The organism is Streptomyces sp. ME19-01-6 (assembly GCF_033793745.1).
Taxonomy (GTDB): Bacteria; Actinomycetota; Actinomycetes; order Streptomycetales; family Streptomycetaceae; genus Streptomyces.
This window is the reverse complement of record NZ_JARAXF010000004.1, coordinates 1-227636: the sequence shown is the minus strand read 5'-3', so window position 1 is coordinate 227636 and position 227636 is coordinate 1. Positions and strand designations below refer to the sequence as shown.

Below are 227636 nucleotides of genomic sequence, written 5' to 3'. Positions count from 1 at the left end.
CCCTCGACATGCCGGGCAAGGTCGCCGATTTCCTCCGCGCCACCGAGCTGGAGCTCGACGAACGAGCCGCGCTCGACCAGGGCGTCACCGTACGGCGCGGCCAGGGCTACACCCTGCGCGTCAGGACCACCCAGGCCGTCCACCGCCAGCTTCTCGCCCGCTGCCAGCCCCTCGACGGCGGCCAGGGCACCCCGACTGTCCCAGCACAGCGCAAGGCCCGCCGCGAGTACGAGAACCGCGTCAACGCCCTCATCTCGGCCGGACCATGATCCGGGTCAGCGGCTACCGCTGATTTCCATTCGGATACTCCCCGAGGGCCGAAGTGCCGGGGCGTCCCGGCGCTTCGGCGCGATCCGTCCTCGACAGCGGGCTTCTGCCCGCTGCGCCGGGCCTGGCCGGCACCGGCCCGCTGCCCGGGAACCTCCGGTCCGGGAATCCGCACGTACCGAAGGAGAGCCCGCCGTGCCGCTCACCGACATGTCGCTCGACGAACTGACCCGCTACCGCCCGGAGACGACACGCTGGCTGCTCGTGCCGCGCGGGGCACCAGGCCCGTTGCCCGTTCTCATCAAGTACCTCGGCTACACCTGTGGCCGCTGCCTGCCCACCGACCACCTGCTGCCGCCCGCCGCCGGGTACGCCCACCTGGTCGTCGACAGCCCCGGTCAGGGCCACGACACGCCCGGCCGGGGCGAGGGCGGCGGCACCCCGTGGATCGAGGGCTTCATGACCCGCGGCATCCGTCGAGGTCGTCTCCGAGGGACCGTACGTGGAGGTCGCCAAGTATCTGCGGTGGCACAGCCAGGACATGGCGGACACCGCGTCGCGAGCTGGCGCCGAAGGGGTTCTGAGGGGGATACAGGCACCCGGTGTCGATCCGGGAAGCCCGGCAGCGGACGCGGGACTACGTCCGCGGACTGCTCAGCCCGGTAGGCCCTCCGAGACCGAGAACCCCGCCGGTGGCATCGGGTGACCTTCGACCACGGACAGGCCGGCTATTCGACCGCCCAGCACCTGCGTTGATCTGGGACACCAGGAGATCGCCGTGGTCGGCGGCCTTCCTCCGCACCGGGTGCGCCTGGAGGGCGCGCAGTGCGCTGGCGGAGGCGTCCCTCACGATCGCACCCTCGCGAGTGCGGTCTCCGGGGGTGGACCTGACGGGTTTTCTCACCGGAGCGCCGGAAACCCCGCTCGCGCCCGTGCCAGGCCTGAGCGCCCTCACCCCGCGCGAACGGGAAGTCACTTGGCTTCTGACCGACTCCAGATCAGTAGTGGGGCTCCACGCCCAGCCGGTCGTCACAGCGGGGGGTGAGGGGGGTGGACTCCCGGCTGACGAGGAACTCGGGACGTGTGGGGTTGGCTGGTGCGTTGTCGACGGCGTTGTAAGTGATCAGAAGCAACGCACGCCGGTCTGTCGAGGAGTTGTTCGACGAGGAATGGACGATGCTCGGGTGGAGGCGTGCACCGACCCCGCCGGACCCACCATGAGCTCGGTGCCGTTCCGACGGGCAAGGTCGGACGCCGTATCGGTGTTGACCGTGTAGGCCAGATCGGCGGATACGTGCCGACGCCAGTCACCCTCCCCTTCCACCATGTCGGGGAGACCGATGAGGCCCAGACGGTGGGAGCCCGGGACGACGACCAACGGGCCGTTGTCCTCATGTACGTCGTCCAGTGAGATGGCGATGTTGACGGCGTCCGGACGGGGCATGCCGTCCTCCTTGCTCCAGAACGCGTAGTCCTGGTGCCACGGCCAGGCTGCGCCTTCATGGGCCTGCTTGAGGTTGACCTTGAACTGGTAGACGTAGACCGACTTTCCCGTCAGTGCCTCGGCCAGAGCGACGAGGTGCGGATGTCTCACGAGCGCGGAGCACACGTCGTCGAAGAGATGACAGCCGTGGATGGCCCGGACGACATCGCTGTCCCTCTCATGGACGACCTCCGACCTGCGCTCCCGGCTGATCGACTCCACACGCTCGCGGATCAGCTCAACCGCCTTGTTGTCGAATCGGAAAGGTATCCGGCTCCACCCGGCTTGAGCGTAGGCAGACCGCAGCGCGGTCGACGAGTCTTTGATCGGTTGAGACATGATGCACCCTCCCTGCTGTGAAAGACCGTTTTGTGAGTTATTCGTGCAGAGCTTCTTGGGACACCACATGGTGCCGCTGGCACAATGCTTTCCATGGGAAACTCTCAGGCGTATCCGGTGTTCCGGACCACGGATCTGGCGGCTGCGGTGGAAACGGCTCGTCGTTTGCTGGCGATAGGTGATCCGACTGGTGTCAAGGTGAGTCTCGAGGTCACCGTATCCGAGGCGTCGGAACTGGAGATGCTGAGTGCTGCCATGCCAACGGCCACCGCGTTTGGGTGCGGGCAGAGTCCAGCCATTCAGGCGTCTACCAGTTCGGTTATCGCGAGTCCGTTCCCGATTTTTCTGGAGTGGACATCACAGCCTCTCGGGCGGCTCGAGGACTGCTTCGTCGCCGTTGCCGGAAAGTGTCCCGCAACCGTGGTGTGGAGCCGGGTGGGCTGGCCGGAGGTTCCTGCGCTGCATCTGCCCGCGGAGGAGGAGTATGCGCATGTTTCCGTCTCCATTAATTCGCGACAGCTTCACTGGGACGAGCCCGCGCCTGATCATACTGTGCACATTCACGACCGGAAAGGCGGGAGTCTGCGGGCTCAGTGGCTCGCCGATCAGGTCGGTCTTTATCTGATCGGTCCTCCCTATCTCGCGGTGTGACCTTGCATCGGCTTATCAGATCCCCAGGAGATTTCGGCGACGTTGTCCTTTTCCCAGGCTTCCCGGTCGCGCAGGTAAAGGGGGTGGTCTGCGACGATTGCCGTCGTCTGGGCCGATCCTGCAGTCATTCTCCACTGTACGGAGCCGGTGATACGGGCCGAGCAGTTGTCGATGAATGACTGGCAGGCGGCTCGAAGGGAACCGAACCACCGGCCCTCGACGGCCTCGCGCACCCAGAGCTGTTCCATGTGCATCTTCTCCCGGATGGTCTCGGCATCCAGGATGGCCGTTTCCAAATGCCGGTATGTACGCAGCAGCAGGCAGGCCGCGGGCATCTCGCGGATCTCCAGCACTTTTTCTCCGCCGGTCAAGTGCTCAAGACCGCTGTAACGGCCGATGCCGAAGGCGCCCACGCGCAGGTTCATGTCGCGGATCAGGCCGGTCAGCGGGAGGTGAGTTCCGTTGACGGCGACAGGAATCCCCTCATGGAACCTGATGTCCATGAGTCCCTCCGGTGCGGAATTCCCGGCGAGGGACCACCGGTACAGATGCTCGGGTGTGGCGTGGTCTTCCGGGTCTTCCAGGATTCCCGACTCGAATTCGCGGCACCATAGATTCGAGTCACCGCTGACGATCCGGTCCGCCATTTCATCCAGGCCGGCATGCTTGAGTTCCTCGATCTTCTGGGCCCGGTCGACCGGATCGAGTTCGTAGGGGCTCCCGTACCGCCCCGGGAAACCGAGCAGGTCGATTGCGCCGTTCAGCCGTCGGAGGGTGTTCTGGGACTGGTTGGCGGTGTGCAGTACTGCCGATGCCCCCATGCCCTGGGCCATCTCGACCGCTATGCGTGCCATCAGGGGACGGCTCAGTGAGGAGCTGATCGGGTGGGTGTTCAGATAGACGGCCTGTGCCGCTATGGCGGGGAGAACGAACTCACGCGCGAAAGTTTCCCGGGCGTCAACGATGTGCAGTTCAATGCCGAGCCGGTCGGCTATGCGCTGTTTCTCCTCGGGCGTCTCATCGCCTCCCACATCCACGCTGATCGCATGGATGTCACGATGTCCAAACCGGCGCAGCCGGTACAGCAGATAAGTGCTGTCCAGCCCTCCGCTGAACAGCGTGATGACGGGCAGGTTCTGGTCGAGGACCCCTGTGGCGAGGTCGCGGAAGGAGCGTACGACTTGGTTTCTGTTCAAGGGAATTATTCCAGGGGTGCGGTGATTGGATGGGGAATGGTCACGCCATCAATGAGCGCGTTCGCGGGCGTCACTCATAGCGGACCTTGACCACATCGGCCATGTCATGGAGCAGTGAGGCCAGCGCCTCATGGGTGTCGGTGGCTCCGAAGCAGATGTAGACGTGCGCCAGCCTTCCCAGACGCCAGTCGATGGAGTCTCCGGCTCCGCGTTTCAGGACGACCCGAGAAATACCGGGTAGGCGCTGCAGCTGATCGAGCCCCGACACCTCGGCGACGCGTCGTGCCTCCACAGGAGGGACGCGAGCGTGTATGAACGCGATCCGTTCGTAGGTGATGTCGCCGGCCGCCTTCATGGCTTCCGCGTCCCCGAGAGCGATGCCGGCCGCCAGACGGATGACGTCCACCCCTGTCGCGCGGGCGAGGAGGGTGTTGACGAGGCCTCCGAGGCGTCCGTTTACCTCGATGACCTGCGGCCCTGACGGAGTGAGCTTGACCTCGGTGTGACACACCCCGGTGCGGACGCCCAGGGCGGTCAGGGCGCGGGTGGCCACGTCCAGGACGGCATTCTCATCTGCTTCCTGCAAGGCCGCGGGCAGGAACGACCCGGCTTCCCGGAAGGGTGGCGCGAGCGGGAATTTGCCGGTGACGGTCAGATGGGTGATGGCACCGTCGAGGGCGGCCGATTCCACGGAGACGTAGTCGCCCCAGGGGGCGGTGTCCGCGGCTCCCGGGAGTTCCCGTTCGAGGACGAAGGCTTCGGTCGCGCCGGGCGCCGCTGGTCCCGGGAATTCCGAACGGCAGGCGGCGGCGAGGTCGTCGTGGGAGGAGATGCGGTAGGTGCTTCGGCTTCCGGTTCCGACGTCGGGTTTGAACACGGCCGGCAGACCGACTTCCGCTGCGGCGAGCCGGGCGGAGTCCTCCCCGATGACCAGCCGGGAAGGGACCGCGGATGCCCCGCAGCCGTTGAGCACCTCACGCTGCAGGTGCTTGTGGGTGAGCTTGCGCACCAGTGCGGGCGAGTGGAACGGAAGATTGAGTTCCGCGGCGAGGGCCCCGGTTTTCTCCAACTGGTAGTCGGTGAAGGTGACGATTCCATCGGGCCGTTCCGCGCGCAGCTTCGCGGCGGCGCGGCCGAGGTCCAGCCCGCTGATGTCGCACAGCCGGCCCAGCTCGGCCATGAGCTCTCTGGGCTGTTCATCGAACGGGGAGTCCGGGCAGACGAAGATCGGTTCGGCCAGCCCTTCCAGCGCGGCCGCGATCTCCACCACGTCCGCGGCGCCCATGTCGTAGACGACTGCGAGCCGCCGCATCACGACACCTGCCGGTCCGAGGCGTCGCGTTGGGCATCGCGTTGGGCGTCGATGAGCGCCGCCAGGTCCCTGAGCACCGGGTGGTTGAGGATCGCGTTGAAAGGAATGGTCACGCCGAGCTCCTTGACCACCCGCTGCCGGATGCGGAAGGCGAGCAGCGAGTTGCCGCCCGCGGCGTAGAAGTCGTGTGTGGCGCCGACCGGTTCGTCGCCCAGGAACTCCTGCCACAGCCGGGCGAGGTAGGTCTCCGTCTCCCCCGACGGCAGGTCGGACGGCGAGAGCTGCCGGGAGTCCTTCGCCAGCAGCGCCCTGAGCGCCGCCACGTCCCGTTTGCCGTTCTCGTTGTCGGGAATCCGGGGCAGGAGCAGGACGCGACTGGGCACCATGTATTCGGGCAGTTCCCGCTTGGCGTACGCCAGGAGCTCCTCGTCACTCAGTGCGCTGTCCGCCGCCACGAACGCCACCAGGCGCAGGTCCGGTTCTTCGCCGGTGGTCAGCACGATCGCCTCCTTGGCCAGCGGGTGCTGGGCGAGCGCGCGCTCCACCTCGCCCGGTTCCACCCGGTAGCCGCGGATCTTCACCTGGTCGTCGGCGCGTCCGACGTACTCGAAGACCCCGTCGGGGCGCTGCCAACCGAGGTCGCCGGTCGCGTACATGCGGCTGCCGTTCCCGGCGAAGGGATCGGGAAGGAAGCGCTGCTCGGTCAGCTCCGGTTGGTCGATGTAGCCGCGGGAGACTCCCACGCCGCCCACGTACAGCTCGCCGACCTCACCGGCGGGCACGGGCTTGCGGTCGGCGTCCAGCACGTACATGGAGAAGCCGTCCAGTACCGGGCCGATGGGCACCGAGGTGTCCTCGGGTCCCACCGACTCGATGTGGGCCACTGAGCAGCCCGTCGTGGTCTCCGACGGGCCGTAGAGGTTCCACAGTGACCCCTGGAAGCCGCTCGCCAGCACGTCCCGGCAGGCGGAGGCCAGCATGGTGCCGCCGCCGACCTGCAGGACGCGCAGGCCGGCGAAGGTCTCCGGGCTCTCGCGGGCCAGGTGGTTGAACGCCATGGTGGGAGCGATCATGACGCTGATGCGGCGGTCCTCCAGCTCCCGCTTCACATCGGAGGCCAGGAGTTCCGTCATGGCGGGCATGACGACGATCTCCGCTCCGTACGCGAAGCTGCACCAGGTCTCGAAGTGGAAGGCGTCGAAGGAGACGCTGGCGATCTGGCTGGTGCGATCGGTGGGCAGCAGCTCGGGCATGACGCGGTTGTGGGCGAAGGCGAGCAGGTTGCGGTGTTCCAGTACGAAGGCCTTGGGGACCCCGGTCGAGCCCGAGGTGAACAGCACACAGGCCCCGTTCTCCGGCGCGGGAAGCGGCAGGTCGCCGGGGACGGGGGAGCCGGGGACGGAGGAGGCGGGCCCGCTGTGCCATTCGATGACATCGGGCCCGAGGTGGGAGAACCGCTCGCGCCACCCTGGTTCGGTCACGATGGCCTTGGCCTTGCTCCGCTGGATCATCAGGTCCCGGCGCGTGTCGGGATACCGGACGTCCACCGCGACATAGGTCGCGCCGGCCTTGAGGATGCCGAGCAGGGCGACGAACACCTCACTGGAGCGCGTACGGTGCACCACCACGCGGTCCTCCCGGCCGACCCCGCGCGCGACCAGGTGCGCGGCGAGCACGCCGGAGCGCTCGCTCAACTCCCGGTAGGTCAGGGTCTGTACGCCGTCACTCACGGCATCGCGGTCCGGGTGACGCGCTGCTGTCGTCTCGAAGAGCTCGACGAGAGTGCCGGGTCGCTCACGATCGTCGGACATGCCCATGGAGGTACTCCTGACTTCGCGGAAATGACGCGGATATGACGGTGCGCACGTGTGGGGTACGGAGAGGTGACTCACGCGCTCGCAGGGGCCGGCTCGGGTGTGGTCAGCGAGCCACTGCGGCGCTGGAAGAAGAAGGCCTGCCCGGCCACCAGCAGCAGGTTGGCGCCGGCCAGGGAGAGCCACAGCGCCTTCAGGCCGCCCGCGGCGCCGACGGGCAGGGCCACCAGGGCGAGCAGCCCGTAACAGATCGCGAAGATCACCAGGCTGGGGACGGTGCGCTTGATGCCGATCAGCCCGAAGCCGAACACCGCCTGGACCGCGTCCGCCAGGACCGCGAGGAGGACGACGGGCAGCAGGTCGAGCACCTTGTCGTGCAGGCCGGTGTCCTTGGTGAACAGCGAGATCACCGGGGTACGCGCCACCACCAGAAGGAGCGCCAGACCGCATACGGCGGACAGGGCCACCAGAACACCCGCGTGAGCGCTGCGCCTGACCTCCCGTACGTCGCCGGTCTTCACATGGGCGGCCATGAGCGGCACGGTCGCCTGGCCCACCGCCACCGCCGCGGTGAACATGAGGTTCACCAGGGACAGGGAGATGCTGTGCACGGCCGCGCTGTCGGTGTTCACCCGGGCCGCGGAGAACGCGAGGACGCCCAGGACGGCGAACTTGATGAGCACGGTGGCCGCGAGCGGGATGCCGACCGCGGCCAGCCTGAGCACCTCGCGCGGATGCGGAAGCCCCAACCGCAGCGACCTCCCGGCCAGCACCGTGTCCCGGCGCAACTGGATGTGCGCCAGGGAGGCGTTGATCAGGCTGGAGGTGAGCATGGCGATGCCGGCGCCGGGCAGGCCGAGGCCCTCGAACGAACCGACGCCGCCGACCAGGACCAGCGAGAGCACGACGGCGGCGGCGGTGCCGGTCATCCCGGAACGCATCACCGCCTTGCTCTTGCCGAGCCCGACGAGGGTGGACGTCGCGGTGGCGGCGATCGACATCACGAGCACGCTGCAGGCGAGGATGTACGGGAAGACACCCAACTCGTCGAGGGTAGTCTGCGGCACGCCACCGACCCTGCCGATCAGCGGCACGGAGGCGACCGCCGCGGCACCGAGCAGTCCGACACCGATCCCGAGCCACATGCCGTTGCGCAGGACGGGCAGCAGGCCGTCGGCGTCATCCTTGTGGGTGGCCACGAACGGCATGACTCCGCGCATGGCTCCGGACACCGCGGCGGTGGCGGGGCTGAACACGGCCAGGGTGACGGCGAAGGCCGCGAGCGAGGCCGTGCCATGCCGCCCCAGGACGGCCGTGTCCACCAGGGAGGCCGCCGACGAGGCGATCATCGTCAGGTAGAGGGGGAGCGCGGCGCCGGCGATCTGCCGCGTCTTCTTCTCTCCCTCCGGACCGGAGGGCTTGTTCTCAGCCATGGCTCTCAGCGTCTTCCATTTCTTCTCGCGCCGCTGCTGGTGTACCGGACAGAGCGGAATTCACATCCGCCACGAGACTCTTGCAGAAGCTTTCCGGATGATCGAACAGATAAAAGTGGCCACCGGGCCAGGTGTGAAAACTGACGGGCGACAGGGTTCTCTCTCGCCAGCCGTCCAGCAATTCATGCGCGGCGAGCGGATCGGCGTCCCCGGAGAAGACGGAGACGGGTATGGAGAGTGGTGGTCCTTCGCTGTGTTCGTAGGTGTCCACGATGCGCAGATCGGCGCGGAGAACGCTCACCATGTAGTCGACCACGTCCGGGATCGCCAGCATTTCCTCCGGGGTGCCGCCCAGCTCCCGCAGGAACGCGACGAGGCGCCTTTGGGGCCACAGGTCGCGCCGTTCCAGCAGGCGCTCTTGGATGCGGTGCGGTGCGGGGCTTCCGGAGACACCCAGCCAGGCCGGTGGGGTGCCCCGCCGTTCGGCCTCTCTGGCCAGCTCGTACCCGACCAGCGCCCCCAGGCTGTGGCCGAAGACGGCATAGCGGTCGCCGGCGCTGTCGAAGACCGCGGGGGCGACGTGCGCGATCAGTTCGGCCGTGTCGCCGCAGGCCGACGCGCCGACGGAGGCACCCCGTCCGGGCAGTTCGACGGCCAGCGCCCGCCACGTAGGGGGCAGGTGCTCGGCCAGCGGCGCGTAGCTGGCGGCCGAGCCTCCGGAATGGTGAATCAGAAAGCAGGTCAGCTCTGTTTCCCGCGCTTCGTTCCCGTATCGCCTGGATCGGGATCCGATATCTCTGATGATTACTTGACTCGGCATTGTCTCCGTCCCGGCTGATCGATAGGGTGAGCGATCGCGGTCGAGGCCGCGTCAAGCTTTGGTGTCACGAAGCGAACGGGGTAGCCGTGGACAGGATTGCGTTTCTCTTCCCCGGGCAGGGCTCGCAGGTGCCCGGAATGGGAAAAGATTTCGCCCGGGAATACGCGGAAAGCGTACGGGCCTACTACGCATCGGCCGACGAGATTCTGGGGCTTCCGCTGAGCCGGCTGTGCTTCGAGGGCAGCGAGGAGGAGCTGTGGGACACCGCCGTGACCCAGCCCGGTGTGTTCCTCACCAGCCTCGCCGTCTCCGCGGTGCTCCGGGAACACGGCGTCCGGCCGGACGTGGTGGCCGGCCACAGCCTCGGTGAGTACACGGCCCTGGTGCACGCGGGGGTACTCGCCTGGGAGGACGCGCTGCGGCTGGTGCGGCGTCGCGGCCAGCTGATGGCGGGGGTCAACCGGCGCACACCGGGGCGGATGGCGGCGGTCCTGGGGCTGCCGTCCGAGCGGGTCCGTGAGCTGTGCGAGGAGTCGTCGCGCTCCACGGGTGAGACCGTGGCCGTGGCCAACTACAACTCGCCGACGCAGACGGTGGTGTCCGGCACGGTGGCCGGGGTGGCGGCCGTCACCGTCGCCGCGCGGGCGGGCGGAGCGACACATGTCGCGGAGCTGAAGGTGAGCGCGCCCTTCCACTCGCTCCTGATGAAGGACATCGAGGAGGAGTTCGCCGACCGTCTGGAGGCCGTCCCGTTCTCGGCCCCGTCCCTCCCGGTGATCGCCAATGCGACCGCCGGGTACGTGCACACGGGCGAGGAGGCCCGCGAGTCGCTGAGGCGCCAGCTCTCCTCGCCGGTGCACTGGAGCCAGACGCTGGAGCTGCTGGTGCGGGAGGACGTCGACGCGCTGGTCGAGGTCGGTCCCGGCCGGGTGCTCACGAACATCAGCCGCGGTTCGGCCTCGCAGGTGCCGGCCATGGCCGTGGGCACCGTCAAGCAGTTGGGTCAGGCGCTTGCCCGGCTCACCGCGGTGCGGGCGTAGGCCCTGTCTCCCCGATCTCCCCGATCTCCGCGGGCCCGCGACGCCTGGCACGCTCCCCCAGCTACCGCTGGGCGGTACCACCTCCCAGCTACCGCTGGGAGGTGCCCCCGCGCTGCGTTGTCGGCCCGCCCGAGTAGGCCCTTCCCCAAGCTCTCGGCTTCGCTGGAGCAGGGGATACCCCGTCCGAGGGCGACCCTCCGCCTTGCGATCGCACGCGCCAGACGCCGCGGGCCCCGCGGCGTCAGCCGCTGATGTCGCCGGCACAGAGACCGGGGAGACAGGACCTGGCACGCGGGGGGCGGGAGGGCGGCAGACGGCCGTCCGCCGCCCTCCGGTCCGGGAGATCACAGCTGATCGCACCTCTCCCGCAGCACCGCCAGGTTCCGCAGCGCGCCGAGTACCTCGTCCGCCGCGACGCCGAAGTCGATCAGACAGGCGAGCTCGTCGACCCCCAGGTCGGCGAGGCGTTCGACGATCGGCAGGCAGCTGTCGACGGAGCCGATGAGGCACCGGGTCCGCGCGTGCTCCTCGTAGGCGTGGTCCAGCAGCTCGCGCATCGCGGCGTCCGACGCCTGTCCCGCCCCTTGGCTCTGTGGCGACTTGAGGCCGAAGAGGCTCATGGACGAGCGCATGTACGCGGTCAGGGGGGCACGGGCCGTCTCCAGCGCCGTACGGCCGTCCTCGGCGACGAACGTGTGCAGCATGACCGTCACGCGGTCGCTTTCGATGCCGTATCCCGCGCCTTCGAGCGCCTCGCTGTAGTCAGCCAGATTGTCCTCCAGCCGGTCCCAGGACTGCCCGAGAAGGTGGGTCAGGATGCCGCACCCCAGCTCTCCCGCGAGGGAGAACGTCTCGGCGGAGCCCGCCGCGGTGACCCAGAGGGGCAGCTCGTCCCGCCGGGGGCGCGGGTAGGTGTGGATGAGCCGCTCCTGCCCGCCCGGCCCCGGACGGAGCACGGCCTCACCGGACCACAGCGCGCGCAACTCCTGGATGCCGTCACGGACCAGGCTCTTGTTCTTCTCGAAGTTGCCGGGTGCCAGGACGAAGTCCTGCGGGTTCCAGCCGGAGGCGATGGCCAGGCCCGCCCGGCCGGCCGAAAGCTGGTCGACGACGGCCCACTCCTCGGCGACGCGCAGCCGATCGTGCAGCGGAAGCACGACGCTTCCGGCGCGTACGTCGACGCGCGAGGTGATGGTGGCCACGGCCGCCGAGGTGACGGAGGGGTTGGGGAACGGCGCGCCGAAGTCGTGGAAGTGCCGCTCCGGCGTCCAGACGGCCGAGAAGCCCTCCGTGTCCGCGAACCGCGCCGCCTCCAGGAGGAGACGGTACTGCTCGGCGGTGTCCTGCCCGTTGGCGAAGAAGAACAGGCTGAACTTCACGCTCCCTCCCCGGGATCGATGGATGCGGCAAGGTCCGCGGCGGTGGTGTCGGCCTCGAACACGAGGGCGTACAGCACGGTGCGGTACAGCGCCATCACTTGTGCGTCCCGCCGCTCGGCCGCACCGCGGGCGTAGGCGAGCTGTGCGCGGAAGGCGCGCGGGCTGTCGGCGACGGTCAGCTGCAGCCGCTGCCCGGGGGCCAGTACGTCGGGCCCGACGGCACGCAGCTCCCGCGTGCCGAGCCGGAGCGGCTCGCCCTCCTCGCGCGCATAGGTGAAGACGGCCGGAAGGCTCTGGAAGGCCCCGAGCCGTTCGTCGGCGGCCGCGAGATCGGCGTAGTTCACGGTGCGTACGCCGTCCACCTCGTCGAAGACCTCGCGTACGGCCTCCAGGGCGTGGCGCAGCGGCTGCTCGGCGCGCAGGCGGAAGGGGAACGGTACGAGGTTGGCGAAGCTGCCGACCGTCGCGTCGAGCGAGGGGTGGACCCTGCCGTCCAGCGCCAGCCCCAGGCAGACCTCGTCCTGGTCCCGCGACCAGGCCAGGGCGGTGGCGAAGGCGGTGAGGTGCAGCAGGAAGGGGGTGACGCGGTGCTCGGCGCATCTGTGGCGCAGTGTCTGCTGGAGCTGCTGCCCAGGGGCCCAGGACCTGCGCCCGGCGATCTCGCCGTCGACCGCCGGCCCGAGGGTGTCGGCTTCCCGTGGGGCCCCGGGCAGGAGCCGGAGCCAACCGCGCGCGGCCCCCTCGGCGCGCTCACTGCCGGCCAGGGCCTGCCGCCAGGTGAGGTAGCGCAGGAATCCGTCGTCCGTTGCGCGGTGGGCCGTGGGCGCGGCATAGGCCTCGGCGAGGGAACGGCACAAGGTGTTCAGGCTCCGCCCGTCGAGGGCGGCCAGATGGACGGTCAGCGCCAGCAGGGTGTGGCCCTTTGGCACCTGCGCCGCCACGACCCGGAACAGAGGTTCCCTGACGGGATCGATGGGTGTGCGCTGAGCCTGGTCGTACATCCATGCCGCGGCCTCCTGCGGCGTCCTGCCCGCCGGTATCCCGGGCAGATCGAGCACCGCGCGGGTTGGTGGCCCCGCGTCCGCGTCGGCCGCGTACGGCACGCGGAGGGCCGCGTGCCGGGCGAGGACGACATCCACCGCCGCGCCCAGCCGTGCCGGGTCCAGGAGTTGCCCGGTGTCGAACACGAAGGTCTTCTGCCGGTCGCGGGAGGGGGAGCCGTCGAGGAGCGCGCGCTGCCCCGCGGGGACGACGAGCGGGGCGGCGACGGCGGGCAGCTCCTCCTCGGCGTTCGTCGCGGGGCGGCGGCCGGCGATCAGGGCGGCGACCTCCGCGGCCGTGCCGCACCGGTAGAGCTCCCGCACCGACAGCCGGACGCCGGACTCCTCCCGTATGCCGTGGATGACGCGGGTGGCGAGCAGGGAGTGGCCGCCGGCGTCGAAGAAGTCCTCGTCCGGGCCGAGCAGCGGGTTGTCCAGTACGCGGCGGAAGACGGCCAGGACACCGTGCGGAGCGCCGTCGGCCTCGGACGCGTCGTGGACCGTGCTCCGTGGCGCCGGACCGCCCGGCCGGGGCAGCCGGGACACCTCCACCTTCCCGTTGACATTGACCGGGAGGCTGTCGAGGACGGTGAAGGACGACGGCACCATCGCCGCCGGCAACTCGTCCCTGAGCCGGTCGCGGGTCCGCTCGGCCACGTCGGCCCCGGAAGCGGCCACCACATAGGCGTCGATGCGCTGATCGCCCGCCGTGCCGCCGACGACCAGGGCGACGTCGCGGATCCCGGGGTCCTCGCGGATCACCGTCTCCACCTCGCCCAGCTCCACACGGAAGCCGCGGATCTTGACCTGGTTGTCTCCACGGCCCAGGAACTCGATGTCGCCCGAGCGCAGCAGCCGCGCTCGGTCTCCGCTGCGGTAGGCGTGTGCGCCGTGCGCCGGGCCGCCGTCCGGGCCCGGACGCAGGAAGCGTTCCGCGGTCAGCTTCGGCTGACCCAGGTAGCCGGTGGCCACGCAGTCGCCGTGGATGAGCAGCTCGCCGACCGAGCCGCGGGGGGTGCCGCGGCCCTCCTTGTCCAGCACGGACAGTGTGACGTTCTGGATCGGGCGGCCGATCGGTGCGTGCCGTGGCCATGCACTGGGCGGTCCGCTGAACCGGTAGGAGGTCACCACGTGTGTCTCGGCCGGCCCGTAGTTGTTGATCAGCCGGCATTCCTTCAGGGACTCGAAGAAGGAGATCACCGACGCGCTCAGGCGCAGCTGTTCGCCGGTGGAGGCGATCTCCTTGAGCGAGGAGAAGGCGGCGGTGTCGTGCTCGAAGCGCGCGGCGAGCGCGTGCAGGAGGGACACCGGCAGGATGGCCTTCTCCACCCGGTGGTCCCGGATGAAGCCGGCCAGCAGGTCGTGGTCGTGTTTGGTCTCGTCGTCGGCGATGTGGAGGGAGCCGCCCGAGCACAGGGCGGCGAAGGCCTCGTGGAAGGAGGCGTCGAAACCGAAGGACGCGAGCTGCAGCCGGCGCAGCCCCGCGGTGTGGCCGGCGGTCTCCCAGTGGATGAGGTTCGCCAGCGCGCGGTGGGGGAAGTGGATGCCCTTCGGCCGGCCCGTGGTGCCGCTGGTGTAGGTCAGATAGGCGCCCACCGACAGGTCCACAGCGTCGCCCGGGACGCTGTCCGCGCCGCCTCGTACCACCGTGATGTCCGCGAGCTCCAGAGCCGTCGCGTCGACGGCGAAGTCGGCGTCCTCCTCGCGCTCGGAGACGACGACGGCGGCGCCGCAGTCCTCGGCCATGGCCGCGAGTCTGCGCCGCGGGTGACTCAGGTCGAAGGGCACCGGCGTGCCGCCCGCGCGCATCACGCCCACGACAGCGCAGACCAGGGGCACCCCCCGTGCCATGGCGATGCCCACGGTGTGGCCGGGACGTACGCCGAGCCCGGCGAGCAGGTCGGCCACCCCCGCCGAGACACGGGCCAGTTCGCCGTACGTGAGGGAGGTCCGGCCGTCGGTGACCGCGAGGCGGCCGGGTTCCCTGGCCGCCCAGTCGGCGAAGACCGCGTGGACCGGGCGCGGCGGGACGGGGACCCGGGGGCCGGTCAGGGCCGCGGAGGTCCGGGCGGCGGTGGCGGGCGACTGGGAGGGGACGTCCCTCAGCGGTCGGTCCGCAAAGTCCACGACGGTGGTCAGGAGAAAGGCGAAGGTGTCCTGCCAGCCCGCGACGGTCTCCCTCTCGAAGCGCTCGGTGTCGTAGAGGAAGCGGCCCGTGATGCTCCCGTCCCGGCCGAACCACCAGTCGAGGGAGAGCTCGTACGGGCTGGTGTGCCGCTCGAACGGCAGGGGGCGGCGCTCGAGCCCGGCCGGCGGCGCGGCGCTGCCCGCGTCCAGGTTGAGCATGTTGAACAGCACCTGGAAGATCGGGGCGCCGTCCAGGTCCTGACGGCCTTCTCCCAGCCGCCGGGTGAGCACCTCGACGGGCAGATCCTGGTGGTTCAGGGCCGTGGTCACCCGCTCGGCGACCTGCCCCAGCAGCGCGTGGAAGTCCACGGTCTCGTCGGTCCGCACCCGCAGCGGGAGGGTGTTCACGAAGTTCCCGATGAGGTCGCGGGTCTCGGGCCGGTGCCGTCCGGACACCGGCGTCCCGACGACGAGATCCGTCCGCCCGGTGACCCTGGCGAGCAGCAGGAAGAAGACGGCGAGTACGACGGCGAAGGGCGTCACGCCGCACTGCTCGGCCAGGGCGCGGACCCGGCCGGAGAGTTCCGCCGGAAGGGCGAAGTCGACGGTGCTGCCCCGGTAGCCGCGGCGGGCACCGGGCGGCCGGTCACCCGGCAGCTGGAGCGGCTCGGGCGGATCCGCCAGCTCGTCGAGCCAGAAGCGCACCTGCCGCTCCGCGTCCGCGGAGGTCAGCCATGCGGCGACGGCACGGTTGTGGGCGGCCAACAGGCCCTCGATGGCGGGCAGGGCGGCCTTGTCGCCACCGGTTCGCTCCGCGTAGCAGGCGTACAGGTCACGCAGCAGGATGCCGGTGGAGTGGGCGTCCGCGCAGATGTGATGCACCGAGAGGGCGAGGACGTGCCGGCCGGGCCCGGTGGTGAGGACGCGCGCGGCGAAGGCGGGGGCCCGCTCCAGCGGGAGCCCGCGGTCCAGCAGTTCGGCGATCGAGGACCGCAGGGCCTCCTCGCCGTCGACGGCGAGGACGGGGAGTTCGACGGGCACCTCGGGCAGGATCTCCTGCGTCGTGCCGTCCGCGGTCGTGCGGAACACCGCGCGCAGGCTCTCGTGCCGGGCGACGACGTCGGCGAGCGCGGCACGCAGCGCCTCGATGTCCAACGGGCCGCGCAGGTCGGCGAGGACCGGCACGTGGTACGCCTCGGCCGCGCCGTCGATCTCGCTGAGGAACAGGAACCGTTCCTGTAGGGGAGTCAGGGGGATCGGACCGCTGGGGGACACCGGGTCTTGACCGCCCGGCTCGCGTCGTATGCCGGTGTCCGCCGCCGCCCCCTGTGTTCCGTGCGCCAGCCGGGCCAGGTGGGCCGGCGTCGGCTCCCGCAGGAACGTGCCGAACGGTACGTTCACCCCAAGCCGCGCACGGGCCATGGCCACGACCCGGGTGGCGAGGAGGGAGTCGCCGCCGAGGGTGAACAGGTCGTCGTCGTCCGCGACGTCGTCGACCCCCAGACACTGCGCGAAGATGTGCCGAGCCGACTGCCGGGCGGTTCCCGCCTCGTCTGCCTCCATCGCCGGGGGTTCCGGGCCCAGGGAGCGTGCGGACCCCTCGGCGCCGGCCTGCGGCGGTCGTGGTTCCAGCCAGTGCCGCTGCCGGTCGAAGGGGTACGCGGGGAGGTCCACGACGCGGCCGCCGACAACATCGACGAGCCCCGAACGGTCCTCCAGGAGCCCCAGCGCCCAGGCGCGGCCGAGGCGAGCGAGCAGCGAGGCGTCGCCGCCCGGCGTGCCGGGCGGGCCGGCGACGTGGACCGCTCCCGCGAACACGCTAAGCGGCCCCGGGGAAGTAGGGGTGGGTTCCCGCGTCGTCTGGTGCGGTGCATCGCAAGGCGGAGGATCGTCCTCGTACTGGGCGTACTCGGGCGACTCCGACAACGCGGCGAGGTGCCGTGCCAGGCGGCGTGGGGGCTCGCCGCTACTTCCCCGGGGTCGCTTGGGCACCGCGGCGGCAGGGAGCCGCGCGGCCGCGCCGAGGTGGACGAGTGCCGAGATCCGGGGCGGCAGGGTGCGCCGGCCCGGCGTGGCCGCGGCGTTGCCGAAGGCCAGGGCCGGGTCCGGCCGGCGGCCCGCCGGGCACAGTTCCGCTCCGTCCTCGTCGTACCAGGGGATGGTCAGCGCACGGAGCGAGACCCGGCGCAGGACGTGCTCGTCCGAAGAGACGCCGTCGGCCGGCAAGTCGGCGAAGGCGGTGGCGAGTTCGTCCTCCGTCAGCGCGCCGGCCAGCACAGCGGCGGCGGGGCGGGACGCCCGGTCGGCGACGACGGCGCGCGGGACGGCTCCCCGGTGCTCCGCCCACACGGCGGCCTCGCCCAGTGACACGACGGTGGACGTCAGCAGCGCCGGGGCCCGGGTCGCCAGGCAGCTCAGCGCCTGCTGGGCCGTCATGCCGCGCGCCGCGGCCCACGGTTCGACGAGCCGCTCGGCGGTCTTCTGGAACGCCGGATGGCGACCGAGAAGTTCCTGGACCGCCTTCTGGCCGGGCTCGGCATGCCGCAGGACGAAGGCGAAACCGCCGCGCCCCGTGTCCACGCCGTCCCCGCCATCCCCGTCGAGGGTGAGGGGTTCCCGGCCGTCGGCCCAGAGCAGCGCGCGCCGGAAGGGCAGGACAGCATGGCCGCGCGCCAGGGTGTACGCCATGTCGCGCACGCCCTCGGGAGTCTGAGCCGTGAGCCGCTCCCTCAGGCCGGCCTCCCATGCGTCCAGGGCCGTACGCGACGCGGCCGAGAAGGGCAGCAGCTGTGCGTCACGGGCCGGGCCGGCGACGGTCGGCTCCGGCTCCGCCGGCGCCTCCTCCACCAGCAGGTGCACGTTCGTGCCGCCCACGCCGAACGAGCTGACCCCGGCGAGCAGCGGTCGCGGGCCCTCCCATGGCCGCAGCTTTCCGGTGACCCGGAACGGCGAGGTGTCGAAGTCGATGTGCGGACTGGTCTCCTCGCACCACAGCGTCGGCGGCAGGGTGCGGTGACGCAGCGCGAGGACCACCTTGATCAGGCCGGCGATCCCCGAGGCCGAGTCCAGATGACCGATGTTGGACTTCACGGACCCGATCCCGCAGAAGCCGGTCGCGCGGCTCGTCGCGCGGAAGGCTTCGGTGAGGGCGCTCACCTCGATGGGGTCGCCGAGGGCGGTGCCCGTGCCGTGCGCCTCCACGTAGGAGACCTGATCGGCGTCGATGCCCGCCAGTTCGAGCACCGAGGCGATCAGCTCGGCCTGTCCCCGGGCGCTGGGCGCGGTGTAACCGCTCTTCCGCGCCCCGTCGTTGTTGACCCCGCCGGCCCGGATCACCGCGAGCACCCGGTCGCCGTCGGCCAGCGCGTCCTCCAGACGCCGCAGCACCACGACCCCGACACCGCTGGCGAACACCGTGCCCCGGGCGTCCGCGGAGAAGGGCCGGCAGCGGCCGTCGGGGGAGCCGATGCCGCCCTCCACATAGGAGTAGCCGAGGTCGGTCGGCTTGATGCCGGCGCCCCCGGCCACGGCGGCGTCCGCCTCGTAGTCGAGCAGCGCCCGGCAGGCGTGGTGGACCGCCGCGAGGCTGGAGGAGCAGGCGCAGTCGACAGCGGCGCTCGGACCCGTCAGGCCCAGGCGGTAGGACACACCCGTCGCGGTGAACCCCCGGTCGTTGCCCATGAGGACGCGGTGCCAGCCCAGGGCCTCGACCACCTCGGGGTGGCTGGTCACATGGTGCAGCAGGTAGTCCGAGTGGTTCATCCCGAGGTACACGCCGACGCTTCCCTCGAAGGCTCCTGGTTCGAGAGCGGCGTCCCGCAGGGCGTGGACCGTGGTCTCCAGCAGAAAGCGCTGCTGCGGGTCGGTCGCGGCTGCCTCGGCCGGTGTCATGCCGAAGTAGTCCGCGTCGAAGAGCGAGGGGTCCGCGAACCGCATACGCGTGGCGACGTACGACGGGTCGTCGCGCACCCGGTCCAGCAGTCCCGCGCGCCTCAACTCCTCGTCGGGAACGGTCTCCCGGGGCTCCACGCCGTCGCGCAGCAGCTCCCAGAACGCACTCGGGGAGTCCGCGCCGGGGAAGCGGCAGGCCATACCGGTGATGGCGATCGCCGGGAGCTCGTCGTCGTGTTCGTCGGGAAGATCGGCAGCCAAGGCTCACACTCCGGGACTTCTGCGGCACGCACTCACCGGAGCGGCGAGTCGGCGTACCGGGATGCGGCGAGGGACGCGTGGGGCAGCGGCGCGCGGGACGAGGCGTGCGCCGGGCGGCGGGTCAGTCGGTGACGGGCCGGAACGCCTCCGCCCGGAGCTGCTTCTTGCGGGAGACCTGTTGGCCACGCCGCTGCCGGGCCGCGCGGCGGGCGTCCGCGGCCGGCGCCCGACCGCGCCGCGGGTCCTCGCCCGGGGACGTCCCGCTGATATGGGCCGCGTACGCCCGGACGCTGGGGTAGCGGAACAGGTCGACGATCCGCGCGTCCTCGTGCACCCGCTCGCGCACCTCCGTGAGCAGCTGGGCGACGAGGATCGAGGTGCCCCCCGACCGGAAGAAGTCGTCGGCCGGGCCGATGCCGTCGTCGCCGAGCACCGCTCGCCAGACCGCCAGCAGCCGGGTCTCCAGATCGTTCGCGGGCTCCTGGGCCGTCTGCTCCCGTGTGTCGACCGGGATGTGCGGCAGCGCGTTGCGGTCCGTCTTGCCGCTGCTGGTGGTGGGCAGGGCGGCACAGGCGGCGTAGGCCGCGGGCACCATCTGGTCCGGGAGCAGGTCGGCGAGCCCGGCCCGCAGATACGCCTCGTCGATCACCGCGCCGGGTGCCGGCACATAGTGGGCGACCAGCAGGGCGTGCTCCCGCTCACGCTGGACGGTCACAGCGGAATCAGCTACTCCGGCGAGGGAGTTGAGCGCCTGCTCCACCTCTTCCAGTTCGATCCGGTAGCCGCCCACCTTGACCTGGTTGTCGACCCTGCCGACCAGCTCGATCTCACCGCTCGGCAGCCACCGGGCGATGTCCCCCGTGCGGTAGACGCGGCCGTCGGCGCGCAGGGAGGGAAGGGTGGGGAAGCGTTCGGCGGTGAGTGCGGGACTGCCGACGTAGCCGCGGGCCACACCGCCCCCCGCCAGGACCAGCTCGCCGAACATGCCGATCGGCACGGGGCCCAGCGTCGCGTCCACCACATGGGCCGCGGTGTTCGCCAGCGGCCGGCCCACGAGGATGCCGTCGGGCTCCCGCGGGACCTCCCAGCAGGTCGACCACACGGTGGTCTCCGTCGGCCCGTACATGTTCAGCACGCGCGGAATGCCGAGGTCCTTCAGCTGCCGGGCCAGGGTGAGGTCCAGCGGCTCGCCGCCCACCATCAGCAGCCGGAGTCCGCCGAGGGCGCTTTCGGCGCCGGGCAGGCGCAGCACACCGCGCAGCAGCGTGGGGGTCGCCTGCATGGCCGTCGCCCCTTCACTGCGGATGAGCTCCGGGATGGTCGCGGGCGCCTGAAGCCCCCACGGGTCGCTCCCGGTGTGTCGCAGCGTCTCGGAGGTCTCCGCGAGCACCACGGGAACACCGCGGGCCACGGTCCACAACAGCTCGACCACCGCGATGTCGAAGGTGACCTGGGTGACGGCGAGCCACACGGCCGGATCCGGAGGCGAGGCCACCTCGTCGAGGGCGGTGAAGAGGTTCATCACATTGGCGTGCGACACCTCGACGCCCTTGGGCCGCCCGGTGGACCCGGAGGTGAAGATGACATAGGCGGCGTCGTCGGCGGCCCCGCGCGGGGAGCCGGCCGCCCCCGGGTGCCGGAGCAGGTCCGCGGCCTTCAACCGCACACCGGCGTACGACGGACACCGGCCCTCGTACACCTCCCCGGCCACCAGCGCGACGCAGTCGGCCGAGTCGAGCATGGAGGTGGTGCGCCCGTCGGGGGCGGCGCCGTCCAGGGGCACGTACACGAGCCCCGCCCGGAGGATTCCCAGCAGTACGGCGATGAGCTCCGGCGACCTGGGCACCAGCACGCCCACCCGGCTGCCGGGCGACAGCCCAGCGGAGCGCAGACCGGCGGCCACGGACTCGGCCCCGCGGGCCAGCTCACCCCGGGACACCACGGTCCCCCGGAAGGTGACGGCCGCCCGCTCGGGGTCCTCGCGCAGCCGGCCGAGGACCTCCTCCTCCACCCGCCGCGCCGGCACCGGCCGGCTGGTGGCGGCGTTCCACCGGTCGATGAGCCGGGAGCTGTCGGGGTCGATCAGCGGCAGGTCCGCGAGCCGTGCGTCCGGGGCCTCGCACATGCGCTCCACGAGATGGACGAAACAGTCGGCGAAGCGCCGCGCGTCGGCCTCGTCGAACAGCGTGTCGTTGTAGATCAGCAGCCCCTGCAGGCCGCCGTCCCGGCTGTCTTCGCGCAGCTTGAACATCAGGTCGTACTGGGCCGAGTAGAAGGGGGTCGGAGCGGCCTCGGCGTGGACACCGGGCAAGGTGAACCGCTCGCCCGGATAGGTCTGCAGGATGAAGATGGTCTGGAAGATCGGGGAGTGCGAGCTGCTGCGCTCGGGGGCTGTCGCCTGCACCACCTGGTCGAACGGCAGGTCCTGGTGGGCGAAGGCGTCGAACGCGCCGCTCCGGGCCTGTGCCAGATAGTCGCGGACGGTACTGCTCTCATCGACCCGCGTCCGCACGGTGATGGTGTTGAAGAACAGCCCCAGGGTCCTCTCCAGCGCCGGATAGGGCCGGTTGGCCAGAGGACTGCCGACGGCGATGTCGGACTGCCGCGTCATACGGGACAGCAGCAGCGAGTACGCCGCCATGAAGGTGCTGTAGAGGGTGGTGCCGGTCTCGCCGCACAGCCCCCGTGCCCTGTCGAGGAATGCGGGTGGGTACCGGAAGGTCACCGCGGAGCCGCGATAGCTCTGCACCGCCTGGCGCTGCCGGGAGGGGACCAGGTCCAGCAGCGGGGGAAGCTCGGCGAGCCGGTCGCGCCAGTACGCACGCTGCCGCTGCGCCAGGTCGCTGCCGAGCCATTCACGCTCCCAGACCGCGTAGTCCGCGTACTGCACGGTCAGTTCGGGTAACCGCGGGCTCCGTCCGGCGACGCGCGCCGCGTACAGCTCGGACAGTTCCTTCTTGATCAGCCCGGTGGACCAGCCGTCCGAGACGACGTGGTGCTGGGTGACGACGAAGGTCCACCGCCGCTCCGCCGTGCGCAGCAGGTCGAAGCGGATGAGCGGGGCCTTGGCCAGGTCGAAACGGGTGGAGACGACGTCGAGGAGCAGCCTGTCGTGCTCCTCGGGGGTGTCCGCCCGGTGTGTCCCGAACACTGCCGCGCAGTCGTCGTCGATGGTCTGGAGCAGGCCCTGCGGCGTCTCGGTCAGGGCCGTACGCAGGATCTCGTGGCGCCGCACGAGATCGCCGGCGGCGCCGCGCAGGGCCGCTTCGTCCAGATCGCCCCGGAGTTCGGTGGCGAAGTACATGTTGTAGACGGACAGATCGGTCGCCGTCTGCTCCACCAGCCACAGGCGCTGCTGGGCATAGGACGCGGGGATCGGTTCCCGGCGGTCGACGCGCTCGATGCGGACGCCGCGACGGTACTGCTCCTCCTCGTACTCCCGGAAGAACCGGAGTATCTCCGCGCGGTGGGTGCGGATCGAGTCCTTGACGGTGTCGGTGAGGGCGCCGTCGGGGCCCGACACCGACAGCTTCTCGCCGTTGGGCGCGATGCGGATCCCGCGCGCGGACAGGTCCTCCAGAAAGCGGGTGACGCTCACCGTGAACCTCCGAGAAACGGGGCAGCTGGTAGCATTTCCGGCGTGCTGAGCGAGAACCAAGCCAGCACAGCAACTCCTTTGCTTGCAGTACCGAACCGGGCTGGTTCCAACCCGGCTGGTGTTGATCGTGTAAGACCTGCCGGTCCGCAGGGCCGTGGGCGACGTGAGCCAGTAATCCGCCGGCCTTCAGCTGGGGGAGGGTTCAAAGTTCCACGGTCTCCATCGCTTCGTCGGGCGGGGCGGTCTGCGTCGCGTAGACACGCAGCGCGGCAAGCTCGCCCTGAACGAGCTCGGTCATGCCTTCCAGCGTCTCGGCGTCCAGCAGATCGCCGAGGGGGATCCTCACCTCGAACAGCTCGCGGATCCTGGTCATGACCTGGGAGGCGAGCAGCGAGTGCCCGCCGAGGTCGAAGAAGCTGTCCTCGGGTGCCACCTCGGGAACGCCGAGGACCGTCTGCCAGATGGCGCCCAGTTCGGCCAGGACGCTCCGCTCACCGTCCGCGCGGGAGGCGGCCGCGGTGGTGCGGACGGGATCGGCCGCCCGCACCCGCGGGGGCGCGCCCGCGGGTCCCGCGGTGGCGTCCGGCGCGGGCGCGGCCCAGTGGCGGGCCTCGTCGAACGGGTAGCCCGGCAGCGGAATCCGGCGGCCGGTGCCGTGCAGCAGGTGCCAGGACACGTCGGCGCCCCGTTCCCAGCAGTGGGCGACCAGACGCAGCCACTGCTCCCAGCCTGCCGCGCCGTCGAGCAGGCTGGGGCAGCCCGACGGGGGCGCGAAGTCTCCTTCCCCTGTCACCGCGGCCCGGGTCATCGCCGACAGGTGTCCCGTCGGCGGCACCCGGCCGGCGGGGAAGCCGGTGCCCGAGCTGACCGATCGCACCTCGACGGCCAGGGGGGTGGGCGGGCAGCCGGCGAGGTCCCGTTCGACCTCCTCCAGCAGCCGTTCGCAGACGCTCAGATCCCCGCCGGGCAGAGACGCCTCCAACGCCCGGCTGTGACGCTCGGCGCAGCGGAGCGCCACGTCCCAGGGCAGGGCCCCGGCATGGGCGAACGCCAGGTACTCGCCCGCGCCCACCCCGGCCACGGCGTCCGGGACGACTCCCAGAGCGGTCAGGGCGTCCAGCAGGCCCCGCGCGGTGTGCGCCGCGACCACCGCCCGGGAGGCTCCGGAACCCGTGTGCTCCAGGGCGCGGCGGAGCTCCGCGACGCGCTCGCCGAGCCGCTCGTCGAGGGCGTACGGATGCTCGTCCCCGAGGTCGATGGCCAGCACCAGCCCTTCCGCCGGTGCGGGGACGGGCGTCCCGCGCAGGGCGGTGCCGATCTCCCGGAGGGAGGGCGAGACCCATGCCCGGCGCAGCGTGCGGTGGTGGCGGCCCTCCTGGAGGGTGCGGGCCACGTCGCCCGGGGCGTGCTCCGCCGGCTCCAGCGTCTCGGCGAGCCGGTCGCGGAGCCGGTCGAACGACAGCGGCGTATGGGCGGAGAGCGGGAAGACGTGCGGCTCGTCCGGGGCGGCCTGCCCGGCCGGTGCGGGTGCGGGTCGCATGGGTGGCTGCTCCAGCACCAGGTGGGCGTTGGTGCCGCCGACGCCGAGTGCGGTGACGGCGGCGCGCCGGGGGTGGTCCGTATGCGGCCACGGATGGGTCTCGGCGCTGATGTACAGGCCGCTGCCCGCCAGGTCGATCAGGGGGTTGAGTTCGTCGTGCCCCACCGTCGCGGGCACCATGCCTTCACGGACGGCGAGTACGGCCTTGATGAGCCCGGCCATACCGGCGGCGGTGTCCAGGTGCCCCAGGGAGGACTTCACGGCGCCGACCGCACAGGGAGTGGTGGCACCCAGCTGTTCCCGGGCCTCGCGGAGCGCCGCGAGCTCCACGGGGTCCCCGAGGGAGGTGCCGGTGCCGTGCGCCTCGACGTACCCCACGGTCGCCGGGTCGACGCCCGCGTCGGTGAGCGCGGCGATGACGACGTCGCGCTGTCCGCGCACGCTGGGCGCGGCGAAGCTCTGCCGGTCCGCCCCGTCGTTGTTGAGGGCGGAGCCACGGATGACGGCGTGGACGGTGTCGCCGTCGCGCAGGGCGTCGTCCAGGCGCTTGAGTACGACGATTCCCACGCCGCTGCCGGGTACGGTGCCCCGTGCCGCGCTGTCGAACGGGCGCAGCCGGCCGTCCGGGGACATGACGGAGCCGTCCAGCGCGCGATAGCCGTGGTGCTGCGGCATCCGCACGGAGGCCGCGCCCGCCAGGGCGAGTTCGCACTCGCCCGCCAACAGGCTGTGTCTGGCCAGGTGGACGGCGGTGAGGGACGTGGAGCACAGGCTGCTGACGAAGACGCTCGGCCCTCGCAGGTCGAGGTGGTAGGAGACGCGCAGGGGCAGCGCGGCGGGGGCGTCGGACATGGACCGGTGGGTCCGGGCGCCGCTGTCCGGGCTCGGCAGCATCGCCGCGTAGCGGTTCTCGCCGGAGCCGCAGAAGACCCCGACCCTGCGGTCCTCGCCGCCCGCCCACCCCGCGTGCTCCAGGGCGTGCACCGCTTCCTGCAGGAAGAGGCGGTGCTGCGGATCCATGGCGGCCGCCTCGGCGGGCGGGATCCCGAAGTAGGCGGCGTCGAACATCTCCACGCCGTCGAGCGCGCCGGCCACGGGTATGTACTGCGGGTCGGCGAGCACGTCCTGGGGGACGCCCTTCGCCGCGAGTTCGTCGGCCGTCAGCGGCACCAGGGACGTCGTCCCCTTCACGAGCGCGTTCCAGTACTCGTCGGTGTCACGGGCGCCGGGGAAGCGGCAGGCCATCCCGACCACCGCTATGAGCCGGCTCTCCTGCGCAAGGGTCATGCCCATCCTCCGTCGTTCTCCGAGCGGCTCAGCGAGCGGGCGACAGCGGCAACGGTCGGGTACTTGAACAGATCCGTCACCGACAAGCCGGGCGAGACCTCCGCCCTGAGCCGGCGGTGCAGATGAATCAAGGTCAGGGAACTGCCCCCGAGCTGGAACAGGCTCACGTCCCGGGGCACCCGGCCGGGGTCCGTGCCCAGCACCTCCGCCCACAGCGCGGCGAGCCGCCGTTCGAGGCCGGTACGCGGTTCGCTGTGCGACGACGGGGCCGCTCCCGCCTCGGGCAGCGGCAGCGCCCGCACATCCACCTTTCCGGTGGCGGTGAGGGGCAGGTCCGTCAGCCGTACGAAGTGGGTGGGCACGTGCTCCGAGGGCAGCCGGTCGGTGAGGTATCCGCGGAGGTCGGCGAGGTCGTCATCCCGTTCGGAGACGACATAGGCGATCAGGGCGTCCGGGAGCTCGGGGCGGACCGTCACGACGACGTCCTGGATTCCGGGATGCCCGAGAAGCAGGTTGCGTATCCCGTCCAGCTCCACCCGCAGTCCGCGCAGCTTCGCCTGCCCGTCGTCGCGCCCGTGGTACTCGAGCAGGCCGTCCTCGGTGAAGCGGGCGAGGTCACCCGTCCGGTACAGCAGTGCGCCGGGATCCCCACCGAACCGGTGCGGCACGAACCGTTCGGCGGTCAGTTCGGCGCGGTTGGCGTAGCCGAGAGCCAGCGGGAGCCCGCCGAGGCAGAGCTCTCCCACGAAGGTCGGGGGCAGCAACTGCCCGCCGGACCCCAGCACATAGGCCTGGCCTCCGGGAATGGGGCGGCCGATGGGCACCGTCGCTTCCGGCTCGCCGCCAAAGGAGCACAGGTGGGACGTCGCGTCGCAGCCCGCTTCGGTGGGCCCGTACAAGTTAATGACCTGTGCATGACAGCTATTTCTCACGGATTCCACGACCCAGGAGTCGAGGGCCTCTCCTCCGGCGAAGAGCCGGCGCAGTGCGGGGAGACCGTCCCACCCGTCCTCCGCCAGCAGAGCCTTGAGCAGGGTGGGTACGAACTGGGCCACCGTCACCGCGTGGCGCCGCATCTCGCCGAGCATGGACGACGGGTCCCGGTGCGCGCCCGGAGGCGCCACCACCAGCGTGGCGCCCACGGTGAGCGGGGCGAGGTACTCCCACACCGATGCGTCGAAGATGGGCGGCGTCTTGAAGTAGAAGCGGTCCTCGGGGCGGAAGCCGAACTCGTCCCGCTTCCACCGGAAGTTGTTGGTCAGCGCACGGTGCGGGACGACGACCGCCTTGGGCAGCCCTGTGCTTCCGGACGTCGTGATGACGTAGGCGGGGTCCTCGGCGTCCACCGGCCGGTCCTCGAACCCGTCGCCCGCGACAGACGCCTCGGCGTCCTCGAGGCCGAGCGCCCGCAACCCGGTCGGCAGACCGCCGAGTTCGGCATGGCCCGGCACGATCACGGCTGCCGCCCCCGCGTCGGACAGGACGAACGCGCGGCGGCGCGGGGGCTGTTCCATGTCGACGGGGAGGAAGGCCAGGCCGCATCGCAGCACGGCCAGGGCCGCCTCGACGAACCGGGCCGACCTCGGCAGGCAGAGCGCGACGATGCTCCCTGAGGGGAGGCCGAGGGCCGCGATACGGGCGGCAAGGGCGCGGGAGGCCCGCTCCAGTTCCCCGTAGGTGACCTCGCCTCCCTCGTCGATCAGGGCGACCTTCTCGGGAGCGGCGGCGGCCCGGCGCAGGAACGACTCCGGGACGTGCGGCGCGTCCACCTCGCCGGGCGGCGCGTTCCAGGTGTCCAGCACCAGGGAGCGGTCGGCCTCGGTGATGAGCTCCACTCCCCGCGCGGCGCCGTCCCGGCCGTCGACGATCTGGCCGAGTACGGTTTCCAGCGCGCGGGCCAGCCGCTGTGCGGTGGCCGGGGCGTAGACGTCGGGGTCGAAGTCCAGCCGCCCGGTGATCTCGGCGCCGCTGATGTTGACGGCCAGCAGCAGCTCCGACTTGCCGTCACGCGGGATCAGCGGGACGCGTTCCACCTCCAGCCCGGGGAACCGGGGGCCTGTGCCCAGGTCGTTGACGGACAGCATGGGCGGGAGGGCCGCACCGCCACCGGCGATCATTCGCATGCGGGCCCACAGCTTCTCCAGGGACTCTCCCTGATGCTCCAGGCAGGTGAAGAGCGATTCCTGAACCTCCCGCACGTACTCCTGCAGGCTTGTTTCAGCCTGCGGAAGGCAGCGGAAGAGCATCATGTCCGTAAAAAGCCCCACCACCGCGTCGAATTCGGTGCGTCGCCAGTCGACGGCCGGATAGGAGACGAGGACGTCATCGGAGCGGAGGAAGTGCTGAAGCGTCAGGGAGTAGGCGGACAGCAGCACCGCAAAAGGGGTCACTCGCCGGCGTTCGACGAGTTCGAAGAAATCCGCCGGAAAAGACACCGGATGGGAGGAGTGGCGAATGGGCGAGTCATTGCCGTGCGCGTGCTTGCGTGGTGCGGACGTGAGCGCGTCCATGCCCTCAAGATATTTCTCCCAGAAGTCGGTGTGTTCCTGGCCTTCGGGGAGATTTGTCCACTCCTGTTGTTGGCGGACGTACGCGAAATAGGGCGACTCCGTAATAGGCGCGTTCGCCGGGAGGTGGCCGTCGAGGGCATCGGTATAGGCCCGGCCTAATTCCTCCATGATCAGGCCGACTGAAGGCGCGTCCACGGTGATGTGGTCGAACACCATCAGGAGAACGGCCTCCTGCGGGGACAGCCGGAACAAGTCGGCCCGTAAACGGCACGCGGTTTCACCAGAGAACGGCTTCGAAGCGGCCGCGGCGAGCCGTTCCGGCAGCTCAGATGGGGTCACCTGATGCACGCCCAGGATGTCGTCCGGTGTGGGACGTACGCTCTGGCGAAGCTCGCCGCTGGATAATTGCTGGATCGCCACACGCAGTACGGCGTGCCGGTCCAGCACCGCTCGGATGGCCTCGGCAAGCTCCTTCTCGGCAATGTGACCTGAAAGGCGGTAGGCCATAGGGACGTTGTAGGAGTCCCCGTCGGGCTGGAGTTGCTGTGACGCCCAGACGGTCTGCTGCTGCCGGGACAGTGGATATCCGGCGGAATTCACGCGGCCGCCCTGGAGGGGTGCTGGAATTCAAGATGTCCGGATTTCCTGGATATTGCGTGAATTTCTTCAGCGGCGATATGTCTCAAGATCGGTGATCCGCTGGATCTGGAAGCGCGTATCTGAGTCGAGACGTGACCCACTGTTGCCCCCCCGTAACCCGGTTCCCCGTGAGCAATTTCCTGTAGCAGAAGATCGCAGTGAGTTTGCGACACGCGGCATCGAGCCGACCAGAGCTGTCGCGTTTTTGTGATGCAGGTCACCTGTTTTGGGGTGTGGATTGGGGGGCGTACCCCTTGTTGCCCACTTTGGCGCACACGATGCCGACCGGGATTCTTGGCGATATTAAGTCTGGCGATGGCTGATTTTCATCGAGGCGCCGACGTGCTCGGGGGTGCTGGTTGACCGCCGGTTGGCGGATTCTGGGCTTGAGGCAACCCGTACCGGCGCCATGGCGTTCAACATGTGTGAAAGACACGGTTCGGACAGGGGCACCATGGCGAGGACACGACAGTGAGGGGCGCAACGCCCGGCTTCGAGGAGTTCGTCGCCGCGCGCGGGCCTCGGCTGCTGCGGGTCGCCTGGCTGCTGACCGGGGATGCTCACCTGGCCGAGGATCTGCTGCAGACGGTGCTGGCCAAGGTGTGGCCGAAGTGGCGGCGGATCGCGGCCGAGAATCCGGAGGCGTACGTCCGGAAGGCGCTGGTCAACACGCATGCCTCGTGGTGGCGGCGGCGCTGGCGCGGGGAGGTGCCGCACGACGAGGTACCGGATACACGGACCGTGCCGGATCCGTTCGAGGGGGTGGATCTGGAGCAGTCGCTGGCGGCGGCGGTGCGGGGGCTGCCGGTGCGGCAGCGGGCCGTGGTGGTGCTGCGCTATTTCGAGGACCTGAGCGTCGAGGACACCGCCGAGGTGCTGGGCTGCAGCACCGGCACGGTCAAGAGTCAGGCGTCCAAGGCGCTGCGCACCCTGCACGGGCTGCTGCCCGCCGCCGAGATGGCGGAGGGCGGTGAGCGCCGTGGGTGAGCCGGAGAAGAGGGCCGGGCGTCGCGACGCCGAGCCCTGTCGTCCTCCAGGTCGTCAGTCCGGCGCGGGCTCCGAGGCCGGGCGTGAGGCCGCCCGCGAGGCGGAGCTGCGGGCGCTGCTCGAGCGGGGCGTACCCCGGCTGCCTGCCCCCGCCCAGCGGATGCGGCGGGTCCAGCAGCTGGTGGCGCGGCGACGGCGACGGCGGGTGGCCGGGATGGCGGGGGCCGCCGGGGTGGCCGGGGGAGTGGCGGCCGCCGTGACGCTGGCCGTGCTGGGCCAGGCCCCGGCCGCCGGGCCCAGGGGCCCCGGCGCGACGTATCAGGTCCCTGCCGCCTCGCCCACCGCCACCCATCCCGTCGTCCGCTACCCGGGGCTGGACGGGCTGACCGTCCGGCTGCCGCGCGGCTGGAGCGGCCGTGGCGTGCGGGGCGGGGAGGGGGCGGGCACGGTTGGGCTGGCCGGGAACCGGCCGGCGGCCGTGGACACGGACCGGTGTACGGCGGGCATCCGGCACTACTGCCTGGCGCCGCACGAGCTGCGGCGCGGGGAAGGGTTGCTGATCCTGCGGCTGGGGAGCGAGAAGGCCCTGGGGGCGACCGACCAGCGGGCGCGGATGGTGGATACGCGGCCCGGGAAGTCCTGCCGCCTCGCGGGCGGCACGCGCGAGCTGCTGGGCCGGCGCGCGGTGGCCGGGTCGTCCGGGGCGTCCGGGCCGCACGAACTGATCACCGCGTCCGTCTGCCTCAACCGGCCCTCCGCCGGCACGCTGGAGCAGGTCCGGTCCATACTCGGCTCCGCCGTCTTCGGCGGCAACGCGGCCCAGGATGCGGGCCCGACCCAGGACCCGGGCCCGACCCGGGACCCGCGCCGTACCCCGACCCCGCGCCCGCCCTCGGACCGGCGCCCGACCCCGGACGCCCCGCCCAGCGAGGCCGCCTCCACCTCCCCCCGGTGAACGCCTGCCCCGCCTCCCTTGCCTCCTCCTCCTCCTTCTAGGGCGTCTCCCCGAACCGCGCGATGGGGTTCTCCAGCGTCCCGATCAGCTGGAGCGCCCCGGCCGGGTCCTGAAGGTCGAGCATCTGCTGGTTGTTCCGCAGCTGCAGCCGGTTCAGGCAGGACAGCGCGAATTCGGGCGCGAACATGTCGTACCGCTCGAACTTCTCCGCCAGCTCCGGCACCGACGCCTGGTAGTCCGAGACGCACTCCGCCACCGTCCGCCAGAAGGCCTCCTCCTCCAGGAGGCCGTCGGTGACGAGGATGCCGTTCAGGAAGCGCAGGAAGCAGTCGAAGACATCGGTGAAGATCGACAGCAGCTTCTTGTCCTCGGGGACCTCCACCCGGATCCGGGTGACGTCCGGCGGAAGGACCGCGTCCGGGTCCATGACGGCGATCTCCTCGGCGATGTCCTTGAAGATCGCCCGCCGCACCGCGCCGTCCTCGATCACGAGGATGACGTTCTCGCCGTGCGGCATGAAGACCAGGTCGTAGGCGTAGAAGCAGTGCAGCACCGGCCTCAGGTACGCGTCGAGGTAGCGGCGCAGCCAGCGCGCGGGGGGCAGGCCGGACTCCTCGACGAGCGCGCTGACGAAGGAGCCGCCGTCGGGGTCTGTGTGGAGGAGCGAGGCCATGGTGACCAGCCGCTGGCCCGGTTCGAGTGTGGGGACGGGGCTCTCGCGCCACAGTGCGGCGAGCATCTTGCGGTACGGGGAGAACTTGTCGGTGGCGCGCTCGTACTGCCGGTGGTGGTAGCCGATGGCGGCGCGCTCGCGGATGATCGAGAAGCGGGCGGCGCGGAGATGCCCGTCGCCCGCGATCAGACCCGCCAGCCAGTCGTTGATGGCGGGCGTGGCCTCCATATAGGCGGCGGAGAGGCCGCGCATGAAGCCCATGTTGAGGACGGACAGGGCCGTCTTCACATAGTGCTTGGCCGGGTCGCCGGTGTTGAAGAAGGTGCGGATCGACTGCTGCGCGAGGTACGCGTCGTCGCCGGTGCCCAGGCACACCAGGCGCCGCTGGGCGACCTCGGCGGCGAAGGTGACCGACAGTTTGTTCCACCACTGCCAGGGGTGGACGGGGATGAGGCGGTAGTCGGCGAGGTCGAGGCCGAGTCCGGCCAGGGTGTCGGCGAAGCGGGCCAGGGTGGCCTCGCCCAGCTCGCCGCCGATCAGCCCGTCGTAGTCGAGGTCCGAGGAGGAGGTGAAGGTGGCGTGGTCGCGGTGCGCGGCCAGCCAGATCAGCCGCACGGGGCTCGCGGTCTCGGGGGCGTACGAGAGGTATTCGTGCACCCCGAAGCCCAGGCGGCCGTTGTTGGCGACGAAGCAGGGGTGGCCCTCGGTCATGCCGGTCTCGACCGTCTGGAAGTCGGACTTGGCGAGCTCGGCGGCGCTGACCGGCCGGCCGCTGAGCTTGTACGCGGTTCCGGAGAGGGTGGAGCTGATCTCCTCCAGATAGACGGGCAGGGTCTGGTCGCCGAGCCCCAGCCGCCCGCGCAGCTCCAGGAAGAAGTCGAGCGCGTCGAGGGGGAGCTCGGAGCCGTCCCGGGTGGTGTGGCGGGTGACGGAGTCCGCGTCGACCATCCAGTGGTCCAGGGCCAGCAGGCGGGCCGCGAAGCGGTAGGTCACCGAGCCGTCGTCGCTGGTGACGACGTAGTGGCCGGGGACGTCGGGCAGGGGCTCGGGGGCGAGCAGGCGCTCGTGGGAGAACTCGGCGAGCGCCTTGCGCACTAGGAGGCGGCCCGCCCGCTCCCAGAGGGCGGGGGTGAGGTGGGCGACGGCGTCGCGGGGGCTCATCGGGGCACTCCTTGAGCGGTGGTGGTGGTCGCGCCCGCCGTCGCGGCGCGGAATCGGTCGCGGGTGCAGAAGCTGAGGTACGCGTCCTTCTCCGGCTTGGCGACCGTGCCCGCGATCTCGAAGCCGACGGCCGCGTTGAGCCGGTGCACCGCCGTGTTGCGGACGTCGGGCTCGACCACGACGCGCCGGGTCGCCGGGTCGGCGAAGAGGAACTCCATGACGGTGGTGATCACCGCCCGGGTGAACCCGTGCACCGGGGTGTCGGCCGGCGCGCACAGGAAGTGCATACCGACGTCGCCCTCCTGGGCGGGGTAGAGGCCCGCCAGCTCCACCCGGGCCGGGTCGTAGCGCTCGACCAGGAAGGCGGGGCGGCCTTCGTGCAGGCCGATGAAGGCGTCGTGGTGCGGATGTGCGGCGATCTTCCCGTACTCGAAGGCGACCTGCCCCACGTCGGCGTCCTGCATCAGCCAGAAGGACGCCTTGGGGTGGGTGACCCAGTGGTGCAGCAGTTCGGCGTCGGCGTCCGGGTCGAGGGGGCGCACGGAGAAGCGGCCGAGCGCTGCGTCGCTGTGGGTGAAGAGAGCCGTGCTCATCGAAGCACCCCCTCGGGGGCCGCGAACTCCTGGAAGGCGATGGTCTTCTCGATGGGGTAGTGCTCGCGGCCCAGCAACTCGCGGATGATGCATGAATTGCGGTAGGCGGCCATCCCGAGGTCGGGGGTGACGAAGCCGTGGGTGTGCAGCTCGGCGTTCTGGACGTAGATCTCCCGCCCGGCGGCGGCGGTGTTGATGCTGTAGTCGCGGGCGACCGCGAAGCGTCCGGCCTCGTCCCAGGCGATGCGGTCCCGGACCGGCGTCAGGAACTCCGGCACCTGGTAGCGGTAGCCGGTGGCCAGGATCAGGCCCTGGGTGGTGAGGGTGAAGTCCTGGCCCTGCTCCTCCTGGCGCAGCCCGAGCGTGTACGAGCCGCCGGCCGCGTCGTACGAGGCCTCTCGCAGCGCGGTGTTGGTCATCAGCCGCGTCGGGCACGGGCCCCGTCGGTTCTTGATGTAGAGCAGATCGAAGATGGCGTCGATGAGATCGGAGTTGATCCCCTTATAGAGGTTCTTCTGCGCGGTGTTCAGCCGTTCGCGGGTGTGCGCGGGCAGCCCGTAGAAGTAGTCCACGTACTCCGGGGAGGTCATCTCCAGAGTGAGCTTGGTGTATTCGAGGGGGAAGAAGCGGGGCGAGCGGGTGATCCAGTCGAGCCGGTAGCCGTGCGTGTCGATGTCCTGCAACAGGTCGAAGTAGATCTCGGCGGCGCTCTGGCCGCTGCCCACGACGGTGATGCTCTCCTTCGCCTGCAGGGCTTCCTTGTGCTCCAGATAGCGGGAGTTGTGGATCAGGTCGCCGCCGAGGCCACGGCAGGCCTCGGGGACGTACGGGGGCGTCCCGGTGCCCAGCACCAGCCGCCCGGCCCGCCAGGTGCGGCGCTCGCCGGTCGCCGTCTCGGTGGTGTGGACGACATACCGGCCGTCGGCCTCGTCGTACTCGACGGAGGTGACCTCCTGGCCGAAGCGGACGGAGCCGAGCCGGGCGGCCACCCAGCGGCAGTAGTCGTTGAACTCCTCCCGCAGCGGATAGAAGCTCTCGCGGATGTAGAAGGAGTACAGGCGGCCGTTCTCCTTCAGGTAGTTGAGGAAGGAGTACGGGGAGGTGGGGTCGGCGAGGGTGACCAGGTCGGACAGGAACGGCGTCTGGAGCGTGCTGCCTTCGAGGAACATCCCCGAGTGCCAGTCGAAGTCCGGCTTGCGCTCCAGGAACAGCCCGTTCAGCTCGTCGATCGGGTCGGTGAGCGCGGCGAGGCCGAGGTTGAAGGGGCCCAGGCCGATGGCGATGAAGTCGTGGGAGTCGTGGGAATCGCGAGAATCGTGGGAATCGTGGGAAAGCGACACGGTGGTCACGTGGGTCTCCGGCGGGGTGGAAGGCGGTCAGCTGGCCCGGGCCCGGGTGAACTCCGGTTCGGCGGCGTGCGGGGCGGAGAGGTACCGGTCGGCGTGGCCGGCGATGAGGTCGAGGACGTGGGCGATATCGCCGAGCGAGGTCTCCGGGTTGAGCAGCGTGAACTTCAGGTAGTGCGCCCCGTCCACCACCGTCCCGGCCACGACGGCCTCGCCGGAGGCGGCCAGCGCCTCGCGCGCGTGCAGATTCGCCCGGTCCAACAGTTCGGGGTCCGACAGCCCTGCGTCCAGCCGCTTGGCGTCGAGGCGCGCGGGCCTCGTGGGCGGTGGGCCGGTGTAGCGGAAGACCAGCGTGCTCAGCTGCGGCCGGGTGACCACCTCGTACCGCGGATCGGCGTCCAGCAGCCGCCAGGCCTCGGCCGCCCGGTCCACCACCTCGTCGAACAGCTCCCCGACGGTGTCCGCGCCCATGACGCGCAGCGTCAGCCACAGCTTGAGCGCGTCGAAGCGCCGGGTGGTCTGCAGGGACTTGTCCACCTGATTGGGGATGAGCCGCTCGGCGCTGTGGGCCGGGTTGAGGTAGTCGGCGTGGTACGTGGCGTGGCTGAGCGTCGTACGGTCGCGCACCAGGACCGCACTGGAGCTGACCGGCTGGAAGAAGGACTTGTGGTAGTCGACGGTGACCGAGTCGGCGCGCTCGATGCCGTCGAGGAGGTGCCGGCGGCGCGGGGAGACGAGCAGGCCGCAGCCGTACGCCGCGTCGACGTGCAGCCAGGTCCCGGCCTGGGCACACAGGTCGGCGATCTCGGGCAGCGGGTCGATGGAGCCGAAGTCGGTGGTCCCGGCGGTGGCCACGACCGCCATGACGACCAGGCCTTCGCGGTGGCAGCGGTTGAGCTCGCGGGCGAGCGCGGCGGTGCGCATCCGCCGGTCCTGGTCACAGGACACGGGGATGACCGCCTCGTAGCCGAGCCCGAGCACGGCGGCCGCCTTGGCGATGGAGAAGTGGCTCGCCTGGGAGGCGAGGATGCGCAGCCGGGGCAGGATCTGGGGTTTGGTGAGCGGCGCCCCGGCCGCCGCCGTCTCCTTCTCCACCAGCTTGCAGGCCTCGTCGCGGGCGAGCAGCATCGCGTGCAGATTGGACTGCGTCCCGCCGCTGGTGAAGACGCCGTCCGCGGCCTCGCCGAGCCCGATGCGCGCCGCTGTCCAGTCGATCAGGCGCCGTTCGATCAGGGTGCCGCCGGCGCTCTGGTCCCAGGTGTCCAGCGAGGAGTTGACGGCGGAGAGGATCGCCTCGCCGAGCAGCGCGGGGATGACCACGGGGCAGTTGAGGTGGGCGAGATACCGCGGGTGGTGGAAGTAGACGGCGTCCTTGAGATAGACGCGTTCGAGCTCGTCGAGGGCGGCGGCCGGGTCGCCCAGTGGCCGCTCCAGGTCGATCCCGGAGATCTCGGGGGCGAGTTCGGCGGGGGTGACGCCGGTGAACGGGCGGGTGGTGCGGGCGACGGTGGAGGCCACCAGGCCGACGCCATCGGACACGGACCGTCGATAGCGGGCCGCCGTACGGTCGTTGAAGAGGTGGGCCCGGCCATCCGCCGCCCCGGGTATCGGCCCTGACGACGGGTCCTCAGCGAGGTGCGCGAGGAGACTCACGGTCTGTCCCTTCTGGGTGTGGGCTGCTTGCGGGCATGGGTGTGCCCTGGACACGGCATGGGTGTGCCCTGGACGGGGGTGTGGGTGCGCGGGGTGTGCGGGGTGAGGATGTGCGGTGCGGGGGTGTGCCGGTGTGCGCGGGGTGCTGGGCCGCGTTGGTCAGTCGTCGTCCGACGCTGGGCCGGTGCCGGTCACGGCCTCCTCGACGAGCTGGTCGTCGGTGGCGCCCAGCCGCCAGTAGCCGGTGAAGGTGACCGCCTTGCGGTCGAAGCCGCGGTCGCGTACGAGGTGGCGGCGCAGCGCGCGGACCGTACCGGCCTCGCCCGCGAGCCAGGCGTACGGTGTGCCCTCGGGCAGCGCCGCGTCGCGTACGCCGTCCAGGAGGAGGGCCGAGCGGGGGTCGGCGGGGTCGGCGCCGTCGCGGATCAGCCAGACGATTTCGGCGTCCGCTTCGGTGGGCAGTTCCCGCAGGTCCTCGGCGTGCTGCACCTCGATCCAGACCTTGGCCCCGATACCGGCCGGCAGCCAGTCGAGGATTCCGGCGACGGCGGGCAGCGCGGTCTCGTCGGCGGCGATGAGCACCCAGTCGGTGCCGGGCGGCGGGCGGAAGTCGACGCCGCCGTTGTCGGGGACGACCGGGCCGAGGAGCATGGCGCGGTCCCCGGGCCGGGCGTGCGCGGCCCAGCGGGAGGCCGGGCCGCCCGCTGTGGCGGAGCCGGCCGCGTCGGCGCCGTGCAGGGCGAAGTCCACGTCGACCTCTTCGGGGTCGCGCCGCTGCTCGCGCACGGTGTACGAGCGCATGACGGCCCGTGTGGCGGGGTCCATGGCCCGCCACACGGGGAACCACTCCTGGCCCGCCTCGACCGGCACGACGGGGGCGTCCTGGTGGGGGTGCGGCAGGAACAGCTTGAAGCGCTGGTCGCGGCCGCCGGAGGCGAAGTCCTTCAGGGCCTCGCCGCCGAAGGTGACCCGCACCATGGACGGTCCGAGGGCCCGTGTGCGGACGACCCGCACATCGAAGAAGCGGAACGGGACGGCGGCGGGGGCCGGTTCGGCCGGGGCCGGGGCGGTGGAGGTGTGGGGGGTGGCTGCGGTGGTCATGAGAGCGGTCTCTTCCCTTCGCTTGCCCTGTGGGTCAGCTGACCTTCTTCGCGTCCTGGATGGCCTTGGTGAGGGCCTCGATGTGCGGGGCGGCGCCCGCGTACGAGAAGCGCGGCTCGCTGCTCCAGGGGACGATCTGGTCGGCCTTGACCGCGGGGAGCTTGGACCAGGTGGGCTTGGCGGTCAGGTCCTTGGGCTGCAAGGTGGCGGTGCGGTTGTCGAGGAACAGCACGTCGGCGCCGTACTTGTCGGCGTTCTCCCAGCTCAGGCTCTCGAAGTAGCCACCCTTGTCCGTCTTCTTCGGGACGACGAAGTCGACGCCGAGCTCGCGGAAGTAGATCAGGTCGGCGTTGACCGCCGGGTTGGAGACATAGAAGAGGTCGGCGCTGGCGGAGCAGGCCATGACCTTGATCTTCTTCGACTTGACGGTCTTGCGCAGCGTCTCGGAGGCGGCCTCGAAGCGTGCCTTGGCGTCGATGACCTTCTTGGCCTTGAGGTCGGCGCCGAGGGCGGCGGCGAGTTCGGCGTAGCGCTTGATGGGCTCGAGCATGGAGACCCGGCCGGTGGTGAGGGCGGCGCTGGGGGCCAGGGCGAGGATCTTGCCCTTGGCATCGTCCGGGACGTAGAAGAGGGCGCCCGGGTCGTACATGTTGGTGATCAGCAGCTGGGGGTTGAGCGAGGCGTACTTCTCGACCTTGAACTGCCCCCAGGTCTCCCCGAGGATGGTCACCTTGTCGACGTCGACGTCGCCGGCCTGCACATCCGGCTTGCCGTTCTTCAGCTTGGTCGGGCCGAAGACGCCGACGATCTGGTCGTCGATGCCGAAGTCGTGCAGCGCGGCCGCCGAGCCGATGTACGCGACGATGCGCTCGGGGGTGCCACCGAGACTGATCTTCTTCTTGCGGTCGTCGGTGAACGACCAGGATTCGCCGCCGCTTTTGCCCTCGTCGTTGGAGGACCCCGAGCCGTCCTTGCTCCCGCACGCGGTGACGAGGGCGCCGAGTCCAGCGAGGCCGCCGGCGGCCAACAGGCCGCGGCGGGAGAGGGGGAGGGCACTGGGGTGAGGCATGGGACGCCTTCTCTCGATGCGTACGGGGGCAGCCACGGACATCGCCCGAGGCCATAGTTAGGTTAGCCTAACCAACGTTGATGTCCAGTGGGCGGGGTCACCTGGGGCGGTACGTACGGGCAACGGCCCCTCCACTGAGTGGAGGGGCCGTTGGGGTGCCGAAGGCCGGCGGGGTTGCGAAACGTCAGCCGAACTGCCAGAAGACCGAGTTGTCCAGCGTCACGAGGGTGATCAGCAGGGCCACATCGGCGACTCCGAGGGCGAGGCCGAGCAGGGCGCGGCCACGGCGCTGGGTCTGCCGGGCGATCGCCAGCGCGCCCAGGATGATCGCGCACGGTCCGAAGACGGCGTTGAAGAGCAGCAGTCCGATCAGGCCGAGGACGAACGAGGCCACGGCCATCCCGTCGGCGTCCCGGCGGCGCGCGGCCGACGGGGTGCGGGTGGTGGATGCGGTCAGTGCCATGGGTCAGCTCTCCTTGTGCCCGGTGCGTTCGCGGATGAAGAAGATCAGCAGCCAGGTGGCGATGGCGGCGGAGGCGGCGAGGAAGACCGGGAGCGGGGTGTGGGCCGCCGCTCCCAGGAGGATCCCCACCAGGGCGAGAGCCGCGACGATGAAGAGCATGTGTGCCTCTCTCGAGAGCCTTGGTGGCGTTTGGCGAACAGGTTCCAGTGATTCGGTGAACACTTGGGATGACAGTTGTTCACTGACTTCAGGGTACCCCTGCACGCCACTGGAAAAAGTCGGCGAACGGTTGTTTACTGAATGACATGAGTCACACCCTCGGGGTCCGGCAGGCCCAGAAGCAGAGGACCCGGCGGGCGCTCCTGGACGCGGGGCTGCGGCTGCTGGAGGACCAGAGCCTCAGCAGCCTGGGCCTGCGCGAGGTGACGCGCGTGGTGGGCGTGGCTCCGGCCGCCTTCTACCGGCACTTCCGCGATATGAGCGACCTCGGCGTGGCGCTGGTGGAGGAGTCCCTGGGCAGCCTGCACGGGGTGGTCCGGGTGATCCTCGCCGAGCGGTACGGGGACGAGGAGCTGATCGACGCCACCGTCGAAGCCGTCGCCGAGCTGGTGCGCCGCTATCCGGCGCATATCCGCTTCATCGCGCGCGAGCGCCACGGCGGCGTACGGCCCGTACGGGAGGCGATAGCCGCCGAGCTGGGCCGTTTCGCCGACGAGGTCGCCGAGGCGTTCGCGCCCCAGCTCACGGCGGAGGGCTGGTCCCCCGAGGATGTCCGGATGCTTGCCGAGCTGTATGTGGACCACATGGTGATGACCGCGACGGCGTTCCTGGAGGCCCAGCCCGGCGATCAGCCCGGCGATCGGTCCGGGGGCCGGCCCGGCGAAGAGTCGGGCGGCCCCTCCGGCGACCCCGAGTCCGTACGGCGGGTGGCGGCCACCGCCCGCAGACAGCTTCTGCTGATCAGCCGCGGCCGCCGCCACTGGCGTACCGGGTGATCTCGACGCGGTAGTCGCCGCGGGCGTCGCGCTCGGTGACCCGGACCCGGATGCCGGTGCCCAGCGCGCCGCCGGTGAAGGTCTTGCCGGGCGTGAAGGCCGCGTCGCTCAGCCCGAGGTGTACATTGCGCTCCTCCGTGCAGCCGCCGCTGCCCGGGGTGCTGTCCACGACGGTGATCGGCCCCTGGCCGGAGTCGACGCGGGTGTCCACCCAGGAGACCAGGACGCCGGCCTTGCAGACCGCGTCGTCGTTGCCCTCGCTGGTGCGCGCCTCCACGGCGTACCCGGCGTACTTCGAGACCGGGACGAAGATCAGCTTGGTTCCGCCCCGCCGGCCGAGCGGGGCGAGGGCCCGCCGTGTGATGCCGGGGCGGGCGATGCAGGTGACCTGCCCCGCGCCGAGCCAGCCGAGCTTCCACTTGTGCCAGGCCAGCAGGTCGTTTCCGATGCCCCAGTCCTCGGACATCACGTCCCAGTGGCCCGCGCTGTCCCCGCCCCGGTGGGTGTAGAGGTCGGGGAGCCCGAAGACATGGCCGTTCTCGTGCGGGAGCACGCGATAGCCGGTCTGCGCGAGCGTGCCGGAGCCGTCGTCCTGGCGGCTGTAGACAAAGGAGACATTGGCGAGGGGGACGCCGTCGGCGATCGGGGCGTGCTGGTTGTCGGCGTAGGTGACGGACAGCACGGCGCGTGCGGCGGGTGGCCCGGCGTTGGGCGTGACCAGGACGTTGACCAGGTCGTAGCGGCTGAAGTCGATATGCGGGTCGGCGGCCTTGGCGATGTCCGCGACCAGCTTGCGGTAGCCCGGCTCGAAGGGGCTGCCGCGCTTGATGCCGTAGCTGCGGAAGGAGCGGGGCATGCGCAGCCAGTGGTTGATCGGGGCCGCGGGCCGGTACGTCAGCCGGCCGTACGAGCCGCGCTTGAACCATCGCGAGGTCTGGGGGAAGAACTCCGCGTAGCGCTTACGGGCGGAGCCCTGGCCCTTGATGTCGGGGAAGTCGATCATGAGGGTGAGGGCCTTGACCGTCCCTGTGCTGCGGACGTAGCCATGCCCGGTCGGCAGCCCCTCGGTCATCTGCAGCCCCTTGCCGGGGGCCAGGGCGCAGGGGGCGAGGGCGGCGCCGTACGCCGGATTGGCCGACAGGGCCGGGGCGCGCACGGGAGGGGCGGGAGCGGGGGGCGGGCTGGGGACCGCCGCCGGAGTGGCCGCCGCGGCCAGCGTGAGCACGGCGGCCGCGGCGAACGCGCTGCCTCGGCGGGGCCTGCGTATTCGGTGGCGCATGCGATGGCGTATGCGGTGGCGTATGCGGTGACGGGCTCGATGGCGGGTTCGGTGGCGGGTCGTCTCGCATGAGTGCTTCTGGGGCATCTCGCGTGAGTGCTTCATGGCGAGTCCCACCGTGTGGCGGCGCCCGTCCGGGCGCCTGTGGGGTGCGGCCGGGCGGGGGAAAAGGCTGCTCCGTCCGGGCGGATCGACCGCCGGACAGGTGTGAGGCAGGTCACGTCGGCTCGTGAAATTTCCGGGGACTGTCTCCCCGTTTAACTCGATGTACGAAACGGGGACCGAGTCCCCGGAAATGTTGAAAGCCGAATCGTCGTGCAGGAAGGAGTGCCGTCGTGGGTACCGTCACCACCCAGCAGCCCGCGCGGCCCAGGCTGCGCGCCGACGCCCTGCGCAACAGGGAGCGGATCGTCGCGGCGGCCCGCGAGGTGCTCGTCGAGTCCGGGGCCGAGGTCTCGCTCGATGAAATCGCTCGACGGGCAGGGGTCGGCAATGCCACCCTTTACCGGCACTTCGCGGACCGCCGCGAGCTGGTGCACCACGTCACCGTCTCGGTGACGGAGCGCATCGCCGACCAGGCCGAGGTCGCCCTGGCGGAGGAGCCCGACGCCTTCGCGGCGCTGCGTCGCTTCGTGCACGCGGCGGCCGAGGAGCGCGTCGGCGCGCTGTGCCCGCTGCTCTCCGACGGCATCGACAAGGAGCACTCTGACCACATCGCCGCGCAAACGCGCCTGGAGGACGCCATCGGCGCCCTGATGACCGCCGGGCGCGACTCCGGCCAGCTGCGCACCGACATCGACGTCGGTGATCTGATGGTCGCCCTGACTCAGCTCACCAGGCCGCTGCCCGGCGGCGCCTGTGTGAACTTCGACATCTTCGTGCACCGGCACCTGCAGCTGTTCCTGGACGGACTGGCTGCCCCGGGGCGCTCCGTACTGTCCGGCTCCGCGGCCACTTTGGAGGATCTGAAGCGTCGTCCGTGACGCACATCACGCGTCGTCCGGTGACCTGGACCGATTAATTCTCGTTCGTTCGCCAGTCAGTCTTCTCGTCGTCAGTAACGGCTCGTAGGCAGTAACGAGCCGTGGCGCCGCCGCTCGATGTCACGTTCCGGAGCGCCGCCACGTCGTTGTTGTGTCAGTCCGTTGCGCTATCAGTTCCTTACGTACGTCCCTTACGCACGCCCGAACGTCCCGTTTTTCGCTCTCCGCACCGCTAGGTAGGTCCACTCATGCCTGAAACGGCACCCTCCGTCGATCCCCGGCGCTGGAAAGCGCTGATATTCATCGCGCTCGCCCAGCTGATGGTCGTGCTCGACGCGACCATCGTGAACATCGCGCTGCCCTCCGCCCAGAAGGCCCTGGACATCTCCGACGGCAACAAGCAGTGGGTCATCACGGCCTACGCGCTGGCCTTCGGCGGTCTGCTGCTCTTCGGCGGACGCCTCGCCGACCTGTGGGGCCGCAAGCAGACCTTCATCGTCGGACTGGTCGGCTTCGCGGCCGCCTCGGCGCTGGGCGGCGCCGCGCTCAACTCCCCGATGCTGCTCGGTGCCCGCGCGCTGCAGGGCGTCTTCGGCGCGCTGCTCGCCCCGTCGGCGCTCTCGCTGCTGGCGGTGACCTTCACCGACGCCAAGGAGCGCGCCAAGGCGTTCGGCATCTTCGGCGCCATCGCGGGTGGCGGCGGTGCCGTCGGTCTGATCCTCGGCGGTGTGCTGACCGAGTACATGAACTGGCGCTGGACGTTCTTCGTCAACATCCCGTTCGCCATCATCGCCGCGGTCGGCGCGATCTCCGTGATCCGTGAGCCCGCCGAGAGCCGCAACCCCGCCAAGCTCGACATCCCCGGTGTTCTGCTGGCCACGCTGGGCCTGGTCTCGCTGGTCTACGCCTTCACCCGCGCCGAGAGCGACGGCTGGACCGCGGGCCTCACCATCGGGCTGTTCGTCGCGGCCGTCGTGCTGCTGGCCGCCTTCGCGGTCGTCGAGTCCCGGGTCAAGGAGCCGCTGCTGCCGCTGCGCGTCGTCACCAACCGCAACCGCGGTGGCGTCTACCTGGCGCTGGGCCTGGCGATCATCGGCATGTTCGGTCTGTTCCTGTTCCTCACCTACTACATGCAGATCGTGAAGGGCTACAGCCCGGTCAAGAGCGGTCTGTCCTTCCTGCCGATGATCGTCGGCATGATCACCGGCTCGACGCAGATCGGCACCCGGCTGATGACCCGGGTCCCGGCCCGCATGCTGATGGGCCCGGGCTTCGTGGTCGCCGCGGTCGGCATGCTGCTGCTGACCCAGATCGACCTGGACACCTCGTACCCGCTCCTGATCCTGCCCGCGTTCCTGCTGCTGGGCCTCGGTATGGGTACGGCGTTCATGCCGGCGATGAGCCTGTCCACGCACGGCGTCCAGCCGCGTGACGCGGGTGTCGCCTCCGCCATGGTCAACACCTCGCAGCAGGTCGGCGGCGCGATCGGCACCGCGCTCCTCAACACCATCGCCACCAGCGCGGGGAACGAGTACGGCAGGTCGCACGCGGCCACGGCCCCCTCGCGGCAGGTGCTGGAGCTTCAGTCGCTGGTGCACGGCTACACCACGGCCATCTGGTGGGCGGTCGGCATCCTGCTGGTCGCCGCGGCGGTCGCCGTCACCTTCGTCACCGCCGGGCGGCAGGACGGCGGCTCCGCGGCCACCGGCTCCGGCGAGGGCGCGGCCGAGGACGCGATCCCGGTCATGGCGCACTGATACGCGCGGCACGGCTGCGGCTGTGGCTGCGGCTGTCGCTGTACGACGCGGAAAGCCCCGCTCCGGGAGGAGCGGGGCTTTCCGCGGTTTCCGTGCCCGTTTCCGTGCCCGTTTCAGAGCCGGTTTCCGTGCCCGGGGTCAGCGCAGCCAGGGGAGGTCGGCGCCTTTCGGTTGCAGGCCGTCGGCGATGATGCGGCATATGTCGCCGAACTGGCGGACCTGCTCCGGTGTGAGCCGGTCGAACACGGCCGCGCGCACGGCCTCGACATGGCCGGGCGCCGCCTTCTGCAGCACCTCGAACCCCTCGTCCGTCAGCACGGCGTTCTGGCCGCGCTTGTCGGAGGTGCAGTCCTCGCGCCGTACCCAGCCGTTCTTCTCCAAGCGGGTGATGGCGTGTGAGAGGCGGGACCGGGTGATCTTCGCGGCCTCGGCCAGCTCCGTCATCCGCAGCCGGTGTCGAGGCGCCCAGGAGAGCTTCACCAGCAGGCCGTAGTACACGTGCGGCATGCCCGCGTCGCGCTGCAGCTGACGGTCGAGATGGTCTTCGAGCAGCATGTTCGCCTGGACGTAGGCCTGCCAGGTGTGCTGCTCGTCATCGCTGAGCCAGCGGGGGTCTTCGGCGTCTGCGGGGGTCTTCATGGCTTCCACAAGTCCATTGTATGAGTCATTTCTTGAAATTTAAACTACTGGTCACTACAGTAAGTCCCGAAAACTTTTCTTGAGAGTTCAAGTTATGGCTTCGGGAGCCGCCATGTCCGCCGCCACCACACCGTCCGCTTCCTCGTCCGCACCGGGCGGGCGCATGCCCGCCCTCTACCTCAGCCACGGCGCGCCGCCGCTCGCCGACGACCCGGTCTGGCCCGGCCAGCTCGCCGCCTGGTCGGCAGGGCTGCCCCGGCCCAACGCGATCCTGATGGTCTCCGCCCACTGGGAGGAGGCGCCGCTGGCCCTCGGGGCCACCCAGGCCGTGCCGCTGGTGTACGACTTCTGGGGCTTCCCCGAGCACTACTACCGGGTGCGGTACGACGCCCCCGGCGCGCCCGAGCTCGCCGAGCGGGTGCGCGGGACGCTGCGTACGGCGGGCACGCCCGTCCAGGACATACCGGACCGGGGCCTGGACCACGGCGCGTACGTCCCGCTCGTCGAGATGTACCCGGACGCCGACATCCCCGTACTGCAGGTGTCGATGCCCACCCTCGACCCGAGCGAGCTGATGGCCATCGGCCGCAAGCTCGCCCCGCTGCGGGACGAGGGCGTGCTGATCGTCGGCAGCGGCTTCTTCACCCACAACCTGGCCGCGCTGCGGAACGTGGGGCCGATGCCGCCCGGCTGGTCGACGGAGTTCGACGACTGGGGGCAGCGGGCGCTGGACGCCCAGGACGTCGACGCGCTGCTGGACTTCGAGCGCAAGTCCCCGGCGGGCCGCCTGGCCCACCCGCGCACCGAGCACTTCGCCCCGCTGTTCGTCACCCTGGGCGCCGCGGAGTCCGACCTCGGCAGCCAGCGCAGCGTCATCGACGGCTTCTGGATGGGGCTGGCCAAGCGGTCCGTGCAGTTCGGCTGACGGTCGCGCGCGGATGCGCGGGGTCAGGCGATCGGCTCGATGAGCGCGCATGCGCGCAGGGCCGCGGCCAGGGCGAGGTCGTCGCCCCCGCCGGTCGCCTCCGCCTCCGCCGCTTCCGATATCGCTGCTTTAGGCATCGCCACGACATCGAGCACGGTGTCGGTCAGCTTGATCGCGTGCTCGTCGCCGTGTGCGGCGGCGCGAGTGAAGACCTCCTCGGCCCGCTCGGCAGGCGTGGCCCCGGCCGGTACGGACGGCAGCTCGCCGGGCGGAACGGCCGTGGGCGGCGCGTACGCGGCCAGCACCGCGGCGTTCGCCGCCCATGCCGCGTCCAGGCTGGTCGCCCACAGCTCGCGCGGGAGCGCGGGCAGGGTGCGCAGCACGGCGTTGGGCGCGGTCACGGCGTGGACCAGCATGATCGGCGAGCCGTGGGCGTGGGTGGCGTAGCGGTGGGCCGCGGACCGTACGAGCTCGGCCAGCAGCTCGCGCGCCCGGTCCGGGCCGAGCGCCCCGGGGCCGGGATCGGGCCAGACCGGGAACCTGGTGATCTGCGCCAGCCGGTCGCGGATGCCGCCGCTCTGGTCCGCGACGCGCGGTACGGCGGCCATCGCCTCGGCGGCGGTGCGCGGGGCGGGTCCGGGCAGCCGGTCGAGCGGGGGCAGCGGGGCGTGGCGGGCGGCCCAGTAGCCGAGAGCGTGGGCCAGCTCACGGGCGCGGGGCCCGGTCGCGAGCTCGTCGGTGCGGAACCCGGCGGGGGAGTGGGCGTCCTGGAGGTCGGCGGCGGGGCGCGTCTCGCCGAGCAGGGTGCGTACCGCGTGGCCGACGCGGATGACCGGGTGCGTCGCCCCGCCGGCGATCCCGGGCAGCAGCCGCGGCCACCACCGGGCGAGGACCTCGCGCCAGGGGCGGTCGGCGAGCTCGCGGGTGAAGTACGCGGCCCAGTCGGCGATCCGGCGTGGGTCGCCGAGCGCCTCGGGCCAGTTCTCCGCGGTGACGGTGGCGTACGGGGTCGGCATGTCCTCGAGCTTGCCGGCGTAGTAGTCGAGCCAGCGGTGCACCGAGGGGCCCTGCCCGTGCCGGACCAGGGCCTCGACGGCCATCGGGGCGTGGTTGGTCAGCCAGCCGCCGCGCTCGGGGCCCGTGGCGTGCAGCCGTTCCAGTGCTTCGTCGAGGGTGCCGCTCGTGTCGTCCATGCACGCCACGCTAGGCAGGGGCGCCGGGCACCGTAACGGTCCGGCGATGTACCGGAGCGGGGCCCGCGGACCTACGCCGCGCGGTCGGGGCCTGTGGACCTAGGGATGGCCGGGGATGCCCTAGGGGCCGTCCCTTTCAGCCGGCTTTGTCGGAGCGGGGGTGGAAGACATGGAGCGGGTGCGGAAGACATAGAGGGACGCGGCGTACATCGCCAGCGCGCCGCCGAGGCCCATCATCGAGGAGCGGAACACGGCGTGCCCGCTCAGGCTGTACATGAAGCCGAAGGCACAGCCGAAGAGCGCTCCGTACGCGGCCGACCTCAGCTCCGGCATCAGGGCGGACTGGACCCTGCCGACGAGATAGCAGAGCGCCCCGACGACCACGGCCGCCACCACGCCGAGCAGGGCGGCCCAGGGCGCAGGGGTCCCCTGGTTGTGGTCGATGAACATCGCCCATCCGCCGTAGAGGATGCCCAGGACGACCGGGACCACCCAGGACGCGGAGGGATGCGGGCGGGCCTGGAGGTGGGGGTGCGGAATGCGGAGGTGCGGGTGATGGCGGTGGCGCGCCGGAGCTGCGGTGGGGGCGTTCATGGCAGGCTCTCCTTCCGTGGCGCCCTGACCTCTCACTCACCAGCGCACACCCGGGTGACGGACCCGGCAACTCGGCCGGGCGCCGTGCGGCGTCGGTGGGGCGGCCGCGCAACCGGAATCCGGCCGGGGACGTCTTGGGGGGTGAGAGCAACCGCGGGCGCCGACCGGATGACACCCGCCCTGACCTGCACTTCCAGGTGTTATGAGGACAAATCGACGCCGCGTGTTCGGACAGGGTACTGCATGATCGCGAAAAGGTGTGCGCTGCATGGGAATTCTGTCCGGATTCCAGTCGTTGTTTCCATCGGACGGGGCACCCGGCAGGAACACCGTCCATAGTCCGCGCCCGATCCATCTGTAAGGGAGCACGCATGGCAACCCGTGCCGTCGCCCGCAATCAGGCCACCGGCAGTGGCGCTGATGGGGCCAACAGTGTTCGCGCCACAGGCGGGGAGATCGCCGATCGCGACCTGGTCGGCATGTATCTCGACGAGATCGCTCGAACCCCGCTGCTCGACGCGGCCAAAGAGGTCGAGCTGTCTCAGGCCATCGAAGCCGGTGTCTATGCCCAGCAGATCCTGGACGGTGAGATCGACGAGGCCCCGGCGGCCGGTGCGAGCCGCGAGGAGCTGGAGGCGATAGCCGCCGAGGGCGCCCGCGCCAAGGACGTCTTCATCCGCTCCAACCTGCGCCTGGTCGTGGCCGTCGCGCGCCGGTACCCGCGTAGCGGGCTGCCGCTTCTCGACCTGATCCAGGAGGGAAACGCAGGCCTGGTCCGCGCGGTGGAGAAGTTCGACTACACCAAGGGCTTCAAGTTCTCGACGTATGCCACGTGGTGGATCCGGCAGGCCATCACGCGCTCGATCGCCGACCAGTCACGCACCATCCGGCTGCCCGTCCACCTGGTCGAGGAGCTCGGCCGGATCCGGCGGGTGCAGCGCGAGTTCAACCGTGAGCACGGCCGTGAGCCGGAGCACTCGGAGATTGCCCAGGAGCTCGGCTCCACGACCGAGCGGGTCTCGGACGTGCTCGACTGGGCCCGCGACCCCGTCAGCCTGAACATGTCGGTGGACGACGAGGGCGAGACCCAGTTCGGCGATCTGCTGGAGGACACCTCGGCCGTCTCGCCCGAGCAGTCGGTGATGACGCTGCTGCGCAGCGAGGAGCTGGAGGATCTGATCGGCCGGCTCGACGACCGCACCGCGTCCATCATCAAGGCGCGTTACGGCATCGACGACGGGCGGGAGCGCACGCTCACCGAGGTCGGCAAGCAGCATGGCCTCACGCGCGAGCGGATCCGCCAGATCGAGAAGCACGCGCTGCTTGAGCTGAAGAAGATGGCGCGCCAGACCGGCTTCGACGAAGCGGCCTGAGCCACCGCCCCTCATCACCCCGGTCTGCCCATAGCCGAGCCCCGGCGCCTCTCCCCCCCCAGGCGCCGGGGCTCAACCCTGAGTAGCTCAGGCGGCGAAGCCACCGTCCACGGCGATCGACGCCCCCGTGATGTACCGGCCGTCGTCCCCGGCGAGGTGGGAGACGGTCGCGGCGATCTCCGACGGCCGCCCGTAGCGGCCGAGCGCGGTGAAGCCGCTCTGCATGGCGGCGCTCTCCCCGTCGGCGGGGTTCATATCGGTGTCGATGGGGCCGGGGTGGATGAGGTTGGCGGTGATGCCGCGCGGGCCGAGCTCGCGGGCCAGCGCCTTGGTCAGGCCGGTGAGGGCGGTCTTGCTCATCGCGTACAGCGAGCCGCCGGGGAAGGCGACGCGCTCGGCCATGCAGCTGCCGATGTTGATGATGCGCCCGCCATCGGTCAGGTGGCGGGCGGCGGCCTGGGCGGCCAGGAAGGGTGCGCGGACGTTGACGGCGAGGACGCGGTCCACGTCCTCCGTCGTCAGGTCGCCGATCGGGCCGAGCACGCCGGTGCCCGCGTTGTTGACCAGGATGTCGAGCCGCCCGAACTCCGCGGCCGCACCGGCCACGGCCTCGCGTACGGCGCGCGGGTCCGCGCTGTCGGCCTGGACGGCACAGGCCCGGCGGCCCAGGGCCTTGATCCGGTCGACGACGGCCGCCGCCCGCTCCTCGCTGTTCTGATAGGTGAGGGCGACATCGGCGCCGTCCTCGGCGAGCCGGAGTGCCACCGCTTCGCCGATGCCCCGGCTGCCGCCGGTGACCAGTGCCGCCTTACCGTCGAGTGCCATCTGTGCCCCTCGTTCTGTTGTGGTCTGTGCTGTTGTGGTCTGTGCCGTCCTGGAGGACATGGCTCGATCCTCGTGGGGCGGGGGCGGAGATTCCGGCGGCATTCGGACGTCGCACTGCCATGCCCGATCGGGTCCGGCTTCGGTCCGGGCGTGTCCGTACGGGATTGTTTTCTGCCCGAGTCTGTTTACTTCCCGGCATTGGGGACGTAATCTGGCCGCGAAATCACAGGTTCGGGCATGGAAAGGACGTAAACCCACATGTACGCACCGGAGCGGCAGCAGGAGATCCTCCGGCTGGCCCGCGAGAGCGGGCGGGTGGATGTGCTGTCCCTCGCCGAGGAGTTCCAGGTCACCGCCGAGACGGTGCGGCGCGACCTGCGGGCGCTCGACCGGGCGGGCCTGGTCCGCCGCGTGCACGGGGGTGCCATCCCGGCCGGCCGTCTCGACTTCGAACCCGACCTCGCCGAGCGCGAGAGCACCGCCGCGGACGAGAAGGACCGCATCGCCCGCGCCGCCGTCGCCGAACTGCCCGCCGACGGCAGCGTGATCATCGACGCGGGCTCGACGGCGGCCCGGCTCGCCGCCGCGGTCCCGCTGGAGTCCGACCTGACCGTCGTCACCCACGCGCTGCCGATCGCCGCCCGGCTCGCCGACCACCCCGGCATCGCCCTCCACCTCGTCGGCGGCCGGGTCCGCCACCGCACGCGCGCCGCGGTGGACGCGTGGGCGCTGCGCGGCTACAGCGAGATCAAGGCTGATGTCGTCTTCCTCGCCACCAACGGCTTCTCGCTCGATGGCGGTCTGACCACCCCCGACCTCGCGGAGGCCGCCGTCAAGCGCGCCATCGTCGCCGCCGCCCGCCGGGTCGTCCTCCTCGCCGACTCGTCCAAGTTCGGCCAGGAGCACTTCGCCCGGTTCGGCGACCTCGGCCATGTCGATCTGCTCATCACCGACACCGGGCTCAGCCCGCAGGACGCCCTCGCCATCGAGCGGCAGGGCACGGAAGTAGCGCGCGTATGATCCTCACCGTCACCCCCAATCCCAGCCTGGACCGTACGTATGAGATTCCGGCGCTGGAGCGCGGCGCCGTGCTGCGCGCCGCGGCCGACCGGGTCGACCCCGGCGGCAAGGGAGTCAACGTCTCGCGGGCCGTGGCCGCCGCCGGGCACCGCACGGTCGCCGTACTGCCGTTGGGCGGGCCGGAGGGTGCGCTGCTGGCGCGGCTGCTCGGCGAGCTGGGGATCGAGGCCGCGGGCGTCCCCGTGCAGGGTTCGACCCGGGTCAACATCTCCGTGGCCGAGCCCGACGGCACCCTTACCAAGATCAACGCGGCCGGGCCGGAGCTGACCGCCGCCGAGGCGGAGGCGCTGCTGGAGGCCGTACGGACGCAGTCGGCCGACGCCGACTGGATCGCCTGCTGCGGCAGCCTGCCCCGCGGGCTCGCCCCCGAGTGGTACGCCGAACTCGTGGCGCGGGCCCACCGCGCGGGCGCCCGGATCGCCCTGGACACCTCCGGCCCCTCGCTCACGGCGGCCCTGCGCGAGCGCCCCGACGTCGTCAAGCCGAACGCCGAGGAGCTGGCAAAGGCCGTGGGCCGCCCGCTGGCCACCGTCGGCGACGCGGTCAAGGCGGCCGAGGAGCTGCGGGCGCTCGGCGCGCGCGCCGTCCTGGCCAGCCTCGGCGCGGACGGTCAGCTGCTCGTCGACGAGACCGGCACCTACTTCGGCGCGGCCCGGGTCGCCGCCGTCCGCAGTAATGTCGGTGCGGGCGACGCTTCCCTCGCCGGATTCCTCGCCGCGGGCGGCCTCGGGCCGGCCGCCCTGGCCTCGGCCGTGGCACACGGCGCGGCCGCCGTACAACTGCCGGGCAGCGTCATGCCCACCCCGGCCGACCTGGACCCGTCCGCGGTCACCACGCCCGCGGACGTCCCGCTGGACCGCGCCCTCACGGAGCCCGCGTGACCAGCCCGACCCCCCTCCCAACCCCCTGTCCCCCTCCGCCCGCCCACCTTCCCCGGGGCGGTATCGCATGCAAGGGAGCCGCGAGATGAGTGAGCTGATCACCGCGGATCTGGTCGACCTGGACCTGTCCGCCGACACCAAGGAAGCGGCCGCCCGGTCGCTCGCCGAACGCATGGTCGCGGCCGGCCGCGTCACGGACCTCGACGGCTTCCTCGCCGACGTGGCAGCCCGTGAGGCGCAGATGCCGACCGGCCTGGACGGCGGCATCGGCATACCGCACTGCCGCAGTGAGCATGTCACCGAGCCGACGCTGGCCTTCGGTCGCAGCGCCGCGCGCATCGACTTCGGCGCCCCGGACGGGCCGGCCGACCTGATCTTCCTGATAGCCGCCCCGGCGGGCGCTGACAGCGATCACCTGACCATCCTGTCCGGCCTGGCGCGCCAGCTGATGAACGCCGAGTTCACCGGCGCGCTGCGCTCGGCCGCCGACCCGCGACAGGCGGCCGCCCTGATCCGCGGCGACCAGCCGGAACCGCCGTCGGCGGCCGGCGCCGACGCCGGAGCCGAGGCGGACACCGAGGTCCCGGCGGCCGACGCCGGAGCCGAGGCGGCCGCCGCCGCGCCGGGCGGGGCCCCTTCCGGCGCCGGGGCCGAGCCCGTGGCGTCCGCGCCCTTCCGGATCGTGGCCGTCACCTCCTGCCCCACCGGCATCGCGCACACCTACATGGCAGCCGAGTCGCTGGAGAACGCGGCTCGGGAGGCCGGGGTCGAGCTGGTGGTCGAGACCCAGGGCTCGGCCGGGTTCGACAAGCTTTCCCCCGCGACCATCGCCGCCGCCGACGCGGTGATCTTCGCGCATGACGTGGAGGTGCGGGACAAGAGCCGGTTCGCCGGGAAGCCGACCGTCGACGTCGGGGTGAAGGCGGGCATCAACCGCCCTGCCGAGCTGATCGCCGAGGTGCGGGAGAAGGCCGCGCGCGGCGAGATCAGCGCACCGGCCGCCGCCTCCGCGGGCGCCGACCGCTCGGCGCCGATGGATGCGGCCGGCGAGCCCGGCGACCGTTTCGGCACCCGGCTGCGCAAGTGGCTGATGACGGGCGTCAGCTACATGGTCCCGTTCGTGGCCGCGGGCGGTCTGCTGATCGCGCTGGCCTTCGCGATCGGCGGCTACGAGATCGCGAGCGCCAAGTCCGTCGCCGACCACTTCGTGTGGACCGAGCAGGACAGCTGGGCGGCGCTGCTCTTCCAGGTCGGCGGGGCGGCGTTCACCTTCCTGGTGCCGGTCCTGGCCGGCTATATCGCCTACGGCATGGCCGACCGCCCCGGACTGGTGCCCGGCTTCGTCGGCGGTTACATCGCGACCACCATCAAGGCGGGCTTCCTGGGCGGCCTGGTCGCGGGTCTGATCGCGGGCGCGGTCGTGATGGGCATCCAGCGGTTCAAGGTCCCGGCGTCGCTGCGCGGCATCATGCCGGTCGTGGTGATACCGCTGATCTCCTCGGCGGTCGTCGGCTTCCTGATGTTCGTGGTGATCGGCAAGCCCATCGCCTCCGCTCAGAAGGGCATGACCGACTGGCTCAACGGCCTCTCCGGCACGAACGCCATCATGCTCGGCGTCCTCCTCGGTCTGATGATGTGCTTCGACCTGGGCGGCCCGGTCAACAAGGTCGCGTACGCCTTCGCGACCGGCGGCATCACGGTGGCGAACCCGAGCGATGGCAGCCTCAAGATCATGGCCGCGGTGATGGCGGCCGGCATGGTCCCGCCGCTGGCCATGGCGCTGGCCACCGTCGTCCGCGGACAGCTGTTCACCAAGACCGAGCGGGAGAACGGCAAGGCGGCCTGGGTGCTGGGAGCCTCCTTCATCAGCGAGGGCGCGATCCCCTTCGCGGCGGCGGACCCGCTGCGGGTGATCCCCTCCTCGATGGTGGGCGGCGCGGTCACCGGCGCGCTGTCGATGCTCTTCGACTGCACGCTGCGCGCCCCGCACGGCGGCATCTTCGTGGTCCCGCTGATCGGCCAGCCGTTCCTGTACCTGCTGGCCATCGCGGTGGGCACGGCGGTCTCGGCCGGTCTGGTCATCGTCCTCAAGGGGATGCGCAAGACCGCCAGGCCCGAGACGGCCGCCCCGGCCGCCGACGGCGAGGCCGCCACGGGCGCCGGCGCCGGCGGCGAGGCCAAGGTCCCCGTCACGGTCTGATCCGGCTGACCACCACAACCACCACCACCACCACCACAACAACCGCCGCCCTCCGCGGCGTCCTCCCCTCGGCGGTGAGACGGATCCACTCCGTCTCACCGCCGAGTCATGCGCGGGGCGGTACGTCATCCGTCACCTCCGTCGGCAGGCCGCGTGATGCGTAGTAGGCGCCGAGCGCGGCCTCGCTCCCGGACCCCATGGCGGTCGCGATCCGCTGGAAGCGGGCGGAGCGCAGATCGCCCGCGGTGAAGACCCTCGGGTGCTGATGGGAGGGCGGACAGTAGCCCGAGGCCTCGGCGGAGAGGTCCCCGCCGGGCGGCATCGGGCCGCTGCCGAGGTTGCGGAACCCGCGGTGGCCGGTCAGCGTTCGCCGGTCGCCCTCCACGGTCAACACCTCGGCCGTCAGCGGCGACTCGGCTGAAAGCGGCGTCTCGGGCACGCGGAGCTGCCCGGACGAGGGCGGCGCGAGGGTCAGATGACGCACCGGCACCAGCTCGACCCGCGGGTCCTGGGCGACCTCCTCGGCCTTGTACGCGTCGCCCGGCGGACAGGCGACGACAAAGCGGCTCTCCAGGCCCGGATGGGCCCGCAGATAGGTGCCGAGCGGCCGGTCCGCGCCGAGGACCAGCGCGGTGCGGCCGGTGAGCGCGGCAGGGTCCGCCTCCCACAGCGGGGGCAGCGCCAGCCCCTCGTGACCGTCGATCCACCCGGCGTCCTCCAGCCGCAGCGGTCCGACGCCGGTGGCGACCACGGCGTACGGAGCGGTCAGCAGCAGACCGGGACCGGATGCCCTCGCGGGCACGGTGGCGACCTCCACCCGGTCCGCGTGGGCACCGATCCGCACGGCGCGCCGGCCGAGCTCCACCCGGCACAGGTCACAACGGCCGACATCGGCCGTGATCGCCGCCGCCAGAGCGGGGCCGGTGGAGAAGCCCAGCACATTGCCGAGCACCGGGATACGCTCCAGCGCCCGGCACAGCGCCTCATCCGACTCGACGAGCACGGACCGCATACCGAGACCCGCCGCCATCACCACGGCTGCGCAGCCGGCCGGGCCACCGCCGACGACGATCAGGTCGGCCTCCCCGCCGACGGCATCCACGGCGCTGGTTTCCGCCATCGATCCCCTCACTTCCCTACGGGGCTCCGACCCCGTCGTCCGTCTCGCCCTCCGGCCCGGCCGCCCCGGCGCCGTACAGCTCGCGGTACGAGGGGAACACGCCCCCCGGCCCGTCCACCCCCTCAGCCGCCAGCACCCCCTTGACCACCGCCCGCGTCAGCACATCCGCCCCTGCGGCCAGCACCTCATTCAGCGCCCCGGCCTCCAGATGCACCCCGAAGGCAGGGTCCTGCCCGCCGTCGGCGCCCTCGGGCACGAGCGGGCGGTCGCCCGTCGCCAGCGCGAAGACCGTGTCGCCGTCGGACAGCAGATGCACGGGCCGCACCGCGCGCGACAGGCCGTCGTGCGCCGTGCCCGCGAGCTTGTGCGCCTGGGCGCGGCTGAGCACCGCGTCGGTGGCGACCACCGCCAAAGTGGTGTTCAGCGGGGGCCGCACGGACGCCGCCGAACGCCGCTCCGACTCGGCCCGCGCGGCTGCCAGCCGACGCTGCGCCCTGGCGTGCTCCGCCTCGCCGGGGCGCCGGACCCGGCCGCCCCGCGCCGGCTCATATGGCTCGCCGAACCACTCCCCGTACAGCGCGCCCGTCAGCGGATCGACCACCGAGCCCGCCGCGTTGACCGCCGCCAGGGCGGCCACGGTGATCCCGGAGGGCAGGACCACGCTCGCCGATCCGATGCCTCCCTTGATGCCTCCCGCCACCGCGCCTGTGCCGGCCCCCACACTGCCCTGCGCGACCGACGCGCCCACGTCCGTACCGGCCGCGGCCTCGATGGCCTCACGCCCCAGCGCGGCGCCCGGCCGGGCCCGCCAGTCGCCCCCGCGCCCGAGGTCGAAGAGGGCGGCGGCCGGCACGACCGGCACCACTTGGGCCGGGTCGGGGCCGACCCGGAAGCCGCGGCCCCGCTCCTCCAGCCAGGCGGCCACTCCGGAAGCGGCGTCCAGCCCGAACGCGCTGCCGCCGGTCAGCACGACGGCGTCGACGCGCTGGACGAGATTGCGCGGATCGAGGGCGTCGGTCTCGCGGGTGCCGGGGCCGCCGCCCCGGACATCGACCGCGGCGATCGCACCTCCCGCGGGGGCCAGTACGACGGTCGTGCCGGTGAGCCATCCGCCGTCGGTCCGCCGCGCGTGGCCCACGCGTAGCCCGGGTACATCCGTCAGGGCGTCGACCTGGCCGGGGCGGGCGGGTCGGGGTGTCGTCCGGTCGGTATCCATGGGCGCTATGCGTAGCACGGAAGCCCTGGCGAGGGGGCTGTCGGGGCAGGAGCCTTCGCATGGGCCCCTCATCAACAGGACGTTCATCAGACGTTGATGGGTCAACGGCAGGCTGTGCGACATGCCGTTCGCCCACGTCCGAAGGAAGACCAACGTGCCCCGTACGTCTCGGACGGAGGAGCTCCCGACCCTGGCCGCTGCCACGCGGCAGGCGCCCCGGGTGGCCCTCCGCTGGATCAGTGAGCCGGACTGCGAAGAAGAGCTGACGCACGCCGAACTGCTGGACCAGGCGGGTCGGGCGGCGGCGGCCCTCACCAGGCTCGGGGTGCGCGCGGGGGACCGGGTGGCGGTGCATCTGCCGCTGATCCCCGAGTCCGTCATCGCCACGCTCGCCTGCGGCCGCCTCGACGCCGTACGCTCCACCCTCCCCGTCGGGCTGCGCGCCCATGAGCTGCGCGACCGGCTGGCGGGGGTGGACGCGAAGGTGCTGATCACCGCCGACGGCAACTGGCGGCGTGGGGAGCCGCAGTCGCTCAAGCCGCTGATCGACCGGGCGCTGGCGGGCAGCACGCGGATCCCGAAGGTCCTGGTCGTCCACCGCCTGGCCCGCCCCGTGTCGTGGACGCCCGGCCGGGACCTGTGGTGGCACGAGCAGCTGGACGGCGCCACTTCCGACGCGCCGTCCAGCCGGTCGTACTCTTGACGCATGAGCACCGCCCCCGACCCCGGACCGCGCGACCCGGCAGCCGCGCTGATCTTCGACGATCCGCTGGCGCAGCGGTCCTCGGACGACACGGACCGCGGCTGGGGTGAGCGCCCGCCCGGCGGCGACACCGGCCATGGCACCGACAGCGCCGCGGACCTGGCCCGCTTCCTCGACGAGAAGCCGCCCCACCACCTCTGAGCCCTGGCGCCCCGAGGGCTCAGGTGCTCGATCGCCTGCTCTCGCTCGCACCACCGCGCAGCGCGACCAGCTCGTCCCTTATCTCGCGGAGCAGCGCGATCTCGGCGCTGTCCGCCTCGGCCTGCTTCTCCTCTTCCCGCCGATCCTTGGCGGCCTTCCGCGCCAGATAGCGCGACATGGGCAGCACCATCAGGAAGTACACCACCGCTGCCGTGATCAGGAAGGTGAGCACGGCGCTCAGCACGGTCCCCCAGAGGATGGGAATGCCCTTCGTGACCTCGCCCGCGGCGTTCGTCTCGCAGGGGGCCTCCAGGCAGGAGCGGTACTTCTCCAGGTCCTTGGTGCCGAAGGCGCCGATGACTGGATTGATCAAGCCCTTCACTATGGAGTTCACGACACCCGTGAAGGCGGCTCCGACCACGACCGCGACAGCCAGATCGATGACGTTCCCGCGCATCAGGAAGGCCTTGAAGCCCTCCACGACGCTCTTCTTTTCCTCGCTCAACCTTTTGCCTCTCTCTTGCCGCGCCGGTTCTGGAGCGGACGGCTCCGCAACCTACGGTCAAGATCGGCACAGCGCCACCGCCAACCTCGATGTGGCCGCCGCACCGGCCAGGGCCGCCGCGGTCTGCCGCGGCACCGCGAGCACCACCAGCGCCCCGTCACCCGCCGCTCCGAGGTCGCCGGTCTCGACGTCCGCCGCCGCCACACGCCCCGGTCGCGGCACATCGGTCACCCGCGCTCCGCGAGCGACCACGTGCGCGGGGGCCGGGCCACGGGCCTGACCGGCCCCCGGGGCGGCCAGCACATCCACGCGGTCTCCGGGGCGCAGCAGCCGCACGGCCGCCGCGTCGGCGATCCGGACCGGCGCGGACACCACGGCCGGACGCGGCTCGGGTCGACCCACGTCCGGCGGTGAGGCCGCAGCCGGACGTGGGTCGGAGCCGCCGGAGGGCGCGGCGGCCGCCAGCGCGGCCGCGGTCACCGCCAGACCCGCCGCCATCGAGCGTCGTCGCCGCCGTAACGCGCGCCGCAGCCGATGGCCGCCGCGGCCCACCCGCACCGGTCCGAACCGTGGCACCACGCACGTCGGGGGAGTGCGACGGGACCGCTCGGCCCAGGACGGAGCTGAGCGGAGCCGGGACGCGGGCGAAGGCGATGAAGACGAAGAAGGCGACGAAGAAGGAGAGAGAGGGGATGAAAGCGATAGAGGGGATGGGGAGCGGAGGAACGGGTCGGACACGGCAAACACCGCCTGTCGTGAGAGGCCGGGAGCTTCTGGCCCCTTCACGATGCCCGCCCTCGCCGGATCCCGCTCGGGCCTGTGCACAACCCCCAGGTTGTGGATAACTCCGTCACCCGTGCGGGGAGGCCCGCCGGGGCTACGGCAGCTCGATCCCCAGATCCCAGCCGTCGTGCCCATGCCCGCACAGGCAGTCCCGCGCCTCGGTGGCCGGCAGCGCGCCCACCGCGTCGAACAGCACGTCGCGCAGCCGCTCCAGGTTTTCCCCGAACACCCGCAGCACCTCGCCGTGCGAGACCCCCTCGCCCGTCTCCGCCCCCGCGTCCAAATCCGTGACCAGCGTCAACGACGTGTAGCAGAGCTCCAGTTCACGGGCCAGCACCGCTTCCGGATGCCCCGTCATGCCGACCACCGACCACCCCTGCGCCGCATGCCACCGCGACTCGGCCCGGGTGGAGAAGCGCGGCCCCTCGATCACGCACAGTGTGCCGCCGTCCACCGGCTCCCAGCCGCGCCCGCGCGCCGCCGCCACCGCCACCTGCCGCCCCGTCGGGCAGTACGGATCGGCGAAGGTGGTGTGCACCACGTTCGGCACCCGCCCGTCGGGCAGCGCCTCGCCGTCGAAATAGGTCTGGACGCGGCTCTTCGTGCGGTCCACCAGCTGGTCCGGCACCAGCAAGGTCCCCGGTCCGTGCTCCGGCCGCAGCCCGCCCACCGCGCACGGGCCGAAGACCTGCCGTACGCCGACCGAGCGCAGCGCCCACAGGTTGGCGCGGTAGTTGATCCGGTGCGGGGGCAGGTGGTGCTTGCGGCCGTGGCGCGGGAGGAAGGCGACCCTCCGCCCCGCGACCTCGCCGAAGAAGAGCGAGTCGCTGGGTGCGCCATAGGGGGTCTCGACAGTGATCTCCGTCACGTCGTGGAGGAAGGAGTAGAACCCCGACCCGCCGATGACGCCTATCTCCGCTGTCTCCGCATATCTGCTGCTGGTCTCCGCCATGCGATCACCCTAGTCAGCGCCGCCCGCGCAGACGACATCCCACCGTCTCCCCCAGAGGGAGGCGGCGGGATGTCGTCTGCGATTGAGGCGGCCGAGGCGGCCACAGGGGGCGGCCGGGCGTCAGGCGGCCGACGAGGTGCTGCTCGACGAGGTCGACGACGAAGAACTCGACGACGAGCCCGAGGAGGAGCTTGAGGAGGACGAGGAAGACGTGTCCGAAGAGGAGGACGAAGACGAGGAGCCCTCGCTCTTCGCGGTCGTCGACTTGGACGAGCCGCCGCTCGTGCTGCTGGACGAGGAGCCGCGGCTGTCGTTCCGGTAGAAGCCCGAACCCTTGAAGACGATGCCGACCGCCGAGAACACCTTCTTCAGGCGTCCCGTGCAGTTGGGGCACTCGGTGAGCGCGTCGTCGGTGAACTTCTGCACCGCCTCGAGGCCCTCGCCGCACTCGGTGCACTGGTACTGATAGGTCGGCACTTACTCCTCCTGGCACTCTCACTCGATGAGTGCTAACGACGCTCCATAGTGCAGTATTCCCGCCCGCCAGTCCACTGCGGCGGGTCATACGGTGACCCATGCCACGCGGCTCGGCCCCTCGGCCGCACGGCCTCGCTCCAGCCGCGCGGCCCGGCCCTCACTGGCCGCGCGTGCCCAGCCAGCCCGCCAGCTTGCCGCCCCGGCCCACCGCCCGCAGCCGCTCCTCCGCCGCGTCCCGCACCGGGTCCGTGGCCACGACCAGCAGCTCGTCGCCGCGCCGCAGCACGGTCGAGGGCTGCGGCACAAAGCTCTTCCCGTCCCGTACGACCAAGGTGACCGCGGCTCCAGTCGGCAGCCGCAGCTCGCCGATCTCCACGCCGTGCATCTTGGAGTCCTTGGGGATCGACACCGACAGCAGATGCCCGCGCAGCCGCTCCAGCGGCGCCGACTCGATGCCGAGGTCCGCCGCCGCCTCCTCCTCGCCCAGGTGCAGTCGGCGCGCGAGCCAGGGCAGTGTCGGACCCTGCAGCAGGGTGTAGACGATCACCAGCACGAAGACGATGTTGAAGACGCGGCGGCTCTCGGGCACGTTCGAGACCATCGGGATGGTGGCGAGCACGATCGGCACCGCGCCGCGCAGCCCCGCCCACGACAGCAGCGCCTTCTCCCGCCACGGCACCCGGAAGGGCGCCGTGCTCACCAGCACCGAGACCGGCCGGGCCACCATGGTCAGCGCCATCCCGACGCCGATGGCCGGCCAGACGTCGTCGCCCAGCTCGTGCGGGGTCACCAGCAGGCCGAGCAGGACGAACATCCCGATCTGCGCGATCCAGCCGAGCCCTTCGGCGAAGCCGCGCGTCGCCGGCCAGTGTGGCAGCTTCGCGTTCCCCAAGATCAACGAGGCCAGGTAGACGGCGAGGAAGCCGGAGCCGTGGGCCAGCGCCCCGCCCGCGTAAGCGATCACGGCGATCGCCATCACCGCGATCGGGTACAGGCCCGAGGCGGGCAGCGCCACATGCCGCAGGCCGTACGCCCCCAGCCAGCCGATCGCCAGCCCCACCACCGCGCCGATGGCCAGCTCCAGGGCGATCTCGCCGAGCAGCACATACCAGTGGTCGATCGCGCCCTGGGCGGAGAAGGCGACCACCAGGATCACCACCGGGGCGTCGTTGAAGCCGGACTCCGCCTCCAGGGCGCCCGTGAGCCTCCTGGGCAGCGGCACCTTGCGCAGCACCGAGAAGACCGCCGCCGCGTCCGTGGACGACACCACCGCACCGATGATGAGCGCCTGCCGCCAGTCGAGCCCGACCAGATAGTGCGCGGCCGTCGCCGTGACCCCGACGCTCACCGCCACCCCCACTGTGGACAGCACGGCGGCGAGAGGCAGGGCGGGTTTGATTTCCCGCCACTTCGTGCCGAGGCCACCCTCGGCCAGGATGACCACAAGGGCGGCATAGCCGAGGACCTGCGTGAGCTCGGCGTCCTCGAAGACGACGCCGATCCCGTCCTGCCCGATCGCGACGCCGAGTCCGAGGTAGATGAGCAGGGTCGGCAGCCCGCTGCGCGTCGAGACCCTGACGGCCGCCACCGCCACCAGCAGGACGAGTGAGCAGATCAGCAGGAGTTCGTTGAGGTGGTGGACAGTCAGGGGCCGAACCTTTCTCACGGGAGCGGCCGGAAGGCTCCCCGGCCGACCGGAACTTCATTGCCTTACCTAATATTTTACGGGTTCTTGACGCGACTGGCTTCCAACGGATTTTTCGCGGGTGGCGGCCGGTGGGCGGTCCCAGTCATGACTCCGCGTAGGGGTGGCGACAGCGCTGCGCCTATGGTTGCTCCAGCACTCCAGGATCACCCTGCCCCCTCGAAGGACAGCGATGCCCGCCAACAAAAACGGCCCTTCTGGCAAGAAGAAGGGCCGACGTGCCCGCCTGATCGTGATCGCAGTCGTGCTGCTGCTTATGGGGGGCGTCGGATACGGCACGTACTGGAGCATCAGTACGGTCCGTGCCTCCTTCCCGGAGACCACGGGATCGCTGCAGCTCAAGGGACTGTCCGGGCCTGTGCAGGTCCAGCGCGACGGCTATGGCATACCGCAGATCTACGCCGACACCCCCGAGGACCTCTTCCGCGCCCAGGGGTTCGTCCAAGCCCAGGACCGCTTCTGGGAGATGGACGTACGCCGCCATATGACGGCCGGCAGGCTCTCCGAGATGTTCGGCTCAGGCCAGGTGGAGACCGACGCGTTCCTGCGCACCCTGGGCTGGCACCGGACCGCGCAGCGGGAGTACGACACCAAGCTGTCGCCGACCACCAAGAAGTATCTGCGGGCCTATGCCGACGGGGTCAACGCCTATCTCGCGGACCACCAGGGCAAGGAACTGTCCGTCGAGTACGCGGCCTTGGAGTTCGAACACGACTACAAGCCCGAGAAGTGGACCCCGGTCGACTCGGTGGCCTGGCTCAAGGCCATGGCGTGGGACCTGCGCGGCAATATGCAGGACGAGATCGACCGCGCGCTGGCCTCCAGCCGGCTGAGCGCCAAGGAGATCGAAGAGCTGTACCCGGCCTATCCGTACAGCCGCAACAAGCCGATCGTGGACGGCGGCGCGGTGGACGAGACCACCGGCCGGTTCGACCCCAAGGCGACCCCGACGGACAGCTCCGCCGACTCCACCGCGAACGGGGTCGCGGACGCCACCCAGGGCTTCCAGACCCAGCTCTCCTCGCTCTCCAAGACCCTTGACGACGTCCCGGCGCTCCTCGGCCCGAACGGCACCGGCATCGGCTCCAACTCCTGGGTGATCGCGGGCCGGTACACGACCACCGGCAAGCCGCTGCTCGCCAACGACCCGCACCTGGCCCCGCAGCTGCCGTCCGTCTGGTACCAGATGGGCCTGCACTGCAACCAGGTCAGCAGCGCCTGCCCGTACGACGTGGCGGGCTTCACGTTCTCCGGCATGCCGGGGGTCGTCATAGGTCACAACCAGAACATCGCCTGGGGCATGACCAACCTGGGCGCGGACGTGACCGACCTCTACCTGGAGAAGGTCACCGACCAGGGCTACCTCTACGACGGCAAGCAGATCCCCTTCACGACCCGCGAAGAGACCATCGAGGTCGCCGACGGCAAGCCCCGGACGATCACCGTCCGCTCCACCAAGGCCGTCAAGGCGAACGGCGAGTCGCCCGGTGTGCCGGCCATGCCGATCGTCTCCGACCGCGACGACGAGCTCGGAGACGTCGGCAAGAGCGCCCCGGTCGGCAGCGATGTGGGCGACGTGGCCCCCGACCGCGGCGACGGCTACGCGGTCGCACTGCGCTGGACCGCGCTGGACCCCTCCAACACCATGGACGCGGTCTTCGGCCTCAACACGGCCAAGAACTTCACCGACTTCCGCAAGGCGGCCCGCGACTTCGCCGTCCCCTCCCAGAACCTGGTCTACGCCGACACCAAGAACCACATCGGCTACCAGGCGCCCGGCAAGATCCCCACACGCGCCAAGGGGGACGGTCGCTACCCGGCGCCCGGCTGGGACTCGCGCTACCAGTGGAACGGCTACATCCCGCAGGCCGAGCTGCCCTGGGACTACGACCCCAAGCGCGGGTACATCGTCACCGCCAACCAGGCCGTCATAGGCAAGGACTACAAGTACCAGCTGACCGACGACTGGGGATACGGGGCGCGCAGCCAGCGGATAACCGACCTGATCGAGTCGAAGATCAAGGACGGCGGGAAGATCTCGACCGATGACATGCAGTCCATGCAGATGGACAGCAGCAGCGAGATCGCCGAGATGCTGACCCCGTACCTGCTGAAGATCGACGTCAAAAACGACTTCGTCAGGGGCGCGCAGAAGCTCCTGGAGGGCTGGGACTACACCCAGGACTCGGACTCCCCGGCGGCCGCCTACTTCAACGCCGTCTATCGCAACGTCCTTATGCTCGCGTTCGGAAATAAACTCCCGAAGGAGCTGCGGGTGGAGGGCCAGTGTCTGCGGGTCCGTCCCGCCGATGACTCCGGCCCCGCCGAGGACCTGAACGGCAAGGCCCGGCTGGTGCGCGAATGCGGCCAGCGCGACGCGGCGTCGGCCCAGCCGGACGGCGGCGACCGCTGGTACGAGGTCCTCCGGAAGATCCTCAAGGACCCGAAGAACCACTGGTGGAAGACCACCGGCACCCGCCTCAAGCCCGCCGCGACCAACCGGGACGAGCTCCTGGCCCAGGCCATGAAGGACGCGCGCGCAGAGCTCACCGCCAAGCTGGGCAAGGACATCAACAGCTGGAGCTGGGGCCGGCTGCACCGGCTGACGCTGAAGAACCAGACCCTGGGCACCGAGGGCCCGGGTGTGGTGCAGTGGCTCCTCAACCGCGGCCCCTGGAACCTGTCCGGCGGCGAGGCCGCGGTCAACGCCACGGGGTGGAACGCGGCGGGCGGCTACGACGTCACCTGGGTGCCGTCCATGCGGATGGTCGTCAACCTCGACAATCTGGACAAGTCGCGGTGGATCAACCTCACCGGCGCCTCCGGGCACGCCTATAACGCGCACTACACCGACCAGACGGAGAAGTGGGCGAAGGGCGAGCTGCTGCCCTGGTCCTTCAGCAGGAGCGCGGTGAAGAAGTCGACGGACGACCAGTTGGCGCTCACGCCCTGACCCCTTCCCCGTCCGCGCGGCCACGCACGCTCCCCGTGAGACCCCCGCCCGTCCGGCGGGCAGGTTTCGCGGGGGGGCGTGCGGCCGTATAGGGGGCGTAGCGCGCTATGGGGCCGCCGCGCTATGGGGCCGCTATGGGGCCCGGAAGCGGTGCACCGCCGAGGGCGTCACCGCCGCGTGCACCGGCCGGTCGTGGGCCTCGCCCGGGACCTCGCCGAGCACCTCGCCGTCGTACAGCAGCACCACCAGCGCCGGGCGGGCCCCCGCCCGGTCCAGCCGGGCCAGTACCCGGTCGTACGAACCGCCGCCGCGGCCCAGGCGCACCCCGCGCCGGTCCACCGCGAGCCCGGGCAGCAGCACGACGTCCGCCCCGGTGACCGCCTCGGGGCCCAGCCGCGGTCCGTCCGGCTCCAGCAGCCCCCGGCCGGCGCGCACCAGCCGGTCGGGGCCCTCGTCCCGGCCCCAGTCGAGGTCGTTGTCCTCCCGCAGAACCGGGAGCAGCGCCCGTACGCCCCGCGCGCGCAGCGCCTCCCTCAGGTCCCGCGTGCCGGGCTCGCTGCCCACCGAGACATACGCGGCCACCGTCCCCGCCCCCGCGAGCTCCGGCAGCTCCAGGGCGCGACACGCCAGACGCGCCTGGGCGTCCGCGATGTCATCCGCCGTCAACCTGGCCCTCACCGCGATGAGACGTCGCCGCAACTCCGGCTTACTACCTTCGGCGTTGATCACTGAGTGCACAAACTCCCTGTCTCATGTCATATTCACCGAATCCTCATCATCCGCTCAAAGGCACCCGATAGGGTTCAGTACATGACTCAAGCGCGTACTCGGATCAGCAAGGCTGTCATCCCTGCCGCGGGACTCGGAACCCGCTTCCTGCCGGCCACAAAGGCCACGCCCAAGGAGATGCTGCCGGTCGTCGACAAGCCGGCGATCCAGTACGTCGTCGAGGAAGCCGTCACCGCCGGGCTGTCGGACGTGCTCATGGTCACGGGCCGTAACAAGCGGCCCCTGGAGGATCACTTCGATCGCAACTACGAGCTCGAAGAGGCCCTGAGCCGCAAGGGCGACGAGACCCGACTCGCCCGCGTCCAGGAGTCCAGCGATCTCGCGACCATGCACTACGTCCGCCAGGGCGACCCCAGGGGCCTCGGCCACGCCGTGCTGTGCGCCGCCCCGCACGTCGGTGACCAGCCCTTCGCCGTCCTCCTCGGCGACGACCTCATCGATGCCCGCGACCCGCTCCTGTCCCACATGGTCGAGGTGCAGGAGGAGCACGGCGGCAGCGTCATCGCCCTGATGGAGGTGGACCCCGCCCAGATCCACCTCTACGGCTGCGCCGCCGTCAAGCCGACCCTGGACGGGGACGTGGTGCGGGTGACCGGGCTCGTCGAGAAGCCGGACCAGGCCGACGCGCCCAGCAACTACGCCGTCATCGGCCGCTATGTCCTCGACCCCGCCGTCTTCGAGGTGCTGCGCGCCACCGAGCCCGGGCGCGGCGGCGAGATCCAGCTCACCGACGCCCTGCAGGCGCTCGCCGCCGATCCGGACCTCGGCGGGCCGGTCCATGGGGTCGTCTTCAAGGGGCGCCGCTACGACACAGGCGACCGTGGCGACTATCTGCGTGCCATTGTCAGACTCGCGTGCGAACGTGAAGACCTGGGCCCGGACTTCCGGGACTGGCTTCGCCGTTACGTCACCGAGGAGATGTAGCACTGTGAGCAGCACCGCAGCACGCGCCACCGACCAGGGCCCGGGCCAGGAGCCGGGTCGGGGCCCGCGGTCCGGCGCGTCCGGACCGGGCCGGGGCGAGGATCGGGGCGAGGATCGGGGCGGGGGCCGGGGCGAGGACCGTCTCTGGACGGTGGCCGAGCACCTGGACGACATCCTCGGTCATCTCCACCCCCTCGACCCCATCGAGCTGCAGCTGCTCGATGCCCAGGGCTGTGTCCTCGTCGAGGATGTCACCGTCCCCTCCGCCCTCCCGCCGTTCGACAACAGCTCCATGGACGGCTACGCCGTCCGTACGGCCGATATCGCGGCGGCGACGGAGGACTACCCCGCGGTGCTCACCGTCGTCGGAGACATCGCGGCGGGCAGCGAGACCGCGCCCGCCGTCAGCCCCGGCGAAGCCGCCCGCATCATGACCGGCGCCCCGCTGCCGCCCGGCGCCCAGGCCGTCGTGCCCGTCGAGTGGACCGACGGCGGCCTCGGCCAGGGCCCGGTCGCCGCCATGCCCGCCCACAGCGAGGCCCCCGAAGGCGCCGGCGGCAGGGTGCGGGTGTACCGCCCGGCCACGGCCGGGCAGCATGTGCGCCCCCGCGGCTCCGACGCCGGGGCGGGCGAGCTGGCGCTGCGCGCCGGCACGATTCTGGGGGCGCCGCAGATCGGTCTGCTGGCCGCGCTCGGGCGGGCCACCGTCAGGGTGCGGCCGCGGCCGCGTGTGGTGGTGCTGTCGACCGGCAGCGAGCTGGTCCAGCCCGGCCAGCAGGCGGGCCCGGGCCGGATTTATGACTCCAACAGCTTCCAGCTCACCGCCGCCGCGCAGGACGCCGGAGCGATCGCCTACCGGGTGGGCGCGGTCGCCGACGACGCCGGGACGCTGCGGGCGACCGTCGAGGACCAGCTGAGCCGGGCGGACATCGTGGTCACCAGCGGCGGCGTCAGCGTCGGCGCGTACGACGTCGTCAAGGAGGCCATGCGGGAGGTCGACTTCCGCAAGCTGGCCATGCAGCCGGGCAAGCCCCAGGGCTTCGGGCGGGTCGGCCCGGACCGCGTCCCGTTCATCGCCCTCCCCGGGAACCCGGTCAGCTCCTATGTCTCCTTCGAGCTGTTCGTACGGCCCGCCATCCGCACCCTGATGGGCACCGGCCCCGTCCACCGCCCCCTCGTGCGGGCGCGCTGCCCCGAGGGTGTCGCGTCCTCCCCGCGGGAGCGGCGCCAGTTCCTGCGCGGCTGGTACGAGCCGCCGGGGGTGGACGCCGAGACCGGCCTCGTCACCCCTGTGGGTGGCGCCGGATCCCACCTGGTCAAGGCGCTCGCGCACGCCAATGCGCTGATCGTCGTCCCCGAGGAGGCCACGGAGGTCGCCGCCGGCGCCGAAGTGGACGTCGTCCTGCTCACGTAAGCGCCTGGCCGCCGCGCCGCTCCGGGTCGATAGCTGTTGCTTCGGTTGTTGGCTGTGGTTGGCCGGGGTGTCGCTCGTCCGGGTGAATGGGGGCAGTTTCCGTGATCGTGCGCGTGTTGGGAACGCATGATCGATGGTGGCGACTGGGTTTGTGATGTCCCGGAGGAGGGGGAGGACGGTGGCGCGTCAGCGGGGGAGGAGCGTGTGTTGCGTGCGATCGCGCCGCCGTTCACTGTCGCCGCGCCCTCGGGTGCGCGGATTCGGGACCGGCTGCGGGTCGATGGCGCGGATGAGAAGGTCCTCACCCTGGTCGGGCAGCATCTGGGCCGTCATCGGCGGGCGGATCTGGCTGAGCGCGTGGCAATCGGCCTGGTGCCGGTGAAGGGCAACCGGCGGGCCGAGCGGAAGAAGAAGCTGACCGGCGTGTCGTCCTCGCGCTGGGCAGGGGCGATCACCCGTGCCAGCGAGGACCAGTACCAGCTCAGCATGCGCTGCCTGTACGACGAGCGAGCCGGGCTGCGCCGCGCCATCAAGAAGATCGCCCGTCGCCTCGCGGTGCCGTGCCGGCAGCGCGAGGGCAGGGTGCGCGGCTACCAGGACCGGGGCGAACGCTTCCAGAAACAGCGCCGCCTCCAGGCACTGCAAGCCCGTCTTGCCGTGATCGAGCAGCGCATCGCCGAGGGACGGCCGTCCATTGTGGTGGGCGGGCGTCGTCCGGCGAAGACGCGGCACCACCTGGACCAGGCCCATCTCACGGCCAAGGAGTGGCGTGAGCGGTGGGAGGCGGCCCGGCTGTTTCTCACCGCGGACGGCGAGTCCGGGGCCCCGCACGGGAACTACACCATCACGGTGGATCCGGCGGACGGCAGCGTGACGATCGTGCTGCCCGAACCGCTGAGGCATCTGGCGAACGCACCGCGTGGCCGCTACCGGCTGGCCTGCACCGTCACGTTCCACCACCGCAGACCGGAGTGGCTGGACCGCGTCACCGCGAACCAGGTTGTCCGCTACGACATCGTGCGCGACCCGGTACGCGGCCGCTGGTACCTCGACGCCTCATGGTCGGCGCCGCAGACCACGCTGCCATCACCGCAGGAGATCCGGGCGGCAGGCGGGCACATGCTCGGGGTCGACCTGAACGCCGACCATCTCGCAGCCTGCGTACTGGACCCGCATGGCAACCCGGTCGGCGAACCTGTCACGGTGCCGCTGGAATTGACCGGCCCTGCCTCGCGGCGGGACGGCAGACTGCGGGCCGCTGTCACCGGCCTGATCCAGATCGCCAAGACACGCGAATGCATGGGCATCGTGGTGGAGAACCTGGGCTTCACCGACGCCCGGCACACGGGCCGGGAGACAATGGGGCGAGGCTGGCGCGGCAAGGCCTTCCGCCGCACAGTGGCCGGTATCCCCACCGCCAGGTTCCGGGAACGGCTGCGCGGCATGGCCTGCCACCGGGGGCTGACCGTGATCGCGGTGGACCCGGCCTACACCTCCCGCTGGGGCGCCCAGCACTGGCAAGCACCCCTCGACAATCAAACGAAATGCACAGTCATCGGGCATCATGCGGCCGCGGTGGCGATCGGCAGACGCGGCCTGGGACAACGGATCCGGCGTCGGCCAGGTGTGACCGCTCCCGACCAGAGGATCGGACAGCGGAGAGCTACCGGCCAGACCGCATCCGTACCCAGGCCGCGTGGGATCACGAGCCCACCCAGGACCACAGGCACGCCCCAGAAGGGCGGCAAGACCTGCCGGAGCCAAAGTGACCAACTCGTGCTGTTCCCGGCACCCAAGACCGTTCGGGGTGCACCCGGCACCAGACACCTCCCAGCTGGACCGGAATGTGCTGATGTGGCCAACGCAGGCCAACAACACTAGGAACGGTACGGTGTCGTCCCACAGGAGCCACCTGGCCCGGACCGGGAGAACGATGAGCAGCGCCCAGGACCATCTCACCCATCTCGACCCATCGGGCGCGGCGCGCATGGTCGACGTCTCGGACAAGGACGTCACCGCGCGCACCGCCCGCGCCAGCGGCCGCGTGCTCGTCGCCCCGCGCGTCGTGGAGCTGCTGCGCGGCGATGGCGTCCCCAAGGGCGATGCCATCGCCACCGCGCGCATCGCGGGCATCATGGGCGCCAAGCGCACCCCGGACCTGATCCCGCTGTGCCATCCGCTCGCCCTCTCGGGCGTGACCGTGGACCTCGCGGTCGCCGACGACGCGGTGGAGATCACCGCCACGGTCCGCACCACCGACCGTACGGGCGTCGAGATGGAGGCACTGACGGCGGTCAGCGTGGCCGCGCTGACGGTGATCGACATGGTCAAGGCCGTGGACAAGTCCGCCGTCATCACGGATGTACGGGTGGAGGAGAAGACGGGCGGGAAGTCCGGCGACTGGAGCCGGGGATGAGCGGCCCGCCGACATACCGCGCCCTGGTCGTCACCGCCTCCAACCGTGCCGCCGCCGGGGTCTACGCCGACAAGGGCGGCCCGCTGCTCGTGGAGGGGCTGGCGGCGCTCGGCCTCGCCGTCGACGGGCCGCGCGTGGTCCCCGACGGTGACCCGGTGGAGGCGGCCCTGCGCGAGGCGGTGGCCGCTTCGTACGATGTGGTCGTGACCACGGGCGGCACGGGGATCTCACCCACCGACCACACCCCCGAGGCGACCCGCCGCGTGCTCGACTACGAGATTCCGGGCATCGCGGAGGCGGTCCGCGCCGAGGGGCTGGCCAAGGTGCCCACCGCCGCGCTCTCCCGCGGCCTGGCCGGGGTCGCCGGGACCACCCTGATCGTCAACCTGCCCGGCTCGACCGGCGGCGTTCGGGACGGGCTCGCGGTCCTGGGGCGGATTCTGGTCCACGCGGTCGAACAGCTGCGCGGCGGCGATCACCCCAGACCCGCCGACCCTCCTGATCCCGCCGGCCCCACCGGTTCTGCCGGCCCCACCGGTTCTGCCGGCCCCACCGGTTCTGCCGGTTCTCTTGGGAGCGCGAGCTGAACGCGCCCTGGCCGATCGTGCTGGCGGACGGCGACACGGTCCTCCGCCCCATAAAGCTGCGCGACCAGCGCGCCTGGCGCGAGGTCAACCAGCGCAACCGCGAGTGGCTGCGCCCCTGGGAGGCCACCATTCCGCCGTCCCCGCCCGGCGGCCCCGTCACCCACCGGCCCACCTACCGCCAGATGGTCCGCCATCTGCGCGCCGAGGCGCACGCCGGGCGGATGCTGCCGTTCGTCATCGAATACCGGGGACGGCTGGCCGGACAGCTGACGGTGGCCGGGATCACCTGGGGCTCGATGTGCTCGGGTCATATCGGCTACTGGATCGACGAGGCGGTCGCCGGCCGCGGGGTGATGCCGACCGCCGTCGCGCTCGCCACCGACCATTGCTTCCGTGCGGTTGGACTGCACCGCATCGAGGTGTGCATCCGGCCCGAGAACGGGCCGAGCCGGCGAGTGGTCGAGAAACTGGGATTCCGCGAAGAGGGGCTGCGGCCCCGCTATCTCCACATCGACGGCGCCTGGCGTGACCACCTGGTCTTCGCCCTCACGGCGGAGGAAGTGCCGGAGGGGCTGCTCGCCCGGTGGCACCGGATGCGACCCAGCGCATCGCAGAAATAAAATATGTGTTCGAAATCGTCCGGCATTTGAGCACATTCCCAACCTGGTCATCCCAACAATCACAAAAAAAGTTCTAGATATCAGCCAGATCGTGCGACACACCGCGCCAATTGGCAGATGGCCTCGCGCGGACCCCTCTACCGTGTGACCGTGAGCAGCAGTGGCCTCATCTACGCAGTCATCGTCGGGGCCTGGGCCGCCTATTTGGTGCCGATGTGGCTCCGTAGGCAGGACGAGCTCAATGAAGCCCGTCCCACGGAGCGCTTCAGTACCGCCATCCGGCTGCTGTCCGGGCGGGCGGGAATGGAGCGTCGGTACGTCAAGGAACGGGCGGAGCTCGAGGCCCTCGGGGGCCTGGAGGACCAGGAGGGCCGGGCCGACGACGCGGACCGCCCCGAGGCAGGGGTAGACCCCGCCGCCCCGGACCGGCGCGTGGCCGACCCGGACGCCGTGGCCGACCCGGACGCCGTGACCGACGCGGTCGACGTCCGGGCCTTCGCCGACCCCGTGACCATGCGTACGCCCGTGCCGCCCCTCGCCGCCCCATCCGCCGACGCCCCCGCCCCGGCCGCCTCCTCCGGCCCTTCTGGCCCCTCCGGGCCCTCCGTGACGCCTCCCGCGGCCGCGGCCCGCAGCCCACGCGCGAAGGTGCTCGCGCGCCGCCGGCGCACCACCATCGCCCTCTTCCTCACCTTCACCCTCGGCGCGGTCGTCGCCGCTGTCGGCGGCCTCACCTTCCTGTGGGCCCCGGGCCTCCCGGCCGTCCTGCTGAGCGCGTACATCGGCTATCTCCGCATCCAGGAGCGCCGCCGCTTCGCCTTCACCATGGACCAGCGCCGCGCCGAGCTGGCCGCCCAGCGCCTCCGCGAACGCCGTCCGCACACCCGCCCGCCCGCCGAGGCCCCCTCCGACGGCGACTGCCCCGCCGAGCCGCCCGCCCGCGCCGAGGCCGACCGCGCGGCCCCGGCCGCCTCCCCCCACGCGGCCGGCCGCCGCGCCCTGGTCGAGCAGACGGACCACGCGGAGTGGGTGGACCAGCAGCGCGCGCGCGAGCGCGGCCCGTCCACCGGCGAGAGCTGGGAGCCGGTGCCCGTCCCCCTGCCCACCTACGTCACCGCCCCCGTCGCCCCCCGCGCCACCGGCAGCGTCGACCTGGGCGCCCCCGACGCCTGGAGCTCCGCCCGCTCCAGCACCGCCGAACCCACCCCCACCCCCGAGCCCGCCCCCCACCAGCCCCCCGCCCCTCGCGGCCCCCGCGGCCCCCGCGAGCGGGGCCGCACCCCCCTCTTCGATCAGTACGCGGACGAGGACCGCCCACGCGCCGCCAACGAGTGACCCTGACCAGCGGGGACCGGCCCGGCAGCGGCGGGGAACGGATTTCCAAGCACCCCGGAGGGGATGCTAGAGTTTCACTCGCTGCAAGGGCCTGTGGCGCAGACTGGTAGCGCACCTCGTTCGCATCGAGGGGGTCAGGGGTTCAAATCCCCTCAGGTCCACACAGCGACTGTTCTTGAGTTGGCTCGAGAATGGTTCACGAGATCCCGTCCGATCTGATTGATCGGGTGGGATTTCGTCGTTTCTGGGGTCTGTTCGTGGTGGTGTCCGAACGTGGGCGGGCTCTGGAGGGGAACTCGGCGGACGTTGGCGTTGGGTTCGGGGGTGGTTTGGGTGCGGAGGACGCGCCGGGGCTGCTGTTGGGCATACGGTGGTCAGCGCTGTGGGGCCGCGGTGTCAGGTGTTTGTGTCGTCTGTGGTGGGGGCGGGTGGCGGGAGTCCCGTCGTCATGGTGATCGGCGGCGTGAGTGTTTCCGGCTCGTTGACGTTTTGGACTTCGTCAGTGGTGACGGCCTCGGTGGTCGTGTTCTGCCAGGTGAAGAGGTGTGAGCGGTTGCCGAGATCCCGTCCGATCGGATTGATCGGGCGGGATCTCGGTGTTCTCGGTGGTTTACCGATCAGCCTGGGCGGCGTTCGGTGGAGAGCCGACGGCGTTGGTCTCGATGTCCGCGAGGCGGGTGAGGAAGTCGGCGATCGTGTCGAGTTGTGCCCTGTCGTAGTCGGCGAGGAGGGTCTTGAGACGCTGCAAGCGAGGGGCGTCCTCACTGTCGAGCCGGTCGTTGTTCAACGTCACGGTCACCTTGCGGCGGTCTTCGGCGGACCGTTCCCGGGTGATGTAGCCGGCATGCTCCAAGCGGTCGATCACCCCGGTGATGGTGCCCGATGAGCTGAGTCCGGCAAGCCGGCCCAGCCGTCCGGGGCTGAGTGTGGTCGTGAACTGCTGGCGTTCGCCGCCTTCAGCGGATACCTGCTGGTCTTCGTGGTGTGGCTGCAAAGCGGACAGGGCTACTCGGCCCTGGACGCCGGGCTGGTCACCGTCGCGTTCTCCGCCGGCGGCCTGGCGATGGCCGCGTTCGTCGGCCGCCTCATCGTCCGCGCCGGCCTCCTGCTGACGCTGGCCGGATGTCTGCTGGCGGGCGTGGGCGCGCTCGGTGTGCTGGCTGCCGCCCGCACCGCGCCGGAAGCCGTCAACGGCTGGTCGCTCGTGCCCGGCCTGTTCGCGCCCCCGAGCTGACTCAAGAAGGGCCCGGCGATCAGGTTCCGGCAAATTCAGCGGGCGCGGCGTGCACGGCGGATCGCCGGGATCTGCCAGAACCCTGGCAGACCTCTGGAAAGCACGCTCTTTCAACCATCTATCCACGCAAGGAGATTCACGTTGAAGACCATCGTGATCACGGGAGGCACGTCCGGACTCGGACAGGTCCTCGCGCGCGCGTACCTGGAGCGCGGGGAGCGAGTCGTGGTCGTCAGCCGCGACGCGGGCAAGGGGGAGGAGTACCTCAGGCGGGCAGAGCAGGACGGACACGGCGGACGTGCCTTCTTCTACGCGGCGGACCTCAGCCTCGTCAGCGAGAACCAGCGGGTCGTCGCGGAGATCAAATCCGCGTTCCCGGTGGTGGACGCGCTCGTCCTGTGCGCCCGGTTCTTTCGCTCCTATCGCCGCGTGACCAGCGAGGGGATCGAACACCACCTCGCGCTCTTCTCCCTGAGCCGTTACCTGGCGGGGCCGGGGAACCACATGGCCCGCATTCACTGGGACGACCTGGAGCTCGAGCGCGGCTACGACGGCTGGGAGGCGATGTTCCAGGGCGGACGGCTCAACGACCTGCTCGGAGTCCACTTCGACACCGAACACCAGGAGCGTGGCATTCGCTATGTGCTCCTCTTCCCAGGCAACATCGCGGGCCGGTTCGTCGGAGAGTTCGACCCGGTGATGACGGTGCGCGCCGAGGCGATGCGACGGGCCGGCACCCCCATTGAGGGGGGCGTCCGACTCGTCTCCGCACTGATCGACTCCCCGCCTTCCGAGACGCTGAGCGCGTTTCAGGAGCGCCGGCCGATCAGCGTGCGGGGCGGCACCTTCGACCCAGACGACGCCAAGCGGCTTCACGGCATCACCCAGGGGCTCATCCAGCGTGCGGGGCAAGGCGCCCTGCAGAGCCTCCCGGCGCTGCCCACTGAGCGTGAGGCGCTGATCGTCCCGCGAAGCGAAGGAAGCTTTCATGCGCATTCGATCCGCCTGCATCATCCTCGCCACCACACTGGCTGCGGCCGTCGTGGGGGCCGGTACCGCTGACGCGGCGCCGCCATTGAGCGGCACAAAGGTCCGTAGCTGGCAATACGGGTAGGGTGCAGCTCTTCTTGGGTGAGATCGCCAGCCAGGCCAGGAGTCCCTGGTTGTGCTGGTCAGGGCGGAGGTAGAGCCGTTCGCGTTGCATCTGGGTGTGGAAGATCCAGTGGTGCTGTGGTTTCCGCGGGCGCGGACGGCTTCGGCACGTCCGGTGATGAGTCTGATGAGTCCCGCATGCCGCCGAGTGCCAGGACCGTCATCACCACGGCGGCCCCCGCCGCCACACTGAAGCCGCCGTGCGCACCGCCCGCGTCCACCACCCGCCCCGCGACCGCCGCGGCGCCTGCTATTCCTGCCGCGCTTGCGGAGTTACCCCAGGTGAACGCCTGGGTGAGGACGGCGCGCGGGACCGACGACTCTGTGAGGACGGAGGTGAGAATCAGGAGGACCGGCACGGCGAGTCCGGTCAGGGCGAGGGTAGCCCCGACCGCGAGGGGCGCGTCGAGGAAGGTCAGTGGGAGGCTCGCGAGGGCGAGGCAGGCAGCGGCCGCGGCCTGGCGGCGCCGGGGTGAGCCGCCGGGGCGCCATGCTCCGTAGGCCCAACCACCGACCAAATTGGTGCAGTTGGAGGCCAAATAGAGCAGCGCTGCCGCGTCCGGCATGCCGCGTCCGACGGCATACGCAGCGACGGACACCTGCATCGCGCCGAAGAACACCCCGAGCGCGAGGCCGAGCGCGACCTGCCGCAGGAACGCGGAGCGAAGCAGAGCGCGTCCGGCGTGACGGCGTTCGGCGCGGCCGGTGAGGGGCGGCATGGTGCGGCGCTGGGCGGCGAGGGCGAGCCCACCGCCGACGACGAGCGCGGCGGCGAGCAGCACCCCGGCGCCGGGGCGGCCCGCCGCACCGAGGACGCTCACCAGGGCCGGGCCGGCCAGGTAGGACACGCCGTTGGCGAGGGCCTCCAGGGCGAAGGCGGTGGGCAGCGCGGCAGCCCGTTCGGCGGACAGCAGAGCGGACCAGCGAGCGGCGGAAAGGGCACTGAGCTGGGGCAGCGTTGCCCCGACGAGCACTCCTGAGACGAGGTCCGGAACGGCGCCGGCGAGAAGCAGCGCCACGGCCCCGGCATGTGCGCCCAGCGCGGGGTAAAGCACCCGCGCCTGCCCGAACCGGTCGACAAGGCGCCCGATTTGGGGCCCGGCGACGGCGTCCGCGACAGCGAACCCGCCGGTGACGAGACCCGCGGCGGCATATGACCCGGTGCGTGCGTGCACCAGCCAGACGATGCCGATCCCCGTCATGGCGATACCCAGACGCCCGACAGCGGCGGGAAGGAAGAAGGCTGCGGCACCCGAAGTGCCCAGCAGGATACGGTAGTTCGTCGACGCCGAAGGCACGACGCATCCCTTTCGCCGCCCGGCGGGACGCGCCACACGGGGTCGTCGGCGTCCGGATGTGCCGACCCGTGGCTGCGCCTGAAGCCGTCCAGTGGTGGCGTGGAGCGGGGACGCGCACCCCACGCCGACTCCGTCACCGGGCAGATGTCATGCGGTAGTTGATGACCTCATCGAAGATAGAGGAACGGCGCGGCTCTTTTCCAGTGAGTTGTCTTGACCTGCGTGGTTGCTGACGACCTCCGCGCCCGGGCCGAGGAAGCCGTACTCACCGGCCTGGAGCCGGCAGCCCGCGGCGAGCGGGCCGGTGGCCGCACCCGGCTGGAGAAGAACCACCGGCGCGAGCCGGCCACGGTGGTCGGGACGGTGACTGACCCGGTGTGCACTGCGCGCCCCGGACCGGACCAACGTCTGTCCGGCCGATGCGGTACTCGGCCTGCCGTGCGGCCGGCACAGTCTGGGCCTGCGCAAACTCGCCGTGCTGGAAGCCTGCCGCGGCTCCTACGACACCGCCCTTCAGGCGATCGACCGCCGCTGCGGATCCCGTCCGGTGGGTAAAAAGGCAGGCTGAGGCGCTGGTCAGGGCGGCCGCGGTGGACATCGGCGTCTTCTATGCCTCCCGCTCCCCCGAACCTGCGGCCAGAAGGACGCTGCTGGTGCTCAGCTTCGACGGCAAGGGCATCGTGATGAGGCCGGGGCATCTCCGCGAGGCGACCCAGAAGGCCGCTGAGCGGGCGAAGCGGACCTTCCGCACCCGCCTTTCGGCCGGGGAAAAATCGGGCCGCAAGCGGATGGCCACCCTCGCGGTCGTCCACGACGCCGACCCGGCCGTTAGCCGTCCGCACGACATCATCGCCCCGCCCGGCGGCCGCACCGGCAACCGCACCGTGCGCAAAGGACCGAAGGCCCGCGCGAAGTGGCTCACCGCCTCCGTCGAGCACGACCCCGACCACGTCATCAAGACGGCATTCGACCAGGCCGAGGCCCGCGATCCCCAGCATCAGCGGTGCTGGGTGGTCCTGGTCGACGGCGCCACTCACCAGCTCGACCTCGTCCGCGCCGAAGCCGACCGCCGAGGCGTCGCCCTCCACATCGTGCTCGACATCGTCCACGTGATCGAGAAACTCTGGGCGGCCGCACGCTGCTTCCACACCGCCACCGATCCGGAGGCCTAAACCTGGGTCGGGGCGAAGGCCGCCCGCATCCTGGCCGGCGACGCACCCGGCGCCGTCGCCGGCATCCGCAGCGAAGCCGACCGCCACCGTCTCACCGACGATCAACGTGCCGCCGCGGATAAAGCCTGCCGCTACCTGGAGAACAACGCCGATCACGTCCACTACGACAAGGCCCTGAAGGCCGGCTGGCCGATCGCCAGCGGAATCGTCGGGGGCGCAGCCCGCCACCTGATCGCCGACCGCCTCGACATCACGGGCAGTAGGTGGAGCGTCGCCGGCGCCGAAGCCGTCCTCACCCTCCGTGTCGTCATCAGCAACGGAGACTTCCCCGAGTACTGGATCTTCCACACCGCACGGGAACACGAACGCCTCTATCCCCAGCCGACCGGCTGACCAGCCGGGCAGGCCTCACCGACCGTCCCGCCCGCAGTGCGCATCGAGGGGCCAGGGGTGCGAATCCCCTCGGCGGTCCGCTCCCTGGCGGATGGCACATCCCTGACGTGCTCGTCCTGTCCGCGGGCCGGGAGCAGGCCAGTATGGTCAACGGAGGCCAAGTTCCACGTGGTTCGGGGATCGGGGGAGCGCGCGTCATGATGCCGTTGGAAGACGATGACCCACGGGAGGTAGGCGGCTATCGCCTGCTGTTCCGCCTGGGGGTGGGCGGCATGGGCCGCGTGTATCTGGGACGGTCGGCCGACGGGCGTTATGTGGCGCTGAAGATGGTGCATCCCTGGCTGGCCTCGGTTCCCGGGTTCCGGGAGCGCTTCGCCCGGGAGATCCGCGCCTCTCAGTCGGTTTCCGGGAGGGGGCTGGTGAAGGTGGTGGCCGCCGACGCCGAAGCGCCGACGCCCTGGCTGGCCTCGGCATACGTACCCGGTCCTTCACTGGCCGAGATCGTCCATGAACATGGCCCCCTCCCTGAGGCGTCGGTGTGGCGGCTGCTCTCGGGGCTGGCCCATGCGCTGGACTCCGTACATGGACGCGGCCTGATACACCGCGACGTCAAGCCGGCGAACGTGCTGGTGTCACAGGACGGCCCCCTGCTGATCGACTTCGGGATCGCTCGTGCGGCCGACGAAACCGGGCTGACCGGCACCGGCCTGGCTGTGGGATCCGCCGGCTACATGTCGCCGGAGCAGGCGGAGGGGCGGGAGGTGACCTCAGCGGCGGACGTTTTCGCGCTCGGGGCGGTGCTGGCCTACGCCGCCACCGGCCGCGGTCCGTTCGGCACGGGCTCCGGACCGGAATTGCTGTACCGGGTGGTGCACCGGGAGCCGGACCTGGGCGGCATGCCCGAGGCGCTGGCCGCGGTCGCTCGTGACTGCCTGGGCAAACGGCCTGAGGACCGCCCCACGGCGGCGGAGCTCGGCGCTCTCGCCGCCGAGCGTGAGGCCGGCGAGCGGGACTGGCTGCCAGGTGCCGTCAACGCGGTGATCGCCCGTCGGGCGGAGCACCTGTTCAACCTGGACAGTGCCGACGTGCCGCAGGCGCCGCAGCCTGACCCGGCTACCGTCCGCGTCCTCCCCCCGACCAAGGTGGACCCGCACCCCGGCTCCGGCCCCATCCGGCAGGGCGACGCCGGCCCGGACTCACGCGCGGTTCGCCTCAGCACGTGGGTACGTGACGGTGCGTTGGGGAGTCCGGGGCTGAGCATGTGGGGTTTGGTTCCCATGCTTGTCCTGTTGCCGATGGCCCCCAAGCTGCGCACGATCGTCCGCGACTACCCCGAGACGCCGGACAACATCGACTTCGGAGGACTCTCCGAGTGGGCGCAGCACAACGACTGGTTCATGCCGGTGCCGGTGCTGCTCGTCCTCGCGTTGCTGGGGCTGCAGTACACGGGTGCCCGGCTGCAGCGGTACTCCGGGCGCGCCATACGGATCTGGGCGGCTGTCACCGCGGTCTACTGGCTGCTCTGGTCGGGCGCGGTCGCCTTGAGTACCGCCTGGTACCTGGGTATGGACGATGGCCTCAGCGGCGACGCGGCCACCCCGCATACCAACGGCGCTTTCATCGCGCTGCATATCTGCGTGGGGTTGGCTCTGTTCGGCAACGCCCTCGCGGCGCCCTTCGTCGGCATCGGTGCCGTGACGCGGCTGAACCGTGTACTGACCGACGAGGTGACCGCGACTCACCCCTGACGCAATCCCGCTCGGTCAGGTGGTCGGCGGGTAGCCGTCGTAGTCGTGCCAGCCTGATGGATCGGTCATCAGCTGTTGCCAGGTGGGCCAGGGCGCGCCGGTTTTCTGGCGGAGGAGTTCGCCGGGCATGCTGAACGGCGGCGCTTTGTGCGGTTTGGCGAGTGCCTGGTCGACGATCGTGTCGTAGAGCACGGCGGCGGCGTGCAGGCGGGGCAGCGCGGCGTGGATGTGGTCGGCGTAGCCGGGCGGCAGGGGGTGTGCCGGGTCTGGGCCGAGGTCGTAGCCGGCGCCTGCGGTGACCAGGGCGATCTCTGGGCGTTTGCGGGTGGCCAGGTCGTAGTGCAGGTGGAGGGCGATGGCGTCCCAGACGACCTCGACGCGGTCGGCGGCCATCCCTTGGCCAGTGAGGAAGCGGGCGGCCAGGTCGGCGCCGTCGAGGTCGAAGGTCTGGTCGCCGTCGCCTTCGCGGCTGAGTCCGGCGTCGTGCAGCAGGCAGCCGAGGAACAGCAGCTCGTCGTCGTAGTCGTGGCCGGGTTGTAGGCCCTGACGCTCGCCGAGGAAGCGCCCGTAGAGGTAGGTGCGCAGGCTGTGATTGAAGATCGCCGGGGCTTCGATGTCGTGGGCGTGGTGCAGGGCCTTCAGAGCCAGGTCGGTGCGCGGGAACGGCAGCCCGGCGTACGGGTCGGTCATCTCAAACTCCTTTGGGCTGGATTCGGCGGAGGGCGAGCAGGCCGCCGATGCCGGGGATGGCGGCGAGCAGGCGCACTGTGGGGGTGGCGTCGCGGGTCATCCAGGTGCACGCGATCGTGGCGAGGTAGGCCATGCCGTGGACCGGGCCGCCGAGGGCGGTGACGGCCTTGGTGTGGACGGTGGCCAGGTTGATCAGCAGGGCTGCCAGGGATATCGCCTCGATGGCGGCCGCGATCCGCAGGGTGCGCATGGCGGTCACGCTCCGGTCGTGGAGCCGGGGCGGACGATCATCAGGATGACCACGATCGCCCACAGCAGATTGAAGATTCCGGTGGTCATGGCCAGTCGGGCCGCTGCCGCTGCCCGGGTGTTCTCGGTGACGGCCGCGTCGTCGGGCGGGGCCAGCAGGCGTTGTTGGGTGGGGAGGATGGCCAGCGCCAGCAGGGCGGCGGCGATCGCGGTCAGCGCGATCGAGGTGATGAGCCAGGCGTCGCCCAGGACGCCGAGTTGGGCTCCGGTGGCGAGACCGAAGACCGGGACGGCCAGGCCGACGACGGCGTAGCCACGGCAGACGCGGTGCAGGAACGCGGCTATCGCGGAGCTTTTTCGGCCGCCCGGTTCCTGGTCTCCCCCAGCTATGGCTGGGAGGTGCTCCCTGCCAGGGCCGCGAGCGAAGCGGGGGAACAGTGAGGCGGCCACGGCGATCGGGCCGATCGCCAGGATCGCGGCAAGGACGTGCACTGACAGCAGCAGCTTGGTCACTGCGACTCCGGTTGAGTTGGCAGTCTATGTGTTGGCTGCCAATATATAGCTCACCTACATGCTCAGTGGGTAGGCTGTTCTCCATGAAGGGAGATGCGGTACGCGGGCATCTGGACGCGCTGCTGCTGGCCGTGCTGGAGCAGGGGCCGTTGCACGGCTACGCGATCATCACGGCTGTTCAGAAGCGCAGCGGCGGCGCCCTGGAGCTGCGGACGGGCACGATGTATCCGGCGCTCAACCGGCTGGAGCGGCTCGGGCTGCTGCGCAGCGACTGGCAGTCGGTCGGTGAACGCCGCCGCCGCTGCTACGAGCTGACCGACGCCGGGCGGCGCTCTCTCGCCGAGGAACGTACGGCCTGGCGTGAGCTCACCGCCGCGATCGGCGCCGTCCTGGACCCCGCCCCGGCACCGAGGCCGGCCACGTGACGGCCCTCGACCACCGCGCCGCGTCCGGCCCCGACCCGATCGACGAGCATGTCGCCGCCTTGGCGGCCGCCCTGCACGGCCCGGCGCGGGTCAAGGACCGGATGCTGACCGAGGCGCGCGACGCTCTCACCGATGCCGCGGCGGACATCGCTCACGGGACGAGGCGCGACGGCCGCGCCGATGACCACGCCGCACGCCAGGCCGTGGACGACTTCGGGAGCGTCGAGGACATCGCGCCCGCCTTCCAGCGGGAACTCACCATCGCCCAGGCCCGCCACACCGCGCGCCGCGTCGCGCTCCTCGTTCCAGTCTTGATCCTCGGCTGGTATGTGCTGGTGATCGTCGACCGCGACCGGGGCCTGCCTCACCCCGTTCAGGTCCTGGCCGCCCACGTGGGCGGCGTCGCGGCCGCCGCCGCGCTGCTGGCGGCGGCGTCGCTGGCCGCCACCGGCGCCCTGGCCCGCTGGCTGCCCACCCCGCGGCGGCTCCCGCTGATGGTCGCCTGGACCGGCACCACCGCCGGTACGGCCCTGGCGATCAGCGCCGTGACGCTCACCACCGCGTCGGCCCTGGCCGGGAACTGGCAGGTCAGCGCGGGCATCGGCGTCGTCACCATCGCCTCACACATGCGGATCGCGGCCTCCGCCCGCGCCTGCCGTCAGTGCGCCCGCCTTCCCGTCGCCCCGTACGCGATCTCTCCCCAGCACGGCTGAGAACGGGCATGGGCAGCTCCGCGGCGCGTGGCGTCGGCGGCCGCGTGGCCTCGGGAATCGCGGTGGCCGCGGCCCTCGTTGGCGCCGTGTGGTGGGGGGTCGTCGGGCTCGGCACCGAGAACTTCGGCAGCGACTGCCTCTTCTACTACGGCGAAACCGGACCGCGAGCCGAGCACTGCCGGAGGACGAACGAGCGGGCGGAGGCATGGCTTCCGTGGCTGGTGGCTCTCGCGTGGGGCGGTGCGGTGCTGAGTCTCGTCCTGCCGCGCCGGACCCCTCCGGGGAAGGTTCCGGTGCGGCGGGCGGCCGCCGGGGTCGCCGTCGGCTGCCTGGCCGCGGCGGTGGTGCTCGGGGCCCACGCCATGGCCGTCTCCGGGCCATGACCCGCGGGCGGTCAGCCCACGCGTTCGATGACGGCTCGGCGGATGAGGAACTTCCCGGGCTCGCGTACCCGCTCGAACGCGGCGTGCCTGTCGCAGCCGAGATACGGCCTCGCGCGGCGGAGAGTTCAACGAGGTCCAGACTTTTGCTGTCGGGCCTGGTCAGAGCCTTGGTGCGGGAGGCGTGGCGCACAGACCGCGGTCGGTCAGCCAGCGCGTCAGGTCCTCGGCGCGCAGCAGCGGGAGCTGCCCGGCCCACTCGTGCCAGTCCAGCCCGCTGCCCAGGTGCAGCCTCAGCACGGCAAGGGTGCGCTGCGCCGCGTCGCGGACCCGGAACTCCACATCGCCCCAGCACATGCAGACGAAACCGGCGCCCGCGTGGTCGACCTCCAGCAGGCGGGCCAGCTCGGCCAGTTCGACGGGGTCGCGGATGACCGTCTCTCCGTCAGCGTTGAGGTCACGCACCTCGACCGCGCGGGCGTGGTTCCAGGGGATTTCGGTCGGCGCGGGCATGCTGGGCTCCGATCTCAGGAGTGGACGGCCGGGCCGACATCCTCCATGACGAGGGCCGGGAGGACGGCCAGGGCCACCTGGCGGGGAGCGGCGTGGGGCATGGTGGTCTGCTCCGCGAGGGCGGGGCGCCAGGAGGTCAGGCGGTGCAGGGCGGTGTCGAGGCCCCTCTCGTCGTGGTCCAGGAGCGCGGCGATCAGGGCGACGGTGTCGGCGCGGGGCGAGCCCTCCGGGGCGGGGAGAACGTTCAGGCGGGGGACGAGGTGGGTGCCGGCGTCGTGCGGCGCCGCGGCGGCCAGCGCGGCGAGTACGAACCGGGCCGCGTCGGCCTCCTCGTCCCAGCGGTCCAGGAGGCGCGGCAGCGCGCGGCCGATGGCCCGCCGCGTCATCTGGACGCCGGCGGGCTCCTGCCAGGCGGCGCCGAGCGCGGCGATGCGGTCGGCCGCGGAGACGGCGAGCGAGGCGCCGGTGGCCGCCAGCTGGAGGAGGTCGCCGAGCACGATCAGCCGGACCGAGGGCGGAATGTCGCCGTCGTGCGCCAGCTCGGCCAGGAAGGGGACGGCCTCGACGGTGTCGTCGGTGCAGGTGCCCTGAGGGGCCACGGCATCCGCCAGGTCGCCCAGGAACGCGCCCGTGGTCTCGTACGGCTCCCCGAAGGCGAAGTCCTCATCGAGCAGCCACCCGACGGCGTCGGGGGCCGCGTTCGCGCCGCCGTACATCCGCTCCGCCACGGCCACGACCGCCCGGACGACATCCTCGGGCCGGTCGGGCCGGTCGGGTCCGCCGGATGCCGGGCCGGTCCACCGCGGCCCCAGGGCGGGCGGGGCAGGGTCGGCGGGCAGTGGGGCGGGCGGGGTGACCTCGGCCGTGGCGCGCTCGTGCACCACGCCGTCCCGGGTGAAGGCCCGGTGCAGGGTGGTCGCGTGCCCCTCGGCGCCGCCCTGGCGGAACCCGCCGTGGGACCGGGCCACCCCGGCGATCCGTATGCGCTCGTGCCGGAGGAACGGCTCCAGCGCCCGGCGGTCGTGGCCGGTGTGGACGGCCAGCGAGAACACCTGCCACCAGCCGGTCAGCTCGGGGTCGAGCGACGGCATGCCGTACCAGAAGCTCGACGGATCGGACCGGACGTGGTCATGGGCCCGTATCGCGATCAGCCGATGCCCGAGCGCGGCCAGCTCCGCCGCGGCCTGCCGCGCCGCGTCCTCGGTGGGCAGACACAGCGTGTGCTGGACGCCCCACGCGGGTGGGGAGGCGGCGGTCGAGTCGGTGGGTGCCATGTGGTCGATGGTGCACCCGACCACTGACAGCGCCGTCGGCTGCGCTCGTCGGCGTCGAAATCCTGTTGAGGCGCTGAGCGCGGGGCCACAGACTGCGGGCATGGCCGGTCAGCGATTTGTCTTCCTCGACCCCGACGGGGCGTCCGAGGATTGGTTCTATGTGGTGGTCGAGGCGGCCACCGGGGTGTCCTATCAGCAGCAGTACGGGGGAACCGCCTGTCGGCAGGGGCGGGTCGAGGGATATCTGGTGCCGGTGTTCGCGCCCGATGCGCTCGACGGGCTGTGTGAGATGTTCGAGGGGCATTTCCGAGGGGCCGGGACCTGGAATCACCTGTGGACGGCCGACGAGCTGGCCAAGCTCCGGGAGGTCGTCGAGGGCGTGACCTTCTGGGCCTGCGACGGTACGAACGAGGAGCCGCATCCGCTGCGGCTCGCCGAGGACCGGCTCGCCGAGGCCGACGAGGCGTGGATCCCCGTCACCACGCCGGATGGGCCGGGCGTGCTGCTGTGGTGCAACTCCGACTGAGCCGACTGACGCCGCCGTGATCGTCATGGATGCCGCCCTGGAGACGTACCAGGCCCGGGACTTCGCCCTGTGGCCCGTCGCCCCTCCGCGCCCCGACGGCGTGCTGCTGCTGTCCGGCGGGCTGTCACCGCTGGAGGTCGGTACGGCGATGGCGGTCTGGGCCGGCTACAACCACGACCTCGACCCCGGCGACCCCCGCGCGGCCGATGCCGGCGCGCTCCTTTGGCGGACGGTCGAGGCCGAGTGCACCATCGCCCCGGGCGGATTGTGCGTCCGGGACACGGTCAGCGGCGCCCTCGTCCGTTCCGGGTGCTGCTGCGGTCTGGAGACGTGGCGTGAGTGGTTGGATCTGGCGGACGGGGCGGAGCTGTGGCTGGGCCATGACCCGTCCCCGCGGGTGGAGCACCTGGGCTCGGTCGTACGGATCTGGCCGGATGGGCGCGACGCGGCGCATACGCCTGTGGGGCGCCCCGTTGAGCTGGCCGTCGCCGAGCTGCCCGGGCTGTTGGAGGACGTCCAGGGCAAGCTGCGCGGGTTTCTGGGGCTCGCCCGGCAGTGGGCCGAACGGCACGCGCCGCCCCTCGCCCGGGCCCTGGTCGACAGGCTGGATACGGACTGGTCGATCAGCGCGCCGCTGTGCGGATGACGGCCTCGGCGGTCTGCCAGAGGCGGGGGAGGAAGCGGGTGACCTCCTCGGCGCGATGGAGGAGGTCGGCGGTCGAGGTGATGCCGAGGTCGGCGACGGCGGCGCGGAAGGGCGGGGTCAGCGCCTGGTGGGTCGCGGGGGCGTCGGCGGCCAGGATGGTGTGGCAGCGGGCGAAGGTCGCGATGATCCAGAAGACCGCCTCGTGGTGGCGGCCGCGGTCGATGAGGTCCTGGCTGCCGTCGATCGCGATGGGCCGCGCGGCCGGGGCGATGTCGCTGGAAAAGATGAACGGGGTCTTCGCCACGGCTGCGGTGGCGTCGAACGTCTCGGCCAGGTCCCGCAGATGGTGCCGGACGCGCGCGGCGGGCAGGTGGGTGCAGCCGAGGAGGTCGAGGAGCTCGGGGTAGAGGTCGAGATGGCCGTGGTCGGCGAGGACTTCGCGGGCTGCCAGATAGCGCAGCCGTACGGTGGGGTTGCGCAGGGCGGCGACGAGCAGCACATGGGTGGTCACGCCGGTGGGGAACAGCCAGGACGTCACCTGTTGGTGGAACGGCGCCGACGTGTCGATCGCCGCGAGCCCGCGCTCGACCCGGTGGCGGGCGTCCTGGCACCTGCGGCGCACCCAGGGTGGGGCGGCGAAGTCGCGCGAGACGCGGGCATGCAGGGAGCGCAGCCGGCCGGTGGGGTCGTCGATGACCGTGTCGGTGCGGAAGCTGCCGGCCAGGTGGTACGAGGAGAGCACGGTCTCGGGCGGGGCGAGCTGGGCCCAGGGCACATAGCTGATCTCCAGCAGGGCGCCGTCATGGCGGAGTTTGCCCGGCTTGACGGGTGGGTCGTCCTCGGCGGTGACGACCACGACGTCGACGTCGGAGGTCGGCGGCAGCTCGTCGTCGTCGGGCCGGCCGACCGTCGAGCCGCTGAAGTACGCCCCGCGGAAACCGGGTTCGGGGCGGGCGTACCGGTCCACCCACCGGGCCGCGGCGGCACGTGCCGAGCCGAGCTTCACCTTGCGTCCTCCTCGCGTTGTCAGACCTCCGTGGCACAGTCGACCACATGGACACGGATCGCTTCTGGAGCGTCATCGAAGCCGCGCGGGTGGGCGGCCCGGACGGAAAGCCTTTCGACGAGGCGCTGGTCGACCTGCTCGCCGCGCTCTCGAAGGAAGACATCCTCGCATTCCAGACACGGTTCGACGAGATACACGCCGCCGTCTATCGGTGGGACGTCTGGGCCGCCGCCTATCTCATCGGCGGCGGCTGCTCCGACGACAGCTTCATGGACTTCCGCGCCGGGCTGATCGCGCTGGGCCGCGAGTGGTACGAGCGCGCGGCCGCCGACCCGGACAGCCTCGCGGAGCACCCGGCCGTGATCGAGGCCGCGACCGACGGCGTCGATGAGGCCCTGTTCTTTGAGGACGTCAACTACGTGGCGCACACGGCGTTCGAGCGGCTAGCGGCGGCCGGGGAGGACTTCAACGAGGAGTGGAGGCGTCACCGGTCCGCCCAGGGCGAGAGCGGGGACGGCGGCCCCGCGACGGATCCCGAGGCGGATATGGGCGAAGACTTCGACTTCGACGACGCCGAGGAGATGAGCCGCCGCCTGCCGCGCCTGGCGGCGGTGTATCTGGACGAGCTCGTGGCCTGAGCCCGGCGGCCTCGCCTCAGCTGATCCGCGGGCCGCGCGGCCGTGCCCGTCATGCCGGGGACATCACCTCGTACAGATTTCCCGTGGTGTCCTGGAAGAACAGGCCGCGGGGGCACAGGGGGTGGTCGATCCGGCCGTTGTCGGGCTGGGTGGGGTCGTTGCCGTAGGGGATGCCCGCCGTGCGGATCCGGGACAGGATCGCGTCGAACGTCGTGGGGTCCACGTCGAAGGCCAGGTGGTGCCCTTCGGGGTCGGTCATGGCCATGAAGTCCAGGGTGAGCGTGTCGTTCACCCGTACGGGGGCGAAGTGGCCGTTACGGCCCGCGGGAGGCAGCTCCTCCAGGCCCATGACGGAGGCGAAGAACCGGGCCGCCTCCCGGTGGTCGTCGGCGGGGACGATGGTGTGGTTCAGCGTGACGGTCATGTGCCGCTCCGGGGTTCGTTGATGGTGCCGTTCAGGAGGACGTCGACGAGCTCCGCCGGATCGACGTCGGCGCCCTCGGCGCCGAAGTGCAGCTGAGTGAAGAGCATGCCGAGGAAGATCGAGGCGACTCTTTCGGGGGGCAGGCGCAGGGCCGCCCGGTCGGGCTGGACGAGTTCGGTCAGGGCGTCACGGGTCGCCCGCATCGACACCTCCCGGCTGTCCGCCGGCCGGTCGGGCCCGTCGGGCCGGGTGTCGGAGGCGGCTCGGTCGCCGGTGGTGCGGTCGCCGGTGGTGCGGTCGCCGGTGGTGCGGTCGCCGGTGGTCCGGGCGGCTGGCGTGCGTTCGCGGCGGTGGCCCGAGGCCTGCAGGGCGCCGGCCACCGTGCCCATGCGCGCGAGATGGGCCCGCATCGCCTCGGCCGCCTCCGTCAGCCGGTCGGCGAGCGGCTGGTCGAGGGAGATGGAGGCCAGCTCGCGCAGTACATGAGTGGGGTTCATCGCCTCGGCCGTGCACGCGGCCAGCACCTCCTCCTTGTCCTTGAAGGCGCGGAAGATCGTCGCTTCGCCGATGCCGGCGGCGCGGGCGATCTGTGCCGTGGTCACCGCGGCGCCGTACTCGGCGACCAGCGGAAGCGCCGCCGCGACGATCATCGCCCGGCGCTGCTCGGTGCTCATGCCCGGCGCGCGCCGCCGGGTGGGTGGCTCTGTCATGCCGCCACCCTACGGAGTGAGTACTCACTCCGTCAATGCTCATTGATGCGATGTCATGGAATCGTGCCGACCCGGTTCGTGTTGTGTGCGGGCTGTGAACCGGGTGACGGATGTGGCCAAGGGCGCGGGCATAGTGGGGGCTTGTCCCGGAAGGGGCATGCGCGAAAAGCGCCGAACAAGGACATTGCACAGCAGCACACAGGGGGACAAAGCTCCATGCCATCGATACGCCGCTCCGCCGCGGCCGCCGCGGCCATGGCCGCGCTGCTCGCGGTCACCGCCACGGCTTGCGGGCCGAGTGACGACAACGCCGGGTCCGAGCCGAGCGCTTCGGCCACCGCCGGGGACAAGGTCAAGGACAGGCTGAAGATTCCGGACGGGGTGCCGACCAGCCTGGACGATCTGAAGAAGTGGAAGGACGGCGGCTGGAAGAACTGGGACAACTGGGCCCGCAAGGCTTCCGATTTCGCCAACCCCGTCATCAAGGACTTCTGGCAGCCGTCCAGGATGGCCAAGGCCAAGGACTCGCCGAACACCGTCGCCACGCAGAGCGCCGGTCAGGGCCAGGCGGCCACCGACCCCGAGCCGGCCGCGATCCAGGCCAAGCAGGTCTCCCGGCCGTACCACCAGAACATGGCGCCGGTCGGGAGGGTCTTCTTCGACAGCCCCGACGGGCCGATGGTGTGCTCGGGCACGGTCGTCGAGGACCCGGCGCACCCCGGCAAGTCCAACCTGGTGTGGACGGCGGGCCACTGCGTGCACTCCGGCAAGCAGGGCGGCTGGATGCGGAACATCGTGTTCGTCCCGTCGTACAACGACAACGGGCTGCCGGCCGAGCGGACCGGGACCGCCGCGAGCCAGGAGGTCAACCCGTACGGCGTGTGGTGGGCGGACTGGTCGCAGACCTCCTCGCAGTGGATCGAGCAGGGTGCGCACGTCGGCAACGTCGCCTCGTCGTACGACTTCGCGGTGCTCCACGTGAAGCCGGAGAACGGCGGCGGCAAGTCGCTGCAGGAGACGGTCGGGGCCGCCGTGCCGGTGTGGTTCGACGCGCCGTCGGCGAACCAGGTCAGCTCGATCGGCGCGTACGGCTACCCGGCCGCGCCGCCGTATGACGGAGCGCTGATGTTCAACTGCCTGGACCGGCCCAACCGGCTGTCGTTCTCGCCGACCGCGCCGACGATGTACCGGATCGGCTGCACGATGACCGGCGGCTCCTCCGGCGGCGGGTGGCTGGTGAACCGCGGGGGCAAGACGGCGCTGGTGTCCAACACCTCCATCAGCTCCAACGCACACACCTGGCTCGCCGGGCCGCATCTGGGCAGTGAGGCCAAGGGCGTGTTCGACGCGATCAGCCGGAAGTTCGCGGCCAACGGCTGATGACGTCCGACGAAGAGTCCTGCGACTGCGCGCCGCGGGTTGGCGACGCGACGCCGGGCTGGTTGTTCCGGTGATCCCCACGCGCCTCGTGCGGCCGGTGACCGCGGGGTGCGGTGACCGCGAGGCGTGCGGGGCCACGAGGTGCGCGGGGCCCTGGCTGCGGCAAGAGTGGAGGTATGGCCGAGAACGTCCTGTTCATGGACCTCGCCGCGCCGGAGACGGGCCCCCGGGCACTCGACGCGCTGCTCCGCGCGGACGACGAGGGCGTGCTGTCGCTGCGCGAGGGCGTGGTGATCGCGCGCGCCATGGACGGGACGCTCGATCTGCCGGACTGCGTGGACAGCGCCGGGGCCCGCTGCTTCACCGTCGACGGCCTGATGGGCGGGCTCGTGGGGCTTCTGGGCGGGCCGCTGGGAATCATGATCGGCTTCGGCGAGGGCGGATTCGTCGGCGCGGCACGGGACGCGCGCGAGGGTACGGGCGCGGAGCGGCGTACGGGGGTGAGCGCCGCCCTGGAGATGCTGGCGGCCGAGGTCCCGCCGGGCACCACCGTGCTGTTCGCCGATGTGCGCGAGCCGTCCCCCGAGGCGGCCGACCGGGCCCTGGCGCCGTACGGTCACCCGGTGGCCCGGTACCCGGCCGACCGGGTGCGCAAGGAGATCGAGTCGGCGATCGCGGACCCGTCCTAGGCCCCCCGGGCCCTGAGGGGTCCCGCCGCCGGCGGTGCCTACACCAGCGGCTTGGCGTAACAGCGGCTGGACTCCTCGAAGCGGTACAGCCCGAACTTGGGAACCGGCGCATAGCCGGAGGAGGTGTACAGCGCGATGGCCTCCGGCTGCTCGGTCCCCGTCTCCAGCGCCATCCGGACCCGCCCCGCCGCGCGGGCGCTGTCCTCCAGCGCGGCCAGGATCCGACGGGCCAGCCCCTGCCCCCGGGCCTCCCGGACCACGAACATCCGCTTGATCTCGGCGTCACCGTCCGAGTGGCCCTCCTCACCGCGCTCCTGGCTGCGCCAGCCGCCGCTGGCCACCGGGCGGCCCTGTGCGTCGTAGGCGAGGAGGTACAGCCCGCGGGGCGGCTCGAAGTGCGCCGGGTCCATGACGGTCAGATCGGCCTCGCCGTAGCGTTCGACGTATTCGGCCTGTACCTCGGCGTTGAGCTTGACGGCGTCGGGGTGATCGTAGGAGACGGGGCGAATGTCCATGCGGTGGATCGTACATTCATGCGAATCCGCGGGGCGCTCGATTTTTTCTGGCGTATCGTGCCGGAATGCTCACCGTGACCTCCGTGAATGTAAACGGGCTGCGCGCCGCGGCCAAGAAGGGCTTCCTGCCATGGCTCGCGGGCACCGCCGCCGACGTGGTCTGCCTTCAGGAGGTACGCGCCGAGCCCGGTGAGCTGACCGCGCCGGTCCGCGAGCCCGACGGCTGGCACACTGTGCACGCCCCGGCGGCCGCCAAGGGCCGGGCCGGGGTCGCCGTCTACACGCGGCGCGAGCCGGAGGGCGTACGGGTCGGATTCGGGTCCGCGGAGTTCGACGACAGCGGCCGCTATCTGGAGGTGGACCTGCCCGGGGTGACGGTCGCCAGCCTGTATCTGCCGTCGGGGGAGGTCGGCACGGAGCGGCAGGAGGAGAAGGAACGCTTCATGGGGGAGTTCCTGCCGTACCTGAAGGAGCTGCGGGAGCGCGCTGCGGCCGGCGGGCGCGAGGTGCTGGTGTGCGGTGACTGGAACATCGCGCACCGGGAGGCGGACCTCAAGAACTGGAAGTCCAACCGGAAGAAGGCCGGGTTCCTCCCCGAGGAGCGCGCATGGCTCAGCCGGGTGTACGACGAGGCGGCGTACGTGGACGTGGTGCGCACGCTGCACCCGGACGTCGAGGGGCCGTACTCGTGGTGGTCGTACCGCGGGAGGGCCTTCGACAACGACGCGGGGTGGCGCATCGACCTCCTCGTCGCCACGCCGGGGCTGGCCGAGCGGGCCGTGAAGGCGTACGTGGAGCGGGCGGCGAGCTACGACCAGCGGTGGAGCGACCACGCCCCGGTGACGGCGGTCTTCGGCGGCTGACTCGTCCGACCCGTCTGACACGGGCGGCCCCAGGCTGAGATGCTGCGCCGATGAGCATATCGACACACGATTGGGAACAGCGCGTCGCGGACCTGTGGGCCGCCTTCGACGACCACGGCCCCGCCGACTTCCTGGCGGCCATGACGGCGCTGACGGCCGAACTCCCCGCCGGTGACCCGGTCGCGTCCTTCGAGCTGGCCTCGGCGTACGACGCCACCGACCACGAGGAGGAGGCCGCCCCGCGCTACCGCGAGGCCCTGGCCGCCGGTCTCACCGGCCCGCGGCGCCGCCAGGCGGTGATCCAGCTGGCCAGCACGGTGCGCAACCTCGGCCGGCCGGATGAGGGCGTCGCGCTGCTCACCGCGGAACGGGAAGCGGAATCCGACGAACTCGACGACGCCGTCGCCGCGTTCCTCGCGCTGGCGCTCGTCGACGCCGGGAGGGAGAGGGAGGCGGTGGCCCTCGCCCTGTCGGCCCTGTCCCGCCACCTGCCGATGTACAACCGCTCGCTGGAGCGCTACGCCGGGGAACTCGCGGGCGGGGCCGGACACTGAGCGAGGCGCGGAGCGGCGCGCGCGTCCACCGCTGGCCGGCGGTGTCAGGCCGGGCCGGCGCCCCCGCGTTCGCCCTGGCCGACGCGGACGGCGAGAGCGTCTGGGGCGTCGGCGCCGAGGCACCCGCCCGACGATCCGTACCTTGCGGCGGGCCTGCTGCCGCGGCTCTGGCTCGACCGACTGAGCCCCCGTCCCCTCAGGTGCAGTCGTTGGTGGCGTCCCAGCAGGTCTCCTCAGGGAAGGGGTCGCCACCGTCGGACGTAGGCGATGTGTCCGTCGAGGGCGGCGGGTCGTCGGGGAGCGCCGGCGGGTCATACGGAGTCCACGTCGGCGTCGGTGAACTCCGCGTGGGCTTCCGTTCCTTGGGGGCCGTCGTCTTCGGGGACGGGGGCGGCGACGAGGTCTCCCGCGTCTCCGTGACCGTGGGGTCGTCCTTGACGGGTTTGGCGTCGGCGGCGCTGGAGGTGGCACCGCCCGCGGGACGGCTTGGCGTGGCCGAGGAGGGCGTGGCCGCCGGCGCTTCCGTCCGGCTGCTCTCGCGCGGCTTGTCGGGTTTGTCGCCGGGGTGCAGGATCGCCGTGGCCGCGGCGGTCAGGAGCACGATCGCGACAGTGGCCGCGATGACCACGCCCGGTCGCCGGAGGCGGCGCCCGGCCGCCTTCGGCCCCTTCGGCTTTCTCGGTTCTGGTGTGCGGGGGGAACTCTCCGGGTCCGGTTCCGGGTGCTCGGCCACGTGCTCGGGCTCCTCGGGCACCGGCTCACGGTCCTCGGCCGCAGCCTCCGGGTCCTCGGCGACCGGCACTGTCTCCACGGTGGGTGACGGCACGTTGATGTCCGTGGGCGACGGCACCACGGCGTCGGAGGTCTCCTGATCGACCTCGACCTCGACGGCCAGGCGCTTGCGGACCCCCACCCACGTCTCGACCGTGGCCTCGTCGCCACCGCAGGCCCGGACGAAGGCCGCCACCAACTCCTCCCGGGGCAGCTCCTGCCTGTTCAGCGCCCCGGCGAGGGTGGCGCGCGGCAGTACGTCTCCCGCCGCCCCGGCCCGGCGTTCCAACTCGCGATAGCTCAGGTTCGCCCACTGGCGTAGCTGGCGCATCACCGCCACGAACTCTGCGGAGTCCTTGACGTCGTGCGGCTGTGGAATCCTTCCGTCCACCTCGGCCCCCCGTGTGTTGTGTTGTCTCGAAGCTCAGTCCTCCCCGGGCAGCCTAAAGGGCTCGTCAAGAATCAGGGCCGCTCGCCGCGCATATGCCGTTCGACGACGTCTCGCACCCGAACCCGTAGCCAGTCGTCCTCGCCGCGCGGCTCCATCCCCTCCGCCGTGAAGACGGCGTCGGTGAATTCGTCCACGTCGGCCGGCGGCGCTTCGCGCAGTCGGCGTATGTCTTGCGGTGGAAGGCAGAAACCGAGGTCGACGCACAGCTCGTAGAGGAGCGCGTGGACCTCGTCCGACGACAGCGGTTTTGTCATGTCTGGTTACGGTACCGGCGGCGCGTAAGGCGGGCACCTGAGTTATGCGCGTTGCTGCGCCTCGAACCGGTCCTGCGCGGCCAGTACGTCGTCCGCGTGACGCTTCGCCCACGCGCCCATCGCCCGCATGGGGACGAGCAGGGCGGTTCCGGCGTCGGTCAGCGCGTAGTCGACGCGCGGCGGCGCCTCCGCGTACGTACGGCGCTCGACCAGGCCGTTGTACTCCAGGCGCCGCAGCGCGTCGTTGAGGACCTTGGGGCTGATCCCGCCGATCCTGGCGACCAGCGCCCGGGGCCGCATCGGGCCGCAGGCGCCGAGCGTGTAGACCACGACGCTGTCCCAGCGGTTCGCGAGCACCTCGAACGCGATGCGCGCACGGCAGTCCGCGGTGTACGCCGTGACTTCGGGCGAGGCGTCTCGCGGACGTTCCGGCTGCTCCATGTCCCCATCCTGCCCGATCCGATGCACACCGCGCGGTGTGCATCGGCCTCTCTAACGTCGCTGCCCTGTCCACTTCACCTCGGGAGACGGGAGCACTCATGCGCATCGGCATTCTGGGCACGGGCGGGATGGCCACCACACTGGGCGGCGCGTGGGTCCGCGCCGGACACGACGTCCTCGTCGGCGGGCGCGACCACGCGGCGGCCGAGGCCACGGCGGTGCGCGTCGGCGCCACCGGCCACGGCGCGCTCGCCGACGCGGCGGCGTACGGCGACGTCGTCCTGGCCGCGGTCCCGGCGGACGTGGCGCCCGAACTGGTCAAGGGTCTCGCCGACGCACTCGGCGGCCGTACGGTGATCGACTGCACGAACCCCCTCGTGCCGACCGACGACGGCCTGACGCTGTCCACCGGCGGCACGACTTCCATAGCCCGGCGGATGGCGGACGCCGCGCCGAACGCCCAGGTGGTCAAGGCGTTCAACCTCTGCCACGACAGCATCTGGACGCTGCCGCGCCCGGCGTTCGAAGGCGCCCCGCTGGCCGTCCCGTACTGCGGAGACGACCCGGGCGCCCTCGACCGGACCGCTGCGCTGATCACCTCCATGGGCTGCACGCCCATCCCCTGTGGCGGGCTCGCCCGCGCGGTGTACGTGGAGGCGACAGCGGCCTTCGCGATCGGGGCGTGGATGAACGGCGCGGAACCCCGGTTCGCGTTTCCGGTGCCCATGGCGGCGCCGGGCGCGCCTGTCTCCTAGGGATTCCGGGAGGCGTACGACGTGTCGGCACGGGACCCGCCGTGGCCGGGTGCGCGGCCTGCCGTACGACCGGTGATGGCTGAGCCACCACCGGTCGTACGCGCGTCCTACGGAGCGCTCGGGCCGACGTCGGTCGCGCCGAGCGGGGCTCGCGTGACAGCGGACGACGACCGCTCGTCCGCGCCGACGTCGACGACGCCGGCGCGAGGCTGGCCGTCCATGTCGTCGGTCACGAACGCGGAGCTGTCGGTGCCGGTGTCGATCGCCGGGCTTCCCGCACCGATCCGGTGGACCGGCCCGTCGGGGGCCAGCAGCGGATCGATCACCTTGATGGCGCCGGAGGGTACGGTCACGCCGACGGCCGCGGAGCCGGTCGGCCATGCGATATTGCCGGCGTAGCTCATGTTCACTGGTTTCTTGACCTCGTTGAACAGCTTGCCCTGGCTTCCCGTGACCACATTGTTGGCGATGGTCGAGTCGACCGGCGGGAGCTTGTAGTTGGCGCCGACCTCGATATTCGACACGTTGTTCACGAAGGTGTTGTTCACGACGGTCGCCCGGTAGACACGCCAGTGCGCACTCAGCGCCCCTGAGGTGTCCACATCGCCGCCGTCGATCTGCAGTGCGGCGTCGAAGCCGGTGCCGGTCAGGCCCCCGAAGTAGTTGTTGTAGATCGTGTGGTCCTGGCCGTAGATCCGGATTCCTCCGGTTCCCGCCTTCCCCTCGCCGAGGAAGAAGTTTCCGTAGAACGCGCCGCGGTTTCCGTGCCGCTGTGACAACACGCCCTGCGAGGTGCGGAACGTGTTGTAGCGGACGATGTTGTCGTTGCTCTTCACGGAAACGATTTCCGGATCACCGTCGCAGTTCTCGAAGAGATTCGACTCGACGACGGTGAATCCGTTCGACTGGGATATCCCGCTCCAGCCGACCCGGATTGCCTCCATCTCGTTCTCCGCACGCGGGCCGATATTGCGGAAGTGGTTGTGGTCGATGAGATCGTGCTGCGACTGCTGGGTCTCGGAGCCGTCGACGGTGATGAAGTTTCCGAGTTGGTGCTTTTCCTCGAACAGGTTGTGATCGATCCGGTTGTGGTGGCTGTTCGCACCCTGGATGATCACCCACTTCAGCGAGGACTCCTCGGTCAGCCGGAAGTGGTTGCGGGTCAGTCGGACATGGTTGGAGCCGGTGAGTTTCAGCGTGTCGCTGTTCCTCCATTTCAGACCTTCGAAGGTCACGTATGAGGAGTCCTTCACCTCCAGCTGCCCGTCGTCGATCACCGCCTGACCGCGGTGCTCCGCGACGACGGTGATCGGCTGGCCGGCGGTGCCGTTCCTGCCGGTCATCTTGCCGATCGTGTACTGGCCGTCCGCGAGCACGATGCGGTCCCCGGCCCGCGCGTCCCCGAACGCGCTCCGCAACTGGTCCGAATCCGCGACGCGGACGGTGCGGCCGGAGCCCTGGTCGCCATCGTCGCCGTCACCGCCGTCGGGCCCGTTGACGGTGGTCTCGGTGATGCTGGTCCAGTCGTTGGTCGTGTTGCCGTGGCCGACGATGCGCAGGTATCGCGCGGAGGTGTCGGCGAAGTCGTAGTTCTGCGGCTGGAGTGTGGTGCCGTTGCTGGTCTTTCGGGCCAGTGCCGTCGTCCATGACGATCCGTCGTTGGACAGCTGGACGTCGAAGGTGTCTTTCCTGGTGTCGCCCTTGTGCCAGGCGATGGACACCGAGCCGATGGTCTGGGCCGAGCCGAGGTCGTACCGGATCCATGCTCCGTCGCCCTCGGCGGACCAGCGGGTGCTCAGGTCGTTGTCGAGGGTGTTGGCGGGAACGTTCCCGTCATCCGCGCCGGCCGAGACTCCCGTGACGGTCACCGGAGAACCCGCCGCCGACGCGACCGGGGGGTACACCCCCAAGACCCCCACGGCGAGCACCCCCGCCAAGGGCGCACGATACGTTCGTCTCATCAGGACCTCACCTCGCCTCAATGTCGTACACCCGGACCCAGTCGACCTCGAACACGGCCGGGCGCAGGCCGCTGTCGCCGGTGAAGTTGTCGAGCTGGATGTTGAGATGTCCCGAGGGCATGGCCTGGATGTTCCCGCGGTCGGAGTTCGCACCGCCCGACAGCCGGAACCATTCGACACCGTCGACGTAGCCGACCAACGCGTTCGGCGTCCACTCGAACGCGAAGTTGTGCCACTGCGTCATGTCCATCGGACAGAGGTCGCGGCGTTCCTTCTTGTCCGACGGGCTCTTCGGATAGTGCAGGAACGCCGTGAGGCACTGCGCGTCGGGGTTCGAGTATTCGACCCAGTCGTACTCCCCGTTTTCCAGCCGGTTGCCCGCGGTGGGCCACATCAGGTGGAGCGCGTGGTAGAGCCCGCCGTCCGATCCGATGTTCCGTGAGCGTGACCGGATTTCCCACCGGCCGTACTGGGCGTCACGCTTCTGCCTGATCCACCCCGTGTCGCCGTTCGCCTCGCCGCGCAGGGTGAGCATGCCGTCCCCGACGGTGCTGTTCTTCGCGCACCGGCGGCCGTTTCCGGCGTGCCCCTCCCAGCATCCGGCCGTGCCGCCGACATCGCCCGACGGCACCGCCCACTTCGCGGGGTCGACCGGGCCGGTGTAGTCGAACTCGTCGGATATCGGCAGCGGTGTGCCCCAGCCGTACCGTTCGGCGGCCTGCGTCTGGTCGGATGATTCCTCGTCGCCGTGTGTGACGCTCAGCCCGTAGATCTTCACCTCGCCGAAGTTGTCGTCGCCGCACGGCGAGGAGTTGCCGCAGTTGGCCTGGGTGTACGCGCCTGCCTTGAAGTAGCCGCCGGAGAAACTCTTCGAGAGCGTTGTCTGCAGCACGCCGTTGTAGTAGGCCTTGATTTTCCCGTCGCTGACCACGAACTTGGCCTGGAATTCTGTGCCGAGGACGTAGTGGTCCGTCACGAGCTTGTGGTGGGTGGTGTCACCGTTGGTGATGTAGAGCTTGCTGCCTTCCAGGCGGAAGACCGAGACGTCGTCGTCGGCATCGTGGATCTGCCCGGCGACGACATGGGGCTTGTCCTCGGGCAGCGCCGTGATGGCTTGGTCGATCACCATCGTGTGCTTGCCCGACGTCGACGACCAACTGGCCTTCGTCCGGCCCGAGTCCGTCATCTCGCGCAGTTCCGAGCGGGGGTAGCTGGAGCCGCTGGTGGTGACCCCGTCGACCGCGGCACGGAACTGAACCGCGTCGCAGTCCGGGGTTGCGGTGAACCACGGATCGTTCGCGTACGTGGCAAGTTCTGGTTGCTCGACGTTGGTCGGCTTCTCTTCCTCGCCAACCGGAAGCCCGACATACCAATCCGTCAGGTTCAGCACCTCGGCCGGGTAGTCACAGCTGCCACCGCCATCTCCGCCGTCGGGCCCGTTGACGGTGGTCTCGGTGATGCTGGTCCAGTCGTTGGAGGTGTTGCCGTGGCCGACGATGCGCAGGTATCGCGCGGAGGTGTCGGCGAAGTCGTAGTTCTGCGGCTGGAGTGTGGTGCCGTTGCTGGTCTTTCGGGCCAGTGCCGTTGTCCATGACGATCCGTCGTTGGACAGCTGGACGTCGAAGGTGTCTTTCCTGGTGTCGCCCTTGTGCCAGGCGATGGATACCGAGCCGATGGTCTGGGCCGAGCCGAGGTCGTACCGGATCCATGCTCCGTCGCCCTCGGCGGACCAGCGGGTGCTCAGGTCGTTGTCGAGGGTGTTGGCGGGGACGTTCCCGTCATCCGCGCCGGCCGAGACTGCCGTGACGGTCACCGGAGAACCCGCCGCCGACGCGACCGAGTGGTACCCGCCCGAAACCCCGAGGGCGAGCACCCCCACTAAGAGTGCGCGATACGTTCGTCTCATGGAGCCTCACTTCGGTTGGAAGCACCGGATCGACCGAGGTGGTCGAGCTGGTGCTGAACGGCTGTGTCCGAACACCGCGAAGGGGTGCCCGGCGATGCTGCGTGTCGAGCCGGGGCCGTGTCGGAGAGCGTTCTTCCAGGTGTGGCACCATGGCGACCCGGCCGGGCTCCGGCCCGCGGGCCAGGCTGTCAGAAGCGTGGCGGGACCGGTCCCATGCACCGCCGTGAGGGCGCGTCCTGCGGCGGGTGCGCGATGTGCTCCGGCTCTTTAAGAGCTTTAAGCGGCTGGCGCGCGCCGAGGAGTTGGGTATCGTGGCGGAGCGGAGCCCAGGTGCGACTCATGGGCAGCTGTTGCTCGCCTGGAACGTGCGCCGGTAGGCGACCGGTGAGACGCCCAGCACGGAACGCATGTGCTGGCGAAGTGAGTTGGCGGTGCCGAATCCGGCGCGATGGGCCACCAGGTCGACTGGGAGGTCGCTGGTCTCCAGGAGCTGACGGGCCAGTTCGATCCGCTGGGCCGTGAGCCAGCGACCCGGAGTCTCGCCGACCTCGTCGCGGAAGCGCCGGGTGAACGTGCGCAGGCTCATCCGGGCGTGGTCCGCGAGTTCGCCGAGTGTCAACGGCTCCTGGAGCCTCTCCAGCGCCCAGGCGCGCGTCGCGGCCGTGGTCGCGGCCGTGGGCTCGGGAACCGGCCGTTCGATGAACTGCGCCTGCCCGCCATCCCGCCACGGCGGTACGACACAGCGGCGGGCCACCTGGTTGGCGACGGCGGCACCGTGGTCGCGGCGTATGAGGTGCAGACAGAGGTCGACGCTCGCGGCGACCCCGGCGGCGGTCAGGACGTCTCCGTCGTCCACGAAGAGCACGTCTTCGTCGACCTTGACGCGCGGGAAGGCGCGCTGGAAGTCCTGGGCCACCTGCCAGTGTGTGGTCGCGCGCCGGCCGTCCAGCAGACCGGCGGCGGCGAGGACGTACGAGCCCGTGCAGATGGACACCATGCGGGTCCCGGTGCGGACCCGCGCCAGCGCGGCCGCGGTCCGCGGGGGCAGCGGATCGCTCTGCCCGAAGGGGCCGAGCCGGCTGGTGGGCGGGACGACCACGGTGTCCGCGGTCGCCAGCGCCTCCGGTCCGTGCTCGACCGCCACCGAGCGCGCGCGAACGGTCGTCCCGGCCTAGCGGGACGCGGCGCCCCTCACCCCTCGTCCGGCAGCGGCGGCTGGTCGTCCCAGGTCCACCGGGCCGCGGGCTGCCAGTCGGTTTCCCGTCCGTAGCGCGGCACGGGCACGGGCACCTCCGTACCGGCTCTCGTGGCGCGGCAGGCCAAGGTGTTGGCGGCCTGGGGCGCCCCTGCCGCCCGCAGCGCCTTCAACAGGTATTCCACGCTGTACGACGGGGCGGGAGCGGCGTGGATCTCCGGACGGCGGTCGAGCAGCGTGCCGAGGGCCTGCGTCGCGCCAGTCGTGCGCAATGTCTCCAGCAGGGAGGCGACCGCGGCCGGGTCGGTGAGGGCGGCCTCGCGGGCGGCGCGGTGTGTCAGGGCATCGGCGGCGTCCGCCCGTAGCCTCCCCAGCAGGCGGATGATCACGTGTGGGTCGATGGTCGTGGTCATGACGCGCTGCGCCAGGGTGCCCGCGGCCTGATGCGCATGGGCCCTCATCAAATCGTCCAGCAGGCGGATGACGGCGTTCGTGTCGGTGAGATCCGTGTGGTCGACGACGCGGTGTGCGAGGGTGTTCGCGGCCTCCGGCCCCAACCACTTCAGCATGGTGGCGACCATGTTCCTCTGGGTGGGATCGGCCTCGGTGATGATGCGGTGTGCGAGGGTGCCCGCGGCCTGGTCCGCGCCGATCCTCACCAACTCCTCCAGCAGACGGACGACGTTGTCCAGGTCGCTGAGGTCCGCTTGCGCCTCCGGATGACGGTCCAGCAGTGCGTGAACCGACTCCCACACTTCGACGGTGCACAGCTCCCGCAGCAGCAGGGCGACGCCCCGGGGATCGGTGAGGTCCGCGTGGATCTCCGGGTGACGGTCGAGCAGTTTCTGGACTTCTTCGTCCGCCCTGATCGCCCATAGCTCTGCCAGGAGGCGGACGACGCCGCGCGACTTGGTGAGTTCGGCCTCATCGGCGGCACGACGTGCCACGGTGCCCGCAGCCTCCGTGGCGCCCGCCTTCCGCAATTCCTCAAGTAAACGGGCGGCGCCGAGCGGGTCGGTGAGATTGACGGAGAGGTGCGGGTCGCGGCCCAGCAGCGCGGACATCGCCTCGGCCGCACCGGCTTTCCGTAACTGCTCGAGCAGCAGGGCCAAGCCCTGCGGGTCGGTGAGGCTAACCCGGCCGGCCGCCTGGTGCGCCATCGCGTCGGTGGCCTCGTCCGCGCCCGCGTTCCGCAATGCCTCCAGCAGGAGGGCGGCGGTACGCGGTCTGGTCAGATCGGCCTCAGCAGCCACGCGACTTGCCGCCGTATCCACGGCCTGGCCCGCATCGACTGCCATTGCCTTCCCGAGGAGGGCGGCGGTGTTCCAGCCGGTGAGATCAACCTGATCGAGGATCCTGCGGGGGGCCGGAGGGGCCACGGCCGCGGCGGTGGCCCATGCGGCGACATCGACCCGGTCGACGATCCGGCGCGCCAGAGTGGCCGCGGCCTCCCTGGTGCCCAGTCTCGCCAGGGAGCGGAGCATGTCGGCGGCGGCGTGAGGGTTGGTGAGATCGGCATGGTCGGCCACCTGGCGTGCCACTGCTTCCGCGGCCTTGTCCTCGCCCGCTTCCCGCAAGCTCTCCAGCAGGAAGACGGCTCCGACCGGATCGGTGATCGGGGCTTCGGTGACGATGCGGTGGACCACGGTCCGTACGGCCTCCTCGGCACCCGTCTCTCGCAACTTCGTGAGCAGGAAGGTGACGTCGAGCGGGTCGGCGAGATCCAGGTGGTCTTGTGGACGGCGGCCGAGCAGTACGGCGACTCCCTCTTCGGCGCCTGCGTGCCGGAATCCCCCGAGCAGGGAGTCGATCGTCTTCGGGCTGCTGAGGTCGGTGTGGGCGGCGATCCACCGGGCGGCGCGGGGAACGGAGGGGTCGTCAAGCGTGGCGAGGCGGTGGAGCAGGGCGGCCGAGGCGCCGGGGGCGCCCGCCGCGACGGCTTTGCGCCCCAGCAGGACCGCCTGCCGGTAGAGGGTGCGCTCCCAGGCGGCGTCGGCGAGCCGGCGCAGGTCGGCGGGGTCGGTGGTGTGGTCCAGCAGGCCCTGCCACAGCGAAGGGGTGCCGAGCTGGTCGACTCTCAGCAGACGGGTGTGCTGGTCGAGGTAGTCGGCCGGTTCGTAGCGGGCTGGGGCGTCCCAGCGGGAGCGCAGGGCGGTCAGCGGGGTGAGGGCCCGGCGGATGTCGGTGCGGGTGCCGTCGCGGCGTGCTCCGGTGCTGAGGGCTGTCAGGGCGTGTTCGGCCCAGTCGGGGTCTCCGGGGCGGGTGCGGTCGGTGAGCGCACCGTCGGCGGCGTCGGCGAGCAGGGCGGCGGGGATCGGAGCGTGGTGGCCCAGACGGCGCGCGTCCAGGGAGGCGGTGATCAGGGCGTGTTCCACAGGGGTGTACGGGTCGCCGGGGCCGCGCTGATAGGCGGCCAGCAGCTCCGGACCCCCACTGAGGTGCTGCACGACGCGGCCGTCAGCCGCTCCGGCCTTCAGCGCGGCGGCCAGGCGGCGGTCGTCCTGCCGATCGGCCAACTCGCGCCACCGCGCCCGCTCGTCTTCCGTCAATGTGGAGGTGACGTGAATGCGGTGGGTGACCGTGGCGGTGAGCAGGGCGCGGGCGTGGCTGTGCGGGTCTCCCGGCGCTCCCGTGGCGGCCAGATTGTCCCAGTAGGGGTCGGGCCACAGGGTGCCGACCGCGACCACGCCGGGCCGGGTGTGCAGCAGCTGCAGCAGGTCGGCTGCGGCCTGTTCGCCGTCGTGGCCGTAGAGGTGCCGTTGCGTTTCGTTCAGCCACAGCACCACCCCGGCCGTGACGCGGCCGGTGTCCAACATGCGCAGCAACTCCACCGCGGTGCGGGGGCGCAGCAGAGGGCGATGGGGCGCGAGGTCGCACAGCGCCTCGTACAGGGCGCGGGTCTTGCCCGTGGACGAGTCGCCGGTGAGCATCACCAGGACCGAAGGCCCCCCGTCCAGGGCGGGGGCAAGGGCGGACCTGATCGCGATGTCATGAGCCCTGGGCAGGTAGGGGGTCAGCTCGGGCAGCGCCGGGGCGAGGCCTTTCTCGGTGTGGGGGAGGGCGGCCCGGTGGACCTCCAGCACCGCTGGACCGGCGGTCGTCACCGTCTGCGGCGGGTCGTCGCCCGGCTGCTGCGGGGGGCCGGGGGGACTACGGCGCGCCGCGGCATGTTCGGTACGGGCCCGTTCCAGCTGTTCGCGCCACCACCGCTCGTCAGGCGCCTCACCGGCCCACGACGCCCACAGGACGACCAGAGCGAGCACCTGGTCGTCACTGCCGTCCTGGGGCACCTTGAAACGGTCCGGATGTTCAGGCGCCCAGTCGCTGACGCGCTTCCCACGGAAATCCGACGCGCCAGGCATGGCCGAGGCGCGGACACGGGCCTGGACCACCGCCTGACTGCGGGACAGGCCATTGCGGGCGCGAGCCTGCTCGGCGCGCTCCCGCAATCCCCGCAGCCGCGCGTAAAGCTCGCGAACCTGTGGTCCCACCGGCCCTCCCCCTGCCGCCGTGCCACCGGATGCCCGCGGCGGGCGCGGCGGGCGACCGGCGGACAGGTGTGGTGACCAGCAGCGTAGAGGAGGCGGGCCGCCCAGTGCCCGCGATGGGGGACGAGGCGCGCGGTGCGGCGGGAGAGTCGGTTGTCGTCACGCCGGGCCCGGCGCGTGTGACAGCTCGATCCGTGCTGTGAGAAAGGGGAGTTGTGCCATGGCCGACCACCGCCGTCGTACCCGCCGAACCTCCGCCCGCCCGTCCGCCCCCGGTCCCGTCCCGCTGTGGCGGGAGGCCGCCCGACGCGCCGTGGTGGGGTTGGCCGCCACCGTCGGACCGGTCACCGTCGCCGTTGTGCAGTGGTGGCTCCGCGTAGGCTGACGCCAGAACACGTGAACGGGGAGCGGCGCAGTGCGGATAGAGCGACACCAGGTGGGCGAGACCGCGGTTTCGGCGGCTCGTGAGGACTTCGCCAATCGGATCGGTTCGATGGTCCACTCCATGTCGAGGGCCGGCCGGATCTCCACCTACGAGTGGGAGCTGATCGCGGAGGAATTCCTCGACTACCTGGGCGCTCTGTCCGTCGGGACCCCCGACCTCGACACCCCGGAGGCCAAGGCCGTCCTCGACAACGCCACCGAGGCCGCCGCCGGTGCCGTGGCGTATGCCGCGTACTACCCGACCAACCACTTCCAGGTCTTCCTGGACTATGTGAACTTCGGGATGAGCTACGACCGCGGGTCCGACGGGGACCCGGAGTCCGTCTCCGCGAACCACTGGCTCGACGCCTTCTGCCTGGCCGTCCTTGCCGACAAGGCCTCCTGGCACGGCGAGGCATTCCACTTCGCCCGCAAACCGTTCGAGAAGGACGGGGCCGGGCGGCCCGCCGTCGAGCTCATCAACGGCTTCATGGCGTATGTCATCGGGGACACGGGAGACGACGACGCGGACTACCCGCCGTCCAGGGAACAGAAGCTCGCCGCGATCGACGCCGCGCTCGCCCGGATACGGACCCTCGACGCCGCGCCCGGCGAAGGCGGCCTCCTCGACCAGCCGCAGTCCATCGGGCTCCGCGCCCTGCGTGCCCTGACCGCCGGCGATCAGGACTCCTTCCGCACCGCGCTGGCCAAGCTGCTGCTCCCGTACAGCGCCCTCCCCGGCCCCGGCGCCAGGCCCCGCACGCTGCTGCCGCTCCTTCCGCTGGCCCTGGCCGCGCTCGCCTACCGCCGCGAGGGCTGGCAGCCGCCCATCGACACCGGCTATCTCCCGCGGGCGCTGGTGACCGGGTTCGAGACGGCGGGGCCACGGGTCCAGGCGTACGGCCGCGTCCGGCGCCCGGACGCGGTCGCCGCGCTGGCCGCCGGGCCGGTGGTGGTCGAGCGGCCCGAAGCCCCGCAGGAGATGAACCCGGAGAGCGACGCCCTGTTCGAGCAGTACACCAGGGAAGCCCTCACCCCGGAGGGCGGAAAGCCGCTCTCCGCCTGGAATCTGGCGGATGCCGTGCGCTACCAGGAGCTCCTGTTCAAGGCCCGCGCCGCGCTCTCCGCCGACGTCACGGACCAGCAACTGGAAAACCTGCGCCTCGCCGCCGAGTTGGGCGCGGCGCTGTTCCGCATCACGCTCGCCGAGCCCGGCACGGACGTCGAGGTGACGATCGACGGCAGTACGCTCAGCTTCCCCGCCTACCACGGTGATCAGGCCGGGCCCGGCGCCTGGCACACCGCCATGAACTTCGCCCTGATCGGCGGCCGGCGCGAGGACATCGCCGCGCTCGTCCTCAGCGGCTCCGCCCGCCTCGAGGGGGACGGCTCCGCCTACGCCTCGTACCTCCGGGCGCTCCATGACTATTTCCGGGGCGTGGACCCCGAACCCGCCACGGACCGTGCCCTGGAAGACAGCGTGAAGGCCAGGAACTGGGGCTTCTTCCCGCCGCCCGCCGTTCTCCTCTCCCAGCTCGTCGAGGGCGACGAGGAGAGCTTCAACCTCGCCCTCATCGACGCCCTCGAAGCCCACCGCGACCACTACCAGGTCGCCGACCGCGTCGACGACACCGACGCCGCCATCGACCTCGACGTCCTGGCCCTGGCCTGCCATGCCCGCCGCCGGGGCTGGAACATCCGGGTCGTCTCCCCCTACCTGCCGCCGCGACTGCTCGTCAGGTGAAGTCGGCGGCGTGGTCGGACACCCAGGCACGGTAGGTGCGGGCCGGTACGCCCGTGACCGCCTCGACGGCCCCGGTGGTGGCCGGGGGAGGGGCGTCGAGCATATCGGCGTAGCCGTCGAGGAGCGGGTTTACGAAGGAGTCGGGGAAGGAGTCATCGGCCAGGAGCCGCTGACGTTCCTCTTCCCGGGACAGCTCCCGCCACCGGAGGGGGCGGCCCAGCACCTCGCCGATGGTGCCTACCTGCTCTTCCTGGGTGAGGACTTCGGGGCCGGTGAGGGTGTACGCGGCGTGACCGTGACCGTCCTCGGTGAGGGCCCGCACCGCCACGGCGGCGATGTCCGCCTCGTGGAGGAGGGCCATGGGCACGGCCCCGTACGCGCCGCGTACGACGTCCCCGGCGCGGATCTGGTCGGCCCACCACAGGGTGTTCGCGGCGAAGGTGCTCGGGCGCAGATGGGTCCACAGGAGTCCCGCCCCCTCGATGAGGTGTTCAACGCACGCGTGGGACCGGCCCACGGGATGCGCTTGCCGCTCGGGCGCCACGCCCTCCTGGACGGCGCCGGACGACAGGAACACGACTCGGCCGGCATGCCACTTGATGGCGTCCACGACGGCGGGGGCCGGATCAGCGCCGTGGAAGGGCCACATCAGGAACACGGCGTCCGCGCCCTTCAGCGCCGCTTCCAGCGCGGCCGGATCGGCCAGGTCGCCCTGGCGTACGTCGACTCCGCCGGGAAGGGCGGCCGAGGCGGGGTCGCGGGTCAGCGCCCGCACCTCGCCGGTGTGCCCGGCCATGAGCTGGGACACCACCTGCCGCCCCACATTCCCGGTCGCCCCCGTGACGAGGATCGTCCTCTCGGCAGCCATCTGCGCTCTCCTTGCCTGTACGTCCGTTCCGACGGCTTCACGATCGACGTGCCGGCGGAGCGGCGCCAGCCAGCAGGGCTCAGGTGCGGGAAACCGTCACAGGGGCGCACCTGGTGACGAATGCCGTCACGGCTCGACCGGCGGTGTCAGTGACACTGCCAGGTGAAGCGGGCCTGGTCGAAGCGGTGGGCGGCGAGGTCCTCGCGGGTGATCAGCCAGTAGAGGGCGCCCGCGTCGCCCCACAGCATGTCGGCGTCCTCGTCGGAGGCGATCTGGAGAAGGAGCCGCCAGCGTGCCTCCTCGGCGAGGATGTCGTCGTAGTGGGGGTTGTCGGGATCGAACTCGTCCAGGTCCCAGTCATCCGGGAAGTCGGCGACCTCGTACGCGACCTCGCCTTGGATGTTGGCGGGTTCGCCGCCCACCTGGTGGAGGACCCGGCGCAGATTCCACACGGCGTCCTGGAACTCGACGTACACCGGGTCGGTGGACACCGTCTCGTGGTCGAGGCCCAGCGGTTCGTGGAGTTCGGGGTTGGTGAGCTGCGGCAGGTCGACGGCCGGGTCGGTGCGCAGCGGCACCTGGCGGTAGGGCTTCAGCGGGGTCGGCGTCGGGCGCGGCTGGACGGGTGTGCCGGCGGGGACGTACAGGACGCGGGACCCCGGAAGCGACTCGGGGTTCGAGGGACTGACCCACGCCTCGTGGTCGTCGGCCTGTCCGTCGAAGTAGAAGAACAGCAGGGTGCCGGTGGTCGGCAGGGCCAACCCGGTGGCGGCGGCCGAGAGCGGACCGCAGTCGAGCGAGGCGATGAAGGACAGCGGGCCGTGTCCTTCCCAGGTCGGCCAGTCGAGGGACTCGGGGAGCAGGGGTTCGCCGCCGAGTGCGCCGACCCGATCGTCTCCGGGACGGGCGGCCGAGAGCATCTGGCCTCGCGGTTCCAGCAGGGAGCAGAACCGGTCCGCGAGCTCGGAGGGGAGCCGTTCATGCGCCAAGGCGCTGAGAAGGGGAAGGCTGAGCATGTGGTGATCCTGCCAGGCGCCACCGTCACCTCCGGTCGTGGTCCCCAGGCGATCGCGTCCACGCGGCGGCGTACGTCGCGGGCGGCCTCCAGGATGGCGGTGTCCCCCCGGTAGCACCCTGTCCTACGCTCAAACCGTGCCAGTAATTGCCGGCACGGTTCCGGGTGTTGCGGGAGGCGGCCGCATGGCTGGCGCTGAGGTGACGCGAGAGCACGTACGGGTGGCGGTGATCGGAGCCGGGTTCGGCGGGCTGGGGGCGGCCGTGCGGCTGCGCCGGGCGGGGATCAGCGACTTCGTGGTCCTGGAGCGGGCCGGGGCGGTCGGGGGCACCTGGCGGGACAACACCTATCCGGGCTGTGCCTGTGATGTGCCGTCCCATCTGTACTCCTTCTCCTTCGCGCCCAACCCCGAGTGGCCGCGCAACTTCTCCGGGCAGCCGCACATCCGCGCGTATCTGGAGCGGGTCACCGACACGTTCGGACTGCGGCCGCACCTGCGCCTTGACACCGAGGTGCGGGCCTTGCGCTGGGACTCGAGCGCGCTGCACTGGGAGATCGACACCGCGTCGGGTCCGCTGACCGCCGATGTCGTGGTCAGCGCCACCGGGCCGCTCTCCGACCCGAAGATCCCGGACATCCCGGGCCTGGCCGGCTTCCCCGGCCAGGTCTTCCACTCCTCGCGCTGGGACCACGGCTATGACCTGCGCGGCAAGCGCGTCGCGGTGATCGGGACCGGTGCCTCGGCCATTCAGATCGTGCCCGCCATCCACCGGGAGGTGGACCGGCTCACCCTCTTCCAGCGCACCCCGCCCTGGGTGCTGCCGCGCATGGACCGGCCCATCTCCGCCGCCGAGCACTGGCTGCACACCAGGATCCCGGCGACCCGCGCGCTGCGGCGGGCGGTGCTGTGGGGGGTGCGGGAGCTGCAGACCGGCTCCTTCACCAAGCGGCCCGATACGCTGCGGGTGGTGGAGCGGCTGGCTGTCCGCCATATGCGGCGGGCCATCGAGGACCCGACCCTGCGGGCCAGGCTGACGCCCGATTACCGCATCGGCTGCAAGCGCGTCCTGCTGTCCGGCGACTACTACCCGGCGCTCGCCCAGCCGCATGTCGAGGTCGTCGCGTCGGGGTTGAAGGAGGTGCGCGGCTCCACGCTCGTCGCCGCCGACGGTACGGAGGCGGAGGCGGACGCGATCATCTTCGGGACCGGCTTCCATGTGACCGACATGCCGATCGCGCGGCGGGTGACCGGGGCGTACGGGACGACGCTCGCGGAGGAGTGGCGGGACGGCATGGAGGCGCTGCGCGGCACGAGCGCGGCGGGCTTCCCGAACTTCCTGACGATCATCGGGCCGAACACGGGGCTGGGGACCAGCTCGATGATCCTCATCATCGAGGCGCAGCTGGCATACCTCGTGGACTTCATGCGGCAGTTGCGTGTGCTGGGCGGGAAGGTGGCCCTGGACGCCCGGCCGTCGGCGGTGCGGGCGTGGACGGACCGCGTGCAGGAGCGGCTGAGCCGTACGGTGTGGAACGTGGGCGGTTGTGACAGCTGGTACTTGCGGGACGGGCGCAATACGACGGTGTGGCCGGGGACGACGACGGAGTTCCGCAGGGTGACGCGGAGGGTGGACGTCACGGAGTACCGGGTGTTGCGGCCGGCCGTACGGGATGTGGGGGGTGCGAGTGCGGAGGTCGGCCCCGGCGCGGGGGGAGTGATCCGCCCCTAGGCCGAAATGCGCGGGATGTCCCTGCGTGTCACGCTGGTCGCAGCGTCGACATGCGGCTCCGCCGCGTGGCATCCTCCGCCACCCCATGAGGAGTGACACGATGGCCAGCAAGGACCAGTTCAACGAGAAGGCCCGGCAGGCGAGGCGCAAGGCGCAGGACCAGGACGACCGGAGCCAGGACGCCCAGCCCGGGCGGCAGGCGCAGCAGCAGCCGCAGCAGCGGCGTGAGCAGCCGCCGCGCGAGAGCCGTGGGCCCGCTCCTCGGGACCGGGAGGAAGGCGTCGAGGACCAGGCCCCCTCCGAGGAGACCGAGGAGATGTGACCCTGGCGGGCCTTGACGGACCTCGGTGGGGCGCATCCCTTCACGGGTGCGCCCCATTTGCTCAGCCGCTCCTCGGCGGCAGCTTGGGGCGCCGCAGGTCCGGTACGTCCGAGTAGTCGGGCGGCGTCGCCGCCGGGTGGCGTTCCAGCAGGTCGAGCGCCGTACGCACCGCGACGCCCAGCTGCGGGTGGCGACCCTCCGCCCAGTCCAGCGGCGAGCGCAGCGCCTCGATGTCCGGCTCCACGCCGTAGTTCTCGACCCCCCACCCGTACGCGTCGAACCACGCGGCGTTCATCGGCACCGTGATCGATGTGCCGTCCGCGAGCCGGTGGTGGCCGGTCATGCCGACCACGCCGCCCCAGGTGCGCAACCCCACCACCGGGCCGATGCCCTGGATCTTGAAGGCTGCCGTGATCATGTCGCCGTCGGAGGAGGTCGCCTCGTCCGCGACCGCGACGATCGGGCCGCGCGGCGCGTTGCTGGTGTACGAGACGGGCTCGGCGTGGCGGGTCAGGTCCCAGCCCATGATGGTGCGGGTGAGCTTTTCGACGACGAGCTCGCTGATGTTGCCGCCCGCGTTGCCCCGTACGTCCACGATCAGCGCGGGCAGCGACACCTCGCTGCGCACATCGCGGTTGAACTGGGCCCAGCCCGAGCCGCCCATGTCGGGGATGTGCAGATAGCCGCACCGCCCGTCGCTCAACTCGCGCACCACCGCGCGCCGCTTGGCCACCCAGTCCTGGTAGCGCAGCGGCCGGTCGTCGATGAGCGGCTGGACCGCGACGCGGCGCGCCGGGGCCGCCCTGTCGGTGGCCTCGTCAGCGGACCCGTCGGGGGACACTTCGGGGGCCTCGTCGGGGGACACTTCGGGGGACTTTTCGGCGGGCTGGAAGGTGAGTTCGACCGTGGTGCCGCCGGCGGCGGCGAGCAGCGGGAAGGGGCCGGTCACCGGGTCCACCGGGCGGCCGTCGACATGCGTGAGCGTGGCGCCCTCGCGGATGCCGGTGCCGGCGAGCGGCGAACGCGCCCGGGAGTCGGAGGACTCGCCGGGCAGGATGCGGGAGACGGTCCAGCGCCCGTCCTTCGTGCGCGTGAAGTTGGCGCCGAGCAGGCCGATGGGGCGCTGGTAGTGGGCCGGACCCTCGTTGCGGCGGGCCGGGATGACGTACGCGTGCGAGGTGCCGAGCTCGCCCTGCACCTCGCGCAGCAGGTCGGCGAACTCGTCGGGGGAGGCTACCCGTTCGACCAGCGGGCGGTACTGGTCGAGCGCCCCGTCCCAGTCGACGCCGCACATCTCCGGCTCCCAGTAATAGGCGCGGGTGATCCGGCCCGCCTCGTCGTATGCCTGCCGCCACTCGGCGGCCGGGTCGACGGTGTGCTGGATGCGCCGCATGTCGATGTGGACGGTGGCGTCGCTGTCGGCGGACTCCGTGGCGGGCACCGCCCGCAGATCGCCCTCGTCGTTGACCACCAGCCGGGTGCCGTCGCCGCTGACCGCGAACCAGTCCAGGTCGTCGGTGAGTTCGGTGCGCTTGGCCTTGACCAGGTCGAAGTGTTCGAGGGTGGGGCGGGAGGAGGTCTCGGCCGGGTTGGCGAAGGTCTCGCCGAGCGCGCCGGAGATCGGCCAGCGCAGCCACACCAGACCGCCGCCGCTGACCGGGCACAGAGCCGAGTACTTCGAGGCGGCCACCGGGAAGGCCGTGACCCGGCTCGACAGGCCCTCCACCTCGATCGTGACCGTGCCCTCGGCCTCGCCGTCACCGTCGCCGCTGCCCGTGTACGCGCTGTCCAGATCGAGGCCGCCCGCCGCCGGGCGGCCCTCGGGGGAGAGCGCGAAGGGGGACGGGGTCGCGGAGGACAGCGGTACGAGGTAGGGGCGGCAGCCGAGCGGGAAGGACAGGTCGCCGGTGTGCACGTCGTAGACGGGGTCGAAGCCGCGCCAGGACAGGAACGCCAGATACCGGCCGTCGCGCGTGAAGACCGGCTCCTCGTCCTCGAACCGGCCGCTGGTCACGTCCACGACCGTCCGGTCCGCGAGCCGCGCGATCTTTATCTGGCGCAGTGAGCGGCCGATGCCGGGGTGCGACCAGGCCAGCCAGGCGGAGTCGGGGGAGAACGCGAGTTCGCGCACCGGGCCGTTCGTCGACCGGATCAACTCGCTGACCTCGTCGACGTCCGGTATGCCGGGCGAGGTCGAGGGGTCCGGCGAGGTGTCCGGTGCCGCATCCGACGCCGTATCCGATGCCGCGTCCTGTGAAGGAGGCGTGTCCGGCGAAGGCTCAGCTTCTGGAGCGCTGCCCACCGTCGTGTCCACCAACAGCAGCCGCCCGTCGTGCGCCGCCACCGCCAGCCGCTTGCCGTCCGGCGACGCGACCATCTCGCGCACCCGCCCGAGCCGGCCCACCGCCAGCCGCCGCCGCTCCTCCGGGCCGCTCGCGCGCGGCAGATACGCGATCTCGATGGCGTCCTCGCCCTCGGCGTCCGTCACATACGCCACGCGCCCGCTGTCGCCCAGCATCTCCGGCAGCCGGACCCGTACGCCGGGGGTGTCGGCGAGGGTGCGGGCGGGGCCGTCGCGGTGGGTCAGCCAGTACAGGCTGCCCCGTACACACACCGCGCTCGCCCGGCCCGTGGTGTCCACGGACAGCGAGTTGACGTGGGAGGCGGCCGGGATCTGGTACGGGCGGCGCCCGGTGCGCGCCCCGCCGAGCCGCACGTCCAGCCGGCGCGGCTCGGCGCGCGGGCCCAGGTCCTCGACCAGCCACAGGTCGCCGGCGCACTGGTAGACGACGCGCGAGCCGTCGGTCGAGGCGTGGCGGGCGTAGAAGTCGGCGTGGTCGGTGTGGCGCCGCAGGTCGGAGCCGTCGGGCAGACAGGAGTAGAGGTTGCCGATGCCCTCGTGGTCGGAGAGGAACGCGATCCGGCCCGCGACGAACATCGCCGAGTCCAGGTGCCCGTTCAACTCCGGCACCAGGCGTGTGCCGTGCAGCCACAGCCGACCCGTCGCGCCGCCCCGGTAGCGCTTCCAGGAGGCGGGCTCGTGCGGGGGTGTGCCGGTCAGCAGCAGGGTGCGGCGCTCGCCGTCGACGTCGGCGACCGCGATGTCCGAGACCGGGCCCCAGGGCAGCCGTCCGCCGGGGCTGCCGTCGGTGGGCAGGCTGTAGGCCCAGGAGAAGTGCGAGAGCGGCTGGTCGTGGGAGGAGACGGCCAGGATGTGGGAGGTGCCGTCCTGGTCGGGGGGCGTCCAGCCGCAGACGCGGGCGTCCGTGCTGCCCCAGTACGTCAGGCGCCGCGCCGCGCCGCCGTCGGCCGGGACGAGATGGATCTCCGGGTCGAGGCTGCGCCAGGTCGTGAACGCGATGTGCGAGCCGTCGGGGGAGAAGCGGGGGTGCCCCACGCGGGTGCGGTCGACCGTCAGCCGCCAGGCCCGCCCGGGGGGCTCGCCGGGAGCGGCCAGGGGTGTCACCCACAGGTCGTCCTCGGCGGCGAAGCAGAGCAAGTCGTCGTGCAGGTGCGGAAACCGGAGATATGCGCCGTCGCCTCGGCCCGACGCGTTCGACAAAGCATCGCCCACCCCACCATCCTTCCGGGCCGGCCCCTTCAGGGCAACTCGGTCTTGTGACGCATGCCACGAACGAAACGGGTCCGTTTCGTGTGGCGCCGAACAGAACTGCGCTTACGCTGTAGGTGTACGAAACCGTTTCGTTCGGACCTTCGAAGCGGGGACGCTCCCGTTGTTCGGAAAGGAGGACATGATGCAGGCACTGGACCGACGCCGCAGCAGGCTGTCCCCCGAGCGGGAGAGCGAGCTGTACGAAGCCGTCATGGCCCTCCTCGCCGAGGTCGGCTACGACGCGCTCACCATGGACGCCATCGCGGCCCGTACCCACTCCAGCAAGGCCACGCTCTACCGGCAGTGGAAGAGCAAGCCGCAGCTGGTCGCCACCGCACTGCGCCACACCAAACCCGTCTCGCTCGAGGACATCGACACCGGCTCGCTGCGCGGCGATCTGCGCGAGATGGTGCGGTGCGGCGACGAGGCCCGGGAGCGGGACACGGCTCTGATGCGGGGCCTGGCGCTGGCCGTCCACCACAACCCCGATCTGCTCGAGGCGCTGCGTGAGCTCCTGATCAGGCATGAACTCCGCGCCTTCGACGCGGTGCTCAGGCGCGCGGTCGACCGGGGAGAGGTCGCCCCGGACCGCCCCGCCCTCAAGTACACCCTGCACATGATGGTCGGCGCCTTCACCACCCGGACTCTGATCGAGGCCGAGGAGCCGGACATCGACTACCTCTTCGACTACATCGACGCCGTGGTCCTCCCCGCCCTCGGCGTCCGGTCTCCAGCCTCCCCCTGAGGCGCCCCTCTCCCTCTCCCCACTCGCGTTGGCACCCCCCTCCGCGCCCCCACAACCTCATAGAGCTCCAGTCGGCGCGCCGCTCTCGTCGCCGTCTGGTTCCCCACCCCTGCCAGTAACGCCTACTCGACGGGAGCACCTCTCCTCGTGGCCACGTTCCTCTACAAACTCGGCCGATTCGCCTTCCGGCGACGCCGGTTCGTCGCCCTGATATGGGTGGCGCTCCTCGCGGTCGCCGGTGTCGGGGCCGCCACCGCCTCACCACCCTCCAACGACAGCTTCTCCATCCCGGGCACGGAGGCACAGAAGGCCTTCGACGTACTGGAGCAGCGCTTCCCCGGCGGCAACGCGCAGGGCGCCACCGCCCGTGTGGTCTTCCGGGCACCGGCCGGCGAGAAGATGACCGACGCGGCCAACAAGCGCGCCGTTGAGAAGACCATCCGCGAGCTCCGGTCGAGTTCGGACGAGGTCGCCAGGGTCGCCGACCCGTACAAGACGGGCGGGGTCAGCAAGAACGGCACCACGGCATACGTCCTGACCTCTTACAAGGTCAGCGCCATGGAGCTGGAGGACAAGACGCGGGACGCGCTGAAGGAGGCGGGCCAGGACGCCCGCGCCTCGGGGCTGACGGTGGAGATCGGCGGTGACGCGCTGCAGGAGATGCCGGAGACCGGCGCCACCGAGGTCATCGGTATCGCGATCTCGTCGGTTGTCCTCCTCATCACCTTCGGCTCGCTGGTCGCCGCCGGACTGCCGCTGCTCACCGCGATCATCGGGGTCGGCATCGGGATCTCCGGGATCACCGCGCTCGCCACCACCCTCGGGCTCTCCAGTACGACCTCGACGCTGGCGATGATGATCGGCCTCGCGGTGGGCATCGACTACGCACTGTTCATCGTCTCGCGCTACCGGGCCGAACTGGCCGAGGGGAAGGAGCGCGAGGAGGCCGCCGGGCGCGCGGTGGGCACCGCGGGATCCGCGGTGGTCTTCGCCGGGCTCACCGTCGTCATCGCCCTCGCCGGCCTCGCGGTCGTCAACATCCCGATGCTGTCCAAGATGGGCTTCGCCGCGGCGGGCACGGTGGTCATCGCCGTCCTCATCGCGATCAGCCTCATCCCGGCCCTGCTGGGGTTCGCGGGCAACAAGGTGCTGCCCCGCAAGGTCCGCAAGGCCGCCAAGAAGGGCAGCCAAGAAGGGGGCGAGGGCCAGGACGCGGGCGAGGAGAAGCCCAACGCGGGCACCCGCTGGGCCCGTTTCGTGCTGCGCCGCCCGGTGATGGTGCTGCTGGTGGCTGTGCTCGGCCTCGGCGCCGCCGCGCTCCCCGCCGCCAGCCTGGAGCTCGGCCTGCCCGACGACGGCTCGCAGCCGACCAGCACCACCAAGCGCCAGGCGTACGACCTGATGTCCAAGGGCTTCGGCCCGGGCTTCAACGGACCGCTGATGGTGGTCGTCGACGCCAAGGGCAGCGACGACGCCAAGGGCGCGGCGGAGCAGGTCCGCCGGACCATCCACGACGTGGACGGCGTCGCCTCGGTCAGCAAGCCCCAGTTCAACAAGGCCGGTGACACCGCGACGCTGACGGTGATCTCCAAGTACAAGCCGAGCAGCGTCGACACCGAGCACGTCGTGAACCACATCCGGGACGAGGCTGCGTCCATCAAGTCCGGGACCGGCGCCGAGATGCTGGTGACCGGGCAGACGGCGATGAACATCGACGTCTCGCAGAAGCTGAACGACGCGCTGCTGCCCTACCTGGGGCTGGTCGTCGGGCTGGCCTTCCTGCTGCTGATGGTGGTCTTCCGGTCGCTGCTGGTGCCGCTCAAGGCGGCCCTCGGCTTCCTGCTGTCCGTCGTGGCGGCGCTGGGCGCGGTCGTCGCGGTCTTCCAGTGGGGCTGGGGCGGGAGCCTGTTCAACGTCGAGGAGCCCGGCCCGATCATGAGCATGATGCCGATCTTCATGATCGGTGTCGTCTTCGGCCTGGCGATGGACTACGAGGTCTTCCTCGTGACCCGGATGCGCGAGGCGTATGTCCACGGCGAGCGGCCGGGCCAGGCCGTGGTCACGGGCTTCCGGCACGGGGCCCGGGTGGTCACCGCGGCCGCGGTCATCATGATCAGCGTCTTCGCCGGGTTCATCGGCTCGTCCGAGTCGATGGTGAAGATGATCGGCTTCGGCCTCGCCATCGCGGTGTTCTTCGACGCGTTCATCGTCCGTATGGCCATCGTGCCGGCGGTGCTCGCGCTGCTCGGCAAGTCCGCGTGGTGGCTGCCGCGCTGGCTGGACAAGGCGCTGCCGAACGTGGACGTGGAGGGCGAGGGGCTGCGCAAGCAGCTCGACCCGGGCACCGCGGGGCGTGAGGAGCGTGCCGGTCGGGATGAGCGTGATCCCGACGCGGATCTGACCCGGGTGTAAGCCCGGCCCCGGTTGCGGCGGCGGCCCTTCGCGAATGCGCGGAGGGCCGCCGCCGCCGTATGTGTGACGTGTGCGCGACGTGTGTGCGGCGATTTTCGCGGGTACAGCGCTCTTGCTAATAGCTTGCAATAACGGGTTACCATCATCGCGCGGATCACCGGATGAGCGGATTCCGTGGATGAAGCGGACCCCCCGGCGCAGAAGCGGAGCCCCGTCATGCATGTCCCCGACGGATTCATCAACGCCCCGGTGTCCGTGGCGACGGGCGTGATCGCGGCGGCGGCGGTCGCCGTCAGCCTGCGCGGCGCCCGGCGGGAGCTGGACGGCTCCAGTGGCTCTGTTGGTTCTGTCGGCTCTGTCGGCTCGGGGGGTGAGCGCACCGCGCCGCTGGCCGGTCTCGTCGCCGCGTTCATCTTCTCCGTACAGATGCTGAACTTCCCCGTCGCGGCCGGGACCAGCGGGCATCTGCTCGGCGGGGCGCTGGCCGCGATACTCGTCGGCCCGTACACGGGCGTGCTGTGCGTCTCCGTGGTGCTGCTCATGCAGGGCGTGCTCTTCGCGGACGGCGGCCTCACCGCGCTCGGGGTCAACATCACGGACATGGCGGTGGTCACCACGGTGGTGGCGTACGCCGTCTTCCGCGGCACCCTGAAACTCGCCCCCCGACGGCGCCGCTCGGTGACCGTCGCCTCCTTCGTCGCCGCGCTGGTCTCCGTACCGGCCGCGGCCGTCGCCTTCACCGCGATCTACGCGCTCGGCGGTACGACCCATGTCTCGCTCGGCAAGGTCTTCACCGCGATGGTCGGCGTCCATGTGCTGATCGGCATCGGCGAGGCCGCGATCACGGCCCTGACGGTGGGCGCGGTGGTCGCCGTACGGCCTGACCTGGTGTACGGCGCCCGGGGGCTGACGCGCACCCTGGAGATCCGCACCGCGGCGGTGGCCGCCCCGGCGCGGCCTGCGGCGGAGGCCGATGACGCGGCGCCCGCCGCCTCGGCCGCGGTCTCCGCGGCGACGGCCGCATCGGCCGTGGGCGGCGTCGCCGCTCGGGCTGCTGAACGCGATGAGGAAGCGGGAGCCGCGCCCAGCGGCGCGGCCGCCGCCGATGCCGGCGCGGTTGCCGCGCGGGCGGCTCGGCCCGGTGGTGAGGCGGCGCCGCCCATGGCGGCGGCGCGGCGATCCACGCGGCGGGTGTGGGCGGTCGGGGTCGCGGCGGCACTGCTCTGTGCCGGGGTGGTGAGCTTCTACGCGTCGGCCAGCCCCGACGGCCTGGAGAAGGTCGCCCACGACAACGGCATCGACAAGAAGACCGAGGACCACGCCGCCAAGGACTCCCCGTTCGCCGACTACGGCGTCAAGGACATCACCGACGCCCGGCTCTCCGGCGGCCTGGCGGGGGTGATCGGGGTCGGCGCGACCCTCGCCGTGGGTTCCGGGCTGTTCGTCGTCGTACGGCGCCGCGCCAAGAAGGCCGCGGGGCCCGCCGCCATCCCGTCCGCACACGACTCCGAGACGGTCTGACATGGGCGCGGGCCACGCCCACAAGCTCTACCGGGAGGGCCGCTCGCCGGTGCACGCCCTCCCTCCGCAGTGCAAGATCGCCGCGGTGCTCTGCTTCGTGCTGGTCGTCGTCTCCACGCCGCGCGAGGCCGTGTGGGCCTTCGGGGTGTACGCGGTGGCGCTGGCGGCGGTCGCGGCGGTGGCGCGGATTCCGGCGGGGTATGTGCTGCGGCGGCTGCTGATCGAGATCCCTTTCGTGGCCTTCGCCGTGCTGATGCCGTTCGTCGCGGAGGGCGAGCGCGTGGCGGTGCTCGGGATGGAGCTCAGCCGCCCCGGCCTGTGGGGCGCCTGGAACATCCTGGCCAAGGGCACGCTCGGGGTCGCCGCGTCCGTGCTGCTGGCCTCCACGACCGAGCTGCGCGCCCTGCTGCTGGGGCTGCAGCGGCTGCGGATGCCGTCGCTGCTGGTCCAGATCGCGTCGTTCATGATCCGCTATGGGGACGTCATCGCGGACGAGATGCGGCGGATGCGGATCGCCCGCCAGTCGCGCGGCTTCGAGGCGCGCGGGGTGCGCCAGTGGGGCGTGCTCGCCAAATCGGCCGGGGCGCTGTTCATCCGCTCGTACGAGCGCGGCGAGCGGGTCCACCTGGCGATGATCAGCCGGGGCTATGCGGGCACGATGCCGGTGATCGACGATATGACGGCGACCCGGGCCCAGTGGCTGTTTGCCGGGGCCCTCCCGCTGACCGCTCTGGTGGTCTGCCTGACCGGATGGATATGGATATGACCGGCTCCCCGACGGAAACGACCGCCGAGACCACCCCGCCCTCCCACGCGCCCTCCCACGCGCCCTCCCACGCGCCCTCCCACGCGCCCTCCCTCCGGGTATGCGGCCTGGCCTATGCCTACCCCGACGGCCACCAGGCCCTCTTCGGCGTCGACCTGACCGTCGCCCGCGGCGAGCGCGTCGCGCTGCTCGGGCCCAACGGGGCGGGCAAGACCACCCTGGTCCTGCACCTCAACGGCATTCTGGGCGCGGGCGCCGGGTCGGTCACGGTGGCCGGGCTGCCGGTCGCCAAGGCCAATTTGGCCGAGATCCGCCGCCGCGTCGGCATCGTCTTCCAGGACCCCGACGACCAGCTGTTCATGCCGACGGTGCGCGAGGACGTCGCGTTCGGCCCGGCCGCGGCCGGGCTGCGCGGCGCGGAACTGGAGCAGCGGGTGGTCACGGCCCTGGAGCGGGTCGGCATGGCCGAGTTCGCCGACCGCCCGCCGCACCACCTCTCCTTCGGCCAGCGGCGGCGCGTGGCGGTCGCGACCGTCCTGGCCATGGAGCCGGAGATCCTGGTGCTGGACGAGCCCTCCTCCAACCTGGACCCCGCCTCGCGCCGCGAACTGGCCGACATCCTGCGCTCCTTGGACGTCACGGTGCTGATGGTCACCCACGACCTGCCGTACGCGCTGGAGCTGTGCCCGCGCTCCGTGGTGCTCAGCGGCGGAGTGATCGCCGCCGACGGCCGTACCCAGGACCTGCTGTGCGATGAGGCCCTGATGCGGGAACATCGACTGGAGTTGCCCTTCGGCTTCGACCCCCGCTCGGTGACGGCCCCGGTCTGAGGCATCCGGCGGGGGCGATGCACCATGGGGGTGCACGCATCGCCCTCGGCATGGTGGGAGTACGGATCAGTGGTGGACGTCCAAGGCACGGTGGCCGACGGATTCGAACCAGTCCGGGACGCCTTCGTGGACAACTTCGACCGGCGCGGCGAGCGCGGTGCGGCCGTGGTCGTGTACCGGGAGGGCCACAAGGTCGTCGACCTGTGGGGCGGTACGAAGGATGTTCAGGGGGGCGCGGACGGCGAGCCGTGGACCCAGGACACCGCGCAGGTCGTCCGGTCCGTCACCAAGGGCATCGCCGCCGCCGTACCGCTGCTGCTCCACCAGCGCGGCCAGCTCGACCTGGACGGCCGGGTCGGCACGTACTGGCCGGAGTTCAAGGCGAACGGCAAGGAGCGGGTGCTCGTACGGCATCTGCTCAGCCACCGCGCCGGGGTGCCCGTGCTGGATAACCCGCTGGCCCCCGTCCAGGCCATCGACGGCTTCCACGGCCCGCGGGCGGTCGCCGCCCAGCGGCCCGTATGGGAGCCGGGCACCGCCCACGGCTACCACGCGCAGACCTACAGCTGGCTGATCGGCGAGCTGGTCCGGCGGGTCACCGGGCGCACCATCGGCCGCTGGATAGCCGAGGAGATAGCCCGGCCGCTCGGGCTCGACCTGTGGCTCGGGCTGCCGGACGAGCAGCGCGGCCGCGTCGGCCGGATCGGGCCCGTGGAGGCCCCGCCCGCGCCCGCCGCGCAGGGCCCGCGGCTGCGGCCCAAGCGGTCGGTCGCCGAGGCGTACCAGAATCCCGACTCGCTCACCCGGCGCGCCTTCGAGGCGATCAGCCCGGCCCCGGACGAGAACGACCCCGCCTATCTCGAGGCCGAACTGCCCGCCTCGGGCGGCGTGGCCACCGCCGACGCGCTGGCCCGCTTCTACGCGGCGCTGATCGGCCCGCTGCCCTCGGACCCGCTGCCCCCGGCGGGCCCCCTGCGGTCCGGCGGCCGCCTCTTCGCGCCCGCGACGGTGACCCTGGCCCGTACGGAAGAGTCCGCGGGGCCGGACGAGGTGCTGGTCGTCGGCACCCGCTTCGGGCTCGGCTACATGCTGCACGGCCCGGCCTCCCCGCTCCTCACCCCCGGCTCCTTCGGCCACCCGGGCCGCGGCGGCTCCCTCGCCTTCGCCGACCCCGACGCGGGCATCGGCTTCGGCTATGTCACCAACGGCATGCAGCGCGGAGTCACGGCCGACCCCCGCGCACAGGCACTGGTGCGGGCGTTGCGGGCCGCTCTTCAGTGACCTTCGCCCGCACCGGCTCCCGGCGGCGGCCCGTGCGACGGTTGGTGGTGCGCCGGGGCCAGGCCGTCCCGGCCAGGGACCGCATGCGGCCGGCGGCGGTTTTTGGGAGCCGGAGCAGTCCCGACACGGGTCAGCGAAGCGGGCGGCCAGGATCCGGACTGGGGCCGGGAGTCCTCCCTGCCAGCCACGCCGACTGGAAGGGACCGTGGGCTGGATCACAGTTGAGGTTGACCTTGGGGCAGGGTGGACGCTCGTCGCATCGGCATACGACGCCGACCCGGGCACAACCGATGTGAAGGAGCAACATGTCCACCAACCTTTCCGGCCAGGGGCAGGATCGTCCGGAGCTGCAGAAGGCGATCGAGGAGTTGGCCGAGTCCGGTTTCGTAGGGATCCAGCTCCGGGTGAATGACGAGCAGGGCGAGTGGGTTGGCAGCGCCGGTGTGCGCGAGCTGGGTCAGAGCGCCAAGCCACTGACGAACGGGCACTTCCGCGTCGGCAGCAGCACCAAGAACTTCGTCGCCACCTCGGTGCTCATGCTGGTGGCCGAGGGCAGGATCGGCCTGGATGCCCCGGCCGATGACTACCTGCCTGAGTTCGGTCTCGACCGGCGGATCACTGTGCGGATGCTGCTGCAGCACACCAGCGGGATCTTCAACCACACCGGCGAGCTCTACGAGGACGGGACGATCGTGCTGGGGGTCCCCTGGCAGGGCAAGGAGTGGGTGGACAACCGGTTCAAGACCTACCTGCCCGAAGAGCTGGTGCGGCTGTCGTTGTCCAAGCCGATGCGGTTCGCGCCGGGTACGGGCTGGAGCTACGCCAACACCAACTACGTGCTGGCCCGGCTGGTGGTCGAGAAGGTTACCGGCCGTTCGTTCGCCGAGGAGTTGCAGCGGCTGATCCTGGGGCCGCTGGCGATGACCGGCACCGTGGCGCCGGGCGCCTCGCCGGAGATCCCCGAGCCGCACAACCACGGCTACTACCGCTACGAGGACGCCGGGCAGGAGCGGACGGTCGATGTCACCCGTCAGAACCCGTCCTGGGTCGGAGCCGGCGGCGACATGATCTCGACCACCGAGGATCTGCACACGTACTTCTCCGCGCTGATGGGCGGCAAGCTCCTGTCGGCCGAGCTGCTGGCAGAGATGCGCACGCCGGAGGCGACGGTCGGCTATGGCCTGGGAGTGTTCGCGCAGGAAACGGAGGGCGGCACCGTCTTCCACCACAACGGCGCCACCATGGGCTCGGCGGCGCTGATGTACGGCGCCCCGGACGGCAGCAAGACCCTGACCGCCGGGCTGACCTGGGTGGACGACGCCGACCTGTCGATAGCACCGGCATTCCAGACCGCCCAGCAGCGTTTCGTCGACGCGGTGTTCTGCGGCAAGCTGGGCTGATGAGGAACGGGGTCACGATCGGGCAGGCGGCGGCCTTCGTCGGCGTCACGGTGAAGACGGTGCGGCACTACCACAAGCTCGGCCTGGTCGCGGAGCCGGAACGTGACAGCTCCGGCTATCGGCGGTACGGATCCGGCGAGCTGCTGCAGCTGGTGCAGGTACGGACGTTGGCAGCCGCAGGCGTGCCGCTGGCCGAGATCGGGCCCATGCTCGACGCCGACGCCGAGCAGTTCGGCTCCGCGCTCGCCGACGTCGAGCGGCAGCTCACCGAACGCATTGATGAGCTTGTCGCCCGCCGCGACACGCTGCACCGGCTCGCCGACGGCGACCGGGCGCTGCTGCCCGACCGCGCCTGCGCGATTCTGGACCGGATGCCTGGCCTCGGCTTCAGCCCTGACTTTGTGGCCGCGCAACGCGAGGCCCTGGTACTGGCCCGGGCGCTGGTGCCGGAGGGCTTCGACGGCTTCCTGACCCAGCTTGAACACGGGCTCGACGACCCTGAGTACGTCGACCTGATCAAGCGCGGCCTGGAGGCGGAGATCTGGGAACCGGACGACCCGAGGATCGAAGAACTCGCGACCGCCATGGCCGCCCGCTACCTCGCCAACCCCGCGCTGCTGGGAAATCACGCCAGCCTGCAGGCATGGGCCAAGGCTGCGGCCCAGTACAAGCTGATCAACAATCACCGCGAGGACCAGGCACCGATCTCAGCCCGGGTGACCGCGCTCACCGAGGCCAAACTCCGCTCCGTAGGCGTACCCGTCCCCCACCGATGAGGTCCTGGAAGTCCTTCATCGTGTCTCCGTACGTGATCGGCCGTCGGTGTCGGCCGGGGTGCGGGGGTGAGGCACAGTGGCGGCCGGCCCCAGGTCGAGGCGTTTGTTCATGTCCAGGTGGAAGGTGCCGTAGGGGTTGACATTGGACCAGAACAGCGCGGTCAGGCCGCGCCGGTCCTCCGCGCTCGTCCACGTCAACACCCTGCTGGTCCAGCAGGTCCTGGCCGAACCGGGCCGGTCAGGGCGCCGTCTTTGCCGTAGTGCAGCACGGTGTTCGCCGAGTTCCAGTTCTCGACGACCTGAAGCCCGCCGTGGATCTCCCGGCGCAGGCCAGGTAGTCGCAGGCGAAGATCGTGCGCACTGCGCGGCCGAGTTCTTCGAGCGCGGCGTAGGTGGGGTGCTTGGGGCCGCCGCGGGTGAAGCGCCGCAGCACCTGCTCGGCCTCCGCCGTCCCGAGGCGGAGCGCGGTGGCGTACTTGACCATCTGGTCGTACCGCTGCTCGATCAGCTCCCAGCGGATCGGCCGCGTCAGCGTGGCACCGAGCGCCGGCCAGCCTGGCGGGGTGTCGTCCGGGCGGTACAGGCGGATGCTGCCGATGTTCTTCAGCCTTGGCAGCAGACGGAAGTTCAGCAGCTCGGTGCAGGCGAAACCGACCACGGACGCGCCATGCGTGTCGACGTAGTTGGACTCGATCTCGGCATCCGTGCAGTGCCGCAGGCGCGAGCAGTCGACGCCGGACGTATGGCCGCCCCGCGTCCCCTCCCAACGAACGCGCCGCAACGCGCGGCATGCTTCGCCCCCGTCGGCACCACCGACAGAGTGGGTGGACACGGGCCCGCTCGTACGGGCCCACGTGATCGTGCATGAGGAACGGAAGCACGCCCTTTCGCTCCGCCTGGGCATGGCCGGACCGGCCACCGGCCCGAGAGGGGCAACCCGATGACCGAACACGCACGGGCGGACGATGAGACTTCCGCTGGCGCGCAGTACCGTCCCGCGAGCGCCGACAAGAACCCGGCCCGCGAGGCTGAGTCGCAGGCATGGTCCGCGTTTATCACGCATGCCGCAGTCTGCAAGGACCGGTGCCGGACACACGGTGAAGACTGCGACACGGCGGCAGGGCTGCGCACAGTCTGGCGTGCGGCACGCGCCGAAGTCTTTCACCAAGACCTGAAGTGACGCTCGCCATCAGCTGTCATTCCCCGGGTTCGGCCAGTTGCCTCTCCACATGTGAGCGCACGGCCATGGCCCGGGGATCGGCATACGGAGCCAGGTGCGTCAGGGCCTCGGCCCAGTGAGCGCGAGCCGCCTCGGCGTCTTCTGGTTGGACGGCTGCCGCCAGGTGGTCGAGCTCCACGGCGAGTTCCCACGTGTCCCCGAGGTCGCTGTGGACGGCTGCGGCCTGGCGGTGGAAGGCAGCAGCGTCGCCTTGGCGGCCTGTTCCGGCGTACGTCTGCCCCGTGCCGCGCCAGGCCAGGGCTTCGCGACCGCGATCACCGAGGCGTCGGTGGAGCATGGCTGAGCGCTGGTAGGAGGCCAGAGCATCGCCGTGCTGTCCGTTGGCGCGCTGAATGTCGCCGAGGGTGAGGAGCCAGAAGGCTTCCAGCCCACGATTGCGCAGGCTCAGTGCGATCTCGAGAGCTTCGTCGATGGCCTGGCGGGCCGCCTCGGTCTCGTCTTGCTCACGACGGAGTTTCGCGGTGAGCCACAGAGCGTTGCCCACGCTCTGCTGGTTGTCCAGGGAACGGTGAGCGGCGAGGGCGGTTTCGATCGCGTCGTCCGCCTCCCGGAGGCGGCCCGCTTCCAGGTGGGTGCCGGCGAGGTTGGACAGAGCGGAGGCAGCCCAGCGGTCACCGTTCACTTCGCGGAAGATGTCGATGGCCTGCGCGAAGTGTTCGGCGGCGGCGTCGAGTCGACGGGTACGCAGGTGGATGAGCCCCATGAGGTTGAGGGCATGCGCCTCATCCATGGGTATTCCGGCACTGCGGGCGAGGAGGAGCGCGCGGTCCAGGTAGTGCACTGCCCTGTCGAGCTGGGATACGGATCGGTACGACATACCGAGCTGGTTGAGCAGCAGAAGCTGTCCGTCCGTATCGTCCACGCGCTCGGCGGACGCCAGACCGATGAGCCCGAAGTCAAGCCAGTCCGCGAAGGATGCCGAAGCGGACAACGCATTCCACAGCGTTGCGGTCAGCTGCCAGGCGTGCTCGTGCAGCCCGGCGGCGGCAGCGGATCGTACGAGGTGAGGGAAGGCGATGCGTTCGCGTTCTGCCCAATCGGCGGCGGCGTCGTAGTCGGAGAATTCCAGGGGTGGCAGAAGCGTGGTCGTCTCGGACAGCCGCACGTGGTCTTCGCCGGGCTGGAGCCACGTCTGTGCCGCGTCCGCAGTGTGCAGGTACCAGTCCAGCACGCGACGCAGGGCGGCTTCCCGCTGCTCGGCCGGTTCCTCATCGTTGGCCTGGTCGGAGGCGTAGGCGCGCAGGAGGTCGTGGAACTGGAAGCGGTCGGGACCGCTCTGCTCCAGCAGGTGGGCGCCGACGAGGTCGTCGAGGAGTTGCCGGGTGCGGGTGAGGGGCAGGTCGGCGAGCGCAGTGGCGGCGTGGAGCCCGAACTCGGGCCCCGGGTGCAGGCCAAGGAGCCGGAACAGCCGCCCGGAGTGCGGCGGCAGCGTGCGGTAGGACCACGCGAAGACCGTACGGACGGCCTCGGCCTCTTCGTCCATTCCCGTGCTGAGCGCGTCCCAGAGCGCGGACTCGTCACGCAGGTCGGCAAGCAAGTCGTCGAGTCGGAGATGAGGGTGGCTGGCTGCTCGCTCTGCGGCTATACGCAGTGCGAGCGGGAGGCGCGCGCACAGCCTGGCCAGCTCCGAAAGCTTGTCCTGGTCGTCTCCCGCTCGGTAGTCCCGTGTGACAGCCTGCAGTAGTTCGACGGCTTCCGGTTCGGGAAGCACACCGAGGGTGATCCTGCGGGCGCCTTCGCGTACGGCGAGGCCGGCCAGGCGGTTGCGGCTGGTCACCACGGTGAGGCTGTCCCCGCCGCCGGGGAGCAGCGGGCGCACTTGGCCGACGGTGGCGGCATTATCGAGCAGGATGAGCATCCGGCGGTCGGCGAGAAGGGAACGGTAGAGGGCGGCAGCGTCGTCCACGTCCTGCGGTATGTCGCCCGAGGCCACGCCGAGCGCGCGCAGGAAACGGCGTAACGCCTGCTCGGCGGTGACGGGCTCTCCCGGATCGTAGCCCCGGAGATTCACGAAGAGCTGGCCGTCCGGGAAGCGGTCTTTCACCTGGTGAGCCCAGCGCAGGACCAGCGAGGTCTTGCCTGCCCCCGCCGTGCCGACCACCACATGCACGGACACGCGGGCTTGGCCGCCGTCCCGTCCGGGGAGAATGGCATGCAACTGGGCTTGTTCATCATTCCGGTTGACGAAAGTGTAAACGTCGGCAGGAAGCTGACGAGGGACGGTCCGCGGACGGTCGGACGCTTCCGGTGCCTGGTGGAAGTGGATGTCACCAGTGACATTCCCCGCCTGGACGACATCGCGGGACGAGCCGGAGAGGTCGTTGGCCGAGTCTCCGGGCGAACCGTTGGCGTCTGCCGACGTGCCGATGAGTGCGTCCTCTCTGGGTCAAGCCGCCGGGGGCGGCGACAGCGGCGCGACGGCGCGGTCGAAGTAGGAGGCGATGTCTTCCGCAGTTGCGTAGGCCTCCCGCACGTACTCCGTCCACGGTTCGACGATGTCCGGGTCGGTGAAGCGGATCGCGCCGTCCGGCACCCCGGTGTCGGAGTACAGGACGCGGAAGAGCACCTTGCCGTCCTGAATGGTCAGTTCCGGGAGCAGTCCGTCCGTCTCGGCCGAGGCGATCATCCCATCAGGCAGGATCCGCACCCGCTCCCCGTACTCGGCACTGATCCGCAGCGTATGCAGCTCCCACTGCACGTATGGGGTCAGCGGCTCCTCGACCACCCGTACGCGGTGGAACACCGAGCCACGGGCCTCTTCGTCCGCTTGGATTCCGCGCAGGTTCTCACGGCCTTCTTCGAGTAAGCGCAGTGCCATGTCCCAGTCGCCGCGTCGCAGTGCGTCACGGGATGGAACGCCCACCTCCTCGAAGTGCTGGAGCCGTTCAAGCTTCCAGGACTCGCCGTTGCGGATGGCCGCATCCCGGGCGCGGAAATCCCGAAGGTACTCCTCGCGCCCGAGTCGTTGCCCGCGCTCTACGGGGAGCGCGGGAGCGCGAACGTCAAGCATCGGGGATGTCCGGCTTCGCCGCGCTGAGCATGTTGCCGGGAATGACGACGATCCGTTCGTCGGCCCCGACTGCCACGCCTTCCGGCAGGCGCGAACCGTAGTGAGCGGTCAGATCACGACCAATGACGGCGATGTCGCCGCTGCTGAGCTGCCAGATGTCCGGGCACTCCTCCCTGCCCGTAGAGTTGCCCAGCTCTTCCGCTGACGTGCCCAATCGCTTGACGAATAAGGCCGATGGGTCGGCTTCCCAGACGCGGGCCATGGCTGCCACCTCAGGTTCCCGATCGTAACGAAGAGTGACCATCACGGTACCGCACGCACCAGGACGCATGCACTACGTAATCGCGCCGTTGTGGATAGTCGCCTTCTGACCTGGGGCAGCACCTCGTTCTTCCGGTCTCAGGCACCGCCCCAGGTCATATTGGCGACGGCCACGAGCATGGCGAGGGTGATCCCCACCGCCTGGAGGACCTTCCCCCAGCCGGGCATCGGCTCGCCCCTCTTGGACGCCGAACGCGCGGTGAAGAAGGCAATCGCCAAAGTGACGAGGACCAAGGGGCCGAGCACTATGGACAGCCAATCGACTTGCACGGGAGTCATCGCGGATCTCCTTGTTCCACCTCGGTGACTGTCGGCACATCATCCGCGAGCGCCACCGGGACCCCTCCCGGGCGCGATGTGTGCGACGAGGACCCCGACGGCGCCACCAGGCCCGCCTCGTAGGCGAGGATCACCAGCTGCACCCGGTCGCGGGCGTCGAGCTTGGCGAGCAGCCGGGTCAGATAGGTCTTGGCGGTGGCGACGCTGATGCACAGCCGCTCGGCTATCTCGGCGTTGGACAGGCCGCTGCCGACCAGGGTCAGCACCTCGCGCTCACGGTCGGTGATGCCGCCCAGCTCCGCCCGGCGCGGGGGCGTGGCCGCGGGGCGGGCGGCGAACTCCTTGATCAGCCGGCGGGTGACGCCCGGGGCGATCAGGGCGTCCCCGGCGGCGACGACGCGGACCGCGGCGAGGATGTCGTCCAGGGCCATGTCCTTCACCAGGAACCCGGAGGCGCCGGCGCGCAGCGTCCCGTAGACGTAATCGTCGTCGTCGAAGGTCGTGAGGACAACCACGCGGGTTGCGCCGGGGCCCGTGGTGATCAGCCGGGTGGCCTCGATGCCGTCCATGCCGGGCATCCGGATGTCCATCACCACGACGTCCGGGGCGAGTTCGGCGGTCAGCCGGACCGCTTCGGCGCCGTCCCCGGCCTCGCCCGCGACCTCGACGTCGGGGGTGTCGGTGATGACCATCCGCAGGGCGGCGCGCACGAGGGGCTGGTCGTCGGCCAGTACGACACGGATGGTCATCCCGCTGCGGCCTCCGCTTTCGTCGCGGTCGCTGTCGTTGTAGTTGTCGCCGCCGGGAGCGGCAGCCGGGCCGCCACCCGGAAGCCGCCGCCGGGCCTGGGCCCGGCGGTGAAGTCGCCGTGCAGCAGGGCGACCCGCTCGCGCATGCCGACCAGGCCGTACCCCGTGTCCTGCCGGGTGTCCGCGCCGGTGCCCTTGCCGCGGTCGCGGACCTCGATGGCGAGCTCGTCCTCGCCGTAGTCGACGCTCACCCGGCAGGAGTCGGCGCCGGAGTGCCGTACGACATTGGTCACCGACTCCTGGATGATCCGGAACGCCGCGAGGTCGATGTCCGGGGGCAGCGGCCGGCGCCTGCCCTGCCACCACACCTCCACCCGGACCCCGGCGGCGGTCGTGGTCATGGCCAGCCGCTCCACGTCCGCGAGGCCCGCGGCCGGGTGCAGCGGCGCCCGGGCGGGCTGCTGTGCCCGGTCGGCTTCCCGGTTGGACTCGCCGTTGGCCTCTCGGTCCGCCTGGCGCAGCGCGCCCAGCATCCGCCGCAGCCCGGACAGCGTCTCGCGGCCCGTCTTCTCCACGGTGAGCATCGCCTCGCGGGCCTTGCCCGGCTGGGTCTCGATGACCCGGGCCGCGGCGCCGGCCTGCAGGGCGATGATGCCGATGCTGTGGGCCACCGTGTCGTGCATCTCGCGGGCGATCCGCAGCCGTTCGGCGGTGACGGCCTGGGCGGCGGTCTGGGCGTGCAACTCCTCGGTGTGGACGCGGGACTGGCGCACCGAGTTGCCGACGAGCCAGCCGATGACCACGGTCAGGGCGATGTACGGCTCGGGGATGACACCACCGTCGTGGATGCCCAGGCCCAGCCTCAGGACGACGTAGCAGGGCAGTGTGGCCAGCGCCGCCGCGGCGGCGATGAGCGAGCTACGCCGGGGCCGGACGACCGCGACGTAGCAGAGGGCGACGTCCACTCCAAGGTACTGCATGGGCGGGATCTGGTCCTGGCGCCACGCCAGCGTCGAGGCGACCGTTCCGGCCACCAGCAGCCCGTACCCCATCGAAGTCCTGCGGTGGAGCAGGGCACTTCCGGTCAGGACCAGGGCGAAGGCGACGGCGAGCAGCAGCTTGGCGGACAGGGGGTCCAGGCCCTGCCGGGGGTAGCTGAGCGAGTACTCCTGCCGCGGGGGCATCAGGACGTACTTCACGATGGGGTCCAACGCCGCCGCGAACCACACCAGCCCCGCCCACAGGCCCGGCGGTATGCGCTTGAGCAGCGGCAGCGGCAGAGGCGGAGAGGCGGACATGGCCAGATCGTAACCACGGGGCTGGAGGCCGGACATCGGACCGTGGCTGTACAACCAGGGTCGACACCGGCGCCCGGCGATTGTCAGCGGCGGGCCGACGACGGGCACGGCCGCCCACCGGCACCGTTGCCCACATGATCGAAGTCAACCGACTCACCAAGCGATACGGCGGCACGACGGCCGTCACGGACCTGACCTTCACTGTGGACCCCGGTCACGTGACCGGGTTTCTGGGGCCGAACGGCGCGGGCAAGAGCACCACGCTGCGGATGATCCTCGGCCTGCACGAGCCCACCAGCGGCACCGTCACCGTCGAGGGCCGCCCCTTCGCCTCCCGCCCCCGCGGGCTGCGCCACGTCGGCTCGCTGCTCGACGCGCAGGAGGTGCACGGCGGGCGCAGCGCGGTGGCGCACCTGTCCGCGCTGGCGCGCGGCAACCGCATCCCGCGGCGGAGGGTCGACGAGGTGCTGGAGCGGGTCGGTCTCGCCCAGGTCGCCCGGCGCCGCATCGGCGGCTTCTCGCTGGGCATGAAGCAGCGGCTCGGCATCGCGTCCGCGCTGCTGGGCGACGCGCCGGTGCTGCTCTTCGACGAGCCGCTCAACGGCCTGGACCCGGAGGGCGTGAAGTGGGTGCGGGAGCTGTTCCGGGGGCTGGCTGCCGAGGGGCGCACCGTGTTCGTCTCCAGCCATCTGATGTCCGAGATGGAGCACACCGCCGACCAGTTGATCGTCATCGGCCGGGGCGAGCTGATCGCGGCGGAGAGCCTTGAAGACTTCTCGGCCCGCGGTACCCGGCAGGGCGTCACGGTGGGCACGCCCGACACCGACATACTGCGTGACCTGCTCGCGGCTGAGGGCGCGGCGGTGCGCGCGGAGGGCGGGCTGCTCATCGTGACCGGGCTGAGCGCGGCCCGGATCGGTGAGATCGCGCTGGTGCACCGCATCCCGCTGCACCACCTCAGCGCCCGGTCCGCCTCCCTGGAGGAGGCGTTCATGGAGCTCACCGCCGACAGCGTCCAGTACCTCGCGGGGGACTCCCGATGACCGCGACGGCCGTGCACCTTCAAGCCGCCGAGCCCCGCTCCCGGTTCGGCGATCTGGTCGCCGCCGAGTGGATCAAGCTCCGGTCGCTGCGCTCGACCTGGATCGGGTACGGGGTGACCGCCCTGGTCGTGATCGGGTTCAACGTGGGCACCGCCTATGACACCTACAAGTACTGGTCGGAGCAGAACGCGGGGCACCGGGCCGACTTCGTCCGGGCCGGCATTCCGCTGGACGAGGCCTTCACCGTGAACGCCGCCACGGTCATGATGCTCGCGCTCGGCGCCCTCGGTGCCATGGCGATCGTCGGGGAATATGCCACGGGCACCATCCGTACGACGTTCGCGGCCGTTCCGGCGCGCCGTTCGGTGATGGCGGCCAAGGCGGTGGTGGTCACGGCGGTCACGGCCGTCTTCGGCGCGTTCGTCGCGGGGGTCTCGTTCGCCGCGACCCAGGCGATCCTGGACCAGCGGGGCGCGGGCGTCTCGCTCGGTGACCCGGGCGCGCTGCGGGTGGTGGTGGCGTCCGCGCTCCTCGCGCCGCTGTGCGCGCTCGTCGGCCTGGCGCTCGGCACGGTCATCCGGCAGACCGCGGGCACCATGATCGCCTCCGTCCTGGTTCTCCTGGTACTGCCGATGGTTCTCACCGACGGCCGCCACTGGTCGGCGGTCGCCTCCCATGACACGCTCTACCAGGCGTGGCGTCGGCTGGTGGCGGTTGATTACCACGCGCTGCACTACCCGTGGACGATCGGGGGAGCCTGGACCGTCTACGCGGTGTGGGCGGTCGCCGCGGCGGCGATCACCGTCGTCGGTGTGCACCGGCGCGATCAGTGAGCGGACGCGTGCCCCGGCGCGCGGTGAGCGCGCCGTACGCCCCCTGTTGACTCCGTGCGCCGCTGGGCACTCGCACAAGCGGGTTCCAGGGGCCAAGGGTCCCTATTCCACCGCCCCCCGTTTCCCCACACTGGAAGGCCTTCCGGCTGGTCGGCGCCCTCGCGGGCGGTGGGCCGCCGGGAGCAGGGGGGTTCGGGGGAAGCGGGGGAACCGCGTGGCTCTGCACCGGGGGCCGTCGCTTGCGCGGCCGGAGGAGCGGACGGAACAGGGGACCGAAGAGGGGCGTCGTGCGCCCGGCGCGAAGGTGCCGTACCGGCGGCGCAGACCGGGCGCCGCGCCGCCGGTCGACCGGCACCGGCTGGCCTGGCGCGACATGGAATGGCAGATGCTCCGCATCCTGCTGATCTTCCGGCTGATGCACGGCATCCAGCTGGCGGTGACCGTGCCCGGTATCGCCGGGCACACCCGGCACCCCGGCCGCGCGCTGACGCTGCTGCTCGCGGTGCTGGCCGAGTCACTGTGGTTCGTGCTGCACATCTTCCGCAACCACCGGCGCGTGCTCGCGCGGGACACCGGTGCGGAGCCGGACGCGGCGCGGTCCGCCGGAGCGGCGGAGCACGGGCCCACGGTGTACGACTCCACCACGGCGGCGGTCGAACTGGGCTCCGCCGTGGTCTTCTTATGGGCCTGCGCCCTGATCGTGGGGGAGAACCGGGCCGCGGACATGGCCCCGCTGCTGGTGCTGACCACCGAGCAGATCTCCGGCGCGGGCATCGGCTCGGCCCTCGGTCAGCGGCTGCGCGTGCTCGTCGGCGGCACGGCCGCCGTCGCCGCCTCGTACGCCGCGGTCATCGCCCTGGGCGACCCGTCGGCGCTGGGCCGCTCCGATGTGCTGATCGGGCTCACCGGCTATGTGGCGCTGGCCTACCTCATCCGGCGCGGCGGCCTCTTCCTGCTGCAACTGGGCGCCGACCTCGGCGATATGAGCCTGCAACTGCATGAACAGGAGCAGCGGAAACTGCTCGCCATCGAGCTGCACAACCACCTGGGGCACACCCTCAACGCCTTCCAGCGGGTCGACATCACCGACCCCGGGCAGCTCGACTCGCTGCGCAAGTCCGCGGTGGTGGCCCGGGAGCGGCTGGCCACCTTCATCGCCACCGGGCGGTTCAGCGAGGCGGTGCCGCTGATCGGCATGGTGCACCGGCAGGTCGCCCTGGCCACCAACGACCGGCTGACCGTGGAGCCGATCATCCCCGACCGCGTGGTCGGCGCGGCGGCCAGGATCCCGCCGTCCGAGGTGGAGCTGCTGGAGCCCGCTCTGCGGGCGCTGCTGATCAACGTGCCGCGCAGCGCGGGGGTGCATGACGCGGTGCTGCATGTGGATGTGATGCCCGCGCCGGAGAGCGGGGAGAGCGGGGAAGCCGGGGAGGGCGGCGATGTGGTGGAGCTGGTGGTCACCGACCACGGCGCCGGGTTCCCGCCGGAGGTGCTGGCGGCCGGGGTCAGCCGGATGAGGTCGCTCGCCGTCCACGAGCGGCTGCTGCGGGAGCGGGGCGGGGCGCTGCGGGTGCGGTCGGTCAGCGGGCTCACACAGGTGACGCTCACCCTCCCGGTGACGTCGGCCGCCCGCGCCCGGAAGAAGCCATAGAGCACATGCCGAGCCGAGCAAAAGGGGGGCGTCCGTATGACGTCGGAAGCGGAACGGGACGACCGGCAGCCGCTGCAGGTGGCGGTGGTCGAAGACCATGAGATGACCAGACGCGGCCTGGTGGAGGCGCTGAACGACGACCCGCGGCTCACCGTGGTCAGCGAGGTCGACTCGGTCAGGAAACTGCGCATCAGCGGCGCGGACTACGACGTGTGCGTGGCCGACCTGATGGGGGTGGCGACGGCCGAGGAGTTCGCCGAACTGGTGCGCCGCTCGGACGTGGTGGTGTGTACCGCGGCCGAGCAGTGGCGCCAGCGGGTGGCCCCCTGGGTGTGCGGGGCGAAGGCGGTGTTCGGCAAGACCGTGGGGCCCGCCGTGCTGGCCAACGCGGTCTGGGACGCCCGCCACCACCCGCACTGGCTCAAGCCCCACCTGGCCTCCGCCCTGGAGACGGCGGTGCGCGAGTGCGGGCTGACCCTCCCGGCGTACCTCGCCGAGGTGCTGTTCAAGACGGCCCGGGGCGGGCGCGTGCCGTGGATCCTGGAGGAGCTGGGCGTCGAGGAGGGCCAGTACCGCAAGGACCTGTCCGCCTTCCGGCAGCAGTGCGTCCAGGCCGGACTCGGCCAGCTCACCCTGCTGGACGCCCTCTACATGGCCGCGTCGGCCGAACAGGCGCCGCCCCGCGAGCCCGTGGTGTTCTCCGACTGGGCGGCGGGTCTGAGCGAGGGCCAGGTCCGGGTGTTGGAGTGGTACGCGGACGGCTACTCGTACGAGGAGTCGGCGGCCGCGCTGAATGTGAAGGTCTCGACGGTCAAGACCCAGATCGACCGGGCGATGACGGCGTGCGGGATCAGTTCGAAGCCCGCCGACGTCCGGATGATGTTCGCGATGTACGTGTGCTCCCGGCACACCAACCCCGACCTGCTGCTGCGCAGGCTCAACGCCCTGGGCGCGCACCCGCCCGGGAAGCTCACGGCGGAGCGGTGACCGACCCGGTGGGCTGTCGGTTTCTGTCCTGGCCGAGTCGGTCCCTGTCGTACCAGAGGACGACACGGGCGGGCGCGATTGCCCGCCCGCGCGGGGGACGAAGAGTGACATGCACGACGAGGAGCATCGAGGCAGGCCCCCGCGGGGTGCGGGGTCTGCCGAGCCGGGGGGAGACACACATGTCCGACGAGAAGGCCGTCCAAGGGGCGGGGAGCGGGCCGGCGAGCGCGGCGAGCGGGTCGGCGAGGGGGCCGGCGGGCGGGGCCGCGCAGGCCGACCGGGTGCTGGAGACCGCCGACCGGATGCTCCGCCGGATCGTCCGGCTCATGGACCTGGGCGACCAGGTCGGCGAGGCCAAAAGCGGCCTCAGCGCCAGGCGGGTGCCGCTCCACCCGGTCCTCGGCTACTCCGAGGTGGTGGCGTTCCTGGTGCGCAACCACGCCGCGGTGCCTCAGGCTGCGGGGGGAGCGGTGCTCCGGCGCCGCAGGGGCCGCGAATACCTCGTCCAGACCTTCTTCCTGGACGCCGAGGGCACCCCGCTGCGCGGCACCGGGACGGCCGACGCGCCGGTCTGGGTCTGCCGGGCCCAGCGGCTCGACGAGGAGCTGGCCGCCGCCTTCGGCGGCACGGACCTGATCGTCTTCGAGGGAGGGGCGTGACCGTGCTGAGTCTGTTGACGACCGTCCTTCTCGGGCTCGGCGGGCTGGGCGCCGTCGCGGTGGTGTACGTCGTGATCGTGACCATCGAATACCTCGCAGACTGGTTCCGCGCCCGCAGCGACCGGCTGCAGCTCGACCCCGACCTGCGCTGCGTCACGGTCGCGGAGTCCATCCGCGACGGCAAGGTCAGCTACATCCAGGGCGTCTTCGACACCTCGCGCGAACAGTTCGTCGAGAGCCGCCGCGTCAAGGGCGAACGGGCCGACGAGCGGGTGCGCGGCGCCCACCGGACCCACCAGGTCGCCGTCTGGGGCTGACCGCCGACGACCGCCGACGACCGCCGACGACCGCCGACGACCGCCGACGACCGCCGACGACCGCCGTCCACGCGGCGAGAGGAGGACCGCAGTGAAGAGGAACACCAGGCCCGAAGGCCACCCCCTACGGCCCGGCGGGGCGGCGGCGCATACCGCCTTCGCCGTCACCGGCATCCCCGGCGGCACCGACGAGGTCGAGGCAGCCCTGTTGCGCAGCCGCCTGATCGCCGCCGTGGACGCCTTCGGCGGCCACCACGGGCCGGAACCGCTCACCGTCACCATCACCAACCGGCCCGCGGACCGGCCACCCGCGAAGGCGGAGGCGGACGGCCCGTCGGTGGCCGAGCGGGCCGAGCACTTCACCGCCGCCGCGCCGCTGTACACCTTCGACCGGCTGGTGCTGCCCGACCGGACGATGAAGCAGCTGCTGCGCGCGATCCACATCGTGGAGCGGCGCCGGACCCTGTTCGAGGAGTGGGGGCTGCGGACCATCCAGCCGCATCCCAGCTCGGCGGTCAACCTCGAAGGCCCGCCCGGCACCGGCAAGACGATGGCCGCCCACGCCATCGCGGACCGGCTGGGCCGCCCGCTGATCGCCGCCCGGGCCTCACAGCTGGAGAGCAAGTACCACGGGGAGGGCCCCAAGAACCTGGACGCGCTCTTCCACGCCGCCGCGACCCAGGGCGCGGTGCTCTTCCTCGACGAGGCGGACGGGCTGATGTCCGCCCGCTTCGAGACCACCAGCCACGGCTCCGAACACGCGGTGAACGCCATGCGCAGCGAACTGCTCACCGCGCTCGACCGGTTCGAGGGGCTCGCGGTGTTCGCCACCAACCTGGTGAGCAGCTACGACACCGCCTTCGACAGCCGCGTCCGGCACGTCCGCTTCCCGGTCCCCGACGAGGCGGCCCGCGCCGAGATCTGGCGCCGCCACCTGCCCGAGACGCTGCCCCTGGCCGGCGATGTCTCCCCGCGGGCCCTCGCCGGGGTCGACGACGTCACCGGGCGGGACATCCGCCGCGCGGTGATCGACGCGGCGGCGGAGGCGCTGCTGACGGGGCGGAACCGGGTCGGCCAGGCGGATCTGCTGGCCGCGGTGGAACGGGTCAAGGCGAGCCGCCCCCAGCGCCCGGCGCCGGTCCAGCCCCCTTCTTGAAGCACCCCCGGGGCCACCGGGACGTCTGCGCCCGCCCCCGGCCGGGCAGTGACCATGACGACGCCCCGTATCCGGGCGGGGCGCTTCACGGGCGCTGACCCGGTGTCGGAAGGAGCGGAAAGTGCGGCGGTTCGAGGGCTATGCGGTCGTACTCACCGGCGCGGGACGGGGCATCGGCGAGGTCACCGCCCGCCGCTTCGCCGCCGAGGGTGCCCGGGTGCTGATCACCGACCTCGACGGCGAGCGGGCCGCGAAGGCGGCCGCGGCAATACGGGCCGACGGCGCCGAGGCCGAGTCGCTGGCCTGCGACGTCGCCGACCGTACGGCGGTCGAGGCGGCCATCACGTACGCCGTGGACCGCTTCGGCGCACTCGACGTGCTCGTCAACAATGCCCTGTCCTGCACCCCCGACACCCCACTCTTCGAGGACCAGCCGGACGACGCGTGGCACCAGGACCTCGACATCACCCTGACCGGCGCCTTCCGCTGCGCCCGCGCCGCGCTGCCCCATCTGGCCGCGGCGGGCGGCCGGGGCGCGATCGTCAACGTCGGCTCGGTCAACGGCGAGCGGGACTTCGGCAACCACGCCTACAGCGCCGCCAAAGCCGGTCTGGCCAGCCTCACCCGCACCCTCGCCGGCCACGCCGCCGGCCGTGGCGTCCGCGTCAACCTCGTCGCCCCCGGTACCATCCGCACCCCCAACTGGGACGGCCGACAGGACGCCCTCGACCGTGCCGCCCGCGTCTACCCCCTGGGCCGCGTCGGCGAACCCGCCGACATCGCCGCCGCCATCACCTTCCTGGCCTCCTCCGACGCCGCCTGGATCACCGGCGTCACCCTCCCCGTGGACGGCGGCCTGCTGATGGGCAACGTGGCCCTGCTGGCCGCCATCGCGGGGGAGTGACCAGCCCCGTCACCCGCCTCAAGGCTGCCGGATCATCCGCCACATGACGTCCACGGGCAGCGTCGGATGCGCGGCCGCATTCTCCGCGGTGGCGGGATCCCGCAGCAGCCGCACCAGCACCGGCACCGGCAGCCCTGGGTGGCGCAGCGCCATCCAGCGTATGTACCACTCGGGGTCGTCCAGCAGCCGCACCGCCGAGTCCACCGGCAGCCGCGGATCCTCCGCGGCCCGGCGCCGTACATCGTTGTCGGCGTCCCGGGCGAACCGCTCCACCAGCTCGGGCGTCGACGCCGGGTCGTCCAGGGCCAGTCGGCGCATGCGCGGGCTGGGGTCGTCGGCGTACCGGAGCAGGCCGTGGCGCGGGAAGTTCGGATGGCCGCGCGGCCGGTCGGGGCAGGTCAGGCTGCCGGTCCACCACTGCCACACCCCCATCAGCAGGTCGGCGGGCGCGTCGTCGCAGGACTCGGCCAGGAAGAGGTGTACGACGCGGTCCTCGTCCCGGGCGAGGCGTTCGACCACGTCCGGCGGCAGACGCTTGGCGCGGGCCACGCTCCGGCGTACCAGGAGATGGGACGAGGCGGCCAGACGGCGCATCGCTTCGGGGTCGTCGTGGAGCGCCTTTACCCAGGCGAGCGTGTGGGAGCGCGCGCTCGGGTCGATGTCCACGCGGATGTCCGCCCGCTGCTCCTCGGTGAGCTCCGGCCGTACGGCCACCGCGTGGCGGACACTGCTGTCGGTGTCCTGGGCGAGCACGGCGACCAGCTCCGGGGTCAGCCGCAAGTTGCACGCGAGGCGCCACCGCTGGGCTTCGGTGCCGTGGTGGGTCAGGTGCTCGGCGAGGTCGCGCGTCAGATGACAGCTCTGGACAGCACCTTCACCGAGGTCCTCGGCCTCGAAGACCGACCGGGACAGCGGCTGTTCCTCGTGGTGCCGCAGCGGCGCGGCGACGCGGACCGTGCCCTCGGGGTCGGCCAGCAGCCCCTGCCGGGCCGCCCCGTCCAGATGCGGCCAGGCCCGCGGGCAGGCGGCGGCCCGTACGCCGGGCTCCGGGTCGCGGGCCAGCGCGGTCAGCAGCCGTACGGGCAGCCCCGCCGGCCGGGTGGCCTCCGCGCGGATGTGCGCCGAGGGGGCGGTGGCCGCCCGCTCGTACGCGGCCTCGGTGAGCCCGTCGCGCCGGTCCGCCGCGAACATGGTGAGGACCCACAGGTTTCTGGGCTTCTGCTCGCCCAGGATCAGCCGGGTCCAGTGCTCGGCCGTGAGGTTCGGCTGGTGCTCGGCCAGCAGCGCCCGCACCTCCCACTCCGGGTGGGCGACGGCGGCGTCCACGACCGAGGCCGACAGCCTGCACCACAGGAGGTACCGGGAGCGGCCCAGCAGAGCGCGCCGCAGATCGTCGGGCGCGGCCGGATTGGTCCCCAGCCCCTCCGCCCACATCTCGCGCAGCCCCTCCGAGGGCTCCGGCCCCTCGAACAGCGATTCCCACACGGGCCCCTCCCCGGCTACGGGGAGACACCCAGTGACGCGAAGTCGTAACTGCCGCCATAGATATGGCTGGTATAGACGTTGGTCAGCCGGGGGCTGCGCCAGGTGTAGTTCTTCTGGAAGATCAGGGGGACGTAGCCGGCGGAGTCGGAGACCTTCCGGTTGATCTGTCGGTACATCTCCCTGATTTTCCTGCGGTCCTGCCCGGCGAGCGCCTTGTCGAAGAGGCCGTTGATGGATTTGTCATCCAGCTGGGCGAAGTTGACATTGCCGGCGGGCAGGATGAAGCGGCCGTCGACCAGAGGCTGGAGAAAACCCTGGGCGGTCGGGAAGTCGGGGAGCCACCGTCCGAGGATGATGCCGTAGCCCTTCTTCTTGACGGTCGAGGGCGAGCCCACGGCCGTGTAGTAGTTGCTGAGTTCGATCTGCTCGATGGTGATGCTGATCCCGACGGACGACAGCGATGACTTCAGCGCCTCAGCGGCGGAGAGGTCGTCGGGGTTTCCGGCGCGCACCGCGACGTTGGTTTGGAAACCGTTCGGCTTGCCGCAGGCCGCCAGTTCCTTTTTCGCCTCGGAGCCATTGGCCTTTCCGCCGTTCTCCAGGACGTCGTACGGATCGTCGGTGGGGTTCGCCCCCTCGATGCCCGGCGGGAGCATGTTGGTGGCGATCTCACCGGCGCCGGGGCCGCCGAGGGCCGTCTGCACGGACCGCCGGTCCGTCCCGTAGATGATCGCCTTGCGGCAGTGGATGTTGTTCAGCGGTTTGACGGTCCGCGGCAGGCCCAGATAGCGGATGCCCATGGTGTACGGGTCGTCCAGACGGGCCTTGGACGCGGTGTCGTGCACAGCCCTGGCGATGGCCGCCTTGGAAAGTGTGGGTTGGAGATCCATGTCGTAGGAGCCCGCGAAAAGCCGCTGGCTCCTGGCGTTGTCGTCCTGGACGAAGTCGACCGTGATCCGGTCGGGCAGGGCGGCGCGGACCGGGTCGGAACTCTGGTTCCATTCCGCGTTGCGGATCAGCTCCAGCGACTTGCCCGGCGCATACGAGCTGAATTTGTACGGCCCGGAGGAGAACGGACGCTGTTGGTATTTGGCCTTGGTGTCCTTCGCGCTCGGCACGGGCGAACCGGCCGGCATCGCCAGCATCTGCTCGAAGTCGCTGTTCGGCTCGGCCAGATGGAAGACGATGGTCTTCGACGTGGGAGTGTCGATGGATGTGAGGCCCAGTTTGTCGTCCTTGTAGGGGCCCTTGTACTTTCCGTCGGGGTCGAGGACCTGCTTGAGGTAGGTCGGGCCACCGGGGAGTACATCGGTGGCCCAGGCCCGCTCGATGCCGTATTTGACGTCCTGGGAGGTGATGGACGAGCCGTCCTCCCAGGTGAGCCCTTCGCGCAGGGTGTAGGTGTACGTCGTGCCGTCCTCGCTCACCTTGCCCTTGCTCGTCGCGAGGTCCGGGACCAGCTCGGAGCCGCCCTTGTCGGGCTTGGGGGCGTAGGTGACCAGCGTGCGGGTGAAGTAGCGGGAGAAGTTCCACGCGAAGCCGTAATAGCTGCGCTGCGGATCCCAGGAGTCGGCGTCGCTCCTGCCGACGAACTTCAGCGTGCCGCCCCTGGCCTTCGACGGATTGACGACGCCCTTGGTCGCGTCGTTGTACGCAGGGGCGGAAGCCTTCTTCGTGGGGGTGCTCGTCGGCGACGGCTTCGCGGCGGGCTTCTGGGAGGAGTCGTCGTCCATCCAGTTGTTCACCAGAGGGATGCCGGCGGCCAGCAGACCGGCGACGACCGCCGCCGCGATCGCGGAGCGGATGAGGAGCCGGCGGTTGCCCGGCGAGCCGCTGCCGGGAGCCTGGGCCGGGGCGAAGGCCGGGGGCCAGGCGGGCGGGGCGGGCGGCGGCGGGGGAGCCTGCCCGGGGGCGTACGGCGGGTGCGGCAGGGGAGCGGTGGCACCGGGCGGCGCGTACGCCGGGGGCGTCGGGCCGAAGACGGGCATGACGGGGGCCGTGTTGCGCCCCAGGGCTATGCCGCCCGCGATGCCGCCGCGGTCGCGCTTGTGCGGCAGCGGCCGTCCCTGGGCGCCCATCGCCGCGTACACCTGCCCGTAGACGGTGTCCAGGTCGAGCAACCGCGGCCCACCCGGGACCCCTTCGTTCAGCAGTCTGAGCAGTTCGCCGGTGAAGGCGGTGTGGGGTCCGCCGGGCGGGGCGAGCGCGAAGCTGCTGTCGGGGACGGCGGCCAGCAGACAGGCGTCGTCGACCGCCGCGCGGTCGACCACCGCCTCGATCCCGTCCACGAAGCCGGGCGTCTCACCGCTGAGGCAGCAGTCGAGCAGCACCACCCGCCGGTTCGCCCGCCCGTCGGACATGACATCGCGCAGGGTGCCGTACGGCAGCCCCGTATAGGACCGCTGCCGCAGCGACCCGGCGAGGCTGAGCACCAGCTCTCCGCGGCGCGGCTCGACCAGGCCGTGGCCGGCGAAGTAGACCAGCAGGGTGTCGGTGGCCTCCTCGGCCGCGGCCCGGACGGCGTCCAGGACCTCGACCGCGGCCTCGGGGTCCTCGATCACCGTGCAGTGTTCCGGGGCGAGCCCCCAGGAGTGCGGGGCGCACAGGGCGGCGGCCAGCGCGCGGAGGTTGCGCTGCACCTGCGGAAGCTGCTCCAGGTGGTCGTAGCGGCTGGTGCCGATGAGTACCGCCCGTGAGGCGGCCGCGGCGGGCAGGACGGTCACCGCTGCCGCCCCTCATCCGCACCGGCTGGCGCGGCGACGAGCCGCCGCTGCCCTCGCCCAGCACCGCTCGCCTCGACGCCTATCCGCAACGGGCCCCCTTTGAGTGACGACGGCCTCATATTCTGCACTACTCAAGGACGGCCGGGACGGCTCCATCGAGCTGCCCGTCAGTAGTCCTTGAGGGCGTAGGAGTTGGTGACGTCCAGGTCCGCCCGGAGATCGGCGGCGAACTCCTCTCCCTCCACCTCGCCGAGGTCCATCGCGTCCCGGGCCTCCATCGCGGCCTTGTTGATCAGCGCGAGCTCCTGGTTGGCGGTCACATACCCGCGCAGCTCCCGCTCGTACGCCGCGAAGGCGGCCTCGTGGTCGCCGTCCGCGGCCTTGAGCTCGCCCGCCAGGACGTACGCGCCGACCAGGGCCATGCTGGTGCCCTGGCCGGACATGGGCGAGCCGCAGTAGCCCGCGTCGCCGAGCAGCGTCACCCGGCCGCGGGACCAGGAGTCCATGCGGATCTGGGCCATGGAGTCGAAGAGGAAGTCCGGGGCGTCCCACATGTGCTCCAGCAGCCGGGGCATCTCCCAGCGGGCCTTGGCGAACTCCCGGGCGACCAGGCGCTTTTGCTCGCGCGGGTCGTCGGCGTGGGTCTCGGCCGGCGGCTCGTCCCAGTCGAAGCCGGCGTAGACGCGGACCTCCTGGTTGTCGCGGACGCTCATCACCATCCCGCCCCACAGCGTGCCGCCCATCCGGTAGACGACCTGCCAGCGGTCGAGGCCGAGGTAGTTGGGCGCCGTCCACACGGCCAGCGAGGTGCCGAGGTGGTGCAGATGGTCCTCCTCGGGCCCGAAGGCCAGCCGCCGGGTGCGGGAGTGCAGCCCGTCGGCGCCGACGACCAGGTCGAAGCGGCGCTTCGTACCGCCGCGGAAGACCACCCGCACCTCGTCCGCGTCCTGTTCCAGCCGGTCGATGGAGTCGCCGAAGACGTACTCGATCCCGGTTCCGCCCGCGTCGGCGACGATCGCGGCGAGGTCGTCGCGAAGGATCTCCACGTCAGGGCTGTCGAGGTCGCCGCCGCTGACGGTGCGCTCGGTGGTGCGGAACAGCTCCCGGCCCTCGTCGTCGACCACCGACATCCCCCGCAGGTCGGTGCTCAGGCCGCGGATCCGGTCGAGTACGCCCATGCGCTCGGCCACCTCCAGCGCGGGGCCGCGGACGTCGACCGCCTGTCCCCCGGGGCGCGGTCCGGTGGCCTGCTCGACGACCGTGACGTCGTATCCGTACCGGTCCAGCCAGTAGGCGAGCGCGGGCCCGCCGATGCCGGCCCCCGATATCAGAACGCTCTGCCGACGCTTCGTGTCTCGCATGGTGACTCCCCATCGGTGCATCGAGTGGTTGGTCGGACAACCCGATGCTGGTCCGGGCCGCCGACGCGCCACCGACACCGAGCCGACACACGCGCGCCAACGCCGACGCGGCGCCGACACGGCTTGTGAGGCCGCGCCGACGCCGCGTCGGTCGTTCGTCAGTCTTCGTCAGGCGGTGCCGCTCAGCTCAGCCCGCGCGCAGCACCGAGGCCACGATCGGCCCCGCCGAGTCACCGCCGTGGCCGCCCTGCGGGACCACGGCCGCCGCCGCGAGGTCGCCGCGGTAGGCGGTGAACCAGCCGTTGGGCTCCTTCTGCCCGTCGACCTCCGCCGAGCCCGTCTTCGCGCCGAAGTCACCGCTCATCCCGGACATCGCCTGGGCGGCGGTCCCCGAGGTGGCGGTCAGCCGCATCAGGCTCTTCAGCTGCTGCCGGGTGGCCGACTTCATGGCGCGGGGGGCCTTGGCCAGGGTCCGGCCGTCCAGGGAGGGGGAGACCAGGTAGGGCTGGCGGAAGACGCCGCTGGCGACGGTCGCCGAGACCGACGCCATGTTGAGCGGGTTCATCCGCACCCCGCCCTGCCCGATCAGCGACGCGCCCTTGGAGGCGGCGGTCTGCACCGGCACCGCGCCGTCGAAGGAGGCGATGCCGGTCCGCCAGTTCAGGCCGATGCCGAAGACGTCCCGGGCCTCCTTGGTGAGGTCGTCATCGGCCAGCTTGGGTGCCTGGCTGATGAAGGCCGTGTTGCAGGAGCGGGCGAAGCTCTGCTCGAAGGTGCCGCCCTTGATCTCGAACTTGTCGTCGTTCTGGAACTTCCAGCCGCCGTACGAGAAGTACTTCGGGCACGGGTGCGGCTTGCCGTAGCCCGCCAGGCCCTTGTCGATGAGCAGCGCCGAGGTGATGACCTTCATGGTCGAGCCGGGCGCGTACGACCCCTGGAAGGCGGTGTTGAACCCCTGGGCCGGGGAGTTGGCGACCGCGAGGACCTCGCCGGTGCTGGGCTTGACCGCCACCACCGCCGCCTTGGACCGCTTGCTGACCGCCTTCTCGGCCGTCGCCTGCAGCGTGGCGTCGATCGTCGTGTGGAGCGTGCCGGCCTTGCCCTTGGCGAGCACCTTCAGCGTCTCGTCGGGGGACTTGGAGCCCTTGGCGCGGGAGATCCACGTCTCCACGCCCGGTGAGCCGCCCGCCTTCTTGCCGTACCGCTCCCGCAGGCCGTCCAGAATCGCCTTGAGCGTCGGGTGGTCGGCGGCGCGCAGCTCCGCGCCGTCGCGGTCGACGGCCTTGATCGGGGGCGTGCCGGCCGGGCCCGTCTTGAGGGCGTCCCCGGCCTGGAGCTTCGGGTGCACGACCGACGGCTTCCAGTCGACGACCGCGGCTCCGCTGGTCTTGTCGCGGGTGACGGTCAGCGAGGATTCATACGTCCAGGGGACCTGCCGCCCGCCGTAGGAGATCTGCGCGTTGACCGTGAACGGCACCGTCCGGCCGGTCCGCTGCCCCGCCGCCAGCGTCACCTTGCCGATGTGGGCCTTCTCACGGTAGGCGGTGAGCGCGGTGGTGGCGGCCTTGTCGTCGTCCGTCAGGCCGGCGGCCTTCGCGGTCTGCCCCGCGGACCAGGCGGCCAGGAAGTCCCGCGCCGTGGCCTTGACCTCGGCCGCGCTGGGCGGGCCGGTCTTCACCTTCTTGACCACGGGCTTGTCGTCGCTCGCCCCGGTGTCCGCGCCGTCCTTCGAGCCGGTCGAGGCATCCTGACCGCCACTGCCACCACAACCGGCGACCCCGACCATGGCGGCGAACACCGCACCGATGACCGCGGCTCTCGCGCCACTCCGCATTGCAGAACCCCCACAGTCCCTCGAAGCCCTCCACCGTTCGATGGAGGTCGTGGTCCGGGCACTCTACCGGCATCCCGCGCGGCGCCCGGCCCCGGCGAGGGGCGCGCCGGGGCCCTCAGATCCAGGTGTCGAGCCAGATCCGGGACCGCCATTGATCCATCGGCAGCGTCTGACCTGTGTAGAGGGGGAAGAAGTAGATGAAGTTCCGATTGGCTAACGTTTATGGGGCCTGGCCAGGGCTTTTACCTCTGGCCAGGCCCTTCTTACCCTTCCTGGGCCGTCTCTGGGCCGTCCAGCGGCTTACTCGAGGCCCGATAGAGCTTGTCGACCGCCCTTCGGGTTCGCCCCTCACTGCTCGGCATCAGGTGCGTGTAGACGCGGAGAGTGAACCCGGGATCGCTGTGTCCGAGGTACGTACTCAGCGCCCGGATGTTCTCTCCAGCGTCCAGCAGCACCGAGGCGTAGAAGTGCCTGAGCGCGTGCATGCCGTGCTCCCGCGCGGACTGGTAGCGCTCACCCTTCTCGGCCTGTGGAATGAAGCCAGCGGCGGCCAGAGCCGGTTTCCACAGGAAGTCATCGAAGTGGCTCGACCGAACGGCCCGACCAGCCTGGCCCGAAAAGATCAACGTCTTGGTGACCAACGGCCCATCCGGCTTGAGCCAGGGGAGCGTCACCTTGACCGGGGCGAAGTGCTCCATGTGGTCGCGCAGCGCGTCAGCCACGGCGGCCGGTAGCGGCACGTCACGGATCTTTCCGCGCTTCGGTGGAGCGAACACGAACTTGCCCCGGATCCGCTTCAGCTGTTGCCGGACGGCAAGCCACCCGCTGTCGAACTGCACCTCATCGAGCGGCAGGCCGAATATCTCGCCCTGCCGCAGTCCGCAGCCTGCACCGAGATCCACCATCGCGCGGTACCGCTCGGGCAGAGCAGCCTTGACGGCAAAGACCTGCTCGGCAGTCCAGGGGATCACCTTCGACGGGGGTGACTGGGGGCCCTTGACCGACCTGGCAAGGCATGGATTCTTCGGCATCAGGCCGTCGTCGACTGCTGCACTGAGGAGTGCCGAGACGCTGCCGAAGACGATGCGACGGTGTGAAGCCGACGGTACGGCGCTCTCCAGCTCGCTCAGCCACGTCCGGATGTGGCCCGGCTGGAACGACGCCAACGGGCGCGTCCCGAGGTAGGGGAAGACGTGCAGGCGTAGACGGCGCTCCGCAGCGTCCTGGCTGTTGATCTCTGTTGTGTGGGTGGAGAGCCATCGTTCCCCGTACTGCTGCAAGGTGATGCGCGCGGCGCGGGGGTCGATGTACTGCCCACGGGACATGTCGGCGGCCGTCTTGATGAGCCAGTCTTCCGCGAGACGCTTTTGCTTGTCCGGGAATGACTTGCTCTTCTCGGCGCCGTCGGGACCGATGTAGCGGGCGCGGTAGCGCATGCCGGTGCCGTGGCGGTCGGTCTTGACGCGGCGGGGTTTGCCGTCCGGACCGGGTTCGGTCTTGTACCAGCGGTCTTGAATGTGGCCTGCCATTGAGGCTGTGGTCCCTTCTCGGGCAGATCAGAGCGGGGCGGGGCCTTGTGGCCCCGCCCCGCGGGTGTCGTGCTGGGTTTGGTTGTTGCTGTCAGGCGGCCTTATCTGCGGCCTTGCGCTCCCCGATGTAGCGGTGCACGTCGGCGGGGTCGTAGCGCAGGTATTTGCCCACGCGGAAGCCGGGCGGGCCGACCCGCTTCTTGCGCCACTGTCGGACGGTCTCCAGCGGCACCTTGAAGATCTCGGCTACGTCTTCGGGGGTGAGGTAGCAGTCTGGGAGCTCGGCCCGCAGCGTGGTTATGGCGGATGTCTCTGCCATCTGGCGGTTTCTCCTCGGCAGCGTGATGGGCGGGGCGTCGGCCCCCTTCTCCGCAATCCGCTACATCCGCTACATCCGCTACACAGCAGGTCAGGGGCCTGTTTCGTGTAGCGGATGCGCGGGATGTAGCGGATAGGTGCCGCTACGCAGTGCGGGCCGGTGTAGCGGTTCGGTCGGTGATGTAGCGGATGCCGGGAAGCTCTTCCGCTACATCTGCACCCGTGCTGACCTGCTGTGTAGCGGGTGTAGCGGATGTAGCGGACTTCTGCGGGGGTGGGGGGCAGTACCGGGTCCAGGCGTCGGCGAGGTCTTCGGCGTAGTAGCCCTTGGGGACGCCGCCGGCCGTGCGGATGCTGCGGGGCCTGATGGGCTTGTTCTCCCAGGTGACGTACTCGCCGAGCATCTTGGACAGCACCCGGGAAGTGAGCGCTTTGCCGTTGCCGTCCATGTCGCCCCAGGGGGCCTCGTCGATGGCCGTGAGGCATTCGAGGATGGCGGCGGTGGGCATGCGGTCGGCGCCGCAGAACGCCTTGTCGCGCAGGTCGGTCAGGAGCTGGACTCCGATGGATGCCTTGTCGTCCTCCTTGGCGGCGGTGACCAGCTCGATGCACGCGGCGCGGGCTCGATCGGGCCAGTGCCCGCCGGCTGCGTCGGCGACGGCGAGCAGGGGTTCCCAGACGTCTGCGGGCCGGTCGCTGATGCCGTCGGGCAGCGTTGGCCAGGCGCCTTCTACCTGCTCGCGGACCTGGTGGGCCCAGCGTGCGAGCTGGTCACGTAGGGCGTTGCCCTGCTTCTCGTGGATGCGCTGCCGGTAGGGCTCCACCTTCTCGTTGGGGGCGCGCTTGCGCATGCGGATGATGATGGAGCGGGTCAGGATCGTGTCGGGCAGGGAGCCGAGTCCGGCCAGGGCCACGGCGCAGAAGGTCTGGAACTCGTGCGCTTCCTGGTTGGAGCCGTCCCCGACGCAGCGCAGCACGCCAACGCCGCGGCGGTGCCCGGCGTTGAGGAAGCCCCGTAGAGGCTCGTTGTCGCCGGCCTTGGGGCCGAAGATGGTGTCCACCTCGTCGAAGAGGACCGTCGGCAGCTTGTCCGTGTCCCCCACCGCGCGGTACATCGCGTTCGCCGAGGCGTGAGCGGCCACGAGCCGGTTGGGCACGAGCGTTTCGACGATTTCCAGCGCCCGTGACTTCCCGGATCCGGGCTCCGGGGAGAGGAAGGCGATTCGGGGGGTGGAGTCGAACGCGCCGATCAGGTGAGCGTGCGCGTCCCACAACGTGACGGCCACGTACGCGGCTTCGCGCGGGAAGACGTTGAATCGGCGGTGGAAGCGCTCGACCTGGTCGAGCAGCGCGGCTCCGTCAATGGTGGGCTTGCTGTCGGTCTCGGGGCTGGTCATACGGCGTTCCTCCCTGCCTCAGGGGCGCGGAGTGGGCAGAGGTCTTTGTGGGTTTCGTGGTCGGCGATGAGGGCGGGTACGCGGCGGTGGCCGACCGCGCTGCGGTCGCGTCCGCACGCGCATTTCGAGGTGGCGGTGGGGATGGTGCCGCGGCCGGGCGCGGTGATGTGGAGCCAAGCGATGGGGTACCGGCCGTCGCCGGTCTGCGGGTCAGAGCGAAGAGCAGAAGGGACGGCCTTACGGCCGACGGCCCTCGGCGCGCTACGGCTGGATGGGGCCGGGGCCGGTTCGGCGGTGCGCGGGCCCGTTGCGGCGCTGGTTGGCCTTCCAAGCGGGGGGTGGGGGCGGGCGCTCATGCCGCATCCCGGGGCCGGGCTTTGCGGATGGAGCTGTCCAGGGCGCTGCGGATCGTGGAGCGGCACTCGGCAGCGGTGAGTCCCCGCGCCTCCCCCACCGCTTGGAAGGCATCCTCTACCTCCCCGCGGGGGAGGTCGCCCCACGCGACGAACCGCCCCACCTTGAAGGCGCACCGGTTGAGGGTGATGTTGCGCTGCTTGTCCGGTGCTGCGGAGACTTCGGCGCACTCCTGCTCCAGCGCGGCCCGCGCCGCACGGCTCCCGCTGACCGCCGGGAGCCTGAGCGGCCCGACAGGCCGCGGGGGAGCCGGTTGGAGCAGCCCCAGCAGCCACACCGGGAGCGGCACGGGCGGGGTGGAGTCCGCGATGGTGTAGCTGCAGGTCGCGGTGATGCTTCCGGCGGCCACGACGTATCCGCCCCAGGCGCGGGTGTCGATGTACTGGCCGAGCTTGCCCGCGGTGTTGCCCAGCCGGATGCCGGGCGGGGCGGTGAAGTACAGGTGGATCCCGCCGCCCGCGGTCCGGGTCTCGTAGGTGGTGGGGAAGGGCTGGCCGGCGCGCTCGCAGAGCGCACGGAAGTTCGTCACGCCGGAAGGCGTGTCCGCACTGCTCTTGGTCTTGGGCACGTCCAGATCCACCACGACCAGCCCACTGGGGCCCGTAGCGATACCAACGTTGAACGGCACGTCGGCCCACGCGCGGCGGATGCGGTCGGGGTCGGTGGTGGCGCGCTGCTCCCACTTTCGGTGACCGCCCGCGCAGACCCCGGTGCGGGGGCAGCGGTCCTCGCGGTGGAGGGCGGGGCGCTTGCTGAAGCGGCGGAGCGGGAAGACGTGCCAACTGCGGGCAGCGGCGTCCAGTGCTACGCCCAGCAGCGGGGGAAGGGTTTCATGGGTCATGCTGGTTGTCTCCAGTTCTGTTGTGAGTGCTGGGAGACCAGGGCGGCCCCGATTCATTGGCGTGAGGGGGCCGCCCTGGGTGTGGTCAGAAGGGCGGTTCGTCGCTGTACCCGGGCCGGTTGCGGCGGCGGACGCGGGTAGTGTCGGACCACTTCGGCAGCCACAGCGTCACCAGCGGCAGGAACGGCGCGCAGTCGCAGCCCTCGAAGTCCGGCTCTTCGGGGTCGTAGGCGCTGCCGGTCATCACGTAGCCGTCACCCTCGCAGGTGGAGCAGTCGGGGTCCGGCAGCCGGTGAAGGCCGACCATGGGCCGGGGGCCGATGGGGCGTTTGCCGATCGGGTGGGAGCACCACGCTGCGTGGTAGCGGATCTCCAGTCGTCGGCGAGCCAGGATGCGGCGGATCATGCGGCGTCCTCCTGTGCGGTCTCGGTTTCGGCCGCCATGTCGTCGAGCAGCAGGAGAAGTTCTCCGAGCTGGCGGCGGGTGATGTCGCGGGCGTAGGGCGAGGGCCAGCCGTCGCAGTCCAGCTCGACGGTCACGATCTCGTCGGGGTCGATGTCCACGCGGGTACTCCCTACTTGTTCTTGGACTGGAAGAGCTTCAGAGCCATGCCGCCGATCCCTAGGGGCCCACCGGCGGCGCCGGCGACGACGGTGGCGGTGTGGGCGGTGACGTCCATCAGCCAGCACAGGGCGGCGACCAGTCCCCAGCCCCCGGCGACGACGGCGCCGGCGATGGCGAACGGGATCAGGACGCGCTGCCACGGGAAGCCGGTCGGGCTGTTGTTGACGACGATGAAGACCGGTTGCCCGGTGGCCTGTGCGCGCTGGTAGACGTCGGCGGGTATGTGCGGGGCGATCGTGCCTGGGGTGGTGGTGAAGGAGTCGGGGCGGTGCATGGTGTGCCTCCGGTTCGAGTGATCGAGGGTCGGGCGGGTCAGCCGATGCGGCTGAGTTCGTCCGCGAGGGACTGGATGGCGCCGTTGATCACGGGGGCCGCGCCGGTGGAAGCGAGGCAGAAACCGAAGAGCGCTGCGACGGTTGCGCCGCCGGGCCGCAGCGCGCGGTGGTGGACCATGAGGACCACAACGGCCCCGAGAAGGACCACGGTGGACAGTGAGACGATCACAAAGAGTTCCTTACTGTCTGTGATGGTGGGGAGGCGCGGGCGTGGGAGCCCCACGGATCTGGGAAGGCATGCCGGAACCCGCCCCGGGCGGGTTTCCGGGGCGGGTTTTTGTGTCCGGTGTGTGGGACCCCCACGGCTCCCACACGCAGGTCACAGCCCCCCACAGCGTGTGGGACCCCCACAGCGGGTGTGGGGGTCTGTGGGAGGGGTGTGGGGGTCTGCGTGTGGGAGGGGTGTCGGTTACAGCGGGTTGCAGTAGCGGCGGATTGCCTCGCTGAGGGTTTCGGCGAGATAGCCGGTACGGGATTCGCCGTTGCCCGCGCGGACGGTGCCTTTGCCGGGGCGCTCGACGCCGACGGCCCGCAGGATCCGGCCCAGCTCGGTGCCCAGCTCGGTGGTGTCGACGCCGAGTTGGGTGGCCAGGTCGGCGGTGTGCATGCGCCCGCCGGCCGCCATGACCGCGTCGTGCGCCTGCTGAAGCAGTGGCGGCACCGCATCGGTGCCGCCGGTGGAGGGTTCGCCGCTCTCCTGCTCGGCGTGCCGCTCGTTGCGCAGCGCGGACAGGTTCAGCCCCGGGCGCTGCGGCCGTTCCCGCTCGGGGGCGGGCTCGGGGGTGGTGCCGAACTGTTCGTCGATCTCGCGCATGAACGCGTCCGCGAGCCGGTCAACCTCTGTCCCCTGCTCCTGCTGTGCGGCGGGCCGGTCCTCGCGCAGTGCGGACAGGTTCAGCCCACGCCGCTGCTCCCCTTCACTCTCGCCCGAGGTGGGCGTGGGTTGGGGGTTGCCCATCCATGCGATGCGATCGGCGTCCCAGCGGCGCGCGTATGCGTCCCCGGCTGCCTTGGCGGATACGGCGTCGAGGGTCGGGTGGCGTTCGCTGGTGGCGGCGACGATTTCGCGGATCTGGCTGGGCAGGATCCGCCAGCACTTGAACAGCGCTGCTGGGGATTCGGGCGTTCCCATGAACCCGGACCCCTTGTAGGGGGCTTGGTCGACTTTCAGGCCGCGGGTGCCGGGGAACAGCTTGCCCAGGTCCATGCCCTCCTTCTCCCCGCCCGTGAGCGCCACCCGTACCTTGGCCTCGCGGCGGATCATGAGGTTGCCGAGGACGGAGCCGGTCGAGCCGAGCGCGGTGAGCACGGTGCGGATGCCCATGGCGCGCAGCATCCGGATTACTTCCAGGATCTTCTTGGCGAGTTCCTTGAGTACCTTGTCGGTGCTGGTCAGGATCTCGGCGCCCTCGTCGATGACCAGCATGATCTGCGGGATGGACGGGCCGATCGGCAACAGGTCGGTGTCTTCCCTGGCCATCAGCCCCTGGTAGGCGATCTTGCGCTGCTTCCCGATCCGCAGCACCGCGTCCAGCATGACGTGGGCTTCCTTGACCGTGCCCGCCAGCCAGTCGATGCCGGGGCGCATGGGGCGTTCGCCCTTGGCGGGCTGGTGGTTGAGGGCGGGCAGGACCCATGACAGGCCGGCGGATCCGGCGTTGAGGTCGATGACGAAGGTGAGCACGTCGGTGGCGCGGGCGAACCCGGCGAGGATGACGTGGACCATGTTGGTCTTGCCGGAGCCGGTGGGGCCGACGACCAGGGCGCACTGCTCGCGCAGGTAGGTCTGGATCTGCTCGGCGTTCGAGCGGTAGCCCCACGGGATACCGGTGTGCAGCGACAGCGGCGCGTAGTCGGACGGGTAGGGGATCTGGGTCTCCAGCACGTTGACGGTGGCGACGTCGATCAGGGTGCGGCCCTGGTGGATACCGGGGCTGGCGGTGGCGGTGCAGCCGTGCGGCAGATGCGCGTCCGCCGACAGCGCCGCCGCCCGCGCAGAGATCTGGTCGTAGGTGGTGCCGCCGGGAAGTTCGGCGTCGAGGGTGAAGCCGGTGCCGGTGGCCCAGTGCTCGACGGCCAGCACGCGCACGCTGATGCCGCACACCCGCTGGATGCGCTCCACCCACTCCTGCGCGATCGCGCGCCGTTCGGCTGAGAGCTCCAGCGCCACAGCCCGCTGTTCGGCGGCAGCGGTCTCCTCCTCGCGGGCTTCCTCGTAGAGGTTCGTGGACCGGGTGGCGGTGGCCATCCCGACGCCGATGACGGCGAGGGAGCCCAGCGCCCGCCAGGTGAGCGGCCCGTGTGCGGTGGCCCATGTGGTCCAGCCCGCGGTGATGAGCCAGGAGGAGGCGCGGGTGGCGATGGTGCGTCCGGCGTTCTTGAGCCGGATCCCGGCCGCGGTGTGGCCGATCGCGCCGGCGGCGCCGACGGCCAGTGCCCACGCGGGGGGCATGCCGGTGGCGGCGCCGGTGGTGGCCACGGCGAAGGCGCCGGTGGTGGCGGACAGGGCGCCGGTCACGGGTCCGTGACCGGCCGCCCAGTCCCACACCGGACCACCCTGGCCGGCCGACTGCTTGGTCTTGCTGCTGTTGCTGGTTGTGGTGGCCTCGGTGTTCGCCATGTCAGACGTTCCAGCCCTTCTCGGCCTCGGTGCCGTTGCGGGGGTCCTCGTGGCGGGCGATGTCCTGCGCGTGCACGCTGCGGAACAGGGGCACGAGGGTTTCGGTCGCATCGACCGCGTGCAGGAGTGTGCGGTGGATGTCGTCGAAGCCGGCCGCGACGTCCTTCTCGAAGGCGAATTCCTCATCCGAGCGTTCGGCCAGGATGCGGAAGGTGTTGGCGATCGACTGCATGGCCTGGGGAAGTCCCTCGATCATCGCCAGGACTTCCATGTTCCCGTCGGGCTCGTAGGAGCGGGCGGCGTTCTCCATCTCCGCTGCGGCCTCTTCGAAGTTGAATCCAGACACGTGAATGGCCTCCTGACCAGGAACAACGTCGGTGGTGGGGATGAGGTGGGTGGGGCGCTCGACGCGGTCCCCGATCTCGTTCAGGTTCTGCTCTGCCGCCGCGTCGGCTTCGGCTTCTTCGGCAGCCAGCCGCAGTCGGATCTGTTCGTCACGCTCGCCCCTGGCTTCCCAGGCCGAGCGCATCAACCGCCGGTACAGGCGCCGCCCGGGGTGCATCAGCCACCGCCAGCCGAGCCTGCGGCCCAGCGGCGTGGTCAGGCAGCCCAGTACGCCCACGGGCAGGGCGAGTAGAGCGGCGAGCAGGCGGCGGCCCTGGAAGCGGGCTGCGGACCTCAACAGGCCCCAGCGCGCCCTGCGGCGGGCGGGCGCCCTGCGCACCTGCGCCCGCCTCGCGGCAACCTGGTCCTGGCTGCTCCGGTCGCGCGCGGCGCGGGCCCTGTTGACCAGGGCCCGGACACCCGAGGCGGTCTGGCCGGCCGTCCGGCCCAGCGCCCGCCGGGCACGCCCCCGACCGGGCGTCCTGTCGGCGCGGGCGGCGGCACGGGCGTCACGGCGGGCGTCCGCGACCGCACGCCGCGCGGCGGTGGTCTGCTGCCGGGCGGCGGAACGAGTCGGCGCCTGCTCCCTACGGGCCTGGCGCAGCGCCCGCACCTGCCCGATCCGCCCCGTACCGCCCCGCGCCCCGGCCGAACGCCCGCCGCCTGATGTCCGCGGCGTGGTGTCGCGTGACGCGGTGCGACCAGCGTGACGGCCAGACGGCGTCACACCGTGACGCCGACCCGAGGTGCCCGCGCCCGTGCGGGACATGCCGCCCGCGGCGCGGCCCCGGCCGCCCGCGGACGCGCCGCCGGTGCCGCGCAGTCCAGCGGAGATGCGGCGCGGTGTGCGGCGCGAGCCTCCGCGCCGCGTGGATGCGCCGGCGGGTGTCCTGCGGCGTTCTCGCTCGGTGCGGCGGCGGGCGCGGATGACCGCGGAAGCGCCGAGCACGGCGGCGCCGCCGGCGGCCACGGCCAGCGCGATGGGACCGCCGCCCACCAGGGCGGCGGTGCTCACCGCGCCGACTGTGCTGTTGGTGCCGGACAGGGCCAGCGGCAGCACCGGAATGCCGCCCGATGTGTGCGGGAGCCCCCGCACCTCCGTAGGCGCGGGAGTCTGCTCGCGTGGCGGGGACGGCTCGGGTGGAGGTACAGCGGCAGCCGGCGGAGCGACTACCGGTTCAGTGCTGAGTTCGGTCATGCTGAAGGCACTCCTTTCAAGGAGAGGCGCCCCCGGCCGGGCCCTGAGAAAGCGGGCCGGGGGCGCCGTGCACACCGGTACTGAGCGGCAGTGCGAGTTGTCCTGCCGCGCGTCACTTCGAGTGGTGCAGATACGTAGCCAGTCCGAGCAGGGCGGTTGCCAGCTGCGTCTCCGCGGCCAACGTGGCCGGGTCGTGGGACTGGTGGGCGATCTGCGCCCGCTGGATGTGGTCGTACGCCTCCGCAGCCAGCTCATCCGGCCGCAGCCGCTTCAACTCGCGCACGGAGGTACGGCCGGACAGAAGCCGAGCAATCATGACGGGTCCCTTCCGCTGTCAGAGCTGGTTGGATTCCAGGGAGAAGAAGATGACGTTGGCCTGCTCCAACTGCGGGTGGCTCTTGGCTACATCAGCGCGCAGCCACCTGTAGACCTCGGCCCGGGTCATGCCGGGGCGGGGCGTGCAGGCGCCCTCGAACGTGCTCGTGGCGAAACCCTGCCCGCCAGGCAGCGGCATCTGGAGCGTGAGGATGAAGTGATGGGTTTCCCGCCCCTGTCGGATCGGCGCGGGGCTCTGCTGGGTCTGGCTGGTCATTGGGGTGTCTCCCTGTTGAATCGGGTTGATCAGGTGGCGCGCGGCCTCTGGGTTGGCTGCGGCCCATGTGGGATGTTGAGATCAGCTCGCCGGGTCTGCGCGCCGGGTCTGCGCGGGTGCCGCTCGCCGGGGCTCACCGGGTCTGCTTCACTGGTGCTCGACTGCTTCCGGCAGTCGCAACGAGGGCCAGCCCAATTCCCGTGGGCTGGCCCTCATTGGTGGTGCCGGACGCCTCTCAGGCGTCGGATTCCTCGTGGGACATCAGCGAGCCCCACGCGCGGCGGATCCGCTGTTCCCCGCCGACGAAACCGGCTTCGCGGAAGGCGGCCACAGCCTGTCGGTAGGACAGCGGCGGGTCGTCCAAGTAGCGCAGGTGCCGCAGCACGACCACGAGCTGTACATCGCTCAGCGGCTCCCCCACGACCGGCGTGGGCACGCCTGCCACGGCCGCGATCTCCTCCAGCGTCACGGGCGCCTCCGGCGGGGGCGTCACGGGCGTGACGGGTTCCCGCGGCACGGTCTCCAATTCGGGTGTGACCTGCGTGTCTTCCTCCGTCACGGGAGGCGTGACGCCCTCCCCGTCCCCGCCCTCGACAGCGAGCGGCGCCGGGTCGGCCGTGACGCCGTGGGCGGGGGGCGTGACGGGCAGGGCGAACATGCCCGCAAGAGCCGCGTCCGCGCCGGTCGTCATCCGCTGGCGCTGGACGTCGACCAGGTTGGCCCCGAGCAGGGCATCACCCGCGCCGACCTTCTTCGCGAGCTTCCACGACTCCAGCTCGGAGCCTTTGCGGGCCTTCTCGTCGGGGTGGTTGGCGGCGCGGGCGCGGTGGTAGGCGAGCCGCTGCACCACGGCCGCATTCCGGCGCTGCGCCTCGGTGTCCACGCCTGTGAGGTAGACCACGATGCGGCGGGCCAGCAGACCCATGCCCTCCGCGGACACGCACATCGCCATCGGGGTGACGGCGAACACCACCGCCTCCGTCACGGTCTTCGCGACCGCGGCGCCGACCAGGGAGGCCACCGCTGGCAGCGTCCATAGGCCGATACGGACAGCGGCCGGGGAGGACTGGCCCAGCATGGTCAGACCGACCAGGGTCAGCGCCAGGACCAGCGTCGCGCCCTCACCGGCCGCGACCACACCCAGCGCGGTGGCCGACCGATGGAAGACGGATGTGATGTTGCTGTAGGTGCCGACCGCGCCCAGACCGCCGAAGGCGACCATGGGCACCGCAGCGGCGACCAAAACGATCCTCTGGCCCCTGGACAGGGACCTTTCCGGGGTGTCGTTCATCAGATCTCCGGGTTCTCGAAGGGGGTCAGGCAGCGCTCTGTTCCTCAGTAGCGATGCACAGGCCGCAGATGCCGCGGGAGCGCGGGATGCAGTAGCCGACATCGAGCCGACAGCGGGGGCACGTGCGGCGGGCGAGCATCGCCAGCGCCAGCGCGCCCCACTTGCGGGAAGTCATCCGCCGAACCGGTAGGGCCCGATCGACGCGGTAGAGGTAGGCAACCCGCTCGCCCCCCGCCCGCCGGTTGGCACACATCAGCTGGGCCACGACCGGCTGACCGCCCGGCCGCAGGCCACGGGCCCGTAACTGCCGCCTGGTGGCCAACCCGTCCGGCGCGCAGCGCCAGGGGTAGGTGGGCACCCCGTGCACGGCGCCGGTCGGGTCGAAGCACTTGCCGAACGCCGGCGACATCAGACCGTCGCCTCAACCAGCACCGGAGCGGGAACGTCGCCATAGCCGACCAGCTCCAGCTCGGCGCCCTCGTAGGTGGTGATCGTGCGCAGGACCCGCGTACGACCGTCGCCCTGTACGTGGTAGTTCACGTCTTCGGGGGCGACGCCCAGCGCCTCGCGCCACGCCTCGAAGCCGGGGAGACCGGAGTGGAGCGACAACTCCAACCGGTCCGGGTAGATCGGGGACACGCTTACGGTCGGCGCCGGAAGGTGCCCGAAGTCTGCGGCCAGCAGACGGAGCGTGCGCAGCGGCACAGCCAGGTCGTCAAACGCCAGACGCTCGTTCATGCCGCCACCGCCGTCCGCACCGCGGGGCGCCGAACCGACGTCCGGCGGGCGCGGCGACCGGCCGGCCGCCTGCCCTTGAGCGGGCTGGTGCGCAGCAGCGATGCCGCGTACGCCGCGGCCTCCGCGTCCGACTGCCGAAGCTCCGCGAGCACCGCGCGGGCCACGTCCAGACGCGCCCTGCGGTCGTCGTCAGTCTCTGCGGCCGAACCGGTGAACAGCTCCAAGTCGATACCGAACGCCAATTCCGCGAAATCCTTCGCGGTAACGGCCTCATGACCAGCAACGATGCACTTCATGGGACGTGCTCCTCTCAGACGGGAACGGCCCAAAACAGCGGCGCCGGTGTTGCGAGCACCGGCGCCGCCCGCCGTTGGAGTCGACAAGTCCGGCTCCCCGCGCCTCCGGCCGTACGGCCCCACGCAATGCGTGAGCCGGACGGCCGGAGGAGGCAACCGGCCGCAGCGCTAGCCGCTGCGATGCCAGGAAGAAGCGGACCGGATTGGCCGCAAGCGCGTGATGCCCCGCTCGCGAACCGGCGTGCTGCACAGGCGCCGCCGGCCGGTCCATCACGGCGGCACCCTCAGATGTCGTTTCATCACTGAGTCCTCTCTTGTGGTGATCTCCTAGAACTTCAGAGCGGTGACCGCTCGTGCTCCGCCTTTGGGGCGGTTCTCCGGCGTCCGGGCTGTGACCCCCATCTGCGTAGGTCCAGGGCCTAGGCGTCCCCGCGTGACCTCCCGTTTTCTGGTCCGGGTGACCGTATGAGTTGTCGGAGCAGCCCAAAGAAGGCCCTCCGTGTCATCCGCACCGCATCAGCGATACATGATGAACATGTATCTCAACGTGACAGACAGAATCTGCCCCGTCAAGTCCCGCATGTGGGGAGCGTCGCGGTCGGGCCTTCGAACTCACCCGTTCGCGACACCTCTAGGAAACGGCGTACGACAACGCCCCGGTAGCCAACAGGGGTTAACACCCCAACCGTTAACCCCTGTTGAGCTGCGGCAATGTGCGGCATGCTGCTGTTGGAGCCAACAGACCTATCCACTTGGGACGGTGAACGTGAGCGAGGGACTGCGAGGGGCGAGGGCGGCCCGGGGGTGGTCGCAGGAAAAGCTGGTGCGCGAGATCGAGCGCCATGCTCGTCAGCACTTGCTTGACGTCCCGTCGACCGCGAGCCTCCGCGTGTACGTCTCTGAGTGGGAGAACGGCAAGCGTTCGATCTCCGAGCGGTACGCCGCGATCCTGCGGGGGGTGCTCGGCGTCACTGACGATGAGCTGTTCGGTCGGCGCGGCCAAACCGAGCCGCTACCCGTGGCGGGGGGCTACGACGACTTGGTGAACCGCATCGAGTCGGCGCGGAGCGTCAGCCTCAACATGGTCCAGTCGTTCATGGAGCAGACCGAGCTACTGCGGACCATGGATCGCCAAATGGGAGCCGCGGGTCTCGTTGACCAAATGACCGGGCATCTCACCAGGCTGGAAGATGCGTTGACCTTCGCGGTGCTCCCGGATGCACGCCGCCCCGTCGCGCGAGCTCTCGCGGGGGCGGCAACGCTCGCTGCGTGGCAGGCCCTGGACGTGGGGGCCGTTGAGCGGGCATGGCGTCACTACGAGCTTGGGAAACGTGCCGCGCAAGAGGCTGATGAGCCCATGTACCTGGCCCACGCCATGGCCGAACAGGCTTACGTGCTCTGCGATGCGGGGCGGCCCCAGCTCGCGGTGGAACTCGTACGGAACGCGCGGCGAGACGGCGGAACGCGCCTCTCGCCGCGGCTTCAGGCATGGCTGTACGCCGCTGAGGCTGAGCTGTGCGCCCATGCCGACATGCCGGACGATTGCCGCCGCGCGCTCGACAAGGCAGACGCTTGCATCCCGTCGGGTGAATCGGACCGCGACCCGGACATGTTGAGCATCTTCTTGAACGGCGGCCACCTGGCGCGCTGGCGCGGGAACGCCCTTGCGCTGGTTGGCGACGACGAGGCGGTGAGCAGTCTCTACAGCGCGCTCGACCTCATGGACCCCACATTCGTCCGCGCTCAGTCAGGGGTGCGCTGCGATCTCGCACAGGCGCATCTCGCGCGGGGGGAGTTCGACCAGGCCCGAGACCAGTTGCGGCAGGCTCAGATGCTGGCGAGCCGCACCGGATCGGTGCGGCGCCGCCGGCGGATCGAGCAACTTACGGCGCGGCTGTAGGGGCTCCCTGCCCCCGCGAGGCAAGCACGTGCAGCAGGGCGACCAAAGTTCCAGAGCCCATCAGCTCGCCGCGAGCCATGAGCCCCGGGATGTCGGCAAGCGGCACCCACTCCACGCGGCCGGCTTCCTCCACGTCCGTGGGATCGCCGACCCGCTTTGCGCCCCGGCCGACGAAGATTTCATGAGGTGAATCGACCATGCCCACCATCGGCTGATAGGTCACCACGTGCTCAAGAGAGTCCGGCCGCCAGCCGGTCTCTTCCTCCACTTCACGTAGCGCCGTGGCGTGGGCGTCCTCTCCCTCGTCCACGATGCCGCCTGGGAGCTCCCAGCCCCACGTCTGCGGGACGAAGCGGTACCGCCAGAGCATGAGAACGCGGTCCTGGTCGTCGAGTACGGCCGCGATCGAGACGTGTTGGAGCCGAACGACGTGATGCTCGAAGCGCTCGACGCCCGGGGGCTCCACGTCGACCAGTTCGAGTTTCACCCATCGGTTGTCGTAGATGGTTCGCTCACCGTGGATCTGCCACGGTTCCAGCGCATCCGGCACGTTGGGGTTCACCTTTCGACGGTTCCGACGCGGGTCAGGCTATGGGTTCGGGGACGGGCTCGGTAGGGCGCTAACCGTCCGCCCCTTGCCGTGAACGGTGTGGAGGAGTCCGCGACCCTCCATCAGGGCGAGCGCGCGGCGTACGGCCCCACGAGACGCGCTGAAGCGTTCGCACAGCCGAGCCTCAGAGGGGAAGGGAGCGCCCACGGGTAGCGCATCCTCCACAATCACCTCGGTGATGCGCTCTACGAGCGGCCTACGGTCGCTGGAGCCGCCTCTCAGCGGGCGCCAGCCCGCACCAGGGGCCGACTCGATCAGGCCGTCAGTCGCCAGTACCTTCAGCGCGCGACGCACGGTCGTTCGCGAGACGCCGTGCGTTTCCATCAACGCAGATTCCGAGGGAAGAGCCTCGGGAGGGTTGTCTCCCTCGATCTCTGCCCGCAGTCTCTCCGCGATCACCAGGTACGTCCCTCGGGGACTGGCCTCAGACACACTCTCCCCTTGTGGTTGGTGTCCTGTCCGCTCAAGCTTCCCACGCTCGTAGGACGCGGCAGGAGCCGTTGCCGCTGCCGCTCGGACGCTCTTCATGGGCGTGCCCTCTCCGGGCCCTCTCCGGGCCCTCTCCGGGCCCTCTCCGGGCCGTCTGTGGGCCGTCCAGGGACGGCCCACGATGACCGGCAACGACCAACAACGACCACAACGGGGCGGTCCCTCTCTCGTCGCGCGAGCCGTCGCCACAGCTAGATCCAGGTGTCGAGCCAGATCCGGGACCGCCATTGATCCATGGGCAGCGTCTGACCTGTGTAGAGGGGGAAGAAGTAGATGAAATTCCAGATGATGAGCAGCACGAGCACCCCCGCGCCGACCGTGCCCACCACCCGCCGGTTCTCCGAGGCCCCCGGCGGCCCCACGATGGCGCCGGCCATCATCGCCACCGCCAGACACAGGAACGGCACGAAGACCACGGCGTAGAAGGAGAAGATCGTCCGCTCCTGGTAGAGGAACCACGGCAGATAGCCCGCCGCCAGGCCGCACAGGACCGCGCCCGCCCGCCAGTCCCGCCGCAGCGCCCACCGGAACAGCAGGTACACCACCGCGAAGCAGGCCGCCCACCACAGCAGCGGGGTGCCCAGCGCCAGCACCTCGCGGGCGCACTTCTCGGTCGCGTCCTTGGGGCAGCCGGACTGTCCGGCGGACGGGGACTCGTAGAAGTAGGAGACCGGGCGGCCCTGGATCAGCCAGCTCCACGGGTTGGACTGGTAAGGGTGCGGGTCGTCCAGTTTGACGTGGAACTTGTAGACCTCGCTCTCGTAGTGCCACAGGCTGCGCAGCGGGTTCAGCCAGGCCCAGAGCCCGTGGTCGCTGTAGCCGCCGCCCCCCTGCGCCTTCGGGGTCTCGGCCCAGTGCCGGAAGTAGCCGCTGTTGGTCCAGCCCGTCCGGGCGCTGTAGCGGCCGCTGGTGGTGAACCAGCCCCACCAGGTGGCGAGGTAGGTGACCAGCGCCACAGGCACGGTCGCGAGGAAGGCCCACAGGGTGTCGCGGCGCAGCACCGCGCGGAAGGGGCGGCGCGCGCCGGCCGTGCGGCGGGCGCCCATGTCCCACAGGACCGTCATCACACCGAAGGCCGCCAGTACGTACAGGCCGTTCCACTTGGTGCCGGCCGCAAGGCCCAGACACACCCCGGCCGCGATCCGCCACGGCCGTACGCCGAGCTTCAGCCGCGCGGCGATCTCCGCGTCGGGGCGGGCGGTGCCGTCCGGGCCGACCGGCAGGGCGGCGGCGAGCCGCGCCCGCGCCTGGTCCCGGTCGACCAGCAGACAGCCGAAGGCGGCCAGGACGAAGAACATGACGACGAGGTCGAGCAGCGCGGTGCGGCTCATCACGAAGTGCAGGCCGTCCACGGCCAGCAGCAGGCCCGCCAGACACCCCAGGAAGGTGGACCGGAACAGCCGCCGCCCGATCCGGCACAGCATGAGCACCGACACCGTGCCGAGCAGGGCGACCATGAACCGCCAGCCGAAGGGGGTCAGGCCGAAGAGCTGCTCGCCGACCGCGATGACCCACTTGCCCACCGGCGGGTGGACGACATACCCGGCGGCGTCGCTCAGCGGGATCTGCTGGGGATCCCCGATGATCTTGGCGTTGGCGTTCTTCGGCCAGGTGCCCTCGTAGCCGAGCTGGAGCAGCGCCCAGGCGTCCTTGGCGTAGTACGTCTCGTCGAATATGACCTTGCCGGGGCTGTCGAGCCGCCAGAAGCGGAGCAGCCCGGCGAACAGCGCGACCAGCAGCGGCCCGCCCCAGCCGGTCCAGCGGGCGATCCGCGACGCCGCCGGCGGAGCCGCGCCCAGCGCCTCCCACAGCCGGGTCCCCGGCTGTGGGTACGGGGGCACCAGCCGCTCCCGTACGTCGGACCGCGGCCGGCCCGCGTATCCGAAGCGGCGCAGCCGCCGCTGCCAGGCGGGCGGATGCTGGCCGGCGGCTCGGCCCGGCTGGGCGTGGGTCGCGGTGTCACTCGTCACCCGGCCCATCGTAGGGAAGCGGACTGTGCGAGTGGCGAGCCAAGTCCTCCAGCCGGGGATCCGGGGCCTGCCCGCCGGGGTTTTCGAAGCCCACTCGCCGGGCTGCGAGGATGGATCGCGTGACAGGAACGCTGGTACTGGCAGGGACCCCCATCGGCGATACGCGGGACGCGCCCCCGCGGCTGGTCGCCGAGCTCGCGGCCGCGGATGTGGTGGCCGCCGAGGACACCCGGCGGCTGCGCCGCCTCGCCCAGGCGCTGGACGTGCAGCCACGCGGCCGGGTGGTGTCCTACTTCGAGGGCAACGAGGCGGCCCGTACGCCCGAGCTGGTGGAGGCGCTGGCCGGCGGCGCGCGGGTGCTGCTGGTCACCGACGCGGGCATGCCGTCCGTCTCCGACCCCGGCTTCCGCCTCGTGGCCGCCGCCGTCGAGCGCGGGATCACGGTCACCGCGGTGCCGGGGCCCTCCGCCGTGCTGACCGCGCTCGCGCTCTCCGGGCTGCCGGTGGACCGCTTCTGCTTCGAGGGCTTTCTGCCGCGCAAGGCGGGCGAGCGGCTGGGGCGGCTGCGCGAGGTCGCGGCCGAGCGCCGCACGCTGGTGTACTTCGAGGCGCCGCACCGTCTGGATGACACGCTGGCGGCCATGGCCGAGGTGTTCGGCGCGGACCGGCGGGCCGCCGTGTGCCGCGAGCTGACCAAGACGTACGAGGAGGTCAGGCGCGGCCCGCTGAAGGAGCTGGCGGCCTGGGCGGCCGAGGGCGTACGGGGCGAGATCACGGTGGTCGTCGAAGGCGCCGCCGAACCGGGGCCCGGCGAGGCCGACCCGGCCGAGCTGGCCCGCCGGGTCGCGGTCCGCGAGGAGGCCGGGGAGCGCCGCAAGGAGGCCATCGCGGCGGTCGCGCAGGAGGCGGGCCTGCCCAAACGGGAGGTGTTCGACGCCGTCGTGACGGCAAAGAACGCGGCACGAACGGAGCCACGCGAAGGTAAAGGAAAAGGCTGAAAGGCAAAGGTTAGGCCGGGTGGCGGGGGCGTTGAGGCATCCCGCCGCCAAATCTCCATCAAGAGGTGGAAGGGCAGCTGCACTCCGGGCCGGAAAGGCGTCCACTGGGGGTGGGACGTCCAGTCCCGGAAGACTTGTCCTGCGGACAAGAGGAGTTGCCATGAGCGAAATTGCGGGAGCCTCGAGCGGCGTTCGCCCGATAGCCCACACCACCACCGACGCGACGGACGGGGAGGTCGCCCATGAGGCGTACTCCTTCGCGTGCATGAAGTGCGGGCACGGCTGGGAGCAGTCGTACGACATCGAGCACCACGTGGACGCCGAGGGGAGGGCGTTTGTCATCTACTTCACCGACGGCATGCGCGTACGGTCCCCGCTGACCAGCCCCAACTGCCACAACTGCGGCGCCGACCTGGTGCGCATCATGAGGTCCGGCCAGGTCTCGACGGCCCTGCGGAGCCTGGGCGGGGAGCCCCGGCGGCGCACCCGTCGGGCGGACGCCGAGGCGTCCGACGCGACAGCGGCGCCGCAAGAGCCGCGCCGACACCACTGGCATCTGTCGGATCTGCTGCACCCGTTCCAGAACCACCGGAAGTGAACCACCGGAAGTGAACCGCTGGTAGTTGACCGCCGGTAGTTGACCGCCGGGTAGTCAGCCGTCGGAAGTGAGTCCGGCCACACGCACATGAGCCGGGACGTATTCGAATGAGCGCCGGAGCGCGATTCTTCGCATTTCGCCGGCAAATAGAATCGCGCTCATGGCGCAGTCACAAAATCAAAAGGACCTGCCTCCGCCGCTCCCCGAGCCGCTGCGGGTCCCGGTCGCCGATTCGCACACCCACCTGGACATGCAGTCGGGCACGGTCGAAGAGGCGCTCGCCAAGGCCGCCTCGGTCGGCGTGACCACCCTCATCCAGGTGGGCTGCGACCTCGCCGGGTCGCGCTGGGCGGCGAAGACGGCCGAAGCCCATGAGAACGTCTGGGCCACCGTCGCCCTGCACCCCAACGAGGCGCCGCGCATCGTCCTGGGGGACCCCGACGGCTGGTCCCGGCAGGGCGCGCGCGAGCCCGGCGGCGAGGCGGCCCTGGACGCCGCCCTGGCGGAGATAGCGGCCCTCGCCGCACTGCCGCAGGTACGGGGCGTCGGCGAGACCGGCCTCGACTACTTCCGCACCGGCCCCGAGGGCATCGCCGCCCAGGAGCGGTCCTTCCGCGGCCACATCGCCATCGCCAAGCGGCACGGCAAGGCGCTGGTCATCCACGACCGGGAGGCACATGAGGACGTGCTGCGGGTGCTCGCCGAGGAGGGCGCGCCCGAGACCGTCGTCTTCCACTGCTACTCCGGCGACGCCGCCATGGCGAAGATCTGCGCCGAGCACGGCTACTACATGTCCTTCGCGGGCAACGTCACCTTCAAGAACGCGACCCCGCTGCGCGAGGCCCTCGCCGTCGCCCCGCTCGACCTGCTGCTGGTCGAGACCGACGCGCCCTTCCTCACCCCGGCCCCGTACCGCGGACGGCCTAACGCCCCGTACCTCATTCCGCTCACCCTGCGGGCCATGGCGGAGGTCAAGGGCGTCCCCGAGGACACCCTCGCGGCCGCCGTCGCGGCCAACACCGCGCGGGTTTTCGGCTATCGCGCGCCGGTTTCCGGCGCCGGCGAGCCCGGGGAAGGGCGCCACTCACCGTAGTCATACCACTTTGGAGAGTTGTCGCGGCTCCGCTACAGTCCCGGGACTCATACCCTGACCAGTGGACTTGTGGAGTGTTGCCGGAGTGTTCTCGTGAGCCGTACGCAAGGCGGCCGCCGTGTCGCGGGCAGTCACCGCGGCGCGGGCGGCCGGGCCGCCGCCCGCCGAGCCGCGCGCCGCGGACAGCGCGCCGCCGCCCGGCCCGAGCAGCTGCGCCGGCTGCTGCCCCAGGCGCTGGTCGTCGCCGCGCTGGCCGGCGGCACCTCCGCCTTCGTGGCCCAGGACAAGGCCGTACGGCTCACCGTCGACGGCGACGCCCGCACCCTGCACACCTACGCCGAGGACGTCGGGGAGCTGCTCGCGGACGAAGACGTGGACATCGGCGTCCACGACCTCGTCGCCCCCGCGCCCGGAGCGGCCCTCGTCAGCGGCGACCGCATCGCCGTCCGCTACGGCCGCCCGGTCACCCTCACCCTCGACGGAGAACGCCGCCGGGTGTGGACCACCGCCCACACCGTGGACGGCGCGCTGCGCCAGCTCGGGGTGCGCGCCGACGGCGCCTACCTCTCCGCGTCGCGCTCCTCCGCGATCTCGCGGCGCGGCCTGGACCTGGATGTACGGACCGTGCGCACCGTCACCTTCATGGCCGACGGGCGCGAGCACACCCTCCGCACCAACGCGGCCACCGTCGTCGACGCCCTGGCGGAGGCCGGGATCGCCCTGCGCGACCAGGACACCACCTCCGTGCCCCAGGAGAGCTTCCCGCGCGACGGCCAGACCATCTCGGTCATGCGGATCAGCGGCCGCGAGGAGGTGCGCGACCGGACCATCCCCTTCCCGACCGTCCGGCGCGCGGACCCCACCGTCCTCCAGGGCACCGAGCTGGTGGCCGCCGCGGGCGAGCCGGGCCTGGAGCGCACCACCTACCTGGTGCGCACCGTCAACGGTGTCCGGCAGCGGCCCCGGAAGCTCAAGACCCGCGTGGTGCGGGAGCCCGTGGCGCGCGTCGTACGGGTCGGTACCAGGCCCCCGCTGCCGCTGTCCGTGGCCGGCGCGGAGGGGCTGAACTGGCAGGCCATGGCCCACTGCGAATCCGGCGGCCGGCCGCACGCGGTCGACGGCTCCGGCCGGTACGGCGGGCTCTACCAGCTCGACCAGGACACCTGGCAGGACCTGGGCGGGCAGGGGCGCCCGCAGGACGCGCCCGCGGCGGAGCAGACGTACCGCGCGAAGAAGCTGTACGTACAGCGGGGGGCGAGCCCCTGGCCGCACTGCGGCAAGCGGCTGAGCCGGTAGCTCCTCGCGGGGGCGTCCCGCGGGGGCCGTAAACTTCACCGGTGAGCTCCACCGACGCAGGCGCCCTGCTGGGCCCCGCCGACATCCGCGAACTGGCCGCCCGGCTCGGCGTGCGCCCCACTAAGCAGCGCGGCCAGAACTTCGTGATCGACGCCAACACGGTCCGCCGGATCGTCCGGACCGCCGACGTCCGGCCCGACGACGTGGTCGTCGAGGTCGGCCCGGGGCTCGGCTCGCTGACCCTGGCCCTCCTGGAGGCCGCCGACCGGGTCACGGCCGTCGAGATCGACGACGTGCTCGCGGCCGCGCTCCCCTCGACGGTCCAGGCGCGGCTGCCCGGCCGCGCGGACCGCTTCGCGCTCGTCCACTCCGACGCCCTGCACATCACCGGGTTGCCCGGCCCCGCGCCCACCGCGCTGGTCGCCAACCTCCCGTACAACGTCGCGGTGCCGGTGCTGCTGCATATGCTCGACCGCTTCCCCACCATCGAACGGACCCTCGTCATGGTCCAGTCCGAGGTCGCCGACCGGCTCGCGGCGCCGCCCGGCTCCAAGGTGTACGGCGTGCCGTCGGTGAAGGCCGCCTGGTACGCCGACGTCAAGCGCGCCGGGGCGATCGGCCGCACCGTCTTCTGGCCCGCGCCGAACGTCGACTCCGGCCTCGTCTCCCTCGTCCGCCGCCCCGCCCCGCCCCGTACCACCGCCACCAAGGAGCAGGTCTTCGCGGTGATCGACGCGGCCTTCGCACAACGCCGCAAGACGCTCCGGGCGGCCCTCGCGGGGTGGGCCGGATCCGCGGCGGCGGCGGAAGCCGCGCTGACGGCGGCCGGGATCTCGCCCCAGGCGCGGGGCGAGGCGCTGACGGTGGAGCAGTTCGCGGCGATCGCGGAGCGCCGCCCCGCGGCGGCCTGACCCCCCGCCCCAGTCATCGCGCGGCTTCCCCATGTGGTGCTGGGGGCTGCGCCCCAGACGTGACCGACGAAGAGCCCGAGGAGAAGCCAGCCGTGACCCGATCCGTGACCGTCCGCGTGCCCGCGAAGGTCAATGTCCAGCTCGCGGTCGGTGGCCTTCGGCCGGACGGGTTTCACGACCTGGCCAATGTCTTCCTCGCGGTGGGGCTGTACGACGAGGTCACCGCCACCCCGGCCGACGACCTGCGGATCACCGTCTCCGGCGCGGACGCGCACCTCGTGCCGCTCGACCGCGCCAACCTCGCCGCCCGCGCCGCCCTCGCGCTGGCCGCGCGGCACGGCGTCGAACCGCGGGTCCACCTGCACATCGACAAGGACATCCCCGTGGCCGGCGGCATGGCGGGCGGCAGCGCGGACGCCGCCGGGGCGCTGGTGGCGTGCGACGCGCTGTGGGGGACGGCGGCCTCCCGCGCCGAACTGCTGGAGATCTGTGCCGAGTTGGGCAGCGATGTGCCGTTCAGTCTGGTCGGCGGGGCGGCCCTGGGCCGGGGGCGGGGCGAGCTGCTCACCCCGCTGGAGACCGGCGGCGCCTTCCACTGGGCGTTCGCCGTCGCCGAGGGAGGACTGTCCACCCCCGCCGTCTACCGCGAGTGCGACCGGCTGCGCGCCGCCGACGGCCAGGGGGCCACGGTGGACGACGTACCCGACCCCGAGCCGTCCGCGGCTCTCCTGGAGGCGCTGCGCACCGCGGACGTGAGTGCGCTCGCCGTCGCCGTGACCAACGATCTGCAGCCCGCCGCGCTGTCCCTGCGGCCCGCCCTGGCCGAGACGCTGCGCGCGGGCACCGACGCGGGCGCGCTCGCCGCGCTGGTGTCCGGCTCGGGCCCGACCTGCGCCTTCCTGGCCGAGGACGCGGAGGCGGCCGCCGCCGTCGCGAAGGCCCTGGCCGCCTCGGGCACCTGCGGTGCCGTACGGGTGGCCACGGGGCCCGCGGCGGGGGCGGCCGTCGTCCGCTCGGCCGGGTGACGGGCGTTACCCGATGACCAGCAGGTTTATCAGCCAGGCGACCCCGAGCGCCGCCAGCGAGGCGCCCCACACCACGCGGCCGAGCAGGCGCTGGGAGAAGGCTCCCCACGTGCCGGCCAGCGCGGCGACCAGCGAGGTGTAGACGGCGACGTAGACGATGGTGTCCTGGCCGCCGTCGGTGCAGATGAAGCGGGTGTCGTCGACACCGCACTCCGAACCGGCGGACATCGCGATCATGGGCAGGAACATGAGGGTCAGCCCGGCGCCGAGCCATACGATCCCGACCGCCAGCCCCCGGATGGTTCTCATTCTGCGGTCCGCCCGCCGCTGGACGGCGGCCCGCTCCGCCTCGGCCGCCCTCGCCTGGGCCAGCTCCTGCTCCCGGTCGGCCTCGACCGTCCCCGCGCCCGTCCCCGCACCGGCCCACAGGCTCCTCGCGTGATCCATGGCACAGGACGCTAGGAGCGAGATCATCCGCGGCACATCCGTACGGATACTCAGGCGAGATAGTTATGACGGCCTACTCACTACGGCGTACGCACACCGGCGCGCCCGTACCGCTTCGCGCGGCGACTACCCTGGGATGCCGATCGATCCGTATACAGGAGTGTGATGGCCACCAACTTGGTCAACGTCGAAGCCGTCGGCAAGGTGTACGGCACCCGGGCGCTGCTCGACGGCATCTCCCTCGGGGTGAACGAGGGCGACCGCATCGGCGTCGTCGGCCGCAACGGTGACGGCAAGACCACCCTGATCCGGATCCTCGCCAAGCTGGAGCCCGCCGACACCGGCCGCGTCACCCACGCCGGGGACCTGCGGACCGGCGTGCTCACCCAGCACGACTCGCTTGACCCCGCGGCCACCATCCGCCACGAGGTCATCGGCGATCTCGCCGACCACGAGTGGGCGGGCGACGCCAAGATCCGGGACGTGCTGACCGGGCTGTTCGGCGCGCTCGACCTGCCGGGGTTCGCCCAGGGCCTGGACACCGTCATCGGCCCGCTCTCCGGTGGCGAGCGCCGCCGGATCGCGCTCGCCAAGCTGCTCATCGCCGAGCAGGACCTGATCGTCCTGGACGAGCCGACCAACCACCTCGACGTCGAGGGCATCTCCTGGCTGGCCGGTCATCTGCGGGCGCGGCGCTCGGCGTTGGTGGTGGTCACCCACGACCGCTGGTTCCTGGACCAGGTCTGCACCCGGATGTGGGATGTGCAGCGCGGCGTGGTGCACGAGTACGAGGGCGGCTACAGCGACTATGTGTTCGCCCGCGCCGAGCGGGAGCGCATCGCCGCCGGCGAGGAGGCCAAGCGGCAGAACCTGGTCCGCAAGGAGCTGGCCTGGCTGCGCCGCGGCGCCCCGGCCCGTACCAGCAAGCCCCGCTTCCGTATCGAGGCGGCGAACGCGCTGATCGCGGATGTGCCGCCGCCCCGCGACTCCGCGGAGCTGATGAAGTTCGCGAACTCGCGCCTCGGCAAGACCGTCTTCGATCTGGAGGATGTGACCGTCCAGGCGGGCCCGAAGGTGCTGCTGACCCATCTGACCTGGCAGCTGGGGCCCGGCGACCGGATCGGCCTGGTGGGTGTGAACGGCGCGGGGAAGACCTCGCTGCTGCGGGCCATGGCCGACGCGGCCGCCAGTGACGCCGAGCGGCAGCCGGCGGGCGGCCGGGTGGTGGTCGGCCGGACCGTCAAGCTGGCGTATCTGTCGCAGGAGGTCGCGGAGCTGGACCCGGCCTGGCGGGTGCTGGAGGCCGTGGAGCAGGTGCGGCAGCGCGTGGACCTGGGCAAGGGGCGGGAGATGACCGCCTCGCAGCTGTGCGAGAAGTTCGGCTTCACCAAGGAGAAGCAGTGGACGCCGGTCGGCGACCTCTCCGGCGGTGAGCGGCGCCGGCTGCAGATTCTGCGGCTGCTGATGGACGAGCCGAACGTGTTGTTCCTCGACGAGCCGACGAACGACCTCGACATCGAGACGCTGACCCAGCTGGAGGATCTGCTCGACGGATGGCCGGGCTCGCTCGTGGTGATCAGCCACGACCGGTACTTCATCGAGCGGACGACGGACCGGGTCTTCGCGCTGCTGGGCGACGCGACCCTGCGGATGCTGCCGCGTGGCGTCGACGAGTACCTGGAGCGGCGGCAGCGCGTCCAGGCCGCCGCCGCGGCGTCGGCTGCCGTGGCGCCCGGCCGGCAGAAGGCCGCGGAACAGCCGGGCGCGGGGCAGAAGTCGGCGGCCGAGCAGCGCGCCGCGAAGAAGGAGCTGCAGAAGATCGAGCGGCGCCTGGACCGCATCGGCGAGCAGGAGGCGGAGCTGCACGAGCGGATCGCCGAGCACGCCACGGACTTCGCGAAGGTCGCGGAGCTCGACGCGCGGTTGCGGGAGTTGACGGGGGAGCGGGAGGACATGGAGACCCGCTGGCTGGAGCTCGCCGAGGACGTATAGCGGCCGTACGGCACGGCGTGTGAGCACGGCAGGTGAACACGGCGTGTGAAGGCGGTGTGGACGAGGGCAACGGTCGCGTCACAGGCCGGTCTCAGCTGGTCGATGAGGCTGAGACCGGCCCGTGGCCTGACAGCACCGGGTGATACAAAGAACTCCCGCTTGCCTGCCGCTCACTGGCGGGTTTTGTGTCCGATTCGCTCCTTCCTGGGGGACTTTGAACCCGGGATCGCGGGGGAGGTCGATCGGTTCACAAACCCGCGCACGAAGGAAATTCCGATGTCACAGCCGCCTCCGCCGCCCAATCAGCCGCCGCAGGGCGGCTTTGGCGCACCGCAGGACCCCTCGTACGGCTATCCGCAGCAGCCGCCGGGAGCGCCGCCCGCCCAGCCGGGCTACGGCTACCCGCAGGCGCCGGGCCAGCCGCCGCAGGCTCCCCAGACCCCGCCGCCGGCCCCGCAGGCCCCGGCCACGCCGCCCCCGCCCGGCCCTCCGCAGACTCCTCCGTCGGGCATGCCCCAGACGCCCCCACAGGGCGCCGGTGGCTACGGCTATCCGCAGCCGCAGTCCGTGCACGCGCAGCCGACGCAGGTGGGCATGCCCGCGGCGTACCCGTCCGGCCAGCAGCCGCAGTACGGATACCCGCCCCAGGGCCCGTACCCGCCCCAGGGCCCCTACCCGGCCGGGACGCCGGGCGGCCAGGGCGGCGGGAACAAGTCCAAGCAGCGCATGATGATCATCGTCAGTGCGGTGGTCGCGGTCGCGCTCATCGTCGGCGGCGGCATCTTCTTCGCCACCAAGGGTGGCGGTGACGACCCCGACCCCAAGCCCACGGGCAAAGAGACCAGCCAGAACGACACCTCGGGCACGACGGGCGGCACCAAGGACGTGCCCGCGCCCGAGACCGTCGACGCGAAGCTGATCAACAAGATCGACATGCCGAAGGTGAGCGACCAGATCACCGCTCAGGGCATGTGGCTGACCGACGACACCTTTGTGAAGGCCGGGGTCTACAAGATCGTCGGCTATCCGCTGGACGGCGGAAGCCCGAAGTGGACCATCCCGCTGCCGGGCGAGGTTTGCTGGTCCTCGTCCCACATCACCGAGGACGGCCTGACCGCGATCCTCTTCCAGGGGGCCAAGCCCTCCAAGAAGGACAAGTATCCCTCCTGCACGGAGGTCGGGCTGTTCGACCTGAAGAACGGCAAGATGCTCTGGCAGAAGCATGTGAGCTCCTACGACGACAAGATGCGCTTCGACGAGGTGACCCTGGGCGGCGGCACCGTCGCCGCGGGCGGCTCCTCCGGCGGTGCGGCCTGGTCGCTCGACGGCAAGCCGCTGTGGAAGCCGCAGGACGGCGAGGACTGCTCGGACGACGGCTACGCGGGCGGCGGCGACAAGCTGATCGCGGTGCGCCGGTGCGGCCAGTACGACACCCCGCAGCTCGAGGTGCAGACGGTGGACCCCAAGACGCGCGCGGTGAAGTCCAGCTACAAGGTCTCCTCGGGCCTGGAGTACGTCCATGTGGTGTCCACCGACCCGCTGATCATCGGCGTGGACGCGGGTGACTCGACGGGTGCCTCGGTCTCCGACTTCCTGACGATCGACGACAGCGCCAAACAGGGCAAGGTCGTCAGCAAGATTTCCACGGAGGGCGGCAAGTACGTCGCCGACTGTGAGACGACCAATGTCGAGGGCTGCAAGATGATCGCCGTCAGCAAGTCGGCGAACGCCCTCTACATGGGGTCGGAGGACCGTACCAGTGCCACCTCCGGCACGGCGAACGAGGTCGTCGCCTTCAGCCTGAAGACCGGCAAGGCGATCGGCAAGGCCGACGGGGTCCAGGGCGCGGCGCTGACGCCGATCGGCCTGGACAAGGACGGCTTCCTCGTCGCCTACCAGGAGAGCACCTACGACCAGGGTGGCGCGGTATGGCGGATCGACCCCAAGTCGTACAAGAAGGACAAGCTGCTGCAGAACCGAGCCGCCGACGCCGAGATGGAGTCCAACTTCGACCCGAAGTACTCGGAGGTCATGTACGCGAATCAGCGGCTCTACATGAGTGACGTGTACGCCACCAAGCCCAGTGGCAGCTACGACAAGAACGACCCGCTCGCCGTGATCTTCGGCGCGGGGAGCTGATAGGCGCCTCGGGAAGGCACGGCACAGGTCGTGTGCACGCGGCCCCGCTCGTACGGTACGTACGGGCGGGGCCGCTGCCGTTGGCGCCGCATCGATCCGAATCGGACGTCAAGTAGATGTCAAGTAGGCGCGAATGGCCGGGATTTCGGCATTCCGGGGGGCTTCTTCCGGGTAAGGGGCGCATGACGTCGAACAAGCGTGTAGCTTCCCGGGGGCAAGGGATGCCAGGGCCTCCGCGCGAGGCCCGGCAGTCGAGGGGGTGCTGGCGCGGACGGCGGGACTGAGCGGTCTGGGAGCGGCCGGGACTTCATGCCTGACCGGATGAGGGGGAGCTCGTGGGCGTGCGACTCATGGTGGTCGATGACCACCGTCTGCTCGCCGAGGCGCTCGCTTCGGCGTTGAAGCTGCGCGGGCACCGGGTGCTCGCGGCGGCCGCGCCGAGCGCGGGGGCGGCGGAGCTGGTGGTGAGCCGGGCACCGGAGGTGTGTCTGCTGGGCACGGCGGCGCCCGCCGAGCCCGGGGCCTTCGAACCGGTCGTACGGATAAAGAAGGAGCGGCCGCAGGTCGCCGTGGTGGTGCTGGGCCCGGTGCCGAGCCCGCGCGGCATCGCGGCCGCGTTCGCGGCCGGGGCGTCCGGCTATGTGCGCCACGACGAGCGCATCGAGGGTGTCGAGCGGGCGATGGTGAAGGCGCGGGCGGGGGAGGCCGCCGTGGCGCCGCAGCTGCTGCAGGGCGCGTTCGCGGAGCTGCTGAACCCGGCGGCGCAGCCGGACGACGAGGGTTCCCGGCTGCTGCGGATGCTCACCCCCCGTGAGGTGGAGGTGCTGGTGCGGGTCGCGGAGGGCGAGGACACCAGGATGATCGCCGCGGGCATGGGGATCGCGCCCAGCACGGCGCGTACGCACGTCCAGCGGGTGCTGATGAAGCTGGGGGTGGGGTCCCGGCTGGAGGCGGCGGCCCTGGCGGCGCGCACGGGGCTGCTGGACCGGGCGGCGACCCACCAGGCGGCGCCCCCGCCGTAGCCGCGCCGCGGCCGCCCGTACGCAGCTCAGCCGCGGTCCTCCGTCTCCGGCCTCGGGACCGGGCCGGGGCCCTCCTTGGGCGGCTCGGGCGCGGGGTGCGGCGGGGCGGGGGGCCGCAGTTTCAGCCAGAGCAGGAAGAGCAGCCCGAGGACGAGCATGCACAGACCCGTCCAGAGGTTGATGTTGATGTTCTCGGCCTTCTTCAGGTCCGCGTCCGAGGCGGTGATCCCGGCGATGGTGACCATGACGCCGTAGATCACGAACAGGCCGCCGATGATCCGCCGTACGTCGAAGAGCCGGGCCGCGGTCGCCGACTTCCCCTCCAGCTCCTCGACCTGGTGCTGGTACTCGTACTCGTCGTACTCGTCGCTCATGGCTCGGGCTTGCCTCCGATCGGAAGGTGACGGGAGAACGGGGAGCAGATCACAGGGAGAACGGGATGTAGCACAGCGCCGCCAGCACGATCGCGCCCCAGCCCAGCAGGGCCGGCCGGCGGTACCAGGCCTCGTCGCCGGCGGCCGGCGGCTCGGCCATTCCCGGGGAGGTGGTCCCGTAGACCAGCCCGGCCAGCGACTCCACCGGCTTGGGCTTGGTGAACAGCGAGACGGTCACCATCACCACGCCGCCGACCACGAACGCCACGATCGCCGAGACGAAGTTGGCCCCCTGGTCGCTCGGGATGGCGATCACGCCCCCCTTGTAGAGCCAGAAATAGTTGATCATCGCGGCCACGGTCCCGGACAGCAGCCCCCAGAACCCGGCCGCGGCCGTGGCCCGCCGCCAGAACATGCCGATGATGAAGACGCAGAACAGCGGCACGTTGAAGAACGAGAACAGGGTCTGCAGATAGTTCATGATGTTGCTGAAAGAGGAGGCGATGAAGGCCGTCCCCATGCCGCACAGCACGCCGATCGCCGTCACCACGCGCCCGGTGAGCAGGTAGTACTCGTCCGGGCGGCCCTTCTTGACATACGCCCCCCAGATGTCGTTGGTGAAGACGGTGTTGAAGGACGAGACATTGGCCGCCATGCCCGCCATGAAGGCGGCGAGCAGACCGGTCACGGCGACGCCCAGCACGCCGTTGGGCAGCAGATCGCGCATCAGCAGCGGGATCGCGTCGTTGTACTGCAGCCCGCTCTTCTTGGTGCCGATGTCCGGCTCGACGACCAGGGCGATCAGCCCGGGGACGACCACGATCAGCGGGATGAACATCTTGGGATAGGCGGCGATCAGCGGGGTGCGCTGGGCGGCCGAGAGGTTCCTGGCGGACAGGGCGCGCTGCACCTCGGCGAAGTTGGTGGTCCAGTAGCCGAAGCTCAGGCAGAAGCCGAGGCCGAGCACGATGGTCAGCCAGTTGGCGCCCAGCGGGTTGTCGGAGCCGATGCCGGTGCCGCCCCAGGCGGAGGTGAAGTTCTCCCCGTACCTGTCGTTGAGCGAGTCGGCCAGCCCGCCGAAGCCGCCGACCCGCTTGAGACCGACGACGGTGAGCGGGATCAGGGCGGCCAGGATGACGAAGAACTGCAGCACCTCGTTGTAGATCGCCGAGGAGAGCCCGCCGAGGGTGATGTACGCCAGCACGAAGAGGCCCGCGACCACGATGGCCACCCACTGCGGCCAGCCCAGCAGCGCCTCCACCACGATCGCCATCGCGTAGAGGTTGACGCCCGCGATCAGTACGGACGCCACCGAGAAGATGATCGAGCTGAGCAGGTGCGAGGAGGAGCCGTACCGGTGCAGCAGGAACTCCGGGACCGACCGCACCTTCGAGCCGTAGTAGAAGGGCATCATGACCAGGCCGAGGAAGACCATGGCCGGGATGGCGCCGACCCAGTACCAGTGCACGGTGTACGCGCCGTACTGCGCGCCGTTGGCTGCCATGCCGAGGATCTCCAGGGCGCCCAGATTGGCGGCGACGAACGCGAGACCGGTCACCCAGGCGGGCAGCGAACGGCCGGACAGGAAGAAGTCGAGGCTTGTCTTGACACTCGCTCTGGCGGCGAATCCGACACCCAGGACGACCACGAAGTAGAGGATGAGAATGGAGTAGTCGAGTGCGTTGGTGGGGAGCCGGAGGCCTTCGGCCAGATAGTGCATGAGTGACTCGCTTCATCGCCAGAACGGAATGCACCAGAAACGTGCGGTGAAGGTATCCGAATTCTCCTGCTTTGTCCGGCCACCTTCACGCTCATTGACGCAGCTGTTGAGTTGTGGTTCATTGTGTTCGGTTGTGTTGGGTGGCAGCCATTGGATGGTCCATGGCAGTGACAGGAGTTGGCGCAGTGAAGAAAACGGCGACGCGGCTCGCGGATGGACGCGAGCTGATCTACTACGACGCCCGCGACGACGCGGCGCGCGACGCCGTCGACCCGCGGCCCCTGGACCCCATCGCCACCAGCTCCGAGATCCGCCATGACCGCCTGCTCGGCGACCGCGTCGCGGTCGCCTCGCACCGCCAGGGCCGCACCTACCACCCGCCGGCCGACGAGTGCCCGCTGTGCCCCTCCCGTGAGGGCCGGCACAGCGAGATCCCCGCCGCCGACTACGACGTCGTGGTCTTCGAGAACCGCTTCCCCTCGCTGGCCGGGGACTCGGGGCGCTGCGAGGTCGTCTGCTTCACCTCCGACCACGACGCCTCCTTCGCCGACCTCACCGTCGAACAGGCCGCCCTCGTGCTGGAGGCCTGGACCGACCGGACCGCCGAGCTGGCCCAACTCCCCTCGGTCGAGCAGGTCTTCTGCTTCGAGAACCGCGGCAAGGAGATCGGCGTCACCCTCGGCCACCCGCACGGGCAGATCTACGGGTATCCCTTCACCACGCCTCGTACACAGCTGATGTTGCGCTCGCTCGCCGAGCACCGTGAGCGCACCGGCCGCAACCTCTTCGACGACGTGGTCGCCGACGAGCGGGCCGACGGGCGGCGCATCGTGCTGGAAGGCGAGCACTGGATCGCCTTCGTGCCGTACGCGGCACACTGGCCGTACGAGGTGCACCTGTATCCCAAGCGCCGCGTCCCCGACCTCCGCGACCTCGACGAGGGCGCGCGCACAGAGTTTCCACAGATGTATCTGGAACTCTTGAAGCGCTTCGACCGGATTTTCGACGGGCGGGGTGGTGGGAGGGAAGGGGCCAGTGAGCCGCCGACGCCGTACATCGCGGCCTGGCACCAGGCGCCGTTCAGCATCGCTGACCGGGGTGAATTCGCACTTCACCTCGAGCTTTTCACCATCCGCCGCACTTCCGGCAAGCTGAAGTTTCTCGCGGGTTCCGAATCCGGCATGAATGTGTTCATCAACGATGTGCCGCCGGAGGCCGCGGCCGAGCGACTGCGAGAGGTAGCGAGCAAGTGAGCCATGCGCAGCAGAGGAAGTACCTGGTCACGGGCGGTGCCGGCTATGTCGGCAGCGTGGTTGCGGCGCATCTGCTTCAGGCCGGTCACCGGGTGACCGTCCTGGACGACCTGTCCACCGGGCACCGCGCCGGGGTGCCGGAGGGCGCGGAGTTCATCGAGGGGCGCATCCAGGACGCCGGCAAGTGGCTCGACCCCACGTACGACGGGGTGCTGCACTTCGCGGCCTTCTCGCAGGTCGGCGAGTCCGTCGTGAACCCGGAGAAGTACTGGGTCAACAACGTCGGCGGGACCACCGAACTGCTCGCGGCGATGCGCGAGGCGGGCGTCCGCACGCTCGTCTTCTCCTCCACCGCCGCCACCTATGGCGAGCCGGAGCAGGTCCCGATCACCGAGGACGCCCCGACCGCGCCGACCAATCCGTACGGGGCCACCAAGCTCGCCGTCGACCACATGATCAGCGGGGAGTGCGCGGCGCACGGCCTGGCGGCGGTGAGCCTGCGGTACTTCAACGTCGCGGGCGCCTACGGGACGTACGGCGAGCGGCACGACCCCGAGTCGCACCTCATCCCGCTCGTCCTCCAGGTCGCGCAGGGCCGCCGCGAGGCGATCTCCGTCTACGGCGACGACTACCCCACCCCCGACGGCACCTGCGTGCGCGACTACATCCATGTCGCGGACCTGGCCGAGGCCCACCTGCTGGCGCTGGGCGCCGCGGCCGAGGGCGAGCACCTGATCTGCAACCTCGGCAACGGCAACGGCTTCTCGGTCCGCGAGGTCATCGAGACCGTGCGCCAGGTCACCGGCCACCCGATCCCCGAGGTGGCCGCCCCGCGCCGGGGCGGCGACCCGGCGGTCCTGGTGGCCTCGGCCGACCGGGCCAAGGAGCGCCTGGGATGGCGCCCGAGCCGCGCCGACCTGGCCGGAATCGTCGCGGACGCCTGGCGGTTCGCACAGCACGTCGCACCTGACGCGCGATAACGCGCCATAAGGCGCAAGAACAAGGAGACTGGCAAGTGAGTGACAGTGTGAGCGGCCCGGAGCGCGCCGCGGAGGGTTTCCGCAAGGTGTTCGGGACCGAGCCCGAGGGTGTCTGGGCGGCCCCGGGCCGGGTCAACCTGATCGGTGAGCACACCGACTACAACGACGGCTTCGTCATGCCGCTCGCGCTGCCGCACACCTGCCTGGCCGCCGCCCGCGCGCGGACCGACGGCGTGCTGCGGCTGCACTCCGGGGACGCGCCGGGCGGGGTCGTCGAGCTGCGCGTGGACGACCTCGCGCCGGTCGCCGACGACGCGGGCGGCGACCGCGGCGGCTGGGCGGCCTACCCGGCGGGTGTGGTGTGGGCGCTGCGCGACGCGGGAGTGCTCTCCGGCACCGGGGCCGGCGGGGCGGATCTGTACTACACCAGCACCGTGCCGACGGGCGCGGGCCTGTCCTCCTCCGCCGCGCTGGAGGTGGTGACCGCCACCGCGCTGAACGAGCTGTACGGGCTGGGCCTGGAGCCGCTGCGCATCGCCCAGCTGTGCCAGCGCGCGGAGAACGTCTTCGCCGGCGTCCCCTGCGGGATCTTGGACCAGACCGCGTCCGCCTGCTGCACGGAGGGGAACGCGCTGTTCCTGGACACTCGTGAACTCTCCCTGCGTCAGGTGCCCTTCGACCTGGCGGCCGAGGGGCTGCGGCTGCTGGTCGTGGACACCCAGGTCAAGCACGAGCTGGGCGACGGCGCGTACGCCAACCGGCGCGCCGCCTGCGAGGCGGGCGCGCGGGCGCTCGGGGTGCGCGCCCTGCGCGATGTCGCGTACGAGGGCCTGAACGACGCGCTCGAGGCGCTCGCCGGTGACGAGACGCTGGTCAAGCGGGTGCGCCATGTGGTGACCGAGAACCACCGGGTGGAGGAGGTCATCGAGCGCCTCGACGCGGGCGCCACCCGGTCGATCGGCCCGGTCCTGACCGACGGGCATGCCTCATGCCGCGACGACTTCGAGATCTCCTGCGCGGAGCTCGACCTGGTCGTGGAGGCGGCGAACGCGGCTGGCGCGCTCGGAGCCCGGATGACCGGCGGCGGCTTCGGCGGCTCGGCGATCGTGCTGGTGGAGGAGGCGGACGCGGAGGCGGTCGGGAAGGCGGTCGCCGAGGCGTTCGCGGCGGCCGGGTACCGGGCCCCGCGGATCTTCCCTGCGGTGCCGAGCGCGGGAGCACGGCGCCTGTCCTAACTGCCGTAGCAGACCGGCCAGTTGAATCGATGGATCGATCAAATCCCGTACTCTTTCGTTGACTTACTCATCACAACGGAACACGATCCTCACGAGAGCAGGTCAACGTCGGTGCGCCGACGGTCAGTTTTGCCGAAATTCACCCCCGGTGTCGGATCCCGGCCGTACGCTGTGCACAGCGTCGGTGGGGGCCGACGCTTATCAGGGGGCGAGACAGGCAGGTACGACGCCCGGGGTGGGGTAGTGATCAGCACGGCGGCGGCTGTGCGGTCGCGGCGACCCCCGCACCGGGCGCCGTGCCCGCACTGGGATTTTCCGTATCCGGAGTCGTGGGGGGTTCCGTGGCACGTATTCGGGTTCTCGTGGTCGATGACCATCGCATTTTCGCCGAGTCGCTGGCGGCCGCCCTCGCGGCGGAGCAGGACGTGGAGGTCGCGGCGGCCGGCAGCGGTCCGGCGGCGCTGCGCTGCCTGGAGCGCGGGGCGTCCGAGGGGCGCCGTTTCGATGTGATGCTGGTCGACGCGGACTTGGGAAGGGAAGTCAGGGAGGTCAGGGGGGCCGTCGGCATCCCTCCACAGCCACTGCCCGCGCCCGCCGAGTCGCTGGTGAGCGGCGCGACGACGGGTCACGGGGCCGTGGGCCGCGCGACGGTCGGCGGCGCGACGGTCGGCGGCGGGGTGGCGAACGGCCACGCGGCGCCCGGCCGGATGACGGCCGGCCGGCCGGTGGACGGCATCTCGCTGGTCGGCGGCGTCCGCTCCGCACAGCCGGGCGTGCGTACGGTGGTGCTGGCCGAGCGCGACGACCCGCGCCGGGCGGCGGCGGCCCTGCAGGCCGGGGCGTGCGGCTGGGTCGCCAAGGACTGTTCGCTCTCCCGTCTGCTCGCCGTCATCCGGGGCGTGCTGCGCGACGAGACGCATCTGCCGCCCGCGCTGCTCACCGGCGTGCTGCGGGAGCTGACGGCCGCCCGTAAGCACCGCACCGAGAGCGAGCGGCTGGTCGAGTCGCTGACCCCGCGCGAGCGCGAGGTCCTGCGCTGCATGGTGGCCGGGCTCGGCCGCAAGGCGGTCGCCGAGCGGCTGTATCTGTCCCCGCACACGGTCCGCACCCATATGCAGAACGTGCTGGGCAAGCTCGGCGTGCACTCCACCCTGGCGGCCGTGGCCCTGGCCCGCCGCGCCGGGGTCGGCCCGGCCGACCTAACCGGGGAGATTGTCGAACGGGGCGGTCAGCTGGCGTAGCAGCGCGGCCAGTTCGGCCCGCTGCGCCTGGGACAGCTCGGCAAGGATGGCGTGCTCCTGGTCGAGCAGTCCGGCGAGCGCCTGGTCGGCCCGGTCGCGCCCCTCGACGGTGAGCCGCACCAGCACCCCGCGCCGGTCGCTGGGGTCGGGCAGCCGCTCGACGAGGCCCTTCTTCGCCAGCCGGTCGATCCGGTTGGTCATGGTGCCCGAGGTGACCAGGGTCTGGGTGAGCAGCTGCCCCGGCGAGAGCTGATACGGCGTCCCGGCCCGGCGCAGCGACGTCAGGACGTCGAACTCCCAGGGCTCCAGATTGTGCTCGGCAAAGGCGATCCGCCGCGCCCGGTCGAGATGGCGGGCGAGCCTGCTGACGCGGCTGAGCACTTCCAGCGGCTCCACGTCGAGGTCGGGGCGCTCCCGGCGCCACGCCGCGACCAGCCGATCGACCTCGTCCTCCATGACGATCAGTGTAGTTGGTCTGTCGACATGAAGTCTCTTGACATCAAGAGATCTCCTGGAGCACCGTAGGGCCCGGCACCGTAGATCGTGCCGCACACCATGCGTACCTGCCTGGGGGCTTCGTCATGCACTCTTCACCCACCTGGGATCCGCGGCAGTACCTCCGCCACTCCGGTTACCGCACCCGCCCCTTCCTCGACCTCCTCGCCCGCGTCCCCGACCTCCCCACCGCTCCCGGCCGCCCGCCCCGCATCGCCGACCTCGGCTGCGGCGCCGGCAATGTCACCGTCCTCCTCTTCGACCGCTGGCCCGACGCCCATGTGACCGGCCTCGACAACTCCGCCGAAATGCTGGAGGCGGCCCGCGCCCACACGGCCCCCGAGGGCGGCGGCAGGCTCGACTTCCGCCCCGCCGACGCCGCGCACTGGGCCCCCGACGAGCCCTTCGACCTGATCGTCTCCAACGCGCTGCTCCAGTGGGTCCCCGGTCACCCCGAGTCCTTCCCGGCCTGGATCGCCGCCCTCCGCCCCGGCGGCACCCTCGCCTTCCAGGTCCCGGGCAACTTCGCCGCCCCCAGCCACACCATCCTGGCCGACCTGTGCGACGCCCCCCACTGGCGAGACCGCCTCTCCACCCACGGCGAACGCCCCGCCCCCGTCCTCGACCCGGCCGCCTACCTGGAGCACCTGGCCGCACTCGGCTGCGAGGTAGACGCCTGGGAGACCACCTATATCCAGATGCTGACCGGCCCCGACCCGGTCCTCGACTGGGTCAAGGGCACCGCCCTGCGCCCCGTCCTCACCGCCCTCCAGGACGACCCGACGGCCCGCGACGCCTTCCTGGCCGAATACGCCGAACTCCTCCGCAAGGCCTACCCACCCGGCCCGCACGGCACGGCCTTCCCCTTCCGCCGCATCTTCGCCGTCGCCCGGAAGGGGGAATGATGCTCGCCGCGATCGACCATGTGCAGCTGGCCGTCTCGCCGGGCGCCGAGGACGCGCTCCGCGCGTACTACGGCGAAGCGCTCGGCATGACCGAGATCGCCAAGCCTCCCGCCCTGGCGGCCCGCGGCGGCCTGTGGTTCTCCTACGGGCCGGTCCAGCTCCACCTCGGCGTCGAGGAGCACTTTCGGCCATCGAAGAAGGCCCACCCGGGGCTCCGGGTGACGGGCATCGACGCCCTCGCGGCACGGCTGGCGGAGCACGGCGCCAAGGTCGTCTGGGACGAGAACCTGCCGGGCCACCGCCGCTTCTACTCCCAGGACCCGGTCGGCAACCGGCTGGAGTTCCTGGAGCCGATCGCCTGACCTCACCCGATCGGATGATCGGACCTCGTCGGGTGCGGGGTGTGCCAAGGCTGCGTAGCGTCGCGGTGGCGCCCATGCCGACGACCCGGGGGGAGAGGTTGCGATGGGTAAGAGTTCATCCCAGGCCACACTGGACGACTTTATGTGGCAAGCGTGGAAGGCCATGCGGCCCCTTGACGGTTTGCGCGCCGAGATCATCGAGGAGGCGATCGAGGTATCTCCTCCGCCTCGTCGTCGTCATGGCGTGATCGCGAACCGTCTCCGTCAAGCCGCGGGCGCCCATCTTGCGGATGGCGGTCACGCTGTCTATCAGGGACTCAGAGTCATCCATCGCCGCAAGGTGTGGATCCCGCATCTGGTCATCGCCCCACATGACCTGGACGAGATCCCCGACGAGGAGGATTCCGGAGTTGACGCGAGCGGCGTCGCGGCCGTCTTCGAGGTGGTCTCGCCAGGCCATGAAGCCCAGTCGCGCGACCGGAAGCGCACGCGCCGGGCGTACGCCCGGGCGGGCATCCCGCGGTACGTCATCGTCGACGACTTCGACGGCGACGGGACGGTCACCGTCCTGACCTCCCCCAACCCCGGAGAGGCCGGCTACGCCGACGAGCACCGCGTCCCGTACGGGACCGGCGCGGTCGTCCCCGACGGCCCGGCCAAGGGCTTCGTCATCGGCGACGCGATCGTCAGGCCCTGACGGCGGGCCGTCGGCCCAAGGCCAGTGACTTTGCGGTGAGTATGGGACAGCGACACGCCGTGGTGTCGGCGTGTCGCTGTCCTATACTCACCACAAATCAGGAAGTCACCGGCACTGCCGCTTGACCGACGCCACCCCGGTCCGATTCAGCGGTGGCGTGCGCCGGAAGACGCGTTCCGCCGACCTTCGCCCATACGGTCAGTCCGTGCCGGGTGTGGCACTGTCCCCAGTGTTCGGCCACCGCCGCGACGATCAGCAAGCCTCGGCAATGCTCGCTGTCCTGGCCTGGACAGCACCCGGCAGCGATCCCGTCCACGCCTTCGTCGGTCACGGCAATGATGGTCGACTGCCGCGCCAAGGCCAGTGTGACCGTGATGCTGCGGCTTTTCGTATGCTCCAGCGCGTTGGCGGCGAGCTCACCGACCACGGCCTCCAGCGCTTCGGCGACCTCCTCCAGCAGGTTCCAGACGTGAGCCGTTCCCCGTACGTGCCGGCGGGCCACACCGGCGGACGCCAGATCGCAGCCCGGCAACGTCAGCAGGCTCAGCCCATCCGGGCTGGCACCGCCAAGGGCGGTGCTGATCGCCTCAAGAGACGCGACGTACTGGTCCACGACCGACCTCCTCCGTGCGGCGGTCCGCGAGCCACGCTCGGGCAAGACGCGTGAGGGTCGCGGCGATTGCCTCGCACAGCTCATCGCCGTCAGTGGTCAGCACGTCGGCCGCGTTCGGCTGCACGATCCAACGACGGCCGCAGGCGGCGCGTACACCGGTGCGCAGGTTTGCGCCGGGCGACGGCCAGCGCATCACGCCGGAAGCGACGCAGCGGGTGCCTGTCAGGGGCGGCCAGCTCGCGGAGCAGCCCGCCGGCACGAGGAATTCGGCCGTTGCCCGCAGCGGCACTTCCAGTACGAGACCAAGGGGCGTGCCCCGGGCCCGCAGCCGGTGCAGGACTGCCGTCCCGATCGTCCGGGTCACACGAGCCACGTCCCAGGTCCGGCCGATCGGTACCTCGGCGGCCCGCCCGGCCTGCCAAGCCGACCGGACATGGGTGAGCCGGGCCCCGGTGGCGATGGCCAGTTCGGTGGGTGTGTGCGGTGTCATGGGCGGCTCCTCAGCAGTTCGACTCGTGCCTGCAACGCCTTGCGAAAAGCCTGCCATTGGATTCCAATAACTGGCCTCTATCCCAGTGGAGTTCATCAATGTGGGCGACTGGCCACCTGGATCGTCAGTCCGGTGTCAACCGGCGCCATACGATCGGCGCATTGGACGGTCAGTCGACGGCGACTTGGCTGACTCGAAGGAGGGTGCGGCGGATGACTGCCACGATGACGGGGCCAGCCGGGCGCATGCAGATCGCCCGGGGATTGATCTCCTTGCGAGAGCGTTGCGGCCTGACGCAAACCCAAGTCGCGGAGCGCGCGGGCGTGAGCAAAGCGACAGTGAGTCGGTACGAGGCTTGGCAGGACCGCGCCCGCATTCGCTGGGCCACGGTCAAGGCGCTGGCCGATGCCTGCGATGCGTCGGCGGATGAACGAGACGCGCTGGTGAAGGTGGCCAGGTCGCAATCCGAAGGTTGGTGGGTCGGCAATAGCGCGGTGCCAGAGTGGATGGATCCCCTGGTCTCCTTCGAGCAAGAGGCCGCGTACGAGCACGTGTACGCGAACAACGTCGTCCCCGGCCTCCTTCAGACTCGCGCTTACGCCACCGCGATCCACAAGGCGACCGAGCTGCGAACCCCCAGCGAGAAGGTCGAGCGCTTGGTTGAAGCCCGTATGCAGCGTCAGGGCATCCTCGACCGGGGCGCGGCCCTGCACTTGTGGGTGATCTTGGATGAAGCCGTACTCCGGCGCATCGTGGGCGACGACACGGTGATGGCTGGGCAGCTGGACCACCTCTACGAGATGGCGCATCGCCCCAACATCGACATTCAGCTTCTCCCGTTCACTGCCGGAGCCCACGCGGCGGGGTCCGGTCACTTCGTCATCCTCGGCCGGGACGACGAACGAAGCCCGCTCAACTCCATGGCCGTTGTCTACATCGAGATGCGGCGTAAGGGCCTGTACCTCGATGACGCCGACGCCGTGTCTTCCTATAAGTTGTCGTTCGATTACCTTCGTTCGCAGGCAGTCGATGCGACAGCCTCTCTGCGGCTGCTGGGAACACTGCGACAGGAGTTCTCTTCATGAGAGATCGCATATCTTCCACTACCGGAATAATGGGCTCGGCCTGGTTCAAAAGCAGCTACAGCGGTCCAGAGGGCAACGAGTGCGTCGAGGTGGCAGACCTACGCGCCCACGTCGGGGTTCGCGACTCCAAGAACGCGGACGGTCCCGTGCTGGCCTTCTCCGCCGACGCCTTCGCGTTGTTCGTCGACGAGGTGAAGGCGGGCCGCTGGGGCCTTCCTGCCTGAGCAGCCGTCTCACTCACGGGTGTGCCACGTGTCAGAGGCGGTGACTAGCCTGCTGGCCATGGACCTTGGGCTCGCAGGACGACGCGCGCTGGTGACGGCAAGCAGTGGAGGCATCGGCGCGACTGTGGCACGGACGCTGGTCGGCGAAGGGTGCGCCGTGCTGGTGCACGGCCGCGACTCGGAGCGCACGAGTGAGGTCGCGCGGGAATTGCGCGCCGCCGGTGGGACGGTCGAGGTCGCGCTGGGCGACCTCACCGACGACGAGGCCGCCGGGAAGGTGGCCGAACAGGCTCGGGCATGGGGCGTGGACGTGCTGGTCAACAACGCCGGTCCGTTCGCCGAACACGACTGGGAGACCGCGGAGCCGGGAGCCTGGCTGGAGGCGGTGAACGGCAACGTGCTCTCCGCGGTGCGGATGATCCGGGCCCTCGTGCCGCCCATGCGCGAGCGCGGCTGGGGGCGGGTCATCAACGTGGGCAGCCGGGCGGCGACGACTCCGTTGCCGAACATGGTCGAGTACTCGGCGGTGAAGGCGGCGGTGGTCAACATGACCACCAGCCTGGCCCGGCACCTCGCCGGGTCCGGGATCACCGCGAACACCGTGAGCCCCGGAGTGATCGTCACCGACGGAATGCGGCGGATGTTCGAGGAGGGGGCGGCCGAGCGGGGCTGGCCGCAACAGTGGTCGGAGTTGGAGTCGCGTGTGGTGGCCGAGTACGCGCCGAACCCGACGGGGCGACTGGGCACCGCAGAGGACATCGCGGCGGCGGTCGCCTTCTTGGCCGGCCCGCCGGCCGGCTACATCAACGGGATCGACCTGCGCGTCGACGGGGGGATCACAGCGGTGCCGTGAAGACAAGGTCACATGCCAGGCACGCTTTGCCGCAGCGCTCCCCTGGAGCCGCGTGTCGTGAGACCGTGGATGCGCTGAACAACCGAATGGTGGGCCAAGGTTTCCACGGGGGAGAGCCATGGACGGCGCGTCGGGCGGGGCTGGGTCGGGAGCGAACGCGGGGAGCAGTGAGGAGCAGCGGCAGCGGGGCGTGTGGATACTGGTCGCCGCCGCTCTCGCCTTCGCCGTCCTGGTGCTGCCGCAGGTCGTCGAGGACGACGACAAGACCTCGTTCGCGGGCAGCTCCCTCCCGTCCAGCGGATCCTCGCGCCTGCCGGCGCTCCCCAGCGGGATACCCAGTGGTGTGCCCAGTGGCCTGCCGAGCGGTCTGCCCACCTCGTCGGTGCCCAGCTATGGCTCCGGGGGCGGCGGACAGCAGACGGGCGGCGGCAGCGGGGGAGGGGGCGGCTCGGTGGAGACCCAGCAGCCCGCCACGCCCTCCGTGGCGCCGGACCCCACCGCGGAGGCGTACCGGGCGGTGAGCCCCGGCGACTGCCTCGCGGTGTACGACACCGGATACGACGACTACAACACCCAGGTCCCCGCCCGGGTCGGCTGCAGTGCCTACAACGCCTATATGTGGGTGAGCGCCGTGCGGTCGAGCGGCAGCGGCTGCCCTCAGGGGCCGGGCCGCAACTACATGTCGTACACGTCCCGCGGGCAGACCATCGCCCTGTGCCTGACCCGCCAGTTCAAGGTGGGCTACTGCCTGCTGGCCAAGCAGTCGGGCAGCGGGCAGTCGGCGCAGATGCGGGCCGGTCTGATGACCGGGGTGGACTGCGACGCGAAGCGGGTCCCGGCCCAGTACAACCAGATCCTGCACATCACCGGCGTCTACAAGGCCCCGGCGAACGCTTCCGCGTCGAACTGCGCCCGGGTCCAGGGCGACCGTACGTACTACTGGTCGTGGCTGGTCAACGGCGGCCGGACGCTGCTGTGCACCATGGTGTACCGGGGCTGAGGTGTCCCCGGGGCTGGACTCAGCGGGTCGCCACGTTCACCAGGCCCCCGCTCAGCGCCAACAGCAGGATGATGCCGACCCCCGGAGCGGCCAGGTACGGCATGAGGGCCACCGTGGCCAGTAGGCAGTACCCGGCGGTCACCCAGGACAGGACCTGCTGGGCCTCTTCCGGGCCGTGCCGGTTGAGGCGGACGACCAGGGCCATGACGACGGCCGCCCACAGGGCGGCGCGCGGCTGGCCGAAGGAGACGTTGTCGTACAGGTCCACGGCGGGCTTGTACCAGTCCGTCTCGGCCAGCTCGGCCGCGAACTTGATCATGTCTTTCAGATAGGTGTGCGAGGCGAGCGACGTCGCGTCCTTCAGATCGGCCCGCACCCACTCCGAGATCACCAGCATCATCAGGCCCAGCGCATGACAGACGCCCGGCCCGGCGCCGACCGCCTTCTTGCGCGCCTCGGACCGCTCCCCCGTGACCATGTTTCGTCCCCTCCCCGTGGCTCACATCATCCAACGGGAGAGGAGGCGCGGACCAGCCCTCGGGCGGTCAGGACTTGCGGTGGCCTATCAGCCGGGGCTTGGGCTCCAGGCCGTCCAGGCCGTGCCAGGCCAGATTCACCAGATGGGCCGCCACCTCGGCCTTCTTCGGCCGGCGCACGTCAAGCCACCACTGGCCGGTGAGCGCGACCATGCCCACCAGCGCCTGCGCGTACAGCGGGGCGAGCTTCGGGTCGAAGCCGCGGGCCTTGAACTCCAGGCCGAGGATGTCCTCGACCTGGGTGGCGATATCGCTGATCAGCGAGGCGAAGGTGCCCGTCGACTGGGCGACGGGGGAGTCGCGCACCAGGATCCGGAAGCCGTCCGTGTACGCGTCGATGTAGTCGAGCAGGGCGAAGGCCGCCTGCTCCAGGAGCTCACGGGGGTGGCCCGCGGTCAGCGCGCCGGTCACCATGTCGAGCAGCCGGCGCATCTCGCGGTCCACCACCACCGCGTACAGCCCTTCCTTGCCGCCGAAGTGCTCGTAGACCACGGGCTTGGAGACCCCGGCCTTGGCCGCGATCTCCTCCACCGACGTGCCTTCGAAGCCGCGCTCGGCGAAGAGCGCGCGACCGATGTCCAGCAATTGCTCCCGGCGCTCCTTGCCGGTCATCCGCACCCGGCGGGTACGCCGGGCCGCGGATCCGGCGGCGCGGGCCGCCCGGTCCTTGTTACCGCTGGTATTACTATCGGTCGCCACGCCCCCTATCATGCCGCTTCGGCGGTTTCCTCTTTACGGCGGGCGTCGATACGGGCCTCATTGGGCCAGCGCACGTCATAGGCCCAACCCGCCTTCTCGAACCAGCGGATGATCCGGGCGCTGGAGTCCAGCTGCCCCTTCATCACGCCATGGCGGGCGGAGGTCGGATCGGCGTGGTGCAGGTTGTGCCAGGACTCACCGCAGGAGAGCACCGCCAGCCACCACACATTGCCGGACCGGTCGCGCGATTTGAAGGGGCGCTTGCCGACCGCGTGGCAGATCGAGTTGATCGACCAGGTGACGTGGTGCAGCAGGGCGACCCGGACGAGCGATCCCCAGAAGAACGCGGTCGCGGCGCCCTGCCAGGACCAGGTCACCAGGCCGCCGATCAGCGCGGGCAGCGCCAGCGAGACCACCGTCCACACCACGAACTGCCGGGAGATGCGGCGGATCGCGTCGTCCTTGATCAGGTCGGGCGCGTACTTGTACTGCGGGGTCTGCTCCTCGTCGAACATCCAGCCGATGTGCGCCCACCACAGGCCCTTCATCAGCGCCGGGACGCTCTCCCCGTACCGCCACGGGGAGTGCGGGTCGCCCTCGGCGTCGGAGAACTTGTGGTGCTTGCGGTGGTCGGCCACCCAGCGCACCAGCGGCCCCTCCACCGCCAGCGACCCGGCGATCGCCAGCGCGATCCGCAGCGGCCGTTTGGCCTTGAAGGAGCCGTGGGTGAAGTAGCGGTGGAAGCCGATGGTGATGCCGTGGCAGCCGATGTAGTAGAAGGCGACCATCAGGGTCAGGTCCAGCCAGCTGACGCCCCACCCCCAGGCCAGCGGGATGGCGGCGGCCAGGGCGAGGAAGGGGACGGTGATGAACAGAAGCAGGGTGATCTGTTCGATGGAGCGCTTGCTGTCCCCGCCGAGCGTGGCGGAGGGAAGTGGGTGCTCCTGGGCCTTCGGCGCGTCGTCGATCACGTCGGGGCTTGCAGTCATGGGATCCCTCGTGGGGCTCGGGGGTACGGCTACGGGACCGTAACCTACGGCGACGTAAGTATGGCAGGGCCCCGAAGCGGGGCAATAGGGCTGTGGATTCCCCCGAGGGCGCGCCGCCTATCCTGGTGGCGTCGGACAGCGCGGTCCGCACCCTGCCGACAGCACGGGGGTCCCGGGGCCGGTGGCACCGGCAGCCACGGCATTTCGGCCCCGTCGTACCCGACCAGTGCCCCGAACACTGCAAGGAGCCCGCACCTGTGAGCAGTGCCGACAACACCAACGCCGCCCTGCGCGCCGATATCCGCCGTCTGGGTGACCTTCTCGGCGAAACCCTGGTCCGACAGGAGGGCCCCGACCTCCTCGACCTCGTCGAGCGCGTCCGTGCCCTCACCCGCAGTGACGGCGAAGCCGCCGCGGAGCTGCTCGGCGCCACCGACCTGGAGACGGCCGCCAAGCTCGTACGCGCCTTCTCCACGTACTTCCACCTGGCGAACATCACCGAACAGGTCCACCGCGGCCGCGAGCTGCGCGCCAAGCGCGCCGCCGAAGGCGGGCTGCTGTCCCGCACCGCCGACCAGCTCAAGGACGCCGACCCCGAGCACCTGCGGGAGGCCGTCCGCCACCTCAACGTCCGCCCCGTCTTCACCGCCCACCCCACCGAGGCCGCCCGCCGCACCGTCCTGAACAAGCTGCGCCGGATCGCCGAACTGCTCGACACCCTCGCCGTCGGCGGCGACAAGCGCCGCACCGACCTGCGCCTGGCCGAGAACATCGACCTGCTCTGGCAGACCGACGAACTGCGCGTCGCCCGCCCGGAGCCCGCCGACGAGGCGCGCAACGCGATCTACTACCTGGACGAACTGCACGCGGGCGCCGTCGGCGACGTCCTGGAAGACCTGTCCGCCGAGCTGGAGCGCGTCGGCGCCCCGCTGCCCCCCACCACCCGTCCCCTCACCTTCGGCACCTGGATCGGCGGCGACCGCGACGGCAACCCCAACGTCACCCCCCAGGTGACCTGGGACGTGCTGATCCTCCAGCACGAGCACGGCATCACCGACGCCCTCGAGGTCGTCGACGACCTGCGCGCCGCCCTCTCCAGCTCCATCCGCAACTCCGACGCCTCCGAAGAGCTCCTCGACTCCCTCCAGCGCGATCTGGAACTCCTCCCCGAGATCAGCCCCCGCTACAAGCGGCTGAACGCCGAAGAGCCCTACCGCCTCAAGGCCACCTGCGTCCGGCAGAAGCTCCTCAACACCCGCACCCGCCTCGCCGGCGGCACCCCCCACCAGCCAGGACGCGACTACCTCGGCACCGCCGAGCTCCTCGCCGACCTGCACCTCATCCAGGAGTCGCTGCGCGACCACCGCGGCCAGTTGATCGCCGACGGCCGCATGGAACGCGCCATCCGCACCCTCGCCGCCTTCGGGCTGCAGCTGGCCACCATGGACGTACGCGAACACGCCGACGCCCACCACCACGCCCTCGGCCAGCTCTTCGACCGCCTCGGCGAGGAATCCTGGCGGTACGCCGACATGCCCCGCGACTACCGCCGCAAGCTGCTCGCCAAGGAACTCCGCTCCCGCCGCCCCCTCGCGCCCACCCCGGCGCCGCTGGACGCCGCGGGCGCCAAGACCCTCGGCGTCTTCCACACCATCCGCGAGGCCTTCGAACGGTTCGGCTCCGAGGTCGTCGAGTCGTACATCATCTCCATGTGCCAGGGCTCCGACGACGTCTTCGCCGCCGCGGTCCTCGCCCGCGAGGCCGGCCTGATCGACCTGCACGCCGGCTGGGCGAAGATCGGCATCGTGCCGCTGCTGGAGACCACCGAAGAGCTCAAGATCGCCGACGAGCTCCTCGACGACATGCTCTCCGACCCCTCCTACCGGCGGCTGGTCGCCCTGCGCGGCGACGTCCAGGAGGTCATGCTCGGCTACTCCGACTCCTCCAAGTTCGGCGGCATCACCACCTCCCAGTGGGAGATCCACCGCGCCCAGCGGCTGCTCCGCGACGTCGCCCACCGGCACGGCGTACGGCTGCGCCTCTTCCACGGCCGCGGCGGCACCGTCGGCCGCGGCGGCGGCCCCACCCACGACGCGATCCTCGCCCAGCCCTGGGGCACCCTGGAAGGCGAGATCAAGGTCACCGAACAGGGCGAGGTCATCTCCGACAAGTACCTCGTCCCCTCCCTCGCCCGGGAGAACCTGGAGCTGACCGTCGCCGCCACCCTCCAGGCATCCGCCCTCCACACCGCCCCCCGCCAGTCCGACGAGGCGCTGGCCCGCTGGGACGCGACCATGGACACCGTCTCGGACGCCGCCCACCGCGCCTACCGCGCGCTGGTCGAGGACCCCGACCTGCCCGCGTACTTCTTCGCCTCCACCCCCGTCGACCAGCTCGCCGAGCTCCACCTCGGCTCCCGCCCCTCCCGGCGCCCCGACTCCGGCGCCGGCCTGGACGGGCTGCGGGCCATCCCCTGGGTCTTCGGCTGGACCCAGTCCCGGCAGATCGTGCCCGGCTGGTTCGGCGTCGGCTCCGGCCTCAAGGCCGCCCGCGAGGCGGGCCTGGACGTGGCCCTCGGCGAGATGCGCCAGCACTGGCACTTCTTCCAGAACTTCCTGTCCAACGTGGAGATGACGCTCGCCAAGACCGATCTGCGGATCGCCCGGCACTACGTCGACACGCTGGTGCCGGATGAGCTGAAGCACGTCTTCGACACCATCGAGGCCGAGCACGAGCTCACCGTACGGGAGGTGCTGCGGATCACCGGCGAGCCCGAGCTGCTCGACTCGAACCCGGTGCTGAAGCAGACCTTCCACGTCCGCGACGCCTACCTCGACCCGATCTCCTACCTCCAGGTCTCGCTCCTCCACCGCCAGCGCACCGCCCACGAGCGCGGCGAAGCCCCCGACCCGCTCCTCGCCCGCGCCCTCCTCCTGACGGTCAACGGCGTCGCGGCGGGCCTCCGCAACACGGGCTGACCCGCGGCTCGCGCCCGACGTGAAACCGCGTCCGGGCCGCTCCCGCGGAGCGGCCCGGACGCGGTTTTGTCTGTACGGAAGCGCTGCGGAAGCCTTCGGCCTCAGAACGTCAGCGTGGCGAAGGACGCGGCCAGGAGGGCCGCGCCGGTCAGGCCCAGGGCCCAGGCGGTGCGGCGCAGGCGCAGGCCGCCCGCGACCATGAGCGAGGCCAGCAGGAGGGAGCCCGCGAAGGGGACCCAGGCGTGCAGGATGCCGGTCCAGCCGGTCCGTACGGCCTCGTTGGAGCCGGGCTTCAGGGCCACCGACAGGCGCTCGCCCCGGCCGTCGGTGACCGCCTTGTCGATCCGCACCTTCGCGCGGGCACGGCCGGAGCCGTCGACGGGCGCGAAGGCGCCCGTGCACCAGTCGTCGTCGCAGGCGGCGACCGTGACCGTGCCGCGTTCCAGGTTCTTGGTGAACATCGCCGGCTTGGCGGTCGCCCACGAGTACCACACCCCCGCGACGAGGACGAACAGCGCGAGGAGCGCCGTCACCACGTTTCTCGTGAGCAAGAGCAGCCCATACGCGCTCTCGCCCGCCCGCCGCTTACGGCTGCGCTTGATCGTGCCGGTGGAAGACATGGCGGCGATCCTGGCGACATCCGAGCCCGCCGGTCAACCGTCGTCCGACCCCCGCCCGGGCGGGGATCAGGAGTTGTACGTGCCCTGCGCGCGCTCCAGGCCGTCGACGATCAGCGTCTCCACGGCGTCCGCGGCGCGGTCCACGAAATAGTCCAACTCCTTGCGCTCAGCGGCGGAAAAGTCCTTGAGTACGAAGGCCGCGACATCCATCCGGCCGGGCGGCCGGCCGATCCCGAAGCGGACGCGGAAGTAGTCCGGTCCCAGCGACTTGGTGATCGACTTCAGGCCATTGTGGCCATTATCACCCCCGCCGAGTTTCAGCCGCAGCGCGCCGTAGTCGATGTCCAGTTCGTCATGGACCGCGATGACATGCCCGACAGGCACCTTGTAGAAGTCGCGCAGCGCGGTGGTGGGCCCGCCCGAGAGGTTCATGAACGACATCGGCTTGGCGACGATCACCCGGCGGCTCGACGGGCCCGGCGCACCGACGCGCCCCTCGACGACCTGCGCGCGGGACTTGTGCGCCTTGAAGCGGGCGCCCATGCGGTCGGCCAGCAGATCGGCCACCATGAAGCCGACGTTGTGGCGGTTGCCGGCGTACTCGGGCCCGGGGTTGCCGAGGCCCATGACGAGCCAGGGGCTCGCTTCGTCCGTCATCTGGGTGTCTCCTCGAGCTGAAGGACCGGCCGCCGCCCCGTTCCCGGCCCCAGGGGGGCGCGGAGCGGGACGGCGGCCGGAACGGGCAGGGGCGTGTACGCCTCGGCGTCACGCCCCCCGGCGCTACTTACGCCTCGCCCTCGGCCTCGCCCTCGGCGGCCGGGGCCTCGGCCTGGGCGCCGACGACCTGCAGCACGACGGTGTCCTCCTCGACGGCCAGGGTGGTGCCGGCCGGCAGGGTGATGTCCTTGGCCAGGATGGAGTGACCGGCGTCCAGGCCCGCGATGGAGACGGTGACCGACTCCGGGATGTGGGTGGCCTCGGTCTCCACCGGCAGCGCGTTCAGCAGGTGCTCGAGCAGGTTGCTGCCGGGGGCCAGCTCGCCCTCGGTGTGGACGCGCACCTCGACGGTGACCTTCTCGCCGCGCTTCACCAGGAGCAGGTCGACGTGCTTGAGGAAGCCCTTGATGGCGTCGCGCTGGATCGCCTTGGGGATGACGAGCTGCTTCTTGCCGTCGACGTCGAGGCTGAGCAGCACGTTCGGGGTCTTGAGCGCGAGCATCAGGTCGTGGCCCGGCAGGTTGACGTGGACGGGCTCGGTGCCGTGGCCGTACACCACACCCGGGACCAGGCCCTCGCGGCGGGCACGGCGGGCGGCGCCCTTGCCGAACGCGTCACGGGTCTTGGCGGAAAGCTTGACCTCAGCCATGGCTGCACTCCTCGTAGTCGCTGAAATTCAGGATCTGACGGCCGTCACCCGGCCCACGACAGACCATCTCTACGAAGAGCGCGTCGATAACGGACGAGCCGCGTACGTCACCGCACACAGCTTCCCTCGCCGAGCAACCCGGCCATCCTACCGCCCCGGGCCGCATGCTCCCGCACATGGCTGAGGCCACCCCTGGCGGGGTGGCCTCAGACCGGTCGGCGGGTGCTCGGGGCGGCGGCCCCTAAGTCGCCGGTGGCCATCAGTGCTCCTCGAAGAGGCTGGTCACCGAGCCGTCCTCGAAGACCTCCTGGACCGCGCGGGCGATGGTCGGCGCCATCGAAAGCACGGTGACCTTGTCGAGCTCGACCTCGCTCGGGGTGGGCAGGGTGTTGGTGAAGACGAACTCGCTCACCTGCGAGTTCTTCAGCCGGTCCGCGGCCGGGCCGGACAGCACACCGTGGGTGGCCGTCACGATCACGTCCTCCGCGCCATTGGCGAACAGCGCGTCCGCCGCGGCGCAGATGGTGCCGCCGGTGTCGATCATGTCGTCGACCAGGACACACACCCGGCCGCGCACATCACCCACGACCTCGTGGACGGTGACCTGGTTGGCCACGTCCGGGTCGCGGCGCTTGTGCACGATCGCCAGCGGGGCGCCGAGCCGGTCGCACCAGCGGTCGGCGACGCGCACCCGGCCCGCGTCCGGGGAGACCACGGTCAGCTTGGCACGGTCGACCTTGGCGCCCACGTAGTCCGCGAGCACCGGCAGCGCGAAGAGGTGGTCGACCGGGCCGTCGAAGAAGCCCTGGATCTGGTCGGTGTGCAGATCGACCGTGAGGATCCGGTCGGCGCCCGCGGTCTGGAGCATGTCGGCGATGAGCCGGGCCGAGATGGGCTCACGGCCGCGGTGCTTCTTGTCCTGGCGGGCATAGCCGTAGAACGGCACGATCACGGTGATCGAGCGCGCGGAGGCCCGCTTCAGCGCATCAACCATGATCAACTGCTCCATGATCCATTTATTGATCGGAGCCGTGTGGCTCTGGATCAGAAAGCAGTCGGCGCCTCGCGCGGACTCCTGGAAACGGACGTAGATCTCGCCGTTCGCGAAGTCGAATGCCTTGGTCGGGACCAAGCTGACGCCCAGCTCATGGGCGACCTCCTCGGCCAGCTCGGGGTGGGCGCGGCCGGAGAAGAGCATCAGCTTCTTCTCGCCGGTCGTCTTGATCCCGGTCACAGCAAGTCTCCTTGGACGTCACTTTGATGCGCTTATCACGGTACGCCCCGCACGGCGCACCCGTGCACGGGTCATCCCTCGTCCGCGTCCTCCTGACGGGCCGACTCGGCGGCCCTCGCGGCGGCGCTTCCGGGGCGCTTGCGGGCGACCCAACCCTCGATATTCCGCTGCTGGCCGCGTGCGACAGCGAGCGAGCCCGGGGGCACATCCTTGGTGATGACCGAGCCGGCGGCGGTGTAGGCGCCGTCCCCGATCGTGACCGGAGCCACAAGCATGTTGTCCGCTCCGGTGCGGCAGTGGCTGCCGATGGTGGTGTGGTGTTTGTCGACGCCGTCGTAGTTCACGAACACGCTGGCGGCGCCGATGTTGGTGTACTCGCCGATGGTCGCGTCGCCGACGTAGGAGAGATGCGGCACCTTGGTGCCCTCGCCGATCCGGGCGTTCTTCATCTCCACGTACGTGCCCGCCTTGGCCTTGGCGCCGAGCCGGGTACCGGGGCGCAGATACGCGTACGGGCCGACACTCGCGCCCGCGCCGATCTCCGCGCCATCGGCGACGGTGAAGCTCGCGCTCGCGCCCTCGCCGACGGTGGTGTCGGTGAGCCGGGAGTTCGGGCCGACCTCGGCGCGCGCCGCGATGTGGGTGGCGCCGAGCAGCTGGGTGCCGGGGTGCACCAGGGCGTCCGGCTCAAAGGTGACGGTCGCGTCCACCCAGGTCGTGGCCGGGTCGACGACGGTCACTCCGTCGAGCATGGCCCGGGTCAGCAGCCGGTCGTTGAGCAGCCGGCGTGCCTCGGCCAGCTGCACCCGATTGTTGATGCCGACGATCTCGCGGTGGTCGCCCGCCACACAGGCGCCGACCCGGTGCCCGGCCTCGCGCAGGATGCCCAGCACATCGGTGAGGTATTCCTCACCCTGGCTGTTGTCGGTCCGCACCTTGCCCAGGGCGTCGATCAGCAGCCGGGCGTCGAATGCGAAGACCCCCGAGTTGATCTCGCGGATCCCGCGCTGGGCGTCGGTGGCGTCCTTGTGCTCCACGATCGCGGTGACCGCCCCGCTGGCCTCGTCGCGCACGATCCGGCCGTAGCCGGTCGCGTCGGGGACGTCGGCGGTCAGGACGGTCACGGCGTTGCCCTCGACGTCGTGGGTCTCGGCGAGCCGGCCCAGCGTCTCGCCGGTCAGCAGCGGGGTGTCCCCGCAGACGACGACCACGGTGCCGTCCAGGGCGATCCCGCTGTCGGCGCCGCCGGCGCCGTCGGCGAGTTGCTCCAGCCCCATCCGGACGGCGTGCCCGGTCCCGTTCTGTTCGTGCTGTACGGCGGTGCGCACGTCGGCGTCGATCTCCGCGAGATGCGCGGTGACCTGCTCGCGGGCGTGGCCGACCACGACCACGAGGTGCTCGGGGGACAGCTCGCGGGAGGCGGCGACGACGTGCCCGACGAGGGACCGGCCGCAGATCGCATGCAGGACCTTGGGGGTCGCCGACTTCATGCGGGTGCCCTCACCCGCTGCGAGGACGACGACGGCTGCCGGGCGGTTGGCGCTCACGGGTGTGCCCTTCGGGCTCGGCTCGGGTGTGGACAACCGCAGGATACCGAGAGGTTTCGGGGCGGGGACGAGGGTGGGTCCTGATGTGGGCGGTCAGGTTTCGGACTTGAGCTCCCCTGCAAGGATTCGAACCTTGACAAACGACTCCAAAGGTCGCTGTGCTGCCTGATTACACCACAGGGGATGGTGAAGAGGTTAAATCGGACACCTCGTGGGGGCTGCCGACTCAACCCCCACTACTATGCCGTACCACCAGCCTTCGATGCGACGGTACAGGTCTGCTCCGCGGAGGACGCGCACCACAAGGCAGCCGTGGTATGCCTCGCCTACGTTCTTTCGGGCGGTTTTTGGGTTGTGCTTCTTGAGCGACGTCCGTTCGAGGTCGGTGACCTGGACGCCGACTACGTCGGCCCAGTAGTGCTCCGCGTCCGCTGCGTCGGCGGACTCGTGGATCATCACGCGATATTGCAGTCGTTCCGGCTCGACCTTGAGCAGTCTGAGCCATGCGACGTAGAGCCGGATCATGTCAGCGTCGCTGTTGATGAACGTGACCCTTTCCTCGAGGCGGTGGGCCTTGCACTTGGTGCCCTCTGACCAGTAGAGGCCCACCCCGACCAGGAACAGCTCCCGGTCTGTCATTTCGCCGATCTCCTGCGCTGCCGCGAACTTCGTCTGCTGGCGCTCGATCTCGCGGCGTCGCATTGTCGCCTCCCAGCCCCGCTTGGCGATTTTCGACGCCTCCTCCCGTGTGCGTGGTGGCCGCTCCGGCTTGGGTAGGTCCCGTACCCACAGTGAGATCGAACTCTTGGAGCACCCCAGCTCCACTTGGATCTGGTCGTAGGTCATCCCCCGCAGTCGCATCTCGCGGGCCTTTGCCCGTAAGCCGTCCTTTGCGTTCGGCCGCTTCGTCCACTCGGGTGCCGGCTCGCCCTCCAGGAGGCGGTTCAGGATGTCGTTGTTGTGGACCTTCAGGCGGTCACGGATCTGCCTACGGCTCAGGCCCTCCCTCCGTAGGGCGATGGCCTGCTCCCGCAGTTCCTCGAAGGTGATCGACCCGTCGCGCAGGCCGCCCGTCCAGTCGCCGTCGCGGCGTCGTGGTTCGCTCATGACCGCACTCTTGTTCGCCGCACGAACCCGCGTGTCGCAAACATGGACGATTCATTCGTTCGAGTTAAAAGTCGGGCTTTGCGCCCCGTTCGAGGGCGCTTCGCCCTGTCGTGTCCCGGGGTAAACCGCTGGCACCCGGCCGTAGTCTGGTCGGTATGACGGCGACGGGGGACACGGGGGACGTCGAAACAGCGGGTGCGCGGGGCGCGCCCGCTGGGCCGTGGTGGTGGCCGCGGCGGCGGAGCATGGTGCTGGACATCACCCTCGCGGTCATGTCGGCGGTCGAGTGTGCCGCGGAGGGTGTTGCCTTCGCTCATGACGCGCGTATTCCGGTCGCCGTCGGGGTGGCGATGGGGCTGGTGGTCGGCGCCACGCTGGTACTGCGGCGGCGCTGGGCGATCGCCGTGGTGCTCATATCGATCGCGGTGACCCCGGCGGAGATGGGCATACTGCTCAGCATCGTCGGCCTCTACTCCCTGGCCGCCTCGGAGGTGCCGCGCCGGATCACGGCCGTGCTGGCCGGGATGTCGGGCGTGGGCACGCTCATCATCTCGACCATCCGGTTCCAGGAGGACATGCACCGCGGCACCACGGAGCCCACCGTGTGGGTGATTCCGCTGGTCGCGGTGGTGATGTCCCTGGGGGTGACCGCGCCGCCCATCCTGCTCGGGTTGTACGTCAGGGCCAGGCGCCGGCTCGTGGAGAGCCTGCGGGAGCGGGCGGACGGCCTGGAGCGCGAGCTGTCGCTGCTGGCGGACCGGGCGGAGGAGCGGGCCGAGTGGGCCCGTAACGAGGAGCGCACCCGTATCGCGCGGGAGATGCACGACGTGGTGGCCCACCGGGTGAGCCTGATGGTGGTTCATGCGGCGGCCCTGCAGGCGGTCGCCCTCAAGGATCCGGAGAAGGCCGCGAAGAACGCGGCGCTGGTCGGCGACATGGGCCGCCAGGCGCTGACGGAGTTGCGGCAGATGCTCGGCGTGCTGCGCTCCCAGGACGTCGGCCAGCGGGCCCCGGCCCCGGCCTCGGCGGGCGGGCGCGGGGACGGCGGGCCGGTGCCGCTGGCGGCGGTGGCCGCGGCCGCGTCGGCCGCGGCGGAGGCGGCCGGGGTGGCGGGCACGGGCGGTGCGGAGGGCGCGGGCGGTGCGCGTACGGCCGGGGCCGTGGGACCGGCCGGGGTGGCGGACCTCGCGGGCGGGCCGCGGCTGGCGGAACTGGAGACGCTGGTCGGGCAGTCGCGGGCGGCCGGGATGGTCGTGGAGCTGTCGGTGGAGGGGGAGGCGCGCGGCTATGCGCCCCGGGTGGAGCAGACCGCGTACCGCGTGGTGCAGGAGGCCCTGACCAACGTCCACAAGCACGCGCCGGGCGCGAAGGCGCGGGTCCGGCTCGCCCACCGCCCCTCGGAGGTCGCGGTACTGGTGGAGAACGGGCCTTCGGAGCGGGGCGCGGCGGACGCGGGGCTGCCGAGTGGCGGCAATGGCCTGCTGGGGATGAAGGAGCGGGTGACGACGCTCGGGGGCGGTTTTGTGTCGGGGGCCACGGAGTCGGGTGGCTTCCGGGTCTCGGCGGTCATTCCGGACCGTACGGCCGTCGACCGTACGGCCGTCGACCGTACGGCCACGGGGCGCCTGGACCCCCCGCCGGGGGAGCTGGACGCGGAGCGGGCGAAGAGCGCGTAACAGGGCAGGGAGAGAAGGCAGGCGGGCGAATTCAGGTGTTCGCCTGATTCACGCCTGCTCGAAATTGGTTCGAAAGAGTAGGTGATTCCCCAGAGTCGCTACCCGCGCGGCAGCCGCTGCGGCTGGACCCCCATCACCAGCGCCGTCAGCGCCGCGTCGATGTCCTCGCCCAGGTACCAGTCCCCGGTGTGGTCCAGGCTGTACACCCGCCCTTCCGCGTCGATGGTCAACAACGCCTGCCCGCCCGACTCCTCGCCCAGCGGGCAGACCTCCGTGTCCAGCGCCCGCCCCAGGTCGCCCAGCGTGCGGGCCAGGTGCAGGCCGTGCAGCGGGTCGAGGTGAAAGGGGGTCGGGGCGATATGCCGCCCCGCTCCGGGCGGGATGACGTGCAGCCCGCCGAACTCCGCCCACGCCTCGACGGCCGCCGGGAAGACGGCGTGCAGGTGCCCGGCGGGGGAGATGTGGGCGCGCAGGGTGTCCGCCCAGTACTCGGCCTGGGGGACGTCCCGGCGCCCCGGCTGCCAGCCCGCCTCGCGCAGGGCGGCGTCGACCGGGACGGGGAAGCGGGTCGTGTCCATGCTGCGTACGCGTTTGGGTGTGTCCAATGTCAGCCCCTGGCCGGGCCGACCGAGGCTTCGGTCGCCGGCCCGCTCGTGTGTCCGACGCTCCGTACGCCGAAGTGGGCCAGCAGCGGCGCGCAGGAGCGGCACGGCGGGGCGTAGCTGCCGTGCCGGGGGTCACCGGCCTCGCGGATCCGGCGTGTGGTGATCTTGGCCTGTTTGAGGGCGCGGCGGGCCTCGCCGTGGGTGAGCGGCTTGCGGGCGGCGCGCTTGGAGCGGTTCGCCTCGACGCCGGTCAGGTGGCGGGACAGCAGGATCGCCTCCGGGCAGCGGCCGGTGAATCGCTCGCGCTGGGCGCTGGTGAGGGTGTCCAGGAAGTCCTGGACCAGCGGGTGCAGCGGGGGCGGCTGGTCGCCCTTGCTCGCGGTGCAGGTGAGGGTCTTGCCGCGGACGGAGAGCGCGGCGGCGACGGTCGGCAGGATGCCGTCGCGGCGGTGGAGGAGCGGCGGCGGCCCGGCCGCGCCGTCGGTGTCGCTCCAGTTGAGCCGTGGGTCGCCAAGCGGCCCCGGGGAAGCGGGGGTGGGGTCAGGTGTCGTCTGGTGCAGGGGGTGCCTCCCAGCGGTAGCCGGGGGAGCATCGCAAGGCGGAGGGTCGTCCTCGTACTGGGCGCTGCGGTCGATAGGCCTCCCCCAGCTACCGCTGGGAGGTACCCCCTGCCGCGGCGTGGCGGGCGACGCGGCGTCGTCGTGGCCGCTTGGCGTGGTGTGCATCTCCTGGGTTCCCTCCCGTTCCCTCCCTGCGCAATCCGCGCGCAATCCCCGCGCAATCCCCCGGTTGCGAAGATCAGCCTGCCAAATGTGGCGCGTGGTGCGAAAGTCCGGGGGTGGCGGGCGCGGGCCGGGCGGGAGGTCGGCAGGGTGCCCGGCGTCCGGGGTCGGTCGCGCGCGTTCGGGCGCGGCGGGGTCCGGGTTCGCGGTACCGCATAGTCTGTCCGTACCAGCCAGCAGCAGCAGGGGGCATCCGCCATGACGACAGGTCGGCTCGGGCAGCATGCCGCGCCACCGAACACGGCCTACGCCGGTCAGGTCGTGCACTTCCCGGACCCGGTGAGGGCCGCCCGGCACCCCCAGGGTGTCCGGGTGGACGAAGACGGCTATCCGGACTTTACGCCCTATGCGCGCGCGGCGGCCGAAATAGCCGAGCCGCCCGAGGGGTTCGGCGTCGACGAACTGCGGCTGACCGACTTCGTGTCCGCCAACGCCGCGCTGCACTCCGTCGGCCACGACCTGTGGGACGGTGCGTCGAGCGTGGCCACCCCGCACGGCTGGACCTGGCACCACGTCGTCGGTACCCGCCGCATGGAGCTGATCCCGGTGGAGGTGAAGGCGCTGCTGCGGCACCACGGCGGGCTCGCGACGGCCGCCGTCGACCAGGACAAGCGCGGCACCCGGCCGCTGCAGGAGACCCGGCCGGTGCACTTCGGGCTGCCCAAGCGCGGTCTTTCGGTCACCGAGGAGCAGGTACTCGGCGTCGAGGAGGACCTCGGCTACCGGCTGCCCGGCGCGTACCGGGCCTTCCTCAAGGCCGCGGGCGGCTGCGCGCCCGTCGGCGCGGCGCTGGACCCGGAGCTGGGCCTCCTCGTCGACCAGCCGTTCTTCACGGTGCGCGACGAGGCCGCGGTCAACGACCTGGTGTACGTCAACAAATGCCTGCGCGACCACTTCACCAAGGACTTCCTGGGGGTGGGCTTCGTGCAGGGCGGGGTGATCGCGGTGAAGGTGAAGGGCGACGCGATCGGCTCGGTGTGGTTCTGCGCGTACGACGACGCGCGGGACCGTGACGGCTGGACGGTGCAGGACCGGGTCGAGCACCTGTTGCTGCCGTGCGGGGACGACTTCGACGCCTTCCTGCTGCGGCTCGCGGGCAACCCGCCGGAGTTGGAGACCGTGGCCAACCTGATGGTGGAGGGCGGCTTCGCGTACGCCGTCCCGGTGGAGGGGTGAGCGCGATGGTGACCTTCGCACAGGCGCAGGAGCGCGCGGAGCTCTGGATCAACGGCGATGTGCCCGGCTATCAGCAGCGTGAGGTGCGGGTGCGGGAGTTCGACCTGGGCTTCGTGGCCTGGGCCGAGGACCGCGCGGACGGACCCGTCTCGGACGCGCCCGCCGAGGGCGCCCGGCTGGTCATCGCCCGCGACAGCGGGGACACGACCTTGTGGCCCGCGCTGCCGGTGGGTGAGGTCATCCGCCGGTACGAGGAGGAGTACGGGACCTCCGGCGGGGGCCAGGAGACCACCGGCGGGCGGCCGCAGCGCATCGACTTGAACGCGACGTCCTTCCTGCTGACGCCGCCGGACTGGCTGCAGGAGGCGGCGGACGCCAGGGGTATCCCCGACCAGCGGTCGGGTGGTGGCGGCGGTGCTTCAGGGGCGGGCTCCGGCACCGGTGCGGGTACGGCGGCGGCTCCGGCGGGCGGTTCCGCTGGGGGCGAGCCGGGAGCGGTGGACGACTGGCCGGGGTCGCAGGCCTCGGCGACGTCCGGAACCGGGGCGTCCGCGGCGTCGGCCGCGTCCGATCCGTACGGCGGCGGTTCGGGGGCGGGTGCTTCGGGCGGGCTCGCCGACCGCGAGCCGAGTACGGATGACTGGCCGGGTTCCGGCGCGGCGAGTTCTGGCGCGGTAGGGGTCGGCGCGGCGGGTTCCGGAGCCGGGGCGTCCGCGGCGGGCGGTGCGGCCGGTCGTGAGCCGGAACCGGTTGACGACTGGCCGGCGTCGGCGTCGGCGTCTGTGGGCGGTGGTTCGGCCGAGCGCGGGACGGACGACTGGCCGGGTTCCGGCACGGCGGGTTCCGGTTCGTTCGCGCCCGGCGCCGGAGCGGGTGCCCCGGGCGCGCCGGACGCGGGCGCGCGGCCCTCGGGTGACGCGTCGCACGGCGGGCAGCACGGCGCCGGGCCGGGGGCCGGGAGCCCCTGGGCCGCCCCCGAGGCGCCTTCAGGCAGCGGTGGCCCCGCGGACTCCGCCCCCGGCGCCCCGGCGACACCGGCCGGCGGCACGCCGTGGGCGGGTGCCGACACCAACTCCGGGAGCGATGACAGCGACCGCTCGGTCGCCCCGCCCGTCACGGTCTTCGCCCCGCCGCTCGCGGGCTCCGACGACGAGGACACCCCGGTGCCGGGCGTGCGGCCGGACGCGAAGACCGAGTTGATGTCGGCGGGCAGCGCGCTGCCGCCCACGGCCATCGCGCCGGTCATGGACCTGCCGCCGCCGTCGGCCGCGTCGGCCGCGGGCCCGGGCGTGCCCGGGGTGCCCCCGGCGCCCCCTGGCGCGGCGCCCGGCGGTCCGTCGGCCCCGCCGCCGCCCGGTGCGCCGGGCGCTCCCGGCGCCGGCTCGCCCGCGGGGGCGCACACCCCGTCTCCGCCGCCGTCCGGCCCCGGCGCTCCGGGCGCCCCGGCCGGAGGGTACGTACCGACCCAACTGGTCTCGGCGCTCGGCCCCGAGAGTCTCGGCGCTCCGGGCGGGGGCGCGGGCGGTCCGCAGACGCCGCCCCCGCCGCCGGCGCCGGGCGTCCCGGGCGCGGGCGCGACGCCTCCGCCAGGTGCGCCTGGGGCTCCGGGCGTGCCTGGGGCTCCTGGTCAGCCGGGTGCTCCGGGTGAGGTGCATGCGGCGGCGACGATGCTCGCCGGTGGTCCGGGTGCACCCGGTATGCCAGGTATGCCGGGTGTGCCGAGTCCTGGTGGCCCGCAGCCGCCCGGACCTCCTGGTGTTCCTGGGGCTCCCGGTCAGCCGGGCGCGCCGGGCCAGTCCGGTGCGTCGGGGCCGCAGCCGCCCGGTCCGCCCGGTCCGCCCGGTCCGCCCGGTCCGCCCGGCGTGCCCGGGGCCGGAGGCGGCCAGACGCCGCCTCCGCCGGGCCCGGCCGGCAACTTCCCCGGCCCGCCCGGGGCTCCGGGTGCGCCTGGGGCTCCTGGTCAGCCGGGTGCTCCGGGCGGGGTGCATGCGGCGGCGACGATGCTCGCCGGTGGTCCGGGTGCACCCGGTATGCCAGGTATGCCGGGTGTGCCGAGTCCTGGTGGCCCGCAGCCGCCCGGTCCCCCCGGTCCCCCCGGCGCCCCGGGTGCTCCGGGTCAGCCCGGTGTGCCCGGCCCCGGTGGTGCGCAGCCGCCGCCTCCGCCGCCCGGTCCCGGGTACCCCGGCGGCCCCGGCCGGCCCGGCGCCCCCGGCGGGGTGCACGCGGCCGCGACGATGCTCGGGGGCGGCACGCCCCCGCTCGGCATGCCCGGTCCGGGCACGCCCCCGCCCGGTGTGCCCGGCCCCGGCATGCCCCCGCCCGGGGGCGGATACGCCTACCCCGCGCCGCCGTCCGGCCAGCCGACCGTCGGCCCCGGCTACATGGCGGTGCTGCGCTACCGCGCCCAGGACGGCTCCGAGCAGCAGCTCATCCGCCGTTCCGGGCCCGGCACCCCGCACCCCGAGTGGCAGATCCTGCACGAGCTGCGCGGGATGAACGTCCCGCCGCAGCACGTGCTGGAGCTGCACACCGAGCTGGAGTCCTGTGATCTGCCCGGCGGCTACTGCGCGCGCATGATCAAGGAGACCTGGCCGCAGGTGCGGATCAGCCATACGGCGGCGTACGGGCGTGACCACGCGACCCGCCAGCAGGGCGTACGCCACCTCATCGAGCACCAGGGCGAGTTGCACCAGGTGGCGGACGGCCCGGCCCGCCCGGCCCCGAACCGGGTGCCGCTGCCGCACCCCAGCCAGGTGCAGCGGGTGGCCCCGGTGCCGCCGGATGTGCTCGCACAGGAGCTGATCCAGTCGTTCGGCCCGCAGGGCATCTTCCGCTTCGACCAGCGCGCGGTGTCGCGGATGGGCGTGCCGGACGTGGTCGCCCAGACGCTGGTCATGGCGGGGCTGCCGATGGACTTCGGGCCGTTCTTCTGGGCGCAGGCCCATCAGGGCCGCCCGGTGCCCACGCTCGCCGAGCTGGCCGCCGAGCGCGGGGCGCAGCCCGCGCCGGACGCGGGCTCGTACCTGGTCATGGGCAATGACTTCGGCCGTCAGCTGTGTGTGCAGTACGGCACGGCGCACATCGTGGCGGTGCCGGTGGAGGCGGGCCCCGGTGGGACGTCCGTACCGCCGCAGTTCGTCAACTCCTCGCTGCCGGACTTCGTCCGCTGCCTGGCCCTGCTGGGCCGGATGTGGCGGCTTCGGTACGGGCTGACGCCGGAGCAGGCCGGCCGCTGGACGGTCGACTTCCAGGCGCAGCTGGCCTGCTTGGACCCGGCGGCGCTGTCCTCGCCGGACAACTGGTGGGCGGTGCTGCTGGAGCAGATGTGGGACGGCCTGCTCTGAGCGAGCCCTGAGGCGAACAGCGGCAGAACATCCAGACCGAGGCGCCCGACCCCCGTGACGGGGGCGGGCGCCTCGTCGTTGTGTTGTCCGGATCCGGTGGCGCGAGCGCCAGAAGGGCATGACATCCCCGGCCGAGGAAGATGGGCGGAGTGTCGCTTATGTGCGATTAGCCGCGATCTATGAAGATGTGCGCCGGAGCGGTTGCATGCCGGACAAAAGGGGTTCCAAGGATGGGCGCATCGGTGTCACGTCAAGGTTTCACCATCGGCGGACGGGGCCGCGGCTACCGCCCCGAGCAGGTCGACCGCACTCTGGCGGAGTTGTCCGACGCGCGCGACGCGGCGTGGGAGCGCGCCGCGCGGCTGACGGTGCTGAGCAATGAACTGGCCGCCGAGGCCGGGCGGCTGCGCGAGGCGATCGCCCAGCTGGCCCCCCAGACGTATGAATCTCTGGGCGACCGCGCCCGGCTGATCCTGTTCGCGGCCGAGGAGGAGGCCGCGAGCCTGCGGACGCGCGCCGAGGCCTCGGTACAGGAGCTGTGGGACGCCGCGCGGGCCGCGGCCCGTACGGTCGAGGAGGCCGCCCGCGAGGAGGCCGAGCGGACGCGGGCCGCCGCCGAGGCATCCGCGCGCTCGACGCTGGAGTCGGCCCAGGCGGATGTGGACGAACTGCGCGCCGCCTCGCGGCAGGACGCCAAGGAGTGGCGGGCCGAGGCCCTGTCGGCGCTGAAGGAGACGCGGCAGCGCAGCGCCGCTGTCCTGGCCGAGCAGGAGCGGGACCACGGCGAGCGGTGGGAGGCGGCGGGCCGGGAGATCGCCGAGCGGGAGGCCGCGATGGCCGCCGGTGTCGCCCAGTTGGAGGAGCGCACGCAGCTGAGGCTCGCCGAGGCCAAGCGGGAGTACGCGATGGCCGAGCAGGCGGCGCGGCTGCGGCAGGAGGACGCCCAGGCGCAGGCGGCGGAGATCATCGCGCAGGCGCGGGCGCGGGAGGAGCGCCTGGAGCGGGAGACGGAGCGGACGCTGCGCGAACATGTCGAGCGGCGCGAGGAGCTCAAGTCGCATCTGGAGCACGTACGGGGCAGCCTGGCGGCGCTGACGGGCCGGCCGGTCGCCGAGGACGCCGGCCCCACGCCGCGGCCGGAGGCGTAGCCGGCTCCCCGACCGGCCCCGGCTCGGCCGGGAGCCCTGTTGCCCCGCTACCCCGCCGTCTGCGGCTGCTCGTCGGCGCCTTCCGTACCGTCCCGGCCTTCCGCACCGTCCGGCCCGGTGGCGGTGCGGCGCGGGGCGAGGAACAGCAGGACCAGCAGGGCCAGTACGGCGGCGCCCGCCGAGCCGACGTACACATGGTCGACGGCGGTGTCGACCGCGCGCCGCAGGTAGTCGGCGGCCTGGTCGGTGAGCGTGGCGGGATGCTCCAGCGCGCGGGAGACCCCGTCGAGGTCGTCGGGCAGGCCGGTGCGGATGGCGGGGGGCGCCTCGTCGAGGCGGGCGGCCAGGGTGGCGTTGGCGACGGCGCCGAAGACCGCCGCTCCCACGCTCTGACCGACCAGCCGGCAGAAGAGGATCGAGGCGGTCGCGGTGCCGCGCTCTTCCCAGCGGACGGATGACTGGACCCAGATGATCAGCGGGAGCTGGAAGAGGCCGAGGGCCGCGCCGAGCAGCAGCATGATCAGCGCGGGCTGCCAGGCCGCGCCGGGGTTCGCGCCGGTGTAGGGGAGCAGCGGGAAGGCGAGCAGGATCAGCGCGGCGAACCCGACGCCGGTCATCGCACAGCGCCGGAATCCGATCCGGCTGTAGACGCGGCTGCTCAGCGCGGCCGATATCGGCCAGCTGAGCGTCATGGCCGACAGCACGAACCCGGCCGCGATGGGCCCGAGTCCCAGGACCGACTGGCCGTAGGTGGGCAGGAAGACGGTGGGGGCGATCATCAGCAGGCCCAGCGCGCCGAGCGCGAGGTTGACCGCCGAGATCGTACGGCGGCGCCAGACCCAGCCCGGGATGATCGGTTCGGCGGCGCGGCGCTCGATCCACACGGCCCCGGCCGCGCACGCCGCGCTGCCCGCGAACAGCGCGAGCGAGGGTGCGGACAGCCAGGCCCAGGCCACCCCGCCCTGTACGAGGGCGGTCAGCAGCAGCCCGCCGGTCGCGAAGATCGCGAGCGCGCCGGCCCAGTCCACCCGGGATCCGCGTGCGCGCTCCCGGGCCGGCTCGTGCAGATGGCGGACGAACAGCAGCAGCGCCACGGCGCCGACGGGCAGGTTGATCAGGAAGATCCAGCGCCAGTTCGCGTATCCGGCGAGCAGGCCGCCGATGACCGGGCCCGCCACGGAGGACAGGGCCCACACGGAGGAGAGCCTGGCCTGGATCTTGGGGCGCTCCTTGAGCGGGTACAGGTCTGCGGCGATGACCTGCACGGTGCCCTGAAGCGCGCCGCCGCCCAGGCCCTGGACAACGCGGAAGGCGATGAGGGAGCCCATGTTCCAGGCGCCCGCGCACAGCAGCGAGCCCAGCAGGAAGAGCACGATCCCGAAGAGCAGGACGGGCTTGCGGCCGAAGGTGTCGGAGAGCTTGCCGTAGACCGGCAGGCTGACCGTGACGGCGAGCAGATAGCCGGAGAACAGCCAGGAGAAGACGGAGAAGCCGCCGAGGTCGCCCACGATCTGCGGGATCGCGGTCGAGATGATGGTGGAGTCGAGCGCGGCGAGCGCCATGCCGAGCATCAGCGCGGCGGCGACGGGGCGGCGTCGGACGGGCGGTGAGGGGGCCGTCTCGGGGGTGGGTGGTCCGGTGTCCGCGTCCTTCCGCCGTCGTGCGGTGCCGCCCACCGTGCGCACTCCCTCCCCCGGCCGGGCTAGTCGGCTGCCGTGATGCCCGGAACTCTGTTGTACGACCCACCATTCCATGCGGGATCGGGGGAAGGAAAGCGGGCGTCCAGGCGGCCGAGCAGCGGACTTGAACCTCCTGTTACGGGAGGGTCCAGTCTTGACCCCGAGACGGGGTACGCCTGAGGTCTTACACCCCTAGGGGTCGTCCACCCGTTCCTCCTACCCGGGGTTCGTACCGGCGGAGGAGGTGTCCGACCTGCGGCGCTCCTAGGGTTGCTAAGGCCGGCCCGACCGAGGGGGTATGGCTAGCCCCACCACAGACAGGGAGCCAGGCACCATCGCGCCGCGCTGACGCCTGGACCACCCTGGATGTACGCGGACCGAAGACCCCGGCTCGCAGAAGAAAACGAGCGAAGAGCTCGCGGAAGAAAACGACATAGGAGAGAACCGTGACAACCGCTGTATCGATTCCCAAGACCGGGGGCAGTGGAGGACATACGGCTGTTGCCGCCCGCGCTCGCCAGGTCGTCAAGGCGTACGGCTCCGGCGAGACCCGTGTGGTCGCGCTGGACCATGTGGACGTCGACATAGCCCGCGGGCAGTTCACCGCGATCATGGGCCCGTCGGGCTCGGGCAAGTCGACCCTCATGCACTGCGTCGCCGGTCTCGACACCGTGACCTCCGGTCAGATCTTCATCGACGAGACGGAGATCACGGCGCTCAAGGACAAGAAGCTCACCCAGCTGCGCCGCGACCGGATCGGCTTTATCTTCCAGGCGTTCAATCTCCTCCCCACGCTCAACGCGATCGAGAACATCACGCTGCCCATGGACATCGCGGGCCGTAAGCCCGACCAAGCCTGGCTGGACCGAGTGGTGGAGACGGTGGGTCTGGCCGAGCGGCTCAAGCACCGGCCGAACCAGCTCTCCGGCGGCCAGCAGCAGCGCGTCGCCGTGGCCCGCGCCCTCGCCGCCCGCCCCGAGATCATCTTCGGTGACGAGCCCACCGGAAACCTGGACTCCCGGGCCGGTGCCGAGGTGCTGGGCTTCCTGCGGCGCTCGGTGGACGAGCTGGGCCAGACCATTGTGATGGTCACCCACGACCCGGTCGCCGCCGCGTACGCCAACCGGGTGCTGTATCTGGCCGACGGCCGGATCGTCGACGAGATGTACAACCCCACCGCCGAGCTGGTGCTGGAGCGCATGCTGCGTCTTTCGCCGGGGGGCACTGAGACATCGGCGGCCGGGGCCGCGGGCCGGACCCCCGAGGCCTTCGACGCGCGCGGGCGGGTGTCATGACCGTCTTCAAGACCTCGATGCGCAATTTCTTCGCGCACAAGGGACGCATGGCGCTGTCGGCCATCGCCGTCCTGCTGTCGGTGGCCTTCGTCTGCGGCACGCTCGTCTTCACCGACACCACCAACGCCACCTTCGACAAGCTCTTCGCGAGCACCAGCTCCGATGTCTCGGTCAAGCCGAAGGAGACGGGCGGCAGCAGCAACGGCCCGCAGAGCGGCAAGATCGAGACGGTGCCCGGGGCGCGGCTCGCCGAGCTGAAGAAGGTCCAGGGCGTCAAGTCGGTGGTCGGTGAGATCAGCACCGAGACCGTCACCGTCGTCGACAAGAACAACGACGACATCGGTCCCAAGTCCGGCGCCCCGACCGTCGCCACCAACTGGGACCCGACCGAGCTCCTCGCGGTGGACCTCACCTCCGGCCATGAGCCGCGCGGCCCCACCGAGGTGATGCTCGACGCCGACACGGCCAAGAACAAGAAGCTGAAGATCGGCGACGAGCTGCGGATCATCGCCGTGCCCGGCGAGTTCCGCGCCAAGATCGTCGGCCTGACGACCTTCAAGGTGACCAACCCCGGCGCCACCATCGTCTACACGGACAACGAGACCGCGCAGCGCGAGCTGCTCGGCCGCCCCGGCGCGTACACCAGCTTCGCCCTGACCGCCCAGCCCGGCGTCAGCAACGACCAGCTGAAGAAGAACGTGGTCGCGGCCATCGGCGATGGCCTCAAGGTGCAGACGAAGGCCGAGTCCGCCGAGGAGGGCAAGGACGACGTCGGCTCGTTCCTCGACATCATGAAGTACGCGATGCTCGGCTTCGCCGGGATCGCCGTGATGGTCGGCATCTTCCTCATCGTCAACACCTTCTCGATGCTGGTCGCCCAGCGCACCCGCGAGATCGGCCTGATGCGGGCCATCGGCTCCAGCCGCAGGCAGGTCAACCGGTCGGTGCTCATCGAGGCGCTGCTGCTCGGCGTCGTCGGCTCGGTGCTCGGCGTCCTGGGTGGGATCGGCCTCGCCATCGGGCTGATGAAGTTCATGGGCAGCCAGGGCCTGAACATCAGCACCGACCAGCTGACGGTCAAGCCCGCCACGCCGATCATCGGCCTCACCATCGGCATCGTCGTCACCCTCATCTCCGCGTACATCCCCGCCCGCCGGGCCGGGAAGATCTCCCCGATGGCGGCCCTGCGGGACGCGGGCACCCCGGCGGACGCCAAGGCCGGGCGGATCCGGGGCGCGATCGGTCTGCTGCTCACCGCGGCGGGCGCGGCGGGCCTGGTCGCCGCGGCGAACGCGGACAAGGCGACCGACGGGTCGATGTTCCTGGGCCTGGGCGTGGTGCTGACCCTGATCGGCTTCATCGTCATCGGCCCGCTGCTGGCCGGCCTGGTGGTCCGGGTGCTGGCCGCCGTCATCCTGCGGATCTTCGGCCCGGTCGGCCGCATGGCCGAGCGGAACGCGCTGCGCAACCCCCGGCGCACCGGCGCCACCGGCGCCGCTCTGATGATCGGCCTCGCGCTGGTCGCCTGCCTGTCGGTGGTCGGCTCCTCGATGGTCGCCTCGGCCAGCGATGAGCTCGACAAGTCGGTCGGCGCGGACTTCATCGTCCAGTCCGACGGCGGCAAGCCGATCACCGCGGAGATCGCGAAGGCGGTGCACGCGGCGAAGGGCGTGGACCACGTCACCGACGTCAAGAACCTCGACGACACCAAGATCACCACGCCCGACGGCAAGACGTCCACCGACAATCTGGTCGCCGCCGACCCGACGTTCGCGGACGACCTGCGCACCCCCGTCGTCGACGGCACGCTCTCCGACGCCTACGGCAAGGACGCCATGTCGGTGTCCGAGGACTTCGCCAAGGAACACAAGGTGAAGACGGGCGACACCCTCACCGTCGCCTTCAAGGGCGGCAAGACGGCCAAGCTCAAGGTCGCCGCCGTCACCTCGGACGACACCTCGTTCAACCAGGGTGCCAAGTACGTGAACATCACCACCGCCGAGCGCTATATCCCGGCCGACAAGATGCCGGTGAACTCGATGATGCTCGCGGCCGCCAAGGACGGCCAGGACAAGGAGGCATACGCCTCCCTCAAGGCCCAGCTGGACGAGTACCCGTCGGTCAAGGTCCGGGACCAGACCGACTACAAGAAGTTGATGAAGGATCAGATCGGGCAGCTGCTCAACCTGGTCTACGGCCTGCTGGCGCTCGCGATCATCGTCGCCGTCCTCGGCGTGGTGAACACCCTGGCGCTGTCGGTCGTCGAGCGGACCCGGGAGATCGGCCTGATGCGCGCCATCGGCCTGTCCCGCCGCCAGATGCGCCGCATGATCCGCCTCGAGTCGGTCGTGATCGCGCTGTTCGGCGCCCTGCTGGGCCTCGGACTCGGCATGGGCTGGGGGGCGACGGCGCAGAAGCTGCTGGCGCTCGAGGGCCTGAAGACCCTTGAGATCCCGTGGACGACGATCATCACCGTCTTCATCGGCTCGGCCGTGGTGGGCCTGGTCGCCGCCCTGCTCCCGGCCTTCCGGGCGGGCCGGATGAATGTGCTGAACGCCATCGCCACCGAGTAGCCTCTGCCCCTCCGTGGGGGTGAGGGGCAGAGGAGCCCGGCCCGGCGCGCCGAAGTGAGCGCGCCGGGCCGGACGTTTGGGCGCTTCGGGTCAGGAGGTGTAGTCGGCGTTGACGCGTATGTAGTCCGCCGACAGATCGCAGCCGTAGACCGTGGCGGCGGCCTCGCCGAGGCCCAGGGAGACCGAGATGGCGACCTCGCTTCGCCGCATGAGCTCGGTGAGCCGGTCCAGGGTGTCCGGCTCCGGCTCCTCGGGGTAGACCTCGATGCCGCCGAAGCGCACGCTCACCTTGGCCGGCTCGATGTCGGTGTCGTCGGTGTTCTTGCCGATGGCCATCAGGACCCGCCCCCAGTTGGGGTCCGCCCCGTGCACGGCCGTCTTGACCAGCGGCGAGTTCACCACGCTCTTCGCGACCCGCCTGGCCTGCGCCCTGTCCCCGGCCCGGTCGACGGTGACGCGCAGGAGCTTGGTCGCGCCCTCCCCGTCGATCGCCATCTGCCGGGTCAGATCCAGGCACACCTCGGCGAGCGCGGCGGCGAACTCGTCATGGTCGACCGGTCCCGCCGCGCCGTTGGCGAGCACGGCCACCGTGTCGGAGGTCGAGGTGTCGGTGTCCACGCTCAGACAGTTGAAGCTGCGGTCCACCGCGCCGCGCAGTGCGGCGTCCAGGGCGCCGGGCGCGATGTCGGCGTCGGTGAACAGATAGGCCAGCATCGTGGCCATGTTGGGCTCCAGCATCCCGACGCCCTTGGCGACGCCGACGATCCGGGCCGCCCCGACCGAGCGCGCACTGGTCTTGGGCCGGGTGTCGGTGGTCATCATCGCGCGGGCCACCCGCTCGGTCCCGGCGTGGAAGGCGGCGGCGCCCCGGGCGAGGTGCGGCTGGTCCAGATGTGCACGGATGGCGTCCATCGGCAGCGGGCGCCCGATGACACCGGTGGAGCCGATGAGGACCTCGCCCTCCGCGACGCCCAGAATCCCCGCGACGCGCGCGACCACCTCGGCGGCGTTCAGCTCACCCTCCTTGCCGGTGGCCACGTTGGCGTTCTGGGCGAGGGTGACCACCGCCCGCAGTTGCCGTCCGGCGGCGTGCCGGCGGCTGAGCACCACGGCCGGGCCCGCGAAGCGGCTGAGGGTGAACATCGCGGCGCTGACGGCGGGCCGGTCCGAGGCGACGATCGAGATGTCGTCGCCGCTGTCGCGGATGCCGCCGTGGCCGGTGTAGGCGTGGAAGCCGCGCGGCCAGGCTGATGGGGCGGAGACACCAAGAGATGCATGATTATTCTTCATGTGGAATAGATTTGCATCCAGGGCTCGGGCTGGTCCAGCGGATATCCCTGAGACTGAGCGGCTGAGTTGGCCGTTCAGCGCTTGAGCTGGCCCGACTGGGCATCGTTGTTGGTCCGCTCGGTTGCGGCTTTTCTGGTGAGGTGACCTGGGTCGGGCTGTTGACACTGGCGGCGGTGTCGCGGGGCTGTGCCCGCGGTGATGTGGGACGGCGGGTCACGCCTCGGATTTCTCCGTGTTGGCCGAGGTTGGTTCCGGTGTCGTGGTGGCGGGCGCAGTGGGGCGGCGCGTGGTTCCCAGGTGCCAGAGGAGGGTCAGGGCGGTGACGCCGGCGGCTACCAGTCCCAGTTCGGCCGGGGCAAGCCCGAGCCACCCCTGCGCCAGCCCGCCGAGTCCGCCGCCGAGGGCTATCCCGATGTAGAGCGCGGAGGAATTGAGGCCGAGCAGGACCGGTGCGGCGGCGGGGCTGAGGGAGATGAGCCGGTGCTGCTGGGGGACGACGATGACGCCGACGGTCACCCCCCAAGCCACAGCCCAGACCAGGGTGGAGGCGAGGGCTCGGGTCGCCAACGGGGTCAGCGCCAGGGCGAGAGTCGCGAGGGTGAGGGCGCCGGTGAGGACGCGCGCGGAGTCGTGGCGGTCGACCAGGCGCCCGGCGGTGATGTTCCCGGCCAGGATGCCGACGCCCCAGGCCAGCAGGATCAGGGTTAGGAGCGATTCGTTGCCGTCGGTGGCATCCCGCAGGGTCGGGCTGATGTAGGTGTAGAGGGTGTAGGCGCCGAGGAAGGCGAGTGAGGTGACCGCCAGCAGCGCCAGTACGCGGCCCTGTTTGAGGGGGCGTAGACGGTCGGGCAGCGAGGCGGCGGGGAGCGTCACCCTGGGGAGGCCGACGGCGATACCGGCAGCCGCCAGCAGGCCGATCCCGGCGACGGCCCACAGGGTGATGTGCCAGTCGGTGCGGCCGATCAGAGTGCCGAGAGGCAGTCCCAGTGCGGTCGCCAGCGTCAGGCCGCCCAGCACGAAGGCCAGGGCCCGGCCTCGGCGTTCCGGCGGTGCGATGGCCGCCGCGGTGCTGGAGGCGGCGGCGTTGATGGTGCCCGCTCCCACGGCGGTGACGATGCGGGAGGCCATCACCACCTCGTAGCTGGTTCCCAACGCGGTGACGACGTTGCCGATCACGAACACGGTCAAGGCGATCAACAGTGCCGAACGCCGGTCCAGGGCGCTGGTGAGGGCCCCCATGACCGGCGCGGACAACGCCATCGTCAGGGCGAAGACCGTCACCAACTGACCGGCCGCCGGGGTGGAGACCTCTAGGTCGGTGGCGATGGAGGGGAGCAGGCCTGCGATGACATAGCTGTCGGTGCCGACGGCGAATGTCGCCGCGGCCAGAGGGAGGAGTCTCTTCAGCACGGATCGTGCCGCCTTTCCCGAGTATTGCGGAGGTAGGTGATCGGCACTCTAGGCAACACATGGATACTTGTCCATGTATCAATGAATGGATAGGCTGTGGCCCTGTCACGGATGGAGAGAAGCAATGCGTCAGGTGTCCCAGCCGGCGACCGAGGCGATCCGAATGGTGGAGGTGCTGCGTGCGCTCGCCGATCCGGTGCGGCTGGAGATCGTCCAACGACTCGCCGTGACCGGCGAGGAGAGCTGCAACGCCATCGGCGGTGACCTGGAGGTCCACCAGACGACGCTGTCTCACCACTACCGGGTGCTCCGCGAGGCGGGCGTCACCTGGACCACCGTCCAGGGCCGGTCCCGGCTGGTGCGGCTGCGTCGCGACGACCTGGACACGCTGTTCCCTGGCCTGCTTGACTCTGTGCTGAACGGCACTCGCCACCCGCGCCCCGCCGCAGGAGGCTGACGCGCCAGACATCCACCTCAGCCCGCAGGATGCGCCAACGTGACCTCGGTCTTCTTCGGCTGGCGGGGGACGGTCCTGGCCTTGTTGAGGTGCCCGTACACCGTGGAACGCGGCACACCGAACAGGTCGTCGATCTGCTGGACGCTAGTTGCCGACACTTCCCACCCGCGGGTCACTGTCGTAGCACTGCTTACCGCGCGGCCGCTGCGACTACCGGGCGAGGGTCGATCGGTGTGAGCACTCCGAGGCGGTCCTCGACCTCCTGGGCAGCGTCCAGGCACAGGTCCTCCCGGAACGCACGCCCGACGATCTGTACGCCGGACGGCAGGCCGTCGGTCACTCCGGTCGGTACGGCGACCCCGGGTACGCCCGCGAAGCTGGTCACCGTGCACAGGCGCATGCCCGAGCCGACTCGTTCCCGTCCTGTCTGGTCGCGTGACTCCAGCCCCGGCTCGACTGCCGGCTCGGTGAACACCGGCCCGAGCAGCAGCGGGTACTCGTCGAGGATCCGCATGAACTCCGCCGCGGTCGCGGGCGGGGTCTTCTCCATCGTCATCTCGATGTAGCGATCTCGGCCCTCGCCGAGCAGTGTCCGCACCACCGGCCAGGTCGGGGCGAATTCGGTCACGACGATCCGGTGGTACGCCTCGAGTGCCTCATCCAGCCGCGGAACGTCCGCCACCTCCCGCGCGTCGTACCCGGCGTCCCGCAGCGCGTCGGCCGCGGTCGCGACAGCACCGCGGACCGTGGGGTGGACGCCGTGGCCGCCGGGATCGGCGACGACCGCGACCTTCACCGGTCCCGGCAGCGGCTCACCACGGACGGGCACCGGTACGGCCCGCGGGTCCCGCGGGTCGGTCCCGGCCAGCGCCTCGTACGCCAGGCGGAGGTCGGCGATCCTGCGGTGCCAGGGGCCCGTCGGTGACCAGCATCTGTGAGGCCGGTCCGGGGTCGTCCGGGCCGAGGACGCGGGGGTCGGCGGGGAACCGCCCGGTGGTCGGCTTCAGCCCCGCCACGCCGCAGAACGAGGCCGGGATCCGCACCGATCCGCCGGAGTCGTTGCCGAGCCCGAGCGCGGCCATGCCGGTGGCGACGGCCACCCCGTCGCCGCCGCTGGTGCCTCCCGGAGTCCGGTTCGGGTCCCACGGGTTGAGCTCATAGGGCACTTGACCGCTGAGGGGGCCGAGGACGCACTGCACGCGCATCTGGTCCGCCTCTGGGAACGCCTCCACACCAGCCGTCCCGGAAAGGCCGTCTGACACGTGTGGCGCTGATCGTCTCGCGCGTGCCGTGTCGGCTGCGTCTGTCTACCAGGTGGGGGGAACTGTCACGGGCGCCAGGTCGAGCCGCTTGTCCGTCTCCAGCCGGACCGCGCCGTACGGGTTGACCGACCACTATCCTGCGGGCCAACAACAACGCTCAGCCGTGCCAACAAGCGCTCAAGGGCCAACTCAGCCGCTCGGTCTCAGATACCCCGTGGTGCGACCAGAGGTTGTACGGAAAACGGCTGGCCGCCGCGCATCGTGGCTCCCTAGGATCCGTTCGTGCCCCGACCAGGCGGCGCGGGACACCGAGACGGGGGACAGGTGATGGAGCCGGATCCGGAGCGCGTGACGTGTTGGCGCGGCAAGGACGTCCGTTTCGCGCCCCTCGACGTCGATGACGCGAAATTGATCCACCGATGGCGGTCGGACCCGGTGGCCTTCCACGAGGCCGGCTTCTGGCCGAGGGCCCTGTCCACGGTCCGCGAGCGGATCGAGAACGACGTCGCCGACGGGGACCGTGACGACTTCCTGGTGCTGCTGGAAGACGGCACGCCCATCGGCCATATCGCCCTCACCGGCCAGGACCTCGTCGTCGGCTCCGGGGAGGTCTGCCTGGTGCTGGACCCGGCGCGGCGCGGCCGGGGGCATGGCACCGACGCGGTCGACGCGCTGGTCGACTTCGCCTTCGGTGAGATGCTGCTGTACCGCCTGGAGGCGGTCACCCACACCACCAACGCCGCCGCCCTCGCCGTCCTCGCCAAGTCGGGCTTCGTCCAGGAGGGCGTGCGGCGCGCCGCGTGCCCGCACCGGGGGAGCCGTCACGACCTCGCGGTGCTGTCCCTGCTGAGGCCCGAGTGGGAGGCGCAGACCAGGCCCCGGGCCTGGGACCACGGCTGAGACCAGCCGCCTCGGACCAGCCGCCTCAGCCCGTCAGAGCCCGGGCGTTCCGGCCGTGCGCAGCGCCGCCGCGACGGCGGAGCGGACCCCGTCGCCGTACGGTCCTTCGGGTACGTCGCCGACGCGGGCGGCCGCCAGCGCGAGGTGTTCGCGGGCCTTGTCGGCCTCGCCGAGCGCCCGGTACGCCGTGCACATGTTCAGGTGCAGGGAGGCGTGGAAACCACGGACCCGGTCGTCGCCCACCGCGTCGGCGCGCTCCAGGCACTCCTGGTTCCAGCGCAGTGTTTCCCCGGGGGTCGGCTGGTGGCGGGCGAGGTAGTGGGCGGCCACGCAGGCCTCGTAGTCGTCGGCGGCGGTGTCCCACGCCTGCTGGAACAGGGCGTGTGCGTCCTCGTTCCTGCCTTCGGCCTCGGCGGTCATGCCCTGGACGCACAGGCGGACGACGGGGTTCTCGGGATCCATGGTTCCTCGTCTCTCTCCAGCTCTAGGTGGTGGTGTCGCGCACCGGCATGACCAGGGTGGTGAAGCTCCCCTGGTCGGCGGAGCGGACGACGACGGGCTGGGCAGCGGACACGATCTCCAGCAGCACATCGGGCCCCACGCTCGCGTCGAGCGCCGGCAGCAGGACGCCGGGGTCGAAGGCGATCCGCAGCGGCGGCCCCGTACAGATCGCGCGTAGCGCGGTCGCGTCCGGCCCTTCGGGTTCCTCCGGCGAGATCAGGAGGTCGTCCCCGGCGGTGGTGAGGGTGATCGCCCGGTGGCCGGTGTCGAGGCGGTCCGCGATGGCCCGCCGCAACCCGCCCCGGTCGGCGATCACGCGGTGCCGTGCGGCCCCGAGGTCGTCCAGCACCATCCGGTACGCGGGGAACACCTCATCGGAGCCCCCAAGTTCCCAGGACTCGCCGCCGCCCCGTACCCGCGCCTGCCGCCCCTCGGCCTCGACGGCGACCTCGGGAAGCCGCCGGGCCCAGGCCGCCGTCTCCATCAACTCCTCGATGTTCAGCAGCAGTTCGCACGGCTCGCCCGCGATCGACAGCGGCCGGAGCGCCCGTACGGCCAGCCGGTAGCGGTCCGTGGTCACCAGCCGGATCTCCTCGCCGTCGATCTCGACCAGGACGCGGCCGAGCACCGGGAACTCCTTGCGGGCCGCGCCGGCCGCCACCGCCGAGCCCACCTGCCGCACCGCGCCCGCCAGCTCGGCCCCGCCGACGCGGACCTCGGCGCGGCACGTTCCCCCCGGCAGCGCGCGCAGGATCTCCTCGATCGCCGCGCGGGCCGCCGCGGCCGACTCCCTCGTCCGGCCCAGATGCGCCCGCAGCACCTCGCGGGCCTCCTCATGCGGCCCGTCCAGCACGGCCGTCGCGTCGACCAGCGGCAGCTCGGCCTCCCGCAGCCGGCGCAGCAGCGCGGCGCGCGGCTGCTGCGCCGCGGCGTAGTAGCGGTAGCCGGTCGCCGGGTCCACGTGGGCAGGCCGCAGCACCGCGCAGTCGTCGTAGAACCGCAGGGCGCTCGGCGCCAGCCCCACCCGCCGGGCGAAGGCGCCGATGCTCAGCAGGTCCTCGGTGTCTCCGGTGCTCTCGGCGGCGTCCTTGTCGTCCATGGGCGCGATTGTCGAGCTTCATGCGGCTTGAAGGTCAAGAAAAGTTCTCGCGCGGGAGGCGATGAGTTCCGTCGGGCCCGGCGGTCCTACCAGCAGAACCATTCCGCTAGGGAGAGCACCATGACCGAGAGCACCAAGGGCACCCGCATCACCGAGCTGGGCAGGGTGGCCGTCCCCGTATCCGATCAGGACCGGGCGCTGGACTTCTACATCGGCACGCTCGGCTTCGAGAAGCGCGCGGACGTCCCCTTCGGCGACGGCGACGGGCACCGCTGGATCGAGGTGGCGCCGGTCGGCGGCGCGGCCGCGATCTCGCTGGTCCTGCCGATGGAGGGGAGGTCGCCCGGCGTCGAGACCGGCATCATCCTCACGAGCGAGGACATCGACGCCGATCACGCCGCGCTGCTGGCCCGTGGCGTCGATGCGGACGCGGAGGTCATGCGGTGGGGTGCCCCCGTGCCGCCCATGTTCAGCTTCCGTGACCCGGACGGCAACAAGTTCATGATCGTGCAGTGAGCCGGTCTCGGTAGTGAGCCGGTCTCGGCGGTGATTCAGTCCCGGGGGAGGAGTGTGCCCAGCGGGCCGAGGTCCAGGTTGAGGTCTTCGGGGCGCAGGCCGTGTTGGGCGCACAGCTCCGCCATGCGCTGGTCCAGGAGCATCAGCGTGGTGCCGATGTGCTCGATCTGCGCGTCGCCGAGTCCGCCGGCGTCGATCCGGCGCAGGGCCTGGCGCTCCATCAGCTGGCGGAGGAGTTCGACGACCGTCAGGACGAGGGCGACCAGGTCGCGGCCCACCGTGTCGGCGTCGAGATCGAGCCGGCCGCCGCCGGTCACAGCGGGCCGCCGTCGGCCCAGGGGGCGGGGACGCGTTCGTTGACCGAGGAGAGCAGGGCGTGCAGGGAGAGGCGTACGAGGGGCACCTCGGCGATGGCGATGACCACATCGCCGCTGATGACGACCCCGGTGGCCAGCACCCGGTCGAGCAGGTCCACCAGCGGCACACCGATCGGTCCGTGCGCTTCCGCGGGGCCGGTGCCCCAGGCGTCGATGGTCATCGGGGGACGCCTCCGCCGGATCCGCCGGGTCCGTCGGCGAAGGAGTACGGGGCCCACGGGCCCGAGAGCTCGATCTGGACGGCGGTCTCCTCCTGGCGCAGGGCTTCCAGCGCGGCGCGCAGTGCGCCCTCGCGGGCGCTGTCGATCAGGTAGGCGGCGTTGAGTACGTGGGTGCGGTGCGCACCGGTGACCTCGGCTCCGTGCGGGCGCAGCCGCCGGGCGGCCACGGCGAGCCCGCGTACCACCGCGTCCACCCGTTCCGCGGCCTGGAGCGCCTCGTTCTGGTGCTGCTCGCGGACCTGGTGCCGACTGCGTACACGGTCGAGATAGGCCCGGCCGCTGCCCGCCGCCGCGCTCGGAGAGGAGGGGGAGGAGGGGGAGGAGGGGGAGGAGGGGGAGGAGGGGGAGGAGGCCGGGGGCGCGGGGGCGGTGTAGACCTTCACCCCCCACTCGACGCGGCCGGTGAACCGGCCGAGGGCCGAGAGGAAGGACTCCTCCCTCTCGCGCAGGGCCGCGCGGACCCGAGCATCGCCGAGATAGAGCGTGGCGAAGGGCAGCGGCACGGTCGGTGTGACGGCCGACGCCGCCATGATCACCTCATGGTGGGCGCGGGCGCAGCGCTCCAGCTCCTCGCGGTCGGTGAGCCTTTGCCGCAGGGCGTCCTCCGCGAAGTCGACGGCGGACACGTCCTGGACGACGGCGGTGAGCGGGCCCGCGGCGAGCGTACGGACCGGGGCGGCGCCGTCGAGCCCCGGGACCCCGACCAGCGCGCCGGGGTCGCACCGTCCGCAGACGGCGAAGGCGTAGGTGACCGTGGGGAGCTGACCGGGTGTCTGCTCGGGGGGCCGCTCGCTGTGCCGCTCGGACGTCATCTGTCCCTCCTCTCCTCGCCGCCGACGGGGCTCAGCTCAGCCGCGTCGCCGTCAACGCCGCCAACGCTGCCGTCGCCGCCGGATTCCAGCGCCTCCAGGCGCGTGCGCAACTGTGCGTTCTCCTCGGCGAGGGCGTCCCGCGCGGCGCGGGAGGAGAGCGCGGGATCGGTCTCCCACCAGTCGATTCCGGCCCTGCGGGCGGTGTCGACCGACGACACGAACAACCGGAGCCGGATGGTGAGCAGTTCGATGTCGAGCAGGTCGATCTTGATGTCGCCGGCGATGACGATGCCCTTGTCGAGTACCCGTTCCAGGATCTCGGCGAGGTTGGCGGTGGGCGGGGCCGTGCCCAGGGGAGTCCTGCCCGTCAGCTCGGGATCAATCACAGTGCCTCACCGGTGCCTCACGGGTAGGGACGGGACCGACCGCTCCAACTGGTCAAGCAACCGGTCCTCTTCTTGCTCGAACTCCTCGGGGCTGATCACCCCCGCGTCCAGGTCCTCGTTCAGTTCGGCGAGCCTGGCGCGCAGGACCGCCGGGTCGTGCAGCTCGTGCTCCGCGGCGTCTACCAGACAGTCCGCGATCCAGATCACGCCCCGGACGGGCGCCATGGGGAGGAGGACGAGCCCGCTCAGCAAGCCCATGTCACGCTCCGCTCGCCACGGGGTCGCGCCGGGGGGTGCCCGGGGCGGGGTCCACGAAGCTGTAGCAGGGCAGCGGCCCGGTGAGACGCAGCTCGACATGGCTGCCGTGGGCCGCCGCGAAGCGCTCCACCACGGCCCGGAACCGCTCCTCCGCACGCCGGTCGAGGAGGAAGGAGACGTTGAGCACGCACCCCGCCACCTCTGGCCCCCGCGCCTGCTCCACCGCCACCGCCGACAGCTCGGCGACCAGCGCGGCCGACGCGGCGGCGGCCCGGCCGGACAGCCCCCGCGCCACGGCTTCGCCGAGCCGGACGCTGGCCTCGTACCCCGGGGACCGGCGCGCGGTGGCGCGCGCCCGGGCCACCTCGGGGTTCTCCCGGACCAGCGCGGGCAGCCCGGCCTGGACCGGCATGGCCTTGAGGTTCAGCTCGACCCGGCCGTCGAGGCGGTCGAGCGTGGCGAGATACGCACGCTCGGAGGCGGTCAACTGGCCCCGCACCGACTCCTCATCGGGGGCGATCATCCCGAAGCGCATGGGCAGCACCGGGCCGTCCGCCGCCAGCGCCAGCGCCAGGCCCTGGTGCGCGAGGAGGTCGCGCCGCTTGGCGCGCAGACCGGGCGGGGCGTCGCTGACCACGGCGGCCAGCTCGCCGGCGCGGAGCGTACGGACCGGGGCCGGGTCCGCGCCCACCCCGGTGCGGCCGGGCGGCACCGGATGGCAGGCGCGGACGACGCCGTAGACGTACACGCCCTGTGCGGCCATGGGGTCAGTCCTCCTCGTCCTCGGTACGGCGGTGGCGGGGGCGGGCGGCCGCGCGCTTGATCGGGCGGCGCTCCTCGTCCCGGCCCTCCGCCTCGTCTTCGTCCACGTCCTCGTCCACGTCCTCGTCCTCGTCCTCGTCTTCCTCGCCACGGCCGGTCACGGCCTTCTTGACCTTGCCGCCCACGGTCTCCACCGCCTTCTTGGCCGTCTTCTTGGCCGCCTTCTTGCCGAGGCCGGCCGTGCCCGAGCCCAGCAGCTCGGGCACGGTCGCGCTGCTGCGGTCGAATTCCAGGTCCAGGCGGTTGCAGGCCTCGGCGAAGCGGAGGTACGTGTCCACGCTCGCCACGACGATCCGGGCGTCGACCTTCAGGATCTCGATGCCGACCAGGGAGACCCGAAGGAAGACGTCGATCACCATGCCGCGGTCGAGGATGAGTTCGAGGACGTCGTAGAGGTTGCCCGAGCGCGAGATACAGACGACATCGTCGGTGTGGGTGGGGGCGTAGGTGGGGGCCATGATCGGAGCGTCCTTTCGATGGCTCGGCCGTGGGCGCCGGCCGGGGTCTGCCCCGGCCTGGCCCGGCCGGTCAGCAGTCGTCGGCCGAGCCGCGCCGGTAGCGGCGGACTCTCCGGTACTCACGGAGCTCACCCCGCTCGTCGATGTCCACCTCGTAGGTGGCCAGCAGGCTGGTCGTGTCGGGGATCCGGGCGACCTCCACGACATCCACGCTGACCCGCCAGCCGTCCTCGACCCGGCACACGGCGCTGACGCCCTCGGCGGGGTGGGTTATCAGAGCGGCGAGCCCTTCGCGGGCACGGCCGGCCGCTTCCGCCGCGCCGGTCCTGCGGGGCGGGCGGTCCGCCTTCGGGGGAGAGGTGCGCCGCTCTTGCTCTGCCATGTGCATCAGTCTGGGCGCAGGGCGGGTTCGGCCGCGCCTTGAGATGGGCCAATACGGTGGTGCCGCCCGGCCCCCGCATACGTACCCCTCGGCCTTCCTGGAGCGCACCACCAGGAGGAGTGGGCCGACACCTTCGGCGGCGTCGCCGCGTTCGAGTCCGAGGACGCGGCAGTCCGCGAGCTGACCGAGACCGTCATCCGCACCATGTGGCGGACACCGGGGTCGACGCCGACTGCCGGGTCGTCACCTTCGCCGCTCCATGCAAGTCGTCGCCGACGGCGAGCGGCAGCGTCGGCTGCTGTGGACCCACGACGTGCTCCCTGAGGAACTGGCCGCGCCGATGTCACACGGCCTGGAAGTCAAGCGGACCCTTGAGGACACCCGCGATCCGCGGCATGGATCGCGGGTGTGATGTCCCCGCAGCGTCAGGCGCGACCGATGCCGTCGGCCGCGCCTGGCGCCGCGCTCCTCGCAGGATGGGGCGGGGACGATCGGGTGGTCACGCTGGTGTACCGGTCGGCGAGACGGCGCAGGTGCGCAAGGAGCTCCGGCGGCCCGGTGACGTCGAAGTCCTCGCCGAGCAGGCCCAGGTAGACACCGAGGGTCTCGACCGTGTCCGCGCCGGTGTGCAGGACGCAAGTGTGTCGGTCAACGCGTTCGACCGTGCCGACCGCCGGGCTGATCCGTTCGGCGATGACCTCGGCCGGCGCGTGCACGGTGACCTGCGCTCGGTAGCGCCAGGCGGCGGCGGATACTCGGCGTGACACGTAAGCGGCGATGTCGTCGCTGGGCAGGTCGCGCGGTGAGAAGCGGGGGCCGGTAGGGGTGCGGGGGCGTAGCCGGTCGACGCGGAAGGTCCGCCAGTCGGCCCGCTCGACCTCCCAGGCCAGCAGGTACCAGCGGCGGCCCCAGTTGATCAGCCGGTACGGCTCGACGGTGCGCACCGTGGCCGTACCGGCGTGGTCGTGGTAGTCGAACCGGAACTGTTCCCGGTCTCTACAGACGGCGGTCAGGGTGGTCAGGATCGCCGGGTCGACGCGGGGACCGGCGTCGTCGCGGGGAACCGGCACCGTGTAGGTCTGCAGGGTGCTGACCCGTCGCCGGAGCCGGGACGGCATCACCTGTTCCAGCTTCGCCAGTGCCCGCAAGGACGCCTCCTCGATCCCTGCGATGGCGCCACTGGCCGCCGTCCGGAGACCGACCGTGACGGCGACCGCTTCCTCGTCGTCGAGCAGCAGCGGCGGCAGGGCCGCGCCGGCGCCGAGACGGTAGCCGCCGGTGGCGCCGCGCGTGGCCAGCACCGGGTAGTCGAGGCTGCGCAGACGCTCCACGTCGGCGCGCACGGTCCGCCCGCTCACCCCGAGGCGCTCGGCGAGTTCGGCGCCGGTCCAGTTGCGCGGGGTTTGCAGGAGGGAAAGCAGCCGCAGGAGGCGGGCGGATGTTTCCAGCATCACTCAAGACTATCCCACAATGAGGAACCTAATCTTCCTAATTCTCCGACAGAGTCGACGGCGTGACAGAGATCCGCGAATTCCGCATAGACATCCCGCAGGCCGACCTGGACGAGCTGACCGAGCGCCTGGCCCGGGTCCGCTGGACCGGTGAGCTGCCCGACGCCGGTGACGACTACGGCGTCTCCCTGCGGTACCTGCAGAGCCTTGTTCAGCGGTGGCGAGATGGCTACGACTGGCGCGCGTGGGAGGCGAAGCTCAACGAGTACCCGCAGTTCACCACGGTCATCGACGGGCAGAACGTGCACTTCTTGCATGTCCGCTCACCCGAGCCTGACGCCACGCCACTGCTGCTCACGCACGGCTGGCCCACCACGATCGTGGAGTACCTGGACGTTATTGGGCCGCTGAGCGACCCGCGAGCCCACGGCGGCGACCCCGCCGACGCCTTCCACCTGGTGATCCCCTCGGTGCCCGGGTTCGGGTTCTCCGGCCCCACAAGCGAGCGTGGCTGGAACCGGCACCGGATCGCGAAGGCGTGGGCCGAGCTGATGCGCCGCCTCGGTTACGAGCGCTATGGCCTGCACGGAAACGACGTCGGCTCGCTCGTCTCGCCCGAAGTGGGTCGTCGCGATCCCGAGCACGTCATCGGTGTGCACGTCACGCAGATCTTCTCCTTCCCCTCCGGCGACCCGGCCGAGTTGGCCGGCCTGTCCGACGAGGACCGCAACAAGGTCGAGTTCCTGCAATGGTGGCTGGACAACGGCGGCGCATACGACAAGCTGCAGTCCACCGCACCGCAAACCCTGGCTCATGCCCTGGCCGACTCGCCGGTGGGGCAGCTGGGCTGGAACGCGCAGTTGCTCGGCCCGAACCTCGACCCGGACTACGTGCTGACCAACACGATGATCTATTGGCTCACCAACACCGCCGCGTCGTCCGCCCGCCTCTACTACGAGGACTTCCACACCGCCGACCAGCCGGCCGAACCCACCACCGTGCCGCTCGGGCTGGCGAACTTCGCCTATGACTTCCAGTCGATCCGCCCCTTCGCCGAACGCGACCACAAGAACATCGTGTCCTGGAACGTCTACGACAAGGGCAGCCACTTCGCCGCCCACGACGTGCCCGACCTGCTGGTCGGCGACATCCGCGGCTTCTTCCGCCGGCTCCGCTGACCCCGGCCGACCGGCCGACCCGGTACGGGTGGCAAGCACCCGCCACCCGTACCCCTGACCCGAACCTTCGAAAGGCTGCCTCGTGCCGACGCTGACCCGGCGCGCCCTCAACCGCGCCACCCTCGACCGGCAACTGCTCCTGCGCCGCGCCGACCTCACCCCGTTGCAGGCCATCGAGCACCTGGTGGGCCTGCAGGCGCAGACCCCGCACACCTGGTACGTGGGACTATGGAGTCGGCTCACCGAGTACCGGCCCGAGGAGGTCGCAGCGCTGCTCACCCAGCGCCGGGCGGTGCGGATCGCCCTCATGCGCTCGACGATCCACCTCGTCAGCACGGCCGACGCGCTCGCGCTGCGCCCGCACGTGCAGCCGGCGCTGGACCGCGACCTGTTCGCCAACCACACCCACGGCCGGTCGATGCGCGACCTGGACACCGGCGAGGTGGTGGCCGCGGGCCGGGAACTGCTCGATGAGAAGCCCTGCACTCCGAGCGAACTCGGCCGGCTGCTGGCCCAGCGGTGGCCGGATCGCAACCCGGCGAGCCTTGCCTACGCGGTGCGCAACCTCCTGCCGGTCGTGCAAACCCCGCCCCGCGGCGTGTGGGGTGCCGGCGGCCGACCCATCCACGCGCCGCTCGAGTCGTGGGCAGGCGCGCCGCTGCGCACCGACGAGCCGATCGACACCATGATCGTCCGATACCTGGCCGCGTTCGGTCCGGCCACCGTACGCGACGTGCAGACCTGGTGCGGTCTGACCCGGCTGGCGGAGGTGTTCGACCGGCTCCGGCCTCGCCTGGCCACGTTCCACGACGAGAACGGCGCGGAACTGTTCGACCTCCCCGACGCACCCCGGCCCGACCCGCACGTCAGCGCGCCCGCCCGGTTCCTGTACGACTTCGACAACCTGCTGCTGTCACACCACGACCGCTCCAGAGTGATCACCGACAGTTTTCGCCAACAGAACTTCGCCCCCCACGGACCCGTCCCCCGCCTGGTGCTCCTCGACGGCTTCACGGCAGCGACCTGGACGTTCGCCACCGCACACGGCACAGCGACACTGACCGTGCACCCATTCGCCCCACTGTCCGCGCCCGACCGCGAAGCATTGACCGTCGAGGGCGGCGGCCTGCTGGACGTGCTGGCCCCCGACGCGTCACACGAGATCCGCTTCACCGTCTCAGGTCGCCGAGACCGTCACGAGGCTCATCAACTTCATTAGTCATCCTTAGTGTTGTGCACGTATAGTTGTGGGTATGGAGTTGCTGCGCATGTCCAAGGCCGCGAAGCGTCTCGGGATACACCCGATGACGCTTCGTCAGTGGGCTATCGACGGCAAGATCCCGTTTACGTGGGTCGGCCGTGAGCGCCGGTTCTCCTCGCTTGATGTGGAGAACATGAAGCGCGGAAGCGACTCCGCATCCTCCCGTCCCCGGCTTGAGTTGCTGTATGTGCGCGTGTCCGGATCGTCCGGCCAGGAATCCTCTCTGGAGGCGCAGGAGGCCGAGCTGCGGACCACCTCAACGGGGGAGATCGTCAAGGTTGTCCGGGATCGCGGGTCGGGCCTGAAGGAGAACCGGCCCGGGTTGAACCGGGTGCTGGCGATGGTGTCGGACGGTTCGGTGACCGTGGTGC

At 71.3% G+C, this 227636-nt stretch carries 209 protein-coding genes, 2 tRNA genes and 4 pseudogenes; 96 read left to right on the top strand and 119 right to left on the bottom strand.

The features are described from left to right. Positions 1–8: 8 nt before the first annotated feature. Positions 9–269, top strand: coding sequence for a hypothetical protein (locus PV419_RS10985; RefSeq protein WP_319688193.1), 261 nt, complete (start codon positions 9–11; stop codon positions 267–269). Between the two features lie 208 nt (positions 270–477). Then, positions 478–933: an acetylxylan esterase gene (locus PV419_RS10980; protein ID WP_319688167.1), complete on the top strand. Its 456-nt coding sequence runs from the start codon at positions 478–480 to the stop codon at positions 931–933. A 332-nt stretch (positions 934–1265) separates the two neighbouring features. On the opposite strand, the gene PV419_RS10975 is transcribed toward PV419_RS10980, so the two are convergent. Further along, positions 1266–1400, bottom strand: a complete 135-nt coding sequence (locus PV419_RS10975; protein ID WP_319687782.1) for a hypothetical protein — start codon at positions 1398–1400, stop codon at positions 1266–1268. Then, entirely contained in the window at positions 1391–2089 is a 699-nt protein-coding gene (locus PV419_RS10970; protein ID WP_319687781.1) for a phytanoyl-CoA dioxygenase family protein, read from the bottom strand. The genes PV419_RS10975 and PV419_RS10970 overlap by 10 nt, the downstream gene beginning before the upstream one ends. A 93-nt stretch (positions 2090–2182) precedes the next feature. On the opposite strand from PV419_RS10970, the gene PV419_RS10965 reads away from it, so the two are divergent. Next, positions 2183–2740, top strand: coding sequence for a hypothetical protein (locus PV419_RS10965; protein WP_319687780.1), 558 nt, complete (start codon positions 2183–2185; stop codon positions 2738–2740). Here the strand turns inward: PV419_RS10965 and PV419_RS10960 are convergent. The 5 genes from PV419_RS10960 to PV419_RS10940 form a co-directional block, all read right to left on the bottom strand. Continuing rightward, positions 2725–3936 carry an argininosuccinate synthase-related protein gene (locus PV419_RS10960; RefSeq protein ID WP_319687779.1) on the bottom strand — a complete coding sequence of 404 codons (1212 nt, stop codon included), beginning with the start codon at positions 3934–3936 and terminating at the stop codon, positions 2725–2727. The two genes, PV419_RS10965 and PV419_RS10960, sit on opposite strands and share 16 nt — an antisense overlap. A gap of 70 nt (positions 3937–4006) precedes the next feature. Further along, positions 4007–5248 (bottom strand): hypothetical protein, encoded by a 1242-nt coding sequence (locus tag PV419_RS10955; protein ID WP_319687778.1) that lies wholly within the window; start codon positions 5246–5248, stop codon positions 4007–4009. Next, a complete protein-coding gene (locus tag PV419_RS10950; RefSeq protein ID WP_319687777.1) occupies positions 5248–7059 on the bottom strand; it encodes a non-ribosomal peptide synthetase in 1812 nt (603 codons plus the stop codon). Before PV419_RS10950 ends, PV419_RS10955 begins: the two co-directional genes overlap by 1 nt. A 77-nt stretch (positions 7060–7136) precedes the next feature. Beyond that, the gene (locus PV419_RS10945; RefSeq protein WP_319687776.1) at positions 7137–8495 is read right to left on the bottom strand and encodes an MATE family efflux transporter; all 1359 of its coding nucleotides are present in this window, start codon (positions 8493–8495) and stop codon (positions 7137–7139) included. Next, complete coding sequence (locus PV419_RS10940; RefSeq protein ID WP_319687775.1) at positions 8488–9315, bottom strand: thioesterase II family protein; 828 nt, start codon at positions 9313–9315, stop codon at positions 8488–8490. Before PV419_RS10940 ends, PV419_RS10945 begins: the two co-directional genes overlap by 8 nt. A gap of 26 nt (positions 9316–9341) precedes the next feature. Here PV419_RS10940 and fabD point away from each other — a divergent pair, with 26 nt between their 5' ends. Further along, positions 9342–10355, top strand: coding sequence for an ACP S-malonyltransferase (gene fabD, locus PV419_RS10935; protein WP_319687774.1), 1014 nt, complete (start codon positions 9342–9344; stop codon positions 10353–10355). A gap of 344 nt (positions 10356–10699) precedes the next feature. Here the strand turns inward: fabD and PV419_RS10930 are convergent, their stop codons facing one another. The 5 genes from PV419_RS10930 to PV419_RS10910 form a co-directional block, all read right to left on the bottom strand. Continuing rightward, on the bottom strand, positions 10700–11734 hold the full coding sequence (locus PV419_RS10930) for a MupA/Atu3671 family FMN-dependent luciferase-like monooxygenase (RefSeq protein ID WP_319687773.1): 1035 nt from the start codon (positions 11732–11734) through the stop codon (positions 10700–10702). After that, positions 11731–19053: a non-ribosomal peptide synthetase gene (locus PV419_RS10925; protein WP_319687772.1), complete on the bottom strand. Its 7323-nt coding sequence runs from the start codon at positions 19051–19053 to the stop codon at positions 11731–11733. Before PV419_RS10925 ends, PV419_RS10930 begins: the two co-directional genes overlap by 4 nt. A gap of 121 nt (positions 19054–19174) precedes the next feature. After that, complete coding sequence (locus PV419_RS10920; protein ID WP_319687771.1) at positions 19175–22651, bottom strand: amino acid adenylation domain-containing protein; 3477 nt, start codon at positions 22649–22651, stop codon at positions 19175–19177. 202 nt (positions 22652–22853) lie between these two features. Beyond that, positions 22854–25478 carry a beta-ketoacyl synthase N-terminal-like domain-containing protein gene (locus PV419_RS10915; RefSeq protein ID WP_319687770.1) on the bottom strand — a complete coding sequence of 875 codons (2625 nt, stop codon included), beginning with the start codon at positions 25476–25478 and terminating at the stop codon, positions 22854–22856. After that, a complete protein-coding gene (locus PV419_RS10910) occupies positions 25475–28588 on the bottom strand; it encodes an amino acid adenylation domain-containing protein (protein ID WP_319687769.1) in 3114 nt (1037 codons plus the stop codon). The genes PV419_RS10915 and PV419_RS10910 overlap by 4 nt, the downstream gene beginning before the upstream one ends. A 510-nt stretch (positions 28589–29098) precedes the next feature. Between PV419_RS10910 and PV419_RS10905 the strand changes: the two genes are divergently transcribed. Then, positions 29099–29614: a SigE family RNA polymerase sigma factor gene (locus PV419_RS10905; RefSeq protein ID WP_319687768.1), complete on the top strand. Its 516-nt coding sequence runs from the start codon at positions 29099–29101 to the stop codon at positions 29612–29614. After that, on the top strand, positions 29598–30569 hold the full coding sequence (locus PV419_RS10900) for a hypothetical protein (RefSeq protein ID WP_319687767.1): 972 nt from the start codon (positions 29598–29600) through the stop codon (positions 30567–30569). Before PV419_RS10905 ends, PV419_RS10900 begins: the two co-directional genes overlap by 17 nt. 37 nt (positions 30570–30606) lie before the next feature. Here PV419_RS10900 and PV419_RS10895 read toward each other — a convergent pair whose 3' ends face one another. From PV419_RS10895 to PV419_RS10860, 8 genes are all read right to left on the bottom strand, one after another. Beyond that, positions 30607–32403 (bottom strand): IucA/IucC family siderophore biosynthesis protein, encoded by a 1797-nt coding sequence (locus PV419_RS10895; protein ID WP_319687766.1) that lies wholly within the window; start codon positions 32401–32403, stop codon positions 30607–30609. After that, entirely contained in the window at positions 32400–32996 is a 597-nt protein-coding gene (locus tag PV419_RS10890; protein ID WP_319687765.1) for a GNAT family N-acetyltransferase, read from the bottom strand. The genes PV419_RS10895 and PV419_RS10890 overlap by 4 nt, the downstream gene beginning before the upstream one ends. Further along, complete coding sequence (locus tag PV419_RS10885; RefSeq protein ID WP_319687764.1) at positions 32993–34345, bottom strand: lysine N(6)-hydroxylase/L-ornithine N(5)-oxygenase family protein; 1353 nt, start codon at positions 34343–34345, stop codon at positions 32993–32995. The genes PV419_RS10890 and PV419_RS10885 overlap by 4 nt, the downstream gene beginning before the upstream one ends. Positions 34346–34372: 27 nt before the next feature. Further along, positions 34373–35995: an aspartate aminotransferase family protein gene (locus PV419_RS10880; protein ID WP_319687763.1), complete on the bottom strand. Its 1623-nt coding sequence runs from the start codon at positions 35993–35995 to the stop codon at positions 34373–34375. Positions 35996–36154: 159 nt separating this feature from the next. Next, the gene (locus tag PV419_RS10875; RefSeq protein ID WP_319687762.1) at positions 36155–37096 is read right to left on the bottom strand and encodes a siderophore-interacting protein; all 942 of its coding nucleotides are present in this window, start codon (positions 37094–37096) and stop codon (positions 36155–36157) included. Positions 37097–37130: 34 nt separating this feature from the next. Further along, positions 37131–38165 (bottom strand): ABC transporter substrate-binding protein, encoded by a 1035-nt coding sequence (locus tag PV419_RS10870; protein WP_319687761.1) that lies wholly within the window; start codon positions 38163–38165, stop codon positions 37131–37133. Positions 38166–38349: 184 nt separating this feature from the next. Continuing rightward, entirely contained in the window at positions 38350–38628 is a 279-nt protein-coding gene (locus PV419_RS10865; RefSeq protein WP_319687760.1) for a DUF4190 domain-containing protein, read from the bottom strand. Between the two features lie 3 nt (positions 38629–38631). Next, on the bottom strand, positions 38632–38787 hold the full coding sequence (locus PV419_RS10860; protein ID WP_319687759.1) for a hypothetical protein: 156 nt from the start codon (positions 38785–38787) through the stop codon (positions 38632–38634). A 146-nt stretch (positions 38788–38933) separates the two neighbouring features. Here PV419_RS10860 and PV419_RS10855 point away from each other — a divergent pair, with 146 nt between their 5' ends. Beyond that, positions 38934–39623, top strand: coding sequence for a TetR family transcriptional regulator (locus PV419_RS10855; protein WP_319687758.1), 690 nt, complete (start codon positions 38934–38936; stop codon positions 39621–39623). Here the strand turns inward: PV419_RS10855 and PV419_RS10850 are convergent. After that, on the bottom strand, positions 39589–40902 hold the full coding sequence (locus tag PV419_RS10850; RefSeq protein WP_319687757.1) for a M6 family metalloprotease domain-containing protein: 1314 nt from the start codon (positions 40900–40902) through the stop codon (positions 39589–39591). The genes PV419_RS10855 and PV419_RS10850 overlap by 35 nt on opposite strands. Before the next feature lie 335 nt (positions 40903–41237). Between PV419_RS10850 and PV419_RS10845 the strand changes: the two genes are divergently transcribed. After that, complete coding sequence (locus tag PV419_RS10845; RefSeq protein ID WP_319687756.1) at positions 41238–41885, top strand: helix-turn-helix domain-containing protein; 648 nt, start codon at positions 41238–41240, stop codon at positions 41883–41885. Between the two features lie 248 nt (positions 41886–42133). After that, complete coding sequence (locus PV419_RS10840; protein WP_319687755.1) at positions 42134–43642, top strand: MFS transporter; 1509 nt, start codon at positions 42134–42136, stop codon at positions 43640–43642. A gap of 138 nt (positions 43643–43780) precedes the next feature. Here PV419_RS10840 and PV419_RS10835 read toward each other — a convergent pair whose 3' ends face one another. After that, entirely contained in the window at positions 43781–44290 is a 510-nt protein-coding gene (locus PV419_RS10835) for a MarR family winged helix-turn-helix transcriptional regulator (RefSeq protein WP_415925283.1), read from the bottom strand. Positions 44291–44393: 103 nt separating this feature from the next. Here PV419_RS10835 and PV419_RS10830 point away from each other — a divergent pair, with 103 nt between their 5' ends. Next, a complete protein-coding gene (locus tag PV419_RS10830; RefSeq protein WP_319687753.1) occupies positions 44394–45206 on the top strand; it encodes a class III extradiol ring-cleavage dioxygenase in 813 nt (270 codons plus the stop codon). Positions 45207–45229: 23 nt separating this feature from the next. Here PV419_RS10830 and PV419_RS10825 read toward each other — a convergent pair whose 3' ends face one another. Continuing rightward, positions 45230–46399, bottom strand: a complete 1170-nt coding sequence (locus tag PV419_RS10825) for a questin oxidase family protein (RefSeq protein ID WP_319687752.1) — start codon at positions 46397–46399, stop codon at positions 45230–45232. Between the two features lie 120 nt (positions 46400–46519). After that, positions 46520–46993 (bottom strand): hypothetical protein, encoded by a 474-nt coding sequence (locus tag PV419_RS10820; RefSeq protein ID WP_319687751.1) that lies wholly within the window; start codon positions 46991–46993, stop codon positions 46520–46522. A gap of 371 nt (positions 46994–47364) precedes the next feature. Between PV419_RS10820 and PV419_RS10815 the strand changes: the two genes are divergently transcribed. Next, on the top strand, positions 47365–48366 hold the full coding sequence (locus PV419_RS10815) for an RNA polymerase sigma factor RpoD/SigA (protein ID WP_319687750.1): 1002 nt from the start codon (positions 47365–47367) through the stop codon (positions 48364–48366). 87 nt (positions 48367–48453) lie between these two features. Here PV419_RS10815 and PV419_RS10810 read toward each other — a convergent pair whose 3' ends face one another. Next, on the bottom strand, positions 48454–49191 hold the full coding sequence (locus PV419_RS10810) for a 3-oxoacyl-ACP reductase family protein (RefSeq protein ID WP_319687749.1): 738 nt from the start codon (positions 49189–49191) through the stop codon (positions 48454–48456). A 258-nt stretch (positions 49192–49449) separates the two neighbouring features. Here PV419_RS10810 and PV419_RS10805 point away from each other — a divergent pair, with 258 nt between their 5' ends. The 3 genes from PV419_RS10805 to PV419_RS10795 all read left to right on the top strand — a co-directional run bounded on the left by PV419_RS10805 (position 49450) and on the right by PV419_RS10795 (position 53352). Next, positions 49450–50211, top strand: coding sequence for a DeoR/GlpR family DNA-binding transcription regulator (locus tag PV419_RS10805; protein ID WP_319687748.1), 762 nt, complete (start codon positions 49450–49452; stop codon positions 50209–50211). Next, complete coding sequence (gene pfkB, locus PV419_RS10800) at positions 50208–51152, top strand: 1-phosphofructokinase (RefSeq protein ID WP_319687747.1); 945 nt, start codon at positions 50208–50210, stop codon at positions 51150–51152. The genes PV419_RS10805 and pfkB overlap by 4 nt, the downstream gene beginning before the upstream one ends. Before the next feature lie 85 nt (positions 51153–51237). After that, positions 51238–53352 carry a fructose-specific PTS transporter subunit EIIC gene (locus tag PV419_RS10795; protein WP_319687746.1) on the top strand — a complete coding sequence of 705 codons (2115 nt, stop codon included), beginning with the start codon at positions 51238–51240 and terminating at the stop codon, positions 53350–53352. 106 nt (positions 53353–53458) lie between these two features. Here PV419_RS10795 and PV419_RS10790 read toward each other — a convergent pair whose 3' ends face one another. Together PV419_RS10790 and PV419_RS10785 are read right to left on the bottom strand one after the other, a co-directional pair. After that, the gene (locus PV419_RS10790) at positions 53459–54472 is read right to left on the bottom strand and encodes a pyridine nucleotide-disulfide oxidoreductase (RefSeq protein WP_319687745.1); all 1014 of its coding nucleotides are present in this window, start codon (positions 54470–54472) and stop codon (positions 53459–53461) included. A gap of 16 nt (positions 54473–54488) precedes the next feature. After that, complete coding sequence (locus PV419_RS10785; protein ID WP_319687744.1) at positions 54489–55688, bottom strand: P1 family peptidase; 1200 nt, start codon at positions 55686–55688, stop codon at positions 54489–54491. A gap of 154 nt (positions 55689–55842) precedes the next feature. Here PV419_RS10785 and PV419_RS10780 point away from each other — a divergent pair, with 154 nt between their 5' ends. Beyond that, complete coding sequence (locus PV419_RS10780) at positions 55843–56391, top strand: AMP-binding protein (protein ID WP_319687743.1); 549 nt, start codon at positions 55843–55845, stop codon at positions 56389–56391. Between the two features lie 3 nt (positions 56392–56394). Continuing rightward, entirely contained in the window at positions 56395–56592 is a 198-nt protein-coding gene (locus PV419_RS10775; protein WP_319687742.1) for a hypothetical protein, read from the top strand. Positions 56593–56611: 19 nt separating this feature from the next. Here the strand turns inward: PV419_RS10775 and mscL are convergent, their stop codons facing one another. From mscL to PV419_RS10750, 5 genes are all read right to left on the bottom strand, one after another. Continuing rightward, on the bottom strand, positions 56612–57097 hold the full coding sequence (gene mscL, locus PV419_RS10770) for a large conductance mechanosensitive channel protein MscL (RefSeq protein ID WP_319687741.1): 486 nt from the start codon (positions 57095–57097) through the stop codon (positions 56612–56614). 57 nt (positions 57098–57154) lie between these two features. After that, complete coding sequence (locus PV419_RS10765; RefSeq protein WP_319687740.1) at positions 57155–57595, bottom strand: RcpC/CpaB family pilus assembly protein; 441 nt, start codon at positions 57593–57595, stop codon at positions 57155–57157. A gap of 379 nt (positions 57596–57974) precedes the next feature. Then, entirely contained in the window at positions 57975–58832 is an 858-nt protein-coding gene (locus PV419_RS10760; protein WP_319687739.1) for an S-methyl-5'-thioadenosine phosphorylase, read from the bottom strand. A gap of 120 nt (positions 58833–58952) precedes the next feature. Beyond that, positions 58953–59309: an FmdB family zinc ribbon protein gene (locus PV419_RS10755; RefSeq protein WP_319687738.1), complete on the bottom strand. Its 357-nt coding sequence runs from the start codon at positions 59307–59309 to the stop codon at positions 58953–58955. Between the two features lie 157 nt (positions 59310–59466). After that, positions 59467–60975: a potassium/proton antiporter gene (locus PV419_RS10750; protein ID WP_319687737.1), complete on the bottom strand. Its 1509-nt coding sequence runs from the start codon at positions 60973–60975 to the stop codon at positions 59467–59469. A gap of 211 nt (positions 60976–61186) precedes the next feature. On the opposite strand from PV419_RS10750, the gene PV419_RS10745 reads away from it, so the two are divergent. Continuing rightward, positions 61187–63967 (top strand): penicillin acylase family protein, encoded by a 2781-nt coding sequence (locus tag PV419_RS10745; RefSeq protein ID WP_319687736.1) that lies wholly within the window; start codon positions 61187–61189, stop codon positions 63965–63967. Between the two features lie 132 nt (positions 63968–64099). On the opposite strand, the gene PV419_RS10740 is transcribed toward PV419_RS10745, so the two are convergent. Beyond that, on the bottom strand, positions 64100–64705 hold the full coding sequence (locus tag PV419_RS10740) for a 5-formyltetrahydrofolate cyclo-ligase (RefSeq protein WP_319687735.1): 606 nt from the start codon (positions 64703–64705) through the stop codon (positions 64100–64102). 72 nt (positions 64706–64777) lie between these two features. On the opposite strand from PV419_RS10740, the gene galU reads away from it, so the two are divergent. From galU to PV419_RS10700, 8 genes are all read left to right on the top strand, one after another. Beyond that, positions 64778–65680, top strand: coding sequence for a UTP--glucose-1-phosphate uridylyltransferase GalU (gene galU, locus PV419_RS10735; protein WP_319687734.1), 903 nt, complete (start codon positions 64778–64780; stop codon positions 65678–65680). A 4-nt stretch (positions 65681–65684) separates the two neighbouring features. Then, a complete protein-coding gene (glp, locus tag PV419_RS10730) occupies positions 65685–67094 on the top strand; it encodes a gephyrin-like molybdotransferase Glp (RefSeq protein ID WP_415925282.1) in 1410 nt (469 codons plus the stop codon). A 204-nt stretch (positions 67095–67298) separates the two neighbouring features. Then, entirely contained in the window at positions 67299–68975 is a 1677-nt protein-coding gene (locus PV419_RS10725) for a hypothetical protein (RefSeq protein ID WP_319687733.1), read from the top strand. Positions 68976–69027: 52 nt separating this feature from the next. Then, positions 69028–69510: a cyclic pyranopterin monophosphate synthase MoaC gene (gene moaC, locus PV419_RS10720; RefSeq protein WP_319687732.1), complete on the top strand. Its 483-nt coding sequence runs from the start codon at positions 69028–69030 to the stop codon at positions 69508–69510. Next, positions 69507–70097, top strand: a complete 591-nt coding sequence (locus PV419_RS10715) for a MogA/MoaB family molybdenum cofactor biosynthesis protein (RefSeq protein WP_319687731.1) — start codon at positions 69507–69509, stop codon at positions 70095–70097. The genes moaC and PV419_RS10715 overlap by 4 nt, the downstream gene beginning before the upstream one ends. Next, complete coding sequence (locus PV419_RS10710; RefSeq protein WP_319688165.1) at positions 70094–70717, top strand: GNAT family protein; 624 nt, start codon at positions 70094–70096, stop codon at positions 70715–70717. Before PV419_RS10715 ends, PV419_RS10710 begins: the two co-directional genes overlap by 4 nt. Before the next feature lie 150 nt (positions 70718–70867). Beyond that, on the top strand, positions 70868–72052 hold the full coding sequence (gene glpR / locus PV419_RS10705) for a gephyrin-like molybdotransferase receptor GlpR (protein ID WP_319687730.1): 1185 nt from the start codon (positions 70868–70870) through the stop codon (positions 72050–72052). Between the two features lie 87 nt (positions 72053–72139). Then, positions 72140–72213 (top strand) — tRNA-Ala (locus PV419_RS10700). 449 nt (positions 72214–72662) lie between these two features. Here the strand turns inward: PV419_RS10700 and PV419_RS10695 are convergent. Then, entirely contained in the window at positions 72663–73046 is a 384-nt protein-coding gene (locus PV419_RS10695) for a MarR family winged helix-turn-helix transcriptional regulator (RefSeq protein ID WP_319687729.1), read from the bottom strand. Here PV419_RS10695 and PV419_RS10690 point away from each other — a divergent pair. Both PV419_RS10690 and PV419_RS10685 read left to right on the top strand, forming a co-directional pair. Continuing rightward, on the top strand, positions 73032–73286 hold the full coding sequence (locus PV419_RS10690) for a hypothetical protein (protein ID WP_319687728.1): 255 nt from the start codon (positions 73032–73034) through the stop codon (positions 73284–73286). The genes PV419_RS10695 and PV419_RS10690 overlap by 15 nt on opposite strands. A 141-nt stretch (positions 73287–73427) precedes the next feature. Further along, positions 73428–74348 carry an SDR family NAD(P)-dependent oxidoreductase gene (locus PV419_RS10685; RefSeq protein ID WP_319687727.1) on the top strand — a complete coding sequence of 307 codons (921 nt, stop codon included), beginning with the start codon at positions 73428–73430 and terminating at the stop codon, positions 74346–74348. Between the two features lie 110 nt (positions 74349–74458). On the opposite strand, the gene PV419_RS10680 is transcribed toward PV419_RS10685, so the two are convergent. Further along, on the bottom strand, positions 74459–75736 hold the full coding sequence (locus PV419_RS10680; RefSeq protein ID WP_319687726.1) for an MFS transporter: 1278 nt from the start codon (positions 75734–75736) through the stop codon (positions 74459–74461). A 590-nt stretch (positions 75737–76326) separates the two neighbouring features. On the opposite strand from PV419_RS10680, the gene PV419_RS10675 reads away from it, so the two are divergent. Together PV419_RS10675 and PV419_RS10670 are read left to right on the top strand one after the other, a co-directional pair. After that, positions 76327–76908, top strand: coding sequence for a hypothetical protein (locus tag PV419_RS10675; RefSeq protein WP_319687725.1), 582 nt, complete (start codon positions 76327–76329; stop codon positions 76906–76908). Between the two features lie 590 nt (positions 76909–77498). After that, complete coding sequence (locus PV419_RS10670) at positions 77499–79049, top strand: serine/threonine-protein kinase (protein ID WP_319687724.1); 1551 nt, start codon at positions 77499–77501, stop codon at positions 79047–79049. A 15-nt stretch (positions 79050–79064) separates the two neighbouring features. On the opposite strand, the gene PV419_RS10665 is transcribed toward PV419_RS10670, so the two are convergent. The 3 genes from PV419_RS10665 to PV419_RS10655 are packed head-to-tail and all read right to left on the bottom strand — an operon-like array spanning position 79065 to position 80501. Next, entirely contained in the window at positions 79065–79739 is a 675-nt protein-coding gene (locus PV419_RS10665; protein ID WP_319687723.1) for an HD domain-containing protein, read from the bottom strand. Between the two features lies 1 nt (position 79740). Next, on the bottom strand, positions 79741–79989 hold the full coding sequence (locus tag PV419_RS10660) for a DUF3817 domain-containing protein (protein ID WP_319688164.1): 249 nt from the start codon (positions 79987–79989) through the stop codon (positions 79741–79743). Between the two features lie 5 nt (positions 79990–79994). Beyond that, positions 79995–80501, bottom strand: a complete 507-nt coding sequence (locus tag PV419_RS10655) for a hypothetical protein (protein ID WP_319687722.1) — start codon at positions 80499–80501, stop codon at positions 79995–79997. Between the two features lie 83 nt (positions 80502–80584). Between PV419_RS10655 and PV419_RS10650 the strand changes: the two genes are divergently transcribed. Genes PV419_RS10650 through PV419_RS10640 form a run of 3 tightly spaced genes read left to right on the top strand, consistent with a single transcriptional unit; the run spans position 80585 to position 82022 of the window. Continuing rightward, positions 80585–80926, top strand: a complete 342-nt coding sequence (locus PV419_RS10650) for a PadR family transcriptional regulator (protein WP_319687721.1) — start codon at positions 80585–80587, stop codon at positions 80924–80926. Beyond that, positions 80923–81639 carry a hypothetical protein gene (locus PV419_RS10645; protein WP_319687720.1) on the top strand — a complete coding sequence of 239 codons (717 nt, stop codon included), beginning with the start codon at positions 80923–80925 and terminating at the stop codon, positions 81637–81639. Before PV419_RS10650 ends, PV419_RS10645 begins: the two co-directional genes overlap by 4 nt. 8 nt (positions 81640–81647) lie before the next feature. Continuing rightward, positions 81648–82022, top strand: coding sequence for a hypothetical protein (locus PV419_RS10640; protein ID WP_319687719.1), 375 nt, complete (start codon positions 81648–81650; stop codon positions 82020–82022). Positions 82023–82181: 159 nt separating this feature from the next. Here the strand turns inward: PV419_RS10640 and PV419_RS10635 are convergent, their stop codons facing one another. Both PV419_RS10635 and PV419_RS10630 read right to left on the bottom strand, forming a co-directional pair. Beyond that, entirely contained in the window at positions 82182–82532 is a 351-nt protein-coding gene (locus PV419_RS10635) for a hypothetical protein (protein WP_319687718.1), read from the bottom strand. A 14-nt stretch (positions 82533–82546) separates the two neighbouring features. Continuing rightward, positions 82547–83806, bottom strand: coding sequence for a hypothetical protein (locus tag PV419_RS10630; RefSeq protein WP_319687717.1), 1260 nt, complete (start codon positions 83804–83806; stop codon positions 82547–82549). Between the two features lie 100 nt (positions 83807–83906). On the opposite strand from PV419_RS10630, the gene PV419_RS10625 reads away from it, so the two are divergent. Further along, positions 83907–84332, top strand: a complete 426-nt coding sequence (locus PV419_RS10625; protein WP_319687716.1) for a DUF6210 family protein — start codon at positions 83907–83909, stop codon at positions 84330–84332. 25 nt (positions 84333–84357) lie between these two features. Continuing rightward, the gene (locus PV419_RS10620; protein WP_319687715.1) at positions 84358–84978 is read left to right on the top strand and encodes a hypothetical protein; all 621 of its coding nucleotides are present in this window, start codon (positions 84358–84360) and stop codon (positions 84976–84978) included. Here PV419_RS10620 and PV419_RS10615 read toward each other — a convergent pair. Continuing rightward, complete coding sequence (locus tag PV419_RS10615; RefSeq protein WP_319687714.1) at positions 84956–85984, bottom strand: hypothetical protein; 1029 nt, start codon at positions 85982–85984, stop codon at positions 84956–84958. The two genes, PV419_RS10620 and PV419_RS10615, sit on opposite strands and share 23 nt — an antisense overlap. A gap of 47 nt (positions 85985–86031) precedes the next feature. Between PV419_RS10615 and PV419_RS10610 the strand changes: the two genes are divergently transcribed. Then, positions 86032–86622 (top strand): DUF4240 domain-containing protein, encoded by a 591-nt coding sequence (locus tag PV419_RS10610; RefSeq protein WP_319687713.1) that lies wholly within the window; start codon positions 86032–86034, stop codon positions 86620–86622. Positions 86623–86671: 49 nt separating this feature from the next. Here PV419_RS10610 and PV419_RS10605 read toward each other — a convergent pair whose 3' ends face one another. Then, complete coding sequence (locus tag PV419_RS10605) at positions 86672–87046, bottom strand: VOC family protein (protein WP_319687712.1); 375 nt, start codon at positions 87044–87046, stop codon at positions 86672–86674. Next, positions 87043–87696 carry a TetR/AcrR family transcriptional regulator gene (locus PV419_RS10600; protein ID WP_415925294.1) on the bottom strand — a complete coding sequence of 218 codons (654 nt, stop codon included), beginning with the start codon at positions 87694–87696 and terminating at the stop codon, positions 87043–87045. Before PV419_RS10600 ends, PV419_RS10605 begins: the two co-directional genes overlap by 4 nt. Before the next feature lie 276 nt (positions 87697–87972). On the opposite strand from PV419_RS10600, the gene PV419_RS10595 reads away from it, so the two are divergent. Then, positions 87973–89136 carry a hypothetical protein gene (locus tag PV419_RS10595; RefSeq protein WP_319687710.1) on the top strand — a complete coding sequence of 388 codons (1164 nt, stop codon included), beginning with the start codon at positions 87973–87975 and terminating at the stop codon, positions 89134–89136. Between the two features lie 176 nt (positions 89137–89312). Next, the gene (locus PV419_RS10590; RefSeq protein WP_319687709.1) at positions 89313–89825 is read left to right on the top strand and encodes a DUF1269 domain-containing protein; all 513 of its coding nucleotides are present in this window, start codon (positions 89313–89315) and stop codon (positions 89823–89825) included. A gap of 38 nt (positions 89826–89863) precedes the next feature. Here the strand turns inward: PV419_RS10590 and PV419_RS10585 are convergent, their stop codons facing one another. After that, positions 89864–90340 carry a GNAT family N-acetyltransferase gene (locus PV419_RS10585; RefSeq protein WP_319687708.1) on the bottom strand — a complete coding sequence of 159 codons (477 nt, stop codon included), beginning with the start codon at positions 90338–90340 and terminating at the stop codon, positions 89864–89866. Between the two features lie 65 nt (positions 90341–90405). Between PV419_RS10585 and PV419_RS10580 the strand changes: the two genes are divergently transcribed. Then, the gene (locus tag PV419_RS10580; RefSeq protein ID WP_319687707.1) at positions 90406–91203 is read left to right on the top strand and encodes an exodeoxyribonuclease III; all 798 of its coding nucleotides are present in this window, start codon (positions 90406–90408) and stop codon (positions 91201–91203) included. 50 nt (positions 91204–91253) lie between these two features. Continuing rightward, a complete protein-coding gene (locus PV419_RS10575; RefSeq protein ID WP_319687706.1) occupies positions 91254–91757 on the top strand; it encodes a tetratricopeptide repeat protein in 504 nt (167 codons plus the stop codon). A 196-nt stretch (positions 91758–91953) separates the two neighbouring features. On the opposite strand, the gene PV419_RS10570 is transcribed toward PV419_RS10575, so the two are convergent. The 3 genes from PV419_RS10570 to PV419_RS10560 form a co-directional block, all read right to left on the bottom strand. Then, entirely contained in the window at positions 91954–92919 is a 966-nt protein-coding gene (locus tag PV419_RS10570) for a helix-turn-helix domain-containing protein (protein WP_319687705.1), read from the bottom strand. Between the two features lie 71 nt (positions 92920–92990). Continuing rightward, positions 92991–93233, bottom strand: a complete 243-nt coding sequence (locus PV419_RS10565) for a hypothetical protein (RefSeq protein WP_319687704.1) — start codon at positions 93231–93233, stop codon at positions 92991–92993. Positions 93234–93275: 42 nt separating this feature from the next. Beyond that, a complete protein-coding gene (locus PV419_RS10560) occupies positions 93276–93674 on the bottom strand; it encodes a helix-turn-helix domain-containing protein (protein ID WP_319687703.1) in 399 nt (132 codons plus the stop codon). A gap of 98 nt (positions 93675–93772) precedes the next feature. Between PV419_RS10560 and PV419_RS53235 the strand changes: the two are divergent. Next, positions 93773–94036 (top strand): annotated as a pseudogene (locus PV419_RS53235) (NAD(P)-binding domain-containing protein); the annotation flags it as partial. Positions 94037–94536: 500 nt separating this feature from the next. On the opposite strand, the gene PV419_RS10550 reads toward PV419_RS53235, so the two are convergent. The 4 genes and pseudogenes from PV419_RS10550 to PV419_RS10535 all read right to left on the bottom strand — a co-directional run bounded on the left by PV419_RS10550 (position 94537) and on the right by PV419_RS10535 (position 102982). After that, complete coding sequence (locus tag PV419_RS10550; RefSeq protein WP_319687701.1) at positions 94537–96297, bottom strand: chondroitinase-B domain-containing protein; 1761 nt, start codon at positions 96295–96297, stop codon at positions 94537–94539. A 100-nt stretch (positions 96298–96397) separates the two neighbouring features. Next, entirely contained in the window at positions 96398–98203 is a 1806-nt protein-coding gene (locus PV419_RS10545) for a polysaccharide lyase family 7 protein (protein WP_319687700.1), read from the bottom strand. A gap of 430 nt (positions 98204–98633) precedes the next feature. Beyond that, positions 98634–99443, bottom strand: a pseudogene (locus PV419_RS10540) (GlxA family transcriptional regulator); the annotation flags it as partial. Between the two features lie 44 nt (positions 99444–99487). Further along, positions 99488–102982, bottom strand: coding sequence for a hypothetical protein (locus PV419_RS10535; RefSeq protein WP_319687699.1), 3495 nt, complete (start codon positions 102980–102982; stop codon positions 99488–99490). A 217-nt stretch (positions 102983–103199) separates the two neighbouring features. On the opposite strand from PV419_RS10535, the gene PV419_RS10530 reads away from it, so the two are divergent. After that, entirely contained in the window at positions 103200–103364 is a 165-nt protein-coding gene (locus tag PV419_RS10530; protein WP_319687698.1) for a hypothetical protein, read from the top strand. Positions 103365–103472: 108 nt separating this feature from the next. Then, the gene (locus PV419_RS10525; RefSeq protein ID WP_319688163.1) at positions 103473–105146 is read left to right on the top strand and encodes an immunity 49 family protein; all 1674 of its coding nucleotides are present in this window, start codon (positions 103473–103475) and stop codon (positions 105144–105146) included. On the opposite strand, the gene PV419_RS10520 is transcribed toward PV419_RS10525, so the two are convergent. Together PV419_RS10520 and PV419_RS10515 are read right to left on the bottom strand one after the other, a co-directional pair. Beyond that, on the bottom strand, positions 105139–106014 hold the full coding sequence (locus PV419_RS10520) for an NAD(P)H-binding protein (RefSeq protein WP_319687697.1): 876 nt from the start codon (positions 106012–106014) through the stop codon (positions 105139–105141). The genes PV419_RS10525 and PV419_RS10520 overlap by 8 nt on opposite strands. A gap of 146 nt (positions 106015–106160) precedes the next feature. Then, positions 106161–107030 (bottom strand): YwqG family protein, encoded by an 870-nt coding sequence (locus PV419_RS10515; protein WP_319687696.1) that lies wholly within the window; start codon positions 107028–107030, stop codon positions 106161–106163. Between the two features lie 184 nt (positions 107031–107214). On the opposite strand from PV419_RS10515, the gene PV419_RS10510 reads away from it, so the two are divergent. Both PV419_RS10510 and PV419_RS10505 read left to right on the top strand, forming a co-directional pair. Beyond that, positions 107215–108759 (top strand): NAD(P)/FAD-dependent oxidoreductase, encoded by a 1545-nt coding sequence (locus PV419_RS10510; RefSeq protein ID WP_319687695.1) that lies wholly within the window; start codon positions 107215–107217, stop codon positions 108757–108759. Between the two features lie 100 nt (positions 108760–108859). After that, the gene (locus tag PV419_RS10505) at positions 108860–109081 is read left to right on the top strand and encodes a hypothetical protein (RefSeq protein ID WP_319687694.1); all 222 of its coding nucleotides are present in this window, start codon (positions 108860–108862) and stop codon (positions 109079–109081) included. Positions 109082–109142: 61 nt separating this feature from the next. Here PV419_RS10505 and PV419_RS10500 read toward each other — a convergent pair whose 3' ends face one another. After that, a complete protein-coding gene (locus PV419_RS10500; RefSeq protein WP_319687693.1) occupies positions 109143–112655 on the bottom strand; it encodes a S41 family peptidase in 3513 nt (1170 codons plus the stop codon). 178 nt (positions 112656–112833) lie between these two features. Between PV419_RS10500 and PV419_RS10495 the strand changes: the two genes are divergently transcribed. From PV419_RS10495 to PV419_RS10460, 8 genes are all read left to right on the top strand, one after another. Further along, entirely contained in the window at positions 112834–113439 is a 606-nt protein-coding gene (locus PV419_RS10495) for a TetR/AcrR family transcriptional regulator (RefSeq protein WP_319687692.1), read from the top strand. A 147-nt stretch (positions 113440–113586) separates the two neighbouring features. Then, positions 113587–115851 carry an MMPL family transporter gene (locus tag PV419_RS10490; protein ID WP_319687691.1) on the top strand — a complete coding sequence of 755 codons (2265 nt, stop codon included), beginning with the start codon at positions 113587–113589 and terminating at the stop codon, positions 115849–115851. A gap of 216 nt (positions 115852–116067) precedes the next feature. Continuing rightward, complete coding sequence (locus PV419_RS10485) at positions 116068–117372, top strand: energy-coupling factor ABC transporter permease (RefSeq protein ID WP_319688162.1); 1305 nt, start codon at positions 116068–116070, stop codon at positions 117370–117372. Position 117373: 1 nt separating this feature from the next. After that, positions 117374–118138, top strand: a complete 765-nt coding sequence (gene cbiQ, locus PV419_RS10480) for a cobalt ECF transporter T component CbiQ (protein WP_319687690.1) — start codon at positions 117374–117376, stop codon at positions 118136–118138. Next, positions 118135–118968: an ABC transporter ATP-binding protein gene (locus tag PV419_RS10475; RefSeq protein ID WP_319687689.1), complete on the top strand. Its 834-nt coding sequence runs from the start codon at positions 118135–118137 to the stop codon at positions 118966–118968. The genes cbiQ and PV419_RS10475 overlap by 4 nt, the downstream gene beginning before the upstream one ends. A 24-nt stretch (positions 118969–118992) precedes the next feature. Continuing rightward, the gene (locus tag PV419_RS10470) at positions 118993–120249 is read left to right on the top strand and encodes a serine hydrolase domain-containing protein (protein ID WP_319687688.1); all 1257 of its coding nucleotides are present in this window, start codon (positions 118993–118995) and stop codon (positions 120247–120249) included. Between the two features lie 305 nt (positions 120250–120554). Beyond that, positions 120555–121649 carry a serine hydrolase domain-containing protein gene (locus tag PV419_RS10465; protein WP_319687687.1) on the top strand — a complete coding sequence of 365 codons (1095 nt, stop codon included), beginning with the start codon at positions 120555–120557 and terminating at the stop codon, positions 121647–121649. Continuing rightward, entirely contained in the window at positions 121649–122425 is a 777-nt protein-coding gene (locus tag PV419_RS10460; RefSeq protein ID WP_319687686.1) for a MerR family transcriptional regulator, read from the top strand. Before PV419_RS10465 ends, PV419_RS10460 begins: the two co-directional genes overlap by 1 nt. Positions 122426–122440: 15 nt before the next feature. On the opposite strand, the gene PV419_RS10455 is transcribed toward PV419_RS10460, so the two are convergent. Further along, entirely contained in the window at positions 122441–122623 is a 183-nt protein-coding gene (locus tag PV419_RS10455) for a hypothetical protein (RefSeq protein ID WP_319687685.1), read from the bottom strand. Between the two features lie 40 nt (positions 122624–122663). Continuing rightward, positions 122664–123257, bottom strand: coding sequence for a Tn3 family transposase (locus PV419_RS10450; protein WP_319687684.1), 594 nt, complete (start codon positions 123255–123257; stop codon positions 122664–122666). Positions 123258–123365: 108 nt separating this feature from the next. Between PV419_RS10450 and PV419_RS10445 the strand changes: the two genes are divergently transcribed. After that, positions 123366–123605 (top strand): hypothetical protein, encoded by a 240-nt coding sequence (locus PV419_RS10445; protein ID WP_319687683.1) that lies wholly within the window; start codon positions 123366–123368, stop codon positions 123603–123605. Positions 123606–123621: 16 nt separating this feature from the next. Here PV419_RS10445 and PV419_RS10440 read toward each other — a convergent pair whose 3' ends face one another. From PV419_RS10440 to PV419_RS10415, 6 genes are all read right to left on the bottom strand, one after another. Then, on the bottom strand, positions 123622–125781 hold the full coding sequence (locus tag PV419_RS10440; RefSeq protein ID WP_319687682.1) for an ATP-binding protein: 2160 nt from the start codon (positions 125779–125781) through the stop codon (positions 123622–123624). Between the two features lie 270 nt (positions 125782–126051). Then, a complete protein-coding gene (locus tag PV419_RS10435; RefSeq protein WP_319687681.1) occupies positions 126052–126675 on the bottom strand; it encodes a DUF6879 family protein in 624 nt (207 codons plus the stop codon). Continuing rightward, positions 126668–126937: a hypothetical protein gene (locus PV419_RS10430; protein ID WP_319687680.1), complete on the bottom strand. Its 270-nt coding sequence runs from the start codon at positions 126935–126937 to the stop codon at positions 126668–126670. The genes PV419_RS10435 and PV419_RS10430 overlap by 8 nt, the downstream gene beginning before the upstream one ends. A gap of 137 nt (positions 126938–127074) precedes the next feature. Next, positions 127075–127275 (bottom strand): hypothetical protein, encoded by a 201-nt coding sequence (locus PV419_RS10425; protein WP_319687679.1) that lies wholly within the window; start codon positions 127273–127275, stop codon positions 127075–127077. Further along, entirely contained in the window at positions 127272–128024 is a 753-nt protein-coding gene (locus PV419_RS10420; protein WP_319687678.1) for a response regulator transcription factor, read from the bottom strand. Before PV419_RS10420 ends, PV419_RS10425 begins: the two co-directional genes overlap by 4 nt. Further along, a complete protein-coding gene (locus tag PV419_RS10415; RefSeq protein WP_319687677.1) occupies positions 128021–129322 on the bottom strand; it encodes a sensor histidine kinase in 1302 nt (433 codons plus the stop codon). The genes PV419_RS10420 and PV419_RS10415 overlap by 4 nt, the downstream gene beginning before the upstream one ends. Before the next feature lie 134 nt (positions 129323–129456). On the opposite strand from PV419_RS10415, the gene PV419_RS10410 reads away from it, so the two are divergent. The 8 genes from PV419_RS10410 to PV419_RS10375 all read left to right on the top strand — a co-directional run bounded on the left by PV419_RS10410 (position 129457) and on the right by PV419_RS10375 (position 136872). Further along, positions 129457–130365 carry an ABC transporter ATP-binding protein gene (locus tag PV419_RS10410; RefSeq protein ID WP_319687676.1) on the top strand — a complete coding sequence of 303 codons (909 nt, stop codon included), beginning with the start codon at positions 129457–129459 and terminating at the stop codon, positions 130363–130365. After that, positions 130362–131198, top strand: coding sequence for an ABC transporter permease subunit (locus PV419_RS10405; protein WP_319687675.1), 837 nt, complete (start codon positions 130362–130364; stop codon positions 131196–131198). Before PV419_RS10410 ends, PV419_RS10405 begins: the two co-directional genes overlap by 4 nt. A gap of 214 nt (positions 131199–131412) precedes the next feature. After that, a complete protein-coding gene (locus PV419_RS10400) occupies positions 131413–132849 on the top strand; it encodes a hypothetical protein (RefSeq protein ID WP_319687674.1) in 1437 nt (478 codons plus the stop codon). A gap of 36 nt (positions 132850–132885) precedes the next feature. After that, positions 132886–133836 (top strand): DNA-binding response regulator, encoded by a 951-nt coding sequence (locus PV419_RS10395; RefSeq protein WP_319687673.1) that lies wholly within the window; start codon positions 132886–132888, stop codon positions 133834–133836. A 179-nt stretch (positions 133837–134015) separates the two neighbouring features. Then, positions 134016–134495 (top strand): hypothetical protein, encoded by a 480-nt coding sequence (locus PV419_RS10390; protein ID WP_319687672.1) that lies wholly within the window; start codon positions 134016–134018, stop codon positions 134493–134495. Beyond that, a complete protein-coding gene (locus PV419_RS10385; RefSeq protein ID WP_319687671.1) occupies positions 134492–134812 on the top strand; it encodes a hypothetical protein in 321 nt (106 codons plus the stop codon). Before PV419_RS10390 ends, PV419_RS10385 begins: the two co-directional genes overlap by 4 nt. Positions 134813–134903: 91 nt before the next feature. Further along, positions 134904–135968: an ATP-binding protein gene (locus PV419_RS10380; RefSeq protein WP_319687670.1), complete on the top strand. Its 1065-nt coding sequence runs from the start codon at positions 134904–134906 to the stop codon at positions 135966–135968. A gap of 121 nt (positions 135969–136089) precedes the next feature. Further along, positions 136090–136872 (top strand): SDR family NAD(P)-dependent oxidoreductase, encoded by a 783-nt coding sequence (locus tag PV419_RS10375; RefSeq protein WP_319687669.1) that lies wholly within the window; start codon positions 136090–136092, stop codon positions 136870–136872. An 18-nt stretch (positions 136873–136890) separates the two neighbouring features. Here PV419_RS10375 and PV419_RS10370 read toward each other — a convergent pair whose 3' ends face one another. The 20 genes from PV419_RS10370 to PV419_RS10275 all read right to left on the bottom strand — a co-directional run bounded on the left by PV419_RS10370 (position 136891) and on the right by PV419_RS10275 (position 156853). After that, complete coding sequence (locus tag PV419_RS10370; protein ID WP_319687668.1) at positions 136891–138357, bottom strand: PE-PGRS family protein; 1467 nt, start codon at positions 138355–138357, stop codon at positions 136891–136893. A gap of 14 nt (positions 138358–138371) precedes the next feature. After that, positions 138372–141080 (bottom strand): caspase, EACC1-associated type, encoded by a 2709-nt coding sequence (locus PV419_RS10365; RefSeq protein WP_319687667.1) that lies wholly within the window; start codon positions 141078–141080, stop codon positions 138372–138374. Positions 141081–141247: 167 nt separating this feature from the next. After that, positions 141248–142441, bottom strand: a complete 1194-nt coding sequence (locus PV419_RS10360) for an FAD-dependent monooxygenase (protein WP_319687666.1) — start codon at positions 142439–142441, stop codon at positions 141248–141250. Positions 142442–142628: 187 nt separating this feature from the next. Then, positions 142629–144275 (bottom strand): penicillin-binding transpeptidase domain-containing protein, encoded by a 1647-nt coding sequence (locus PV419_RS10355; RefSeq protein ID WP_319687665.1) that lies wholly within the window; start codon positions 144273–144275, stop codon positions 142629–142631. 263 nt (positions 144276–144538) lie between these two features. Further along, positions 144539–145804: a tyrosine-type recombinase/integrase gene (locus PV419_RS10350; protein ID WP_319687664.1), complete on the bottom strand. Its 1266-nt coding sequence runs from the start codon at positions 145802–145804 to the stop codon at positions 144539–144541. Positions 145805–145895: 91 nt separating this feature from the next. Beyond that, a complete protein-coding gene (locus tag PV419_RS10345) occupies positions 145896–146123 on the bottom strand; it encodes a helix-turn-helix domain-containing protein (protein ID WP_319687663.1) in 228 nt (75 codons plus the stop codon). Between the two features lie 142 nt (positions 146124–146265). Next, positions 146266–147519: a DUF3631 domain-containing protein gene (locus tag PV419_RS10340; RefSeq protein WP_319687662.1), complete on the bottom strand. Its 1254-nt coding sequence runs from the start codon at positions 147517–147519 to the stop codon at positions 146266–146268. Between the two features lie 352 nt (positions 147520–147871). Continuing rightward, a complete protein-coding gene (locus tag PV419_RS10335) occupies positions 147872–148774 on the bottom strand; it encodes a bifunctional DNA primase/polymerase (RefSeq protein ID WP_319687661.1) in 903 nt (300 codons plus the stop codon). 85 nt (positions 148775–148859) lie between these two features. Next, the gene (locus tag PV419_RS10330) at positions 148860–149180 is read right to left on the bottom strand and encodes a hypothetical protein (protein ID WP_319687660.1); all 321 of its coding nucleotides are present in this window, start codon (positions 149178–149180) and stop codon (positions 148860–148862) included. Then, positions 149177–149338 (bottom strand): hypothetical protein, encoded by a 162-nt coding sequence (locus PV419_RS10325; RefSeq protein ID WP_319687659.1) that lies wholly within the window; start codon positions 149336–149338, stop codon positions 149177–149179. Before PV419_RS10325 ends, PV419_RS10330 begins: the two co-directional genes overlap by 4 nt. A gap of 11 nt (positions 149339–149349) precedes the next feature. After that, positions 149350–149673 carry a hypothetical protein gene (locus tag PV419_RS10320; protein ID WP_319687658.1) on the bottom strand — a complete coding sequence of 108 codons (324 nt, stop codon included), beginning with the start codon at positions 149671–149673 and terminating at the stop codon, positions 149350–149352. 38 nt (positions 149674–149711) lie between these two features. Then, positions 149712–149903 carry a hypothetical protein gene (locus PV419_RS10315; RefSeq protein WP_319687657.1) on the bottom strand — a complete coding sequence of 64 codons (192 nt, stop codon included), beginning with the start codon at positions 149901–149903 and terminating at the stop codon, positions 149712–149714. Between the two features lie 240 nt (positions 149904–150143). Continuing rightward, positions 150144–152354 carry a hypothetical protein gene (locus tag PV419_RS10310; protein ID WP_319687656.1) on the bottom strand — a complete coding sequence of 737 codons (2211 nt, stop codon included), beginning with the start codon at positions 152352–152354 and terminating at the stop codon, positions 150144–150146. A gap of 1 nt (position 152355) precedes the next feature. Beyond that, complete coding sequence (locus tag PV419_RS10305) at positions 152356–153834, bottom strand: hypothetical protein (protein WP_319687655.1); 1479 nt, start codon at positions 153832–153834, stop codon at positions 152356–152358. 214 nt (positions 153835–154048) lie between these two features. Beyond that, the gene (locus tag PV419_RS10300) at positions 154049–154252 is read right to left on the bottom strand and encodes a hypothetical protein (RefSeq protein WP_319687654.1); all 204 of its coding nucleotides are present in this window, start codon (positions 154250–154252) and stop codon (positions 154049–154051) included. Between the two features lie 18 nt (positions 154253–154270). Further along, positions 154271–154528 (bottom strand): hypothetical protein, encoded by a 258-nt coding sequence (locus tag PV419_RS10295; RefSeq protein ID WP_319687653.1) that lies wholly within the window; start codon positions 154526–154528, stop codon positions 154271–154273. Positions 154529–154763: 235 nt separating this feature from the next. After that, a complete protein-coding gene (locus tag PV419_RS10290) occupies positions 154764–155819 on the bottom strand; it encodes a hypothetical protein (RefSeq protein ID WP_319687652.1) in 1056 nt (351 codons plus the stop codon). A gap of 25 nt (positions 155820–155844) precedes the next feature. Then, positions 155845–156228, bottom strand: a complete 384-nt coding sequence (locus tag PV419_RS10285; protein WP_319687651.1) for an RRQRL motif-containing zinc-binding protein — start codon at positions 156226–156228, stop codon at positions 155845–155847. Further along, positions 156228–156557, bottom strand: coding sequence for a hypothetical protein (locus PV419_RS10280; RefSeq protein WP_319687650.1), 330 nt, complete (start codon positions 156555–156557; stop codon positions 156228–156230). Before PV419_RS10280 ends, PV419_RS10285 begins: the two co-directional genes overlap by 1 nt. Continuing rightward, complete coding sequence (locus PV419_RS10275; protein ID WP_319687649.1) at positions 156554–156853, bottom strand: hypothetical protein; 300 nt, start codon at positions 156851–156853, stop codon at positions 156554–156556. Before PV419_RS10275 ends, PV419_RS10280 begins: the two co-directional genes overlap by 4 nt. 889 nt (positions 156854–157742) lie before the next feature. On the opposite strand from PV419_RS10275, the gene PV419_RS10270 reads away from it, so the two are divergent. Continuing rightward, positions 157743–158753 (top strand): XRE family transcriptional regulator, encoded by a 1011-nt coding sequence (locus PV419_RS10270; RefSeq protein WP_319688161.1) that lies wholly within the window; start codon positions 157743–157745, stop codon positions 158751–158753. Here PV419_RS10270 and PV419_RS10265 read toward each other — a convergent pair. The 3 genes and pseudogenes from PV419_RS10265 to PV419_RS10255 form a co-directional block, all read right to left on the bottom strand. Continuing rightward, positions 158737–159300, bottom strand: a pseudogene (locus PV419_RS10265) (NUDIX hydrolase); the annotation flags it as partial. The gene PV419_RS10270 and the pseudogene PV419_RS10265 sit on opposite strands and share 17 nt — an antisense overlap. Before the next feature lie 42 nt (positions 159301–159342). Further along, on the bottom strand, positions 159343–159795 hold the full coding sequence (locus PV419_RS10260) for a GntR family transcriptional regulator (RefSeq protein ID WP_319687648.1): 453 nt from the start codon (positions 159793–159795) through the stop codon (positions 159343–159345). A 248-nt stretch (positions 159796–160043) separates the two neighbouring features. Beyond that, on the bottom strand, positions 160044–161822 hold the full coding sequence (locus tag PV419_RS10255) for a dolichyl-phosphate-mannose--protein mannosyltransferase (protein WP_415925281.1): 1779 nt from the start codon (positions 161820–161822) through the stop codon (positions 160044–160046). 119 nt (positions 161823–161941) lie between these two features. On the opposite strand from PV419_RS10255, the gene rsmI reads away from it, so the two are divergent. From rsmI to PV419_RS10225, 6 genes are all read left to right on the top strand, one after another. Next, a complete protein-coding gene (gene rsmI / locus PV419_RS10250; protein ID WP_319687646.1) occupies positions 161942–162820 on the top strand; it encodes a 16S rRNA (cytidine(1402)-2'-O)-methyltransferase in 879 nt (292 codons plus the stop codon). 160 nt (positions 162821–162980) lie between these two features. After that, positions 162981–163418, top strand: a complete 438-nt coding sequence (locus PV419_RS10245) for a hypothetical protein (RefSeq protein ID WP_319687645.1) — start codon at positions 162981–162983, stop codon at positions 163416–163418. Positions 163419–163578: 160 nt separating this feature from the next. Beyond that, positions 163579–164511 (top strand): TatD family hydrolase, encoded by a 933-nt coding sequence (locus tag PV419_RS10240; RefSeq protein WP_319687644.1) that lies wholly within the window; start codon positions 163579–163581, stop codon positions 164509–164511. Between the two features lie 93 nt (positions 164512–164604). Then, the gene (locus tag PV419_RS10235; protein ID WP_319687643.1) at positions 164605–165807 is read left to right on the top strand and encodes a ubiquitin-like domain-containing protein; all 1203 of its coding nucleotides are present in this window, start codon (positions 164605–164607) and stop codon (positions 165805–165807) included. Positions 165808–165848: 41 nt separating this feature from the next. Next, the gene (gene rsmA, locus PV419_RS10230) at positions 165849–166718 is read left to right on the top strand and encodes a 16S rRNA (adenine(1518)-N(6)/adenine(1519)-N(6))-dimethyltransferase RsmA (protein ID WP_319687642.1); all 870 of its coding nucleotides are present in this window, start codon (positions 165849–165851) and stop codon (positions 166716–166718) included. A 92-nt stretch (positions 166719–166810) separates the two neighbouring features. Beyond that, a complete protein-coding gene (locus PV419_RS10225; RefSeq protein WP_319687641.1) occupies positions 166811–167743 on the top strand; it encodes a 4-(cytidine 5'-diphospho)-2-C-methyl-D-erythritol kinase in 933 nt (310 codons plus the stop codon). 6 nt (positions 167744–167749) lie between these two features. Here PV419_RS10225 and PV419_RS10220 read toward each other — a convergent pair whose 3' ends face one another. Next, on the bottom strand, positions 167750–168190 hold the full coding sequence (locus PV419_RS10220; protein ID WP_319687640.1) for a hypothetical protein: 441 nt from the start codon (positions 168188–168190) through the stop codon (positions 167750–167752). 165 nt (positions 168191–168355) lie between these two features. Between PV419_RS10220 and PV419_RS10215 the strand changes: the two genes are divergently transcribed. The 3 genes from PV419_RS10215 to PV419_RS10205 all read left to right on the top strand — a co-directional run bounded on the left by PV419_RS10215 (position 168356) and on the right by PV419_RS10205 (position 173343). Continuing rightward, positions 168356–170182 (top strand): ABC-F family ATP-binding cassette domain-containing protein, encoded by a 1827-nt coding sequence (locus PV419_RS10215; RefSeq protein ID WP_319687639.1) that lies wholly within the window; start codon positions 168356–168358, stop codon positions 170180–170182. A 276-nt stretch (positions 170183–170458) separates the two neighbouring features. After that, positions 170459–172321 (top strand): hypothetical protein, encoded by a 1863-nt coding sequence (locus tag PV419_RS10210; protein ID WP_319687638.1) that lies wholly within the window; start codon positions 170459–170461, stop codon positions 172319–172321. A 335-nt stretch (positions 172322–172656) separates the two neighbouring features. After that, positions 172657–173343: a helix-turn-helix transcriptional regulator gene (locus tag PV419_RS10205; protein WP_319687637.1), complete on the top strand. Its 687-nt coding sequence runs from the start codon at positions 172657–172659 to the stop codon at positions 173341–173343. A 26-nt stretch (positions 173344–173369) separates the two neighbouring features. Here the strand turns inward: PV419_RS10205 and PV419_RS10200 are convergent, their stop codons facing one another. Further along, positions 173370–173717, bottom strand: coding sequence for a hypothetical protein (locus PV419_RS10200; RefSeq protein ID WP_319687636.1), 348 nt, complete (start codon positions 173715–173717; stop codon positions 173370–173372). Between the two features lie 49 nt (positions 173718–173766). Then, positions 173767–175437 carry a sodium:solute symporter family protein gene (locus tag PV419_RS10195; protein ID WP_319687635.1) on the bottom strand — a complete coding sequence of 557 codons (1671 nt, stop codon included), beginning with the start codon at positions 175435–175437 and terminating at the stop codon, positions 173767–173769. Positions 175438–175622: 185 nt separating this feature from the next. Here PV419_RS10195 and galT point away from each other — a divergent pair, with 185 nt between their 5' ends. The 4 genes from galT to PV419_RS10175 all read left to right on the top strand — a co-directional run bounded on the left by galT (position 175623) and on the right by PV419_RS10175 (position 180146). Further along, complete coding sequence (gene galT, locus PV419_RS10190; protein WP_319687634.1) at positions 175623–176690, top strand: galactose-1-phosphate uridylyltransferase; 1068 nt, start codon at positions 175623–175625, stop codon at positions 176688–176690. Beyond that, positions 176687–177670, top strand: a complete 984-nt coding sequence (gene galE / locus PV419_RS10185; RefSeq protein ID WP_319687633.1) for a UDP-glucose 4-epimerase GalE — start codon at positions 176687–176689, stop codon at positions 177668–177670. Before galT ends, galE begins: the two co-directional genes overlap by 4 nt. 35 nt (positions 177671–177705) lie before the next feature. Then, entirely contained in the window at positions 177706–178905 is a 1200-nt protein-coding gene (galK, locus tag PV419_RS10180; protein ID WP_319687632.1) for a galactokinase, read from the top strand. Positions 178906–179246: 341 nt separating this feature from the next. Next, complete coding sequence (locus PV419_RS10175) at positions 179247–180146, top strand: response regulator transcription factor (RefSeq protein WP_319687631.1); 900 nt, start codon at positions 179247–179249, stop codon at positions 180144–180146. Here PV419_RS10175 and PV419_RS10170 read toward each other — a convergent pair. Next, positions 180105–180602: a MarR family winged helix-turn-helix transcriptional regulator gene (locus PV419_RS10170; RefSeq protein ID WP_311726340.1), complete on the bottom strand. Its 498-nt coding sequence runs from the start codon at positions 180600–180602 to the stop codon at positions 180105–180107. The genes PV419_RS10175 and PV419_RS10170 overlap by 42 nt on opposite strands. A 125-nt stretch (positions 180603–180727) precedes the next feature. On the opposite strand from PV419_RS10170, the gene PV419_RS10165 reads away from it, so the two are divergent. The 3 genes from PV419_RS10165 (at position 180728) to PV419_RS10155 (ending at position 182605) form a co-directional block, all read left to right on the top strand. Then, entirely contained in the window at positions 180728–181546 is an 819-nt protein-coding gene (locus tag PV419_RS10165) for a trans-aconitate 2-methyltransferase (RefSeq protein ID WP_319687630.1), read from the top strand. Next, positions 181546–181908 carry a VOC family protein gene (locus PV419_RS10160; protein ID WP_319687629.1) on the top strand — a complete coding sequence of 121 codons (363 nt, stop codon included), beginning with the start codon at positions 181546–181548 and terminating at the stop codon, positions 181906–181908. Before PV419_RS10165 ends, PV419_RS10160 begins: the two co-directional genes overlap by 1 nt. Before the next feature lie 103 nt (positions 181909–182011). Further along, positions 182012–182605, top strand: coding sequence for a Uma2 family endonuclease (locus PV419_RS10155; protein WP_319687628.1), 594 nt, complete (start codon positions 182012–182014; stop codon positions 182603–182605). Positions 182606–182702: 97 nt separating this feature from the next. On the opposite strand, the gene PV419_RS10150 is transcribed toward PV419_RS10155, so the two are convergent. Both PV419_RS10150 and PV419_RS10145 read right to left on the bottom strand, forming a co-directional pair. After that, on the bottom strand, positions 182703–183218 hold the full coding sequence (locus PV419_RS10150; protein ID WP_319687627.1) for an ATP-binding protein: 516 nt from the start codon (positions 183216–183218) through the stop codon (positions 182703–182705). Next, positions 183193–183708, bottom strand: a complete 516-nt coding sequence (locus PV419_RS10145; RefSeq protein ID WP_319687626.1) for a hypothetical protein — start codon at positions 183706–183708, stop codon at positions 183193–183195. Before PV419_RS10145 ends, PV419_RS10150 begins: the two co-directional genes overlap by 26 nt. Before the next feature lie 212 nt (positions 183709–183920). On the opposite strand from PV419_RS10145, the gene PV419_RS10140 reads away from it, so the two are divergent. The 4 genes from PV419_RS10140 to PV419_RS10125 all read left to right on the top strand — a co-directional run bounded on the left by PV419_RS10140 (position 183921) and on the right by PV419_RS10125 (position 186870). Beyond that, positions 183921–184793, top strand: coding sequence for a helix-turn-helix transcriptional regulator (locus tag PV419_RS10140; RefSeq protein WP_319687625.1), 873 nt, complete (start codon positions 183921–183923; stop codon positions 184791–184793). Beyond that, entirely contained in the window at positions 184790–185017 is a 228-nt protein-coding gene (locus tag PV419_RS10135) for a DUF397 domain-containing protein (RefSeq protein ID WP_319687624.1), read from the top strand. Before PV419_RS10140 ends, PV419_RS10135 begins: the two co-directional genes overlap by 4 nt. Before the next feature lie 58 nt (positions 185018–185075). Next, complete coding sequence (locus tag PV419_RS10130) at positions 185076–185870, top strand: SDR family NAD(P)-dependent oxidoreductase (protein ID WP_319687623.1); 795 nt, start codon at positions 185076–185078, stop codon at positions 185868–185870. Positions 185871–185988: 118 nt separating this feature from the next. After that, positions 185989–186870 (top strand): hypothetical protein, encoded by an 882-nt coding sequence (locus tag PV419_RS10125; RefSeq protein ID WP_319687622.1) that lies wholly within the window; start codon positions 185989–185991, stop codon positions 186868–186870. A 19-nt stretch (positions 186871–186889) separates the two neighbouring features. On the opposite strand, the gene PV419_RS10120 is transcribed toward PV419_RS10125, so the two are convergent. The 3 genes from PV419_RS10120 to PV419_RS10110 all read right to left on the bottom strand — a co-directional run bounded on the left by PV419_RS10120 (position 186890) and on the right by PV419_RS10110 (position 189094). Further along, positions 186890–187348 (bottom strand): hypothetical protein, encoded by a 459-nt coding sequence (locus tag PV419_RS10120; protein ID WP_319687621.1) that lies wholly within the window; start codon positions 187346–187348, stop codon positions 186890–186892. 67 nt (positions 187349–187415) lie between these two features. Further along, on the bottom strand, positions 187416–188117 hold the full coding sequence (locus tag PV419_RS10115; RefSeq protein ID WP_319687620.1) for a TetR/AcrR family transcriptional regulator: 702 nt from the start codon (positions 188115–188117) through the stop codon (positions 187416–187418). Then, a complete protein-coding gene (locus PV419_RS10110) occupies positions 188114–189094 on the bottom strand; it encodes an acyl-CoA desaturase (protein ID WP_319687619.1) in 981 nt (326 codons plus the stop codon). Before PV419_RS10110 ends, PV419_RS10115 begins: the two co-directional genes overlap by 4 nt. A gap of 257 nt (positions 189095–189351) precedes the next feature. Between PV419_RS10110 and ppc the strand changes: the two genes are divergently transcribed. After that, the gene (gene ppc, locus PV419_RS10105; RefSeq protein WP_319687618.1) at positions 189352–192072 is read left to right on the top strand and encodes a phosphoenolpyruvate carboxylase; all 2721 of its coding nucleotides are present in this window, start codon (positions 189352–189354) and stop codon (positions 192070–192072) included. 101 nt (positions 192073–192173) lie between these two features. Here the strand turns inward: ppc and PV419_RS10100 are convergent, their stop codons facing one another. The 7 genes from PV419_RS10100 to PV419_RS10070 all read right to left on the bottom strand — a co-directional run bounded on the left by PV419_RS10100 (position 192174) and on the right by PV419_RS10070 (position 197946). Beyond that, entirely contained in the window at positions 192174–192692 is a 519-nt protein-coding gene (locus PV419_RS10100) for a hypothetical protein (RefSeq protein WP_319687617.1), read from the bottom strand. Positions 192693–192758: 66 nt separating this feature from the next. Further along, positions 192759–193349, bottom strand: a complete 591-nt coding sequence (gene pth, locus PV419_RS10095; protein WP_319687616.1) for an aminoacyl-tRNA hydrolase — start codon at positions 193347–193349, stop codon at positions 192759–192761. Positions 193350–193476: 127 nt separating this feature from the next. After that, on the bottom strand, positions 193477–194058 hold the full coding sequence (locus PV419_RS10090) for a 50S ribosomal protein L25/general stress protein Ctc (protein ID WP_319687615.1): 582 nt from the start codon (positions 194056–194058) through the stop codon (positions 193477–193479). Between the two features lie 259 nt (positions 194059–194317). Further along, positions 194318–195292, bottom strand: a complete 975-nt coding sequence (locus PV419_RS10085) for a ribose-phosphate diphosphokinase (protein ID WP_319687614.1) — start codon at positions 195290–195292, stop codon at positions 194318–194320. A 71-nt stretch (positions 195293–195363) separates the two neighbouring features. Continuing rightward, on the bottom strand, positions 195364–196839 hold the full coding sequence (gene glmU, locus PV419_RS10080; RefSeq protein ID WP_319687613.1) for a bifunctional UDP-N-acetylglucosamine diphosphorylase/glucosamine-1-phosphate N-acetyltransferase GlmU: 1476 nt from the start codon (positions 196837–196839) through the stop codon (positions 195364–195366). Between the two features lie 111 nt (positions 196840–196950). Next, positions 196951–197023, bottom strand: a tRNA-Gln gene (locus PV419_RS10075). Between the two features lie 11 nt (positions 197024–197034). Next, positions 197035–197946: a hypothetical protein gene (locus tag PV419_RS10070; RefSeq protein ID WP_319687612.1), complete on the bottom strand. Its 912-nt coding sequence runs from the start codon at positions 197944–197946 to the stop codon at positions 197035–197037. Positions 197947–198101: 155 nt separating this feature from the next. Between PV419_RS10070 and PV419_RS10065 the strand changes: the two genes are divergently transcribed. Next, positions 198102–199622 carry a sensor histidine kinase gene (locus tag PV419_RS10065; RefSeq protein WP_319687611.1) on the top strand — a complete coding sequence of 507 codons (1521 nt, stop codon included), beginning with the start codon at positions 198102–198104 and terminating at the stop codon, positions 199620–199622. Between the two features lie 98 nt (positions 199623–199720). On the opposite strand, the gene PV419_RS10060 is transcribed toward PV419_RS10065, so the two are convergent. Further along, positions 199721–200200 carry an SUKH-3 domain-containing protein gene (locus PV419_RS10060; RefSeq protein ID WP_319687610.1) on the bottom strand — a complete coding sequence of 160 codons (480 nt, stop codon included), beginning with the start codon at positions 200198–200200 and terminating at the stop codon, positions 199721–199723. A 29-nt stretch (positions 200201–200229) separates the two neighbouring features. Then, the gene (locus tag PV419_RS10055) at positions 200230–200787 is read right to left on the bottom strand and encodes a YwqJ-related putative deaminase (protein ID WP_319688160.1); all 558 of its coding nucleotides are present in this window, start codon (positions 200785–200787) and stop codon (positions 200230–200232) included. A 420-nt stretch (positions 200788–201207) separates the two neighbouring features. On the opposite strand from PV419_RS10055, the gene PV419_RS10050 reads away from it, so the two are divergent. The 3 genes from PV419_RS10050 (at position 201208) to PV419_RS10040 (ending at position 206677) form a co-directional block, all read left to right on the top strand. After that, on the top strand, positions 201208–202185 hold the full coding sequence (locus PV419_RS10050; protein ID WP_319687609.1) for an SMI1/KNR4 family protein: 978 nt from the start codon (positions 201208–201210) through the stop codon (positions 202183–202185). A 782-nt stretch (positions 202186–202967) separates the two neighbouring features. After that, complete coding sequence (locus PV419_RS10045) at positions 202968–205529, top strand: SUKH-4 family immunity protein (protein ID WP_415925293.1); 2562 nt, start codon at positions 202968–202970, stop codon at positions 205527–205529. Between the two features lie 230 nt (positions 205530–205759). Further along, on the top strand, positions 205760–206677 hold the full coding sequence (locus PV419_RS10040; RefSeq protein WP_319687607.1) for a cellulose-binding protein: 918 nt from the start codon (positions 205760–205762) through the stop codon (positions 206675–206677). Positions 206678–206724: 47 nt separating this feature from the next. Here PV419_RS10040 and PV419_RS10035 read toward each other — a convergent pair whose 3' ends face one another. Beyond that, the gene (locus PV419_RS10035; RefSeq protein ID WP_415925280.1) at positions 206725–208353 is read right to left on the bottom strand and encodes an MFS transporter; all 1629 of its coding nucleotides are present in this window, start codon (positions 208351–208353) and stop codon (positions 206725–206727) included. A 449-nt stretch (positions 208354–208802) separates the two neighbouring features. On the opposite strand from PV419_RS10035, the gene PV419_RS10030 reads away from it, so the two are divergent. Together PV419_RS10030 and PV419_RS10025 are read left to right on the top strand one after the other, a co-directional pair. Further along, positions 208803–209651, top strand: a complete 849-nt coding sequence (locus PV419_RS10030; RefSeq protein WP_319687606.1) for an ABC transporter ATP-binding protein — start codon at positions 208803–208805, stop codon at positions 209649–209651. Then, positions 209648–212224 carry an ABC transporter permease gene (locus PV419_RS10025; RefSeq protein WP_319687605.1) on the top strand — a complete coding sequence of 859 codons (2577 nt, stop codon included), beginning with the start codon at positions 209648–209650 and terminating at the stop codon, positions 212222–212224. The genes PV419_RS10030 and PV419_RS10025 overlap by 4 nt, the downstream gene beginning before the upstream one ends. Before the next feature lie 90 nt (positions 212225–212314). On the opposite strand, the gene argJ is transcribed toward PV419_RS10025, so the two are convergent. Both argJ and PV419_RS10015 read right to left on the bottom strand, forming a co-directional pair. Continuing rightward, a complete protein-coding gene (gene argJ / locus PV419_RS10020) occupies positions 212315–213514 on the bottom strand; it encodes a bifunctional glutamate N-acetyltransferase/amino-acid acetyltransferase ArgJ (protein ID WP_319687604.1) in 1200 nt (399 codons plus the stop codon). Positions 213515–213727: 213 nt separating this feature from the next. After that, a complete protein-coding gene (locus PV419_RS10015; protein ID WP_319687603.1) occupies positions 213728–214924 on the bottom strand; it encodes an MFS transporter in 1197 nt (398 codons plus the stop codon). Positions 214925–215048: 124 nt separating this feature from the next. Here PV419_RS10015 and PV419_RS10010 point away from each other — a divergent pair, with 124 nt between their 5' ends. Further along, on the top strand, positions 215049–215381 hold the full coding sequence (locus PV419_RS10010; RefSeq protein WP_319687602.1) for a helix-turn-helix transcriptional regulator: 333 nt from the start codon (positions 215049–215051) through the stop codon (positions 215379–215381). A 17-nt stretch (positions 215382–215398) separates the two neighbouring features. On the opposite strand, the gene PV419_RS10005 is transcribed toward PV419_RS10010, so the two are convergent. Further along, positions 215399–215539, bottom strand: coding sequence for a hypothetical protein (locus PV419_RS10005; protein ID WP_319687601.1), 141 nt, complete (start codon positions 215537–215539; stop codon positions 215399–215401). A gap of 32 nt (positions 215540–215571) precedes the next feature. Further along, positions 215572–216535: pseudogene (locus PV419_RS10000) on the bottom strand (amidase family protein); the annotation flags it as partial. Between the two features lie 390 nt (positions 216536–216925). On the opposite strand from PV419_RS10000, the gene PV419_RS09995 reads away from it, so the two are divergent. Continuing rightward, positions 216926–217543: a GNAT family protein gene (locus PV419_RS09995; RefSeq protein WP_319687600.1), complete on the top strand. Its 618-nt coding sequence runs from the start codon at positions 216926–216928 to the stop codon at positions 217541–217543. 33 nt (positions 217544–217576) lie between these two features. On the opposite strand, the gene PV419_RS09990 is transcribed toward PV419_RS09995, so the two are convergent. Next, a complete protein-coding gene (locus PV419_RS09990) occupies positions 217577–218005 on the bottom strand; it encodes a hypothetical protein (protein ID WP_319687599.1) in 429 nt (142 codons plus the stop codon). Positions 218006–218027: 22 nt separating this feature from the next. Next, positions 218028–219143 carry a MerR family transcriptional regulator gene (locus PV419_RS09985; RefSeq protein WP_319687598.1) on the bottom strand — a complete coding sequence of 372 codons (1116 nt, stop codon included), beginning with the start codon at positions 219141–219143 and terminating at the stop codon, positions 218028–218030. 120 nt (positions 219144–219263) lie between these two features. Between PV419_RS09985 and PV419_RS09980 the strand changes: the two genes are divergently transcribed. Beyond that, positions 219264–219659: a VOC family protein gene (locus tag PV419_RS09980; protein WP_319687597.1), complete on the top strand. Its 396-nt coding sequence runs from the start codon at positions 219264–219266 to the stop codon at positions 219657–219659. 35 nt (positions 219660–219694) lie between these two features. Here the strand turns inward: PV419_RS09980 and PV419_RS09975 are convergent, their stop codons facing one another. From PV419_RS09975 to gvpO, 8 genes are all read right to left on the bottom strand, one after another. Next, the gene (locus PV419_RS09975; protein ID WP_319687596.1) at positions 219695–219976 is read right to left on the bottom strand and encodes a gas vesicle protein K; all 282 of its coding nucleotides are present in this window, start codon (positions 219974–219976) and stop codon (positions 219695–219697) included. After that, the gene (locus tag PV419_RS09970; RefSeq protein WP_319687595.1) at positions 219973–220197 is read right to left on the bottom strand and encodes a gas vesicle protein; all 225 of its coding nucleotides are present in this window, start codon (positions 220195–220197) and stop codon (positions 219973–219975) included. The genes PV419_RS09975 and PV419_RS09970 overlap by 4 nt, the downstream gene beginning before the upstream one ends. Next, positions 220194–221069 (bottom strand): GvpL/GvpF family gas vesicle protein, encoded by an 876-nt coding sequence (locus PV419_RS09965; protein ID WP_319687594.1) that lies wholly within the window; start codon positions 221067–221069, stop codon positions 220194–220196. Before PV419_RS09965 ends, PV419_RS09970 begins: the two co-directional genes overlap by 4 nt. Beyond that, on the bottom strand, positions 221066–221455 hold the full coding sequence (locus tag PV419_RS09960; RefSeq protein ID WP_415925279.1) for a gas vesicle protein: 390 nt from the start codon (positions 221453–221455) through the stop codon (positions 221066–221068). Before PV419_RS09960 ends, PV419_RS09965 begins: the two co-directional genes overlap by 4 nt. 6 nt (positions 221456–221461) lie before the next feature. Continuing rightward, positions 221462–221713, bottom strand: coding sequence for a gas vesicle protein GvpG (locus tag PV419_RS09955; RefSeq protein WP_319687593.1), 252 nt, complete (start codon positions 221711–221713; stop codon positions 221462–221464). Between the two features lies 1 nt (position 221714). Beyond that, positions 221715–222476 carry a GvpL/GvpF family gas vesicle protein gene (locus PV419_RS09950; protein ID WP_319687592.1) on the bottom strand — a complete coding sequence of 254 codons (762 nt, stop codon included), beginning with the start codon at positions 222474–222476 and terminating at the stop codon, positions 221715–221717. A 4-nt stretch (positions 222477–222480) separates the two neighbouring features. Further along, positions 222481–222993: a gas vesicle protein GvpJ gene (gene gvpJ / locus PV419_RS09945; RefSeq protein ID WP_319687591.1), complete on the bottom strand. Its 513-nt coding sequence runs from the start codon at positions 222991–222993 to the stop codon at positions 222481–222483. Positions 222994–223063: 70 nt separating this feature from the next. After that, complete coding sequence (gvpO, locus tag PV419_RS09940; RefSeq protein ID WP_319687590.1) at positions 223064–223375, bottom strand: gas vesicle protein GvpO; 312 nt, start codon at positions 223373–223375, stop codon at positions 223064–223066. Positions 223376–223634: 259 nt separating this feature from the next. Between gvpO and PV419_RS09935 the strand changes: the two genes are divergently transcribed. Then, positions 223635–223787 (top strand): hypothetical protein, encoded by a 153-nt coding sequence (locus PV419_RS09935; RefSeq protein ID WP_319687589.1) that lies wholly within the window; start codon positions 223635–223637, stop codon positions 223785–223787. A gap of 13 nt (positions 223788–223800) precedes the next feature. Here the strand turns inward: PV419_RS09935 and PV419_RS09930 are convergent, their stop codons facing one another. Beyond that, positions 223801–224826, bottom strand: coding sequence for a helix-turn-helix transcriptional regulator (locus PV419_RS09930; RefSeq protein WP_319687588.1), 1026 nt, complete (start codon positions 224824–224826; stop codon positions 223801–223803). A 62-nt stretch (positions 224827–224888) separates the two neighbouring features. On the opposite strand from PV419_RS09930, the gene PV419_RS09925 reads away from it, so the two are divergent. The 3 genes from PV419_RS09925 to PV419_RS09915 form a co-directional block, all read left to right on the top strand. Continuing rightward, positions 224889–226004 carry an epoxide hydrolase gene (locus PV419_RS09925; protein ID WP_319687587.1) on the top strand — a complete coding sequence of 372 codons (1116 nt, stop codon included), beginning with the start codon at positions 224889–224891 and terminating at the stop codon, positions 226002–226004. Positions 226005–226086: 82 nt separating this feature from the next. Beyond that, complete coding sequence (locus tag PV419_RS09920) at positions 226087–227223, top strand: winged helix DNA-binding domain-containing protein (RefSeq protein ID WP_319687586.1); 1137 nt, start codon at positions 226087–226089, stop codon at positions 227221–227223. Between the two features lie 34 nt (positions 227224–227257). After that, on the top strand, positions 227258–227636 hold a 379-nt coding region (locus PV419_RS09915), incomplete at its 3' end, for a recombinase family protein (RefSeq protein ID WP_319687585.1).

Excerpts from the sequence above, each read along its gene's own strand:
- PV419_RS09950 (WP_319687592.1), bottom strand. The coding sequence starts at position 222,476 with ATGGCCGCACAGGGCGTGTACGTCTACGGCGTCGTCCGCGCCTGCCAT.
- PV419_RS10605 (WP_319687712.1), bottom strand. The coding sequence starts at position 87,046 with ATGACCGTCACGCTGAACCACACCATCGTCCCCGCCGACGACCACCGG.
- PV419_RS09935 (WP_319687589.1), top strand. The coding sequence starts at position 223,635 with ATGCAAGTCGTCGCCGACGGCGAGCGGCAGCGTCGGCTGCTGTGGACC.
- PV419_RS10200 (WP_319687636.1), bottom strand. The coding sequence starts at position 173,717 with ATGAGCGACGAGTACGACGAGTACGAGTACCAGCACCAGGTCGAGGAG.
- PV419_RS09970 (WP_319687595.1), bottom strand. The coding sequence starts at position 220,197 with ATGACCATCGACGCCTGGGGCACCGGCCCCGCGGAAGCGCACGGACCG.
- PV419_RS10110 (WP_319687619.1), bottom strand. The coding sequence starts at position 189,094 with ATGACTGCAAGCCCCGACGTGATCGACGACGCGCCGAAGGCCCAGGAG.
- PV419_RS10510 (WP_319687695.1), top strand. The coding sequence starts at position 107,215 with ATGGCTGGCGCTGAGGTGACGCGAGAGCACGTACGGGTGGCGGTGATC.
- PV419_RS10805 (WP_319687748.1), top strand. The coding sequence starts at position 49,450 with ATGTACGCACCGGAGCGGCAGCAGGAGATCCTCCGGCTGGCCCGCGAG.
- PV419_RS09965 (WP_319687594.1), bottom strand. The coding sequence starts at position 221,069 with ATGACGTCCGAGCGGCACAGCGAGCGGCCCCCCGAGCAGACACCCGGT.
- PV419_RS10140 (WP_319687625.1), top strand. The coding sequence starts at position 183,921 with ATGACTGCCACGATGACGGGGCCAGCCGGGCGCATGCAGATCGCCCGG.
- PV419_RS10945 (WP_319687776.1), bottom strand. The coding sequence starts at position 8,495 with ATGGCTGAGAACAAGCCCTCCGGTCCGGAGGGAGAGAAGAAGACGCGG.
- PV419_RS10775 (WP_319687742.1), top strand. The coding sequence starts at position 56,395 with ATGAGCACCGCCCCCGACCCCGGACCGCGCGACCCGGCAGCCGCGCTG.
- PV419_RS10285 (WP_319687651.1), bottom strand. The coding sequence starts at position 156,228 with ATGTCGCCGGCGTTCGGCAAGTGCTTCGACCCGACCGGCGCCGTGCAC.
- PV419_RS10565 (WP_319687704.1), bottom strand. The coding sequence starts at position 93,233 with ATGACAAAACCGCTGTCGTCGGACGAGGTCCACGCGCTCCTCTACGAG.
- PV419_RS10505 (WP_319687694.1), top strand. The coding sequence starts at position 108,860 with ATGGCCAGCAAGGACCAGTTCAACGAGAAGGCCCGGCAGGCGAGGCGC.
- PV419_RS10040 (WP_319687607.1), top strand. The coding sequence starts at position 205,760 with ATGGGCGCATCGGTGTCACGTCAAGGTTTCACCATCGGCGGACGGGGC.
- PV419_RS10850 (WP_319687757.1), bottom strand. The coding sequence starts at position 40,902 with ATGCGCCACCGAATACGCAGGCCCCGCCGAGGCAGCGCGTTCGCCGCG.
- PV419_RS10485 (WP_319688162.1), top strand. The coding sequence starts at position 116,068 with ATGCATGTCCCCGACGGATTCATCAACGCCCCGGTGTCCGTGGCGACG.
- PV419_RS10840 (WP_319687755.1), top strand. The coding sequence starts at position 42,134 with ATGCCTGAAACGGCACCCTCCGTCGATCCCCGGCGCTGGAAAGCGCTG.
- PV419_RS10220 (WP_319687640.1), bottom strand. The coding sequence starts at position 168,190 with ATGGATCACGCGAGGAGCCTGTGGGCCGGTGCGGGGACGGGCGCGGGG.
- PV419_RS10890 (WP_319687765.1), bottom strand. The coding sequence starts at position 32,996 with ATGAGCACGGCTCTCTTCACCCACAGCGACGCAGCGCTCGGCCGCTTC.
- PV419_RS10870 (WP_319687761.1), bottom strand. The coding sequence starts at position 38,165 with ATGCCTCACCCCAGTGCCCTCCCCCTCTCCCGCCGCGGCCTGTTGGCC.
- PV419_RS10640 (WP_319687719.1), top strand. The coding sequence starts at position 81,648 with ATGGGCAGCTCCGCGGCGCGTGGCGTCGGCGGCCGCGTGGCCTCGGGA.
- PV419_RS10275 (WP_319687649.1), bottom strand. The coding sequence starts at position 156,853 with ATGAAGTGCATCGTTGCTGGTCATGAGGCCGTTACCGCGAAGGATTTC.
- PV419_RS10815 (WP_319687750.1), top strand. The coding sequence starts at position 47,365 with ATGGCAACCCGTGCCGTCGCCCGCAATCAGGCCACCGGCAGTGGCGCT.
- PV419_RS10355 (WP_319687665.1), bottom strand. The coding sequence starts at position 144,275 with ATGCGGAGTGGCGCGAGAGCCGCGGTCATCGGTGCGGTGTTCGCCGCC.
- PV419_RS10940 (WP_319687775.1), bottom strand. The coding sequence starts at position 9,315 with ATGCCGAGTCAAGTAATCATCAGAGATATCGGATCCCGATCCAGGCGA.
- PV419_RS10435 (WP_319687681.1), bottom strand. The coding sequence starts at position 126,675 with ATGCTTGACGTTCGCGCTCCCGCGCTCCCCGTAGAGCGCGGGCAACGA.
- PV419_RS10475 (WP_319687689.1), top strand. The coding sequence starts at position 118,135 with ATGACCGGCTCCCCGACGGAAACGACCGCCGAGACCACCCCGCCCTCC.
- PV419_RS10860 (WP_319687759.1), bottom strand. The coding sequence starts at position 38,787 with ATGCTCTTCATCGTCGCGGCTCTCGCCCTGGTGGGGATCCTCCTGGGA.
- PV419_RS10165 (WP_319687630.1), top strand. The coding sequence starts at position 180,728 with ATGCACTCTTCACCCACCTGGGATCCGCGGCAGTACCTCCGCCACTCC.
- PV419_RS10290 (WP_319687652.1), bottom strand. The coding sequence starts at position 155,819 with ATGAACGACACCCCGGAAAGGTCCCTGTCCAGGGGCCAGAGGATCGTT.
- PV419_RS10765 (WP_319687740.1), bottom strand. The coding sequence starts at position 57,595 with ATGGCGGCGGGTCTGGCGGTGACCGCGGCCGCGCTGGCGGCCGCCGCG.
- galU (WP_319687734.1), top strand. The coding sequence starts at position 64,778 with ATGACTCAAGCGCGTACTCGGATCAGCAAGGCTGTCATCCCTGCCGCG.
- PV419_RS10855 (WP_319687758.1), top strand. The coding sequence starts at position 38,934 with ATGAGTCACACCCTCGGGGTCCGGCAGGCCCAGAAGCAGAGGACCCGG.
- gvpJ (WP_319687591.1), bottom strand. The coding sequence starts at position 222,993 with ATGGCCCCCACCTACGCCCCCACCCACACCGACGATGTCGTCTGTATC.
- PV419_RS10955 (WP_319687778.1), bottom strand. The coding sequence starts at position 5,248 with ATGCGGCGGCTCGCAGTCGTCTACGACATGGGCGCCGCGGACGTGGTG.
- PV419_RS10010 (WP_319687602.1), top strand. The coding sequence starts at position 215,049 with ATGCGTCAGGTGTCCCAGCCGGCGACCGAGGCGATCCGAATGGTGGAG.
- PV419_RS10620 (WP_319687715.1), top strand. The coding sequence starts at position 84,358 with ATGGATGCCGCCCTGGAGACGTACCAGGCCCGGGACTTCGCCCTGTGG.
- PV419_RS10830 (WP_319687753.1), top strand. The coding sequence starts at position 44,394 with ATGTCCGCCGCCACCACACCGTCCGCTTCCTCGTCCGCACCGGGCGGG.
- pfkB (WP_319687747.1), top strand. The coding sequence starts at position 50,208 with ATGATCCTCACCGTCACCCCCAATCCCAGCCTGGACCGTACGTATGAG.
- PV419_RS10650 (WP_319687721.1), top strand. The coding sequence starts at position 80,585 with ATGAAGGGAGATGCGGTACGCGGGCATCTGGACGCGCTGCTGCTGGCC.
- PV419_RS10895 (WP_319687766.1), bottom strand. The coding sequence starts at position 32,403 with ATGAGCCCCCGCGACGCCGTCGCCCACCTCACCCCCGCCCTCTGGGAG.
- cbiQ (WP_319687690.1), top strand. The coding sequence starts at position 117,374 with ATGGGCGCGGGCCACGCCCACAAGCTCTACCGGGAGGGCCGCTCGCCG.
- PV419_RS10240 (WP_319687644.1), top strand. The coding sequence starts at position 163,579 with ATGGCGCAGTCACAAAATCAAAAGGACCTGCCTCCGCCGCTCCCCGAG.
- PV419_RS10590 (WP_319687709.1), top strand. The coding sequence starts at position 89,313 with ATGGCCGAGAACGTCCTGTTCATGGACCTCGCCGCGCCGGAGACGGGC.
- PV419_RS10865 (WP_319687760.1), bottom strand. The coding sequence starts at position 38,628 with ATGGCACTGACCGCATCCACCACCCGCACCCCGTCGGCCGCGCGCCGC.
- PV419_RS10560 (WP_319687703.1), bottom strand. The coding sequence starts at position 93,674 with ATGGAGCAGCCGGAACGTCCGCGAGACGCCTCGCCCGAAGTCACGGCG.
- PV419_RS10405 (WP_319687675.1), top strand. The coding sequence starts at position 130,362 with ATGACCGCGACGGCCGTGCACCTTCAAGCCGCCGAGCCCCGCTCCCGG.
- PV419_RS10495 (WP_319687692.1), top strand. The coding sequence starts at position 112,834 with ATGATGCAGGCACTGGACCGACGCCGCAGCAGGCTGTCCCCCGAGCGG.
- PV419_RS10745 (WP_319687736.1), top strand. The coding sequence starts at position 61,187 with ATGCCCGCCAACAAAAACGGCCCTTCTGGCAAGAAGAAGGGCCGACGT.
- PV419_RS09980 (WP_319687597.1), top strand. The coding sequence starts at position 219,264 with ATGACCGAGAGCACCAAGGGCACCCGCATCACCGAGCTGGGCAGGGTG.
- PV419_RS10410 (WP_319687676.1), top strand. The coding sequence starts at position 129,457 with ATGATCGAAGTCAACCGACTCACCAAGCGATACGGCGGCACGACGGCC.
- PV419_RS10195 (WP_319687635.1), bottom strand. The coding sequence starts at position 175,437 with ATGCACTATCTGGCCGAAGGCCTCCGGCTCCCCACCAACGCACTCGAC.
- PV419_RS10970 (WP_319687781.1), bottom strand. The coding sequence starts at position 2,089 with ATGTCTCAACCGATCAAAGACTCGTCGACCGCGCTGCGGTCTGCCTAC.
- PV419_RS10115 (WP_319687620.1), bottom strand. The coding sequence starts at position 188,117 with ATGATAGGGGGCGTGGCGACCGATAGTAATACCAGCGGTAACAAGGAC.
- PV419_RS10515 (WP_319687696.1), bottom strand. The coding sequence starts at position 107,030 with ATGCTCAGCCTTCCCCTTCTCAGCGCCTTGGCGCATGAACGGCTCCCC.
- PV419_RS10810 (WP_319687749.1), bottom strand. The coding sequence starts at position 49,191 with ATGGCACTCGACGGTAAGGCGGCACTGGTCACCGGCGGCAGCCGGGGC.
- PV419_RS09955 (WP_319687593.1), bottom strand. The coding sequence starts at position 221,713 with ATGGGCTTGCTGAGCGGGCTCGTCCTCCTCCCCATGGCGCCCGTCCGG.
- PV419_RS10310 (WP_319687656.1), bottom strand. The coding sequence starts at position 152,354 with ATGGCGAACACCGAGGCCACCACAACCAGCAACAGCAGCAAGACCAAG.
- PV419_RS09985 (WP_319687598.1), bottom strand. The coding sequence starts at position 219,143 with ATGGACGACAAGGACGCCGCCGAGAGCACCGGAGACACCGAGGACCTG.
- PV419_RS10520 (WP_319687697.1), bottom strand. The coding sequence starts at position 106,014 with ATGGCTGCCGAGAGGACGATCCTCGTCACGGGGGCGACCGGGAATGTG.
- PV419_RS10300 (WP_319687654.1), bottom strand. The coding sequence starts at position 154,252 with ATGATTGCTCGGCTTCTGTCCGGCCGTACCTCCGTGCGCGAGTTGAAG.
- PV419_RS10820 (WP_319687751.1), bottom strand. The coding sequence starts at position 46,993 with ATGAACGCCCCCACCGCAGCTCCGGCGCGCCACCGCCATCACCCGCAC.
- PV419_RS10785 (WP_319687744.1), bottom strand. The coding sequence starts at position 55,688 with ATGGATACCGACCGGACGACACCCCGACCCGCCCGCCCCGGCCAGGTC.
- PV419_RS10050 (WP_319687609.1), top strand. The coding sequence starts at position 201,208 with ATGACGACAGGTCGGCTCGGGCAGCATGCCGCGCCACCGAACACGGCC.
- PV419_RS10445 (WP_319687683.1), top strand. The coding sequence starts at position 123,366 with ATGACCGAACACGCACGGGCGGACGATGAGACTTCCGCTGGCGCGCAG.
- PV419_RS10245 (WP_319687645.1), top strand. The coding sequence starts at position 162,981 with ATGAGCGAAATTGCGGGAGCCTCGAGCGGCGTTCGCCCGATAGCCCAC.
- PV419_RS10430 (WP_319687680.1), bottom strand. The coding sequence starts at position 126,937 with ATGGCCCGCGTCTGGGAAGCCGACCCATCGGCCTTATTCGTCAAGCGA.
- argJ (WP_319687604.1), bottom strand. The coding sequence starts at position 213,514 with ATGAAGAATAATCATGCATCTCTTGGTGTCTCCGCCCCATCAGCCTGG.
- PV419_RS10470 (WP_319687688.1), top strand. The coding sequence starts at position 118,993 with ATGGGGGTGCACGCATCGCCCTCGGCATGGTGGGAGTACGGATCAGTG.
- pth (WP_319687616.1), bottom strand. The coding sequence starts at position 193,349 with ATGACGGACGAAGCGAGCCCCTGGCTCGTCATGGGCCTCGGCAACCCC.
- PV419_RS10155 (WP_319687628.1), top strand. The coding sequence starts at position 182,012 with ATGGGTAAGAGTTCATCCCAGGCCACACTGGACGACTTTATGTGGCAA.
- PV419_RS10635 (WP_319687718.1), bottom strand. The coding sequence starts at position 82,532 with ATGCCCGCGCCGACCGAAATCCCCTGGAACCACGCCCGCGCGGTCGAG.
- PV419_RS10575 (WP_319687706.1), top strand. The coding sequence starts at position 91,254 with ATGAGCATATCGACACACGATTGGGAACAGCGCGTCGCGGACCTGTGG.
- PV419_RS10985 (WP_319688193.1), top strand. The coding sequence starts at position 9 with ATGCCGGGCAAGGTCGCCGATTTCCTCCGCGCCACCGAGCTGGAGCTC.
- PV419_RS10280 (WP_319687650.1), bottom strand. The coding sequence starts at position 156,557 with ATGAACGAGCGTCTGGCGTTTGACGACCTGGCTGTGCCGCTGCGCACG.
- PV419_RS10600 (WP_415925294.1), bottom strand. The coding sequence starts at position 87,696 with ATGATCGTCGCGGCGGCGCTTCCGCTGGTCGCCGAGTACGGCGCCGCG.
- PV419_RS10025 (WP_319687605.1), top strand. The coding sequence starts at position 209,648 with ATGACCGTCTTCAAGACCTCGATGCGCAATTTCTTCGCGCACAAGGGA.
- PV419_RS09930 (WP_319687588.1), bottom strand. The coding sequence starts at position 224,826 with ATGCTGGAAACATCCGCCCGCCTCCTGCGGCTGCTTTCCCTCCTGCAA.
- PV419_RS10795 (WP_319687746.1), top strand. The coding sequence starts at position 51,238 with ATGAGTGAGCTGATCACCGCGGATCTGGTCGACCTGGACCTGTCCGCC.
- PV419_RS10875 (WP_319687762.1), bottom strand. The coding sequence starts at position 37,096 with ATGACCACCGCAGCCACCCCCCACACCTCCACCGCCCCGGCCCCGGCC.
- PV419_RS10625 (WP_319687716.1), top strand. The coding sequence starts at position 83,907 with ATGGCCGGTCAGCGATTTGTCTTCCTCGACCCCGACGGGGCGTCCGAG.
- PV419_RS10595 (WP_319687710.1), top strand. The coding sequence starts at position 87,973 with ATGCCATCGATACGCCGCTCCGCCGCGGCCGCCGCGGCCATGGCCGCG.
- PV419_RS10390 (WP_319687672.1), top strand. The coding sequence starts at position 134,016 with ATGTCCGACGAGAAGGCCGTCCAAGGGGCGGGGAGCGGGCCGGCGAGC.
- PV419_RS10460 (WP_319687686.1), top strand. The coding sequence starts at position 121,649 with ATGAGGAACGGGGTCACGATCGGGCAGGCGGCGGCCTTCGTCGGCGTC.
- PV419_RS10760 (WP_319687739.1), bottom strand. The coding sequence starts at position 58,832 with ATGGCGGAGACCAGCAGCAGATATGCGGAGACAGCGGAGATAGGCGTC.
- PV419_RS10790 (WP_319687745.1), bottom strand. The coding sequence starts at position 54,472 with ATGGCGGAAACCAGCGCCGTGGATGCCGTCGGCGGGGAGGCCGACCTG.
- PV419_RS10060 (WP_319687610.1), bottom strand. The coding sequence starts at position 200,200 with ATGGACACGACCCGCTTCCCCGTCCCGGTCGACGCCGCCCTGCGCGAG.
- PV419_RS10465 (WP_319687687.1), top strand. The coding sequence starts at position 120,555 with ATGTCCACCAACCTTTCCGGCCAGGGGCAGGATCGTCCGGAGCTGCAG.
- PV419_RS10320 (WP_319687658.1), bottom strand. The coding sequence starts at position 149,673 with ATGCACCGCCCCGACTCCTTCACCACCACCCCAGGCACGATCGCCCCG.
- PV419_RS10630 (WP_319687717.1), bottom strand. The coding sequence starts at position 83,806 with ATGGCACCCACCGACTCGACCGCCGCCTCCCCACCCGCGTGGGGCGTC.
- PV419_RS10350 (WP_319687664.1), bottom strand. The coding sequence starts at position 145,804 with ATGGCAGGCCACATTCAAGACCGCTGGTACAAGACCGAACCCGGTCCG.
- PV419_RS10090 (WP_319687615.1), bottom strand. The coding sequence starts at position 194,058 with ATGGCTGAGGTCAAGCTTTCCGCCAAGACCCGTGACGCGTTCGGCAAG.
- PV419_RS10170 (WP_311726340.1), bottom strand. The coding sequence starts at position 180,602 with ATGGAGGACGAGGTCGATCGGCTGGTCGCGGCGTGGCGCCGGGAGCGC.
- PV419_RS10980 (WP_319688167.1), top strand. The coding sequence starts at position 478 with ATGTCGCTCGACGAACTGACCCGCTACCGCCCGGAGACGACACGCTGG.
- PV419_RS10100 (WP_319687617.1), bottom strand. The coding sequence starts at position 192,692 with ATGTCTTCCACCGGCACGATCAAGCGCAGCCGTAAGCGGCGGGCGGGC.
- PV419_RS10610 (WP_319687713.1), top strand. The coding sequence starts at position 86,032 with ATGGACACGGATCGCTTCTGGAGCGTCATCGAAGCCGCGCGGGTGGGC.
- PV419_RS10670 (WP_319687724.1), top strand. The coding sequence starts at position 77,499 with ATGATGCCGTTGGAAGACGATGACCCACGGGAGGTAGGCGGCTATCGC.
- PV419_RS10395 (WP_319687673.1), top strand. The coding sequence starts at position 132,886 with ATGACGTCGGAAGCGGAACGGGACGACCGGCAGCCGCTGCAGGTGGCG.
- PV419_RS10295 (WP_319687653.1), bottom strand. The coding sequence starts at position 154,528 with ATGACCAGCCAGACCCAGCAGAGCCCCGCGCCGATCCGACAGGGGCGG.
- PV419_RS10335 (WP_319687661.1), bottom strand. The coding sequence starts at position 148,774 with ATGACCCATGAAACCCTTCCCCCGCTGCTGGGCGTAGCACTGGACGCC.
- PV419_RS10345 (WP_319687663.1), bottom strand. The coding sequence starts at position 146,123 with ATGGCAGAGACATCCGCCATAACCACGCTGCGGGCCGAGCTCCCAGAC.
- PV419_RS10665 (WP_319687723.1), bottom strand. The coding sequence starts at position 79,739 with ATGACCGACCCGTACGCCGGGCTGCCGTTCCCGCGCACCGACCTGGCT.
- PV419_RS10425 (WP_319687679.1), bottom strand. The coding sequence starts at position 127,275 with ATGACTCCCGTGCAAGTCGATTGGCTGTCCATAGTGCTCGGCCCCTTG.
- PV419_RS10210 (WP_319687638.1), top strand. The coding sequence starts at position 170,459 with ATGTCACAGCCGCCTCCGCCGCCCAATCAGCCGCCGCAGGGCGGCTTT.
- PV419_RS10120 (WP_319687621.1), bottom strand. The coding sequence starts at position 187,348 with ATGGTCACGGGGGAGCGGTCCGAGGCGCGCAAGAAGGCGGTCGGCGCC.
- PV419_RS10580 (WP_319687707.1), top strand. The coding sequence starts at position 90,406 with ATGCTCACCGTGACCTCCGTGAATGTAAACGGGCTGCGCGCCGCGGCC.
- PV419_RS10215 (WP_319687639.1), top strand. The coding sequence starts at position 168,356 with ATGGCCACCAACTTGGTCAACGTCGAAGCCGTCGGCAAGGTGTACGGC.
- PV419_RS10660 (WP_319688164.1), bottom strand. The coding sequence starts at position 79,989 with ATGCGCACCCTGCGGATCGCGGCCGCCATCGAGGCGATATCCCTGGCA.
- PV419_RS10135 (WP_319687624.1), top strand. The coding sequence starts at position 184,790 with ATGAGAGATCGCATATCTTCCACTACCGGAATAATGGGCTCGGCCTGG.
- PV419_RS10950 (WP_319687777.1), bottom strand. The coding sequence starts at position 7,059 with ATGTCCGACGATCGTGAGCGACCCGGCACTCTCGTCGAGCTCTTCGAG.
- PV419_RS10965 (WP_319687780.1), top strand. The coding sequence starts at position 2,183 with ATGGGAAACTCTCAGGCGTATCCGGTGTTCCGGACCACGGATCTGGCG.
- gvpO (WP_319687590.1), bottom strand. The coding sequence starts at position 223,375 with ATGGCAGAGCAAGAGCGGCGCACCTCTCCCCCGAAGGCGGACCGCCCG.
- PV419_RS10715 (WP_319687731.1), top strand. The coding sequence starts at position 69,507 with ATGAGCGGCCCGCCGACATACCGCGCCCTGGTCGTCACCGCCTCCAAC.
- PV419_RS10125 (WP_319687622.1), top strand. The coding sequence starts at position 185,989 with ATGGACGGCGCGTCGGGCGGGGCTGGGTCGGGAGCGAACGCGGGGAGC.
- PV419_RS10420 (WP_319687678.1), bottom strand. The coding sequence starts at position 128,024 with ATGACCATCCGTGTCGTACTGGCCGACGACCAGCCCCTCGTGCGCGCC.
- PV419_RS10825 (WP_319687752.1), bottom strand. The coding sequence starts at position 46,399 with ATGGACGACACGAGCGGCACCCTCGACGAAGCACTGGAACGGCTGCAC.
- PV419_RS10145 (WP_319687626.1), bottom strand. The coding sequence starts at position 183,708 with ATGACACCGCACACACCCACCGAACTGGCCATCGCCACCGGGGCCCGG.
- PV419_RS10130 (WP_319687623.1), top strand. The coding sequence starts at position 185,076 with ATGGACCTTGGGCTCGCAGGACGACGCGCGCTGGTGACGGCAAGCAGT.
- PV419_RS10360 (WP_319687666.1), bottom strand. The coding sequence starts at position 142,441 with ATGCGAGACACGAAGCGTCGGCAGAGCGTTCTGATATCGGGGGCCGGC.
- PV419_RS10070 (WP_319687612.1), bottom strand. The coding sequence starts at position 197,946 with ATGAGCGAACCACGACGCCGCGACGGCGACTGGACGGGCGGCCTGCGC.
- PV419_RS10915 (WP_319687770.1), bottom strand. The coding sequence starts at position 25,478 with ATGACCCTTGCGCAGGAGAGCCGGCTCATAGCGGTGGTCGGGATGGCC.
- PV419_RS10585 (WP_319687708.1), bottom strand. The coding sequence starts at position 90,340 with ATGGACATTCGCCCCGTCTCCTACGATCACCCCGACGCCGTCAAGCTC.
- PV419_RS10340 (WP_319687662.1), bottom strand. The coding sequence starts at position 147,519 with ATGACCAGCCCCGAGACCGACAGCAAGCCCACCATTGACGGAGCCGCG.
- PV419_RS10330 (WP_319687660.1), bottom strand. The coding sequence starts at position 149,180 with ATGATCCGCCGCATCCTGGCTCGCCGACGACTGGAGATCCGCTACCAC.
- PV419_RS10160 (WP_319687629.1), top strand. The coding sequence starts at position 181,546 with ATGCTCGCCGCGATCGACCATGTGCAGCTGGCCGTCTCGCCGGGCGCC.
- PV419_RS10415 (WP_319687677.1), bottom strand. The coding sequence starts at position 129,322 with ATGTCCGCCTCTCCGCCTCTGCCGCTGCCGCTGCTCAAGCGCATACCG.
- PV419_RS10065 (WP_319687611.1), top strand. The coding sequence starts at position 198,102 with ATGACGGCGACGGGGGACACGGGGGACGTCGAAACAGCGGGTGCGCGG.
- PV419_RS10530 (WP_319687698.1), top strand. The coding sequence starts at position 103,200 with ATGGCCGACCACCGCCGTCGTACCCGCCGAACCTCCGCCCGCCCGTCC.
- moaC (WP_319687732.1), top strand. The coding sequence starts at position 69,028 with ATGAGCAGCGCCCAGGACCATCTCACCCATCTCGACCCATCGGGCGCG.
- PV419_RS09990 (WP_319687599.1), bottom strand. The coding sequence starts at position 218,005 with ATGGATCCCGAGAACCCCGTCGTCCGCCTGTGCGTCCAGGGCATGACC.
- PV419_RS10525 (WP_319688163.1), top strand. The coding sequence starts at position 103,473 with ATGGTCCACTCCATGTCGAGGGCCGGCCGGATCTCCACCTACGAGTGG.